Source organism: Flavobacterium sp. B183 (genome assembly GCF_023539155.1).
Classification (GTDB): Bacteria; Bacteroidota; Bacteroidia; order Flavobacteriales; family Flavobacteriaceae; genus Flavobacterium; species Flavobacterium tructae.
This window is the reverse complement of the sequence record NZ_CP097434.1, coordinates 2,132,555-2,363,240: the sequence shown is the minus strand read 5'-3', so window position 1 is coordinate 2,363,240 and position 230,686 is coordinate 2,132,555. Positions and strand designations below refer to the sequence as shown.

The following is a 230,686-nucleotide window of genomic DNA, read 5'->3' as shown; positions in this document are numbered from 1 at the left end:
TTATTGCATTGTTAGGATCTGAAGTTCCTTCGGCAACAAAATTCCCTTCCGTCTTATCAAAAACATAAAAATTATCTCTTGATTTTGTTACGGTTAGGTTATTGGCAAATGCTAATTTATTTAGTGCAGCATCAAAAGGCATATTTTTTATATACACGGTTAAAAGCTGATTTTCAAGACCAGGAGCAAAAACTAAATTTTTAGCACTTTCATCCATAATCTTTCTAAAAACATCATATAATTTGTCGTCTTTTAAATTCAGAGAAAGCAAATTATTAGCCAGATCATAACTTACATCTATTGCTTTTAAAGCGGGAACTTCAACAGGTTTTATATATGATTTTATGGAGAGTATGTTTCCGGTAAAATCGATAGTTAAACTGTATTCTTTACATAAAAAAATAAGCAGATCACCCACAGTTACATCTGAGAAATTATTCACGATATTAATCTGACTTAAATTAGGAGCAACGCTAATATTCAATTTATGAACCTGAGAAACTGCTAACAGAAAACTGGACAATGAAGCTTCCTTAATATTAACATTTATTTTTTCGTTTAAGCCCGGAGCATCCGTAGTGATTGATTCAATATGATTTTTAAGCTGTAATATTCTATTTTCCTGAGAAAATGAAGTTTGGAAAATAAAGATTAAAAATAGGATAATTATTTTTTTCATGAATTTATTTCAATTGTAAAACTTTAAATTAGGCGTATTTTATTACAAGAGTAGTGAAAAAACTTCGTCAACTGAAGTAGTTCCCTCTTTTATTAATAGCAATGCATTACGTTTTAGCGTAATAATGTTGTTCTCCTCCAGATATTCATTGATATCCAGCTGATTATTCTTGATTAAATTAGACAGTTCACTGCCAATTGGTAAAATTTCGTAAATTGCTTTTCGACCAGCATAACCTGTATGATAACAATGCTCACAACCTACAGCTACATGATGGAATTTCAAATCTTTTGGAATTTCAAATCCGCTTGGAAAAATAGAATTTGAAATTACTTCTTCTGTTTTGCAGGAATCACATAATTTACGAACCAGTCGCTGTGCTACACTAATATTTAAGGTACTGGCAATTAAAAAAGACGGAATTCCCATATCAATTAATCTCGAAACGGTCGCCCATGCAGAGTTAGTGTGAATCGTAGACAAAACAAGGTGTCCTGTTAAAGCAGCCCGAATTGCCATATTGGCTGTATTAACATCACGAATCTCACCAACCATTATGATATCAGGATCTTGTCGTAAAAAAGTCCTTAAGGTTGTCGCAAAATCAAGTCCAATATTTTCTTTCAACTGCACCTGATTAATTCCTTCAAGTGTATATTCTATAGGGTCTTCAACAGTTAAAATATTAGTATTGGGAACATTTAATTTTTTTAAAGTAGCATAAAGAGTAGTCGTTTTTCCAGATCCTGTTGGACCTGAAATAAGAACAATACCATTTGGCCGCTTGATATTTTCTAAATAGGCTCTTAATTCCCTTTCGGTAAAACCAAGCGAATTAATATCAATATGGCTCGTATCTTTACTTAAAATACGCAATACTACTTTCTCTCCATGCAAAGTAGGCAATACAGATACACGAACATCAAAATCCTGATAATCTGTTACCATCGTAATACGCCCGTCCTGCGGTAATCGTTTCTCCGAAATGTCCAGCTGAGCCCGGATCTTTATTTTGTTAACGATTACAGGATATTCTTCAACCGAAATATGAAATTGTTCTTTTAGCTTTCCGTCTAAACGAAAACGAACTCTGGCATTTTTTTCATAAGGTTCAAAATGAATATCACTGCTTCCGATTTCTTTTGCATTTAAAACAATTTTTTCCAGAAAGTCTGCTGTATAATGAATCTCCGAAATACTATTGTTTGCTATTTTTCTATAATTAGTACTTAAATAACGGTTTATATTATCAGTAGAATCATTTTCCAGTTCCACTTTAAAGCTTAATAAAACTCCTAACTCATTTTGCAGACTTATACGATCAGAAGCATCCGTTTTTAATAAAACAATTTCATTCTTTTTCCCAACTGGAATAATTCTGTAGTAATAAGCCTGTTCTGATTTAACAAGCTGTTGAAACTCTATTGGAAGATCAAAATTCTCCATATTTAATAAGCGTATAAAAAAGTACTGTTATACCAAAAAGTCATTGCATATACTCCTCCGAAAAAAAGAGACATATAACCCGCCAATGGCACAGTCTTATCTGTTTTTTTATTACTCAATATAAAATGCAAAACGAGCGAAAAAAGTAAGGCAAAAACAAATAGCACAATAAAAGATACAGTAGAGAAAGTCCCGGAAATAAATATAAAAAATAAGAGATCTCCTATTCCGATTGAATTACTAAAGTCTAGTTTTCGGAATCTGACATACAAAAAACTAATTCCTAAAATGATTGATACCAGCAACAAATTGACTCCCAAATTATAAGCCGCTATAATCATGGGGACATTGTGCAATTGAATTGCAAAAGCCAAAAGACCAACCACAGGATACAAAAACCAATACACTAAACGACTCTTAAAATCCTGATATAAAACGACTGCAAATACAAGTATTAATATAAGTTTTAAATACCACATCTAATCGTTAATAATTTGCTTGGGTACTCCATTTTGATCGATTTCCCAAACGTTAAAAACACCATTCCCGTTAAAATCAGTGATGGCAGTTGCCTTTACTTTAAAAGCATTATTATCAGATTGAACAATCTCATAAACATAATTAGCACTACCGTTTTCTTTTGTAGTTTTAGGAGCTTCAAAATCAATTTCTGAAAAATTAGAACTGTATTTTGAATACATAAAATAGTATTGTTTTTCAGCATTATAAATTGCTTTTAATTGCACTTGTGCTTCAACACTTTTGGCTTTGGTAATTAAAGGCATCAAATTTGGCAAAGCAATTAATAACAAGATTCCTATAATCGCCAATACAATCAACATCTCTTGAAGGTTAAAAGAAGGCAGTTTTTTAAAGATATTTTTTTTCAAAACAAAATATAAATTAATTTTTACAAATATATCTTTTTTATTGAAAAGTAAAGGGTGCGAAAATGAGAAATAATTTATGGGCATCCATATTAATTTATAAGAAAATTTTTACTATTATTGTCGTGTCTCCAAAATGATTTCTCAAAATGATATGATTTAATTATAAAAACTAACTAACCAAAACCTTAAATAAATTATTAAAAAAATGAAAATTAAGTTTACAATCTTGTTTATGATAAGCTCTTTACTTGTAATGAGCCAAAATAATGCAACGTCATCACTACCAAAGATTATTTCAGCATCTCCAGAAGCGGCCAGTCTTGGGCAATACGGAGGGGTTCCTGTCAATTTATCCACTGGACAAATTAATTATACCATACCGATTTATACTATAAAATCGGGGGATTTTGAATACCCCCTAACGCTTTCCTATAATTATAATGGCTTTAAACCAGAAACAGATCCTACGATGGTAGGAATGGGATGGACAGCAAATTTTGGTGGTGTAATAGCAAGACAGATGAAAGGGGTTGAAGATGAGGATCCTTACATTGGTTATTTTGTTAGAGGAAGTAAATATGAAAATTTGAATACTCTTTCTCTCGAAGAAAAAGTAGAAGCTTTAAAAAATGCTGCAGATCACGGCTATGATACGCGTCCGGATAAATTTATATTAAACACAGCAACTATTAATGGAAGTTTTAGATTTAAATATGATAAAACGGCTGTTTTTTCAGAACAAAAAAACTATAAAGTAACATTTAACGGATTCATCAACATTAAAGATGACAAGGGCATTTTATACCAATTTAATGATCTTGAACACACTATGATTACTGATTGGACACCATCCAATAATGAAACTGACTATATGAGTTCATTTATGCTTAGTAAAATAACATTACCCAACTCAAATAAAGAAATTAGTTTTCAATACGACAATTATAATTCTATTCATAGATATACAACTAATACAAAAACAGTACAAACGCAACTGGAAATCGAACCACCTGCTAATGGGGGTGGGTATTCTTCTAATTTTAGTTTAGAAACTACAGAATCAAAAATTATAAAACGAATTGATTTTCCTAATGGATATATACTTTTTGATCAAAACATTTTTTACAGACCTGCATATTCAGCACTTCCTGATCCCGCAAGTGTAGAAGGTACGAATCAGGTCAAATTAAAATCTGTTAGTGTTTACAATTTAAAAAACAAATTAATTGAAAAATTTCATTTCGATTATTATGATAGTGGTTACTATTATTATCTGAAGTCTATTAAAAAGGAAGATAGTAATGGTAATGTAATAGACTACTATAATTTTGACTATGAAAATTTACAAGAATTACCAACTCATAAAATCGCAAATAATATGACTGATTTATGGGGTTTTTACAATGGAATTCCTTTCACTGAATATAATGTAAAATACTCCTTAAGTCCTTCATTTAACAAGGGAGTAATAGGAGCATTAAACAAGATAACCTATCCAACCAAAGGAACTACAAAAATCACTTACGAACCTAATCAAATTAAGAGGACCGGAGGTGATTATGAGTCATCAAATCCTAGCTATAACGCATCCGATTCTGTAGCCATATCCTCTGAAAATAACAGCTTTGACTGTGACCAAAATGAAAAAACTGTAACTATTCCGTTTGGTCAAACGGTCAAAATCATACTTGAAGTTGATGTAACTGCAGGTAAAAGTTCAGCTACGAGTTCATTTGTTGATAGCAATGGTCAGGAACTTTATAGATTGTATAAAAATAATGAAGTAAATACGGGGCCAAAATATTTTAGTGAAGAATATTTTCAGTATTTAGAAGCTGGCACCTATAAATTAAGAACACACTTATGTGAGATAGGTGTAGAAAGTGGTAATCATAATGCAAAAACAACTATTGAATACCGAACCACTCCATATGTCGATGATCCCTCCTCTTCAAATATTGAAGTGGGAGGAGTAAGAATATCACAGACAAAAGATTGTCCTAATCAGGATTCTGAGAATTGTGTTACGAAAAAATATAACTACATTGACAACTCATACCCTTTAAATAATTCAATATCAAGCGGTTTCCTTATTGAACCAAGCCCTAGATTCAATAGCGCCATGATTCGTAAAGATATATTTGCTGCAACAACCATTTTGGAATTACCTAACGGTAATATACTTATGTTAAATGATGGATCAGATTTTAGCCACCAAGTACATTATGAAACTACCTTCAACTTAAGACCTATAACTCCGTTATCTCTTTTAGGAAGTCACATTTTTTATTCCCAGGTAAATATTATTAATAACAATGAAAGTATTGGCAAAACAGAAAACTATTATACTAGCTACATTAAGCAATCTTTTCAACCTTTCTTAGACCTCTATCCTGATATCGAATTTAAATTGGGAAAAATTCTTAAACAAAATTTGCTAGAAAACAATTCCCCCGATTTTATCACTAAACAAACTCATGAATATGTTTACAACGATACCGAAATTAATCCTTCAAATTATGTTTTTGACTGTCAGATTCTAAGATCTCAAATCGAATCAATTGCTATTGACCAGCATGGAAGTATTCTAAAATTTAGTAGACCAAGTGATTTTGCTATACAATCCATAAAACATACAGCAAGAGAATTTCAGTTAAGTTACAATAGTACAACTACCCAAGAAAAAAATGGAACAATTGAAAATGTAACGTCATATACATATGACACACAAACAGGGTATCCTACAGAAATCAGCACTCTTAATAGTGAAAATCAACTCGTAACTACTAAAACATATTATCCTAACAATAAGGGATCAATAATTGGTTTAGATACTTTTCAGGATCAATCAATTAATAACTTAATCGACAAAAATATTGTTTCTGTACCTATTCAGACCGAGACATTCATAAGAAATCCTGATGGATCTAAATCATTAAAAAACACAAAAAGAACTAATTTTAAAACTTGGACAAATACTATTATTCTTCCAGAATTTAATCAAACTGCAAAAAGTACAAACCCACTAGAAAATCGTATTCAGTATCATAACTATTATTTAGATGGAAATGTAAAAGAATTATCTACATCTGCAGGTACACATATCGTATATATTTGGGGTTATAATAATGAACATGTTATTGCCAAAATAGAGAATGCAACCAATACACAAATAGCCACCGCTTTAGGAGTATCGGATTTAAACACTATCAACGAAAATAATCTGAATGCGATAGATAACTTGCGAGCGGTACTTCCTAATACCATGATTACCACTTATACTCACATTCCATTAGTTGGCGTAAGTACCATCACCGATCCTAAAGGGGATAAAATCACCTATACCTATGACAGTTTAAATAGACTCAAATATGTAAAAGATAAAAATGATAAGATCCTTTCAGAAAACCAATACAACTACAAACCATAAACCAAAAGCATCATGAAAAACAGACTTAAATTCCTTTTGGTTTTGTTTCCTGTTATGGTCATCGGACAGACCACAACCCAAAATTACATCAAAACCACCACCTATAAACAACCTTTTACAGAAGCAAACTTGCCGACTGTTCCAACACCGGCACAAAGTTCGCAAAACGTTACTTATTTTGACGGACTCGGAAGACCTATCCAGCAAGTTGCCTCACAGCAGTCCAGTTCAGGTAAGGATATCATTACCCATATCGAATATGATGATTTTGGAAGACAAACTCAAGAATACCTGCCTTTCAAATCCGAATCTTCCAGCATGGCTTTTGATCCTGCTGCAAAAGCAAACACAACGTCTTATTACGGTAATCCTAATCCGGCTCTTAATGGCAATCCGGCTCTGGAAGCCACAGGTTATCCTTTTAGCCAAAAAGAACTCGAAGCCTCTCCTTTGAATCGAATCCTCAAACAGGCCGCTCCGGGAAATGACTGGCGATCAGGATCGGGTCGTGAAATCAAAATAGATTATCAGACCAATGTAGCAGGAGAAGTAAAACTTTTCAAAGCCAATACTGCTTGGGATGCTGCAGCGGGTCTTTATACGATATCGTTCGTCAATAGTGGACATTATGCGGCCAATAAACTTTATAAAACCATTACTTATGATGAGAATACAACCACTGCTCCTATTGAAATCAATGGCTCAACAGTAGAATTTAAAAACAAAGAAGGTCAGGTAGTTTTAAAAAGAACCTATGATGCTCAGGTCAGACATGATACCTATTATGTCTATGATATTTATGGGAATCTCACCTATGTTATTCCTCCCAAAGCGTTTGATTTGATAGAAAATACAACGGCTGTACAGACCAATGTAACTTCAACAGTCCAAACGGCTTCTGGAAACACATTGAACTTAGTGGCTTCAAATTCTATTACCTTGCTTCCGGGCTTTCATGCTCAGGCTGGAAGTACTTTTAGTGCTGTTATCGATAATAGTACTCAGGGAATTTTAGATAATTTATGTTATCAATACAAATACGATCACCGCAACAGATTGGTCGAGAAAAAACTACCAGGCAAACAATGGGAGTTCATCGTTTACGATAAACTAGACAGACCAGTCGCCACAGGACCTGCTAATTCTCCTTTTTCTGACATTACTTCCGAAGGTTGGCTCATTACCAAATACGACGCTTTTAACCGTCCGGTATATACAGGATGGACAAATGCTACCGCTGCAACAGTCGATGGAAGAACTAGTTTACAAACGACTCAGAATAATCCTGCTTTGACAACCATTAACGAAAGCAAACAAAGCAATGGGGCTCTGAATGGCATTACTGCTTATTATAGTAATGTAGTAGCACCTACCACATTCAAACTTCTAACGGTTAATTATTACGACAATTATACTTTTCCAACCGCTGGTATTGCTATACCCTCAAGTGTAGCAGGCCAGGCTACTCTAACGACCAATGAAGTTAAAGGGCTCGCAACGGCTTCATGGACAAGAGTACTAATGTCAAGTGACAATTTGACGGGAGAAACGACAGCCACTTTCTATGACGGAAAGGCCAGACCAATACGTTCACATACTCAAAACTATTTAGGCGGTTATAGCTATACTGACAGCAGTTTGGACCCTTTTTCCGGACAATTGCAATACAGCATTACCCGCCACAAAAGGACAGCTGCTGATACAGAACTTATGATCAAAGAGGTTTTTACATACTCCTCTCAGGATCGTTTACTCATCCAAACGCATCAAATAAACAATGGACCCATAGAAACCATTGTGGATAATACCTATGACGAACTGGGACAATTGATCTCTAAAAAAGTAGGTAACAATACTCAAAAAATTGATTATGCTTACAACATCAGAGGCTGGCTTACCGGAATTAACGATGTGGCTTCTTTAGTAAAACCTAACGATCCTAAGGATCTGTTTGCCTTCCAGCTTAATTATAACAGCCCTACTGCGGGAGGTGTGGCATTATTTAACGGAAATATCAGTCAGACGCATTGGAAAACGGTGAATTCAGAATCTGTACTTCGAAACTACAACTATAGTTATGATAAATTAAACAGGTTAACAGCTGCCGATTTCAGAAACAATACAAACGCTGCTCAAAATTCAAGCTATTTTGAAAAACTGCAGTACGACAAAAACGGAAATATTACTTTCCTCCACCGTTCGGGAGATGTTGTTGCTCAGGCAAATCTGGAATGCATGGATTATATGTCTTATTCCTATCAGGGAAATCAATTAACCCGTGTAAAAGAAGAAGGAAACAACTATTTTGGTTTTACCACTCCTATTACCCAAACTAATACGGCAAATCAATATAGCTATGATACTAATGGAAATATGACCTCTGATACCAATAAAAGCATCACGGCTATTACTTACAACCATTTAAATTTACCCACAAAAATAACCTTCGCCACCACCGGGAATATTGTGTACATTTACAATGCAAATGGGGTAAAACTTAGTAAAACAGTTAATAAAGGGACTTGTATAACTACAATAACTGATTATCTAGGAGGGTTTCAATATGAAAGCATGGCCAATAAATGTAAAAGACCAGGCAGTGGATATAATGGAGTTCTGAAGTTTTTCCCGACAGTCGAAGGCTACGTAGAGCCTCAGGGAAGTTCTTATAATTATGTGTATCAATACAAGGATCATTTGGGCAACATCCGTTTGAGTTATGATAAAACTTTAGCGATTAAAGAAGAAAGTAATTATTATCCGTTTGGTTTAAAACAGGAAGGGTATAATATTGTTAAAACTGGTGTAGAGAATAAGTATAAGTACAACGGAAAAGAACTACAGGATGAGCTGGGGCTTAACATGTACGACTATGGAGCAAGGAATTATGATCCTGCTTTAGGGCGTTGGATGAATGTTGACCCGCTGGCTGAGAAAGTTTTTAGTTTTTCACCTTACACGTACGCTGTTAACAATCCGATATATTTTGTTGACCCAGATGGTAAACAAATTGATATTAGCTTAATTTATAAAAAAGATAAGGAAGGAAATGAAGTTCGCGATAAGGATGGTAATCGAACTTTAACAAATGTAAATATTAAAATAACTGGTAAGGTAATAAATTTTTCAGATAATAATGTTGATATGAATCAAGCAGTTTCTGATATTACTTCTTCACTAGAAAAATCATTCAGTGGTAATATGAATGGCGTTAAAGTTAAAACTACAGCAAATTTTTCTGTTGCAAAATCAATGAATGATGTAAAAGACAGTGACCATTTACTTGTTCTCGCAGATAAAATGAAACCTCAAACTGATGAAAATGGAAGGATAGGCGTTCCTTATGGAGCAAGTAATTTTTTGGGTGGAAGAGTTGCTTTTGTTGATGCGGATTATTTTTCTGGGATGTATGATAAATACATAGGAAATCAAGGAGAAAGAACTTCAACTCATGAATTTGGACATCTATTTGGGTTAGAACATGTAATGGGTGGTTTGATGCAAGGTGGTGGAGATGGAACAAATTTATCACCCACGCAATTTGGTACAATCATTAAAAATTATAAAGAGGGCAAACTTAATTATGGCACTAATTCAACAATTTTTGGGCTTCCAAATACGGGAATTATTGGTTCGGATAATGTTATATTGACAAATACGAATGGCAGAGCAAAGAAGAAAGGTTAATCATTAATTGTTTTTGATATATAATTAAAATGAGAAAAAAAATTAAAATTATTTTATATTGTTTTATTATTCTAGGTCTATTTTACGAAGGCTATTATTACATTAGTTTCAAATCAAATTCTTATTTAGGTATTCGAGGAAGTGAGTTAAATAGTTATAAAGATGATTTTGTATTAATAGTTAACGACAAAAGAATAGATACTTTAAACATTAATATTCCTTTATCTTATTCAAAAGGACAAGCATTATGTTTTGGTAAAAATATCATACAGCTAAGAGGTTTAAATTCTACTAAAAGCTTTGAAACGAATATTTACTTTTATGGCTTATTTACTTGGAATATTTTAGAAGTTACCTCTAAAGATTTTATTTTCGATTCATACTATTCTGTACCTCCGATGGAATAGAAGTATTTATTTCAAAATAAAAAATTGAGACCAAGTGAAGAGATATAAGCAAAGAAACCTAAACAACATTCAGGTTGCTTTTTCCAGACGTTCTAGATATGTAGTAACTGCCCCCGCTCCGCAAAGTGTTCTTATGAAATCCCCCGCTCCGCAAGGTGTAGCTGCTGTGCGAATGCCTCTGACTTCGCACCGACAAAGATAATCCCCAAAGTATATAAAACGAAAACCTCGCTAGTAGCGGGGTTTTTTGTATTTAAAAGCTCATAAGTATGCTTGTGGCGATTCTTCTTTTTTTAGGTGATATATCAGATGTATTGGTCGTTAATTATTGCATCTAACATTTAGTGATTATCTGAAACTTATATTAATATCACATAAAAAATTAAAACAACTTTCAAGTTGTCCAAAAACACAAAAGCCACTTCAATTAGGTAGCAGCTTTTGCATTTTGGGGCACTATTAGTTTCTTCTCGTTTTTATGGTAACATCAAATTATCACTCCTTTCTTTAAAAATTACCTTTTATAATAAGCAATAATACTTGCTTTTGCCAAAGTCTGATTCAATAAATTAAAACCTACGATAGCCGGATTGGTATTTTCATCAAGTCCTAATTTATCCGTTTTAAGAGCATAAACAGTAATGATATATTGATGAAATCCATGGCCTTCCGGCGGACAAGGGCCCCCAAATCCTTTTATTCCATAATCAGTAATGCTTTGAACAGCACCTTTTATCGAAAATTTATCTTTAGCCCCCGCATTAGTTACCAGTTCGTTTACATCTGAAGGAATATCAAATACAATCCAGTGCCAAAATCCACTTCCCGTTGGCGCATCTGGATCATACATGGTCACAGCGAAACTTTTTGTTCCGGCTGGTGCATTTTTCCAAAGCAACTGAGGAGATTGATTCTCACCGGCACAGCCAAATCCTTTAAATTCCTGTACTTTAGTAAGCTCACCTCCCAAATCTTTACTGGTTAGTGTAAAAGTCTTCTGTCCGAAAATTGTTGTGGTAAAAATTAAGGACATTATCAAAATTGCATTTACTTTTTTCATTTTTTTATGGTTTAAGATTTTAAACAAATCTAACCCTGAAAATAGAAAGTAAATGGAGACAAAGGCTCAAAAACTATAGCCAAAAGCTCACTTTTTCTGTGCCTGTTTTGGTGTTACTCCATATTTTGACTTATAAGCCTGAGTAAAACTTGATAAACTTTCGTAGCCTGCTTCAAAATAAACTTCTGAAGGACTTCTTTGCTCCTGATGAAGTAAATAATGAGCAAACTCCAATCTTTTATGCTGAAACCATTTAATGGGTGATTCCGAATAATGTTTTTCAAACTCTCTTTTAAAAGTCGAAACACTCATATTACACAAAAAAGACAACTCCTTTAATGACAATTTACTAAGATGACTACTTTCTATAATCTGAAAAAACTTTTGTGAAGAATCATCGCTTTTTACTGTTAACGAATACAAAAACTCTGTACCGTACATCCCCACCAAATAAAGCATTAACTCTTCAAACTTAACTTCCAGCAACTTACTTTTAATCTCAATCGAAAGTTTTGAAATATCTACCAAACTATCTACAAACCGCTTAAGAAACACATCATATTCAAAAGCACACACAGACTTACATTCTTCAGCTTCCTCCTTTCTCCATTCCATTTTTCTAATAAATCGCAGCAGAATTTCATTCGAAAAAAATAAAACGACACTTCTATAGTTAGACAAATCCGAAAGCTTCTCCGTCATTAAACAATGTCCCGATTTCATAATAAGAAACTTCGAAGCATCGATCGATACAGCCGAATTATCAAAAACAACTTCCTTTGTACCTTCAATCAAAAAACTAAATACATTCTGATTCAGAATAATTTGCTGTTTAGAAATTCTTTTCGAACTAGTATAATCATAGACGTTAATCAATCTTGACTGATCAAGATTTAACTCGTCAGGAAGCGTTAGTACATTCATAGTAACAAAAAAGGAAATAAATTTTAATCGTACAGTTAACTAATTCTGCATGAGTCGCAGATAGGAAATTTGACTTCTTACGACAATTACAAACAAGCTGTAAATATAAACTTTTCCACACTTTCATTCCTGTACTGATTTAAGAGTTTTTAAGTAAATGCTCAATTAATCTTATTACCAATTTCTTCGTGAGTTCAATCAAAAATAAATTCGTATTTTTAATTACAAACGAATGTTCTAAATCACTAATTCCAAAGTTATGCGTTATAGTATTGTCATTCTTGCCTTTTTACTGTTGATTTCTTGTAAAAACGAATCTAAAACCGATTCATTATCCAACTACTTTACTTACAATAAGGAGTCAGAAGTAGAATCGGCAGGCGTCAGGATGATACCTATAAAAACCCCTGTTGGAGAATTTAAAGTTTGGACAAAACGTTTTGGAAACAATCCAAAAATAAAAATACTGTTGCTTCATGGAGGCCCCGCAATGACGCACGAGTATATGGAATGTTTTGAGACATTCTTTCAACGCGAAGGATTTGAGTTCTACGAATACGATCAGTTAGGATCTTATTATAGCGATCAGCCAAAAGACAGCAGCTTATGGACTACAAAACGTTTTGTAGAAGAAGTAGAACAAGTGCGCAAAGCAATCGACGCCGATCATAATAATTTTTATGTCCTTGGGAACTCATGGGGTGGTATTTTAGCCATGGAATACGCCCTTAAATATCAACAAAACATGAAAGGTTTACTCGTATCCAACATGATGGCCAGTGCCCCGGATTACGGAAAATATGCCGATGAAGTACTTTCAAAACAAATGAAACCAGAAGTACTGGCAGAAATCAGAGCCCTTGAAGCCAAAAAAGATTTCAACAACCCACGGTATATGGAATTACTTCTTCCAAATTTTTATCAAAAACACTTATGCAGACTAAAAGAATGGCCGGACGGCCTCAATCGTGCCAGCAAACATATCAATAGTGAAATCTACAGCTTAATGCAGGGACCTAGTGAATTTGGCATCAGTGGTCGTTTAGCCGAATGGGATATTAAAAACCGCTTGCATGAAATTACAATTCCAACCTTAATGATTGGCGCAAAATACGATACAATGGATCCAAAAGCAATGGAAGAACAAAGCAAATTAGTCAAAAAAGGACGTTATCTCTATTGCCCAAACGGAAGTCATCTCGCCATGTGGGACGATCAAAAAATCTTCATGAACGGAGTAATTCAGTTTATAAACGATGTCGACACCAAAGTTTTTCAATAACAAATTAAATTCCAACCTATTAAAGACAACAATTATTATGGCGTTCCCCTACGGGTCGGGCTGTCCGCTAAATCTTTTGCGATAGAAGTTTCAGGGAATTTTTAAATGAACGGTCATCGCAAAAGGATATCGCTTCCATCCCTAACGCAGTCTATGATAAAAAGAATATTCAAAGAAAAAAGGACTAAAGTTTTTAACCGCAAAGAGCGCGAAGGTTCACGCAAAGCACGCAAGGAAAAGGGCTGAAAGCCCGAAAAGCAGAGAGCATGGTGCGAAGCACTATGAACCAAAATAAACAGTAAATATCGCCCTGAAAGAGCAAAAGCCATACACCTAATAAAAAATCCGTTCTAATCCGCGTTTTCGCCTAGCGAATCCGTATCATCCGCGTTTTATTTTTTAATCGCAAAGATTTACACAAAAAGCGCAAGGATTTAAAACTAGTATAAAACAAAAAACCCTATCCGCTTTGGATAGGGTTCTTCAAAAGAAAGGCGACGACATACTCTCCCACATAACTGCAGTACCATCTGCGCAGGCGGGCTTAACTTCTCTGTTCGGGATGGGAAGAGGTGAGCCCCGCCGCAATAACCACCTTAAGGCTGTTAGTTGCTTGGGCAACTTTTTAATTGACAATTGATAATTAACAATTGATAATTAAAACAATATTTTAACATACTGAGATAAAGAAACAAATAAGTTTTTTACTTAAGAAAGTTTCCTCCCGATAGCTTGCGCTATCGGGAAAAGGGTGTACATAAGCTTACGGATTATTAGTACTACTCGACTATGACATTACTGCCTTTACATCTATAGCCTATCAACGTGGTCATCTTCCACGATCCTTAAAAGAAATCTCATCTTGTGGTGGGTTTCGCGCTTATATGCTTTCAGCGCTTATCCCTTCCAAACGTAGCTACTCTGCGGTGCCCCTGGCGGGACAACAGATACACTAGAGGTTTGTCCAATTCGGTCCTCTCGTACTAGAATCAGATCCACTCAAATTTCTAACGCCCACAGTAGATAGAGACCGAACTGTCTCACGACGTTCTGAACCCAGCTCGCGTGCCACTTTAATGGGCGAACAGCCCAACCCTTGGGACCTTCTCCAGCCCCAGGATGTGACGAGCCGACATCGAGGTGCCAAACCCCCCCGTCGATATGAGCTCTTGGGGGAGATCAGCCTGTTATCCCCGGCGTACCTTTTATCCTTTGAGCGATGGCCCTTCCATGCGGAACCACCGGATCACTATGCTCTACTTTCGTACCTGATCGACCTGTATGTCTCTCAGTCAAGCTCCCTTATGCCATTGCACTCTACGCACGGTTACCAAGCGTACTGAGGGAACCTTTAGAAGCCTCCGTTACTCTTTTGGAGGCGACCACCCCAGTCAAACTACCCACCAAGCACTGTCCTCTTCATCGAAGAGTTAGGCCTCAGATAAACAAAGGGTTGTATTTCAACAATGACTCCACAACGCCTGGCGACGCCACTTCACAGTCTCCAACCTATCCTACACATCATTTATCCAAGGTCAATACTAAGCTATAGTAAAGGTGCACAGGGTCTTTTCGTCCCACTGCGGGTAAACGGCATCTTCACCGTTACTACAATTTCACCGAGCTCATGGCTGAGACAGTGTCCAGATCGTTACACCATTCGTGCAGGTCGGAACTTACCCGACAAGGAATTTCGCTACCTTAGGACCGTTATAGTTACGGCCGCCGTTTACTGGGGCTTCAATTCAATGCTTCTCCGAAGATAACATCTCCTCTTAACCTTCCAGCACCGGGCAGGTGTCAGGCCCTATACTTCATCTTACGATTTTGCAGAGCCCTGTGTTTTTGATAAACAGTCGCCTGGACCTCTTCACTGCGGCCAGCTTGCGCTGGCGACCTTTCTCCCGAAGTTACAGGTCTATTTTGCCTAATTCCTTAGCCATGAATCTCTCGAGCACCTTAGGATTCTCTCCTCAACTACCTGTGTCGGTTTACGGTACTGGTACTAATTACCTGAAGTTTAGAGGTTTTTCTTGGAAGCCCTTAGGCGCACTATCTCTTTGTCCGAAGACTCCGAGTACTATCGTATTTCACCATTCTCTACGGATTTGCCTATAGAGAATATAGCTAGGTACTTCAACGAACTATTCCGTCAGTTCGCGGCGCTTTCATCACTCCGTCACCCCATCACAGTAATTAGTAGTACGGGAATATTAACCCGTTGGCCATCGACTGTCCCTTTCGGGTTCGCCTTAGGACCAGACTAACCCACAGCTGATTAGCATAGCTGTGGAAACCTTAGTTTTTCGGTGTGCGGGTTTCTCGCCCGCATTATCGTTACTTATGCCTACATTTTCTTTTCTAACCAGTCCAGCATACCTTACGATACACCTTCAACCCTGTTAGAATGCTCCCCTACCACTTTGTATTACTACAAAATCCATAGCTTCGGTAATATGCTTATGCCCGATTATTATCCATGCTCGTCCGCTCGACTAGTGAGCTGTTACGCACTCTTTAAATGAATGGCTGCTTCCAAGCCAACATCCTAGCTGTCTGGGCAGACAAACCTCGTTCTTTCAACTTAGCATATATTTGGGGACCTTAGCTGATGGTCTGGGTTCTTTCCCTCTCGGACTTGGACCTTAGCACCCAAGCCCTCACTGTTATCAATCATTATATAGCATTCGGAGTTTGTCAGGAATTGGTAGGCGGTGAAGCCCCCGCATCCAATCAGTAGCTCTACCTCTATATAACTAAAATAACGCTGCACCTAAATGCATTTCGGGGAGTACGAGCTATTTCCGAGTTTGATTGGCCTTTCACCCCTACCCACAGGTCATCCGAAGACTTTTCAACGTCAACCGGTTCGGACCTCCACACTGTGTTACCAGCGCTTCATCCTGCCCATGGGTAGATCACACGGTTTCGCGTCTAACACTACTGACTAAAGCGCCCTATTCAGACTCGCTTTCGCTACGGATCCGTGACTTAATCACTTAACCTTGCCAGCAACGTTAACTCGTAGGCTCATTATGCAAAAGGCACGCCGTCACCCCACAAAAGGGCTCCGACCGCTTGTAAGCGTATGGTTTCAGGATCTATTTCACTCCGTTATTCACGGTTCTTTTCACCTTTCCCTCACGGTACTGGTTCACTATCGGTCTCTCAGGAGTATTTAGCCTTAGCGGATGGTCCCGCCAAATTCAGACAGGGTTTCACGTGCCCCGCCCTACTCAGGATACCACTATCTATTATACTTGTTACCCATACGAGGCTATCACTCTCTATGGCTCGACTTTCCAGTCGATTCCGGTTCCTTGTACATAAAATGTCGTGGTCCTACAACCCCAACAATGCCGTAACATCATTGGTTTGGGCTAATCCGCGTTCGCTCGCCACTACTTACGGAATCACTTTTGTTTTCTTCTCCTCCGCCTACTTAGATGTTTCAGTTCAGCGGGTTTGCCCACCTATCGGTGTACTATGTCTTCAACATAGTGGGTTGCCCCATTCGGATATCTACGGATCAATCGATGTGTGCTCGTCCCCGTAGCTTTTCGCAGCTTATCACGTCCTTCTTCGCCTCTGAGAGCCTAGGCATCCCCCATACGCCCTTATTTTGCTTATTGTACCAATCTTGTTTCTTAAAACAAGACCGTTTTTTTTTGTCTTTTATTATTGCTAATAAAAAACGCTTTCTACTTTCTTATTATTTTCTTATCTCAATATGTCAATGAACTTTTATAATTAATAATTATCAATTGATAATTGTCAATTATTTCGTGGAGAATAACGGAGTCGAACCGTTGACCTCCTGCGTGCAAGGCAGGCGCTCTAGCCAGCTGAGCTAATCCCCCATTTTTTAGTTGTCAGTTAACAGTTTTCAGTTAACAGTACTTAAAACGGTTACTCAACCTCTAAAATTTCCTTTTAAATTAAGCTTTCAGTCCTTTTTAATTATCAATTGTTAATTATTAATTATCAATTCTTTTTAAAAAGTAGTCCCGGGCAGACTCGAACTGCCGACCCCTACATTATCAGTGTAGTACTCTAACCAGCTGAGCTACGAGACTCTGTTTTTACTTAATTCTTTCATTTTTTTAAATTAACAGCAAGAGTAATACAATCTCCAATTCAGAGACCCATAAATAATCATCTTTTTTCCTTAACGTGCACTAGGCTAACAGTAAGGCTCTAGAAAGGAGGTGTTCCAGCCGCACCTTCCGGTACGGCTACCTTGTTACGACTTAGCCCTAGTTACCAGTTTTACCCTAGGCAGCTCCTTGCGGTCACCGACTTCAGGCACCCCCAGCTTCCATGGCTTGACGGGCGGTGTGTACAAGGCCCGGGAACGTATTCACCGGATCATGGCTGATATCCGATTACTAGCGATTCCAGCTTCACGGAGTCGAGTTGCAGACTCCGATCCGAACTGTGACCGGTTTTATAGATTCGCTCCTGGTCGCCCAGTGGCTGCTCTCTGTACCGGCCATTGTAGCACGTGTGTAGCCCAAGGCGTAAGGGCCGTGATGATTTGACGTCATCCCCACCTTCCTCACAGTTTGCACTGGCAGTCTTGTTAGAGTTCCCGACTTGACTCGCTGGCAACTAACAACAGGGGTTGCGCTCGTTATAGGACTTAACCTGACACCTCACGGCACGAGCTGACGACAACCATGCAGCACCTTGTAATTTGTCTTGCGAAAGATCTGTTTCCAAATCGGTCAAACTACATTTAAGCCTTGGTAAGGTTCCTCGCGTATCATCGAATTAAACCACATGCTCCACCGCTTGTGCGGGCCCCCGTCAATTCCTTTGAGTTTCATTCTTGCGAACGTACTCCCCAGGTGGGATACTTATCACTTTCGCTTAGCCACTGAAATTGCTTCCAACAGCTAGTATCCATCGTTTACGGCGTGGACTACCAGGGTATCTAATCCTGTTCGCTACCCACGCTTTCGTCCATCAGCGTCAATCCATTAGTAGTAACCTGCCTTCGCAATTGGTATTCCATGTAATCTCTAAGCATTTCACCGCTACACTACATATTCTAGTTACTTCCTAATAATTCAAGTTTAGCAGTATCAATGGCCGTTCCACCGTTGAGCGATGGGCTTTCACCACTGACTTACTAAACCGCCTACGGACCCTTTAAACCCAATGATTCCGGATAACGCTTGGATCCTCCGTATTACCGCGGCTGCTGGCACGGAGTTAGCCGATCCTTATTCTTACGATACCGTCAAGCTCCTACACGTAGGAGTGTTTCTTCTCGTACAAAAGCAGTTTACAATCCATAGGACCGTCATCCTGCACGCGGCATGGCTGGATCAGGCTTGCGCCCATTGTCCAATATTCCTCACTGCTGCCTCCCGTAGGAGTCTGGTCCGTGTCTCAGTACCAGTGTGGGGGATCTCCCTCTCAGGACCCCTACCCATCGTAGCCTTGGTAAGCCGTTACCTTACCAACTAGCTAATGGGACGCATGCTCATCTTTTACCGTTGTGACTTTAATAGTATCTCGATGCCGAGTCACTATACTATGAGGTATTAATCCAAATTTCTCTGGGCTATCCCTCTGTAAAAGGTAGATTGCATACGCGTTACGCACCCGTGCGCCGGTCTCTATATCCGAAGACATATACCCCTCGACTTGCATGTGTTAAGCCTGCCGCTAGCGTTCATCCTGAGCCAGGATCAAACTCTTCATCGTATATTTTTATATTATATTGCGATGATATCTATCGGTTCTTTTCGAATCTTACGATTCTATTACTCTTATTCTTTTGTCCCGATTAATCGGGACGGCTGTCAATTCAATATGTCTACGAACGTATTCTTTTTTATTAATCTCGCTTGTCTCTCAAAGCGGGTGCAAAAGTAGAAAACTTATTTCTAATCGGCAAGAGTTTTTTGAAGTTTTTTTTAGAAAATTTCTTTTCGTTTTTAACTTCTCTCCTTACCAATCTTTCAATGAACTCCCCTTGTTTTGCGGGGTGCAAACTTAAAACTTTCTTTCTTTACTCGCAAGCTTTTTGGAATCTTTTTTTGAAAATTTCTTTTCGTTTTAATTCCTTCGCTTGTCAGTATTTCAGTGAACGTTTATCGCTGTTGCGGGTGCAAAAGTAGTCACTTTATTCGCTTTTACAAGCTTTTTTTAAACTTATTTTTAATCTTTTTCGAAACTTTATCTTAACGCCCTGATAACTCTTCTTTTACAAATTAAACTTTTTTCAGGTTTGAAAGGTTTTTCTTCGTTCAAATGAAACTCTTAGATACAAAGCCCCGTTTTTACTGGTTTTTTACTAATCTCGCAAAGTCGCAAAGGCGCGAAGTTTTTGTTTTTCTTGTCTTATTTCTTTTGAAAACCCATACCCTAGCCCCGATAGTAGTGGAAATCCTTTTGATTTTTCCTTTAAAAAGCAAAAGATTGCAGCGGATAGCGGGATAAAGCTTCGACTTCGCTCAGCTGGACAGAAAAACTACTCTTATATTATAGTATAGAATCTCAAATACCAAGCTTCGACTTCGCTCAGCCGGACAGAAACTACTTTTCTTGCATTTTCGCTTAGCTGGACAGAAGCACTCCTTATAGATAGGTAGTAAAAAAAAACAAACCCGACAGGTTTTGAAAACCTGTCGGGTTGTAACTATAATAAGTACAATAAAAAAATCTACTATTATATATATGTAGTTATTTATTTAGGCTATCGATTACTTCTTTTGTAATTTGAATACTTTTAAGCTTAGCCTGACGATCGAATATTGGACTGGTTACCATTAACTCGTCGATCTGTGCATAATTGATAAACTTTTTAAGATCTGCCTCCAGCTGTATTTTATCTCCGGTAAAAGTACAGGCTGTCATTTGATTCACATGGAAGCGTTCTTCTTCACTCATAATATCATCAAGGGAATCTACAGGTGGTTGTAATCCTTTGCGGTCGTTTCGGATTAAATTTAAAAACATCTGATAGAGACTTGTAGACAATCTTTCCGCTTCTTCGTTGGTATCTGCGGCAACTATATTGACACACGCCATGGTTTTAGGCTTATCCAATGTATCTGATGCCTGAAAATTTTCACGATAGAATTCAAACGCCTGTATCATTTGTCGGGGAGCAAAATGTCCTGCAAATGCATAAGGCAATCCATAAGCAGCAGCCAGGGCAGCACTATCCATACTTGAACCTAAAATCCAGATAGGAACATTTGTTCCTTCGGCCGGGAATGCTCGTACTTTTGCTGTTGCATTTTCTACCGAGAAGTAATCCTGAAGTTTAGTTACGTTTTGCGGAAATCGCTGTGCCTGTTCAAAGAAATCTTTTCGAATAGCTTCAGCCGTTGGTTGATCTGTACCGGGCGCTCTTCCTAAACCTAAATCGATTCTGCCCGGATAAAGTATTTCCAAGGTCCCGAATTGCTCTGCTACTATTAAAGGAGAATGATTGGGCAGCATGATTCCACCGGAACCTACGCGAATATTTTGAGTCTGACTGGCAATATAACCAATTAACACCACCGTAGCCGAACTGGCAACATGTGCCATATTGTGATGTTCTGCAAGCCAAAATCGCTTGTATCCTAAATTATCTGCTAGTTGCGCTATTTCTTTTGTTTTTTGAAATGTTTCTTTGGCATTGCTATCCTGAGTGATGATAGCGAGCTCTAATAATGAGACTGAAATTGGGTTTTTCATATAAAAAAATGCTAGAATACAAAACTACTTCATTTACATGGATACCTTTTGTTTTCTGTTGTTAATAGATTTATAATATTTCTTTCGTAAGAACAGAACACTATAATAAATACAATTTTCAATAATCTCTTAGCATAATTGCTTTTAACTAATAGAGACATCGATTCTATATTTATAAAAATATTTCACTTCATTCAGGAACATCACAAAAAATTTATATTTCGCTCCTCTGGAGCTTTTTTGATACCTGAAAATTACATTTCCCAGAAACATTTTACTCCGCTGGAGCAATTTCAGAAAAAACAGGAAGCTTTACTTTTTAAACGTGAATTCATCCCTCCTTTTTTTCTTCAAATTTATCCCACAATACGTAAGTCAAAAGATTTAAAGAGTAAATTTGTATCTCGAAATTAACTCCCCGCTTTAACAATATCCCCAAATGACACATAAAATTTTAATTATAGACGACGAAGAAAAACTAAGAAGTCTGCTCGCACGCATTATTAAATCGGAAGGATTTGAAGTGATTGAGGCCAAAGATTTGAAATCGGGTTTTAAAAAACTCGAACAAACTGATATTGATGTCGTTTTATGTGATGTAAAATTGCCTGACGGAAATGGCGTTGACTTTTTGCAAAATATAAAAACCAGCTTCCCTTTAATTGAAGTGATTTTACTTACTGCTTTCGGAAATATTCCGGATGGTGTTCAGGCCATGAAAAATGGTGCTTTCGATTATATTGTAAAGGGTGACGATAATGATAAAATTATTCCACTACTCTATAAAGCTGTCGAAAAAGTGCATTTGCAAAAAAAGGTAAAACAGCTTGAAAAACGCATCGGAGATAAATACTCTTTCAGTACCATCATCGGAAAATCAAAAGGAATTGAACAGGTGATCGATTTAGCCAAAAAAGTAGCTAAAACGGACTCGACTGTTTTGCTAACTGGAGAAACTGGCACCGGAAAAGAGGTTTTTGCACAAGCTATTCACGAAAACAGTAATCGTACAGGTAAATCTTTTGTCGCTTTAAACTGCAGTACTTTCAGCAAAGAAATTCTCGAAAGTGAGCTCTTCGGACATAAACAAGGTGCTTTTACAGGAGCTTTAAAAGATAAAAAAGGTTTTATTGAAGAGGCCAATGGCGGTACTTTATTTCTGGATGAGATTGGGGAAATGCCTATTGAACTGCAGGCCAAATTATTGCGTGTTTTAGAAACCAGCGAGTACATTCCGCTTGGAGATACCACTCCAAAGAAATCAAATTTCAGACTGATTGCCGCAACAAACAGAGATTTAAAAGTAGAAAGCGAAGAACACCGTTTTCGTTCGGATTTGTATTTCCGTTTAAACATTTTTGAGATTACACTGCCACCATTACGTGAAAGAATAAAAGATATTGCGCTTTTAACACATACTTTTGTCAAACAATTCTCTGAGAAAACGAATAAAAAGACATTACAAATAAGTGATGATTTTATCCATAAATTAGAACATTATTCCTGGCCGGGAAATATTCGTGAACTTAAAAACATTATCGAAAGGTCGGTTATTTTAAGCAGTGACGATACGCTGACCTCAGCTGTTTTACCATACGAAATGCAACAGGAAACAGAGAAAAACACTAAGCAAATGTCGGCCTTTTCGATGCAGAGTATTGAAAAACTGCACATTCAGAAGGTTTTAAATTATACCAAAGGAAATAAAGCCGAAACTGCCCGTTTACTCGAAATTGGCATTGCAACTTTGTACCGAAAATTAGACGAGTATGGGATTCAGTAGTAATGTGACAATGTGATAATGTGATAATGTGAAATGCGATTTGTGAAATTCTGACTTTTTACTTTTTAAATATCCTATTTTACCTTTTACATCTTACATTTCACATCTTATTCTTTACATTTTACACCTCACTTTTTACTTTTCACACTTCACAAGCAACTTAAAATTTCCTTATCATTTCAATAAAAGCTTATCATTTTGATAGGCTTTTTTTATGCCTCATTTTTGGCACAAACCCGCAATTCGTTTATCAGCAACACCTTACCTATTCCTTTACAATTTAGGTCTGACTTTTGGCATAAGTGGGAAGAACACAAAAATTCATTCTCATGAAAAATCAAGTCACTTCAATCTACAAACAAGCAGAACGCTTTGCTGAGATAACCAAAAAATCAATTATATCCGGCAATATTGTTCGGGCAAAAAAATGTCTTGCACTTGCTGAACGCCTATTCATCAGCGGAAGTTTCGAAACTAAAAACGCCATTTCAAATGTGTATGTTTTCTCTGTTTCTTCTTTTATGGAAATGCGTCACTGCAATATTTCACATCTTTTTCCACAAACGCTTAAGGCTGAATACATCCGACAAATTAATACTTCAGGAGTCTGATTTTAGTAAACTGTAAGATGTGAAAAGTAAAATGAGTTCATATTCGCAATTAACATCTCAAAAATCTAATGATCCAACAATCTAAATAATCTAATAATCCAATAATCTATGTTAATCACCTTTCTTTTACTCGCACTGGGTGCCCTGCTCTTTGGCATCTGTTTCAAATCTGTTGAATTTTTTGAAAAAATCTAAATCATGACAGCACTATTTATTATTTCGATCGCCGTTTTTGGCTATTTGGTTTACGTATTAATCAAACCCGAAAAATTCTAAAAAAATGAAAAAGTCACAATCCAAAAAAATATTTCTGGTATCTGTTTACATGGCTTGGACATTAGCCTTTATCATACTTATCATGTATCTGTAAAAGCTTAAACTTTATTTAATTTCTAACAAACAAAATATGAATACAGAGTTACTAGGTGTCATTGGTATTTTTATCATCACGATAGTTTTAGCCATTCCAATAGGAAAATATATTGCTAAAGTTTATCTAGGTGACAAAACACTTTTTGACCCAATTTTCAATCCAATTGAAAAAATTATCTTTAAAATCAGTGGTATCAATTCCACTGAAGAAATGAACTGGAAACAACACTTAAAAGCTCTTTTAGGTATTAACATGATTTGGTTCTTTCTTTGCTTCTTTATTTTATTGTTCCAGGGATCATTGTTTTTAAATCCCGATAACAACCCGTCGATGAGTCCGGATCTGGCTTTTAATACTGCCATTTCATTTGTTGTCAATTGTAATTTACAGCATTATTCAGGAGAGAGCGGTGTTTCTTATCTGTCACAAATGTTCCTAATGTTTCTTCAATTTGTCTCTGCCGGTGTAGGACTGGCCGCAGCTGCAATGGTGTTCACTGCAATGAAGGAAAGAACAACTGAAAAACTGGGTAACTTTTACAATTATTTCATCAAAAGCTGTACACGTATTTTATTGCCTCTTTCGGCTATTGTAGCAGTTGCTCTATTGTTTAGCGGAACTCCTATGACGTTTGAAGGAAAAGATGCTATTACAACTTTACAAGGTGACCAGGTAGAAGTTTCCCGCGGACCTGCTGCTGCCTTTATTGCTATTAAACATATTGGTACAAACGGTGGTGGTTTTTTTGGAGCCAATTCATCACATCCGCTGGAAAACCCAACCTATTTCAGTAATGCGGTTGAGTTATGGGCACAATTGATTGTTCCTTTTGCCATGATTTTTGCTTTAGGTTTTTATCTGAAAAAAAGAAAATTATCTTATGTTATTTTTGGCGTTATGACGGTTGGATTCCTCTTGCTTGTTATCCCAACGGTAATGAGCGAAATCAACGGAAACCCTGCTATTGAGAAAATGGGAATTGCTCAGACAACCGGAGCAATGGAAGGAAAAGAGGTTCGTTTAGGACCTGCCATTTCAGGCTTCTGGAGTATTGCTACAACGGTAATTTCTACAGGTTCTGTAAATAGCATGCACGACAGTTCAATGCCGGTTTCAGGAGCTATGGAATTGCTTGCCATGATGGTAAATGCCTTCTACGGTGGTTGTGGTGTTGGTATTCTGAACTTCTATATCTTCATTATTCTTGCTGTATTTATTTCAGGATTGATGGTAGGACGAACACCTGAATTTTTAGGAAAGAAAATCGAAGCCCGTGAAGTTAAGATTGCCGCTTTTATTGCTATCCTTCACCCACTATTGATCTTATCCGGAACTGCTTTAGCTTCTTATTTTGCGGCAAACGATACGGCAATGGGATGGTGGTTTAGCGGAAACGCAACAGGCTGGCTTAACAATCCCGGAAATCACGGATTCTCAGAAATGTTATACGAGTATACTTCAAGTGCAGCCAACAATGGCTCAGGCTTTGAAGGTTTAGGAGATAATAATCCGTTTTGGAATATCACTACAGGAATTGTTTTATTGTTAAGCCGTTTTATTCCAATCGTTGGACCATTGGCTATCGCAGGTTTACTGGCAGGTAAAAAATACATCCCGGAAAGTGCAGGAACTTTAAAAACGGATACTACAATTTTTGGAATAATGGTTTTTGCCGTAATCGCAATTATCGCTGCTTTATCATTCTTCCCGGCATTGGCTCTAGGTCCATTGGCAGAATACTTTACCATGTAAAAAATGTGAAATATGAGGTGTAAAATGAAATCGTATTCACAATTAACATTTTACATCTTACATCTCACAAATAACATTTCACAAATAACATTTTACACAAAGAAAAATGACTCATAATAAATCCACATCATTGTTTGAAAGCAAACAGGTAAAAGAAGCCTTGGTGCAGTCTTTTGTAAAGCTTAATCCAAAATTGATGATCAAAAATCCGGTAATGTTTACCGTAGAAATAGGAACTGCCATTATGTTTGCGGTTTGTGTTTCCATTTTAATGGGAGCTGCAGATCAAGGTAGTTTCATTTACAATTTAATTGTATTTTTAATTTTACTGGCCACTTTATTGTTTGCTAATTTTGCTGAAGCTATTGCTGAAGCCAGAGGAAAAGCACAAGCCGACAGTTTAAGAAAAACACGTGAAGAAACTCCGGCCCGACAAATTTTACCTAACGGAGAAATCAAAAACATCAGTTCTTCTGAATTGAAAAAAGGAGACATCTTCATTTGTGAATCAGGTGATTTAATTGCCACTGACGGTGAAATTATCGAAGGATTGGCTACTATAGACGAAAGTGCCATTACGGGAGAAAGTGCTCCTGTAATTAGAGAAGCCGGAGGTGATAAATCCTCTGTAACCGGTGGAACAAAAGTATTATCAGACAAAATAAAAGTAATTGTAACGTCTGAACCCGGCGAAAGCTTTTTGGACAAAATGATTGCTCTGGTAGAAGGTGCAAGCCGTCAGAAAACACCAAATGAAATTGCTTTGACGATTTTACTGGCTGCCTTTACTTTGATCTTCGTAATTGTTTGTGTGACTTTAAAACCATTCGCAGATTATGCAAATGCACCTATCACAATTGCTGCTTTCATCTCTTTATTTGTCTGTTTAATTCCAACTACAATTGGTGGTTTGCTTTCAGCTATTGGTATCGCGGGTATGGACAGAGCGTTGCGTGCTAACGTTATTACAAAATCAGGAAAAGCAGTTGAAACCGCCGGAGATATTGACGTTTTACTTTTGGATAAAACCGGAACCATCACCATTGGAAACAGAAAAGCAACGAATTTTTATCCTGCGAAAGGTGTTTCAGAAGAAGATTTTATAAAATCTGCCGTACTAAGTTCATTGGCAGATGACACTCCGGAAGGAAAAAGTATCGTGGAATTGGCTGGAGCCGAACTTGCCAATAAATTATCCATTGAAGGTGCTACTTTAATCAAATTTACCGCAGAAACCAGAACTTCCGGAGTTGTTTTAAAAGACGGTACCAATATTAGAAAAGGAGCTCAGGATGCTGCAAAAAACATTGCACTTCAGGCCGGAAACTCTTTCCCGGAAGATATTGCTCAAAAAGTAATTGATATTTCTTCTAAAGGAGGAACACCACTGGTAGTTATTAAAGACAATCAGGTACAAGGTGTTATCGAATTACAGGATATCATTAAAACGGGAATGAAAGAACGTTTTGACCGTTTGAGAAAAATGGGAGTTAAAACGGTAATGGTAACCGGAGATAATCCGCTTACTGCGAAGTTTATTGCCGAGGCTGCCGGTGTTGATGATTTTATCGCCGAAGCAAAACCTGAGGATAAAATGAACTACATTAAAAACGAACAAAATCTGGGTAAACTAGTTGCCATGATGGGTGACGGAACCAATGACGCTCCTGCCCTTGCACAAGCTAACGTGGGTGTTGCCATGAACAGCGGAACACAGGCCGCTAAAGAAGCCGGAAACATGGTGGATCTTGACAATGATCCAACAAAATTAATCGAGATCATCGAAATTGGAAAACAGTTATTAATGACTCGAGGAACTTTAACCACTTTCTCCATTGCCAATGACGTAGCGAAATATTTTGCTATTGTTCCTGCCCTTTTCATCACGGCAATCCCGGCATTGGAAGGTTTAAATATCATGCGTCTGCACAGTCCGGAAAGTGCTATTTTATCGGCTGTAATTTTTAACGCGGTGATTATTCCTATATTGATTCCATTAGCCTTAAGAGGTGTTGATTATAAACCAATCGGAGCAAGTGCGATCTTAAAAAGAAACTTATTGATCTATGGTTTAGGCGGTTTGCTTGTGCCTTTTATCGGAATTAAGTTAATTGATATAGTTGTTGCTCTATTTATGTAAACATGAAGTTACTAAGGGACTAAGCTGCTAAGATTCTGAGTTTTTCCCTTAGCATCTTAGAGACTTAGCGTCTCAGAAACTTAAAAAATAAAAAAAATGAAAAATATACTTTCACTATTAAAACTTACACTGATCACCGTAATTCTGTTTGCCGTTATTTATCCTCTGGCAATCTACGGAATCGCTCAATTTGCTCCAAATCAAGGAAAAGGAGAAACCATTTCGGTTAACGGAAAAGTGGTAGGGTACCAAAAAATTGGTCAGAAATTCGATAAACCCAATTATTTCTGGGGAAGACCTTCGGCTGTAGATTATAATGCCGCCGGAAGTGCCGGAAGCAATAAAGGACCAAGCAATGCGGAATATCTGGCTTTGGTTCAAAAAAGAGTGGATACATTTTTAATCGTTCATCCCTACCTGAAAAAATCTGAGATTCCTGCAGATATGGTTACAGCTTCAGGAAGCGGTTTAGATCCGAATGTTTCACCACAAGGTGCTTTGATTCAGGTAAAACGTATTGCCAAAGAAAGAAAATTAGACGAAGCTAAAGTGAAAGCTTTGGTAACATCTAAAATCAATACCGCTGTTGTGGGACCAGCAACGGTTAATGTTCTGGAACTTAACATTGCTCTTGATCAATTGAAATAAAGGTACTGAGATACTGAGATACTAAGGTTCTAAGGTTTTTCTTCGAACAGTTTTTGGAAACCTGTTAGGATATAAAATCGATTATAATACAAACCCCCTTTTTGCCCCAAATACCCTAGCCCCGATAGAAACGGAAATCCTTTTGTGTCCGCGGCGGCGGACACAAAAGATTGCAGTGGATAGCGGGATTAGCTCCTAAAAAAAATCTACTAAATAAATAATTGAATACCACAGAAATGAAAAAAACAATACTTACTGCTTTAATCGCTTTTGGTTTTAGCAATTTACACGCTCAGGAAGAATCTAAAAGTCCGTTTACATTTTCAGGATATGTAGACGTTTATTACAGCTATGATTTCGCAAAACCGAATAATCATACTCGTCCGGGATTTATTTACAACTACAATAGAAGTAATGAAATGAACATCAATTTAGGATTAGCAAAAGTGAACTACAGCAAAGGCAATGTTCGTGGGAATTTTGCCCTGATGGCCGGGACTTACGCTGAGTACAACCTGGCTGCCGAACAGGGTTTGTTAAAAAATGTATATGAAGCAAATGTGGGAGTGAAGATTTCTTCTTCTCATAACTTATGGGTCGATGCGGGAATTATGCCTTCACATCTTGGTTTTGAAAGTGCTATCGGAAAAGATTGTCAAAATCTAACCAGAAGTATTCTGGCTGAAAACTCTCCTTATTATGAAACGGGAGTTAAAATTGGTTACACGTCTGAATCCGGAGAATGGTATTTAGCCGGTATGTATTTAAACGGCTGGCAGCGTATCCAAAAAGTAGAAGGCAATCAAACTCCGGCTTTTGGAACTCAGGTTACCTACAAACCAACAGACAAAGTGGTTTTAAACTGGAGCACTTATGTTGGAAATGAACAACCGGATATCGACAAAAAATGGCGTTACTTTAATAATTTCTACGGACAATTTAAAGTAACGGATAAAACCAATATTACAGCTGGTTTTGATATTGGAACACAACAGTCGGCTAAAAACAGTAACAAATACGACACCTGGTTTTCTCCGATTTTGATTGTCCAATACAAACCTACTGATAAAATTCAGCTGGCAGCCCGTGGCGAATATTACAGTGATGAAAAAGGAGTAATTATTGCCACAGAAACTCCAAATGGTTTTAAAACTTACGGATTTTCAGCTAACTTTGATTACTTAGTGACTGATAATGTAATGTTTAGATTAGAAGCAAGAAATCTTTCCAGTAAAGATGAAATATTTACAAAAAACAATCTCCCAACGAATACGAACGCGTTTGTAACGACTTCGCTGGCGATTTCTTTTTAGCTTTAGGCTATAGGCTTTAAGCAGTAAGCTTTCGTGCTACTGCTTATTGCCTACTGCTTATTGCTTAAAGCAAAAAATATGGAAAAAGAAAATAATGCACAGCACTTTCTCGATTTAATTCAGAAATCACGAAAGGGAAAATTCAAAATCTACATCGGAATGAGTGCCGGTGTGGGTAAAACCTATCGGATGCTGCAGGAAGCACATTCACTCTTAAGAAATGGAATTGATGTAAAAATTGGTTACATCGAAACGCACATGCGAAAAGAAACGCATGAGCTTTTATCTGGTTTGCCTGTGATTCCACGGCGAACCATTTTCTATAAAGGGAAAGAGCTGGAAGAACTGGATGTACAGGCGATTATCAACCTTAGACCCGAAGTTGTAATTGTCGATGAACTCGCACACACCAACGTTGAAGGAAGCAAAAATGAAAAACGCTGGCAGGATGTTTTGGAAATTCTGGAAGCCGGAATCAATGTGATATCGGCAGTAAATATTCAACATATTGAAAGTTTAAATGAAGACGTTAAACGCATCACAAGCATTGATGTTCAGGAACGTATTCCGGACAATGTTTTACGATTGGCCGACGAAGTTGTAAACATCGATTTGACCTCTGAAGATTTGATTGCCCGTCTGAAAGAAGGAAAAATTTATACGGCAGATAAAATTCAGACCGCTTTGTCTAATTTCTTCAAATCGGAACAAATTTTACAACTGCGCGAATTGGCTTTGAAAGAAGTAGCCAGTCAGGTAGTGCGAAAAGTAGAGAACGAAGTACCTCAACTGCATGCTTTAAGGCATGAAAAATTACTGGCCTGTATTAGCAGCAACGATAAAACAGCCAAAATTGTAATCAGAAAAGCGGCACGTCTGGCTAGTTATTACAACGGATCCTGGTATGTTTTGTATGTAGAAACTCCCAAAGAAAGCAGCACCAAAATTGCGTTAGACAAACAACGGCATTTGATCAATAATTTTAAACTGGCTGTTCAGTTGGGTGCCGAAGTTATTAAAACAGAGAACCAAAATATTGCCGACGCCATTTTAATGACTGTTGAAGAAAAACATATTACAACGGTTTGTATTGGAAAACCACATTTAAATTTATTTAAAGTAATTTTGTCTACAACCATTTTCAGACGTTTGTTAAATAGTCTGTCTTTATCAAATGTGGATCTTGTTATATTATCGTGAAATGTTTTATGTAAAATGTGAGATGTGAGATGTTTTTGTGAAATACATTTTACATTTCACAACTACCTTTTTACTAGAAAAAATAAAATATGAGAATTAAAACCAAATTGAATCTGGGAGTCGGATTGTTATTTTTAATGATTATTATACTCTCATTAGTGAGCGGATATGCTGTGTTTTTGATAAAAGCAGATACCGAAAATATTCTGAAAGCAAATTACAATACGCTGGAATATTCCAGAAATATGATTTTGTCACTAGATGAAATCAAAGTGAATAGTGATAGTACGATTCATACTTTTAAGGAATATCTGGAGAAACAAACCCACAATGTTACAGAACCCGGAGAAAAAGAAGCCACTGCTAAATTGGAACATGACTTTGCCCTTTTAGAAAAAAACGGTTCTAACGAAACGGTGAAAGCACAAATCAGGCAGGATATTTTTTCGATAATGAAACTCAATCTGGATGCCATCAAACAAAAAAGCGATATTGCCAAACATACCGCCGAAAATGCTAATTTATGGATTGCCATTGTGGGAACGCTCTGCTTTTTAATCGCCTTCAATTTACTGGTAAATCTGCCCAATAATATTGCCAATCCAATTAAGGAACTGACCCAGAGTATTAAAGAAATTGCCAATAAAAATTATTCCGAACGGGTGCATTTTACCAATCATAATGAATATGGTGATTTGGCAAAATCCTTTAATACCATGGCGCAAAAACTTCAGGAATACAACAATAGTAGTTTGTACAAATTATTCTTTGAGAAAAAACGACTGGAAACCCTCATCAATAACATGCACGATCCCATTATTGGCTTAGACCATGAAGGTGTTATTTTGTTTGTGAATGATGAAGCCCTGAAAATTATCGGAATGAAACTGGAAGATGTTATCGGTCAATCCGCTTCTGCTTTGGCAGTTTCCAATGATTTGATTCGCTCTTTGATTCTGAAAGAAACGGCAAATGATTCTCAGAAAAAACAGCCGATGAAGATTTTTGCCCACGGAAAAGAAAGCTATTTTGATAAAGAAACGATCAATATTACCATAACTCCAACAGGCGAAGAAAAGGAAATTAATATTGGAGATGTTATCATCCTTCGAAATATTACCTTATTTAAAGAACTCGATTTTGCAAAAACTAATTTTATTGCAACCGTTTCACACGAATTAAAAACACCGATTGCGTCTATAAAACTGAGCCTTCAATTGCTTCAGAATAATAAAACGGGAGAGATGAACGACGACCAGAAACAACTCGTCGAAAGCATTAAAGAAGACAGTCAGCGTTTATTGAAAATCACGGGTGAATTGCTTAATTTATCTCAATTAGAAACCGGGAATATCCAGTTAAATATCGAAAAAAGCAATCCATACGCCATTGTAAATTATGCAACCGAAGCGGTAAAAATTCAGGCGGAGCAAAAGCAAATTAAACTCATAGTGGAAGCCAATGAACACCTGCAAAATGTAAAAGCCGACAGTGAAAAAACAGGATGGGTTTTGATTAATTATTTGTCGAATGCAATCACCTACTCGTCTGAAAAAAGTACAATTATTATCCGCTTAAAAGAAGAAAACGATCAGATTACGTTTCAGGTTATCGATACCGGAAAAGGAATTGATGCACGCTACAAAGACAAAGTTTTTGATAAATATTTTCAGATTCCGGGAAGTCAGAAATCAGGAACCGGATTGGGGCTCGCTATCAGTAAAGAATTTATTGAAGCTCAAAACGGAACGATTGGTGTTGAGAGTAATTTAGGCCTGGGAAGTACGTTTTGGTTTTCACTCAAGGTTTAGATAAATTCAATTTTATAACGATCCATTACTTGTACTGATTTTGGAATGGCACACGGATGACACAGATTTAAACCGATAAAAACGGATTTTTTTATTTATACGGTGAAAATAATCCATCTTATCTGCGTTATTAATCCGCCTAGTTAACAGCCAAATTCAATTTTACGACATTCGTCAGTCTGAGCGAAGTCGAAGACCTTTTCTACTACAAAGCCCTTCGACTTCGCTCAGGGTGATCACACAAAGCGGTATAATATTTAGTCAATCTTAATTCAATTATTTATTTTAAAGCCAGCAGGTTAATATTCGCTTAAGGTTCAGTTAAACCAAAAATACTTCGTGCATACATACGTTAATATTGCAACTTTTAACAATAACGAAAGATGTTTTACAAAACGATTTCTCTGGTATTTTTATTTGTTTTTTTTGGTGCTCAGGCACAGCAAAATGATTCGATTACGAAAGTGGACAGTACTTCACAACAATTAAAATTCAATTACAAGCAGCTCATCATTCCGGGCGTTTTAATTGGTTATGGAGTAATTGGACTTGAAAGCGACCAACTCTTAAGTTTTAATCATCAAATCAAAAATGAAGTTACTGAAGACATTGATAAAAAAATCACTATTGATGATTTCTCGCAATACGCGCCTGCAGCCTCAGTTTATGCCCTGAATGCTTTTGGTGTAAAGGGAAAAAATAATATGCGTGATCGCTCTGTCATTTTTGTAACTTCATACGTTATTATGGCTTCAACTGTCTTGGGTTTAAAATCGATTTCACATGTAGAAAGACCTGACGGAAGTTCAAAAAACTCTTTCCCTTCAGGACATACCGCAACTGCTTTTGCCGGAGCGGAATTTTTATGGCAGGAATACAAAGACAAATCAATTTGGTACGGAATTGCGGGTTATGCCGTAGCCACCGGAACGGGCCTTTTCAGAATATACAACAACCGTCATTGGTTAACGGATGTTGCTGCCGGAGCCGGAATTGGGATTTTGAGTACCAAAATTGCCTATTGGATTAATCCCTACATTACCAAAAAATTATTTAAATCATCTTCCGAAAACAAATCCACTTCTATGGTAATGCCTTTTTATAATGGCAAACAATATGGATTGGGTTTTGTGAAGGTTTTTTAGTTTTTTTATTGACTATAGTCTCCCTGAGCGAAGTCGAAGGGCTTCCTGGCGCAAAAGGGTCTTCGACTCCGCTCAGACCGACAGACAGCTATCAATCATAAATAGGGTTTAGATCTTAAATAAAATTCGTGAATTACTTCGTCTATTCGCTATCGCTCGGGTCGTGGCGAAAAAAAATAATTCTTCTAATCTGTGTAATCTGTGGCTAAAAAAATGCCTATTGATCATGGTCTCCCTGAGCGGAGTCGAAGGGCTTCCTGGCACAAAAGGTCTTCGACTCCGCTCAGACCGACAAACGGATATCAATTATAAATCGGGTTTAGATCAAAAATCGTTAATCTTCATTCTGAAATCTTATGTATTCGAAGTATTATTCTTAATCTCCATCACCTCTCTTTTTACCTGAAGAAGCAGTTCTTTCATGCTTTCCGTTTCAGACAATTGCTGCTTTTTGTCCGAACGGCCAATGTTGCACTCATATTCCCAAATCTCCAAAATATCAGAAGCTTTCACTTCATAATTGGGGTAAAAACTATTATCTGATTCTAAAACCAGACTATTTTTTTTGTTTTTGTTCAAACGCTTGTACACCATTCCTTCATTTTTGGTAATCAGGATATACGTTTTACCGTCCATCACCTCTCCCAGCCTTTCCACATAACGACCAATAATAATCGATCCGTCTTCGTGTGGCGGCATCGAATCACCTTCTACCGGAAATCCGCGATGTTTCCCAGGGCCTAAAAACGGAAGAGAAACCTGCTGTAGACTTTCAATATATTCCGGATCGGCATATCCATTCAGATAACCTGCTTTTGCTCTTTGGGATACAATTTCGATATAATTCTCTCCAAAATTATCAACCTGAATAGGTAGAATAAGCCGATTCCCTTCGAGTTTTATCAAATTTTCGATGTTTATTTTCCGAATATCGACTGACAATAATAAATCGATACTGGTATGAAAATACAAGGCGATTTTCTTTAAAATATCATACGGTGCTTCCGAAGTTCCGTCTTCGTATTTCACGTATCTTCCTCTTGTAATACTCAGGTTTTCAGCTAATTTCTCCTGCGATATTTTATGCTTAACCCTTAATGCTCTGATGTTGTCTGAAAATAAGGACATAATTAATTTGTTATAATTTGGAACAGCAAATATATGAAAAATGTTATTATCTGTACTAATTTTGTTTATTCCAAAAAACAAGAAAATGGCAAGGGCAATTGTACACATGGATCTGGATACTTTTTTGTATCCTGTGAAAGGTTAACCAACTCACAATTACAAGGATTACCTCTAATTATTGGAGGTGGTGATCGTGGCGTTGTTGCCTCTTGTTCTTATGAAGCCCGTAAATTTGGAGTCCGTTCTGCTATGCCCATTCGTATGGCATTAAAACTCTGTCCTGATGCAAAAGTAATGAAAGGCGATATGGAGTTGTATTCGCAATTATCGCATGATGTTACACAAATTCTTCAAGAAAAAGCACCTGTTTTAGAAAAAGCAAGTATCGATGAATTTTATCTCGACATTACCGGAATGGATAAATTTCACGGCAGTTATAAATGGACCAATGAGCTGGCCCAATCTGTAATGAAAGAAACCGGACTGCCTATTAGTTTTTCATTATCGATTAATAAAACGGTTTCTAAAATTGCAACCGGAGAAGGCAAACCGGTAGGGAATCTTGAAATTCAGGAACAGCATGTACAGGACTTTTTAAATCCTTTATCGATTCAGAAAATTCCAATGGTCGGAGCAGTTACTTTTCAGCTTTTGTCCAGAATTGGCGTTCGCAAAATTCAGACGCTAGCCGAAATGCCTGCCGAGGTGCTACAGCAAATGATTGGTAAAAACGGTCTGGAGCTCTGGAAAAAAGCACACGGAATCGACCACACTCCCGTTGAACCTTATACGGAAAGAAAATCAATATCTACCGAAACTACTTTTTCTCAGGATACGATTGACATTGCAAAACTCAAAAGAATACTTTTAGGAATGGTCGAAAAACTGGCTTTCCAGCTTCGCGCCGAACAATGGCTAACCTCAACCATTACGGTTAAAATACGTTACGCCAATTTTGATACCGAGACCAAACAATCTAAAATTGCCTATACCTCAGCAGATCATATTCTGACCAAAAATGTAACCGAATTATTTGATAAGGTCTACCAACGCCGAATGCGGCTTCGCTTAATTGGTATTCGCTTTAGCGGACTCGTACGCGGAACTTATCAAATTGATCTTTTTGAAGATACTCAGGAAATGCTATCACTCTACGCCGCTATGGACCGAATAAAAAACCGTTATGGCTATGATGCTGTAATGCGTTGCGCAGGAGCCCATTTTAAACCCAATACTAAAGACGAAATTTTAAAACGTACCAAATAATGCATCTTAATTGTCATTCCTTCCATTCATTACGTTATGGCACAATTCCGCTTAAAGAATTGGTTGACCAGGCTGTTTCTTGTGGGATAAAAGCAATGGCGCTTACAGATATTAATACTGTTACCGGAATTTATGATTTTATAAAAGCCTGTCAGGAAAAAGGAATTAAACCCTTAGTGGGAATGGAATTTCGATGCCGTCATCAATTCAGATATATTGGTCTGGCACAAAATACAGAAGGTTTGGGCGAAATGAACCGCTTCTTAACCCATCATAATTTCAGCGGAGAAGTTTTGCCTTCAATTGCACCTGAATTTAAATCAGTTTTCGTGATTTATACTTTAGAAAATGCTCCGGAAGTTCTTCGCGAAAATGAATTCATCGGTATTCGTCCTGAAGAAGTTTCCAGACTTCTTACATCCGAACACAAAAATAAAATAGATCAGATGGTCGTTTTACAGCCTGTTACTTTTAGGACTAAAACAGAACACAATCTGCATAAAATTCTCCGGGCAATTGATACTAATGTTATTCTATCTAAACTAACTGAATCTGATTATTGTAAAGCTTCTGAAATTCTGCAATCCTTGGAATCTCTTTTGCCTTTTTATGAAAAATATCCTGAAATTATATCCAACACTCAGAAAATTATTGATTCCTGTAATTTTGAATATGATTTTGGAGTTCCGAAAAACAAAAAATTCTATACTAATAGCCGTCAGGAAGATTTAGAAAAACTGACTGATTTAGCTTGGAAAGGATTCAAAAACCGTTATGAAGACGAGAATCAGGAAGCCAAAAAACGCGTCGAAAAAGAGCTAAAAGTTATTGATGAATTAGAATTCAGCGGATATTTCTTAATCACCTGGGACATTATTCAGTACAGCAACAGTCAGGGTTTTATGCATATTGGCCGCGGAAGCGGTGCCAACAGCATTATTGCCTATTGTCTCGGAATCACCGATATCTGCCCTATTGAACTGGATTTATATTTTGAACGTTTTTTAAACCTCAACCGCAAAACTCCTCCCGATTTTGATATTGACTGGAGCTGGCAGGAACGCAATATAATTCTGGAATATATCTTCGGAAAATACGGCAAAGATCATGTGGCTTTTTGCGGTACCAATGTCGAATTTAAATACCGTTCTATTTATAGAGAAGTGGGAAAAGTATTTGGTCTTCCGAAAGAAGAACTGGATATGCTGGCTAAAAATCCCGAGGAGCTTCACGAAACCAATAAAATTGTAAAACAGGTTCAGTATTATGGTCAGATGCTTAGCAAATACCCCAATCAACGCAGTATGCACGCCTGTGGTATTTTGATTTCCGAAGAACCTATTACGAATTATACGCCATTAGAAATGCCTCCAAAAGGCTTTCCTATCGCGCTTTTCGACATGCACATTGCCGAAGAGATTGGTTTCGAAAAATTCGATATCCTAAGTCAACGAGGTATTGGTCATATTGATGACAGTGTAAAACTCATCGAGAAAAACAGAGGGATAAAAGTCGATATTCGCAATACTTCGATTTCTAAAGACGAAGCTTTATGCAACATTTATCTGGCTCAGGGTCGCACTATTGGCTGTTTTTATATCGAAAGCCCTGCCATGCGTGGTTTACTACGCCGGCTGAATTGCGACAATTATAAAATTCTGGTAGCCGCTTCCTCTATCATTCGCCCTGGTGTAGCACAATCCGGAATGATGAAAGAATATATTTTTCGCCATAATAACCCCAATCAGTTTCAGTATTTCCATGACGTTTTTAAGGAACAGCTTGGTGAAACTTACGGCATTATGGTCTATCAGGAAGATGTGATCAAAATCGCACAACATTATGGAGGGCTACCCGCTGCAGATGGTGATATCCTGCGTAGAGCGATGTCCGGAAAAGGAAGATCCCTTGAAGCCTTGCAAAAAGTAAAAGACAACTTTTTTGCCAGCTGTGCTCAAAAAGGACATCCCGAAATACTGAGTCAGGAGATCTACCGCCAAATTGAATCTTTTGCGGGATATTCTTTCTGCAAGGCACACTCGGCTTCTTATGCTGTAGAAAGTTATCAGAGTTTATACCTCAAAGTTTATTATCCTGTAGAATTCATGACAGCGGTAATCAACAATCAGGGCGGATTTTACCGAACCGAAGTTTACGTACACGAAGCACGTATGTCAGGCGGAAGCATACACAACCCCTGTGTGAATAAAAGCGAATATCAGACTACTTTATACGGCACAGACATTTATCTTGGCTTTATGCATGTGCAGAGTCTGGAATCCAAAACAGCTCATTTGATCGAATCAGAGCGGGAGAAAAATGGTGCTTTTCTTTCATTGGAGGATTTTATCAACAGAATTCCTATTGGGATTGAAAACATGAAAATTCTAATTTTTATAGATGCTTTTCGTTTTACAGGAAAAACCAAAAATCAGCTTTTAGTTGTTGCCAGTTTGCTTTTGAATAATTTCAAACCCGAAAACAGAAATCTGAGGCTGATACAGGAACCGGTAAAAGAATACAAACTCCCAACTTTAGAACGTTCTTTATATGAAGATGCCTTTGATGAGATTGAGCTCTTGAGTTTTCCTGTTTCCTGTACTGTTTTTGATCTTTTGCAAACCAAATATCGTGGTGATATTATGGCCCGGGATTTAACAGCCTGCCATAAAAAACAGGTTCGTATGCTTGCTTATCTGATTTCAAGAAAACAGGTTCCAACCAAAAAAGGAACCATGTATTTTGGCACCTGGATCGATCATGAAGGTACTTATTTTGACACCGCACATTTTCCGGACAGTCTCGCAAACTATCCTTTTCAGGGTGGTGGCTGCTATCTTTTGCTAGGAAATGTCGAAGTCGATTATCATTTTCCAACCATTACCATAACCAAAATGGCCAAAATGCCTTTTATTCCCGATCCTCGTTATATGGATGCTAAAGATCAGTTTAAAACACAGCGCCAGATTAAGGAAGATGTCAGTCCAACACATCGGGAGCCTTATCCGCAAAGACATGAAATTAATTTACCCCGACACCGAATGAAATTTTAGCTTTCAATCGCAGTCGACACCGTTTTCAGCCAAATAAACAGTCCTTAAAAAGTGTACACTGAGACTGAAAACTAAAAAGAAATAAGTTAGACGTTATACAAATAAGATGAAAAAGCAGGAATATGCCATAGTCGATATTGAAACCACAGGTGGTAACGCCAGTGGCAGCTGCATTACAGAAATTGCCATTGTCATTCACGACGGCAAAAAAGTAATGGAACGCTTTGAGACGCTCGTAAATCCGCAGAAGGAAATACCGCTTCCCATTTTTGCCTTAACAGGTATTAATAATGAAATGGTAGCCAATGCTCCTATTTTTGATGATATTGCCGAAAAAGTAATGGAATTGCTAAACGACCGGATCTTTGTTGCTCATAATGTCAATTTCGATTATTCGTTTGTTCGCCACCAGCTTGAGGCATCCGGATTCAAATGGACTGCCAGAAAGTTATGTACCGTTCGCGCAGCCAGAAAAATCAGACCGGGTTTTGCCTCCTATAGTTTAGGAAAACTTTGCAATTCGCTCGACATCCCTTTAGAAAACAGGCATCGTGCCGGAGGCGACGCAGAAGCTACTGCTATATTGTTTTCGCGATTACTCGAATGGGACAATGAAGGTCATATCGAACAAATGATCAAAAACACGGCACAAGATCAGCGCTTACCTCCTAACCTTCCGCCGGAAGATTTTAATAATTTACCGGAAAAACCAGGTGTATATTATTTTTACAATGAGGTTAAAAAAGTAATCTACGTGGGAAAAGCGGTTAATATAAAAAAACGTGTTGCTTCTCATTTTAGTGGTCATAATATCAATCCGCAAAGACAACATTTCTTACGGGATATTTATTCCATTTCCTATGAAGTTTGTGGCAACGAGTTGATGGCACTTCTGTTGGAATGTACTGAAATCAAACATCTTTGGCCTACTTACAATAGAGCTTTAAAACGATTTGAACCAAAATTTGGATTGTATCAATATGAAGCCCGCAATGGATATAAGTATCTGGCTATCGGGAAACTCAATAAATTTCAGTCGTGTATTGAGCACTTCAGTAGTTTACACGAAGCAACAAATATACTGCGGGGTTTAGCAGAACGATTTGAAATTGATTATAGATTTTGCAAATATTCAAAAGCTGAAGAAGGAGAGCTATTTCAAAATAATGATATCACAAATTTGCCGGATACCTTCCTCCACAATGAGCAAGTCGACAATGCTATTGATTTTTTACAAAATAACAGACCCACTTTTGCCATTATAGAAAAAGGAAGAACAGCGCACGAACGCAGTTGCATTTGGATAGAAAACGGTCATTTTTATGGTATGGGATATATTCCGTTAGATGTTGCGATTACGGATCCTTCAGAAGTAAAAAATTATGCAACGCCTTATAAAAGCAATCAATACATTGAACAGTTGATTTTTGCTTATGCAGAGAAGAATCCCCGAAAAGTTTTTTTCAACAAAAATTTGCTGACATCAAGAATATAAAACGAATCTAATTTTAAAAATAGAGCTATAAACTTAACGTATTGACTTATGACACTATTTAGCGATACCGAATTATTTGCCACAGGTTTGAAAGGAAAAAAGATATTTGATTTGCCTGATGCAGAACTTATTTTGATCGACAACTTTTTTACCAAAGAAGAATCCGATCGTTTTTATGAAAAAATACTTCATCAAACGAAATGGAGAGAGTATGAAATGGAAATGTATGATAAAATTGTTACAGCTCCCCGAATGATTTCATGGTACGAAGATAAAGATAATGTTGGAGCAGATCCAAATGGTCCTGACTGGACTTATGAATTATTAACTATCAGAGGCCGTGTCGAAAGAGAAACCCAGCTTGAATTTAATAGCCTCCTGCTTAATTTATATCGAAATGGCAATGATGGTGTTTCCTGGCACAGTGACAAAGAACATAACTCCGGCCCAGACCCCATTATTGCTTCGGTCACTTTTGGAGAAACCCGAATGTTCCGATTGCGTCATAAATTCCGGAAAGAAATCCCACAGGTGGAGATTCCGCTCCATCATGGTTCCTTTCTGTTAATGTCAGGAACGACCAATAGTTTTTGGCAACATCAGGTTCCAAAAACGGCACGAGATGTTTTACCAAGAATCAACTTAACCTTTAGAAGAACGAACAGAAAAAGCTGATTTTCTAAAACTTGTACTGAAATATAATAACTGAAAAGGCGTTATTTCTATTCTAAAATAGTGTAGAAAATTCCTCCTCAAAAAGTTAAAATCCTCAGTGTATGAACCTTTTACTAGGAAAACCCTATCTTTTTTACTACTTTTGCAACCTTTTTTTACATATACATTACCACAATGGCTTATTCAAACAATGATTTAATGCGTTTTTTAGATGCACAAAACAAACTTTATCTTACTGCTCTTTCCGAAATCAAAAAAGGAAAAAAGGAGACACACTGGATGTGGTTCATTTTTCCTCAGATAAAAGGATTGGGTAAGAGCGATACAGCAAATTATTACGCCATTAACGATCTAAAAGAAGCAACCGAGTTTTTAGAACACCCTATTTTAGGGAAACATCTTATCGAAATTTCTGAACTGTTTTTAACTTTTAAAAGAAAATCAGCCGATGGAATTTTAGGAGATTTAGACGCCCGTAAATTACGTTCGTCTATGACGCTTTTCTCTTTGGCAGAAAATACAAATCCTGTGTTTCAGGAAATTTTGGGTGCTTTTTTCTCAGGAGAAACAGATCCTCTTACTTTATCTATTATTAATTCAACGATAGAATCAACTGTTGAAGCCGAAATCGCTTAATTTACACAAGCCCGCTTCCAGGATTATTTACATTTAAAACACTACTTTTTGCTTTTGCGCATAAGTAGTGTTTTTTTTTTTATTACTCAGGACAGAGCACCAAAAAAGAACTCTCTCAAAGATTTCTGTTGCGCTCCGTTGGAGCTTTTGATCTTGCGAAATCACATGCTTTATAAATATTTTGCTCCCCTGGAACAATTTCAGAACACACCTATCTGTAGTCTCTTTTAAGAAAAATTTCATATAAAAAAGGAGCTTCGACTTCACTCAGCCAGACTGACCACATAAAAAAATCTCTTTTTTTTGCATGCAGATCTGGCAAATTTCCGGAGACACTAAATTTTATGGCTAAAAAAATGCCTTGTCAAAGACAAGGCATTTATATTTTGAAGTAAACATCAAAGTTAAAAAATTGCAGGCACCCATTTGGTACATAAAACTTGTAAACAAACTTAACCTTTAAACCTTTGCCTCTCTGAACCTTTACAACCTTATATTATTCTTCTTTCGGTTTATTCAGGTAGTACACTGGTATTCCGGTCAACATAATTAAAACTCCCCATCCACAAGTTGAGAATTTGGTAATTAATAGCGAAATACAGATTGCGCTTGCGATTACAATATACAACATAGGTAAAAACGGATATCCAAAAGCTTTGTAAGGTCTTTCAATATTCGGCATCTTTTTTCTCAAAATAAAAATACCATAAATCGTTAAAATATAGAAAATCAATACAATGATGATTACAAAATCCAGCAGATCTCCATACTTTCCTGTCAAACACAAAGCCGAAGCCCAGAAACACTGTGCCCACAAAGCCCATCCAGGAACACTCGACTCGTTTAAAACAGCTGCTTTTTTAAAGAAAACACCGTCTTTCGCCATCGTGTAATACACTCTCGCACCTGCCATAATTAATCCGTTGTTGCAGGCAAAAGTCGAAATCATAATCATTATTGCTATAATCAATGTACCCATATTGCCAAAAATGTAATGTGAAGCCACTACCGCTACTCTGTCTGATTTAGCTGTAGCAATCTCCTCAAACGGAACTACCGCCAAATACATCAAATTGGTTAGCACATAAATAATCGTTACTATAAAAGTTCCTAAAAACAAACTTAGACCTACATTTCGTTTTGGATTTTTTATTTCTCCTGCAATAAAGGTAACTCCATTCCAGGCATCACTGGAAAATAAGGACCCCACCATTGCGGCAGAAATTCCGGTAATCAAAGTGGTTCCACTAATAGGCAGCCATGAACCGCTTTCGGCATTATAGCTACGTGTCACCCAGCCATCAGTCCAATTGGCATCCCAGATTGAAGCTTTAGCACCTAAGGTTAGACCAAAAACGATTAATCCCAACAATGACAAAATTTTGATGATGGTTAAAACGGTTTGCAGAATTTTTCCGTTTTTCACCCCTCTACTATTAATGAACGTTAATACAATAATTGTAAAAATCGAAACCAACTGAGCGGCGTTGAGTTTAAAGAAACCTAATTCATAAAGTATATTTTCATCGCTCAATGGTTCGTACAAATAAGCTGCAAATTTTGAAAAAGCAACTCCTACCGCAGCAATTGTTCCGGTCTGAATTACAGCAAAAAAGCTCCATCCGTACAAAAAGGCAATTAGTTTATTGTAAGCTTCCTTTAAATACACATACTGTCCTCCTGCTTTTGGAAACATCGCGCTAAGTTCACCATAACTTACTGCGGCTATAACCGTAATCAGTCCGGAGAGCAGCCAAATTAAAGTTAACCATCCTGCCGAACCTACTTGTCTGGCGATATCGGCACTCACAATAAATATTCCTGATCCAATCATAGAACCTACCACAAGCATGGTTCCGTCTAATAATCCAAGTTCTCTTTTAAAATGTTCCTGGTCGTTTTCTTGCATAATTTTAGTTTTTCGGTTGGTTAAAGATATACTTTTTTCTGAAATTTAAGATTTTAGAGTGTTGATTTTAGATTCTTATTTATAGTCCTTAGACGGAGTAAATCCATTAGACAATCATGAAAAACTTTTTAATCCTGAAATTACCAAATCTCAGGAGATTCAAAAATCAAAAAAGCAACAACTTCTAAACAATTACAAGAGTAATTCTATATTTTAGTACCAATTAAAGTTCAATATTGCAGAACAACAAACTATAAAAATGGAATCAAAATATCTATATGGAGCAAATGTCTAAAGAAGAGATAATAATCAACAAGATTGCCCAAGATAAAATAGACTTTAATATCGGGGTACAGCTTTTATTGGAAAATGCTGAATATAATTTCGAAAGACTTTTTACCACTTTAAAAAATTATATCTTCAACTCTATTCCCGAAAAAACTCATTATGATACCGAAACTTATCAGCATGCGCTTCAAACCATTCCATTAAAATCAACCTATACCCCTATTGTACTTTTAAAAAGTTACCCAACACGAATTGCTTTTTACAAACTAGCGGAACTTCCCGAAAACGAGAACAAAAAAATTCTAACCTCACTACTTTGGATTTTTAAAGTAACAGACACTGAAAGAAGAAATACAGAGTGTAAAAATGGCTGTGGGCACTTTTGGCATGAATAAGAATAAAATATACATACCATTCTATCTGTAAATACTTAGAAACTACAACTCAGCCAAAAGTTGTGTTTTTTTTTATACCCCACAAGAAGAACTTCTTTTTAATTCATCAAGAATTGTTAAACAAAAACTTTTCTGTTTAACCCTTTTCAGTTTGTTCTTATGTATTAAATTTTAAAATTGTTTTCCTTTTCTTAGTCTTACTAATTTAAAATAAGAGCCTTCACAGAATACATTTTATTTATTTACAACAAAATTGGAACAAAAATTAATTATCCCGTAAGAAAAAAAACACTAATTCTAAAATTCTGTTCTTTTTTTACTAAATTTATGCATGCATAAAACAATTTTGAAAAATCAATCTTTTATTAACAATTGTTTATTTTAAAACCGTCAAAAGACAACACTCTCAGTAACCTGATTTTTTTTAAAGGACTCCTTCAACAATAAGCGCTCTTAACAGAAAAAGCAGTATTAACCTCCAAATCTGAAAACTATGTCTAAGAGTCCGTTTTTTAAAAATATACGCTTCCCGAATGTTTTCATTCTATTGATAATTGTATTTATTTCCTGCGCTTTACTTATCTGTATCAACTTTTTTACCATAAAAATACTCTCCGCAAACAGGGCTTATGTTCATGGGGAATCACATTATTCAAAAGGACAAAAGGATGCTGCACGATATCTCATTATGTACCTTTTCACTAAAGACACAAACCAATGGAAGCTCTTTTCTCAGGAGTTAAAAGTCCCTCAGGGTGATGGTATTGCCAGGAGATCGCTTTTGAAATATGGAGACAACGAAATTGCCCGAAGAGGGTTTCTAACAGGACGAAATCATAAAGATGACCTGGATGACATTGTCTGGCTGTTTGTAAACTTCAAAGATGTATCTTTTTTGGCAAAAGCGATTCACGAATGGGGTCAGGGTGACGAATTAATCGCTAAATTATCTAAGTTGGGTCAGCAAGTCGATGCGCAGATCAAACAAAATCTATTAACTCCGGCCAGTCAGCAAAAATTTCTTAATGAAATTAGTACGATCAGCGATAAACTCACTATTAACGAACGTAACTTCCTAAATACTCTGGGAGAAGGAACACGAAAAATCAAAAGTCTTCTGATCATCACCAATATTATTTTTATTCTGATCATCGTAATAAGCGTGTGCACCTACTATTCGATTATGGTCAAACGTTTGGTCATCTCCAAAAAAGAAATTGAAGAAAAAAACGAAAATCTAATCCATGTAAATCATGAACTGGACCGATTTGTCTATAGCGCATCACACGATTTAAGGTCACCTATAACATCACTAAAAGGATTGATCGAAATTACTCAACTAGAGGATGATATTGAACAAGTCAGAGACTACTTAACACTCATGCACAAAAGCCTTGTCAGACAAGATCAGTTCATAGTTGATATTATAGATTATTCCAAAAACAAACGAAAACAAGTTATTATAGAACCTGTCAGTTTAAAAGAATTATTTGACGAATCCATTTCGCAGTTGATGCATATTGAAAATGCCAATAAAATAAAATTTACAAAAGAACTATTAATCGATACCATTCAAAGCGATGACTTGCGTTTGAGAATCATTATCTCGAATTTGCTCTCGAATGCTATAAAATATGCCGACATTAATAAGGAGGAAATGTTTATTTCGATTAAAACTTATACGGAAGAGGGTTACAACAAAATTGAAATAACAGATAACGGTATTGGAATTAAAGATGAATTTAAAAACAATATTTTTGAAATGTATTTTGGTACGAACAAAAACAAAGGTTCGGGATTGGGTCTTTACATTGTAAAGGAAGCTGTAGAAAACATCAAAGGAAGTATTTCTGTTTTCTCTGAAAACACTATCGGAAGTAAATTTATTGTAGCAATTCCAAATTATCATGGAAATTAAGCCCATATTCCTGGTTATCGAAGACAATTTGATTGATCAGCTTGTCATCAAACAACTACTGACAAAAGTCCTTGATATCGATCAGATCATCATTGCGAATAATGGCAGAGAGGGAATTCAGTGGCTTGTTACTAAAAACAATGACCACCCACTTATCATTTTACTGGATATTCAAATGCCAATAATGAATGGTTTTGAATTCTTAGAGGAATTTCATAAATTAAAAAAAGGAATAAAAAAAGGAATCCAAATTTACATACTTTCATCGACTTTAGATCCTGACGAAATTGCTGCAATTACAGCAAATAAGTATGTAAGTGCTTTTTTAAACAAGCCGTTTCCAATAGATGAATTTAAAACAATACTGCTTAACTATTAAAAACTATTGAAGAACACGGTTTACCTGAGAAAAACTTCTTTGGTAATAAGGTTCTTTTGTGGACGAAATCATTACCCCACCGTGTGTAGAAGAATGCACAAACTTAATCTCTCCTTCGGTCACTTCTACAACCATTCCAACATGATTGATACGGCGTCTTCCGTTAGTTTTAAAGAAAATCAAATCTCCTTTTTGTGCGGCATCAGTGTCAACTCTAACTCCAATTCTGGATTGTTCTATCGAACTTCTAGGCAGTTTAATGTCAAAATTATTAAAGGTACAAATCATTAATCCTGAGCAATCAAAACCAGCTTTTGTGGTTCCACCTGACCGGTAACGCGTCCCGATATTTTCCGTTGCGTTTACAATCAATTGCTCAATAAGTTCCGAATTATTGTTTATCCCTCTAACAAATGTGGAATCTTTTTTCACAACAGTTTCCTCAGCAATTTGTATAGATGGTGTCGATATCGTGGTTTCGATAGGTTTTACTTCTTGTAAGGCTGCCGCTTTTTCCGGAGAAACATTAATCTTAAGCAGATACCCCACTTTTAACCTCTTTTTAATTGCAGGATTTTGTTTTTCCAGTTCTTTAACGGTTATTCCAAACTCCTTTGCAATCGCATATTTCGTTTCTTTTGACAAAACTTCTCTGGTTACCTCAACCATTGCAGGTTCCTGAACTTTCTCGATTACCGGAACTATTGCTACGGTTGTTGTAGTTGTATTAGACGGAATATTAATTTGCTGTCCGATTTTTAAACCTTCACTTTCCAGAAGCGGATTGGCTTTCTTTAAGTCATCAACTGAAACATTGTATTTTTTGGAAATTCCCCAAAGCGTTTCTTTGGCAGCAACTTCATGGGAGCCTGGAATAGTTTCCGGAGTAGCATTTGCTATAATTTCTTCAGGCTTTTTGGCTGCTGTTTTAGCAACTGTTTTATTGCGATTTGGGATTAACAGAACCGAATTTAACTTTAGAACTTTGGGTGCATTAGGATTTGCTGCTGCAATATCTTTTGGTTTTACTCCGTACTTTTTAGCAATTACAGTAAGATTTTCTCCTTGTGAGATTTTATGCTTAATAAACTTTTCTTGTGAGAAAGCACCAACACTGAAAAAAAACAAAATTGCTATTAACCTGAAAACCATTATCTGTTACATTTACATCTATTATTATACGCTCTGAATGCAATTACTTTTCTGAATTATAGGCCCAAAAAAAGTAATTGTTTTACCCGAAAAGCGAATTTAACTTTTTAAAGTAAAAAAAACATCTTTTTTAACAATTTATTTTATTGAAATTAACAAACTCGGCATAAAAATTGATTCAACCGTTTGAAAGAATACTCTTTATAAAAGGGATTCTTTCTGACCATAAAAAACCAATTTTAGCAGATAATCGCGTGAAAAAACTACTTTTACTTTTCTTTATATTTCCTTTATTTTCAACAGCTCAGAATATAAATGGCTCTATATTTTCTCAGGAAACCAAACTTCCGCTTGAAAATACTAATGTATTTGCCCTATCAAGCAAAGTGGGAACCATAACAGATGAAGAGGGTAAATTCTCTTTAAAACTTCTTTCAAAATTTAAAGATGACGAAATAGTAGAATTCTCACATATAGGTTATGTTACCGCACAATTCTCTCTAAGTTACCTGAGAAAGCAAAACTTTAAAGTTTTTCTTGAAGATGAAGTTCAAAATTTATCGGCTGTAACTATTAAAGCCAATCCCAAATTGAATTTAAAACTTCCGTACAGCAAATTAACTTCAATGAAACATAGTGTTTATTCTTTTGGATCTTTTTTGAAGGACGATAAAATTTACATGATTGGCGGCGATGCTTCTTATGAGATGGACCGACTGGAATTAATACGATCCAAAAGAGCCGATTTTACTTTAACAACTTATCTGGAAGCGTCCCAACAAAACTCTGTTCTCTCTTATTTTAGAAGGGATTTTTCTATTTATGACATCAAAACCAATACCTGGGAATACCCTGAATTAGAATCAAAATTAAAGAAAAGAGCCCACCATAACATTCATTATTACGACAATTCGATTTATGTTTTAGGAGGCAAATCTGTTAAGGTCAATCAAAAAAGCAATTGGGAATACCTTCAAAATGAAAACGAAGTTCTGGACTTAAACAATCGAACGATTAAAGTTGACTATACGAATCCGCATCAAGCAGCTGATTTTGCATCCTTTACCTACAAGGATAATATTATTGTAATGGGAGGTTCTGTAAAAATGACCGAAAACGGTACAAAAGATTTCACCAACAAGGTACATTTGTACAACATTACTTCAGGATATTGGTATGAACTTGATCCTATGCCAACAGCAAAAGAAACATCTGGAATTATAATAGACAATACCATTTATCTTATTGGTGGAGATGACGGAAAACCCGTATCAAAAATAGAAACCTTTGACTTAAATACCCAGGCATGGCAAACAGAAGGCGATTTATTTTTTGGACTGGAAAAACCAGCCATAGCCTATCACGACAACATGATTTACATTTATGAAGACCGCATAATGTATGCTTACGATCTAAAAACAAAACAACTTAAAGAATACGAAACAGAGTTAGCCCTGAAGTATTCTACTATGTATTTTGCCGATAATAAACTTTATATTTTAGGAGGACGTACTGAAAGTAAATACGAGAAAGCTCCTTCCTCCAATATTTTTACAATTGACATTAAAGATTTCAAAAATACGAAACCTGCCCGAACTAAAACCCTAAAGAGAGAAATGAACCTGGCCAAAGCCAATTAAAAAAAGCTTTTCAGTATTCGAAACTAATTTACTTTATACCAACCAAAAAACAATCTTAATCTGAACAGCGTGAAAAAATTACTTTTACTTTTTATTTTTTGCCCCTTATTAGTCATCGCCCAAAATATAAAAGGCGTAGTCGTTTCTCAAAAAGGCAGCCTTCCGCTTGAAGACACCAATATATTGGCGCTATCAAGTAAGACAAGGACCATAACGGATGAAAACGGTAAATTTTCTTTAAAACTTCTTCCTGAATTTAAAAATGAAGAGACTATAGAGTTCTCCCATTTGGGGTACAAAACAATAAGAATGTCGCTGAGCTATTTAACAAAGCAAAACTTTACCGTTGTACTCGAAGAAAACGTCGAAAATTTATCCGGAGTAACGATCGCCTCCAATTCAAAATTAAAAACTAAGATTTCATTCAACAGCTTAGCACCTTTAAAATATCCTATTTTTTCGTTTGGGTCATTTTTAAAAGATGACAAAATTTATGTTAGCGGCGGAGATGCTTACTCCGAAATAGACCAGCTGGCAAAAGTACGGGCCAAAAAAGCCGACCCAAACTTTCAGGATTTTCTGGATGAAGCTCAAAATACAGGAAAACGCCATTATAAAAAACACCTTTCTGTTTATGACATAAAGAATGACACCTGGGAAGTTCAGGATATAAAACTGCTGCCCAGAGCTTATCATAACATTCATTTCTACAACAATCTGATTTATGTTTTGGGCGGGAAAAAAATATTGGTTAACAAGATCAGCAGTTGGGAATACTTGCAAGATAAGATTGAAGTTGTAGATCTTGACAAAAAAAGTATTAAAACAGATAAGACAAATCCGCATCAGGCAGCTGATTTTGCTTCCTTTAGTTATAACGACAATATCATCGTAGCCGGAGGATCGGTAAAGAGGGATGAAAACGATAAAAAAGATTTTACTGATAAGATGCATTTGTACAATATTACATCCGGATACTGGTACGAACTTCCCAGTATGCTAACCGCTAAAGAAACTACCGGAATATTGATTGACAACAAAATTTATTTCATTGGCGGATACAATGGAAAACCTTTGTCGCAAATCGAAACTTTTGATTTGACAACAGAAAAATGGGGATTTCCCGGTGAATTATTCACTCCTTTAGAAAGACCTGCTATTGCCTACAACAACAATATAATTTACTTTTTTGAGGATCGAAAAATATACACTTATGAATTAAAAACAAAGCAGTTAAAGGAATTTGAAATTGAGCTGGAGTCAAAACGTGCTGCAATGTATTACTACGACAATAAATTATACATTATTGGAGGACGTATCGACAATAGTTATTCACAAGTACCATCGCCTAAAGTATACAGCGTTGACATCAATGAGTTTGAAACCACAAAACCGAATAGAATTAAGACTTTATCGCAAGAAGTGAGTTCCGCTAAACCTATTGAGTAAGCACAAAAGCTTGCTTATTTCAATTATAAAAAAAAGCTCTGTTTTCACAGAGCTTTTTTTATAGGAATGAATCTTAATGATTAGGCTTTTCCTGCAGCAATTAAATTTAAAGCTGAACCTGCAACAAACCAGCCAATCTGACCTTGGTTGTATGTATGGTTCGCCAGAATAATATCTTTAGTGCCATCAGCGTGAACAAACTCTAATGTTAATGGTTTTCCGGGAGCAAACTGGGTTAAATCAGTAAAATTAATAGTATCATCCTCCTTGATTTTATCATAATCAGCTTCATTAGCAAAAGTCAATCCTAAAAGACCTTGTTTTTTAAGGTTGGTTTCGTGGATACGGGCAAAAGATTTTACCAACACCGCTTTAACTCCTAAAAAGCGAGGCTCCATAGCGGCATGCTCACGCGAAGAACCTTCTCCGTAGTTATGATCTCCCACAACAATAGATGGAACTCCGGCAGCTTTGTAGGCACGTGCTACAGCAGGAACAGCATCGTATTGCCCTGTTAATTGATTTTTAACCGAATTTGTTTTTTGATTGAAGGCATTTACGGCACCAATCAGCATATTGTTCGAAATATTATCCAAATGTCCACGGAAACGCAACCATGGTCCTGCCATAGAAATGTGGTCGGTAGTACATTTTCCGAATGCTTTGATCAACAATTTAGCCCCCGTAATATTTTTACCGTCCCAGGCATCAAAAGGCGCTAATAATTGCAAACGCTCAGATGTTGGACTTACCACTACCTGAACTCCTGAACCGTCTTCAGCCGGGGATTGGAATCCCGGATCTTTAACATCAAATCCTTTTGGAGGCAATTCGTCTCCTGTAGGTTCCTCTAACATTACTTCTTCTCCGTCTTCATTGATTAAAGTATCTGTTAACGGATTAAAACTTAAATCTCCTGCAATAGCCATAGCCGTTACTAATTCCGGAGAACCAACGAATGCTAAAGTATTTGGGTTACCGTCGGCACGTTTGGAGAAGTTACGATTGAAAGAGTGCACAATGGTGTTTCTTTCTTCTTTCTCTGCTCCGTCTCTGTCCCACATACCAATACAAGGTCCGCAGGCATTAGCAAAAACAGTCGCTCCAATTTTATGAAAGGTATCAATAAAACCATCACGCTCGATGGTATAACGAACTACTTCAGAACCCGGCGTAATTGTAAATTGAGATTTTGTTTTTAAGTTTTTCGCACTTACCTGTCGGGCTAAAGAAGCCGCTCGGGAAATATCTTCGTAAGACGAATTGGTACAAGAACCTATTAACCCTACCTGAATTTGTAAAGGCCAGTTATTTTTAATAGCTTCCTCTTTCATTTTAGATATTGGAGTCGCTAAGTCCGGAGTGAAAGGGCCGTTTAAATGCGGTTCTAATTCAGATAAATTAATTTCGATCACCTGATCAAAATATTGTTCCGGGTTAGCATATACTTCCGGATCTCCTGTTAGATAAGAGGCCACTTTATCGGCAGCATCGGCAACATCGGCTCTGTTTGTAGAGCGCAGGTAACGCCCCATAGAAGCATCATATCCAAAAGTTGAAGTGGTAGCTCCAATTTCGGCACCCATGTTACAAATAGTCCCTTTTCCGGTACAAGACATAGAAGTTGCTCCTTCACCAAAATACTCAACAATAGCTCCTGTACCACCTTTTACCGTAAGTATACCGGCTACTTTAAGAATAACATCCTTAGGAGCTGTCCAACCTGACAACTTACCGGTTAGCTTTACTCCTATTAGCTTTGGAAACTTCAACTCCCAAGCCATACCTGACATCACGTCTACAGCATCAGCTCCACCAACACCAATCGCAACCATTCCTAAACCACCTGCATTTACGGTGTGAGAATCAGTACCGATCATCATTCCGCCGGGAAAAGCGTAATTTTCAAGTACAACCTGATGGATAATTCCTGCTCCCGGTTTCCAGAAGCCAATTCCGTATTTATTTGAAACCGATGAAAGGAAGTCAAAAACCTCGTTACTTTGTGTTTTTGCTCTTGCCAAATCGGTTGCAGCATCTACTTTTGCCTGAATCAGGTGATCGCAATGTACTGTTGTAGGTACTGCTACTTTAGATTTTCCAGCATGCATAAACTGCAATAATGCCATCTGTGCTGTTGCATCCTGACAGGCTACACGATCCGGGGCAAAATCAACATAATCTACTCCTCTTTTAAACACCTGAGACGGTGCTCCGTCCCAAAGGTGATTGTATAAAATTTTCTCTGTTAACGTAAGTGGGCGACCAACAAGCTCTCGTGCTTTATCAACACGACCGGGCATGTTCTCATACACTTTTTTAATCATTTCAATATCAAAAGCCATAAGTATAATTGTTTTTGTGTTTTTTTTGAACATCCCAAGTTACAAAAAATAGAGGAGTTATTAAAGAAAAAGCCCGAGTTTATCACTCGGGCTCTCTATATATAATGATTATAACTAATCGTAGATTACATCACTAACTGTTTGTTTGAAGGTGCAAACTTAGTTAAATTGATTCCTTCAACTGCAGTGGTATACTCCTCTAGTGTTGGAGTTCTACCCAAGATTGTAGACAATACCACAACCGGTGTAGAAGAAAGTAAAGACTCTCCTTTTTTACCTTCAGTATCCTCTACAACTCTTCCCTGGAAAAGACGTGTAGAAGTTGCCATTACGGTATCTCCTTTTGCTGCTTTTTCCTGGTTCCCCATACAAAGGTTACATCCCGGACGCTCTAAGTACAACATGTTTTCGTATTCTGTACGTGCTGCACCTTTTGGAGCGCTATCGTTAAACTCAAAACCAGAGTATTTTTGTAAAACTTCCCAGTCACCTTCTGCTTTTAATTCGTCTACGATATTGTAGGTAGGCGGAGCAACAACTAAAGGCGCTTTAAATTCAACTTTTCCTTTTTGCGCTTCTACGTTTTTCAACATTTGAGCAAGGATTTTCATATCGCCTTTGTGAACCATACAAGATCCGATAAATCCAAGATCTACTTTTTTCTCTCCTCCATAAAAAGATAACGGTCTGATCGTATCGTGAGTGTATCGTTTAGAAACATCAGCATTGTTTACGTCCGGATCGGCAATCATTGGTTCAGCAATCTGATCTAAATCAACTATAACTTCAGCATAGTATTTAGCATTTGAATCTGGTGTTAAAGCTGGTTTCTCAGAAGTTCTCACTTCTTCAATTCTCTTATTTGCTTTATTGATTAATCCCTGAAGAACGTGTTTGTCATTATCCATTCCTTTGTCGATCATAATCTGGATTCTGCCTTTAGCAATCTCCAATGATTCGATCAAAGTATCATCCTCAGAAATACAGATCGAAGCTTTTGCTTTCATCTCTGCTGTCCAGTCTGTAAATGTAAACGCCTGATCTGCATTTAACGTACCGATATGAACCTCAATAATTCTACCCTGGAATACGTTCTCTCCACCAAACTGATGCAACATCTGAGCTTGTGTAGCGTGAACCACATCACGGAAATCCATATATCCTTTCATATCTCCTTTGAAAGTTACTTTTACAGATTCCGGGATTGGCATAGAAGCCTCTCCTGTCGCTAATGCAAGAGCAACTGTTCCTGAATCCGCACCAAAAGCAACCCCTTTTGACATTCTCGTATGAGAGTCACCACCAATAATAATAGCCCACTCATCAATAGTGATATCGTTTAATACTTTGTGGATTACGTCTGTCATTGAATGGTAAACACCTTTCGGGTCACGAGCTGTGATTAAACCGAAATCATTCATAAACTTCATCAACTTAGGAATATTTGCCTGCGCTTTTTTATCCCAAACTGAAGCAGTGTGACATCCTGACTGATAAGCACCATCAACGATTGGTGAAATTACAGTTGCCGCCATAGATTCTAATTCCTGAGCTGTCATAAGACCAGTCGTATCCTGAGAACCTACAATATTTACTTCAACACGAACATCAGAACCAGCGTGTAATACTTTTCCAGGTGTCGAACCTACAGCATTTCTGTTAAAGATTTTTTCTACTGCTGTAAGACCTTGTCCGTCATGAGAAATTTCTTTTGAAGGAGCAAATACAACCGGAGCCGTAACCCCTAAAGTTTTTGCTGCGAATGTTTGAAGTTTTTTACCAAATACGATAGCATATGAACCACCTGCTTTGATAAATTCCATTTTTTGAGGAGTAAATGCTTTAGAAATATCGATCAGCTCCTGATCTCCATTGTAAAGTTTTCTCTCTTTAATATTAATTGTTAAAACAGTTCCTGTAGCTACAGAATAAGTTTGCTCTAAAATTGGTTCGTCATTTTCATTACGCACAACATTACCTGCTGCATCCACCTTTTTAACCCAGTTTTTAAGGTCAAGACCAATACCACCGGTAACATCAACTGTAGTTAAGAAAATTGGAGAGATACCATTTGTACCTCCAACAATTGGAGCAATATTTACGAATGGAATGTATGGACTTGATTGTTTTCCTGTCCAAAGTGCTACGTTATTCACACCTGACATTCTTGAAGAACCAACTCCCATTGTTCCTTTTTCAGCAATTAACATTATGCTTTTATCAGGATGTTGTGCCTGTAAAGCTCTAATTTCCTGCTGTGCTTGTGGTGTAATCATACACTGTCCGTGAAGTTCACGATCTGAACGCGAATGTGCCTGATTACCCGGAGAAAGTAAATCTGTTGAGATATCTCCTTCACCGGCAATAAAAGTAACTACTTTAATTTCGTCAGCTACTTCCGGAAGTTTTGTAAAGAATTCTGCTTGTGCATAGCTTTCCAGAATTTCTTTCGCAACTTCATTATTATTTTTGAATGCCTCTACTAAACGATCTGTATCTGCTTCGTAAAGGAAAACCTGTGTTTTAAGAACTTTTGCTGCATCTTTTGCAATGGCAACATCATTACCCAAAGCTAAATCAAGCAGCACCTTGATAGAAGGACCACCTTTCATGTGAGATAATAATTCAAACGCAAAAGCAGGAGTAATTTCACTTACTACAGCTTCTCCAAGAATAATCTCCTTTAAAAACTCAGCTTTTTCACCAGCAGCACTTGTAGTACCCGGCAAAGTATTATAAATAAAAAATTTAAGAGAATCTTCTCTATACGGATTGTTAACATCCTTAATCTGTGAAATGATTTCGCTTGCTAATTCTGCACCATCGATTGGCTTTGGATGAAGACCTTGGCCTTTTCTTTCCTCGATTTCTTTAATGTAATCTTGATAAGTATTCATAATATTATAGAAGTCTTTTTATTTTTTGTTTGCAAATTTAGCTATTAAAGCCGAGAATTAAAAAAAATATAACAGAACTCGCCTTTTCAAACATTATTATTGCTAAAAAACAATTTTCATTACTTATTTTTGCCAAAATTTCAATTTTATATTAAAAAAATGAATTATTGCCATTTTAAAATCCTTTCTTTAGCAAAGTCGAAATTTAACAGTATAAATGAAGTGAGATTTTACCCCAACTTTAACGAAGAACCTTTCTAAATAAGCGATTATAACGTTATAGTAACCGATTTGTCTTCTCCAATCTGCCTCTTTCAAAACCAAAAAATCATTAAGAATATTTAAAGAAATCTTTAAGTCAAAAAAACGAAACAAAAAGTTTATTTTTCAATTATTATTATAACTTTGTAATTCAAAGTTCTTTTAATTAAAAAACACTTTCCATGAGTACAACCAAAATAAACTCTTTTTTAAACGATCAAATTGGAGTAAAAATCAGCCTTATTATTACGCTATTCAGCACAACGATGCTAGCACTTTCTTTATTGGGAAATAAATCAGATTACGAAAGCTTTGAAATGCTTTCTGTACTCAACATCATTATTCTGCTCCCGTACGGTGCGATCCTTACTTACAACCTATTAAGAAACAAAAAGAACTATCTTCATTTACTTCCTTTCTTATTTCTCAATTGGTTTATCGGATGTTTCTCTACCAATGTTTATGTAAATGTTTTCGAAAATTTACCCCTTTGGGTGTATTGCACAACGTTTCTGTTTTGCTTTTCAAACTTTGTAATTTACAATCGCGAAATAACAAATCGCAACATTAACTTTATCTCTTATTTCATCAACGGCTGTTCTTATCTCTTAATCGTATATTATGCTGTATTCCTGATACCAATAAGCATGTTTTCTATTATAGGAATTCTTGCTTTAGGACTAGGTTTTTATGGATTAGTGCCCGGGATTGTACTTACAATTCATACTTACATCCTGTCTAAAGTTCTTTTTGAACAAAAAAACAACACCTATGCATTCTTCTCAGGCATCGGAATCATTTTAACCAGCCTGATTGTATTTACTTTTTTATTAAATAGGGAAAGTCAAAAAATAAACCAATATGGCATTACCAAAACATTTGAAGAAAATAACGATTTACCCACTTACATTAAAGTTTCTCAGAATCTTAAACCTAATTTTTTGAATGAAATTCTGCTAAAGAAAAACATTGTATACATTGCATCGGAAAACTTCTTTGAACTAGATGGTTTTGGCAGATTTAATAACAATGTTCAGTATCACGAAAGAAAGACTCACAATCCTTTTTTAAATATCGCTTATCATTTTGCAGAAAACATCAATTTAAGCGATGATGATAAAGTCAATATTCTGAAATCTAATTTTAATAAAAGACTTGAATCCGAAGAGCAATTATGGAGCGGACGAGATCTTATTACCAAAAACATTAAGGAAGATGTAAAAATTTATCCAAATGACAGACTCGCTTATACCGAGATTACAATGGATGTGGTCTGCGAAGAAGAAAGCAGGGGTCAGAAAGAAGCTATTTATTCCTTCCAGCTACCTGAAGGCTCTGTTGCCACTTCTTTGTCATTGTGGGTTAACGGAATAGAAAGAAAAGGTGTTTTGACTACCAAAGAAAAAGCAAAAGAAGCGTATAATCAGGTTGTGGGTATTGAGGCAAGAGACCCTTCATTGATGCAATGGAAAGAAGGAAACAGAGTTACAGTTCGCGTATTTCCAATTACAAGCGAATTACCCCGAACTTTTAAATGTGGCTTTACAACACCTTTAAAAGCTGCAGACGATAAACTGATCTATCAAAGTTTGAGCATAAAAGGTCCAAACATCAATAATGCTGCGACTATTTCGAGATTTCAGGTTAAAGGAAATAACGAATTTAAGACTTCAAAAGATTTTGACTTTGCGGGTAATTACCACATAAATGAATCTAAAGGTCTGGACAGATGGGAAGCAGAATTTCCTTTAAGCAAAAAACCTTCCAACAGTGCCTTTGTATGGAAAAACAAAAGTTATGAAGTAAAACCGCTTATTAAAGAAAGAATCTCTTTTACACCAAGCGAAATTATTCTTGATCTTAACAACAACTGGAAAATAGAAGAACTTGAATCGATACTCAATCTCTCGAAAACCAAATATTTTGTCCTTATAAATAATACAAAACAAGAAATCAATGTGTCTAATTACGAAAATATCTGGAACCAATTTAATGAATTGAATTATTCCCTTCTGCCCCTTTATGATTTACAGGAAAATACTTTGATTATCACAAAATGCGGTACCTTTTCTTCGAACTTTGAAGAGTTAGAATCTTCAAAATATTTAGAAAAAATAAGAAAAGGAACAAAAGACAAAGGCTTAAAAGTTATCAATATCTCGAACGAAATAAATCCGTTTTGGCAGACCGCAAAGGAGCAGAAATATGTGAATTTTATACAAACAAATCTTAATACTTGTACAGACCTTATCAGCAAAAAGCATTTCATAAAATTTCAAACTAATGAAAACAGTATTAATTTAGAAACTGCCGGAATCTCAATCCATGAAAATTCAGCAATTCAGCAAACAGCTCATACCGGTTCAAATCATTTATACAGAATGTTCTGTTTTGGAAAAGTTTTAAACGATCAGGTCGAAATTCAGGCTGACACTTTAAAACAAAACAAATATGTTGACCTGGCAAAAGATGCCAATATTGTAACTCCAATTTCTTCTTTAATCGTACTGGAAACTGATGAAGATTACGAAAACAATGGGATTGAGAAAAACGTTAATACCTTAGGAAATGCATCTATCAACAATGACGGAGCTGTACCTGAACCGCACGAATGGGCACTATTATTCATCGTTTCATCGGCCATTTTATTCTATTACAGAAAGCAAAAATTAACGAATTAATGAAGGATTTAATTCTACATAAAAAAACAATACTTGCTGTTTTTGCAATCTTATTGCTTTTTGCAATAAACAGCAAGATATTGGTTTTAAATCTAAACAACGATTTCCTTGGGATTCTGGGTTCTCTTTGTCTTTTTATCGTTGGCGGGAGAAAAACAAATTTCAGAATTAATTATTTTTTAGTTCTAAGTATTCTATTATTAGAATTCATCAGCTGGCGTTTAAACACAAAATCGGTTCATTTTCTTTCTATACTATTATTTCTGTGTTTCGTTTTCCATTATTTTACAGGGAAATTTTCCTTTATTGCTTTTATTTGCCTTGTTTTATTCTCGACCCTTTTTAGTGCTTTTTTTGCACACTTAACCTCAGAAATAAAACAGGGTCTTTGTTATATCGTTTATCTGACACTAAAGAATTTTATACCTATAAATAAAATCGAAGGTGTCAATTTTTACATCAATAATGCTAAAATTACCATCGACACTGCTTGCATGGGGTTGTCTATGTTTAAGACGGGATTGTTATTTGGCGCCATTTTAATGACTCTGGAAGAAAGAAGGCTCAAACAATATTACGGCGTTTTTCAGATACTCTCTTTCTGCTTACTTATAATAGCGCTCAATATTACCTCTAATTATTTTAGAATCGTAACCTTAATTTTTTTCAATTGCACTCAGGAAAACTTTTTGCATCACGCCATTGGTTTAATCTGTTTTACTGTTTATCAAATTATACCGATGCTATTCATTATTAAGTATATAAAACCAAAAATAAAAAACAATGATGCAAACAAAATCAAACCAAAAATCCTTATTGTACTTGCATCATTTACAGTCCTTTTAGCAACCAGTATAAAAATCAAAAATGAAACAGAAACTAATTTTCATCAGGAAGTTAGTTCTGAGTATCATACAAAAAAAGGCTCTTGGGTAAACAAGGAGGTTTTTAAAATTGAAACTGCCGAGAAATTGACTTATATAAAAACACCCTCTCATAATCCGATGGTTTGCTGGACAGGCTCCGGATACAAAATTATTGAATCCAAGAAAGTCCTGATAAACAAAGAAGAAATATGGTTTAATAAAATGGAGAAAGACAACCAAAATTATACATCGTATTGGTGGTACGAATCTAATGGCAAAAAATACAGCTCTCTTATTGAAGTTTTACTTATAAAATTGATTTATGGCCAACCGATTTTTTTAATAAACGAAACCTCAAAATCAAATTAAATAGAAAACCCAAACTAGTAATGAATTCTAGTTTGAGTTTCTGCTATTTTTATTGAATCTGTTACATCAGTTTTTTAATAATAACTTCTTCTGTTATCCCTTCAGCATCTGCTTTATAATTTTTAATAATTCTGTGTCTTAAAATTCCAGTTGCCACTGCTTTTACATCTTCAATATCCGGCGAGAATTTCCCATTGAAAGCGGCATGCGCTTTTGCTGCCAAAATTAAATTCTGTGAAGCTCTTGGTCCTGCTCCCCAATCTAAATAATTCTTAACAAAATCATTCGACAAAGCATTATCAGGGCGTGTTTTACTCACTAAAGTTACCGCATATTCGATTACATTATCGGCTACGGGAATTCTGCGAATCAAATGTTGAAAATCAATAATTTCCTGTGCACTGAATAATGGGTTAATGACTGTCTTAGCATCAGAAGTCGTACGCTTCACTACCTGAACTTCTTCTTCGAAAGTTGGATATTCCAGCTTTATGGCAAACATAAAACGGTCTAACTGTGCTTCCGGTAACGGATAAGTTCCTTCCTGCTCAATTGGGTTTTGAGTAGCTAATACAAAATAAGGTAAATCTAACTTATAGTTTTGCCCCGCAATGGTAACAGAACGCTCCTGCATGGCCTCCAGTAAAGCCGCTTGTGTTTTTGGCGGAGTTCTGTTGATCTCGTCAGCCAAAATGATATTGGAAAAAATAGGCCCTTTAATGAATTTAAAATGTCTGTTTTCATCCAGAATTTCACTTCCCAGAATATCTGAAGGCATTAAATCCGGCGTAAACTGAATTCTTTTAAAATCTAAACCTAAAGCCTGAGACAAAGTATTAATCATTAAAGTTTTTGCCAAACCCGGTACACCAATCAAAAGAGCATGACCACCTGAAAATATACACAGTAAAATTTGGTCAACTACGGCATCCTGGCCAACAATAATTTTTGCTATTTCGTTTTTTAATTCGTTTCGTTTCTGAACTAAATTATGAATTGCTGTTACGTCAGACATTTAGATATGTTTTTAAAATTAAAAAGAGTTAGTATTATGAATTCATAAAACTAACTCTTTTTCTTTATTTAATAAAAATTATTTTTTTAGCCAATTGTAAACAAACTTACAATCTCTGTACTCTCCAATAATTTTGATATAGGTATCTTTAATTTTAGTATCAAACCATTTTGAAATTGTCGTGATCTGCTTTTCTTTTAATGCCAATTCTTTAATTTTGGTATAATCCTTAGCATAATCTGCCACGTGCTGCTCAATTCTATTGGTAACTGTGATTATCTTATATGTTTTTTTCCCTTTATCATCTGTATTTAAAAGCGGTTGTGAAATTTCATCGTCTTTCAAATTTGAAACCTGACCGTATAAAGTCGGATCCATTTTAGTCAGTTCAAAACGGGTATCCTGAGTATTTGGATTTACCAGTGTTCCTCCGTTTGCTCTTGTCTCTTTTTCATCAGATTCTGTTCTTGCAGCTTCTGCGAAAGTAATCTCTTTATTTATAATCTTATTTCTAACATTGGTGATCCTTTCTTTTGCTTCTTTCAATGCATTTTCAGAAACTGTTGGCGGAATCAAAATATGTCGTAATTCAATTTCCTGTCCCTTAATTTTTTCAACCATGATAATATGGTATCCGAAAGTAGTTTTAAAAGGTTCGGAAATCTCTCCCTGTGCTAAACTAAAAGCTACATCTTTAAATTCTTTCACAAAAGGAGTCTTTCGGGTCATTTTATAAAAACCACCCGTCGGTGCAGATCCCGGATCTTGTGAATACAATACTGCTTTTGTCGCAAAACTGGATCCCTCGAGAACATCTTTCCTTATCGCATTCAGTCTGTCAATTACCTTCTGCTCGTCCTCTTTGGAAACCTTTGGCTCCACAACAATCTGTGCTACTTCCATCTCAGCTCCAAAAGTCGGTAATTCCTCTTTAGGAATCTTCTTAAAGAAGTTACGAACTTCCTCAGGAGTTATTTCTACAGCATCAACAATTTTCTTTGTCATTTCTGACGCCAATTTTTGTTCTTTTAAGATATCTGCAAAATAGGTCTTAAATTCCTCTACAGAATTCTTTTTATAATAGGCTACCACTTTATTAATATCACCCACTTGCTGTATCATATAATTCAATCGCTCGTCCATCATGCTTCTTACTTCGGCATCACTCACTACGATACTATCCTGAATTGCCTGATGTGCATAAAGTTTATCTTCTAAAAGCTTCCCTAACATCTGACATCTTGTAATATCTTTTGTAGATCCGCCCTGTGCTGAAATCTCTAAAAATGCTTTATCAATATCTGAATCTAAAACAATATAATCTCCAACTGTAGCAATAATACCATCAACTTTCAACTTCTGTCCGGATGTCATCGTAATGGCAGGTTTGCTGACTACTGTATCCTTAATAACTTCTTGTGCCGAAATAATTGAGTTGAAAAAAAATAAAAAACACATTGTCAACACGTATCGGAAATCAATTGTTTTTAGCGCTAATTTTTTTAATAACATTATTTAAAATTTAATTTGAATGTAAAGATCCTGCTTTAGAATTTGTCATAAACTAAAATCATTTTAAAAATATTTCAGTCGTATAATTCCTGAAATATTAAACAATTATGATCTAGTTCCTTTTGACTTATAACGAACAAAAATAACAATTCAATTACATAATACAACTATCGGCTATACTATTAACAAAAAATTATAGAGATGTATCTCAATTTTCAAAGGAACTAACTTCTAAGTCTCGTTCAATGGTTTCGAAAAACCAGCGAAAATCATCTTTAAACTCTGAAAAAATGGGTTGTACAGCTATACTCTATTACATTCCAAGCTATTAAACTCCCCTACCATAAAAAAAGTTATCCATACTACAACGTTTTCGTTGGATAACTAATTTCCCGTAAAATCAAATGAAATCAAAAAACACATACTTTAGATATGTAATTGATAATTTAAAGAGGAATAAATTACGAATAACAACTCTTTTTACCTCTTAAAGCTGTAATTACAAACTTTATTAACTTTTTAAACCAAACCGAAAATCATGAAAAAACCAATTCTACAACTTTACCTGATTGCAGCAATTACTGCATTTTTTGGTTCGTGTTCGCAAAATGAAACCACTGAGAAAGATTCTAAAGCTCAGAGCGAACAATTCGAAATTATTAATGTTACGCATCATGACGGAAGACCCTTTAGTACCGGAACTTCTAATTCATCATCAACCGGAAAATACGTAGACAATCCCGGAGGCGGCGTTATGATGCAGGCCTTTTACTGGGATGTTCCTTCGGGAGGGACCTGGTGGAATACGGTGAGCAGTAAAGTAACTGCCTGGTCTAACGCAGGGATTGGTTCGATATGGCTTCCTCCTGCTTCTAAAGCACAAAACGGCGCCTTCTCTATGGGATATGACCCTACAGATTATTTTGATTTTGGAGATTACAACCAAAATGGCTCTGTCGAAACCCGTTTTGGTTCAAAAACCGAACTGGTTAACTTAATTACTAACGCACATGCCGAGAATTTAAAAGTATACGCAGACATTGTGATCAATCACAATAGCGGTGGACAGTCGGAAGCAAATCCTTTTACCGGAACAAACACCTGGACTAATTTTAGCGGAGTTGCTTCGGGAAAATTCACTCGTAATTATAACGATTTTTACAAAAACAGCTATGGTAACAATGATGAAGGCGCATTTGGCGGTTTCCCTGATTTATGCCACGCCAACCCACATGTACAAGATTGGCTATGGCTGAGAGCTGACGGAGTGGGAAAATATTACAAAAATACCATGAAATTTGACGGCTGGAGATTCGATTATGTAAAAGGTTTTGGCGCTTGGGTGGTAAACTCATGGAATGCAAATGTAGGTGGTTTTTCTGTTGGTGAATTATGGGATTCTAATGTAAATACTCTGAACGACTGGGCAAACAATGCTAACAGCTCTGTATTCGATTTTGCTTGTTACTATAAGATGAATGATGCTTTTGACGGAAATAATCTGGCGCTTTTGAATGATGATATGATGTGGAAAAGAAATCCGTACAAAGCCGTAACCTTCGTAACCAATCATGATACTGATGAAATCTGGAGTAAATTACTTGCTTATTCTTACATCCTGACCCATGAAGGCTATCCTACCATTTTCTACAGAGATTATGAAGAATGGCTGGACAAGAACAAACTAAACAATCTGATCTGGATACACAACAATAAAGCGACCGGAACCACTTCTATTTTATACGCCGACAATGACGAGTATATCGCCAGAAGAAACGGTTACAACGGAAATCCCGGATTGGTTGTTTACATTAACAACTCTGATACCTGGCAGGAAAGATGGATTCAGACGAATTGGGCCAATACTCAAATTAAAGATTTTACCGGAAATTCAACCTGGTACCCTACTACTCAAGCGGATAAATGGGTAAAAATACAATGCCCTCCAAAAGGATATTCCATTTGGTCTATTAATCAATAATTTAAAAACTTGTAATTCTAAGGCTGTTCTATAAAAACAGCCTTATTTTTTTTAACTACATAACTTCAATAAACGCAAGTCTTCCCAATTTAAGAAGTGAATATTTTTATTAAGCCGTAATTAATAGTACTTTTGCAACCTATTTATACGAAATATGAGCTTTTTAAAAGAAATACAACGCAGAAGAACATTTGGAATTATATCGCATCCTGATGCCGGAAAAACAACTTTAACTGAAAAATTATTGTTGTTTGGAGGGGCTATTCAGGAAGCGGGAGCTGTAAAAAACAATAAAATTAAAAAAGGAGCAACGAGTGATTTCATGGAAATCGAACGCCAAAGAGGTATTTCGGTTTCAACCTCTGTACTTGCTTTTAATTATAAAGACAAAAAAATCAACATTCTTGATACTCCGGGACACAAGGATTTTGCTGAAGATACTTTTAGAACTTTAACTGCTGTAGATAGTGTTATTGTTGTAATTGACGTTGCTAAAGGGGTCGAGGAACAAACGGAGAAGTTAGTCGCAGTTTGTAGAATGCGTAACATTCCTATGATTGTTTTCATCAACAAATTAGACCGTGAAGGAAAAGATGCTTTTGATTTGATGGACGAAGTAGAACAAAAGCTTGGACTTACGGTTACGCCTTTAAGTTTCCCAATTGGTATGGGTTACGATTTTCAGGGAATCTACAATCTTTGGGAAGAAAACATCAATCTTTTCAGCGGAGACAGTCGTAAAAATATCGAAGAAACAATCGCTTTCTCTGATGTTCAGAACAATCCGGAATTAGATAAAATTGTGGGTCAAAAAGCTGCTGAAAAACTTCGTGAAGAATTAGAACTGATTGACGAAGTGTATCCAAAATTTGATCGTCAGGATTATCTAGATGGTAAACTGCAACCTGTCTTTTTTGGTTCAGCATTGAACAATTTTGGAGTTCGTGAATTGTTAGATTGTTTCGTTACCATTGCTCCGTCACCAAGACCAAAAGATTCTGAAACCCGTTTGGTTGACCCAAAAGAAGAAAAAATGTCCGGTTTTGTGTTCAAAATTCACGCGAATATGGATCCTAAGCACAGAGACCGTTTGGCTTTTATTAAAATTGTTTCAGGAACTTTTGAAAGAAACAAACCTTATTACCACGTTCGCCAAAAGAAAAATTTAAAATTCTCGAGTCCGAATGCCTTCTTTGCAGAGAAAAAAGAAATTGTAGATATTTCTTATCCGGGAGATATTGTTGGACTACACGATACTGGAAATTTCAAAATTGGGGATACCTTAACGGAAGGTGAAATAATGAGTTTCAAAGGAATTCCAAGTTTCTCTCCTGAACATTTCCGATACATTAACAATGCCGATCCGATGAAAGCTAAGCAATTAGACAAAGGTGTGGACCAGTTAATGGATGAAGGTGTGGCGCAGTTGTTTACCTTAGAAATGAACAACCGTAAAGTAATTGGTACTGTTGGAGCGCTTCAATACGAGGTAATTCAGTATCGTTTAGAGCACGAATATGGTGCAAAATGTACTTATGAAAACTTTCCGGTTCACAAAGCTTGCTGGGTAAAACCAGATGATGCTAAAAATGATGAATTCAAAGAATTTAAGCGTATTAAACAAAAATTCCTTGCACATGATAAATACGGTCAGTTGGTATTCCTTGCCGATTCTGACTTCACGATACAAATGACACAAAGCAAATACCCAAGTGTGAAACTGTTCTTCACTTCGGAATTTGACTAAGAAATTTCAAAATTTCAGCTATAAAAAAAGCGCTAATTTTTTACAATTAGCGCTTTTTTTTAATTTGAATTAATCCAACCTTAATTAGTTTTTATACTTCAAAAATTAATCTCTTTTTATATAAGCAGTCGCAAGCTAGCACAATTCATTTAAAACAAGAAATTTTGTCGACGAAAGTAAAAATAAATCCGTTGAACAGCATTTCATACTTACTTCAAAACAAACTTACCAACGTTTGCAAAAATGATATAAATCTTCATTGTGTAACTTTAAAAACTATCACAGATTCACCCTACTTATAAAAAAAGCCCCATTACTGGGGCTTTTAAAGTTTATGCTTGTCCCGCAGGACCAAAATTAAGCGGTATTGGAGCTTGTTCTGTCTCTTTGATTTCGCCATGAGCGACTTCAAAACGATGAATATTTTCACCAATTGCTTTTAATAATCTTTTAGCATGTTGTGGTGTCAAGACAATTCTTGACTTTACTTTGGCTTTAGGAATACCAGGCATAATACTCACAAAATCTAAAACAAATTCTGATGATGAGTGATTGATAATCGCCAGATTAGAATAAATTCCTTCTGCAATAGTTTCATCTAACTCGATATTAATCTGTTCTTGTTGTTGGTTCGGATTACTCATAGGTTCCTAATATTAATAAATATATTCTTCTTTATTAGCCATCATTTCATTGTAATCGTCTTTAGATCCTACGATAGTGTTATCGTATTCTCTCATACCAGTTCCCGCAGGAATTCTGTGTCCAACAATTACATTTTCTTTCAATCCTTCTAAATCATCCACTTTACCAGCTACAGCAGCTTCGTTAAGTACTTTCGTTGTCTCCTGGAATGAAGCCGCAGAAATGAATGATTTAGTTTGTAGCGAAGCTCTTGTAATACCTTGTAAAACTGGCGTTGCAGTTGCAGTAATTACATCTCTGGCTACAACCAGATTTTTATCATTTCGTTTCAACAATGAGTTTTCATCACGTAATTCACGAGGAGTAATGATCTGACCTGGTTTCAATACCGCAGAATCACCAGCATCTTCAACTACTTTCATACCGTATAATTTATCATTTTGAACGATGAAATCTTTAGTATGAATTAATTGATCCTCTAAGAATAAAGTATCACCCGGATCCTGAACTCTTACTTTACGCATCATTTGACGAATAACTACCTCAAAGTGCTTGTCATTAATTTTTACCCCTTGAAGACGGTATACCTCTTGAATTTCATTTACCAAGTACTGTTGAACAGCAGCCGGTCCTTGAATTCTTAAGATGTCATCTGGTGTAATTGCACCGTCAGACAATGGTACTCCTGCTCTTACGAAGTCATTTTCCTGAACTAAGATCTGGCTTGAAAGTTTAACTAAATACTTTTTAATCTCACCAAATTTAGATTCGATAACGATCTCACGGTTACCTCTTTTGATTTTACCGAAAGAAACAACACCGTCGATCTCAGAAACAACTGCCGGGTTTGAAGGGTTACGAGCCTCAAGCAACTCGGTAATTCTTGGAAGACCTCCTGTAATATCGCCCGCTTTAGAAGAACGACGAGGGATTTTCACTAATACTTTACCTGCTTTAATTTTCTCACCATTCTCAACCATTAAGTGTGCACCTACCGGTAAGTTGTACGAACGAATCAATTCACCTTCTTTACCGTAAACCAATAAAGTTGGGATTAATTTTTTGTTTCTCGCCTCAGAAATTACTTTCTCCTGGAATCCGGTTTGCTCATCAATTTCAACCATGTACGATTGTCCTTGCTCTAAATCTTCGTAAGCAATTTTACCAGTAAATTCAGAAACAATTACACCGTTATATGGATCCCACTTACAGATTACAGTTCCTTTAGCTACAGCTTCACCATCTTTAACAAAGATACTAGAACCGTAAGGAATATTATGTGTATTTAAAACGATTCCAGTTTTCTCATCAACTAATTTTAACTCAGTTGAACGTGATACTACGATATCTACCGCATTACCTTCGCTGTCCTCACCTTTAACAGTTTTTAAATCTTCAATCTCAAGTCTACCCGCGAATCTTGTAACAATACTAGACTCTTCAGAGATACCTCCTGCAACCCCTCCAACGTGGAACGTACGAAGTGTTAACTGTGTACCAGGCTCTCCAATAGACTGAGCTGCAATAACTCCGACAGCTTCACCTCTTTGTGTCATTTTTCCGGTAGCTAAGTTTCTACCGTAACATTTAGCACAAATACCTTTTAAAGCCTCACAAGTTAATGGAGATCTAACTTCTACTCTTTCAATAGGAGAAGCTTCGATAGTCTTCATAATAGCCTCCGTAATTTGGTGACCTGATTGAACTAATACTTCATTAGTTAAAGGATTAATAACATCTTGCAATGCAACACGTCCTAAAATTCTTTCTCCTAATGATTCAACGATTTCCTCATTTTTCTTCAATGCAGAAACTTCAACACCTCTTAAAGTTCCACAATCCTCGATGTTAACAATAACATCCTGAGAAACGTCATGAAGCCTTCTTGTTAAGTAACCAGCATCCGCCGTTTTAAGAGCGGTATCCGCAAGACCTTTACGAGCACCGTGAGTAGAAATGAAGTACTCAAGAATCGAAAGACCTTCCTTAAAGTTAGAAAGAATCGGGTTTTCAATAATCTCACCACCACCGGCAGTAGATTTTTTAGGCTTAGCCATCAAACCACGCATACCTGTTAACTGACGAATCTGCTCCTTAGAACCCCTCGCCCCAGAGTCAAGCATCATATATACAGAGTTGAAACCTTGTTGGTCTTCTCTAATATTTTTCATTGCTAACTCTGTTAACTGAGCATTCGCAGAAGTCCATACGTCAATAACCTGGTTGTAACGCTCGTTATTGGTAATAAGACCCATGTTATAGTTAGTTGAGATACCTTCAACTTGCTCTCTGGCATCTGCAATTAACTTCGTTTTTTGTTCCGGGATTCTAATATCACCTAAAGAGAATGATAAACCTCCTCTAAATGCAAATTTATAACCCATATCTTTCATATTATCCAAGAAAGCTGCCGTTGTAGGTACATCAGTCACACTTAAAATGTGTCCGATAATATCTCTAAGGTTTTTCTTAGTCAATACGTCGTTGATATATCCGGCTGCTTCAGGTACTACTTCGTTAAATAATACACGTCCCGCAGTTGTTTGAATAATTTGGTACACTAATTCTCCGGCGTCATTAAAATCTTTAGCTCTGATTTTCACACGAGCATTCAATTCTAATCTTCCTTCGTTTAATGCAATGTTTACTTCTTCAGCAGAATAGAAAGTCAAATCCTGACCGATAATTTTGTGATCTTCTGTTGAAATACGCTCTTTGGTCATATAGTATAGACCCAAGACCATGTCCTGAGAAGGTACAGTAATTGGCGCACCATTTGCAGGGTTCAAGATATTATGAGAAGCCAACATTAATAATTGTGCCTCTAAAATAGCCTCTGGTCCTAATGGTAAGTGAACCGCCATCTGGTCACCATCAAAATCCGCGTTAAACGCCGTACATACTAATGGGTGTAACTGGATTGCTTTCCCTTCAATTAATTTTGGCTGGAATGCCTGAATACCTAATCTGTGCAAAGTAGGAGCACGGTTTAGTAATACCGGGTGTCCTTTAATTACGTTTTCAAGGATATCCCAAACTACCGGCTCTTTTTTGTCGATTATTTTCTTAGCAGATTTTACTGTTTTTACAATACCTCTTTCGATCAATTTACGGATAACGAAAGGTTTGTATAATTCAGAAGCCATATCTTTTGGCAATCCGCATTCGTATAATTTTAACTCCGGACCAACGACGATTACCGAACGAGCAGAATAATCCACACGTTTTCCTAAAAGGTTTTGACGGAAACGTCCTTGTTTACCTTTTAAAGAGTCAGATAATGATTTTAATGGTCTGTTTGATTCTGTTTTAACAGCAGAAGCTTTACGAGTGTTATCGAATAATGAATCTACAGATTCCTGTAACATACGTTTCTCGTTTCTCAAGATCACTTCAGGAGCTTTAATCTCCATTAATCTTTTCAAACGGTTGTTACGGATGATTACACGACGATATAAATCGTTCAAATCTGAAGTTGCAAAACGACCTCCATCAAGTGGCACAAGCGGACGTAATTCCGGCGGGATAACTGGAACCACTTTCATAATCATCCATTCCGGACGGTTTTCGCGGTTTTCGTTAGACTCACGGAAAGACTCAACAACTTGTAATCTTTTTAAAGCTTCAGTTTTTCTTTGTTTAGAAGTCTCGTTGTTAGCGCTGTGTCTTAATTCATAAGATAAAGCATCCAAGTCAATACGAGCTAATAAATCCATGATACATTCCGCTCCCATTTTAGCAACGAATTTGTTTGGATCTAAATCATCTAAATATTGATTCTCTTGTGGAAGAGTATCTAAAATGTTTAAGTATTCTTCTTCAGTTAAGAAATCTAATCTTTGTAAAGATTCTCCATCTGCATTTTTAGCAATACCCGCTTGAATTACTACGTATCTTTCGTAGTAAATGATCATATCTAATTTTTTAGATGGAAGACCAAGGATATAACCAATTTTGTTTGGAAGAGAACGGAAATACCAGATGTGAGCAATTGGCACAACAAGGTTGATGTGTCCTACTCTGTCACGACGTACTTTTTTCTCTGTAACTTCAACACCACAACGGTCGCAGATGATACCTTTGTAACGAATTCTTTTATACTTACCACAAGCACATTCGAAATCTTTTACTGGTCCGAAGATTCTTTCGCAGAAAAGTCCGTCACGCTCTGGTTTGTGAGTTCTGTAGTTAATTGTTTCCGGCTTTAAAACCTCTCCTCTTGATTCTTTCAGGATAGATTCTGGTGAAGCCAATCCAATAGAAATTTTGTTAAATCTTTTTACTGGATTTTTGTCTTTATTGTTTCTGTTATTCATCATAGTTTTTACTATTGATTTATTTTGCAATTAAAAAATTGATTCTTAGTCTAGTCTAAAGTCAAATGTCATAAAGTTTTAGAGTCATTACTGACCTTAGACTTTGGACTTTCAAACTTTTGACTTAAAACACTACCTCGGGTTACTTCTCTAAACTTCAAAATTTAATTTGAAGCGCTAGTTATAGAATGCCTTGCATTACTATAAAAAATCGGAACGGGTTACGGGTATAAATCTTTAAAAACTTCTAACATTTAGTAAACAGCTAAAGTCCCAGAATTCAGTGTTAAACTGAATACTGAGACTGTAACTGAAAACATTTATTATTCTTCCAAACGAAGATCTAAACCTAGACCTTTCAATTCGTGCATTAATACATTGAATGATTCTGGTAAACCTGGTTCTGGCATAGTTTCACCCTTAACGATAGCCTCGTAAGTTTTAGCTCTACCAATAACGTCATCAGACTTAACAGTTAAGATTTCACGTAGTGTACTAGAAGCTCCATAAGCCTCAAGTGCCCAAACCTCCATCTCTCCGAAACGCTGACCTCCAAATTGAGCTTTACCTCCAAGTGGCTGTTGCGTAATCAATGAGTATGGTCCGATAGAACGTGCGTGCATCTTATCATCAACCATGTGTCCTAATTTAAGCATGTAAATTACACCCACAGTCGCTTTTTGTGCAAAACGCTCTCCAGTTCCACCATCATAAAGGTAAGTATGTCCGAAACGTGGTACGTTAGCCTCATCAGTCAAAGCATTGATTTGATCTAAAGAAGCACCGTCAAAAATTGGAGTAGCAAATTTTCTACCCAAGTTCATACCAGCCCATCCAAGAACAGTCTCATAAATCTGACCAATGTTCATACGAGAAGGTACCCCAAGTGGATTCAATACGATATCTACCGGTGTTCCATCCTCTAAGAATGGCATATCCTCATGACGAACGATTCTTGCAACAATACCTTTGTTACCGTGACGTCCCGCCATTTTATCACCTACTTTTAACTTACGTTTTTTAGCGATATAGATTTTAGCCAATTTCAAGATTCCAGATGGCAATTCATCTCCAACTGTAATAGTGAATTTCTCTCTTCTTAAAGATCCTTGTAAGTCGTTCAGCTTAATTTTATAGTTATGAATTAAATCATTAACCATTTTATTTGTAGCGTCATCGGCAACCCATTGACCTTTGCTTAAGTGAGCAAAATCCTCTACTGCGTAAAGCATTTTTTGAGTATATTTTTTACCTTTTGGTAAAACTTCCTCACCCAAATCGTTCATTACACCTTGAGATGTTTTTCCGTTAACGATCAGGAATAATTTCTCTACTAATCTGTCTTTTAATTCAACAAATTTAGTTTCGAACTCCATTTCTAAAGCGCCTAAAGCATCTTTATCCTGAGTACGTTTACGTTTATCTTTAACGGCTCTTGCAAATAATTTTTTGTCAAGAACTACACCATGTAAAGATGGAGAAGCTTTCAATGAAGCATCTTTTACATCACCTGCTTTATCCCCAAAGATTGCACGAAGCAATTTCTCTTCCGGAGTAGGATCTGATTCTCCTTTTGGTGTAATTTTTCCAATCAAAATGTCGCCAGGCTTAACCTCTGCTCCAATTCTGATCATACCGTTTTCATCTAAATCTTTAGTAGCTTCTTCAGAAACGTTAGGAATATCGTTTGTTAACTCTTCGTTTCCTAACTTAGTATCTCTAACCTCTAATGAATAATCATCAACGTGGATAGAAGTAAAAATATCATCACGAACTACTTTTTCAGAAATTACAATCGCATCCTCAAAGTTATACCCTTTCCATGGCATGAACGCAACTTTTAAGTTTCTACCTAAAGCTAATTCACCATTTTGAGTAGCATATCCTTCTGATAATACTTGTCCAAGAACCACTCTGTCACCTTTTCTTACGATTGGTTTCAGGTTGATACTTGTTCCCTGATTGGTTTTTCTAAATTTAATTAAGTTGTATGTTTTCTCATCAGCATCAAAACTAACCATTCTTTCATCTTCAGTACGGTCGTATTTGATAGTAATGATATTTGCATCAACATATTCTACAGTTCCATCTCCTTCAGCATTAATTAATACTCTGGAGTCTGAAGCTACCTGACGCTCTAAACCTGTACCAACGATTGGTGCTTCCGGACGGATCAAAGGAACCGCCTGACGCATCATGTTAGATCCCATCAACGCACGGTTCGCATCATCATGTTCCAAGAAAGGAATTAACGAAGCCGAAATCGAAGCAATCTGGTTAGGTGCAACGTCTGTATAATGTACCACTGAAGGCTCAACAACCGGGAAGTCACCTTCCTCACGAGCAATAACATTAGTTGCCGTAATTTTACCAGTCTCATCCATTTCAATGTTTGCCTGAGCAATCATTTTTCCTTCTTCTTCTTCAGCGCTTAAGTAAATTGGAGTACTTTCTAAATCAACTACACCATTAGTTACTTTACGGTATGGAGTTTCGATGAATCCCATTCCGTTTACTTTTGCATAAACTCCAAGAGATGAAATCAAACCAATGTTTGGTCCCTCAGGAGTTTCAATCGGACATAAACGACCATAGTGTGTATAGTGAACGTCACGAACCTCGAAACCAGCTCTTTCTCTCGAAAGTCCACCTGGTCCAAGTGCAGAAAGTCTTCTCTTGTGTGTAATCTCAGCTAATGGATTCGTTTGATCCATAAATTGAGACAACTGGTTTGTACCAAAGAAAGAGTTGATAACTGATGATAATGTTTTAGCATTGATCAAATCAATTGGTGTAAACACCTCGTTATCTCTAACGTTCATTCTCTCACGAATAGTTCTCGCCATACGTGCTAAACCAACACCGAATTGCTGAGACAATTGTTCTCCAACTGTTCTAACACGACGGTTTGATAAGTGATCAATATCATCAATCTCAGCTTTTGAGTTGATCAATTCGATCAAATATTTCACGATTGTAATGATATCTTCTTTGGTAAGCACTTGCTTGTCCATAGGGATATCTAAATCTAACTTTTTGTTCATTCTGTAACGACCAACTTCACCTAAGTTATAACGTTGATCAGAGAAGAACAATTTATCAATAATACCACGAGCGGTTTCTTCATCAGGCGGTTCTGCATTACGCAATTGTCTGTAGATGTGCTCAACAGCTTCTTTTTCAGAGTTTGTTGGATCTTTTTGTAACGTGTTGTGGATAATAGCATAATCAGCTTGGTTATTATCCTCTTTGTGTAACAAAATAGATTTAACGTTAGAATCAATGATCTCTTCCACATTATCTTTGTCGATAATCGTATCACGATCAAGGATGATTTCGTTACGTTCGATAGAAACTACCTCTCCGGTATCTTCATCAACGAAATCCTCGTGCCAAGTGTTCAATACACGCGCAGCAAGTCTTCTTCCAATATACTTTTTGATACCTGTTTTAGAAACTTTAATTTCTTCAGCTAAGTCGAAAATTTCAAGGATGTCCTTATCTCTTTCGAAACCAATAGCACGGAATAAAGTGGTTACCGGTAATTTTTTCTTTCTATCGATATACGCGTACATAACGCTGTTAATATCTGTAGAAAATTCTATCCAGGATCCTTTAAAAGGAATTACTCTGGCAGAATATAATTTTGTTCCATTTGCGTGGAATGATTGTCCAAAGAAAACCCCAGGAGAACGGTGTAGCTGAGATACTACTACACGCTCGGCACCATTAATTACAAAGGTACCACTTGGCGTCATGTAAGGAATTGTTCCAAGATAAACATCTTGTACAATAGTTTCAAAATCTTCGTGTTCTGGGTCTGTACAGTATAGTTTTAACCTGGCTTTTAAAGGCACACTATAGGTAAGTCCTCTCTCTATACATTCTTGAATTGTATAACGTGGTGGGTCTACAAAATAATCCAGGAACTCCAATACAAAGTTGTTTCTTGTATCTGTAATTGGAAAGTTTTCCATGAAGGTGTTGTATAGACCTTCGTTGCCTCTTTCGTCAGATTTAGTTTCTAATTGAAAAAAATCTTTAAAAGATTTAACCTGAACATCTAGAAAATCCGGATAGTCAGGAATATTTTTTGTAGAGGCAAAATTCAATCTTTCAGTCTGATTTGTTATCATCAATGAACAAAATTTTGATTAAAAAAAAGTAGTTTTTTGTGTAAAACACATTGTTTAGTTTATACTTTCTTTTTAGAATCAATACATCTTTAAAAATAAACCGGGCAAACCAGGTTCCATTTTTTTTCTTCGTATTGATCAAAAACTCTTCCGTATTTTAAACTATTTGATAATAAAATTTAATGTATTTTATTATACGAAAAATGGTTTAGGCCTTTGAGTGTTAACTCAGGACCTAAACCTAGTTCTTAAAACTGAGTTAAATTATTTAAGCTCAACTACAGCTCCAGCTTCTTCTAATGATTTTTTAAGACCTTCAGCCTCTTCTTTAGAAACACCTTCTTTAACGTTACTTGGAGCACCGTCAACTACATCTTTAGCTTCTTTAAGACCTAAACCTGTAAGTTCTTTTACTAATTTCACAACTGCTAATTTAGAAGCTCCAGCTTCTTTCAATACAACTGTAAATTCAGTTTGTGCTTCTTCAGCAGCACCTTCTCCACCACCAGCAGCAACTACTACAGCTGCAGCAGCAGGCTCGATACCATACTCGTCTTTTAATATTGTTGCTAATTCGTTAACTTCTTTAACTGTTAGGTTAACTAATTGTTCTGCGAATTGTTTCAAATCTGCCATTTTTTCTATCGTTTAAAATGATTTGTAAAATTATATTTTGTTTATTGTGCGCTATTTAAGCAGCAAGGAGAATAAACTCCCTGCGGTAATTATTATGCTTCAGTTTCTTCTTCGCTACCTGCGAATTTGTTTTGTAAAGCAGAAATAATTCTTTGAGCTGGTGATTGTAACAACCCAATAAGTTCTCCAAGAAGTTCTTCTTTAGACTTAATAGTTGCTAATGCATCTAATTGATTATCTCCAATATAAATTTCATTATTAATGAAAGCACCTTTTAAAACTGGTTTATCAGATTTCTTACGGAAATCTTTGATAATTTTTCCAGGAGCATTAGCTACATCAGAAATAAATATAGCACTGTTACCAGTTAAAACTGTTGGTAAATCACCATAATCATTAGCAGAAGCTTCCATTGCTTTTGCAAGCAAAGTGTTCTTTACAACTTCTAATTTGATTCCAGCTTTAAAACAAGCTCTACGTAAGTTTGAAGTTGTCTCTGCGTTTAAACCAGAAATATCAGATACATAAATGATATTTGTACCAGCTAACTGCGCAGTTAAATTTTCAATCGCGATTGATTTTTCTTCTCTAGTCATACTAAAAATTTTTAACTACCAATTATACTGCTTTTGGGTCTAATGCGATAGCAGGACTCATAGTGCTTGTAAGGTGAATACCTTTAATGTAGGTACCTTTAGCAGCAGTTGGTTTAAGTTTTATTAATGTTTGAATAATTTCGTGTGCGTTGTCAACAATTTGCTCAGCTCCAAAAGAAACTTTACCAATTCCTGCGTGAACGATACCAGTTTTATCAACTTTAAAGTCAATTTTACCAGCTTTAACCTCTGCAACAGCTTTTGCAACATCCATAGTTACAGTACCTGTTTTAGGGTTTGGCATTAAACCTCTAGGTCCTAAAATACGACCTAATGGACCTAATTTACCCATAACAGCTGGCATAGTGATGATTACATCAACATCTGTCCAACCGTCTTTAATTTTTTGTAAATAGTCATCAAGACCAACATAGTCTGCACCAGCTTCTTTAGCTTCCGCTTCTTTATCTGGAGTAACTAATGCTAATACTTTAACATCTTTACCTGTTCCGTGAGGTAATGTAACCACACCTCTTACCATTTGATTCGCTTTTCTAGGATCTACACCCAAACGAACTGCGATATCAACAGACTCATCAAATTTTGCAGAAGCAACAACTTTCAATAATGCCGCAGCATCTTTTAGAGAGTATAATTTGTTCTTTTCAATTTTTGAAGCAGCCTCTTTTTGCTTTTTTGTTAATTTTGCCATGTCTTTTTCTTAATTAAAAAGGAGCATCTCCTGATACAGTTATACCCATAGATCTAGCTGTTCCAGCAACCATACTCATAGCTTTCTCAATTGTGAAAGCGTTTAAGTCCGGCATTTTGTCTTCAGCAATAGTTCTAATTTGTTCCCAAGTAACGCTAGCTACTTTTTTACGATTAGGCTCACCAGAACCAGATTTTAGCTTTGCAGCTTCCATTAACTGAACTGCTGCTGGAGGAGTCTTAACGACAAAATCAAATGATTTGTCTTTATACACAGTGATTTGCACTGGGCAAATTTTGCCAGGTTTATCCTGAGTTCTAGCATTAAATTGCTTACAGAACTCCATGATATTAACCCCAGCAGCTCCTAAAGCAGGTCCAACCGGTGGCGACGGGTTCGCAGCACCTCCCTTAACTTGTAGTTTAACTACCTTACTAATTTCTTTAGCCATTTTTAAAAAATTTATCACTGTAATCAATGGAAGCGATTACAATGGTTTATTATAGTGTAACAAAAAATTATACTTTTTCAACTTGCATAAAGCTCAATTCTAATGGTGTTTTTCTTCCGAAAATCTTAACCATAACTTCAAGTTTACGCTTTTCTTCATTGATTTTTTCAACCGAACCGTTAAAGCCGTTAAAAGGACCATCGATCACTTTTACCGTTTCACCCAGGCTGAAAGGAATAGCACGAGTATCTGTATTAACAGCCAACTCATCCACTTTACCTAACATTCTATTTACTTCAGAAAGTCTCAAAGGAACCGGCTCCCCGCCTTTGATCTCACCTAAAAACCCAATTACACTAGTAATTGACTTAATAATATGAGGTATCTCACCAACTAAATTGGCTTCGATCATAACATATCCAGGGAAATAAACTTTATCCTTAGACATTTTCTTTCCTTCTTTTACAGTAACTACTTTTTCTGTAGGTACTAAAACTTGGGAAACATAATCGCCCATACCTAATCTGGCAATCTCAGTTTCGATGTAAGCTTTGACTTTGTTTTCTTGTCCGCTTACAGCTCTAACCACATACCATTTTTTCACATTATTATCTGCCATCACAAAAAAATTATCCTTTTAACCAGTTAAAAAATCCAGCCAAAGCTTTTGCAAAAAATTCGTCTACTCCCCATGTTGCCAAAGCGAACAGAATCGAAAATACAGCTACAACAATTGTCAATTTTTGAACCTCAGCCCAAGCTGGCCAAGTAACATTTGACTTTAACTCTTCGAAAGCCTCTGATAAATAATTAGTAACTTTTGTCATTTGATATATTTTTTTATTGCACGGGCGGAGGGATTCGAACCCCCATCAACGGTTTTGGAGACCGCTATTCTACCCTTGAACTACGCCCGTAATTAAAAGCCAGTGATTTCAATTAAGAAAATCAGCTGGCTTTTTTTTTATTTTTTTTATAGGATTATCCTACGATTTCAGTTACCTGACCTGCTCCTACAGTTCTACCACCTTCACGGATAGCGAAACGTAAACCAACACTCATAGCGATTGGGCTTAATAAAGCAACATTGATAGTCAAGTTATCTCCTGGCATTACCATCTCTACTCCTTCTGGTAAAGTAATAACTCCTGTTACGTCAGTTGTACGTACGTAGAACTGTGGACGGTAGTTATTATGGAATGGAGTATGACGTCCACCTTCTTCTTTTTTCAAGATATAAACCTCTGCTTTGAAAGTAGCGTGTGGTTTTACTGATCCTGGCTTAATGATAACCATTCCTCTTTTGATAGATTCTTTATCAATACCTCTTAACAATAAACCTACGTTATCTCCAGCTTCACCTCTATCAAGGATTTTACGGAACATCTCAACTCCTGTAATAGTAGAAGTTAATTTATCAGCTCCCATACCAATGATTTCAACTGGATCTCCTGTATTAGCAATACCTGTTTCGATACGACCTGTAGCAACAGTTCCACGACCAGTAATTGTAAATACGTCTTCAACCGGCATCAAGAATGGTTTTGCTACGTCACGCACTGGCTCTTCGATCCAAGCATCAACAGCATCCATTAATTCAATGATTTTTGGTACCCAAGCAGGATCATTATTCAATCCTCCTAAAGCAGAACCTTGAACTACAGGACCATTATCTCCATCATATTCGTAGAAAGATAATAAATCTCTAATTTCCATCTCAACAAGCTCTAACAACTCAGCATCATCAACCATATCCACTTTGTTCATGAAAACAACGATTCTTGGAATACCAACCTGACGACCTAAAAGGATGTGCTCACGAGTTTGTGGCATTGGACCATCTGTAGCAGCAACTACTAAGATAGCTCCGTCCATTTGAGCTGCTCCAGTAACCATGTTCTTTACGTAATCCGCGTGACCTGGACAGTCAACGTGAGCGTAGTGACGGTTAGCTGTTTCATACTCTACGTGTGATGTATTAATAGTAATACCTCTTTCTTTCTCCTCTGGAGCGTTATCGATTTGATCAAACGATTTTGCTTGACAGTAACCAGCATCAGACAATACTTTTGTAATTGCTGCAGTTAATGTAGTTTTTCCGTGATCCACGTGTCCAATTGTACCTATGTTTAAGTGCGGTTTGGAACGATTAAAATTCTCCTTTGCCATTTTACTTAATTTTTAATCTTAGTTATATATTAATTTTCAATTTCCTACTTACTTGAGCCAACTACGGGAATTGAACCCGTGACCTCTTCCTTACCAAGGAAGCACTCTACCCCTGAGCTAAGTCGGCAGAGAGTTCTGACTTTTAGATTTAGATCTCAGATTTTAAAAACCCGAAACCGATAGCCCAAAACCTTAACTACTTCTTTATTTGTGGGGAGAGCAGGATTCGAACCTGCGAAGTTCACACAGCAGATTTACAGTCTGCCCTCGTTGGCCGCTTGAGTATCTCCCCTTAATAATTTATGATTTCAGAATTCTGATTTTAGATTTAATCCAAAAACTTCACCCTGCTAACCACAAACCTTTTTCAATATTTTTCAAGAACTAATTTCAAATCGCATTTGAAATATTTTTGAGCCGATAGAGGGACTCGAACCCACGACCTGCTGATTACAAATCAGCTGCTCTAGCCAGCTGAGCTACATCGGCAATTGCATTAAAAAAGTCCGCTATTTCTAACGGACTGCAAATGTAGCTATTTTATCTTTGAATCAAAACATTTTTTAAAAAAAATTTCAATTATATATGTGCTCTTATTTTTTCTTTCCTTTTGACAAGTAATCTTTCCAAAGATTCTGCTGAAAGCTCAACCGCCTCTTCGAATGTCTTGCATTGCTTTTTAACCAAAAAATCATCCCCCGGTACATTAATCTTAATCTCTACTGCTTTATTCTCTTTATCACTTGTTCTTTCAACCTTTAAAAAAACATCCGCCGAAACAACACGATCATAATATTTCTCCAATTTATCCATTCTCTCCTGAATAAAATCTACCAATTTTCTGTCAACAGTAAAGTTAACTGCATGAACATCTACCTTCATAATACAAATTTTAGGGTTAAACATTTCAGAACTATTGTTTATTCCTAGGATGCGCATTTGCATACACTTTTTTAAGCTCCGCTAAACTATTGTGAGTATAAACCTGTGTAGACGCTAAACTCGAATGCCCCAATAATTCCTTAACTGAATTTAAATCTGCTCCGTTATTTAATAAATGAGTCGCAAAAGTATGCCGAAGCACATGCGGACTCTTTTTTACCTTTTCAGAGACTTTACTAAAGTAAGAATTTATTAATCGATACACAAAAGATTCACTCAATTTTAACCCTTTGCCTGAAATAAAAAAATATTCTTCATCTACTACCTTTTCAACCAAAGCCCTTTCCTGCAAATACAATTTCATCTGACCCGCAATTATCGGCAATATCGGAACAATACGCTCTTTATTCCTCTTCCCTAAAACCTTCAACAAACCAGAAGACAAATCAACATCACGTTTCATTAAATGAATCAACTCAGCCCTTCTTATCCCGGTGGCATAAAACAAATCTACAATAAGCCTGTCACGAACCTCCTCGAACCCACAAGGATCACCAACCTCCAACAACAAATCAGTCAGCTCTTTTTCAGAAAAAGGAATCTGAATAATCTTAGGTGTTTTCAACGCTTTATGCTTTAACATCGGACTCACTTCAATTTGCTTTGTTTTCAAAAGAAACCGATAAAACGCTTTCAAAGACGACATTTTTCGATTAACAGAAACATTCGAAACACCCTCATCCACTAAAGAAACAATCCAACTTCTAATTTGACCATAATTCACCCCCTCAATTCCCTCTTGCTCAAAATTAACGCTATTAAATTCTTTAAAAGAAAAGACATCATTCAAATAAGCCGTAACCGTATGAACCGAATACTTCTTCTCCAACTCCAGATAATCACGAAACGCCTCTACATTTGATTTCATAAAAACACAATTCTTACAACATCTGTTGACCTAATAAAAGAAAACCAACTCAGCTTAAAATTAAACACAAAAAAAAACCGTTAGTATCAAAATTAATTCTTTTTGATAACTAACGGTAATTATTTTAAAAAAAGCTACTACTAACTCTCTAAACTATCTCTCAATGTTTGGATGTAAGCCGCTTTTTGAATTTGAGCTCTTTTGATAACAGAAGGCTTAATAAAAGCAGTACGTGCTCTTAATTGACGAACAGTTCCTGTTTTATCAAATTTTCTTTTATAGCGCTTTAATGCTCTATCGATATTTTCTCCGTCTTTAATTGGTATAATTAACATAATATTGACACCTCCTCTCGTTAAGGCTGCAAAAATATGTATTAATTATGGATTATGGATTATAAATTGTGATTTTTTTTTTAGAAAATAGAATATAGAGCAAAGAATAAAGACTTCAATACTGCGTATCCTGCATTCTTCATCCTGTGATTTTTTTTTAAAAAATAGAATATAGAGCAAAGAATAAAGACTTCAATACTATGTACCCTGCGTTCTTCATCATGTGATTTTTTTTTTAGAAAATAGAATATAGAGCAAAGAATAAAGACTTCAATACTATGTACCCTGCGTTCTTCATCCTGTGATTTTTTTTTTAGAAAATAGAATATAGAACAAAGAATATAGATTTCAATACTATGTACCCTGCATTCTTTACTCTATATTCTTTGCTCTTTATTCTTTGTTCTTTATTCTTTGTTCTACTCTCTTTACTCTATATTCCTTACTCTTTCAACAAATTCCTGGAAATAACTACTTTTTGAATTTCGGTTGTTCCTTCTCCAATGGTACACAATTTAGAATCTCTGTAGAATTTCTCTACCGGAAAGTCTTTTGTATAACCGTAACCTCCATGAATCTGAACCGCTTCGTTGGCAATTTTCACGCAAGCTTCGGAAGCATACATTTTAGCCATAGCTCCTAATGTTGTCACCGGCTTATGTTGTTGTTTTAAATAGGCCGCCTTATGCAATAACAACTCCGAAGCTTCTATTTCGGTAGCCATATCTGCTAATTTGAAAGATATACCCTGAAAATTACTGATAGGCTGACCAAATTGGTATCTCTCTTTTGAATATTTTAAAGCTGCTTCATAAGCTCCTTTTGAAATTCCCAAAGATAAAGCTCCGATTGAAATTCGTCCCCCGTCTAATATTTTCATCGCCTGAACAAATCCTTGCCCTACTTCTCCCAATCTGTTTGCATCCGGAACGCGACAGCTGTCAAAAACCAACTCAGCAGTTTCACTGGCACGCATTCCCAATTTATTTTCTTTCTTTCCTGAGCTAAATCCTTTCATTCCTTTCTCCAAAACAAAAGCCGTCATTCCTTTTGAATCTCCTTTTTCACCGGTACGAACAATTACTACTGCAATATCTCCGGAGATAGCATGTGTAATGAAGTTCTTCGCTCCGTTTATAATCCATTCATCTCCCTCTTTAACTGCGGTCGTATTCATTCCTCCCGCATCTGAACCGGTATTGTGCTCGGTTAATCCCCAGGCTCCAATATGTTCGGCCGTTGCCAGTTTTGGCAGCCATTTTTTCTTTTGTTCTTCGTTACCGAAAGTCAAAATATGATTGGTGCATAATGAATTATGAGCCGCAACAGATAAACCAATTGAAGGATCTACTTTTGCAATCTCTTCTACAACGGTGATATATTCGTGATACCCTAAACCGGAACCACCATACTCTTCAGGAACCAAAACTCCCATAAACCCCATTTCCCCCAATTGCTTGAACAGGGAAACTGGAAAAATTTGAGATTCATCCCATTCCATGATATTTGGTCGGATATTTTTCTCAGCAAAATCTTTTATTGATTGCGCAATCATCAACTGCGTTTCATTATATTGAAAATCCATTGTAATTCTGTTTTTTTTTAGAACTCCAAATATAAACTAATTATTTTTGCTTTTTCAATAGGAAAACCTTTAATTTTTGACAAATCCTCAATATTATTAATATTTCCATTCATACTTCGATACGTTACAATTTCTTTGGCCAATGCATATCGGAAGTAAGGAAACTTTGTCAACTCTTTTAAAGAGGCTTCGTTTATGGAGATTCTTTTTAAAGAGGAAGGAATTACCACTTTAAAATGCGCCGTCAATTCTTTTACAACCTCTGGTGAAAGCCCCCAAACCTCATTCATTTGTTCCATCGAAACAAAACCTCCCAAAACTTCTCTTTGCTTCAATACCCTTAACGATAAAGCTTCCCCTATACCATATATCTTAACTAAATCTTCCTGTGTAGCACTATTAATATCCAGCACTATAATTTTCTCTTTTTTATAAACAGGTTCTTTTACGAACTCCTTTCTTTCCATCTTATGACTTGATTTATTCTTAACCCAGTCCGGAAATTTAAAAAGCGGAGAAATCACTCTGAGTAAAGAATCTGAGATTTTTGTGACTTCCTGAAATTCTTTTGCTGAATTAACATATTTGTTCTCTTTACGGAACGCCAACAGACGATCGATCTCCTGGACAGACATTCCTAATTTGTACGCTTTGTAATCGGTAATGAAATTTGGATTAAAAGCATAGACCTTTCTTTTCTCTCCAAATTTTAAAAGTTTTAAAGAATCTATTTCGGATTGCAAAGTCAACCACTGCTTTTCTTGAGGAGCAATCTTCTCCGAAATATCGAAATCAACAAGAAAGTAAACCGCCTGCAGTACAACTATAATAATAAAGAGCAAAAAAACTCCTTTACGTTGTTCTCGTGTAAACTTCAAAAGAACTTCAAAACGCTTTAATTTCATTTTATTAAAAATTTTCTTTCATTATGTAAATTGCTAAAATAAGAAAATCTTAAAGCTTTATTAAGAAAATTAGCAAAAATACTGCGTTTTAAAAAATTACATTTTTCATTATTTATGACTAATTAATTTAATGAATCTCAGCCCGGAAAGATTGATAAACGGAGGTTTTGTCAAAATATTTAATATTTTACAACTAAAAATGAGATAATTGTTTTTATTTTTTACAAAAAACGATACATTTGGAGCTTAGTAACAAATAAACCAATATAATATATGTCAATTTGGAGAGTTAAACCTATATCAGCCTTTGAGGCCGATATGAAAAAAAGTGATTTAAAAAGAGTTTTAGGAAAATGGAGCCTTACAGCCATTGGTGTTGGTGCCATTATTGGAGGAGGAATTTTTGTACTTACAGGTACCGGAGCCTATTACCACGCTGGTCCGGCCTTAGCTGTTTCCTTCATCATTGCAGGGATTGCCTGTGTTTTCGCAGCTCTTTGTTATTCTGAGTTTGCCTCTATTTTGCCTGTTGAAGGTTCTGCTTATGCCTACGCATATGGAACAATTGGAGAAATTTTTGCCTGGATTATCGGTTGGGGACTTATCCTCGAATATGCAATGGGATCGATGACCGTCGCCGTTTCCTGGTCCGGATATTTTAACAAATTGCTTAAAATGTTTCACATCCATTTGCCCGAATGGCTCACAACAGACCCTGCCAGTTACTCGGGAGAGGGTTTTTCTATGAATCTTCCGGCTTTTTTAATTGTTGTTTTGGTTATTTCTTTACTTATTAAAGGAACTAAAAGTGCTGCAAAAGCAAACAATTTCATTGTTATCCTTAAAGTTTCAGCTGTAATATTTGTAATTATCGCTGGTCTTTTCTTTATCAATACTGCAAACTGGAGTCCGTTTATTCCGGCAGCTACTCAAATTATAGAAAAAGAGACTACTCACAATGCTTACGGTATTGGAGGAATTGTTTCCGGTGCTGCTGCTATTTTCTTTGCTTATGTAGGTTTCGATGCTGTTTCGACTCAGGCTGGAGAAGCGGTAAACCCTAAAAAAGATGTTCCGTTTGCTATTATTGCTTCGTTATTAATTTGTACTACCTTATACATACTTGTTTCTTTAGTACTAACTGGTATGATGAACTATAAAGATTTTAATCCACTAGGAAAATATCCTGATGCTATTAAAGCTCCTGTTGCGTATGCTTTTGATATTGCCGGACAAGGATGGGCTGGTTTTATTATTACAATTGCTGCAACAATAGGTCTTGTTTCTGTATTAATGGTAATGATCATGGGGCAATCCAGAATTTTCCTTGGTATGTCGAAAGATGGATTAATTCCTGCTGTGTTCTCTAAAGTAAATCCACTTTCAGGAACTCCAAAAACGAATCTAATCATCTTAGGAGGTATTATTGCTACGGTTGCTGCTTTTACACCAATCAACAAATTAGCCGATATGACCAGTTTTGGAACTTTGTTTGCCTTTACAATGGTTTGTATTGCAGTTTGGATTTTAAGGGTAAAACAACCTGGATTAACGAGAACTTTCAAGGTTCCTGCGCTACCAGTTATTGCCGTTCTAGGTATTGCAATCAACACGTATTTAATGATTAATTTAAGCCATGATGCTCAATTACTTTCACTTGGTTGGCTGGCAGTTGGTATTTTGGTTTATTTCGGATACAGTAAGAAGAGATCAAGACTTAACAATAACGAAATCGAAGAATAAAAAACTAAAAAAGCTCCAAATAAAATTTGGAGCTTTTTTTTATAAATCAAATACCGAAGTTCGTTTGGCGCGAATCAGATCTTTTAAACGAATCCAAAAAGCCAGAGTAAGGTAAATTCCGAATCCAAGCCCGGCGGTAACAAATGAAATGTAAATAAAAAACAATCTCACACTTGTCACGCGCATTCCAAGTTTATCAGCTAATCTTGAAGATACGTGAAAACCATATTTTTCAAAAAAGAATTTAAGTTTTAAAATAGCCGACATTTTATTGATTTTAGATTGTAGATTTTTGATTTGTCTATTTCTACAAAAATACAAAATTATCACATTGTCTCGTTTTCTAATTACAGATTGTAGATTTTTGAAATGAACATTTCCCTAAAATAAAAAATTATCACATTACCTCATTATCTAATTTTCTAATTATTCTTAAGCAGCTCAATGCCCAATGCACATCTTAAACAGGCTTTCTGATTGCAATATTCTTTTTTAAGTTCTAAAAGCGCTTGAGTTTCAAAAGCATTTTCAGCCTTTACTCCAAAGAACTCAAATTTACTAATAATCGCATTGCTCTCTGGTGCTACCTGATTCATAAAAGAAATTAACTCTTCAGCAATTGATTCATCTCTTGTAGCCGCATAGGCAAACTGCAGCGGAATAATCGTATTTATAATGAGTAAATCTATAAATGCGCGTGATAAAACCTTTGGTTTCCTGGAACTTTCTTTATCAAACTGATAGTGGTTCTGCCAATATGGATTTGCCGATACTATTAACAGTTTACGTACTTCGTCAACTGATTTTGCAGCAATTATTTTTGAAAACAGGTTTTGTTTTTGATATAAATTAGCAAGTTGTGAAAGCCGAATGGTTGGAAAATTATCCGGACGATGCTTATAAAACTGAATTGGATCTATATGGTGCTTTTTTAGCTGGTATTTGTTCAACAGATAATAATACCTAATTTTTAAGTCGGTAAAATACACATCTTCTTTATCAGCGTCTAACAACCCAATGGTGCCGAAAAACAACGCCTCGAGATTTTCGACTTCAAAGCTTTCCTTTCTAACCATTGAAAACGGAAGGGATTTTGCCATTTGCAGAAAAGAATTCCCATTGGTATTCAATCCAAAATTCCTTGCGAACAATGAGAATAAGACTTCTTCCCAGTCCTGCTGATATTCCGCCAGTAAATCATAAATAAATATTGCTTTACGCTCTAAACGCTCGAAGAATAGTCTTTCCTGCCAGTTTTTAAAAACAAACTCCTCAATTTCAGTGATACTTTTTTCGCAGAATATCCATGATTTTGGTGCTATAAGAGCGTTATAATTAGTGAGTATTTCTTTAGAAGTATACTCTTTTAAAACCAGAACAGGAATCTCTGTATTATCCTTTCTAAAAATCTCTGTATCGTGCTCCCAGACCACATGTAGAATTACATTGTCATAGGCGCTATCTTTTTCGTGAGCGTGTACATACCAATCTGAAGACTTGATATGTATTTCGATATTACCTGCCCATTTTTGATTTCCTATTTTAATTTGAGCATTGAAGAAATCCGGCCCGGAAAGCTCCAGATAATCACCCGTTTTAATAATGATAAGCGGTTCATTCTGAGTAGTTCTAAGATCCAGAGTTTCAAACTTTTTGAATCTCCAGAGATAATAAAGAAAATCTTCTTTCATATTTAGGCTTATAGTAATGATTTGCAAAGCCCTAAATTAATTAAAAAAGAAGTAATAATCTTACAAATTATGTGTTTTTTTTATTTTAGCAGATACAATCTGGCGCAAGCACGTGCATCCGATAATGCCTCATGATGATTCAACTGAATTTTCATCTCGCGGCAACAGTCGCTAAGTTTAGTAGGTTTGAGGCCTTTTGCCTTATAAATTTTGACCGTGCACTCCCATTTAGCAGCAATATTTAAATCGTCATAATTTAGGTCGTAAAGCGCCATTGATTTCATTAGTACATTGCGATCAAAACTTTCATTATGTGCCACAATAACCCTATTTTTTAATCTCTTTTCTATTTCCGGATAGATTTGTTTAAAAGATTTTGCATTAACAGTATCTCGTGGATATATCCCATGAACCTGAATTGTAAATGGATTGTATTGATTGTTTGGTGGTTTTATCAAAGTAACAAATTCGTCTACAATTATTCCGTTTTCTACAGTTACTATCCCAACAGAACACGGATGATAACTGGTTGCGGTTTCAAAATCTATGGCGGTAAAGTTCATATTCAAATCTATTTATTCAAAAAATCCATAAATCTAATCGTTTCAAATTAGATTTATGGATTTATAAATTTATTAAAAATTGTCTTATTTTATTGACCCAATGATATCATATTTTGTAATAATATGATGGCTTCCGTTTCCAAGATCTACTAAAACGGCATCATTTTCTTTTGTAAACAGCTTAGAAACTTCTTCAATTGGTGTTCCTAATTTTACGATTGGAAAAGGTTTCCCCATTACTTCTTTAATCGGTTTCTCGGCAACGTTTTTATCGGCAACGTAACTTCTGAATAAATCCGTTTCGTCAACAGAACCAACAAATCCATTGATATCGACAACCGGAATTTGCGAAATTTTATATTTACGCATACGTTCGATGGCATGAGAAACTAATTCTTCGGTACGAACGACGATTAATTGTTTATCGATATGATCTTTAATAACGTCTTCTGCTTTTGTTACATTTTCTTCCAGAAAACCACGTTCGCGCATCCAGTCGTCATTAAACATTTTACCTACATAACGGCTTCCTGAGTCATGAAATAACACTACTACAACATCGTCCGGTTTGAAATGCTCTTTTAACTGTAGCAACCCTTTTATACAGGCTCCTGCTGAATTCCCAACAAAAATAGCTTCTTCCAAAGCAATTTTTCTGGTGTAAACTGCCGCATCTTTGTCGGTTACTTTGGTGAATCCGTCAATTAAAGAGAAGTCGACATTTTTAGGTAAAATATCTTCCCCGATTCCTTCTGTGATATAAGAATAGATTTCATTCTCGTCGAAAATTCCGGTTTCATGGTATTTTTTAAAAACAGAGCCATAGGTATCAATTCCCCAGATCTTAATATTTGGATTTTGTTCTTTTAAATATTTCCCAACTCCCGAAATAGTTCCTCCTGTTCCTACTCCCACTACAAAATGAGTAATCTTCCCATCAGTTTGTTTCCAGATTTCCGGTCCGGTTTGCTCATAATGCGCCAATGCATTAGACATGTTATCGTATTGATTTACGTACCATGAATTTGGCGTTTCACTGGCCAGACGTTTTGAAACCGAGTAGTAAGAACGTGGATCGGTAGGCTCAACATCAGTAGGACAAACTACAACCTTAGCTCCTACTGCACGTAAGATATCCATTTTTTCTTTCGACTGTTTGTCAGACATAACACAGATCAATTTGTAGCCTTTAATGATCGCTACAAGTGCTAATCCCATTCCTGTATTTCCTGAAGTCCCTTCAATAATAGTTCCTCCCGGTTTTAATCGGCCATCTGCCTCTGCATCTTCAATCATTTTCACAGCCATTCTGTCTTTAACAGAATTTCCGGGATTAAATGTTTCGACTTTTGCCAATACCAGTGCATCTATTTCAGCAACAATTTTGTTGAGTTTTACCAATGGTGTATTACCTATTGTTTCTAAAATGTTTTTTGAAAAGTCCATTTCTATTTGAATTTTAATATTTGGTTTTTAATGTATGAGGCGCCTAATCTTATTGGAAGAAATTCCAAACCAAACCAAATCGGATTACAAAATCACGATAGGGATTATTAGGTGCTGAATAATAATCGCTTTTTGAGAATAATGCGTTTATGTGTTCTGCTTTAAAATAAAAGCGGGTCTGACGAATTCTGGCGTTCAGAAAAAGATCGAATAACGGATAACCGCCAATCTTTTTATCATTCTGAACAAAAAACTCTCCTACAACCGGATTATAGTCATTTCCGTAATATTTTGTAAAATAATTGAATACAACTCCGGATTGCATGTACAATGCTTTCTTAAAAAAGTAACCTGAATAATAGAAGGTATTTCTGGTCACAAAATCAGGTACATTAAGAATCAAATCCGACTGACCTACCTTTTGGTATAAAAGTGTGTTGTCTAAGGCAAATCGGCCAAATTTAAACTCACGGCTTGCTTTAATTTCCAGATAATTAATCGCATTGCCATATTGGGCCGGCTCAATAATCTGAATATGTGCAGCAGCCTGAGCATCAGTAGATTTATCTCTAAAATAAAGATGATCGTTTAAAACGGTATATTGAACTTCTGCATTTAACCAAGGTGTTGACACATTAGCACTAAGCGAGTTAATTTTTTCATTTTTAAAATTATTCGACCAGTTGTACTCTGTGTAACTGCTTTGGTATAAATTAAAGTTGTTGTTTGGCAATTTATTGATGTTACGATATCTGAAATCAAACTGAATTTTATCATTCATATCGTATCTTAGTTTCGCATCTAAGTTAGAAAGCGACTGATTTGTAATCGATCTGGAATACAGAAAACGACCGTTCCATTTATTTTTTTGGTATTCGTACTGACCTCCGAAATTATTAATTTGTACAAATAAATTATCTGGTACAACTGTTTTGTCTTTCCTAATAATAATTCTTCCGTACTCGTAATTGGATCGGTAATCGTCTACAAAAAAATTAAATTTTCCTAAAAGGGAGTTTTCGTAAGTAAGTCCTGCCTTATTGTAGAGTCTTTCGTATTTCGTTTTATCGTTAATACCACTTGTAACATACGAATCTCCAAAGCGTTGAAATGCCGTCCCATTACCAATATTTGAAGCTAGTGTTGCCTGAGTGTATTCAAAAAGTTTATTTTCGTAGTTAAACTGATGTGTTACATATAAATTATTGTTTCCGTTTTTTGGATTTACTCTGAACGCATGATCAAAAAACAGGCGTCTTCCTTTTAAAAAGGATTTTGCATCTGTAAGATACACTTGTAATCTCTGACGGTTTTTATAATCCTTATTGTCACTTTCAAAATCTGTGGGTGTCGTAATCCCGCCATTCTCTTGATTAGAAATATCCTGATACGTATAATGTGCGTTTATAGCATATCTTTTATCCGTTGTAGCATAACTCGTTGTAAACCTAAAATTTCCGGCACTTACCAGCTGATTGATATAATCTCCTTCTGAACGCAGCCCTTTATAAGCTATAGAAAAATTAAGGTTTTTTGAGGTGTTTAAGGTAATAAAGGAGTCAACATTTTGCCCTTTATTAATGGTAGTATTAAAGAACAATTCTGTTAAAGGAGTAGCTGCCGAATAATAATTAATCTGATCGGCCTGCATATAGTTAAAATGTTTACCACTAAAACCAATTTCAGGATAAGGAGAAAAACTGGTCAGACTGTATTGTAATGTATTAAATGTTTGTCCGATGTTCGAGAAAGCCAAAAGTCCGAAATCGTCTTTTCTAAGATGATTTTGTTTATAAGCACTTTTTAAGGTTAACGAAGTATCTACATATGTCGTATCGTGTTCCAATGTGATAATTTGATATTGATCTATGGTAGCGATCTTAGCTTTTTTCTTTTTACCGTATCCGTTATACTCGAATATTTAGTATTCATGTCTAAACTATTTTTAGAAGTCGTTTTTTCCTGAGAAAATAATAAAGTTGGTACAACTAAAAGATATAGAAAAATGAATATTCTCATTTGATTGTTTTATAGGTAATTATTTGGATAAAATTTATCAAGCAAAGGTAAAAGATAAAAACGTATAAAAAAACAAATCATTGTTATCTGGATTCTTTTTCAAACCAAATTATTAAAACAAAAACCCCCAATCAAAAAAATGATTGGGGGCTTTCAAAAAAAATCAAAATATTTATCGTAATCCTACCAGTCTGGATTTTGTCCTAAACCTGGGTTTGTATTCATTTCAATTTGTGGTATTGGCCAGATAAATTTATAATCTGCATAAGGAAGAGCCGGAACTCCATAAGGACCTGTATAAGGTGTTCCTAAAGTATATAAAGCAGCAGCAGGTGCAGCATTAGCCAATTTCGCAGGGATACCATTAATTGCAACACTTGCTATTGGATCTCCTTGTAATCTGTGAATATCAGACCATCTGCGTCCTTCTACTAAAAATTCGATTCTTCTTTCAACAAGAATACCAGCAACCAAATCAGCAGGTGTAGCAAAAGAAGCAGCAGTATAAGCCTGTCCAACTGGATTGGCCGGAGTTGCTACCGGATTAGCCAACGCTCTGTTTCTTACAGAATTCAATAAATTAAGAGCTACTGTAGTGTTTGACAAACGAGCCTGAGCCTCAGCCATATTCAATACTACCTCAGCATATCTGATAACCGGAGCGGCATCAGTTAAGTTTGTAACATCTGAATATTTATTGGTATATTTTCTTCCGGCTACGGTTTTAATCATAACTCCCTCTTCTCTTCTTTTATCATCAGCTAACCATTTAGTATTTCTCCAAATAATCGGGCTAATATTTACTAAAGCTCTAGCATTAAGAATACTCGCTAATCCTGCATTAACTCCTGGGTTAGCAGTAGCTGAATGCTGAATAGAGAAAATAGATTCTGTATTAGAAAGGTTACTCGCTGGAACAAATACATCATTAGGTTTAGCAGTCAAAGTATACAAACCATTAAGCTTAACACCTTCAGTAATTACATTCGCCCAGTCTCTTTTTTGAAGATATACTCTCGTTTTGAAAGCAATAGCAGCAGATTTAGTTGCTTTCGCTACAACTCTAAGACCATTATTAAATCCATTTGATACAATTAAGCTTTCAGCATCATTTAAATCTGCAATTACTTTGTCGTAACATTGAGCAACTGTATTTCTAGGCTTTGCATTTTCTGAATCAATTTCTGCCTGAGTATTAACACCAACTTCTCTGTAAGGAATACCTGGATGAGTACCACCAGCAGTAAAGTAATAAGGTCTAGCAAAGTAGTTCAACAACTCGAAATGTGTGATTGCTCTTAAAAACTTAGCTTGTCCGATATAATCATCACCAACTGCTTTCGTAATGATACCTTTCGCAACAGCTTCAGTTGTACCTTCAATCATTAAATTACATCTATTGATTAGTCTGTAACCATCAACCCAGTAATACACATTGTTAGCTGATGTAGGATCATAAGTCTGAGTATATGTAAGTTGATAAAAAGTTGCATTGTTTACAACATCTTCTCCCATACATTCTCCTTGCTCCACAAAAGCAGCACCCCAAACATAACCTCTACCACCGTTTGAAGTTCCACTGTTATAAGTACCGATTGCAGCTGCATTGTAAACACCATTCATATATGTTTCAATATAAGTAGGCGTTGAAAAAGCAACATCTGTAGGAACGTTATTTACAGGAACAAGATCTAATATCTTATCTTCTGAGCATGAGTTCAGTCCTAAGACCGCTACAGTTAGTAAAATTGATTTTATTATATTTTTCATATTTTTTATTTTATAAACTTACATTAAGACCCACTGATATCACTTTAGAACGAGGAGTACCATTAACATCAACTCCTGACGTTTCCATCTCCGGGTTAATACCCTTATAATCAGAGATCAACCAAATGTTTTGTGCCTGAACAAAGATTCTAAAGTTGTCCACTTTGATTTTGTCTAACAATAATTTTGGCAATGTATATCCAAAACTAATGTTATCAAGGGAAATAAAATCACCTTTTTCAACGAAACGAGTAGTAGCACTTCCTGAAAGATTTGATGAAGTATTAGAACTAGCATATAATCTTGGCGTCCATCCGTCTCCAGGATTATCAACACTTTGCCATCTTCCTAAAATTTCTGTTCCGTTATTATTAAAGTTTGTATTCATTAATTCTCTTCTGGTAGAGTTAAAGATTTTATTTCCTCCACTAAATCTGAACATGAAACCAAAATCAATATTTTTATATTTCATGCTTGAACTAACTGATCCGTAATATTTAGGAAGCGTGTTTCCTAAAATAGTTTTATCAGCCGTTACTAATGTTGCCGCTGCACCAGCTGCTGCAGGATTACTTGGGTCAAAAACTGAGTAAGTAGAACCTGGTAAATTTCCTTGTACTAAACTTCCATCAGCTTTGTAGTACACTGGGTTACCATTTGCTTTGTTAACTCCCCAATATCTAAATCCGTACAATGAGTTCATAGACTCTCCTTCTCTAAGAATTAAGTTAGGAGCAATATTAGTGTCTCCAGAAGTACCTCCAATAATATCCTGACCGTCTACTAAATTAGTTACCACGTTTTTAGACAATGTTAAATTAGAAGATACATCCCATTTAAAATTCTCATTATTGATCGCTTTAAAGCTTACAGCAAACTCATATCCTTCATTGTACAATTTACCAATATTCTTATTTGTTGTATTAAAAGGAATACCCAAAGAAGGAGAAACCGGTACGGCTAAAATTAACTTGTCAATATTATTTCTGTAGTAATCAAATCCAATTGTCAATCTGTTATTAAACAAACCTAAATCAGCACCAAAATCGATTTTCTCACTAGATTCCCACTGAAGTGTTGGGTTTCCAAACTGAAAGTAACCAATACCATTTGTAGGACCGTAAGGTGACGGAGCTGTTAAATCCATGTACGGGTAATTTCCAATTTCAGTATTTCCAACTTTAGAATAAGAAGCTCTAAGTTTAAAATCAGAAAGTGTATTGCTTATAGGCTGCATGAAATCTTCTTTAGAAACTGTCCAACCTGCAGAAACTCCAGGGAAATTAGTCCATCTTTTATCTTTACCTAATTTAGAAATACCGTCTCTTCTGATCGATCCCTGAAGGAAGTATTTTTCTTTATAGTTATAAGTGAAACGTCCTAAGTAAGACATAATACCATTCTCAGTAATAGATCCTCCAGAATCTTTAGTTATATATGAGTTAGTAACAAGGTTTTTGTCATAAAAATCACTGATGATATCACTTCCCTGTCCAAAGAAGTATTGATATCTTTGTTTTTGATACTCCGCTACAGCAGTAATACCAATATTATGATTTTCTGCAAAAGTCTTTTTATAGTTTAAGATATTTTGCCAGTTCCATCTTAAATACTCTGTATTATCATTGATTAAATAACCATTTCTTGAACGACCATCACCATGAACCGGGTTCCAGTATTGGAATCCACCAGTGATTGAATTATCGGCACTTACCTGAAGTTTATAACTTAAGTCTGAAGTAATTTTAGCATTTGCAAAAACATTCAATAATGTTCTGTTTACTTTAGAGTAATATTTATTGTGATCTAAAGCATACACGATATTAGTAATGTTATCTCCTACCGGATCCGTATTATCCCATTTTCCAACTGTGTTAGTAGATAATGGTAAAGTTATGTTATATCCAGTTGGATTAGCTGCATCATAAATTGGAACGTTAGGTAACTGTCTGATTGTGTTGAAAATGTTTCCAGAAAGTCCACTTGCACTAGTATTCAAACCATTGTACTCTGTTCTGGTTACACTTAAATTTGTACCTACACTTAACCATCTATTAACATCCTGATCGATATTTGCTCTAACAGAATATCTCTTCATACCATTCGCTAAGTTGATACCTTCCTGATCTGTATATCCAAGAGATAAGTAGTATTTAGTTTTATCAGAACCTCCACTAAAAGAAAGATTGTGAGTCATTTGAGGTGCGTTTCTTAAAACTGCACTTTGCCAGTCTGTATTATAAGTACTTCCAACAGCCCAAGGAGCTTGTCCTCTATTCGTTCTTTTTTCGTTAGCAATAACTAAGAAATCAGGAGTTTGTAGTACATCGTATTTTTTAGCAGCACTAGCTACACCAAAAGTAGTTGAGTACGTTACTTTTAAACTTCCTTTTTTACCACTTTTTGTAGTAATCAAAATAACTCCATTTGCAGCTCTGGAACCATAAATTGCAGTTGCAGCACCATCTTTTAAGATATCGAAAGATTCAATATCATCCGGGTTAATATCCGCTAATCCATTTGTATTAGCTGAACCCCCAATATCTCCAGAAAGAATAGGCATACCATCTACAACAATTAATGGATCAGTTCCACTTGAAATAGAAGCAATACCTCTAATTCTGATTTTTGGAGCTACCCCAATAATACCAGAATTAGTTACAACCTGAACTCCAGTTGCTCTACCTGCTAATACTCCCTCGAAACTCGGAGTTACAAGATTAGAAATCTCACTTCCGGCAATTTTAGAGATCGAACCAGTTACTTCCTTTCTCTTTTGTACACCGTAACCTACGACTACAACTTCATTCATTAATTGAGCTTCTGACTCCAGCACTACATTTACTGAATTTGAAGAACCAACAGTTACTTGTTTGTTATTCATACCAACATATGAATAAACTAAAACATCACCTGTCTTTGCCTTTATGGAATAACTTCCGTCAAAATCAGTTTGAGTACTTACTTTAGATCCTTTCACAAGAACATTTACTCCCGGAATCACCCCTGTTTTATCAGAGACTTTTCCAGTAACAGTTCTCTCCTGAGCAAAAGAAAACTGCATAGACAACGCCACAACAAGCGTAAAAATCCATTTAAATTTTAATTTCATTTTAATTTATTTTGAATTAGTATGGCGCAAACATCTTAATTATTTCTTAAAACACCAAAATTTTTTAACTTATTTTTAGCCTAAATTCCTAAACATCTACTAAGATCTATCACAATTTATTTAGATTATATACTTTTTAGTAGCAATATTCCTTAATTTATGCTAAAAACATCAATTTATGTAAATTTAACACTTAACAGAGTTTTAACACTTGAACCCGCGAAAAAGCAAGCCTCTTAAAAAACAACGGACCCTTTTATGAACCCTTTAAAAATTGAATCTTTTATTTTCTTTTTCGCAAATCCAAGCTATTATTTAAAAAAGTTTTTCAGCACTCTTAAAAAAAATCACAATATTTGTGACCTTGAATATAAAAACTCAGAAAATGCTTCAAAAAAACTTCTCAGGATACCTTTTAGAAACCGGAACTGATGAAGCAGGCCGAGGATGTCTGGCTGGTCCGGTAACTGCAGCAGCCGTAATTCTCCCTGCCAATTTTGAAAACCAAATTTTAAACGACAGTAAACAATTGTCTGAAAAAGCACGATTCTTATTAAAACCTATTATAGAAGAGCAGGCCATCAGTTTTGCCGTTACACATTTACTGCCTGATGAAATTGACGAAATAAACATCCTGAATGCTTCGATGAAGGGTATGCAGGAATGCGTTTTAAAGTTAACCACCCTACCTGAATTTATTATTGTTGACGGAAACCGATCCTTGAATGCAAAACTGGGACTAAGGAATACTGTGGGCAAACAATTTTCTACAGCTGAAATCGAATTACTAAAATCAATCCCTAATCAAAGTATCATAAAAGGAGATGCTAAATTTTTAAGTATTGCAGCAGCTTCGGTTCTTGCTAAAACGTATCGCGATGAATACATGGATAAAATTCATGAAGAGTTCCCAATGTATAATTGGAAAAAAAACAAAGGTTATCCAACAACGGAACACCGCGAAGCCATTAAAAAATACGGCACAACAAAATACCATCGAATGTCTTTTAAGCTACTTCCTACTCAATTAGAGCTTTTCTAAAAAATAAAATAGCGACTGACCAATTGCTTTCATATAAAATGTAAGGCAAACAATCTGTCACAAAACACAGAACCGAAACAACATTAACCATCACTTTTTCAAAACATTACATTCAAAAAAAATCGATTAAACGGAGTCTTTTTCTTTGTTAAAATCTCTTTGCTTTGTTATCTTTGATTCTCTAAAAACTAACCAAATAAAAATCAAAGCTTTAACATTGCTTCTAATTACATGCATGATTGTAGCCTGTAATTCCAACAAAAAGCAGAATGATGTGACGGATACCACAGATTCTCTTGTAACGCCCCCAGCTACCGAAACCACTTCCGGACCGTCGTCGGCTAAAAAATTTGATATCAATTCGATTCCGATTTCAGACAAAAGCCTAGGTGCATTCCCTTATTTTAATCTGCCTGACAATTACGAAGACACTTCAAAGAACACTATTGCTGATTACGACGTTGCTTATTTTTGGGTAAAAGATCATTTCGAAAAACCGGAAGGAAAAATTTTCTATTCCAGAATTAAAGCAAAAGAAGGGAAATCTTATAGCGATCTCGAAGTAGCACGAAATTTAGATGAATTGATTAAAAGTGTGGACGGAGTAAAAATCTCTGAAATGAAAGTTCCTGCAGATTCGTCACATACAATTCCAGACAACAATCGGGTAAAATATATGAATGGTTACGGATTCATGGCAAATGCCATCACAACAACCTATTTAATTCGACGTGCAGACAGAAATATCTGGATTCAGCTTACTCCGTATGACGATGCAGTTTCGGCAGGATGGATGGTTTTGGAAACAAAACCTTTTAAGATGACCGCCTCTCTTATCAAAGCGGATGCCATAAAAAAAGAACTTGATACTAAAGGACACATCGCGTTGTATATTAATTTCGATACCGATAAGGCTACTATAAAAACAGAATCTGCACCTATAATTGATGAGATTCAGAAATTGCTAACGGCTAATCCCAATCTTAAAATCGCTATTGAAGGTCATACAGACAATAGTGGCGACGCAGCCCACAATAAAAAACTTTCAGAACAGAGAGCAAATGCTGTAAAAGCGGCACTAACTTCTAAAGGAATAGATTCCTCAAGACTACAAACAAAAGGCTGGGGTTCTGACAAACCAATTGTTGAGAATACAAGCGAAGAAAATAAAGCAAAAAATCGCAGGGTAGAAATTGTAAAATTATAATACTGATCCCCGATTAGACCCGAGATGAATATTAAACTACGAAAAAATGCAGACAATAGGTGATCTTTTGTCTGCATTTGTTCTGTAAACTAAACTCTTAATAATTTTAAAACTGAAATTTATATCCAAAATCAGGAGAGAATCCAATCTGATCCTTCTGATTTACACTATTCGTTAAACGATTATACTCCTTCGTAAAGATATTGGTGTGGTTAGTTACATTCTGGAAATCGATATAAAACTGATGAAACCTCTTTTTTGTTTTACTGTTAAATTTAATTCCAAACTTCACATCCAACCTTAAATAAGGATCATACTGTTTGCTAAAGGCATTGGCATCATCCCTAATCTCATAACCCGCATTGTTGGACGCAGCCAGATCAACCGGCGTGTAATAACGCCCTCCGGCGGTTGTAAATTTGGTATCAATAGAAAAGACATTTTTCTTTGCTTTTCCTATTCTAAATTCTTTACCTCCTAACAGATTGATGACATATCCATTATTAAAAGGTGAATTACGTTCTATACCGTCGCTCCCTTTATACTTACTTTCAAAAAGCGAAGTAGTAAATAAAGCATAATATCCTTCACTAAAGAATTTCTCAACTGTAAATTCAATCCCCTGATTGTATCCGCTTCCCCTACTTACTAAAGACGTTTTATCAATTGAATAACCAAAATCAGCACCTTCTGTTAAGGTAGAATAACTGCTTGGGAAGGACTGAACTCCTGCCTTACTAATATCCTGATAGTAAATTTCTACTTTCCCTCTCCACTTTCTGGCCAATCGTACATCATAACCCAAAACATAATGCTGACTTTGAACTAAATCGAGATTCTTATTAGTCTGAACCTGATTTCCATTTACCCATTCATTCAGAAATAATATTGGAGCCGCAACGCTTTGATGATGCAATCCATAACCAAAACTAATGGTATTCCTTTGATTTACCGCATAAGCCAAAGCGGCTCTGGGTTCGAAAGCAAACTGTTTGTTTATCGAAAAATACTGTCCGTGTATCCCTGCATTAAATGTTAGTTTTTCGGTCAGACGAAATTGTCCCTGAGCAAAGGGCTGAATAATATTGTAATTCCCATTATTATTTATGAGCTGTACAAAGTCCGGATAACCATCTCCGTTATTGTCCTGTTGTCTGTCACGAGTAGCCATTTTAGCATCAAGCGTATAATTCTCAAAAAGTAAACCTGCCCTGAAAGTTGTCTTCTTATTAATTTTAGAATTGAACAAAGTCGAGAAAGTAACTCTATTTTCATTGTTACTAATATCCGTAAAAGGCAAACGATTTACTGCGGGCGTATTGAAATTATAATAGCGGAAATTCTCATAGGAGTTGCTCGAATTTGAAAAACCGACAATTGTTTTCAAATATGATTTTGTTCCAATTTCCAAATTATGTTTTAATCCAAAAGAAGCAAATCCCGATTTAACATAGGCATCCTCATCCTGTGCGGCAAAAGGATCTTCCTTATCTATTTTATCTCCTAAAAAATCGATATCCGATGTTCCGTAGATTCCAAAAAGCGAGAAATTACCCATTTTACTTTTTCCTAAATCTACATTAAAACTAATGTCTCTGTAATTAGGCTGTGCATCTGTACCCGCTAAACCTAAAACCCCGACAAAACCGTATCTTGCCGATGCTACAAAGGAACCTCCTTTTTTGCCAAGCGGACCTTCGGCCATAAATTCGACACCCGGATAAGCTCCGGCACTAATCATATACTCATAATCATCGGGATTTCCTTTTCGGAAACTCAGATCAAAAACACCTCCAATTGCATTTCCATATTCCGCTGGAAAAGCAGATGTTAAAAAGTCAGAATTAGCCAGAAGATTAGGATTCAGAGCCGAAATTGGGCCTCCAGTCGTTCCCAATGTCGAAAAATGATTGGGACTCGGAACCGGCATTCCTTCTATTCTCCACAACATTCCCGATGGTGAATTTCCACGTACCACAATATCGTTTCGACTGTCATCTCCGGTAGAAACTCCCGCAAAATTAGAAACCAAACGTGCCACGTCGCTCCTTCCTCCTGCATATCGATTGACTTCTTCTGTCGTAAATTGTTTAGTCGATACCAACGCCATTTTATTAATGGGTTTGGCTTTACTTAAACCCGAAGTCACTACAATTTCATCCAGTGTATTAAACTTCTCCATCATCGAAACCGTCAGCAGATTGTCTTTTCCTGTCGTAACATCCAGGTCAGAAACAGAAGTATTTTCATAACCCTCAAAGCTAAAACTCAAACTCTGTCGGCCAACCGGAATATTGGTTAATTTAAAACTACCCTCAGCATCTGAAATGGCATTTTTTTTCTCATCGCCAATTAATACTATAGCAACTCCGATAAGTGGTTTTTCAGATTGTTTGTCAATTATTTTTCCTTTTACGGTCCCCGTTTGAGCATAGGTAATCCACCCAAAAAGACTTATAATAATCAAGAATATTCTTTTCATTTTTATTTTGCTTTACAATTATAGAAGCAAAAATAAAGAGCGGAATTTTCTTAAAAATTGACTTGAGTTAAGATTTACTGTTCAATGTAATTCTGGTTCGGATTCGGCTTAAACTTTCGGGTTGAATTCCCAGATAACTAGCAATGTATTTTAACGAAACCCTCTCCACCACTTTGGGACAGTACTTTAAAAATCGTAAATAGCGTTCTTCATGTGACAATAAAGACATTGCCATATTTCTGCCGGTTAGACCTTTTATGGTTCTTTCCATCATAATTCGCAAAAAGGAATTGAATACAGGATATTCAGCAACCAGTTTTTCAAAATCATGTTTGTACGCCAGATACAACACACAATCTTCCAGAGCTTCTATATTGAGCAATGAAGGCTTTCCGTAAAGAAAACTCTCAAAATCAGAATACCAGTCATTTTCAAAGAAGAAGTTTCCGGTAGACTCTACTCCATCAAGCGAGTAATAGTAACGAATACAACCTTCCGCAATAAAAACTCCGAAATTACACACCTCTCCTTCGACTAAAAGATGCTCATTTTTTTTGATTTTCTTTAGCCTTAGTATGTTTTTAAAAGCCATACTTTCCGCTTCATTAAATTGCATAAATCGCGACAGGTCTGTTATTACATTTTGCATGATTGGTTAGTTTTTAGAAAAAAGTGGTTTTATAAATAACTTCAACAATTCCAAAAAATTGCCTTAAACAGCTATAAAACAGAAATATAACAAATTAGACGCATAAAATCTTTTCCTGAAACACTTCTTTAATCTGATTGCTCCATCCAGAAACATTCTCGTCAGAAACTCTGTCTGCTTTATCAAAATAAAAATGCTTCTGAACCTCCAGTCCGCAATAATTAAAAATTCCGATATCTGACGTTAGTGCTAAAGCTTTATCCATTCCTATTGATTCGTATTCTGCATTTGATTTCCCGTGCGAATTGATTATGATTGCCTTTTTCCCTGTCAATAAACCTTTCTGAATTCCCTGATCGTATCGATAAGCAAATCCATAACTAAAAACGCGATCAATATAACCTTTCATAATCGCGGGCATTCCTGTCCACCAAATTGGGTATATAAAAACAATGCGATCAGCCCATGCGATAAAATCCTGTTCGATCTTAACCTCCCCGGCAATTTCCCCTACTCTCTGACCCTTCATATCTGCCAGAGATAAGACGGGATTAAAGTTGATTGCGTTTAAATCTCTCACGATAACTTCCTGCCCGGATTTTTCAAGATTTTCCGTGATAATTTGTTTGAAAAAGTGATTTAAACTTCCTGTGTTTGGATGTGCGTAAACGATTAAATTTTTCATGTTGTCTGTTTATTAAGATTGAACATGACAAATGTAAATCCAAAGGCTTCATGACAATTGTAAGAAAACGAAAAGCAGGCTTCTAAACCCTCTTTGAACTACAGATATCGCTTTGAAATTTCAGAAACTTGGTTGGAGAGATATTCATGTAATGTTTGAAATCATGTATCAACTGACTCTGATCATAATAACCGCATTGCTCTACAACAGCAAGCCAGTCTGTTTTAGAATCCCGTAAAATATCTTTCTGAATTACTTCAACGGCTTTTAAAAAACGCTCGTACCGACTAATTTCTTTAATTGTATAGCCAAAAAACTTCTTTTGATTCAACTGAACATTTCGCTCTGATTGATTTGTTTCTGATGCGACTGCTTTTATAGGGTCTATGTTTTTTTCTCTAAAATCGGTTAAAAGAGAAGTCATGGCATGTTGTTCTCGCAAATAAGGTTTGCAAAATTCTAAAATATGGTCAACACGTTCGTTTGGATCAGAGCGTTCGTTAAGTTCTTCCCATAAAAGGGCAAAACAATTTTCGGCAATCAAAGTGTCGGGATCAACGGGTAAAGAATGAGTAAGAAGTGCATTCCCAAAAAATCTATAAAATGCATCTTCTTTAAAATTGGCAACTAAAATCTCCGAATCAGGATTTAAAGTGTATTCAAAAGCTTGTTTTATTGGTCCTAAAACAACACATTTCTGCACTTCAAGAGTTGTATTTTGCTGTGATTTTAAAGAAGCACCTTCTCCAAAAATAAAAACCAGAATGGTCTGAAAAGTAGGCAATAATGTTTTCGTTACAGGAATATTGCCTTTATTCTCTGCAAAATAAAAATGTGAAAAAACAGTATCAAATGCTGAAGGAACAGCAATTCTATAATTGTTATTTTCTTCAGCATGTATCATACTATTTTATATTTCAAAAGCTCTTTTTTTAAACAAACTCCGCTTCAAACAAATGGGTTAAATGTTTGATGATTTTCGCTTTTACTTCTTCTTCATCAACTTTTTCGACACCAAGCTCTACCTGTAAGGAAGTAACTCCTTTACCACGGATTCCGCATGGGATAATGTTATCAAAGTAACCCAAATCGACATTTACATTTAAAGCAAATCCATGCATGGTTACCCAGCGTGACGCACGAACACCAAGCGCACAAATTTTTCTGGCAAACGGAGTTCCAACGTCTAGCCAGACTCCTGTTTCGCCGTCACTTCGTCCGGACTTTAGACCATATTCTTCTAAAGTGAGGATAATAGATTCTTCCAGAAAACGTAAGTACTTATGAATATCGGTAAAGAAATTCTCCAAATCCAAAATGGGATACCCTACAATTTGTCCTGGTCCGTGATAGGTAATATCACCACCACGATTGATTTTATAGAAGGTAGCTCCTTTGGCCTCAAGCTGTTTTTCGTTCAAGAGTAAATTTTCAAAATCCCCGCTTTTGCCTAATGTGTAGACGTGCGGATGCTCTACAAACAACAAATAATTGGGAGTTTCCAGATCGAGCTCTTCTCTTCTGTTTCTGATTTTTAGGTCGACTATATCTTTGAACAGTTCTTCCTGATATTCCCAGGTCGATTTATAGTCTCTGCTTCCTAAATCCTGAAGTTGGATTTTTTTATTCATCTTAATTATTTTTCAAACTCAACATCAAAGTTAAGTTTGTCAGGATTCTCCATATAATCCGTGAAAGGGTATTGAATTGTAATTGTTTTTCGGTCTTCACTAAACAAAGCAGTCGGATTTGATACTTTTTTAATGCGTTTTGGGAAATGGTATTTTAAAACATAAGTAGAAGATGCAAAAACCATTTTTGACATTTCGGCTGTCGTATCTTTCACTTTCTCGGCTTGTTTTTGTTTGTCGACTGTCGCTTTACGGGTAAACTTCTTTCCGTCGTAATTAAAACTTACTTTACTGTTGTTGTCTCCCAAACCTCCTACAAAGGGTGTTGAAGCATCTGCTCCTCCAACCAATTTTTGAAGTGTATTCACGGATTGTAATATGTCATGTAAGTCATTTACTTTTTTAAAGTCTTCCGAAAATGTCATCAGAAATTCTTTCTTCTCCTCATTCACTTTAATATTAACCACAAGGTCTTCCAATTTTTTTATTTCACTTTGAACTTCCGGAGATAATTTTGAAATACTTTCCCCTTTATCCGCCAACAGCTGTTTGAAGGTAAAAGTAGAATCCATATTTTTTTTGTTATTCGCTCCCAATTGATCCCCAATCTGATTTCCTGCCATTGCCATTAAAGCAGAGCCGTCCATATCTAAAGAAAATTTTCCGGTTCCGTTATCACTTACATAAATATTTTCGGTAAAAGTACAGCTTGCCAGAGTAGCGAATAAAAAAGAAAAACTGAGTAACTTATATAATTTCATTGTGGTTAATTTTTTCTCAAAGATACGAAGTTTCGTGAATTGTTTAATCGGATTCTTGGATTGTTAGATTGTTAGAATCTTAGAACCTTAGAAAAGATACAAGTGGATAGCGGGACAAAACTACCTTGAAAACCTGAAAATTACTGCTTCAAAAAATCTAAAATCAGCATTCTGAAATCTACATTCTTTTCTTTATCTTTGCACACTTAAAAAAGAGCACAAAATGGCATTATCAGAACAAGAAATCATCCGAAGAGAAAAACTTCAAAACTTACGCAACTTAGGAATCAATCCTTATCCGGCTAATCTTTTTCCTGTAAATCATACTTCAAAGCAGATAAAGGAGTCATTTGAAGAAGGTAAGAAGGTGATCGTTGCGGGACGTTTGATGAGTGTGAGAGATCAGGGAAAAGCTTGTTTTGCTGAATTGCAGGATAGTGAAGGGCGTATTCAATTGTACGTGAATCGCGATGTTTTGTGCGAAGGTGACGATAAAACGTTATACAATCAGGTTTTTAAAAAATTAACCGATTTAGGAGACTTTATTGGTATCGAAGGTGAATTGTTCACGACTCAGGTTGGAGCAAAATGTATTCGTGTGAGCGGGTTTACTTTTTTGAGTAAAACATTACGTCCGCTTCCTTTACCAAAAGTGGACGAGGACGGAAATGTACACGATGCTTTTAATGATGCTGAATTGCGTTACAGAATGCGTTATGTAGATCTAACGGTGAATCAGCATGTTAAAGAAACGTTTATCAAACGTACCAAGTTGTTTACCGCTATGCGTGGTTATTTTAATGATGCCGGATATCTTGAGGTTGACACACCGGTTTTACAATCGATTCCTGGTGGTGCTTCGGCAAGACCTTTTATCACGCACCATAATTCGCTTGATATTCCGCTTTACATGCGTATTGCAAACGAATTGTATTTAAAAAGATTAATTGTTGGTGGATTTGAAGGTGTTTATGAATTTTCCCGAAACTTCCGTAATGAAGGAATGGACAGAACACATAATCCTGAGTTTACCGCAATGGAAATATATGTAGCCTACAAAGACTACAACTGGATGATGGAATTTGCAGAAGGCCTGCTTGAGCATTGTGCGATTGCCGTAAACGGAACAAGCGAAGTTACTTTTGGTGAGCACAAAATCAACTTTAAAGCGCCTTACGCCCGTGTTACGATGACGGATTCGATCAAACATTTTACCGGTTTTGATATCTCAGGAAAAACAGAAGAAGAACTCTTTGAAGCTGCAAAAGGAATGGGAATCGAAGTTGACAAAACAATGGGGAAAGGAAAATTGATCGATGAAATTTTTGGCGCGAAATGCGAAGGAAATTACATTCAGCCTACTTTCATCACGGATTACCCAAAAGAAATGTCTCCGTTATGTAAAGAACACCGCGACAATCCAGACTTAACCGAACGTTTTGAACTAATGGTTTGTGGTAAAGAAATTGCGAATGCTTATTCTGAATTAAACGACCCAATTGATCAGCGCGAGCGTTTTGAAGACCAAATGCGTCTGGCTGCAAAAGGTGATGATGAAGCAAACGGTATCATCGACGAGGATTTCTTAAGAGCTTTAGAATATGGTATGCCTCCAACATCAGGAATGGGTATTGGAATGGACCGTTTGATTATGTATTTAACCAATAATGCATCAATCCAGGAAGTTTTATTATTCCCGCAAATGCGTCCGGAGAAAAAACAGACTGTAGAATTATCAGACGAAGAGAAATTTATCCTTGATTTATTGAAAGGAAATGAAAATAAAATGGATCTTCAGCAACTAAAAATTACTGCTAATTTAAGCGGTAAAAAATGGGATGCTTCCATGAAAAACTTATCTAAACACGGTTTAACTAAAGTAGCGGTTGAAGGCGAGTTTAAATTTGTGGAATTGGTAGGATAATTTTATAAAAAAGTCAATTCTGGGAATTCAAAATTCTAAAATTGACCTCTTAATATTCAAACCCGACAGGTTTTAAAAACCTGTCGGGTTTTTTTTAGTATATTTTGTATAACTTTGATATTCAAAACTAATGACGATGGGAACACTGGAACTAAAATTAGAAATATTTGACAGACTCAAAAACATTGAGGATATCACTTTACTTGAAAAAATCAGAAGCCTTTTAAAAAATACCGATATTTCTAAAACTTATCAATTAGAGCAATATGAGATAGACGTTCTGAATGAAAGTGAGGAAGACATAAAATATGGAAGAGTTATTTCTCAGGAGGATTTAGACAAAGAAGATTTAGAATGGCTGTCAAAGTAATCTGGACTAAAACTGCTGTTTTACAGAGAAGAAAAATATTGATTTACTGGACTAAAAGAAATAAATCATCTGTTTACTCTAAAAAGTTAATTGCCGAAATTGCACAAAGAATCCAATTTTTAATTCTCAATCCTGAAATCTACGTTAAAACAACTTTTCCTGACATACGTACTTCAACATTAGGACATTATAATATTTTCTATAAATTAACTCCTAAAGAATTAATTGTGATGGCCTTTTGGGACAATCGCCAAAATCCCAAAACGTTGACTAAAATTTTAAAAAAATAAAATACGTTTTCGAAAAAAACAAACCCGACAGGTTTTAAAAACCTGTCGGGTTTATTATTTAATACAATTTGATTAAAACGAGTACTTCTCCAACTTCTTCCCATCGATATCCAAAACCTTTGCACTTTCTCTTGTAGCCTCCTCTTTGACAACTTCCTGAACAGATGGATTTGACGGATATTTTCCGTTTTTCAGTTTTAGAAGATGAAATTTCCCTCCACTTACAGCTATTAGATTATAAAATTTTTCAGATACTGAAGTGGTTACATAAATTGGAAAATCAGTTACTGTAAAAGAATTAATCAGACTTCCGTCATTATTTAAAATGTATCCGGAGCAGCCACCACTTCCACAAAAATAGGAATTAGAGAAGCCTACAAAATACTCCTCTTTCTGATCATTATTCAAATCAAATGCATCATAATAAAAAAACCTATCCTCTTTTGTCAGTGCTGGCAAATCTTTCTTCAGCAATACCAGAAGCTGCTTTCTGATTAACTCTACCGTTTTATCGTCTTTTACAGGAGCCTCACTCACAGCTGCTGTTCCGGTTGCTGTTTTTGTTATGGTGTCGGTTGCAATAGCCTCCACAACATTCTCTTTTTCTGTTTTTTCTTTATTCTGGCACGAAATCATTCCTAAAATTACAAATGCCATTAAAATTTTTCTTTTCATGTTTTCTCTTTTTTTAATTTTTACGATTCCGTTTGAAAACCTGTTGGGTTTGTGATTCAATTTAAACTAACAAGGCAGTTTTATTTTCAATATCATTCTCTGTCAATAAAGACTTTATATTGTTAAAGGTAACCAAAGCGATCTGTGTTAGGGCTTCATTGGTAAAAAACGCCTGATGTGCCGTCACCAATACATTTGGAAAACTCATCAAACGCTGAATCGCATCGTCCTGAATAATATCAGCAGAAAGATCTCTAAAGAATAATTTCTCCTCCTGTTCGTAAACATCAATTCCTAAATAGCCTATTTTACCTTCTTTCAAACCTTCGATAACAGCCGCTGTTTCAATCAAAGCTCCACGGCTGGTATTGATGATCATCACGCTGTCTTTCATTAAAATAATAGACTCCTTGTTAACAATATGTTTCGTCTGATCGTTTAAAGGACAATGTAAGGAGATAATATCACTGGATTTGAAAATCTCGTCCAACGAAACAAACCGAACACCGTCTTTTTCCATTTCTGCGCTTGTTACGATATCATACGCCAGAACTTTACAACCAAATCCTATCGCAATCTTTGCAAAAGCTTTCCCGATATTCCCTGTTCCAATGATTCCGATGGTCTTCCCAAACAAATCAAATCCTAATAAACCATTTAGTGAAAAATTTTGTTCCCGAACTCTATTGTAAGCTTTATGTGTTTTTCTGTTCAGCGCTAAAATCATCGCCATTGCATGTTCCGCAACAGCCTGAGGCGAATAAGCCGGAACGCGGCAAACTTTTAAATTGTACTTTTTAGCGGCATTCAAATCAACATTATTAAACCCCGCACAACGCAAAGCAATAATTTTCACTCCTTTTTCTGCCAATTGCTTCAATACAGCCTCGTTGACAATATCATTCACAAAAACACAAACAATCAATGCTTTTTCAATCAATGCAGCTGTTTGAGGATTCAATTGTGTCTCAAAGAAATCCAATTCAAACCCAAAAGCATCATTGTATTTATTGAAGAACGTTTTATCGTAAGGCTGCGTTGAAAAAAAAGCTATTTTATTTGTATTTACTGTATCCTTTAAACTCATCTTGATTACTATTTTTGAGATTTTTAACTTCCTGTTCTACTAAATTAAACAATTCTTCTGAAGTAACTTCTGATCCTGAAAAATCAACTTACTTTAAATATTCTTTTCCATGTGCAACAACCAATCCGTCTTTTGGGCAAAGACCCGAAACATCATAACCTAAACTTTTAAGAATCTCTAAACCATCTATAACTGCTACTTTATTGCCACCATTCCATCCCTTTTTCAATCCGTATAAAATGCATTCTCTGATATATTTTGGCCGGTTTAAATTGACGCTTTCGGTTTCTTTATCAAATACTCTGGTTAACACTACTCCGGTATTTAAAGGGTTTCCAGCATACAAATCTTCCCATGTAACAAAACTGATTTTCAATGGAGTTTGTTTATGCCCTTCCAGGAATATCGTTATTTCAAATGTTGCCGCTTCTATATCAAGTGCATATTTAGTAACGCTTTTGTACCAATAAACATTCTCTTCAACTGTAATTTTTCTTAATCCCATATGTGTAAAATGTTACCCTTTGAAAAACCAAACGATCTCTTCGTCTCTCTTTTTTAGCCAAAAAATCCTTTCTGCTTGTTATCCTCTAAACTTCAAATGATCGGTGCTAAACAATAATCCGATTCCGCTGTAAGGATCTTTCTTTAGATCATAAAAATTATTTACTCCCTTCATCTCTTTGTACAAATCAGAAATGATCGAAGCAGGTTGAAATCCGTCTATGGTATGATTGATAATCGTATCCGCCAAACAGGTCAACTCTTTTGTACTATTTGTGACGCCCAGATTATTTCCGGTTTCCCAATCCCAGACAATCCACTCCCAATTGTGTTTTTTATGCATACAATCCATCCATAAATAAGACAGATTTTTAATTTTGATCTTCCCTAGTTCATTGTTTTTCCAGTATTCGACACTTTCAACAATGGCGTCTACTGCCGTATCTGTATTATCGTAAACAAAATCGGTTTTTGAAAGCTGAATAATCTTTATGGCATCTGCTATGCGGCTGGCAATCGTTTTCAGCTCTTTTTCGTTCGGATTTCTTAAAAAAGCAAACTCAATATCTAATCGTTCGAAAGCTACTCCTTTTGTCTTAGTCAACATTTCAGACGGAATACCTTCGAGATTGGAATTTTCATCCACAAAACTTTCTTTGGGATCAAACGAAAAATTCTCGTCCTGATAAAAACCTGTTGTATACCTTCCTTCGATTTCTTTCAATAATTTATATTGCTCGAAATACAAATCTTCTCTTGCCTCATCTTCACTTTTAAACCTGCTAAAATAATCGGGCTGCAACAGCCAATACAAACAAAGAACTGTTCCCTTATCAAGTGTTTTTTGTTTGATAATCCACTCAAAAGGTTCGATCCCATCATCATAATTCCAGTTTTGAACAAACTGATGCCATTCTGCTGCAGTTAACTTCTGATAGGACATCTCTCCGTTTATCGCTTTTAAAACCCGGTTTTTATTTTTTTTGCTAAATAATTCTTCCATTTTTTGATTCTGATGATAAGTGTCTCTTCTTTCTATTATGAAAACAAATTTAATTAACCTTTTCTTATAAAAACATGATAAAAAACATAGACTGACAAAACCTTTATTAAAATACTAAAGACCAAACCGTAAACCTTTTTCACGGCTAGTTTTGTTAAATAAACTATAATTACAACAATCTCGTTAAACCTCTTTTATCCTATAAAGTCTAAATGCTATAAACAATTAAAAAACGTACCTCATGAAAAAATTAATTATCGCAGCTTTCTTATTCGTTGGAATAGCGAGTTTTGCACAAGAAGCGGATCAGTCTGTTCAACCACAAAGAGAACGACTAACTCCGGAACAACGCAACGACAGACAGTTAAAAAAACTTACTTCTGAATTAAATTTAGATGCCAATCAGCAGACTCAGATAAAACAGCTTCTGGCTGACAGAAGTGCTAACGCTGAAAAGTTTAGAGAAGACCGTAAAAACAGAAAAGATAATGGTACAAAACTAACTACAGAGCAGAAAGCAGCTTTTAAACAACAAATGGCGGATGAAAAAACGGCTAATGATGCCAAAATGAAATCAATACTGAATGCTGACCAGTACAAAAAATGGACCTCTATACAAGACGAAAAAAGAGAGAAAGCAAAAGAAAAAATGAAAGACAGAAAAGATAATAACTAATCTTATTCACAAAAAAAGAGGCTTAAAAGCCTCTTTTTTTGTGAAGTTCTTATTTTGGATTAAGAATTAAGTCAATTCTCTTAATGCAATCCTCGTAATGGTATTTGGTTTCTGCATTTACAGGTCTTGCTTTTGCTGCTAAAAGTGTACTTCTTAATGCATTCAATTCTCCGCGAACCAGCGCTCTAACATCAGATTGTCCCACATTATAATACACCGTTGATCTGTCAGATGGCTTAATTTCTTCTGTCATTAAAGCTCCCATTCGATCAATATAGCCGCGTTGCAGGTTTCTTCTGTAAATCGTAACATTTCCTGGTGTTGCGGCTTCTTTCCAGATTCCTTTTCGTGTATCTCTTAATAAATCCAGTGCTTTGTAAGTGTCCCCTCCAAGAATTTCATTATCTACCAATCTACCGATACGTCCAATACTAAGCAAACTATTCAGCTGTCTTACCTGTAAGCTTCTGAATTTTTCTGCATAACCTGCAAAATCCGTATTCTTTAAAGTTGTCACATTTACGATCCATGTTGGTGATGCGAAAGCATTGGTCTGAAGCCAGTTCATTGCTTCAATTTGTTTCGCTTTCGGTACTACTTCATAAACACTTCCTGCCTGATTTGGATTTTTAGTATTTTCATAAACTCCGCCAACATTCGTCACCACATGACCTACATATCGGCTCCAAACATCCAGCATTTCTTTATACAATTCGTCCAGATCTTCATAATTATTGGTCACGTTACTCGTCCATTCGTTTAAATGGGCTGCCACATATTCCAGATTTTTAAGTCCATATGTACTCGCTTTCATTGAATTATTTCCAATATCTTCGGTTTGCGAAGTAGGGTCAAAAGCACTACTTTGTTTTCCAAATTTATACAAAGGATTTCCAGCTTTGTCCAAAATCCATTTGTCCAGAGTTGCTTTTTCATCCTGAGGAGATTTTGCATTTGGAATTACTCTGTATCCCCAGTTTAAAGCATAGTGATCGTAAGCCCCCATTTTACGAATAAAACGAATATTTTTATCTCCCGGCTGTGCGATATAATTGTATCTCGCATAGTCCATTATACTGGCAGAAATTCCGTTTTGCTGGGTAAAATCACCATTTCGGTAACTTTCTACGTCATAGGCACAGCTTGCGCCCATATTATGCGGAAAACCTAAAGCATGACCCACTTCGTGAGCGATAACCATACGCATCATCTCTCCCATTTCTTCGTCGCCGGTTTGTAAAGTTCTGGCTGCTGGGTTTGCTGCTCCGGTTTCTAGTAAATATCGGTTTCTGTACGAACGTAAATGATTGTGGTACCAAATCACATCGCTTTCGATTATTTCACCGCTTCTTGGATCTGAAACACTCGGACCAACTGCATTTCTCGTGGTACTTGCAACATAACGAACAACAGAATATCGAACATCTTCCGGACTAAAATCAGGATCTTCTTCTTTTGTCGGAGCATCTTTTGCGATAATTGCATTCTTAAATCCTGCTGTTTCAAAAGGTTTCTGCCATTCTTCTATTCCTTGTTTGATATACTTGCGCAGTTTTTCAGGAGTCGCAGGATCCAAATAGTAAACGATAGGTTTTACCGGTTCAACCAGTTCTCCTCTTGCATAGGCTTCCGGATCTTTTGGCTCCAATCTCCAACGACGAATGTAGGTTTTAAGATCTGATTTTAGTTCATTACTTCCATAATCGTACTGACTTACGGTAAACCAACCTACTCTTGCATCTGCTAACCTTGGTTTCATTGGCACTTCAGGCAATAAAATCATCGACTGGTTCATCTGAATACTAATCGATTCTGTATCTTCCAGCATCGATGGTTTTGAAGCATTATAGGTCATATCCTGAATTACCTCGATATTCATCGGAAAACTCTTGATGGTATTAATAAAACTTCTCGAATCATCAAGTCCTTTTACTTTATACATTTCACGCATTTCTGCCGATATTCCGCTGATAGCCTTAACATCAGTACTGTAAAATTTGGTAACATCCACAACAGTGTTGGCCGAATCTTTACTAAAAGCAACAATATCAAAAGCAAACAAAGTAGGTTCGTAGTTATTTGCTTTCACCGAAATACTGATTGGCAAAGTATCATTGGCTACGGCATTGTATGATTTTGACTTGATGAGAATTTTATCCTGAAAACGCTGCCAAACAATTAGCTGTTCATTAGTTTCTGATCCTGCATTTACATAACCGCCACCCAAATTAGAAGGCAGTTTGGATAACCTGCTCACTAAAAGCATGTCTTTGTTCAGGTATTTATTCGGAATCTCGAAATAGTATTTTTTATCGACTTTATGTACTTTAAAAAGTCCGTCATCAGAAATAGCGTCTTTGGTGATTACCTTGCTGTAGTCTTTAATTGCTGACTCCGGTTTTTTCTCCGGCGGGGCAGCTGCCGATTCGTCTTTTTTAGATTTTTTCTTATTTGATTGTGCAAATTGAGAGGTGGGAAATAGCACAAATGCCGCTATTGTAGTTAAAATGAGAAATTTCTTCATTTACTGCAGGTTTAATGGTTATTTAATAAACAAAAATAATTTTTATCCTGAATATACGACGGAAAACCTTTTTATTAACTTTTCATTAACTACTTTGTGATTTTAATGTTTAAGCTGCAAAACGAGACCGAATATTGTGAAATGTAAAATGTGAAATGCGACTGAAAACCGTGACTGAATACTACAATAAAAAAAAGACCCAGCTTTACTAAAAAAACTGAGCCTTCGATTGAAAAAAAAATATATACTTTAAATTTCTAAGATTTAAAAAGTCTTCGAAACTTTATCGATCGCATTGATTGTAAAATCTAGGTCTTCATAAGTTAGCGCATCTGTAATAAACCAGGTTTCATAAGCCGATGGCGCAATATAAACACCTTCTTGCAACAAGCCGTGGAAGAATTTCTTAAACGTTTCATTATCGCCTTTCGCAGCAGTTTGAAAATCAACAACCGGGTTTGCATCAAAGTGAACAGAAATCATCGATCCTACTCTATTGATGGTAAAAACAACATTATTGGCTTTTAAAACCCTGTCGATTCCAGCTTCTAGATAAGCTGTTTTTTCTTCTAAACGAGTAAAGATTGCCGGATCATTATTTAGCGCCTGTAACATTGCCAAACCTGCAGCCATTGCCAGAGGATTACCTGACAATGTTCCTGCCTGATATACCGGGCCAAGCGGTGCCAAGTAATTCATGATTTCTTCGCGGGCTGCAAAAGCACCTACGGGTAAACCTCCACCAATTACTTTTCCGAAAGTCACAATATCCGCATTGATGTTGTACAATTCCTGAACTCCTCCGCGAGCCAGACGGAAGCCTGTCATTACCTCATCAAAAATCAGTAAAATTCCGTTTGCCGTACACAATTCTCTTAAGCCTTCCAGAAAACCTTTTTGTGGTGGGATACATCCCATATTTCCGGCAACAGCTTCGATAATAATAGCAGCGATTTCGCCTTTATTAGCTTCGATTAAAGTTTTTACATTCTCTAAATCATTGTATTTTGCCAATAAAGTATCTTTTGCAGTTCCTTCCGTAACTCCGGGGCTGTTTGGTGATCCGAATGTCACGGCACCACTTCCCGCCTGAATCAAAAATGAATCAGAATGTCCGTGGTAACAGCCTGCAAATTTTATGATTTTATCTCTTTTTGTAAATCCGCGAGCCAGACGAATGGCACTCATACAAGCCTCTGTACCTGAATTTACAAATCTTATTTTATCAATATTCGGAACCATAGAAACCGCTAAAGCAGCAATCTCCGTTTCTAATTCCGTTGGCATACCAAATGAAGTTCCCAGTTTTGCTTTTTCGATTACCGCATCCACAACTGGCTTTAAAGCATGCCCTAAGACCATTGGCCCCCATGAATTGATATAATCGATTAATTTATTTCCGTCTTCGTCATACAAATAAGCACCCTTGGCACTCTTTACAAAAATTGGAGTTCCACCAACCGCTTTAAATGCTCTTACCGGTGAATTTACTCCTCCCGGAATTACTTTTTCTGCTTCAGCAAAAAGCTGACTACTTCTTTTATAAATCATTATGATTTTAGATTTTAGATTTCTGAATTTAGATTTTAGATTTTAACGAATTCGAACCAAAACTGAAAACTGTTACTGAGACGAAACACTATTTCACTCTCAACTTCTGTCCGATCGAAATCGCGTTATCCGAAAGATTATTTTTTTGTTTTAAATCATCAACCAATACATTGAATTTTTTTGAAATCGAATACAAGGTATCTCCTTTCTGCACTTCATATAGATTCGGATCATTTGAATTAGAAGAGGAAGGAGTGTTAGGAGAAACAGAAGAACTTCTTACCGGAGTTGATTTTTCAAAAGGTTTATAGCTTTTTCCGGTAACCTGACAATCGTATTGATGCAAATTGTATCGTTCGATATAGCTAATTAATTTATCCGGATAGTTGGGATCTGTAGCATAACCTGCAGCCCTTAATCCTTTTGCCCAGGCTTTATAATCGTCTTTTTCGTAAGTAAACAAAGTCGCATATCTATTTTTGCCAACCAAAAATAAAGCATGATCTCTATAAGATTCTGCAGCTTCTGTATATTTTCGGAAGCATTCCTGAGCAGAATCATCATCATGACGAACACTTTCTCCCAGCCAGTCTTTATGGCACTTAATTCCAAAATGATTGTTGGCTTCCAGGGCTAAATCTCCTTTTCCTGCACCGGATTCTAAAATTCCCTGTGCCAGAATGATACTTGCAGGAATGCCGTATTTCTGCATATTGCCTATTGCAATATCTTTGTACTGTAAAATATAATTATTGATTAAATCGCTGGTTACAACTGTTTTTGAAGTAGACTGAATAACCTCAGTTGTATTATTTGTAGAAGGGTATTTTTTGCCAATTGGTTTGGTGTAAGTTGGCTTTTTGGTTGTTGCCACTCTGGGCCTCTGGACCGCCGCCGCTTTTTTGGTCGTCGCGATAGTAGGTTTACTTGAAGAGCAGCCTACTATAGTTGCCAGAATTAAAAGTGCTAATATTTTTTTAACCATTGCTTTTAAGTATTGGTAATTTTTTCTGCTTCAATTTAATATTCATCCCCGCAATTCCCTGCAATCCGCCGGTATGGATCAATAATATTCTTGAATGTTCAGGAAAGTAATTTTTATGTATTAAGTCTATAACGCCAAAAACCATCTTTCCCGTATAAATTGGATCCAAAGGCACTTTAGTTTCTTCAAAAAAAGTATTGATAAATTCAATTAATTCCAAATTTACCTTCCCATAACCTCCAAAATGATAGTCAGAAATTAAATCCCAGTTATCTTTCTTTGCAAAAATACGAATTTCATCGGTTAAAAAGTCACCTTTTAACGCTGGAAATCCTAAAATTTTCTGATTTGGCAACGCACTATTAATCAATCCCGATATCGTTCCGCCCGTTCCTACCGCGCAACAAACGAAATCAAAAATGGCGTCTTCTTCAGTTAAAATCTCTTCACATCCTTTTACAGCCAGTTCATTTGTCCCGCCTTCTGGTACTAAATAGAAGTCATCAAATTTATCTTTCAGTTTTTCTATAAAGGAATCTTCATTTTTATGCCGATACTCTTCCCGCGTCACAAACTCAAACTGCATTCCGTTTTCCTGAGCAAATTTTAATGTCGGATTTTCTTCAATTTTATCAAAAAGTTCCTCTCCCCTAATAATTCCTATCGTTCTAAAACCCTTCTCTTTTCCGGCATAAGCAACTGCAGCAATATGATTGGAAAAAGCTCCGCCAAAAGTCAACAGAGTCTCTTGATGCTCGGTTTTCGCCTGAAGCAAATTGTATTTCAGTTTCCTGAATTTATTTCCTGAAACAAACGGATGAATTAAATCTTCCCGCTTTATAGTCAGCGTAATACCCTTTGAAAAAGCGATTTGGATTTCCTGATTCAAAATCTAATGGTGTTTTAAAGTTAAGTAATTCAAAAAGCCAAAAAAAGATCGGTTTTTCAAATAATTAAGATGAGTTTCATTGGCGTAAGCTTCTCTCTCAAAGCTTATATTCCGGTAGGCCAGCTCTTTGTCTTTGTATTGTAGCAGCCGAATTGCATATTCAAAAACATACAAAATATAAAACGGAAGAATCAATAATTCCAATTGCTGCCGAAGATGAATTTTTTCATGATTGACAAAAACAGCATTTGCTTTATCTGCATCATATTTTAAAATCACAAACGGAAACACAGCCATTCCCCGATACCCTTTTGGAATTAAATATTTAGCAACAATCAGAAACATTAGCTGTAAAATTTATAAATTTGTAGATGAAAATTGTTCAATTTCATTAAAGTCACAATCTATTAATTATTTTTGATTTTAAAAAATGGAGAACACCAACGCAATGCAGATTTATGAAGGAGCAAAGTAATGAAAATAAATTAATCGAAGGGGAAGATTTTTACTATACCCCCGAAGGTTATAAATGCTTTACTGAAAAACACCACCTAAAACGTGGTTATTGCTGTAAAAGCGGCTGTCGTCATTGTCCGTATGGGTTTGACAAACGAACAGGGGAAATAAGGAAATAATTCTTTTAGACTTCTTAGATCGTTAGATTTTTAGACTACTTAGATTATCCTAATCATCTTCATCTAAGAATGACAAGAAGCCAATAAAATAAATAACAATTGTAAAAATTACAAGACTTAGATTCACTTTAAAAAAATCTAACAATCTAAGCAAGTCTAACAATCTAAAAATCTATAAATGGATATTCTGTTTCGAAAATTTAGGATTACCATCCACAAATCCTATCACAGGTCGGATATCCGTTATCCTTAGTTTTTTTTAGTTCGAAAATGTGCAAATTTGAAAATGAGATCATTATTTTTTGAATCGAATATTCTTTGGCAATATTTCGCTCCTCCGGAGCTTTTACCAAATGATCGTATTGTTTTCTATAAACATAGTGCCTTTCCAAGGCTTAGAGCAACTCCAAAGGAGTGCTATATTTATAAAAATAAAATTAGCGATCAGAAATTCAGCCCCAGCGGGGCGATATAATCTAAAAAAAACAAAAAATTTAATCTGTTGCTAATCTTGCTAAATTATCTTAGCAACTTTAAATCTTAGCAACTAAGTACCTTATAAAAAAATGACTTTCAAAGAACAAATACAACAAGGAATACCTACCATATTACCCCCAAAGGCAACATACGATTTAGCGATTAACCATGCGCCAAAGCGAAAAGAAATCTTATCAGCAGAAGAAAAAAAGCTAGCTTTAAAAAATGCCCTGCGTTATTTTGACGCCAAGCACCATGCGGAATTAATTCAGGAGTTTTCAGAAGAATTAGAAACTTACGGACGTATTTACATGTACCGTTTTCGTCCGGAATACAGAATGTATGCCCGACCAATTGACGAATATCCGGGAAAATCATTGCAGGCAAAAGCCATCATGCACATGATTCAGAACAATTTGGATTATGCTGTAGCACAACATCCTCATGAACTGATTACTTATGGTGGAAATGGAGCTGTTTTTCAAAACTGGGCACAATATTTACTCACGATGCAATACCTGTCTGAAATGACAGACGAGCAAACTTTGACCATGTACTCAGGCCACCCGATGGGATTGTTCCCGTCGCATGCGGAAGCTCCAAGAGTTGTTGTAACAAACGGAATGGTGATCCCAAATTATTCGAAACCGGATGATTGGGAGAAAATGAATGCCTTAGGTGTTTCGCAATACGGACAAATGACTGCGGGAAGTTATATGTACATAGGACCACAAGGAATTGTTCACGGAACAACGATTACGGTTTTGAACGGTTTTAGAAAAATCAAACAAAATCCGGAAGGAAATCTTTTTGTAACTTCAGGACTTGGCGGAATGTCGGGCGCACAGCCAAAAGCCGGAAATATTGCTGGCTGTATCACGGTTTGTGCAGAAGTAAATCCAAAAATCACCAAGATTCGCCACGAGCAGGGCTGGATCAATGAAATTGTAACTTCGACAGAAGAACTGGTAAAAAGAGTCCTTACAGCAAAAGCGAATAAAGAAGTGGTATCCATCGCTTACTTAGGAAATGTAGTAGACGTTTGGGAATGCTTCGACAAAGAAAATATCAAAATTGATTTGGGTTCAGACCAGACTTCTCTTCACAATCCTTGGGCAGGAGGTTATTATCCAGTTGGAATTTCTTTTGAAGAAGCTAACGAAATGATGGCTAATAATCCTGAATTGTTCAAAGAAAAAGTACAGGAATCATTACGTCGTCAGGCGAAAGCGATTAACCAACACACTGCAAAAGGGACTTACTTTTTTGATTACGGAAATGCCTTTTTATTAGAAGCTTCGCGCGCAGGTGCCGATGTAATGGCCGAAAATAATATTGATTTTAAATACCCAAGTTATGTTCAGGACATCATGGGACCAATGTGTTTTGATTACGGTTTTGGTCCATTTAGATGGGTGTGTACTTCGGGAAAACCGGAAGATTTGCAGAAAACAGATGCTATTGCCAGCCAGGTTTTAGAAGAAATGGCTCAAACAGCTCCAAATGAGATCCAGCAGCAAATGCAGGACAACATTAAATGGATCAAAGGCGCGCAGGAGAACAAACTGGTTGTGGGTTCACAAGCCAGAATTTTATATGCCGATGCTGAGGGCCGAATTAAAATTGCCGAGGCTTTCAATCAGGCGATTGCCAAAGGTGAAATTGGAGCCGTTGTTTTAGGACGCGATCATCATGACGTTTCGGGAACAGATTCTCCGTACAGAGAAACCTCTAACATCTACGATGGATCACGCTTTACAGCTGATATGGCCATCCAAAACGTGATTGGAGACAGCTTTAGAGGGGCAACCTGGGTTTCTATACATAATGGCGGCGGAGTTGGCTGGGGAGAGGTTATAAATGGTGGCTTTGGTATGGTTCTTGATGGATCTAAAGAGGCTTCAAAACGTTTAGCCTCAATGCTTTTTTGGGATGTTAACAACGGAATTTCAAGAAGAAGCTGGGCCAGAAATGACGAGGCTATTTTTGCGATAAAAAGAGCAATGGAAGTTCAGCCTCTATTAAAAGTGACTTTACCTAATATAGTAGATGAAAATCTATTTTAGATAGTAATGTCAAGCTGAGCGGAGTTGAAAAAAAGAGACTTCGACTCCGCTCAGTCTGACAGAGCTATGCTCCATCTGATGGGCTGTGCTCAGTCAGGCAGATCAAAGAGAACATTAAATTTTTAACATATGAAAACATTCAAATTAGTACCCGTTTTTTTGCTTTTAATACTAGCATCATGCAGCACAGTCAGCGTTTACTCTGATTACGACAAAAACGTAAATTTTGCCTCTTACAAAACGTATGCTTTCTTCAAGCCCGGAATTGACAAGGTTGAAATATCTGATTTGGATAAAAGACGTATTTTACGTGCCATCGATGATCAAATGCAGGCCAAAGGTTTTACCAAAAGCGAAAACCCCGATTTATTAGTTAATATTTTCACTAAAGCAAGAGAACAAGTCAATGTAAATCAATTTAGTGCCGGCTGGGGTTACGGTTGGGGATGGGGATGGAATCCTTACATGATGTACGGAGGAAATCAAACTACCGTTTCTACTTCTACCGAAGGAACTTTATTCATTGATTTGATTGATGCTAAGAAAAAAGAAATGATCTGGCAAGGAGAAGGTGTTGGAACGCTAACCAAAAACGTTGCTAAAAAAGACGAAAAGGTTGCCGAGTTTGTATCTAAAATTCTGGCACAATACCCTCCGGTTAAAAAGTAGTTTTCAGTCTCTGTTTTCAGTTTTTTACAAAAACTAAAAAAAGTTATTGAAATCTTCTCAAAATAATTAATACATTTGCGATTCAATTATCTGAAATGAAAAACTTAAATAACATTATTATCGCTATTACTATTATTGCAATTCAGCAATAATGGCGAGGTAATGTATAAATAAGTAAACAAAATACAATTTATAAAACCTCCCAAAACGGGAGGTTTTTTTTATTTAAAAAAAATATAGTACAAAACATTTTGCCACAGATTTCACAGATTAAAAATCTTTTTAAATCCTTTAATCTTTGGCAAAAAACAATTTAATCTTTATGAATTTATTTAACGAAGTACTTGCTGCTCAAAAGCAACTTGAAAATGTGGTTGCCGCTACTCCACTCACCCAAAATTTAAATCTTTCTGACGAGTTTAAATCAACTATTTTATTAAAAAGAGAAGATTTACAAATTGTTCGATCGTATAAAATCAGAGGAGCTTACAACAAGATTTCTTCGTTAACCGAAACCGAAAAAGCAAGCGGAATTGTGTGTGCCAGCGCGGGAAATCATGCACAGGGCGTAGCTTACTCCTGTCATCTTTTGCAAATAAAAGGTAAAATCTACATGCCTAAAACCACTCCAAAACAAAAAGTCAAACAGGTACAATTGTTCGGAAAATCATTTGTTGAAATTGTACTTACCGGAGATACTTTCGATGATGCCTATGCTTCCGCTACAGCAGATGCAACCGAAAATCAAAAAACGTTCATTCATCCTTTTGACGATGATAAAGTTATTGCGGGTCAGGGAACTGTAGCATTAGAAATTCTGGACAGTTACAATGAACCTATTGATTACGTTTTTGTTCCCATTGGTGGCGGTGGGCTGGCTTCAGGTTTGTCTGAAGTTTTTAAGCAACTGAGCCCAAATACAAAGATTATTGGTGTCGAACCCAAAGGAGCCCCTTCAATGAAAAACTCTATTGAAGCAAATAAAAACACGGCTTTAAAAACAATTGACAAATTTGTGGATGGTGCTGCTGTTAAACAAGTGGGTGACAAAACTTTCGAGATCTGCCGAACAAATTTAGACGATATTATTCTGGTACCGGAAGGAAAAGTTTGTACTACGATTTTGCGTTTGTATAACGAAGAAGCCATGGTCGTAGAGCCTGCAGGAGCTCTGACTATTGCCGCTTTAGATTTTTATAAGGATAAAATAAAAGGCAAAAAAGTAGTGTGCGTGGTGAGTGGTAGCAACAATGACATTGAAAGAACTGCCGAAATAAAAGAGCGCTCTTTACTGTATGAAGGTCTGATGCATTATTTCATGATTCAGTTTCCACAGCGTCCGGGTGCTTTAAAAGAATTTGTAAACAACATCTTAGGCCCTGATGATGATATTACTTATTTCCAATTTGCTAAGAAAAACAGCCGCGAAGTGGGTTCAGTAGTCGTTGGTTTAGAACTAAAAAACAAGAAAGACATACTGGCGATTAAAATGAATATGACCAAAAACGGATTTGAGTTTCAATATTTAAATGACCGTCAGGATCTATTTACACAAATGATCGGATAATGTAAAAAAGTGTGTGATTTAAAACTGTCTATTTTTACAATAAAACCTTTTCAATCGAACTCACAAACAATCTGAAATGATAAATATCAGCGATCACAAATTAGTTAATCGTACTTTTGTCTTTCATTTATAGTAAAAAACATGGCAACGCTTAAAGACATTTCAAACATAGAAGATATAAAATTAATGGTGGACAGCTTTTATGGTAAAGTGCGAAAAGACGATTTACTGGGACCGATTTTCAATGAGAAACTCCAGGATCGCTGGCCGGAGCATTTAGAAAAAATGTACGGTTTCTGGCAAACTATTTTATTTGATGTACGCGCCTATTCAGGAAGCCCTTTTCCTCCACACAAACAACTACCAGTAGATAAAACCCACTTTGACCGCTGGGTACTGCTTTTTAACACTTCTATCGATGGACTTTTCTCAGGAACTATTACCGAAGAAGCAAAAATGAGAGCAGCCAACATGGCATATATGTTCAATTATAAAATTGACTATTTCAGAAATCCTGAAAATCATTAATTTTTTAATTGATAATAAGCTGATTTTACGGTTTGCCTTAACTAAAATATACCGTACTTTTAAATCCAAATAAAATCATCCTAACCAACCTACTATTGCGTTTACACATGAAAAAAATATTACTTTCTTTTTTGTTCTCTCTTTTATTTTTAAATTTTACTAAGGCACAATCCTCAAAAAACACTTTATACAAAGGAACAATTGATGGAAAAATAAATGTCACTTTTTATATAAAAGCGGAAGAAAATCCCTGTACAGCCGACCTCATGTACACTTCAATCTATCGTTATGACAAATCAGGAGGTTGGATTCAGCTGAATATTACGCAAAACACAAAAAACGAAAATCAGTTCGCGCTTGTAGAGCATGGATTCTCAGGCATGATGATTTTAACGAAAGAAGGTACCAATTTTAGTGGCTTATGGATAAGCCCTGACACTAAAAAACAATTAAAAGTGGTACTAAAAGAAGCCAGTATGTCTAAAAAAGACATTGAATCGTACGAAAAAAAACTGGAGAAAGTTAATTACGAAAACAATGATTGCTAAAAGATAAGCTTTCTTTTCTTATTGGGAAAAGTCACGAAAAATGCAATTAAAAAACATTTCGGATAAAAAAATTGATATAAATAGCAAAAATTAGCACTGTAAATCCGTAATTTTACATTCTAATCTACAACGTTTTCGAAATGAATGCAAGTATTGAAACAAACCCGTTACTAGAGCGATTGCCTAAACATTTAAAGCAATTTATTAAACCTCAGGATTATGGTGATTATACACCAATTAATCAAGCTGTTTGGCGCTATGTAATGCGTAAAAATGTAGATTATCTTTCAAAAGTTGCGCATCATTCTTATCTAGATGGTTTGAAAAAAACCGGAATCGAAATTGACTCTATTCCAAGTATGTACGGAATGAATCGAATTCTGACTGAAATTGGTTGGGCAGCTGTTGCGGTGGATGGATTTATTCCACCAAACGCTTTTATGGAATTTCAGGCTTATAACGTTTTGGTTATTGCTTCAGATATTCGTCAACTGGAACATATCGAATATACTCCGGCACCGGATATTATTCATGAAGGTGCAGGACACGCCCCTATTATTGCTAATCCTGAATATGCGGAGTACTTAAGACGTTTTGGAGAAATTGGCTGTAAAGCTATTTCATCTCATAAAGATTACCAGATGTATGAAGCGATTCGACTACTTTCTATTTTGAAAGAAGCGGAAGATACGCCTCAGGAAAAAATAGACGAAGCGGAGAAAGCAGTTGCCGATTTACAAAACAATATGGGCGAATTGTCTGAAATGGCACAAATTCGAAACCTGCATTGGTGGACAGTAGAGTATGGTTTAATCGGAACCGTTGAAAATCCGAAAATATATGGCGCGGGCTTACTATCCTCTATTGGGGAGAGCGCTTGGTGCATGACGGATAATGTAAAGAAAATCCCTTATAACATCTCTGCAGCCAATCAAAACTTTGATATTACACAATTACAACCTCAACTTTTTGTAACACCAAATTTTTCCTATTTGAGTTTGGTTTTAGAAGAATTTGCCAATAAAATGGCTTTGAGAACAGGAGGTCTTTCCGGTATACAAAAACTAATTCATTCCAATGCTTTAGGAACAATTGAGTTGAGTACCGGTTTACAGATTTCAGGTGTTTTTACCAATGTTCTGGAAGATGAAGGAAAACCTATCTACATTCAGACTACTGGAAAAACAGCTTTATCCTACCGTGAAAAAGAATTAGTTGGTCACGGAACGCTAACGCATCCTCATGGATTTGGAAGTCCGATTGGAAAACTAAAAGGCTTCAATTTAGCAATCGAAGACATGAGCCCTAAAGATTTACAGGCTTACTCTATCGTAGAAAATGAAACTGTAAGATTAGAATTTGAAGGTGATATTATTGTAGAAGGTGAAATCATTACCGGTTCGAGAAATTTACACGGCGAAATCATTTTAATTAGTTTCAGAAATTGTACTGTAACTCATGGCGAAACCATTTTGTTTCAGCCTGAATGGGGAAATTATGATATGGCAATTGGTAAAAAAGTGGTTTCGGCTTTTTCCGGTCCGGCTGATGTGAATAGTTTTGATCTGATCGATACCGTACCCAAAACAACTACTATAAAAGCACAACATACTGCCGAACGTGACGATCTGGAAATCCTTTATCAAACCGTTCGCCTGACCAGAGAAAATAAAAGTGCTACAACTGAGTTAATCACTGTATTTCATAAACTGAAAGAATCTCATCCTAATGATTGGTTATTGGCTGTGGAAATCGTCGAGCTTTTGGAGCGTTCAAATGAGAAACAACTTTTACAGGAAGTTCTGGTTCATCTGGATCAATTAAAAGAAAAACGCCCTGAAGTGGCACATTTGATTTCTGGAGGCTTAGATCTGATTTTTGATAAAGAAGCGGTTTAGTTTAGAAGTTATTCTAAGTTGCTAAGGTTCTGAGATACTAAGGTGCTAAGTTTTTAAAACAATTATATTAAATCCGACAGGTTTTAAAAACCTGTCGGATTTTGTGCTTTTATAATATTTAGAGCGAAGGGAGAAATCCAACCTTTGTCAAGCTTCTTACGAAGATTTCTCCTTCCGCCCGAAATGACAATATTGAAAAAACCTCAGAACCTTAACGTCTTAGCCCCTTAGTACCTCTAAAAAAAATCAAAGCTTCAAGTCTTCGCTAAACTCTTTTTCAGACTGGATTGTTTTTCCGTTGTATTGCAGTTTCCAACCCATGGAGTTGGTAAGGATTAAAATCTTTGATAATTCGCTGATCAATCGGTTTTGAGCGTTTGTTTTTAAGGTAGATTTCTCTATTTTTTTGGCCAGATTTGCTTTTACCGATTTGTTGATTTTGTTGTAATCGTCACCCGTAAATGGATTCAGTTTACTTTGTTCAACATCATAAAACTGTATATCAGGGTTGATGGTGATTTCTTCTTTTGGAATATTTAAAATGGTAATCGTTTTGTTTTTTTCATCGATATCATATTTCACTTTGTGCAAATCATAGGCTACAGTAACATTTGCGTTTACCACTACAAGTGCTTTTTTCTCAAAAGAAACCATGTCCATTAAATACTTCTGCTGGTTTTTATAAGTAATAACTTCCGAAAAATGACCTTCGGTAACTACCAGTTTACCAACATTTAAAATTTGCTGCTGAATAAGATTGGTATTATAATCAATCGTTGAATCGTCGTCTTTTTTGAATTCACAATATTTGAAAGCCAGCACTATGACAAGTACAGCTACACCTAAAACTATTATTCTCTTTACTAAATTTTGCATTCTATCCATTTATTAAACCAAATTACTCCTTTTTTTCAAAAATGCCCCCAATTTGGGTAAGGTTTTTTTCTTCAGATTCATTGATGTGCTACTTCTTAAAGCTAATTTCTCAAAAGCGAATCGTCTTTTATTTTGGATTTTAATGCTCTTTTAGGACTTATGCTCTGTATACGATTTCAATCTTCATCCAAAAATTTCACACTTACCATCTGTAGATCAAATATTTGTAATCTTTAACTTATATCTGGATTTTTGTTCCTGCCAAAATCTAAAACACGGGCACTTTTAGCCAATCAAGTGTTACTTGAAACAACCAGTTATATCATTAATAATCCGATTATTAAATCTGAATTATTTATCTCAATTGTCCAAAATACCTTTGCATTAAGTTAAGATGAAGATAGAAGATGACGCCCATCAATTCAGCTTTGAAGGCACTACCTATTTCATTATTGAGTTAAAAGAAATTTTTAGTGCTTTCTTCTGAATTGTCATCCTTCTAAACTTAACTACATCCAAATTCCAAAAACACAATTTAACGGACTTACTATGAAATTTTTAAAATTACTAAATGTACTTTTCTATTTACTGCCTTTAGCTGCAGTTGCCCAAAAGGAAATTTCTGCCGTTGCAACAGATGCTTCCTGTACTGGTGATGGTAGAGCTGATGGTACAATTACGATCACAGTTAAAAATGTTTCTGAACCTATAGTCTATGCTGTTGCAAAATCTCCTTATGATCCGGCAAATATTATTGCGTCTTCAACTTCTCTAATTACGCACTTAGAGGCGGGAGATTATTTCTATGGGTATTACGAAAACAATACTTTTATAAAAGCTGCAACTACCATAAAGGTAGGCAGTACCTATTCGTCTATTTCTCCAACTATTGGACTTTTTACCGCAAAAAATTATACTTACTGTGCATCAGATCCTAATCCTCTGGGGGATATTGCTATTAACGTCGAAAAAGGAAACCCTCCCTATACTGTTAACTTGCTAAATGCTTCAGATGGTACCGTTGTAAGAAGTGTACAAACAGCAACCGGTATCGTCAAACTTAATGGTATGCCAAGTGGTCAATATAAAGTTTCGGCTATAGATCATTGCGGTACTTTAATTTCACCTGTAACCGTATTGAATCTTCCGCCAAATGAAGTTCTTAAGAATTTTAACCTTGATAAAGGAACCATTAATGCTGTTGATTTAATTTATAATACTCCAAATGATGTCTGTTCCGGTATTAGCAGTGCTACCCTTCCAAACGGATTATTAGCGGTAAGTACTGGCGGCGCTTATTTTAATACTCTTCCTGCTCTTTATGGGGTTCCGAATTTTATTTACAAATTAGAGATTCAGAACGGATCAGGTTGGGATGTTTATGACAATCTGACTCTTACTGATGTAAAGAAGAAATATGCAATGCCTTCAGATCGTTCCAAATGGGGTATTGTCCGTTTGAGCGCAACCTATTGCAACATAACAAAAACTGTTGAACTGGATTATGGAGCATCAGCTATAGGGATTGTGAGACCGTTTACTGATTTTGAATTCAGTATCGAAGATGACCCTTTGAATACCAATTGCAATGACACGGGACAAGTTCTGCTAAAAAACGTACCTAAAGATCAGGGTGGCTGTCTGCCTTATACCGTAGAAGTAACAGACAACAGTACAGGTATCAAAAACACTTATACTATTACAGGCATAAACAATTTAGAAATTTGTAAACTAAATATTGGTAAAAGCTACACTATAAAAGTAACAGATAATACAGGAATCGAAATAACAACTTACTCTTTTACGAACAATACCTCAAACACTTTTTCTAAAAAACCTGTTATTACTGATCCTAAAAATGTTTTTATTGATCCCAATTATTTTGCTCCCGATAAAGACATCAAAGGCAAAATACAATTTTTCACAGGACCAAGTGCTACGTTTTTTGGTAAATGTGCACTGGCGGTATATCCTCCTATGGCCACTCCCGGTTATGTAGGCTTGCAAGGTAAAGTTACCGTAAGCCTTGTAAACGGTCCGTCACCATTGGCAGTAACCTACAAAGAACCTATTTTCGGATTAGGAAATGAATTACTTCCAGGAACTTATACCATAAGAATAAAAGATTCGGCTTGTTTTGATGAAGAATTTCAAGTGGTTTTAGACAGTTATTTTACAAAAATTGAAATCACCAACGTTAGTTTTAATCCGGACGCCTCAAGATGTGATCGTTATAACAAAAATGTAACTATAAAAGTATCAGCTGTCGGTACAGGCGCAATAAACAGTACATTGGCCAGTTTTTATGGAAATAACCAAATTTTCCCCGGGATTGTCAGTGGACCTGCAGGCATGGGAACTTTTAATGCCATTTTAGGTTCTAATTCTTTAAAAGAGGGAATCAGTAATTTTTCATTTTTTCAGGATATAGCAGGAAAATATGAAATAGGGATAGCCAGAAAATTTATAGGCGGAAGACCTCTCTTGCAAAGCGAATTAATTGAAAACACTCAAACTGCTTTTGTAGATGTTCAACCTAATTTCCCTGCGTTTGATTTATCTAAATCCGGCGGAATTGTCTGTTCAGGAAATACAACAGGGGATCTTCATACCAAAGTAAACAATGTTTCAGAAAGTATTACTTACTTTATAAAAAAAGAAACAGATTCCGATTTCCCAACAACAGGACAATCAAGTCCTGTATTTAAAGGACTGACAGCGGGAAATTATATTGTAAAAGCAAAAACAGTCTGCTATGAAGTTTTACAGCCTCTGATTTTAAGAAGTTCATTTTCACAATTAATAAATGGTGGAGACAGAGCTGTTTGTATAGGAGGAAACATCAAACTATCTGTAGTACAGATTGGCCCCGTAAATTCTATAAAATGGACATTACCTGATGGAACGGAAGTTATTTCCCCGGAATTAAATATCAATAATGTAACAGCAGCGCAAATTGGAACCTACAAAGTAGAAATTAATTCTTTAGGTGGGTGTTATTTCACCGAATCTATCAATATTAAACTTGGAGGCCTGCCAACTCCAACAGGAAATTCTACTCAACAATTTTGTGCTACCGCTAAAGCCACTGTAGCAGACTTAATTACTGTAGAAACCGGTATTATCTGGTACGATGCCTTAACAGGAGGAAATATAATTCCGTCCTCAACACTATTAATTGATGGTAAAACTTATTACGCAGCGACAAAGACAGGTACATGTGAGAGTACAAATCGTTTAGCTGTAACCGTTAGCATCAGTGATCCTAAAACACCAACGGGTGCTGCTACACAACAATTCTGTGCAGCAACAAACGCTACAGTAGCAGACTTAGCAGCTTCCGGAACCGGTATTATCTGGTACGATGCCTTAACAGGAGGAAATATAATTCCGTCCTCAACACTATTAATTGATGGTAAAACTTATTACGCAGCGACAAAGACAGGTACATGTGAGAGTACAAATCGTTTAGCTGCAACCGTTAGCATCAGTGATCCTAAAACACCAACGGGTGCTGCTACACAACAATTCTGTGCAGCAACAAACGCTACGGTAGCAGACTTAGCAGCTTCCGGAACCGGTATTATCTGGTACGATGCCTTAACAGGAGGAAATATAATTCCCCCCTCAACACTATTAATTGATGGTAAAACTTATTACGCAGCGACAAAGACAAGTACATGTGAGAGTACAAATCGTTTAGCTGTAACCGTTAGTATCAGTGATCCTAAAACACCAACGGGTGCTGCTACACAACAATTCTGTGCAGCAACAAACGCTACGGTAGCAGACTTAGCAGCTTCCGGAACCGGTATTATCTGATACGATGCCTTAACAGGAGGAAATATAATTGCATCCACAACACTATTAATTGATGGTAAAACTTATTACGCAGCAGCAAAGACAGGTACATGTGAGAGTACAAATCGTTTAGCTGTAACCGTTAGCATCAGTGATCCTAAAACACCAACGGGTGCTGCTACACAACAATTCTGTGCAGCTAGCAAGGCTACGTTAGCAGACTTAGCAGCTTCCGGAACCGGTATTATCTGGTACGATGCCTTAACAGGAGGAAATATAATTGCATCCACAACACTATTAATTAATGGTAAAACTTATTACGCAGCAGCAAAGACAAGTACATGTGAGAGTACAAATCGTTTAGCTGTAACCGTTAGCATCAGTGATCCAGTAACACCAACTGGGGCTGCTACGCAACAATTCTGTGCAGCAACAAACGCTACGGTAGCAGACTTAGCAGCTTCCGGAACCGGTATTATCTGGTACGATGCCTTAACAGGAGGAAATATAATTCCGCCCTCAACACTATTAATTGATGGTAAAACTTATTACGCAGCAGCAAAGACAGGTACATGTGAGAGTACAAATCGTTTAGCCGTTACTGTAATTGTTAAAAATGATCTTCCTGATAAAGATCCTGACTGGCTTACCTCGGTCTGTATTTCAGAAAAAGTAACCTACACTACCGTGGCCGGAATGTCCTCTTACAATTGGCTCGTTTCAAATGAAGGCACTATCGTAAATGGAGGTCAACATTCAGATGATTTTGTAACGGTTTTGTGGAATCATGCCGGAAAAGGGGCTGTAGAGGTCAATTATATTGATGAAGCTAGATGCAATCCTCTTGTAAGTATTAATTTTTCTATAGAGGTGGAGTCCTGTTTAAAGCCTAGTGAAGATGCAGATATTGAGTTAAGAAAAACAGTAAATAATCCAATGGCTAACATCGGTCAGCAGGTCGTGTTTACCATATCTGCTGAAAATCTGGGAGGAAATAATTTCAACAATGTTCAAATTAGAGATATACTTCCGTCAGGATATATGTATACCTCATCCAAAACTTCTTCAGGAGATTATAGTATCACAACCGGAATCTGGAATTTATCTGAATTGTTAGCCCATGAAACAGAAACATTGACCATAACAGCAAAAGTAAAAGCAACAGGGGATTACCTGAACATTGCTTTTCTGGAAAATTCAACTCCTGAAGATCATAATCCACTTAATAATAGAGCGCAGGCGGGCATTACAAATCCGGAGGTAATTGTTTTCAATATGGTTTCACCAAATGGAGACGGCAAAAATGATTACTTCGAAATTAGAGGTCTGGAACGGTATCCAAATAATTCGGTAACCATATATAATCCCTGGGGAGTCATCGTGTTTGAAACTACTAATTATGGTGCAAACAATAATCTTTTTCGTGGAATTTCTGAAGGAAGAGCGACCGTAAACCAAAAAGCAGGATTACCTTCAGGAACCTACTTTTATGTGCTTTCCTATGGAAACGGTGCGCTGATGACAGAAAAAAGTGGATACCTACATCTTACTTTGAGATAAAACAAAAAAAAATCATAGTCCTTTCCCAAAGAAATTTCATTAAAAAATAAATATACAAATGAAAAAGAGTTTAAATTTTTTAAGGTTCTTATTGCTTTTCAATGTAATAAATATAGCGGCTCAGCAAAATGCCCAATACACGCAGTATATGTACAATACCATAAATATTAATCCTGCTTATGCCGGATCAAGAGGTACGATAAGTATTTTTGGATTGTATCGCGCACAGTGGGTAGGCCTTGAAGGAGCTCCAAAAACAAGCGCTTTTTCAATTAATGCCCCTATAAACGACAGTAATTTAGGTATCGGTGTTTCTCTTGTAAATGACAAAATTGGTGCTTCTGATAAAAACTCTTTATCGACTGACTTTTCCTACACGGTTCAGACTTCCGATAATTTTAAACTTTCATTCGGACTTAAAGGAACAGTTAGTCTTTTTAATCTGGACACTAGCAGGCTCAATCCCTCAGATTTGAACGATCCTCATTTACAAAATTTAAATAATGTCATATCTCCAAATATAGGAGCCGGAGTCTATTGGCATTCTGACAAAGCTTACATCGGTTTATCGGCACCGGATTTTATAGTGACCAATTATTATGACAATAATGAAGTAGCCATATTCAAAAATAAAATTAATTACTACTTAATGGGAGGATATGTATTCAATTTGAGTACATACAATAATATAAAATTCAAACCCGCAATCCTTACAAAAATAACACAAGGTGCGCCGTTGCAGGTGGATGCCTCCGCCAATTTTATGTTCAACAATAAATTTATGGTTGGAATCGCCTACCGATGGGATGCTGCTTTCAGTACCATGGCCGGTTTTCAGCTTACAGACGGTATGTACATTGGTTACGGTTATGATCTTGAATCTTCAAAACTAAACAATTACAGTAATGGTTCGCATGAAGTATTCCTGCGTTTTGAGTTTATCCGAAAACAAAGCAGAATGACAACCCCTCGTTTCTTTTAAAATTATTTACTATGAAGAATTATATACCATTTTATCTATTAATACTTAGTTTTTTTTCATTTCACACTTATTCTCAAAAGAATAAAATAGCTACGGCAGACAAACAATATACCAACTATGCTTATATTAATGCGATTGAAACCTATGAAAGAGTAGCTTCAAAAGGCTACAAATCTGCAGATATGTTCAAAAAACTGGGCAACGCTTTTTACTTTAATGCTGAATTTGATAAAGCCGCAAAATGGTATGATGAGTTATTTGCCATGACTAACGATGTCGAGCCCGAATATTATTACCGATATGCGCAATCATTAAAATCGACAAATCGCACAGAGAAAGCCAATCAAATGCTTGATTTATTCTCTCAGCATTCAAAAAATGATACAAGAGCTAAACTGTACAAAAAAAATGAAAACTATCTGGATTTGATTAAAGCCAATTCCGGACGCTATACGATTGAAGATTCAGGGATAAACAGTAAATATTCGGATTACGGAACAACCTTTTTCCAAAATAAAATTGTTTTCACCACCGCAAGAGATACAGGAGGACTGGGACAACAAAGACATAAATGGACAGGTGAAAGTTTCACCAACCTTTATGAAGCTGCCCTGGATGAAAATTTCAATCCAAGCGCACCTAAAAAAATAAAATCAAAAATCAATAGTAAGTTTCACGAATCTACTCCCACTTTTACAAAAGACGGAACAACTGTTTATTTTACCCGCAATAATTATATTGATGGTAAAAAAGGAAAAAACAAACAAAAAACCACCTTTATAAAAATATACAAAGCCACTCTTAATCAAAAGAAGGAGTGGGATAATATCATAGAATTACCGTTTAATAGTAATGATTACAGTACGGCACATCCCACTCTCAGCCCGGATGAAAAGACTTTATATTTTGCTTCAGATATGCCCGGAACGATAGGACAATCTGATATTTACAAGGTCAAAATCCTGAGTAATGGAGGATACAGCTCCCCTCAAAATTTAGGCCCCGAAATCAACACCGAAGGAAAAGAAACATTTCCTTTCGTAACCGATGAAAATGAAATTTATTTTGCTTCAGACGGACATCCGGGACTTGGTGGTCTTGATGTTTTTGTTGGAAAAATAAACGACGCCGGAGTTAGTAATATTCAAAATTTAGGAGCAGATATCAATTCTCCTAATGATGATTTTGCTTATATAATTGACATCAAATCCCGAAAAGGCTTTTTTTCATCGAACAGAAAAGGCGGACAAGGATCAGATGATATTTATAAATTTTTAGAGACAAAAAAAATAAATACTGACTACCAATTATATGGAGTTGTGACTGATCTGGACAGTAATGAAATTTTACCAAATGCCAAAATCACCTTGTATGATCAGGACATGAATGTAAAAGATTCCACCTTCTCCGATGAGAAAGGAAATTATAGTTTCATTTTAGATTCTGAAACTCCCTATTATATCAGGGCCGAAAAAGAAAATTATACCACCTGGGAACAAAAAATACTGGTATCAAAAGACCGTTCAAAAGCTTATTTACCAATTCCACTTGAAAAATCCAGCTACCAGGTAACCATTGGAGATAATTTAGGCAAAGTTTTCGGTATCAAAATGATATACTTTGATTTAGACAAATCCAATATTGGTAAAGAAGCTGCTTTAGACCTGGAAAAAATCCTGGATGTACTGAACTTATATCCAAAAATGAAATTAGATATTCGTTCTCATACAGACAGTCGTCAGACGCAGAAATACAATCAGCTATTGTCTGATAGAAGAGCTAAATCTACTATAGACTGGCTTATTAAACATGGTGTTGATAAAAACAGATTAACCGGCAAAGGTTATGGTGAAACACAGCTTGTAAACCATTGCTCTGATAATGAAAATTGCACGGAAGAAGAGCATCAAATGAACAGAAGAAGCGAATTTATTATTTCCGGATTGTAAAAACAACTCTCCTAAACCGCCGGAATAGAAAGCTTACTTTAAACTTCTATTCCTGCGGTTTATTTATTCTGTCTTTTTTAAAAACATAAAATCAGAACGGATATCCAATGGCGATATTTAAAATCAAGTTCTCTTTTCTCCATGGACCACTTCCGAAATTAATATCATCGATTACCCATCTCTGACCTTGCGGTAAATAGGGTTTTCTCAACGGAAATGCCAAATCGGTTCTTAAAACTAAAAAAGACAAATCAAAACGCAAACCGGCTCCGGCTCCTACGGCAATATCTTTCATAAAATCTTTGGTAATTTCTCCACCAGACTTATTGGGATCGGCATTTAAAAGCCAAACGTTTCCGGCATCTACAAATAGTGCTCCGCGAACAATACTAAAAAGTTTGGCCCTGTATTCGGTACTAAACTCCAGTTTCAAATCGCCTGACTGATCCGGAAGAAAATTATTAGTCGTTTGTGCATTGAGATAACTTCCCGGCCCGAGTGATCTGGCTCTGAAAGCCCGAATGCTATTGGTTCCTCCTACCACAAATTGTTTAGCCGTTGGCAAAGCCCTTGAATTTCCGTACGGAAGTCCTATTCCTAAAATAATCCTGCTGGCCAATTCACTTTCTTTACCCAGTTTTAAATAATGTCTGAGATCACCTCTCATTTTTACATATTGGCTAAAAGGAACATCAAAAATATTTTCTGATTCCCATCTTTAACATTTGCTCCTGTTACCAGACCTGTAACGTTTCCTGCCAAATCTAAATCACCACTAAAGTAAAACGTATTTTTTCTACGCTTCTGCATCGTATTGGTGTAGGTATACGTATAAGTTGGTCCAAAAATCAATTGTTTTTCAATTATCTTTTCTAATGACGGGTCTTCTTGAATATCTGCTAAATATTCAGCCGTCACGTGATTGGGACTCACATAGGTCACATCAATTACATTCAGTTGATGTTCTTTTCGAATATTCTCTTTCCACTGGTATCCAAAAGACGTTTTAAAAGAGTTTAAGGCATACAATTGTGTTCTGTTTTGATATTCATACCTTACTGTCGCTTTGGTTCGCGGTACATATTCGCTGGAACCTTCAATATGAAAAAACGGAACGATAAATCTTGGCCAGGTCAAACTGGTTTCTGTTCCCAGCTTATAAATGTTTTTCCCGTTATTGGCTCCAGAAAGCTGAAAATCGGCACCACCAAAAATGGAAACCGTAAATAATTCTGCCCCTCGAAATAAGTTTCTGTTGTTCCAATTGATATTAATCTCACTACCGGTATAACTCGCCGAGTTCGTTTTTCCCAAAACTTCTACACGAATAAATTTCTTCGGCAAAAGCGTCAGATAATAATACGAATCCAGCGCATTGGGTAAACTATCCGAAGGCTTAAATTCATTTTTCACAAAACTAAACGTTCCCAAATTTACAAAACGATTTAGGGTCAGATTGTGGTCTTTACGGTTGTAGAAATCTCCCTTTTTGAAGTGAATGGCGCGATCAAAAACTCTTGGCTTAAAACTGTCAGCTGTATCAATAATGGTGAAGTCTTTATATTGAATAATATCTTTCGGCTGATATTTTACACTGTCTTTTGAAATGGTAAAATTCGGGTAGACTACAATTTTATTGATCTTATAGGCTGTAAGCGCTTTTGGAGGTGTATCCGCTTTAATTACCAATCTAATTTTTACTTCATGATCGCCTTTGCTGCTGTCTACCTGTGCCAAAAGATAATCGGGGTTAAAATAATAATACCCTTTCTCCTTCAATCTGGCGTCTATACGTTCGCGCTCTGCTTTAATAACATCCAAATCATACGGCTGCCCCACTTTCAAGAGACTTCTTCGGCTTGACCTTCCAATTATTCTGGACATGGCCAATGAATCGTCAGGAAAAATTACGCTTTTAATAATGTATTGCTTTTTGGGTACCACTGTATATTCTGCTGTAGCTCTTTTATGGCTAACCGTTGAATCGGCACTTACACGGGTTTTAAAATACCCTCTGTTTTCCGTAAAATTGCGAAGGACGGATGCATTATACTCTAAATCAACTTTACTAAAAAGCACGGGAGGTTCTCCCACTTTAGTACGCAGCCAATATCGGATTCCTTTTTGTTTTTTAGGTTCTCCGGCGATATTATAAAACCATAACTTAGGACGTAATCCCAGGAATTGTTTGTTGGGTTTAGGGCGCAGTAAATCATTCAGTTCATTTTCCAGTGCTTTTCGTTCTTTCTTTTTAAGAATTGAATCTTTTACGGTTACCGAACCTCCTGTGTATAATAAATCTCCCTCCGGCAAATATTTTGTGTTACTGCATCCAAAAACAAAAAATAAGGACAGCACAACAAAATATCTGACATATTTCATTCTTATATTGTTATGTTTTTTGCTCATTCCCTTCTATTTGATTTTCCTTTTTTTGCTTCTCCTCTTGCTCTTTCAGTTTCTTTTTTTCGTTGCGTAATTTTTCTTCTCTAATCATTTCTTTTTCGGCTGCACTTCGATGAAAAAGTTCACGGAATTTATTGTAACTCATCGTGATGATAAAAGCAACACCGGTTTCAACTACCTGACCTTCGACCGCCACCTGATATTCATTTTTTCGGTAAGCCCGAACCATATAACGGCCGTCTTTGGTTAATTGATAATCCAATGCCACATCTCCCGCAATATTGGCACTTTGCTCATTGGCACGTTCCTGACCTTCAACGGCAAAACTACTCCCTACAGTAACTTTTAGTCGATCGTTTAACAACTTTTTGGAAACCCCGACGTTCAGATCGGTTCTGTTTTCTCTGCTACCGGATGTATAATCGTCTGTTGACTCGAGATCAAACTCTAACTGAACTCCGGTGATTAATTCTCCTGCAAGATCATTTAATTGCTGTGACAAAATTTTACTCACACTTTGGCGTGCGAGAGATTCTGCGCTGGTTCCCCCGCTTTCGCTCGAAAATGGGTTTTCACCAATAAACCGGTTCAATAGTAAAAGAGCAAAAACCTGTTTGTTCAATTCCGCCGGTTCTTGTCTTAACTGCTGGAGTTTTGCTTTGGTAAGTGATACCACATTTGCAGAAACATCATTATTGCCCTCCGGAAGTACAATATCAAAAGTGATTTCCGGTTTTAAAAGCTCCCCGTTCATTTTCAACAAGGTCTGAAACGGAATTTTCTGCTTATAGGTGTTTCGCTCAGTAGGGTTATCCGTTGGCAATTGATTGCCCAATAAGTCTATTGGTGCGGTGTTTACTTTATAAATCGCCGTAATATTCAGATTGGCCATGGTAGGTTCACCGTTCCAAATGATATAACTCCCTTTCTGAATATCAAATTTTCGTCGGATCATGTTGAAATTCATTTCATACGCCCCGCCTGAGAATTCATATTTACCGGTTAAAGTTGTTTTTCCTGACGGATCGATTCCACCGGTAAGTTCGGCTTCTCCTTTTAAGTTCAAATAATCACCGTTTCCTTTATCGATGACCAATGTAAGTTCTGCCTCTTTATCGATGGCAATAGCCACACTCACATCCATACCAACTAACCGAGACTGATTGAGTTTTTGCTCCATTGCAACAGTCTGCTTCAGATATTGATTGTCTTCGTCTACAAATTCAACTATCCCTTCCCGATCGGCTATGGAAGGATCTGATTGCGGCATCACAACTGTAAACTTAGTGTCTTTATTTATTTTAATAGTTCCACCAACTACAGGATTTTCGAGTGTTCCTTTGATATTCAGCTTGCTGTCTAACACCAAATCTCCATAAAACAAATCATTGTCTTTTTCCTGCGAATGTATCGCTCTGAAATTATCTGCCACTACAGTTAAGCCAAAGTCAAATTTGGTATAATCTGTTACTTTAATGGTTCCGTTTACAATCAGTTCATTGTCGTTTTCATCCTGAAAAGTAAACGTATCAAAAGTGATAATATCATCCTGAAGTGTTATTTTTTCATCAGCTGTTTTGTAGTAGGAATTAAATTTTGTTACTCTGAAACCTGTCTCTTTAAATTCCAGTGCTCCGTTTACTTTTGGCGCAGCGGCATTTCCGGTAATTTTGAAATTCCCTGCTAAAAATCCAGTTCCCTCAGTCAGATTGCCCATGCTGAATCCTTGAATACTTTTGATATTTAATTTGTTTAGATCCAGATTAAAATCCAGATTTTCATCGTCGATTTTATAATTTCCGGTCAGGTTTACGTCGTTTCCTTCTCCGCTAAGAGTAACATTGGCTGCCAGCAAATTATTGGTTTTATTGTCTACTTTTATTGTAATATCTCCAACAGGTTCTCCTTTGAAAGCAAATTGATCTACTTTTATATCCGAGGTAAAAGTAGGTTTGGTCATTACATTTTCTACCAGCGCATGTCCATTAATCAGACCCTGCATTAACAATTGGTCTTTTTTGACGATGTTCATAATCGTCTCTATTTTGAAATTTACAAAATCGATCTGTAAAGGCGCACTATCCTGATCTCCCAGGGATTGAACTCTTAATTCATTACCCGAATTTTCTAAATTAAATTTATTAACATACAATCTCTTGTCTCCAAACTCCACCACATTTTCCGGATCGATATTCCATTTATCATAATTCATAATAAAATTTTGAGCATCAATTCTGAAACTGCTTTTTGAACCATCGTGTTTTAAGTCTCCCGCAATAAAATACTGTTGTTTCTCTTTAGCATCTTTTACTTCAAGTGCATAATCCAAAACATTATTTTCAATTTTTCCGGATAAGCTTGTAAATGGAATTTTTAAAGAACCGCTCTCAATTGTTCCAAAAGAAGCATTGTATTCTAACCCATTTTCTTTGGCTTCGATATTGATTCTCCCGTCGGCAATGGTGTTAGCAGCATATACAACTCTCGGAATACTTCCTTTTATTTCCAAAGAATCTGACACGTTATTGTACTTTCCTGATAAAGTAACCGGTTCCAACCCCGTTAATTCAGGAAGCAGTTTCAGTAACACGGGATCATTATCAATCTTCACCGTAAAAACCAATCGTTGCTCATCCATTTCTCCTTTTACTTTTGGACTTTTTAAATCGATGTACTTTGACAGGGATTTTTTTAATGCTGCCGTTAAAGTCGTCAGTTTGTACTTCCCATCAACCTCCGCATTTAAAAACTGAGAAGAAACTTTGATATTGTTTCGATTTTGATCGGCAAAGGCAATTAGTCTGATCGAATCGAGAACGATAGGTTCCGCTGTCTGCGCAATCTGGATGTTGGAAAGAAATACTTTTCCGTTCAAAAAATCAGGATTACTGTTGGCAATATCTGCATCAACATTTCCACGCAGTTTCATTGGACCGGCATGCAGATTTAATTTTTCCAAATCGGCAATATCCAGGTTTAATTTTAACTGAATGGAAGGGTATTTCTCTTCGGTATTTCCACTGGCCGTTAAACCGAAATGCAGGTTCGGGTCTTTCATTCCGGAGTTTATGACAAAAGATCCTTTCTCGATATTGCCTTTTAAAGCCAGATCTTTATAAGTATATTGATTAAAAACGGCCTTCTGAACCAATCCGTCAAATTCTGCCTGTGCTGTTTTTGGATCTAATCCCTTGCCTTTTACTTTTGCTTTAAGCGTAATTCTTCCTATTGAATCGTTTTTAATCAATTTTCCTAAATCAAAATCCAGCAAATAAACAGTCGCATCGTACTTTTCTTTTTTCTTCACTCGCTGATCGAACAAAGCATCTACTTTTGCATTTCCGAAACTACTACTGAAAGCCAGCTTGGTTTTAAAATTAGCAACAGAACCTTTAAACTTACCTTGTAAATTCAGCTGTGAAGGCAATTGAATATTCTTTGGAACAGTTCCCGCAGGTACAAACGAATAAATGTCTTTTGACGTGCTCGAAAGTTTTCTGATATCTAAATCGTAATCCGCTTTTTGTGCATCAGGCATCCCTTTTATCTTTCCTGAAACAGCAACTTTTGTAGCTCCGATTCCGCTCATTTCGAACTGTGCAATATTCAGATCTTTTATCCTCCCACTCAAACGTGCATTGACATTCAAAACGGCATTTGGATTACTCTTAAACGGATTGGATTTCTGTAAATCGGGAGCAAAAAGCAGGATATCTTTAAAGCCGATTTTGGACTGATTTAAATTGGCCTCTAAAGTAAGATTACCCAAATCTTTGGAAACAGAAGCGATAGAAGGATAACCCACTTTTATACTATTCTGAAAAAGTGTTTGGGGTGTTTTTAAATACAAATTGTTCAGGTAAGCGCTCTTTGGTCCATAAAAGAAATTGGTTTTTAAAGCCTGAAGCTGCAAGCCGCTTTTATCGTTTAAGGTCAGCGTTTTTATATTTCCTGAAATTGTATCGTTCCCATAATACAATTTTTCTGCTTTAAAATTAACTTTACTTAGATCCATATGACTGTAATCAACTCCTTTCGAAATTGGTTTTGACTGCATATCATCAAATTTGAACGCTATATTTTGGATGTCTATAACATTCAACTTTACTTTCCATCCTGCCTGTTTTATGGCAGTAGTATCTAAATCAGGAGTTTGAAGCTGTTTGTCTTTTGCGCCCAAACGTAGATTTCCTTTTAAATTTTTAAGTTCGAAAGCTTCGAAATCCAATAATTGACGGTTCAAATCAATTTTGTTTACAGCTACATTCAACTGATCCAGTTGTATTCCGGAATCCAATTTGGAATCTTTGTTGTCGTAAACAATATCAATTTTTGCTAATCTAATGTTTCCTAACTTCAAATTGAAATCTGCTCTTTTCGAGACGGTATCTATCGTTTGCACTGATGTTTCAGCGATCTTTTCGACCACATCCTGATTCAAAACCACCCTTAATCCGCTTAGATTAATATCCGGAATGTTGAAATTCATTTTATCTAAATCGAATTCCCTGAATTTGGTATCAAAATGCGTGAGTTTTACACGAGTGTCATTTTTAGAAAAATCGTCTTTAAAATCAAACCTGACGTTATCCAGATTTATTTTTACAACCGAAATTTTAAACGGTTTGCTGTTCGGATCTTCAACCTTTGGTTCTTTAGACTCAAATGCTTTAATGATATAATCAAAATTAAAAGCTCCTTTTTTGTTCCTTGAAATACGGACTGCAGTATTTTGCAGTGAAACCGAATTAATCTCCAATTCACTGTTGATCAATTTAAATAAATCAACATCCAACTCCAAACGTTTTCCGCTTAAGAGAGTATCCTTTTTTTGATCTTCAAAGTAAAATCCTTCCAAAACAATGTCTTTCGGAAATTTTATCGAAATATGATCTAACGAAACTTTGGTTTTTATCTTTTTATGCAGATACGTAATGGCCTTATCTTTTACGAAATTCTGGACGGAAGGAACCTGAATTAAGACAATAAGAAGCAGTAAAAGTGTAATTACAGAAGCCATGCACCAAAGCAGTACACGAAGTGTTTTTTTTAGAAAATGAATGGTTTTCTTATTCATACGTCAATAAAACACATTTAGATTAAAGTTTGATTTGGACAAATCTGCAAAAACAAATTTGTAAAATTTAAACTCAAACAATTTACATAATTACCTGTAATTATTCTAAAATTTAGCAACAAATAATTATTTTCCTACGTTTGGTATTGTAGTTACCGAGCGGAAACATGAAGAATTCTGCTCTGTTGAAATTGATATTTTAAATTTCAGCAAATTCTCACAACACCCTGAATATCAAAACATATTAAAAATCCTGAAAGCTTTAAAACTTAATATGCTGCCATTTTTCTTCTACGCTTTTTATTTTTTGACGAAGCTTGACTAAAAATTTCTGATGCTGTTCAGATTCCGGATTAAAGCTTCGATGGTGCAGACTTTTTTGAATTTCTCCTACTTCCTGCAAGGTTGAAATGCTATTCTCTGCAATATAATTTTCACTGAATCTCTGCCAGATATAGTCAATTGCTACAACATTCGGATGCAGCATATCTTCGGCATAAAAACGATAATCACGAAGTTCGTCCATCATAATTTCGTAAGAAGGAAAATATCCTAATTGCTGATTGTCGATTTTAGATTGCAGATTCTGGTGAAGCCCCGTAAACAGATGTGACTTACTCAATTGATTTTCTACAAAACCGTCTTTGATATGGCGCACTGGTGAAATGGTAAAAATGAAATTTACATTCGGGTTTGAACCATGAATTAAACGGATTGTATTTTGAATGCTTTTCTGAATTACATCAGCAGTCAATAATTCTTTCGTGAATTGTCTTTGCGGTACTTTATGACAATTAGCGACTACTTCGTTACTTTCAATATTTCTGTAAATCCAGGAGGTTCCATAGGTTACTATGAGATGAGTGGCCTCCTCGATTTGTTTGTTTGTTTTGGTAATTGCTTCGTTAAGTGTTTGCAACAACTCCTGTCGATCGGAATGACTCAAATCTGAATGAACTTCAAAACAGTGCCAGCGTTCGTTATGAAAAAAAACATCTTTCTCCGTAAAAAACTCTTGTTTAACCACTCTCTGAATCACTTTCTCAATGGAAACCGGATTGAAGATAATTCCAAATGGATTGGTTTCGTTCTGAAGCTTAAAATAATCAAATTTCTCTGCCATGTTTTCCGCAAAACAAGATCCCATAGAAATGATCTTCGAATGATAATCGATTGGATTACTGCTTTTTGAAACTGGAATCTGGGTTCTGAATTGCATGAAGTTGTTTTGTGTAAATTTCGGTTATTTTTCACAAACAAAAAAGCCGAAAACAAAATGTCCCCGACTTTTCGCCCCCAAATTTTAAACTTTCTACTAATAGAAATATTCAGATGTATATTTTAATCCTTCAGCATTATCAATGCTTTTTTCAGGATATCCGGCTGTATTATACGCCTAACTTATAGATAGAACATATATTCTTTCCTAAAGTATCTGCAATTTCATTGTCAAAAACTCCGCTTCCTTCTCCATCCACAAAAAAAATTTTATCAAATCCTAAAATATTCTTAGCAGCATTATTTTTAGCATTACAAACGTAACACACCTAAAAATCAAAACCTTACGGGATTCCACATCGGAAACACAGACCTCAATCCAAAATAAATCTAAAGCACTGATAACAAACAACATACGCTAAAAAATATTTTAGAAAAAAAATAACTAAAAGACAAAAAACCGTATAAATACTTAGCTATTTTCTTGTATTTCCTTATTTCTCTCGGTTAAAAAAGTTGGAATCAGTGTTCTGAATTATATGACGTTTCATTTGAATACGAATTTTACCCGTTTTGGCAATAAAAAAACCAAATACAAGAGTATTTGGTTTTTCGTGTAAAGTTGATAAGTTTACTTTTAGTATGTAATTTGAGCTGTCTCCGTTAACGTTCCCTTATCATTAAATTGTTTTTTCTCCGTTGGAAAATTATTGTTATTGTAAACATAAGTGAAAGTACTTACATAAGATGAAGTCGCTGAAGTACCTGTTATTTTAACAACATTGTTAACTGAAGCACTCTCTTCTGTACCTGTTAAAAGTTTAACACCATCAATATTAGTATTAGGATTCTTTTTTGAATCATACTCATACGTATACGTAGTATTTGGTTTACCATAATAAGAACTTTCATACTTCACTAAGTTACCGTCTTTGTACGTATATTTTCCAATTTTTCCACCTTCTTCTTCAACTCCTGTTGCAGCATTAATATAAAACTCTGCAAAAGAAATAGTCCCATCCCCATTTTGGGTATATTTCGTTTTGTAAAATTTAGTTTCACCTACATTTTTTACAGTTTCAGAAGCTAGCTTTCCTGCAGAATAACTATATTCCGTAGTAGATTTAAGTGTCTTATCTATCCCGTATTGCTCTGTTTTTGAGATTAAATCACCAACATAAAAATGCTTAAGTGTGTAACCGTCATTATCTATTTCACTTACTAGTTTGCTTCCCTCATATTTAATGTCTGTATAATAATTCTCCGTAGGATCAGAATAAGAATAAGCAATTTTTGATGGTTTTACTGAAGCTGATGCATCTGCGGCATCATCACTTGAACAAGAAGAAACTACTAGAGCCAAAGCACTAAAAAGGCATAAAATTTTTTTCATTTTGATTTGGTTAAATTTATTTTGCTGCAAACTTAATACACCCCAAAACTAAAACCTTACGGGATTCCACATTTAAAAACACACCTTAATCAAAAACAGTCTCCAACACATTAGTAACAAGAAAGATATAGCAAATCCATTAATAATAAAGTTTAATAAAAAACTAAAATGCGATATCAATACTTAGCTTTTTTCTTAAAGTTTCATTTTGTTCTCCTATAAAAAAGAGGTCTTGCAGCAAATTAAAACACGCTACATCTAAAAAAACACCGGCAATTTCAACTGTAAAAAAATTTACATTTTTAATAACAAAAATCCATTTAACAGTGTTAAACAATTCACTACTTTTACATCTTCCATAAATTCAAATTCACTTATGAAATTACTGTATTCTTATATAATCAAACATAAAATGTTACTGTTTTTTGCTTTGATTATGGCTTCGATCAATATTTGTTTCAGTTTATCAGACTCTATTATTACCGGTAAATTAATGCAGGATTGTGGTGTTGGTTTACATAAATATGACGGAAACCCAGTTGGTTTTATCAAATCATTAGCATTCTGGTTAGGGCTTTCACTTGGTGCGGCCATGGTATCGAGAATTACCAAAAACTTTCAGGATTATTTTACCAATGTTGTCATTCAGCGTACCGGAGCGCAGATGTACACAGACGGAATTAAAAAATCACTGGACCTGCCGTTTGCCGAATTTGAAGACCAAAGAAGCGGTGAAACGTTAAGCAAACTCACCAAAGTACGTTCTGATTCTGAGAAATTAATCACACTATCGATTTCTTTAATCTTTCAGACCGTGATTGGTTTTGTATTTGTGATTGTTTATGTTGCCCGAATCGATTATCGTATTTCGATTATCTTTTTGATCACGGCGCCAATCATTGCTCTGGTTAGTTCATATCTGGGCAAAAAGATCAAAATTGTCTCTAAAAAAATCGTAAATCAAACCAATGCTTTAGCCGGTTCCACCACCGAAAGTTTAAGAAACATTGAACTTGTAAAAAGTCTTGGATTAACCTACCAGGAAGAAAAACGTCTGAACCTAAATACGTTTAAAATTCTACAGCTGGAACTTCAAAAAATCCGTTTCATCAGGAGTTTGAGTTTTATTCAGGGTACAACCGTACACTTTTTGAGAACTTGTGTGGTTTTTACTTTGTATTATTTCTTATTTGGAGGAAAGATTATTGTGGGTGATTTGCTAACGATGGTTTTCTTTACTTTTTTCATTTTCGGACCGCTTCAGGAACTTGGAAATTTCATTATTGCCTTAAATGAAACTAAGGTTTCCATGGAGAATTTTAAGACCTTATTGAGCGCTCCGAAAGAATTTCGTCCAAAAAACCCAAAGCATGTTGGAGCTATTCAGTCTTTACTCTTTTCCAATGTAAGTTTTCAACACAAAACCGCTAAATTTAAAGCGGTTGAGAATATCAATTTCGAAATTAAACAGGGACAAACTGTTGCATTTGTGGGCCCGTCAGGATCAGGAAAAACAACTTTGGTTAAATTACTGGTTGGATTGTACACCCCAGCTGAAGGTCAGGTATTTTACAACGACATCGACTCTACCGAAATTGACTTACTGGATCTAAGAAAACAATTAGGATTCGTTACTCAGGACGCACAGTTATTCTCAGGAACAATTCGCGAGAATTTATTGTTCGTAAGACCTAGCGCTACCGATGAAGACTTATACGATGCCTTGAAAAGAGCAAGCTGCGAAAAACTGCTGCAACGTGCCGAAGACGGTTTAAACACCACAATTGGTGAAGGAGGAATTAAAGTATCCGGTGGTGAAAAACAACGTTTGTCGATTGCCCGTGCTATTTTAAGAAATCCGAATTTATTGATTTTTGACGAAGCCACTTCTGCCCTGGATTCTATTACCGAAGAAGAAATCAATACCACTATTCGCAATATATCCGATAAAAACAGGATCACGGTTCTGATTGCGCACCGTCTGTCAACCGTAATGCACGCCGACAAAATATTTGTACTGGAGCAAGGAAAAATCATCGAACAAGGAAAACACGAAGATTTAATTTTTGAAAAAGGCTTATATTATGCAATGTGGCGCCAACAGATTGGGGAACGAAAATAATTAAGAGGCTAAGATACTAAGCTGCTAAGGTTCTGAGTTTTCTTAAATCATTATTAAAGAACACTATTTGTCATTTCGAACGAGGGTTTCTCCCTTCGCTCGAAATACTATAAAATATAAAATCCGACAGGTTTTAAAAATCTGTCGGATTTACATTTTTCTTACCGGAACTCGTTTCTTTTCAAATAAGCTTGTGAGAGTACTTCTATTTTTCTAATTGTTTTTTTTTAATAGGTATACTCTTTTGTTTCACTGCCATTTACCGATTTAGTTAAATAATTATCACTATTGTATGTATTCACATAGGTGTTTATATCCTGACTACCATCGCCAGATATATCAGTCACTTTTGTCAGGTTATTTGAAGAGTTAACATCCTGATCAAAAACATCGGAATCCAGCAACGAACTATATCCTAATATACTTTTGAAAGGACTGTTTTTAGTATCATATTCTACTACAGTCGTAAAACCATCCGATCCTTGTTTAATAATATTACCATTAACATCCAAAGTAAGAATGCTGGATGAATCTTCAGTTTCTTCAAGTGTTTGTGGATTAATTAGAAGTGTAATCGTCGAAATTGTTCCGTCTGCATTGTAGGTATAAGTTCTTTTTTTATGCAAAGAATTTCCCGAGTTAACTTTTAAAGTAGATTTAAGTTTATCATTTTCATATGTAAAAGTAGTAGTACTTGTATGAGTTGTACCTTCGTAAGTTTCTGTATATACTGCTTTTGTGATTAAATTACCGGTGTACGTAAATACAACTGCAGATCCATTGTCGTATGTTAAACTGGTAATTTTGTTTCCATCATAAGCATAAGTCACGGTACTGCTATCTTCCGGATAAGAGGCATTTGTGTATTTTTCTGTCATGGGCAAAAGCACATTTTCTGCATTGACAGCACTTTCAACATTACTGGAGCAAGAAGCTAAAATAAGTGATAAAATACTAAAAAAACATAGAATTCTTTTCATGTTTGGTAAATTTATTTGTTTATTAATCCTACAAATAAAGCAAAACAAAACCTAAAAACCTATCTCTTTTTATCTATAAAAAACTCTTATTTCTGAATTTGCAAATCTCGCAAAGACGCAGAGTCGCAAAGTTTTTTTAAACTTTTTATCACAGATTACTCACTACTCTTTTAATACCATATTTAATAATTGGAACGTTAAAGTTAATTAATAATCCTAATTTCATTTTCGTGATTTTGAGATAAGTCAAAACTTGCTTTGCGTGAACATCAGAAATCTGTGTAATTGATTTAATTTCTAAAATCACTTTGTTTTCTACTATTAAATCAGCTCTAAATCCGATGTCTAATTTCATTTGATCCCAAACTAAGGGTAAGGGCTTTTGCCTTTCTATACGTAAACCTCTCTTCGTTAATTCATGATACAAAATTGCTTCATAAACAGATTCTAATAATCCTGGTCCAAGTTTTACATGTATTCTATAACAAACATCGACTACGATAGCTGAAATTTCATTCTCTGTCATTTTTTCCTTTTTACAAAAAAAAAAAGAAAAAACCTACAAAAGATTATTCCGTTAAAAAAAAAGTCGCAAAGCTTAAAAAAACTTTGCGACTCTGCGTCTTTTGCGAGACTAAAAAAATTACTTCACGAAATCAATCGCTTTCGTCAAAGCCTCGCTAATTCCATCAACATTTTTACCTCCTGCGGTAGCGAAGAAAGGCTGTCCTCCTCCTCCTCCCTGGATGTATTTTCCTAATTCACGAACTACCTGTCCTGCGTTTAGATTTTTCTCTGCAACAATTTCTTTAGAGATGTAGCAAGTTAACATAGGTTTTCCTTCCTGTGCAGTTGCAAAAACTACAAACAGATTATGATAAGAATTCCCCAATTCATAAGCCAAATCTTTTGCTCCTTCCGGATTTAAATCTACTTGTTTTGCTAAGAACTGAACGCCATTGATTTCTTGCAATTCTTTAGCCAAATCACCTTTCATGTTTTTGGCTTTATCTTTCAACAAGATTTCCAATTGTTTTTTCAACTGAATATTTTCTTCCTGTAAAGACTGAATCGCTTTCACAGGATCCTGAGCATTTTTCAAGGTCTCTCTAATTTCTTCATAAGAAAGCAATTGAGACTCAAAATAATCTTTTGCAGCTTCACTTGTGATAGCTTCGATCCTTCTAATTCCTGCCGCTACAGCTCCTTCAGAAATAATTTTGAAATGCCAGATATCAGCCGTATTTGCCACGTGAGTTCCTCCACATAATTCGACAGAATCACCAAATTTAATCATACGAACCAGGTCACCATACTTCTCTCCAAACAAAGCAATTGCTCCCTCTTCAAGAGCCTGATCTTTTGGAATGGCTCTTTTTTCGATTAAAGGCAAACTTTCACGGATTCTTGCATTCACAAAATTTTCTACTTCTTTTAATTCCTCATCGGATACTTTTGAGAAGTGAGAGAAGTCAAAACGCAAAGAAGCATTTCGAACCATAGATCCTTTTTGCTCAATGTGCGTTCCTAATATTTTGCGCAATCCCTGGTGTAATAAATGCGTAGCCGAGTGATTTGACGATGTTTTTGCTCTTTGATTGGCATCCACAACCGCGTTAAATGTTCCTGTTAAATTCTCAGGTAACGATTTTGCCAAATGTATCGTTTGGTTGTTTTCTTTTTTAGTATCAATGATATAAACAATATCACCGTTTTGAGCTTCCAAATATCCTTTATCTCCGGTTTGTCCTCCGCTTTCACCATAAAATGGAGTCGCATTGAAAACCAATTGATAAATTTCACCATCTTTCACGCTATCTACTCTTCGGTACTTCGTAATTTTCACCTGATGTGATAATCTGTCGTAACCTACAAACTCCTGAATATCATCTTCTACCAAAACATTCCAGTCCCCTGCAGTTACTTTTGAAGCTGCACGAGAACGTTCTTTTTGTAATTGCAACTGCTCCTGAAATCCTTTTTCGTCTAATTTCAAGCCTTTTTCAGAAAGAATCAAAGCTGTTAAATCGATCGGAAAACCGTAAGTATCATACAATTCAAAAGCTTTTTTACCATCGATGGTATCTCCTGAATTGTTCAGAATCACAGCATCTAAAAGTACCAATCCCTGATCAAGTGTACGTAAGAAAGAGTTTTCCTCCTCGCGAATCACATTCGAGCAAAGTGCTTTTTGAGTTCTGATTTCCGGGAAAGAATCTCCCATTTGTTCACTTAAAGTTTCTACTAATTTGTAGATGAAAGCTTCTTTTATATTCAGGAAAGTAAATCCGTAACGAATAGCACGACGCAAAATACGACGAATTACATAACCTGCACCGGTATTTGACGGCAACTGTCCATCAGCAATAGCAAAAGCTACCGCACGAACGTGGTCCGCAATTACACGAATCGCAATATTTACTTTTTCTTCCGCTTCGTTTGATGCTTTAACGGTATAATTTGCCCCGGTGATAGTTTCAATTTCTCTAATCAAAGGCATGAAAACATCGGTATCATAATTGGATGTTTTTCCTTGTAATGCCATACACAAACGCTCAAATCCCATTCCGGTATCAACGTGTTGCGCAGGAAGTTTTTCTAACGAACCATCAGCTTTACGATTGAATTCCATGAATACATTATTCCAGATTTCAACCACCTGAGGATGATCGTTGTTTACTAAACTTTTACCTGAAACGGCTGCTTTTTCTTCCGGAGTACGCAAATCAACATGAATTTCAGAACAAGGTCCGCATGGTCCCTGATCTCCCATTTCCCAGAAGTTGTCTTTTTTATTCCCTAGAATAATACGATCTTCATCAATTAATTCTTTCCAGATATCCCAAGCCTCCTGATCAAACGGAACATTATCTTCTTTGCTTCCTTCGAAAACCGAAACATAAAGATTTTCTTTTGGAATTTTATACACTTCTGTCAACAATTCCCAAGCCCAGTTGATAGCCTCTTTTTTGAAATAATCTCCAAAAGACCAGTTCCCCAACATCTCAAACATCGTGTGGTGATAAGTATCGATCCCTACTTCCTCTAAATCATTATGCTTTCCTGAAACACGAAGACATTTTTGTGTATCGGCAATTCTTGGACTTTTTGGCGTTCCGTTTCCTAAAAAGTATTCTTTAAACTGGGCCATTCCCGAGTTGTTGAACATTAAGGTTGGGTCGTCTTTAAGTACAATAGGAGCCGAAGGAACAATAGTGTGTCCTTTACTCTCAAAAAAATCTAAAAATTGTTTACGTACGTCTTGTGATTTCATATTAAAATTAGAAAATGTGTCAATTTGAAAATGTGATACTTAATTAGAAACATGTTAATCTGAAAATGTGATACTTACCTCTTTTTAATACAAAAATTAAAGTTCCAAACAATAATTTTCGCATTTAAGACATTATCTAATTATCAAATTGACACATTATCTAACTGTTTTATTCCTGAAAAAAGCTTCGAACATCATGAAACATTTATTAAATTTGTTCGACTAACTTATTTTACAAGCTGCAAAAATAGGGTATTTTAAAATATGGCGAAAGTAAAATATTATTACGACTCAGAAAATCTGGCTTATACAAAAATAAAGACCCGAAAAAGGGCTAAAGTTGGCTATGCATTACTGTTTTTATTGGCTTCGGCATTATTTGGCTTTTTAGTTTTTATACTTTTAATCAATACTCCCTATTTTGAAACGCCAAAAGATCGTTTACAGGCACGAGAAATTGAAAATCTGAAATTACAATACGCCATTCTGAACAGAAAAATGGATGAAATCGATGCTGTAGCAGAGACATTGGAAAACAGAGACAATAACATTTACAGAGTCTATTTTAATAAAGCCGAGATTCCGGATTCTATTCGAAAAGCAGGTTTTAGAGATTCCAGAAAATACAAAGATTTAGAGGGTTACAACAATTCTCAACTGGTTTTAAACACCACAAAACGAATAGATCGTCTCTCTAAAGAATTAGCGATTCAGTCTAAATCATTAGATGAAATTTTAAAATTAGCCAGTACAAAAGGCACTTTATTGCTGGCAATTCCGGCCATTCAGCCTGTACGAAATGAGAATCTAATTCGTATGGCTTCAGGTTTTGGATACAGAACCGACCCGTTCACGAAAGTACGAAAAATGCATAACGGAATGGATTTCACCGCCAAAACAGGCACTCCCGTTTATGCTACAGGAGATGGCGTTATCGAGCGGGCCGATAATTCAGCATCAGGATTTGGAAATCATGTCGTCATCAGGCATGGTTTTGGCTACGAAAGTTTGTATGCGCATTTAAGCAAATACAATTGCAGACCCGGACAACGTGTAAAACGAGGTGATGTTATTGGTTATGTGGGAAGCACAGGAAGATCTGAAGGACCGCATTGTCACTATGAAGTACACAAAGACGGCAAAGTCGTAAATCCGCTGAACTTCTATTACGGCAATATTTCGGCAGTCGAATATGTGGCCATTTCACAAATGGCTAACCAGGAAAATCAGTCATTAGATTAATACTGCAAAAAGTAGTATTTTTGGAATAAATATAGAAAATTAAGAAACATGCATATTGAGCTTTCAAAAGATAAACGATATTACAGCATTGGCGAAGTAGCCAAAGCTTTTAATGTCAATGCATCATTGATTCGGTTTTGGGACAGCGAATTTGACATTTTGAAACCAAAAAAGAATGCCAAAGGCAACAGAATGTTTACGCCCGAAGATATCACCAACTTACAATTGATCTATCATTTGGTTAAAGAAAGAGGTTTTACGCTGGAAGGTGCCAAAACACATTTGAAAGAAGGACAAAAGAAAACATTAGATAAATTCGAAATAATACGTAAATTAGAGACCATTAAAACACAATTAATCGATATTAAGAACGAATTATAACCTATTAATTAAATCAGAAACAAACTTAAATTAAATACACATGAAAAGATTTTTGCCTTGGATTATTGGAGCAGTTGTACTTATTGGAATTTACAGCTGGGTTAAAGGGATTAACAATACTGCGGTAACATTAAACCAAACTGTAGAGCAATCCTGGGGAGATGTTCAAACAGCTTACCAAAGACGTAATGACCTTATTGGAAATTTAGTAAACACTGTAAAAGGTGCTGCCGATTTCGAAAAATCAACTTTAACAGCTGTTATCGAAGCTCGTGCAAAAGCAACAAGCGTAACCGTAGATCCTACGAATATTACACCGGAACAACTTGCTGAATTCAACAAAGCTCAAAGCGGCGTATCTTCTTCTTTATCAAGATTATTGGTTTCTGTTGAGCAATATCCAACATTAAAAGCAAACGAAAACTTCTTGAAATTACAAGACGAACTGGCTAGTACTGAAAATCAGATTTTAACCGCAAGAACACGTTTCAACGAAGCAGTAAAACCATACAACAGTCACATCAAAACATTCCCAAATAGTCTATTTGCAGGTATGTTTGGATTTAAAGAAAAAGCATACTTTAATGCTGTTGAAGGTGCAGACAAACCGGTTGAAGTAAAATTCTAAAACCTTTTTTTAGATCATAATCTAAAGTCAACAATCTAAACTCTAAAATTATTTCAATGTCAAAAGTAGAAGATTTTTTATCCAAAGAAGAAGAACAAGATATTGTTGAAGCTATTCGTGTGGCCGAAAATAATACTTCTGGCGAAATTAGAGTACATATAGAACAAACAACTTCTAAAGCCCCTTTTGACAGGGCTTTGGAAGTTTTTCATGAATTAAAAATGCACGAAACCCAGCTTCAAAATGGGGTTTTGTTTTACTTTGCCGTTGCTGATAAAACTTTTGCAATTTGCGGAGACAAAGGCATAAATGATGTGGTTACTCCTGATTTTTGGGACTGTACCAAAGATGCCATGATTCTACAATTTAAATCAGGAAACTTCAAACAAGGTATTGTTGATGGCATTTTGAATGCCGGCGAACAATTGAAAAAGTACTTTCCGTGGTCTGAAGGTGACAGCAATGAATTATCAAACGAAATATCAAAAGGATAAATAATGAAAATTTCAAAATACAAAATCTCAAATTCCAACAGAATTTTTCAGTTTACTCTTTTGTTTATCGCGCTTGTTACCTGCAACAGTATTTTTGCACAATTTACAATACCTGAAAAACCAAGTTTACAAACTTCGGTTTACGATTATGCCAACATCTTAAATGCAGCTGAAAAATCTCAGCTGGAACAAAAACTAATTCGTTATTCTGACTCCACTACTACTCAAATTGTAGTCATTACGATCGAAAGTTTAAAAGGTGAAGATGTAAGTCAGTTAGCAACCAAATGGGGACAAACCTGGGGAATTGGAGGAACTGCAAAAGACGATAATGGTGTTATTATCCTGCTGGCAAAAAAGGAGAAAAAAATTGCCATAAATCCTGGTTATGGTCTCGAAGACCGATTGACTGCCGGAATTGGCGGAACAATCATCCGAAATATAATTATTCCGGAATTCAAAGCCGGAAGTTTTTACAACGGACTTGACAAAGGAACAGATGCTATCATTGATGTTTTTAAAGGAAAATTCAAAGGCGAGCGCAAACAAACCAAAGGAAAAGATTTTCCAATCCTGCCTTTTATTATAATTGTCGTAATTGTATTAATTTTACTGTCCCGAAATAAAAGAGGCGGCGGAGGTAATTCAGGCAATAATAGCGGAGGCGGCGGCCCTAGCCTGCTCGATGTCATCATTCTAAGTAATCTTGGAAGAAGCGGCGGAGGCGGATTTGGAGGCTTCGGCGGAGGATCATCCGGAGGCGGAGGTGGCTTTGGCGGAGGTTTTGGCGGAGGAGGCTTCTCTGGAGGAGGTTCTAGCGGAGGCTGGTAAACAGTTTCAGGTTTCAGGTTTCAGGTTTCAGGTTTCAGGTTTCAGGTTTCAGGTTTCAGGTTTCAGGTTTCAGGTTTCAGGTTTCAGGTTTCAGGTTTCAGGTTTCAGGTTTCAGGTTTCAGGTTTCAGGTTTCCCCTTAAACTTAAATTTTAAAATAAAATTTAAGTTTAACTACTCAAAACCCAAAAATTACAACTCACAATTTATAATTCATAATTAAAAAAAAGATGTTATCACATAAAGCAAAATATGCCCTTAAGGCCTTACTTTATTTAGCAGAACAAGACGAAAATCACATTTCAAGAACTATTGAAATCGCTGATGGAGCCAATATTCCTAAAAAGTTCCTGGAGCAGATTTTATTAGACCTGAAACGAGGACGTTTGGTAAGCAGTAAGCAGGGAAAATTTGGCGGATATTATCTGATACGCTCCAAAAATGACATCACTCTGGCAGAAATTCACCGTTTATTTGACGGTGCAATTGCCTTATTGCCTTGTGCTTCATTAAACTTTTACGAACCATGTTCTGATTGTAAAACCGAGGAAGAATGCAGCCTAAGACATGGTTTAATGATCATTCGGGACGAGACTCTTAAAGCCATGCAAGGCATCACAATAGCCTCTCTCATCAAGAAATAAAAAAATATTTTTTAATTCCTAGTAAATCGATAGAATTTATATATATATTTGCAAAAAATAATTAACAAATCATTTACTAAAGTTTTAACTATGAGAGTACATTCACAACCAATCGATGTATCGAAAAATCTTTTGCAAAGAAATTATATTATTCCATTCACAACTGTGAAAAACTATTCTTCTACAATGTGTATGTGTTGGTAAAAAAAATTTATTTTAAATTCTACTAATCACATATACTTAATGTAAAAATGAAAAATTCGACAAAAAATATACTTACAATCTTATCTTTTTTAACCTTCTCTATAGCATTTGCACAAAACATTGAAGGTGTTGTTAAAACAAGTGAAAACATCCCTTTAGAAGCGGCAAACATTGTTATAAAAGGGACAACCTCAAATACTACTTCCGATCAAAACGGAAAATTCAGCATCGACAGCAGAGGAAAACTTCCGCTAACCTTATTAGTTCAATATGTAGGCTATAAAACTACTGAGATCGAACTTACCGATTTACCTATAGCTCCCCTACAAATAACCATTAAAGAAGAAAACGAACTTATTGAAGTAGTGGTTTCTTCGCGACGAAGAATCGAAAAAGTTCAGGACGTGCCAATCGCCGTATCGGTAATTACCGGTAAACAAGCAGAACAAACCGGAGCTTTTAATGTGAACCGAATTAAAGAACTCGTTCCTTCTGTACAGTTATACTCTTCAAATCCAAGAAATACAGGAATCAACATTCGTAGCCTTGGTTCTCCTTTCGGACTTACTAACGACGGTATCGATCCGGGTGTTGGTTTTTATGTAGATGGGGTTTATTATGCCCGTCCGGCAGCCACTACTCTTGATTTTATTGACGTAGAACAAATTGAAGTATTACGCGGACCACAAGGATCTTTGTTTGGTAAAAATACTACCTCTGGTGCTTTTAATATTACCACTCGCAAACCAAGTTTCACTACTGGTGCTGATTTTGAAGTGAGTTACGGAAATTATGCTTTCCTTCAGGCGAAAGCATCCGTTACAGGAGCATTGGGTAAAAAAGTAGCTGGTCGTATCTCCTTTTCAGGTACACAACGTGATGGTTTGATCGACAATGTGGCTACGGGAAGACCTACGAACAGTTTAAACAATCAGGGAATTAGAGGGCAATTGCTTTTTACTCCGTCAGAAAATACGAATATTATTCTGGCAGCCGATATCACAACGCAACGTCCGGATGGATACGCGCAGGTTGTGGCTGGTGTCGCACCTACGCAAAGAGCTGCTTACAGACAATTTAATGCTATCATTAAAGATTTAAACTATCAGCTACCAAGCCAAAATGCTTTTGACCGAAAAATCGATCACGATACACCATGGCGTTCGGGACAGGACATGGGAGGTATTTCTCTTAACATTGATACTAAAATTGGAACAGGAACACTTACTTCCACTACTGCATGGCGTTTTTGGAACTGGGATCCATCAAATGACAGAGACTTTACAGGATTACAAGTTTTGGCTAAGTCTCAAAATCCAACCAGACAGACTCAATTTACACAAGAAGTACGTTACGCAGGTCAGCTAACTTCTAAACTTAGCGGTGTTGTTGGTGCCTTCTTTATTGATCAAACTTCGCAAACAGACGGAACAGAAGAATCCGGTAATGCACAATGGAGGTTCTCACAAAGTAGTACCAGTCCGTTATGGAAAACTCCGGGACTTTTTGAAGGATACGGAATTAAAACGGATGCCAGAATCAGAGCTTCCAGCGCTGCTGTTTTTGGTCAGATTGACTGGGCAATTACCGAGCGTTTACATGTATTACCGGGTGTAAGATATAACTTCGACAAAAAAGATGCTCAATACAGCCGTACTACTTACGGTGGTCTTCAAACTACTGATCCGGCATTACTGGCGCTTAAAAAATCGGTTTACTCAGATCAGTCTTTTGCTTCGAATACTGACAATACCGATTTCTCAGGAAACATAACTGTATCTTATAAAGCATCTGACAAAATCAATGCTTATGCTACTTACGCTAAAAGTTACAAACCGGTGGGTGTAAATGTTGCAGGACTTCCAACAGATTCTAAAGGACTGCCATTATTAGATCTTGCGGTAATCAAACCTGAAAAAGTAAATCATTATGAAGTTGGAGTAAAAACTTCTCCTTTCAAAAATTCCATCTTTAATCTGACTTTCTTTAATACGGAAATTAAAGATTTTCAAACCAATGTTCAGGCTGCCGAACTTGGTGTAAACCGTGGTTATCTTGCCAATGCTGATAAAGTACGTGTAAGAGGTGCTGAACTTGATGCCAGTTTTGTTTTTAGCCAGCACTTGACTGTGAATGCAGCCGCGACTTATACAGATGCAAAATATGTTAAATTTACCAATGCACCACTTCCATTAGAAGAAACAGGAGCTCCCGTAGCTTTTAAAGATGTTTCCGGAACAGAATTACCAGGTGCTTCAAAATGGGCAGGATCTTTAGGAGGTGAACTTTCTGACCATGCAAAATTCTTCGGAAACAAAGGAAAAATCTTCTTAGCTGTTGATTCTTATGCACGTTCTGAATTTTCATCAAGTCCTTCTGCTTCAAAATACTTAGTGGTTCCGGGTTATGCTATTTTTAACGCTCGTTTAGGATTCCGCGCATCAGAAGGATTATCTGTTCATTTCTGGGGTCGTAACTTATTAAACAAAGATTACTATGAGCAATTACTGCCTGCCGGTGGAAATGCAGGACAATATGCCGCTGTACTTGGTGATCAAAGAACTTATGGTATTACTTTAAAATATTCATTATAAGCATTTAGTTAATTTTAAATACGATAAAACGAGATAGGTTTTCCAAACTTATCTCGTTTTTTTATTTCTAAAATTTCAAAATCTAAATTACAAAAATCTAATATCCTAGCTGTCTCTCAAATAAAAACCATTATTGTCTTGTTCTAAAATCAAAACTCCTCTCTTTGCCTCTTCTTTTTCCCTTTTTCAGCAGCAAAATTTCCTATTTTATAACTTACTGAGAACATAATATAACGCTTTAAAACAGTGTTTTCTTCATCACGGATTGATGTTGCGGAAATCGACGTCGTTGCGCTTTGATTCTGGTTTAGAACGTCATAAACTTTTACTTTAGCATATACTTTTTTATCAAAGAAACCGTAAGACAAACTGGTATTCCACAGATAAAAATCTTTTTTGAAATTACCCGAAATGCTTGAATTATAAGTGTAGCCAAAATCATTTCCAAAAATCAGATTTTCCGGCCAATAACTTGTGGTCTGCAAATTGATTCTGTGCACCACATTTGAACTGGCATCTCTTGAAGAATTCTCGTATCTGGTTTCGTTATAAGACAAACTATAAGATGGAGAAATGATTAGTAGTTCACCGTATTCATAAGTAAAATTAAGCTTTGGAGTAATTGCTGTTGATTTTGCATTGTACAATACAGCATTGGTAAATCCTTTGTCAAAAGAATAACTTCCATTTAATCCCAAACCATATCTAAAAAGGTGAGCATCTCTTTTTACCGACTGATTCCAGTTTCCACCAATCGAGGTCGTATAAGTTCCTGAAATATTGACATAAGTAGTGGTTCTCTTTCCACTATCATCATAAATTGAAGTCGACACCACATCGTTATTATAATAATCTCCCCTTACAAACAAACTGTAACCGGAACGCGTGCGGAAATCATAGTTTCTGAAGCTAATATTAGCGCTGTTTTTCTCAATAGGACTCAAATCAGGATTTCCGGTGATCGTATTCAACGGATTCGTTAAATTTAAAACCGGCATCAATTGAACGGCCGTAGGAAGCGCATTGGAATAATCGTATTTGAATGACAAATTTTTCGAACGGCTAAATTTGTATCGAACCTGAAAATCGCCATAAGGCAAAGCATATCGTTTGTTCAAATCGGTAGCATTGTTCAGGTATAAAGAATGATTGTCGAACGCTACAATGGCAGTTCTACTGTTTAAATTAACCGTAAATTTTCGCTTTTGCCAGGTTAATCCAACTTTCGGACTGAAAGAATTTTGCTTTGAAGTGGTGTAATTGGTTAAAGACTCATTCAAATCCGAATACGATTGTGTCGCATTGTCAAAATCGTATGTTTTTGCATCTTTGATCTCTTTATTCCAGTCAAAATTTGAACCGAATCTTAACCTTAGTGAATCTGTCACCGGTTCGGTATACTCAAGTTCAAGCGAATAAACATCACTTTTGTTGTTGTTTAGGCTTTTTTGATTTCTATCGTCATTAGGTTTGTTGTCCTGATAAAAAATAGTTTGTGAAAGATTTTGAGCCTCACTATCTGTACTGGTGTTATTACTGTCAAAAGAAAGATTAAAATTACGATAATCCTTTTTGAAAGCTTTATTAAAATTGATGGTATTCCCCAAACTCGTATTGGTACTTTCCGAGTAGGATTTAGCACTGCTTTCATTTAAGGAATTCCCATTTTCATCTTCCGAAAAACTTGATGAAGACGAGTTATTATTCGAACGGGACTGATTGACCTTTGGTATTATGACCAATCGGGTTGTGGGATCAATTTTATATTCCAGTTCAAAATTCGCATTGTTTCCGGTATTTTCATTTCTGGTTTTAGAATCGGCCGAAGTGGCAATATTTCCGGTGGGCAAAAAACTCACCTGATCTGACTTGCTATCATTAGTATTAACGGAATTCGAGAAATTATAACTTCCCATTCCCGACCAGCTTTTCGACCAGTCATCGGAGTAATTAAGTCCAATTAAATTCGACTGTGTGATTCCTTTACCACTACCTGAACTAGTGTTTCCCTTACTATTTCGTCCGCCTCCCATCGTATCAAAAACCTCGTCCATTGCAAAACTCGTGGAGTTAATATTGTTGGAAGAAGCCAAAAGACTTATTTTCTGTTTGTTATTGAAAAAATTCAGAATCAGACTGCTTTCATATCGATCGTCGGAACCATAACCTCCCAATATTTTCCCAAAGTACCCTTTGTTTTTCTTTTCGTCTATCGTAATGTTAATGCTTGAAAAATCTGAAGTCGATTCCTGTTTGGAGAGCTCTTCTTTCTTCGTTTTAAAATCAGACACCTGAACCTTTTTGATTATTTCCGCGGGCAGATTTTTTAAGGCAATCGCGCCGTCTTTACCAAAAAAAGTTTTCCCGTTAACTAAGACCTGATTAACCTCTCTTCCGTTTACGGTCACTTTTCCGTCAGTTCCCACATCAAAACCCGGTAATTGTTTCAATAAAGTCTCTACATTGGAGTCCGGACGGACTTTATAGGAAGCCGCATTAAATTCTAAAGTGTCTTTTTTAATGGTAATGGGCGGTGCTTCACTTTTTATCACCACATTTTTTAACGCGTTTACATTTTCAAGCAAATACAATTTGCCAAAATCCTTACTCTCCTGAATGCTCTTTTCTTCTTCAAAATAAGGCTGATATCCCATATAATTAACCTTCAGAAAAACAGGTTTATCATACTTTTTAGTGGTAATGCTAAAAGCTCCATTTTTATCGGTTGTTGCATATTCGATTACGGTAGAATCTTTAACCGTGGTAAAATAAACCGTTGCCAGCTCAAGCGGCAATTGCGTATTGATATCTACTACGGTTCCTTTAATAACAATATCATTTTGGGCACTCGCCGCATAACAAAAAAGGAAAGTAATCAGGAAATATAAATATTTGGTCATGAAAATGGTTCGTTTGAGACAGTAAGACTCCATAAGAGCTAAAAGGTTTATTGTGAACGAAACATTCGGTCAAATAGTATACCAATAAACTTGGTAAAAACAGTTCCAATTAACTACAAAACATAAAAAAAAGCCCTCGTTATGAGGGCTTTTACTTTTACTTTTCTCTGATATAAATATCGATTGGCACTCCTGCGAAATCCCAATTTTCTCTAATTTTATTTTCCAGGTAACGTTTGTAAGGTTCTTTAACGTATTGCGGCATGTTGGCAAAAAACACAAACTGAGGCGTTTGCGTTGGCAATTGCATACAATATTTAATTTTCACATACTTTCCTTTTGTTGCCGGAGGCGGGTAAGCTTCAATTACTTTCAACATGTATTCGTTGAATTTTGAAGTAGCAATTCTTTGTTTTCTGTTTTCAAAAACCTGAACTGTAGCTTCTAATGCTTTCAACAAACGTTGTTTGGTTAAAGCCGAAACGAATAAAATTGGCACATCAGTAAAAGGCATTAACTCTTTTTTGATTTTCTCTTCGTAATCACGAGTCGACATGGTATCTTTTTCTACCAAATCCCACTTGTTTACCAAGATTACAACTCCTTTACGGTTTTTCTCTGCCAGCCAGAAAATACTCTGATCCTGCCCTTCAAATCCACGGGTTGCGTCGATAACCAATATACAGATATCTGCATGCTCAATGGCACGAACCGAACGCATTACAGAATAAAACTCTAAATCTTCTTTCACTTTAGCTTTACGACGGATTCCCGCAGTATCAACTAAATTAAATTCAAAACCAAAACGGTCAAATTTTGTATCAATTGCATCACGGGTAGTTCCTGCAATATCGGTTACGATATAACGATCCTGCCCAATCAAAGCATTGATAAAACTAGATTTACCGGCATTCGGACGTCCTACAACTGCAAAACGAGGCAAATCTTCTTTAACCTCAACTTCCGGTTTCTCCGGAAACGCGTCAATTAAAGCATCTAACAAATCTCCAGTTCCACTTCCTGAAATACTGGCGAAGGTGAAATAATCTCCTAAACCAAGGTTATAAAACTCAATCGCGTCTTTCTCACGCATGGCGTTGTCTACTTTGTTTACCGCCAATAAAACTGGTTTTGTTACTTTACGCAACAATTTAGCCACCGTTTCATCCATTGGTGTAATACCTTCTTCAACATCCACAACAAAAATAATAACATCGGCTTCGTCGATTGCCAATTCTACTTGTTTACGGATTTCACCTTCAAATACGTCATCAGATCCGCGAACGTATCCACCCGTATCAATTACAGAAAACTCTTTTCCGTTCCACTCGCTTTTACCATAGTTTCTATCACGGGTAACCCCAGATACTGAATCTACAATAGCTTCTCTTCTTTGTATCAGCCTATTAAACAGGGTTGATTTCCCCACATTAGGTCTTCCTACTATCGCAACAATGTTATTCATTTTTTTGAATTTTAGATTTTGGACTTTAGATTCTAGATTTTTAGTTTCCTAAAATTCTATCCCTTATAAATCCAAAATGCTTTATTTTAATTTTTTGCAAAGGTAGTTAAAAAAAGTTGTTGAGAGGCTAAGTTTCTAAGTACCTAAGTTTTTTGTTCTTTTTATACTCTTTGTTTCAGGTTTCAAGTTTCAGGTTCTATATCAGAACTTGAAACTTGAAACCTGAAACAAATCAACGATTAAACAATTAACCGATTATACGTTTACTGGTTATACCCGAATCGTTTCAACATATTGGCATTACTTCTCCAGTTTTTGTTCACTTTCACGTAAAGTTCGATATGAATTTGTTTTCCGAAGAATTTCTCTAAATCTATTCTGGCATCCATTCCCACTTTTTTCAAAGCGGCTCCTTTATGTCCTATAATGATTCCTTTTTGTGTATCGCGCTCTACCATAATTACCGAACGGATACGGATAATTTTTTCATCTTCAAAAAATTCTTCTGTTACGATTTCAACCGCATACGGAATCTCTTTGCTATAGTTCAATAAGATTTTCTCACGGATGGTTTCGTTTACAAAAAAACGTTCCGGTTTATCTGTCAATTGATCTTTCGGATAATAAGCAGGTGATTCCGGTAACAATTCGATGATTCGGCTAAAAACTTCCGGTACATTAAAATTCTGCAAAGCCGAGATTGGGAAAATTTCAGCATTTGGCACTTTCTCTTTCCAAAAAGCAACCTGCTCTTCTAATTGTTCCTGATTGGAATTGTCGATTTTATTCAACAATAATAAAACCGGAATTTTAGCATAGATGATTTTATTAAAGAAAGCTTCGTCTTTTAAGTCCTGCTCTCCTATTTCGACCATATAAATCAAAATATCTGCATCTTCAAAAGCCGATTTTACAAAGTTCATCATCGACTCCTGCATTTCATAAGCCGGTTTTATAATTCCGGGCGTATCTGAAAGTACCAACTGAAAATCTTCACCATTTACGATTCCTAAGATTCTATGACGTGTTGTTTGTGCTTTTGAAGTAATGATCGATAATCTTTCTCCAACAAAGGCGTTCATCAATGTTGATTTTCCAACGTTTGGATTCCCGATGATGTTTACAAAACCTGCTTTATGTGACATTTGTGTATGATTTAATTGTACTGAGGACCATTTGACCCAAGGGTCTCGGCTGCAAAGGTAGTCATATCAACTCAATACAGAAAATAAAACATTTTTTAATGTTTTCGTTGGATTTCTCAAAAAACGGCGTATCTTTGCACCCGAAACATCGCGGGATAGAGCAGTAGGCAGCTCGTCGGGCTCATAACCCGAAGGTCACAGGTTCGAGTCCTGTTCCCGCTACTAAGACGAAGCTTCAGAGAAATCTGAAGCTTTTTTTATTTTACACACTTTCTAACTTTTTCATTCCACAACTTTTACTACACATTTGCACTTTTAATCTTATTTAGAAATAAGAACTTCATTGATTTCGCTTAACAAATCAAATTCATCATTAGGAAAAAGTTGCAAAGCCACTTCTAAAACAATACCCACATCTATAGCCGATGGTTTAACCGTTTCTGAAATTTTACACTCATCCTGATTCAGTGCCAAAACGCATAATTTAAGTATGTTTGCAATAACACAACCCAATTCAGAGTAATTCAGTACTTTGATTTCAGCAGTATAATACCCTGTTTTGTCATTCGTTGGTTTTAATGTATTTAAATAACCATCAGCTAATCTTTTGATATACTCTAAATCTTTATTTTCATTTGCTTTCATCGTACATTTTTTTGTTAAGTCTTTAAAGTTATCATATAAGATAACCTGTTTACGCAAATATATAACAAAATTTGAATTATCATAAAAGATAATTTACTTTGAAACATTCTTTACAACAAAAAGTCGGAAAACGAATTCAGGAAATTAGAATTGAGAAAAATATTTCTCAACAAGAATTAGCCTCAAAATGCAATTTTGAAAAAAGTAATATGTCCAGACTGGAAAATGGAAATTCTAACGCGACACTTTCTACTTTAGAAAAAGTATGTCACGCATTGCAAATTGATTATATTGAATTATTTAAATTTTAAAAGCAGATAACATTTTATTTACAATATCATAAAAAAATCGCACAAAATCAGAGACATTTGCGCAGCTTTTCATAAGGAATACTTCGGAGAGCGAGGTTCTTTAAAAAAATTGCTAATGCTTTGATATGATTTGCGTTCCATCGAAAGTGTTAAATTCTCCCTTGGTAATTTTCTGAAATAAAGTTTTTACATTTCCTGTACAATCTTTACCATAAGCAGGATAGACAGTACCTTTAAAGTGTAAATTACCTTTATATGAAACTGTGTATTCAACATAACATAAAACGATTCCAAATCTACTTTCTTCACTAATAATTTTTAGAATATTATTGAATTTCATATTAGGTTGATAATTACCCTGATTGGCAAAATGAACCGTCTGTGTAATTTCAATTAAAAGCATAGAATTAGCGTTTGCATAATCTTTTCCATTTTTTTCTCGGAATTTGCCAAGAAGTTTAGAATCTGCATTATTCTTTTGAGACTCTTCTGGAAATCTTATTGATGTTGATTCAATTCCACAACCATCAATTATAAAATCTGGTTCCTTTTTATTAGAATCTCCAAATTTAAATTGCATTTCATTCTCATTCGAGGTTTTAATTAAATTTGCACATTGTACAATTTCAAAAATCCAACCGTTAAGGGAAAAATCTGCATTTTTTACAGTTTTCTTTATATAAAAATTATAAATATTTTGGTCATAATCTTTAATGTCCAGCAATGCCAAGCCAATTGTTCTCAATTTCTGCTTAATTTGCATTTCCTCAATTCCAGTTGTCTCTTTCGCTAAAGATATTAAATTAGATATAGGATGCTTTAAATTATTTAAATCTATACCAAGAATTGATTCATAAAATGCCGTAATTGTTTCCATAAGTTATCGGTTTTGAGCAATGTTTGCTAACGCTCTAATACTGCAGAAAGTTTGAACTAAATTAAGTACATTCTTCGGATCTGCCAAATCATCCCAAATACAAAACCCTCGCTACGCAAAGTCTCCTGACTTTGCGTTTTTAATCTTTAGTTCTTACAAACCTTAAACCTCAATAAGCCTCCCGACTTTTCTGAATCCTAAATATATTTATAGTCGTTTCCAAATTACATCTTCTACAAGAAAACTTAATCACTTTGCGGGTGCGAAGTCAGAGACATTCGCACAGCTTCTCATAAGGAACTTTTCGGAGAGCGGGAGTCGAAATCTTATCGCAACAGAGGGCTAAGGATAGACAGCTTTCACTTTTGAATTATTTTCTCTATTCAGCCGAATTTCAACCTTTAATACATTTGACACCCTACAAACATTTAAATAATCCCCTTTAATACTCTTTTCCCAATTAATATAGTCTATATTACTTTTAAACTCATTTAAGGATAAATTGTCTTTTGAATTTATCGTTTTAAAAAGCCCTCCTACAGGCACTATCTCCACCTTCCCATCATCTTTAACAATTAAAAAAGCATCCATACCTCCATCAAAACCCGAATAGGTCTCCTCAATGTATGATTGTGGCAAAGGTTCCTCTTTTTTATATTTACCATAATAAAAAGAAATCCTGTTCCCTCTATCCACCCTGGTTATTGTAGTTTTCTTATAGCTATAGTAAATATAACTTTCCTCAGATGAACAAGCTCCTAAAAAAAGAGTCATCAATAAAACTATTATATTTTTCATCATTTTTATACTATTTCACCTCGCTCTCCGAAGTTCCTATATCAATGTTAAACCAATATCTCCGACTCTGTGTCTCCTCTAAAAACAAATCTAGTACAAAAAACAAAAACACCATAAAATCTCTGATTTTGTATCAAATTCAATATCGATTCTATTCTTTTAATGATTTAACATTCAAAACATTTTAAAAATCGAGAAGTTTTCTCTCTTTATTTTCTGTAAATTTGACTGTATGTACAAAACAAGTCTGCTAATACTTTTAGCAAACAACTTCCTAAATTAATTCTCATACTATACCAATGTCTACTCTTTATCAAAGCCCAAGAATTATTATTCGTGAATTTTTACCTCAAGAGCAACAAACATTTTTAAATCTTTTTAAAGATAATCAAGTTACACAATACCTTCCTGACACTTCACCAGAAAGATATGTAGAAATGTTTACTGAATTGCTTGAAAATTATAAAAAGAAAAATCTTAGTCGATGGGCCATATTTGACACTACAAATAATAATTTCATAGGAATGTGTGTTGCTCGTATTTTTATACACAACATAAACCAAATAGAAATTGGATATGTACTCAGTAGAGAATATTGGGGAAAAGGCATTGCTACAGAAGTATGCAAAGCAATAACACAATATAGTTTTGCAAATACAAATACAACAGAAGTTGTAGCCGTAACAGATCTCCATAACACCGGATCACAAAATGTACTGCAAAAAGCCGGATTCGAACGATTAAACAACCTGATAAGAAATGAAGAAGAGCTGGCTTATTTTAAAATAGGACGATTATAATCTTGCGGGTGCGAAGTCAGAGACATTCGCACAGCGTCGCAGATGAACACTTCGCATAACGGGTAATGTTGTCAGTTTTTTTTAAATTAAAAACTTTTACCAGCGCTAAGTTTTGCAAATAAATAACATACTTTTGAATTAACTAAAACCTTATTTATAAAACTAAAATATGAGAAAAATTATTGTAAGTATGTTTGTTCTAAGTCAATGTTTTAATGTACATGGACAATCGATAGATAAAATTATTACGAACAAAGAAGTAAGTCGCATAGAGAAAATACTTTCGGCTGATGATATGCAGGGTAGAAGAACTTTTACTCCCGGTATCGAAAAAGCATCCGCTTTTATAGAATCAGAGTTTAAGAAAATTGGTTTGCAAACTTTCAATTCAGCACCAAATTACAGACAAGAATTTTCGATGACTGCCTCTAAAGCCGTTTCTTCAAAAATTACTATTGATGGTAAGGAAATAAGTAATAATCAGGTTGTAACTTTCTCCTACCTTCCTCAGGTTTCTTTAACGGAAAAAAGCGATGTTTCTATTGTAAAAATCAATAAAGGAGACAACTTTGGCGAGAAATTTAATGAATATTATAAAAGTTCAAAAAATCTTTTGGTCTTAGTTGACTCTTCATTTGATAAGATTTTACCAAATATTCAACATATTGATCGAATAACTGCTAATCCGGGAAACAATACTATTCTGTTTGTTTTTGGTACCACAGACGCAACTACTTTTTCTGTTGAACAAACGAATACAATCTCCAAAAAAGCATTGAATAATATTGTTGGAATATTACCCGGAAAAACGAAACCAAATGAATATGTGATTTTTTCGGGGCATTATGATCACATAGGAGTAGGCTCTCCTGAAGAAGGTGCCCCACATCCTGCAACAGATTCTATTTATAATGGTGCTAATGATGATGCCGCCGGAACAACAGCAGTAATTATGCTTGCGAAATATTTTAAAAAACAAAACAACAACGAGCGTACTATTATTTTTACCACATTTACAGCGGAAGAATTAGGTGGTTATGGAGCCAAATATTTTTCTAAACAGCTTGCGCCGGAACAAGTGATTGCGATGTTCAATATTGAAATGATAGGAACAGAATCTAAATGGGGTAAAAACTCTGCTTACATTACAGGCTTCGAAAAGTCGAACATGGGACAGATTTTACAAACTAATTTAACTGGAACAAGCTTTAATTTTTATGCAGACCCTTATCCGGACCAACAATTATTTTACCGCTCAGACAACGCTACTTTAGCCAGACTTGGGGTTCCTGCTCATACCATTTCTACTTCAAAAATGGATAATGAGCCTACGTATCACACTGCCGATGATGAATTTGAAACGTTAGATATTGATAACATGACTCAAATCATAAAATCAATTGCACTAAGTTCTTCTTCGATTATTAGTGGAAAAGATACGCCAACAAGAGTCAATACTACGCAATTAAAATAACATTACACAGGTTCGGGGCTTCGGAGGCGAACTAATAAAAAAAAGCTTCAGAGAAATCTGAAGCTTTTTTTTATTAAACTAATTTGATTTTGCTTGTGGGTTCGAAGTCAGGAGACATTTACGCTTTTTTCATAAGCTCTTTTACAGAACAGAACTAACAATACTATTCTAAAACACTACCAACTGAATTCCATCATTTCTTCCGGGGTTTCAATGCAATTTTCTACGTCGTTGATAAACAGATCGATTTGTTCTTTGGTCACATTTGGCATGCAGATAATATGAGAGATATCGCCCTCCGTGGCTAGTTGCCATTTTGATTTCACTTCTTCGGTTATTTTTGGAAAAACTACGGTGATCGAATTTGGATTTCTCCAGGCCGCAATTCCCATGTCTTTCAGTCTCTGCTCACAGTATTCCGCTACTTCCAGGCTGTGTAAATAACGCTTTTTTAAACCTTCAATCCCTAATTTTTTCAGGGTAAACCATAAAAACAACGGAGAATGTCCATTTCTGGATCCTGTAATTGTGGTGTCTAAGGAACCAATATAGGATATCCCTTTCGAGATTCGATCTCTATTCGAACGCTTCGTGATAATAACTCCGGTTGGAATTGGTGAACCTATGAATTTGTGTCCACTGATGGAAATACTGTCCGCGCCATCCATAAAATCAAAAGGAAGTCGTGGCTCCATAAAAGCACCATAACTTCCAGATAAGGCAGCATCACAATGGATGTAGCTATCTTGTATCGCTAATGCTTTTAGAATACTCTTAATTTTTGATACGTCATCTTTGGCTTCTTTCATAGTGGTACCAAAAGTAGTCAGTACAATAGCCGGTTTATGACGATTCAGTTTTAACGTGTTTTCAAAATCTTCATAATCGATTTCACCATTTTCCTGCGAACGAATAACGATACTCGGAATGTTGAGCAAATGAATGTTTTTACGCACACTGTAATGGGTCGATTCCGAATAATACACCATTGCTTTTGGATATAATTCTCGTGCGAGATACAGCCCGTATAAATTACTTTCAGAACCGCCGTTGGTAACGTAACCCCAATAATCTTTTGGATTCGCGCGGAATAATTTGGCAAAAAAGCCAACCACTTCTCTTTCCAGTTCGTGTGTTTGCACTTTGTAGGTACAATCTTCAAAAGGATCACCAAGATTATTGATCGGATATTTTAAAAAATGACTTATTTCCGAATAATCAAAATCTTTGGATACAGGATAGCCTAAGAAATTATCTCTGGCATTTTCGATGTATTGATTCAAATCGAATAAGCGTTGATTGTCTTCTATGGATAGCGATTCTGAAATAGGTTTCATAACTTTTATTTTTTCTGTAAATGTAGTTTTTATGGTTTAATATCCTTTATTAACATCAAAACTCAAAATATAATTCTAAATTTGGGTCATATTAAAGTTTTTTAATATTGAAATTTATATTTCTTTTTTCTGAAACCATATAATTATTCTGAGATGGATGCCATAGACAAAAAAATATTGATGCTTTTACAGCAAGATGCAAAGCAAAATACCAAAGAAATTGCCGAAAAAATAGGTTTATCGGTCTCTCCCACTTTTGAGAGAATCAAGAAACTGGAGCAAAAGCAGTACATCAAGAATTATGTTGCTTTGCTGGATGCCGAAAAAATTGGGAAATCAATCAGTGTGTATTGTCAGGTTACTTTGGCGGTGCACTCACGGGAATTGATAGATGACTTTAAACAGCATATTCTGGTATTACCCGAAATAACAGGCTGTTTTCACGTGTCCGGAAATTATGATTTTCTGCTGAAAGTGGCTGTCAACGATATGAACGAATACCAAAAGTTTGTGATTGATAAATTATCGGTTATCAAAGGAATTTCAAATGTGCAAAGTTCTTTTGTGATGGAGGAAATAAAAAATGATTTCGCCTATAATTTATAAAATCGGAATTCTATACCAATAACCATATTATTTAAGGGAAGAGAAGCTCATTGAGCGCCGAAAATTTATACCATTTTTCAAGAAACTCTACGAAGACTTGAAAAAAGAGGGATAAAAATCGAAAACAAACCGAGTGAATTTTCTTTCAAACAAAGCAATCCTAAAAATAATTTTCATTTTTTTTGAGCGCTCTTTTTTCAAGAAAAGAAAAGAAAAATCTTATTTGTTATTCCCTACATTAAAAACAATCAATTATGAATCAAATAAATACAACAACACTAACTTTAATTCGTTTGTGATGGGCTATTTCTAGAGGTATTATTACCAAAAGATGCCCTCAAAAAAAAATCAAAAAAACTATTGTGTATTCTAAAAACAGTTGTATTTTTGCACCCGCAACAACAAAGCAGGTCCGTTCGTCTATCGGTTAGGACGCCAGGTTTTCATCCTGGTAAGGGGGGTTCGATTCCCCCACGGACTACTAAAAAAAGCTTCAGAGAAATCTGAAGCTTTTTTTGTTTGTAACTGTTTTAAAGAAATAAAACAATACACTGAAATGTGCAGGTCCTAGAAGCAAATTTGAATAGTTATTCTCTAATTTAAATTACGACCGGCACCTTTACCCCCCTCAACATTGTGTCTTTCACAAAAGCAAAAAGTCTGTAAATAACTATTGCAAAGATAATTATTACCGTCCAAAACAAACGCATCCGCAAAGTTTGAGAAAAACATCTGATTTGAAAGGAATTTCTGTGATATATTACTATATTCGAAAAATAAAAATTAAAGATTTTTTTTAAGACTGACATCGGCAAAATCATCCAATTTTACATTATGAAAATTAAAACCTTAAATGTTACCTTTATGGTAATCGCATATTTAATTTCTATCCCACTTCAGGCATTTTTCTGGGCAATTATAGGAGTTAAAGCACACTATCTTATCCTCTTATTTTCTCATTTTATTTTCTTCATTTTTTTAATATACTTATTCACCGGTACATTAATTATTGATTGCAACGGCGACAAAGACACGCTTACATTAGAATGGGATAAAAAACCAATCTATACTAAAATTGAAAATCAGGTCATCTTTTTATCCGAGATTAAAAGTTGGAAGTTTTTTAATGGTCGTGGAGCCGACAGGTTAAAACTATACTTTAACAACGATGAGTCCTTAAAAATAGATTTTAACAATTTGACGGACTTTGGACAAAACTCTAAAAAAGTAGACCAAGTACTCTTTTTTCTAAGTCGTAAAAACAACAAACAACAACTGTCTTAAAAACAACGATTTAATTGCAAAATAGTGTTTTGAGTAATGTCCTCGTAATACTAGCATCATAACATCATAAACCGTTAATCGTTTAAAAGTAACAGAAGCACTCATTACAACTCTATTAATACCCTGTAATTCTGCTTTTATCACCCCATAACCAACCAATTTATGAATAACAAAACCCTATCATCGATCTTTACGTTCTTATCCCTGATTCTTTTTTCTGCTACAATTCAGGCGCAAAACCTTCAAAAAACCATGAAGGATAGTTTGGCGCTTTACAACAAAATGCTTTCGAAAAAAGAGCTACAGGAGGATCTTAAAATACTCCGTACAATAAATGATAAAGCGAATTCGGGTTTGTACCAATATCATTCGAAAAAACAAGTAGACAGTATTTACAACAGTGCTTTTAAGAGCATTCAAAAACCGATGAGGGTTATCGACTTTTACAAAATAATGCTTCGCCTTTCGGATTATGAAGGAAGTTTACACAATTACACCATCCCTGATCTCGATCTAATCAATTTTCTGAACAGACAAAAGTCTTTTTTCCCTTTTCCTCTAGTGTATATTAACGGACAAATTATTTTTGACGGCCAATCATCGGATATTCCTCCCGGATCAAGAATAAAAAGTATAAACGGAATAAATGATGCACAATTAATGCGCTCTTTCTACAAATATTATACAACAGATGGTCATCATCTTGTCCAAAAATTATCGGCCAGTGTCAATAAATCGTTTGGATTAAACTACCTGCTCGAATATGGTCTTTGTGATGAATTTATTGTAGAATACAGCGCACCAAAATCGGAGGCTCTTAAAAAAACAGTGCTTCGTGCCGTAACGCTAAAGGAAAGAACAGCTAACCTTAAAAACAGGTTTAGTGCTCCGGTTACTGATTTACTGGATTATAAAAAACAGTCTCCGTATAGCTTTCGTATGATTAACCCTGCTACAGGTTTATTGAATCTAAGATTTTTTGGTATGGCCTATGGATCAGACGATCCTAAGTTTAAACCGTATGTTCGATTTTTAGATAGCATTTTTACCCAACTGGACAAAAACAAGGTTGCTAATCTGATCATTGATGTTCGAAATAATCCGGGAGGAAGTGATCCTAACTTCGAACAGCCTGTAATGTACCTTACCGACAAACCCTTCAAGGAAAATGAAAAGGCTGTCATCCTATTCGACCCTAATGTTTTACCTCTCGAAAAATATTTTTGGGGTACCTCAACTTCAGAACGAATGGATAGTACTGCTCTAAAAGCGGGAAAAAAATACCTGAAATCATTGTATCCGGTATTCCAAAACAACATCAGTATTCAGGATCAGAAATACAATCCGGTTTATCATCCTAAATCGCCGCTCTTTAAAGGCAAGCTTTATCTTTTGATTAATGAAAATGTGGCATCAGCTGCTTCCCATTTTGCTTCTCTGGTAAAAGCGTATGTGGATAATGTTACCATAGTAGGCTTGGAAACCGTTGGAGGTTACTACGTTCATAATGGACATTCTCCATTGGTTTACGAACTTCCTAACTCAAAAGTAAAAACACAATTTTCAATTGTAAATGTCGTACAGGATGCTCCAAAAAAAGCGAACCAGCCGGAAGGTCACGGTATTATGCCGGACTATGAAGTATGGCCTACTTTAGACGACTTTTTTCAGCAAAAGGACACACAAATGGAATTTGTTCTTAAGCTTATTGCTAAATAGAAGCGTGATATCGTACGCGAATGAGACGGATTCGTCAAGGCGAAAACGCGGATTAATACGGATTTTTTTTATTTTTAGTAGATAAGCATATCGTTTTTTCAATAGCAATACTCACTGTTAAAACTGCTGATTTATTCAAATAAGCAAACAGGCAATTATGTTGGAGTTTATCTCTATTCCAACGTAATTGCCTGTTTTGTTGTTTCCTTTAACTTTTTGGATGCAATTAACTCTAAAACATAGTTTTATGTATCCTTCCGGCTACTATTTCTGTGTACTTTGCATAAACCTTTGCGATCTTTGCGGTTAAAAAACAGTCCAAAATCTACTATTCCGGACTGATAAACGGATAGTATTTTTCGTCTATAATAGGTTCAATTCCAAAGAAATCATTCAGAACCGATTCGGCAGTACAGAAGGCGCCTTCTACCCAGGCCTGATCGTTTGAATAGGTTTCTCCAACGATAAAAATATCGCAGTCTGCTTTTGGAACGAGTTGTGAAGGTTTTCTAATTTTTCGTTGTACATCACCTAAATTATAGTGCGATTTATAGGCATGATATCCTGCATTAAAAGGAGGCAATGACCAGTCCATATATCTCGTTTCTAAAGGTTCAGGTACGGCCGAATAATCAGTTTGTGGTCCAAAATGTAATGCAGCCAGTTGCGAGCGAAGCATTTTGACCATTACCGGAGTGGCTACACGTGGTCCTTCGAGCGTCTGGCAATCTCTGGACTCCGGAATTTCACGTGTTCCATGAGGACCAAGTTCTAAAGCTTTCCAAAACGTGGTGTATTGAATGTCGTCATAACTGGCCAAAATACCATACACTTTTTCTCCTTTTTGATTGAGAGCGTTATCCCCAAAGTAGACCACTTGTCGGATTGGCATATCGGTAATACTTGGACCAATGGTATCTAATTCGGCTATAGCTGAGATTTGCTTTTCTTCTTTAAAAGTCAGACGTTCCTGAATCGCATTTTCTACCGCAGCAATAAAACTGGCCTTATCGTTAAACGATGTCGCGATAATAACCGGATTTTTTGCTGATTCTATTGCTTTCAGATAATTAGAAGGAAATTTTTCTTTTTTCAGTTTAGCAATTCCTTCCTGCGTTAAAAAGTAACTGGTTAGTTTGGCAGGATAAGTTGGACTTCCGGCTTCAGTTGTTCTCCACCATGGTGTAGTGAAAAACATCCCAATTTTATAAGAAGGTTCCATAATTACAGATTCCAGATAGAGCTGTACTTCTTCGTGGTTTAATATGTCCTGACCTTCATCATCTGTATAACGTGTTGCCTGAGCTACCAGTTCAATGGATGCGCGAGGCATGGCCAAAAATGCAGCATCACATATTTTACTTTCGTCAAGTTTATCCGGAGTTGCGCGTTTTGCGGTAGTAAAACGAATCCCTGCTTTAGTATGCAAAATCGAACGCAATCGGGTATTCGGAAAATAATTCAGCGTAATTCCTTTTTGTTTGGCTAGTTTTTCAACTTCATCGAATAAGGCAACAAATAAGCTGGAATATCCTTTTACCAGCGTTTTATATTCTGTTCCCGGCGTAAACTCATCATTAACATTAAACGACTGGGCACTATGACTGTTTACTACATTGGAACTATAGCCATTACCATCTGCCAGATAGCCAAATCCTTCTTGTCCAAGTCTGTCATAGGCAAGATTCCAATACCCAATATCTTTTAGTAAATCTCCTTTTTGAAAGATCGAACTTTCCGGCATATCAATATTGATTTTTCCTTCTTCATAAAACTTACACCATTCTCTACGGGTAACAGGACCTGATGTTGCTGTGATTGCTACAGATTGTATGGTGGTAAATCCATCATCCGGCGGAGCATCTTCACCATAATTATTAGTAAAATAAGGAGCCGGCTGATTCGAATTAACATCGGAGACATACATGTTCTTGGTACGCAAAGACATTAAAGGATCCGCAGATTCGTTAAATTCAACTGAATCTTTCTTTAAATCCAGTTTTTCTATCGTTTTTGTGACTACACGATGTCCTGCTCCTTGTGGAGTGCCGTCCCAATATGAATATCGCATACCGCCCAATTCCAGATACGAATTGTCTTTGTTGTCTTTATAATGCCACGTACAAACGCGTGCTCCCGCTTCTCTGGTTCCCGGATTTTTTTTAGAAAAATCATATTTTCCCCAGTCGTAGAGTTCTAATACATCGCCTTTAACCAGCATTTTTTCATTTTTGTCGCGTTTGGATTTTCCATCCAGTAATCTCCACGCTGTATAGAGTCCGGCTGCACCGGCTCCAAAAATAGAGTATGTTTTCTTGCTCATGATTTTATGATTTTAATTTTTTTTGCTTTTTAGTAGTTGTTTTATTCATTCCCAAGCCTTTCCATCTGCTGTGCCAGGTCTTTTTGAGGGATTACAATTTCTACCAGAGTAGGCAGATCTGTTTTTTCCTTTAGTTTAAGAAGTACTTCGTCTAATTCTTTAACGGTTTCAGCACGGTAGCTCTTTGCTCCAAATGCTTTGGCAAGTGCCTGATAATCCCATTTTGGAAGAATATCAAATTCATCAAACTTATGAGACGGACCTGCTTTAAAGGAGTCCATGTCTACATATACCTGTTCGATGGCATATACCCCATTGCTCATCACGAAGATTACAGAGTTGATGTTGTATTTTACCAGGGTCGAAAGCGCTTGTGCTACCATCATAAAACCACCGTCACCTGCGATAGTCCAGGCTTGTTTACCACTTCCTAACTGAGCTCCGGAAGCAGCACCGGTTTCAAAACCGATACACTGCCAGGCAGCGGAAGAAATAAAGGCATTCTTAGATAATCCGTACATATTGGTGGCTACGTACATAGACGAACTCACACCAAAAGTGAACACGATATCGTTCAGCATTTTTTGTTTTTCCAGAAAATAAGTGGCTCTCTCAAAAAAGCGGTTAAAGGTTATTATTTCGGGAAATTTATCATATTTCGGATCGGAATTGGATCGCCATGGTTCGGGAAATTTTGGCTGAGCCGGAGCTACTGCTTTTAAAGGATATCCTGAAGCTTTTTTGAAACGTTCGGTTAAGGCTTCGATGAAATCTTTTAAGGTTACATTTTCATAAGTAAAATAACCTACCCGCATTTCCTGCGTGGTTGCCTGAATCATCGCTGAAAATTTATTCTCTACCAGCCATAAATAGTCATCGGTAATAATCGTTCCTAAAGACAAAATGCAGTCTGAAGCTTCCACTATTTTAATCACTTCGGGTATCGAAGCCTGATCAGAATAAGTTCCTATAAACTTATCTCCTTTCTCATCGAGAACGGTTTTTCCGAGTGACGTTGTAGTGTACAGCATTCCACTTACTTTAATAAGCTCTTCTAACTGCTTTGATAAATTGTGTCGTAAGAGCTCTACTCCTGCGAAAATCAACGGTTTTTTTGACTGACTGATTTGTGTCCAGGCTTGCGAAACTGCATTCTCCAATTCCGCTGCTTCGCTTTTTATGATCTGAGGTTCTAATTTTTTATTGGATGGTTTAGGACAAGGTTCGCCCCATACCTCTTTGTAACAGGCTATATAAACCGGACGTTGATGTGTAAGTGCCGCAATAATTAAGTTATCGATTTTTTCAGGGGCATCGACAGAACTGCTCAGCGTTTCGGCCGCAACGGTTACTCTTTCAAAAATTTCCTGATCTGCATTGAGATTGCCTGTAGAATGGTGATAAAGTACATTGTACATATTTCCAATTTGCCTTGCGTCTGCTCCCGGTGTAGCACTAATTACAACCACAGGACTGCGTTCTACATAAGCACCGGCAATGGCATTCAATGCGCTGTAAGTACTTACCCCATATTGCAAAGATACCGCTCCTAAACCTCGGGTACGGGCATAGGCGTCTGCTGCATACGAAGCATCCAATTCATTTGATGTTCCAATGGTTTTAATGCCGTTAAAGTCTTCGAGAGCTTGTGTAAAATGTTTTACATAATCGCCCGGGATCTGAAAGACTTCGGTAACATTTAATTGTTTGAGTCGGGTGAGCAGATAATCTGCAACTGTAAATTCTTTTGTAGGTTTCATTGTTTGGCGGTTCTAAATTAGGAGTATTGTTTGTTTTTGGGCAGCAGATCTCTCCAGCAGGTATTCTTTTAAAGTGATCTCCTGATTTGTATTTCATTATAAAATTACCAGTCTGCCAAAGCACAAATTAAAAAAAAGGCATGAGTGCCGAATTTTTATCCATGAGAAACCCAAATAACAGCATGAGGTCAGTTTTCACATTTAGAACAAAGATTGGTCTCTTTATCATCGTCCTTTTCTTTTTTTAAGGCTAAAAAGGACTCCACAATTGACCAACAAAAACATACTGATCTGTATAACAATTAAATAGGCCTAAAAAAACAACCATTTTACGCTTTTCCGTATTAGAATTTTGATGTTATGCAGAAATTCTGACGTTATTTTTTTCTAAAAATATAAATCAAAAACACCAATTAACACTTAAGTAACTGAAAATTAATAATTTACAAACTAAAAGATTATTTAAAAAAGGGTATTTTTACGCTGTCCTGATATCCCTAAGTTTTTCTAATTTAGATATTCTATAAGCCCCAGTTTTTATTATAAATCCAAATTTAAGCCTCGAAATACTTCTTTTTATTTTTGAATCTGCGCCTTAGAGCTACTTCTTTTTAGCCTATTTACATCGTATTGCTACAAGCGGAATATCACAAAAACAAGCCTAAAATACACCCACTGCTTTAAAAAAGGCAGAGATTTGAATTGCCTTTTCTTAAAGAATATCAGAATATTAAAACTTTTCACCAGATGATTTTTGAAGTTATTCAGATAATTACAGAACAAGTCAACAACTACCTCGATGAAATTGGGTTAGAAAAAACGGTTGTGCCTGAAAACATTGCTTTTCTGGAGTCGCAAAATGAAACGGTATCCGGAAATCTGGAAGATAAGGTGGCACTTACCCTTATCAATCTGGATGAAGAGGCGACTTTGAAAAATTTTCCCAATCACATTGTTCAGGGCAATAAAACGATCTATAAAAACAGTGTCATCAACTTAAATCTGTACCTGCTCTTTAGCGCCAACAGAACCATATACATCAACTCTTTAAATGATATTTCGAAAATCATTACTTTTTTTCAGGGGAAAAAACTTTTTACGCAATCTGATACTATTTACAACCGAAATAATGTGGCCATGGCCAATATCGACAACTTCAGATTTACCATTGAGCTTTACACCCCCACTTTTGAAGAATTAAACTATATCTGGGGAACTCTGGGCGGCAAACAGCTTCCATCGGCTTTGTACAAGGTGAGCATGATACAAATTGAACGCAATATTGCTCAAAGCGAAGGACCACTTATCAGCAGAATTAAGGGTATAACGAAAACCAGAAAACAATCATGAGTTACAGTATCACATACGGATTGTTATTGGAGGTAACTATTTTGCATAATTATTTCCTGAATAATGGCGAAGAAACCTTTGCAAGTATGTCGAATGACGATAAAGAAAAGATGCTGCAAAAGTTCAATACTGCTGTTTTCACCACGATCACACCAACTCTGGAGACCCATACAATACTCCAAAACTATAAAATGGTGTTCAAAGAAAGTAAAACAGGTTTCAAGATTTACATTAAAGTCAAAGAAGCTGACGAAACAGATCCGTTTATCAAAGTTCCTGCCGATTTGAACCTGAACTTTCTAATCACTATCCATGACTATCAATTTGAAAATTATACCAATTTAGAATTTACTCCTAACCGAGTCCTTCTGTTCAGTAATGTGAAACCTCCTAAAGAACCGGTTACCTTCAAATACCTGCCTAAAATTAATGACAACAAGTTAATATCAAGTGCGTATTTAGTATCTGAAGAAACTACAGCTGATCTAATTTCAACACTACATTCATCAGAAACACAAGACCTGTTTGGGATTATTTCACTGACGATGCAAGGCGATAATAGTTCTGAAAACAGTATAGACGATGATGGCAAAATAAACAGTCCAAACTTCAAAATTCATTTTGACAATCGAAAAACGCTTTGGAAATACATCAACCGCAAAGCTGCCACCGAAATTGAAACCAATACAACAAAACCCTTAACACGTTCCGGCTTTGTTGAGATTGACCCGCTAACCGATTTTGACGTACCACAGCCGGTGAGCAGCAGCTATCCTAATCCCTCTGTAAAATCAATAACAAAAGACAATGGTGATTACTATTCTGAAATATTTATTTAATAATTAAAAACAATTAATCATGGCAACAACTTACAAAACACCCGGGGTATATGTGGAGGAAATCGTAAAATTCCCTCCTTCTGTTGCCCAGGTAGAAACAGCAATTCCCGCTTTTATTGGCTATACTGAAAAAGCTACAAACAAGATTAATGGAGATTTGAAATTAAAGCCAACCCGAATAACCTCTCTCTTAGAGTACGAACGTTTTTTCGGCTTTGCAAAACCGGAAACAACCATTAGTGTTACCATCAATGATGTTTCTACTGATAATGGTGACGTTAGATCTATTATTGTAGATCAGCCTACTTCAAAGCAGCCCTTTTTGATGTATTATTCGCTGCAATTGTTTTTTGCAAATGGCGGAGGTCCTTGCTACATTGTTTCAGTAGGCCGTTATGGCAATGATTTAGACGATGCAGATTCTGCTGTTACTGCAATCAACAACAGTAATGCACTAAAAAGCGGATTAGCAGAAATCGAAAAAGTAGACGAACCGACTTTGTTATTGTTTCCGGACGCCACAAAAGTATCAGGAATCACGATTACGGATTACTATGGATTGTATAACGATGCGCTGACCCAATGCCAAAATCTTCAGGACAGATTTACGCTGATCGATACGCTGAATTATGATGAATCGAGCCCTACAGATACAAATATAGACGATTTACGAAATAAAGTAAGTTCTGAAAAAGATACGATTAAATACGGAGCAGCTTATTATCCACATTTAGAAACCATACTTGATTATGCTTTTGATGCAAGTAAAATTGTCTTAAAACACTATTCTTATACGGCAAAAGCCTATGATCAAATAGCTGCGGGATTAGTACCAATTGAAGATCCTGCTACCGGAATTACGGCTACGGTAACCAAATTGGTGAGTGAACCAGTAGCTGGCGATATTGCCGGACAAATTAGTGATCTGTTGTTACAGATGTACAGTGCCAATCCTACCGGTTTTGATTTAGGCGGAACCTTTGCGAGCAGCCCTGCCAAAAAAACGGCTTTCTTAAATAAACTGAACCCTTTACTGACTACTTTGGAAACTTTGTCCATATTAAAGAGTTCCTTAAACGATGAAGCCAATGCTGCCATCAGTACCATCTCAGACGAAGATCCGGGAATTGCAAACACCATCACGTCAAACCTGAATACTTTCAATTTAATTTTTACGGCTCCGGGTAAAATCGATGCTGTCTATAAAAATTTAAAAGCGTTAAAGAAAAAAATACAGGATGAAAACACAGATCCTAAACTGAAAAAAATTCTACTAACCGACACTTTAAATTTTGACACAGAATTAAAAAAACTGGTAACCTATACTCCACTGAATGCTCAAACGGGAATTACCGGACTGGTGAATAATTTTTCAGGTATTGCCGCTGCCCTTACCGCGCTTATAACCGCTATTAAATCAGTAAACGGAAAAGATTTAAATAATGGAGAATTAAACGGAAGAAAATTAAGTGCTCTGGAAGCAATTGACAACGCTACTTACAATAAAATCCTTACCGAAATTTACAACCTTCCTATAACACTTCCGCCAAGCTCTGCTATTGCAGGAATCTACGCCAGAGTTGACAAAGACAGAGGGGTTTGGAAAGCGCCTGCAAATGTAAGTCTGAACTATGTCATAAAACCTACTGTAAAAATTACCAACAACATTCAGGACGGTTTAAATGTTGATACTGTTGCCGGTAAATCAATCAATGCCATCAGAAGTTTCACCGGGAAAGGAACTTTGGTTTGGGGCTCCCGAACATTAGCCGGAAACGATAACGAATGGCGCTATGTACCGGTGAGACGTTTCTTTAATATGGCCGAAGAATCCATCAAAAAAGCGACCGAACAATTTGTATTTGAACCTAACGATGCCAACACCTGGATACGCGTGCGAGCCATGATAGAAAATTTCCTGATTCTGCAATGGAGAGCCGGAGCATTGGCCGGAGCTAAACCGGAACAGGCTTTTTATGTCAGAATCGGATTGGGGCAAACCATGTCGGCTATAGACATTCTCGAAGGCCGTTTAATTGTCGAAATTGGAATGGCAGTAGTTCGTCCGGCGGAATTTATCATACTTCGCTTCTCTCACAAAATGCAGGAATCTTAATTAAACACTAACATTAAAAAATATAGATCATGAGTTATCCGCTATCAAAGTTTCATTTCTCAGTTGACTGGGGTGGAACAAAAATAGGATTTACAGAAGTTTCGGGATTAGATGTCGAAACTGAGGTTATTGAATACCGTCACGGAGCAAGTCCTGAATACAGCAAGATCAAAATGCCGGGCATGCAGAAATTCTCCAACATCACACTGAAAAGAGGAACCTTTAAAAGTGATAATGAGTATTATGCCTGGTGGAATACGGTAAAACTAAACACCATAGAAAGAAGAGATATTACCATCAAGCTACTGGATGAAGAACACAATCCTGTGGCCATCTGGAAAGTAAAAAATGCATGGCCTACCAAAATTCAATCGACTGATTTAAAAGCCGACGGAAACGAAGTCGCTATCGAATCTATGGAATTGGTTCACGAAGGTTTATCGATCCAAAATGACTAATCATGGCTAATTATTATCCACCTGTCGGTTTTCACTTTTTAGTAGAATTTCAAGGTCTTGGTACGAAAGAAAAAGACCATCAGTTCCAATCGGTTTCCGGCTTGTCTGTTGATATCGAGACAGAAGAAATTGCCGAGGGTGGAGAAAACAGATTCAAACACAAACTCCCGGTAAAGACAAAATATCCAAACCTGACTTTAAAGAGAGGAATATTGATTGATTCTGATGTTATTGACTGGTGCAGAAAAGCTATTGAAAATTTTTCTTTTGAACCCGTGAATCTGACGGTCAAACTACTCAACCAGGAGCATCAACCTTTGGTTTCCTGGAATGTGGTTCACGCCTACCCTGTAAAATGGTCGGTTGAAGACTTTAATGCCGAAGAAAGCAAGCTCGTCGTCGAAAACATTGAGCTTACTTATAATTATTTCACCTTAATGAAAAGTTAGTTATGCCAATAGAAATAAAAGAGCTTCACATTAAAATAAATGTGAGCGAAGGATCGAAACCGGCTGCTTCTCCAAATTCTCCGAAAAGTAAAGGAGAAGAGCCCGTTGCCGAATGCGTAGATCAGGTAATGAAAATTATCGAACGTAAAAAAGAGCGTTAATCATGGCTGGAGAATTAGAAAAACTGAAAATCGTAGCTTATAGTGACCCGCAGTTTAATAATAAAATTGCCGACGGTAAGTTTTCTACGCTTATGAATCCGGAGAAATATACCTATCACTATAAAATTGAGACTGATGACACTCAGGCCTCCGGAACGAGTACGGTATCTCCTAAGTTCAACAAAAAACTACCGGAGAATCTGGAACTTGATTTTGTTTTCGACCGATCGGGAGTGATTAGCGGCTATAAAAGTTCGAGTAATGGCATTATAGACGACATTGAGAAATTTAAAAAGGTCATTCTGGATTACAACGGTGACGAACACAAACCCAACTATCTCATGATTTCATGGGGAACCTTGCTTTTTAAAGGGGCTCTAACCGAAATGGATATCGAATTCAAACTCTTTAATCCGGACGGAACTCCGATCAGAGCTATCGCAAAAGCGAAATTTCAGGGTTTTGTGGAAGACAACCTCAGAGCAGCCAGAGAAAATAATAAATCGCCGGATTTAACGCATTACAGAATTGTAAAAGAAGGCGATACTTTACCCTTGATGACCTATCATATTTACGGTGATTCTAAGTATTATCTCGAAGTTGCAAAAGTCAATAACATTATCAATTTCAGAAAATTAAAAACAGGGCAAAAACTATTTTTCCCACCCTTACAAAAACAATCCTGATGAACAACAGCGGAGTCATACAAACCAGTCAAAGTGCCGATTTAGTAACGTACAAAATTTTAATTGAAGGGGAAGAATTGTCTAAAACCTATCAGGTAAAAAGTATTGTAGTGCAAAATGAGGTGAACCGGATTCCTATGGCTCAAATTGTTCTCACAGACGGAGAAGCTTCTGAAAGAGATTTTAAACTGAGTAATGAGGATTTATTGATTCCGGGGAAAAAAATTGAAATCAATGCCGGTTATCACAATGATGAGGAGGCCATTTACAAAGGAATCATCATCAAGCATTCAATTAAAATAAAAAGCGGTGCTTCTTTGCTGATTATTGAATGTAAAGACGAAGCAGTAAAACTAACGATCGGCAGAAAGAGCAAGTATTTTTATGATGTAAAAGACAGTGATGCTTTTGAGGAAATTATAGGCACATACGGACTGGAAAAAGACGTTGAAGCTACTAATTTTAGTCATAAAGAACTGGTTCAGTACAATACTTCCGACTGGGATTTTATCGTTTCAAGAGCACAGGCTAACGGAAAACTTTGTTTTGTAGAGAACGGAAAAATCACCATCAGCAAACCCGATCTGAGTTCAGCAGCTGTCGAAACCATTACTTTCGGAGCAACTTTACTCGATTTTGATGCCGAAATTGATGCTCGAAATCAATTTGCCAAAGTGTCTTCGTACAGCTGGGATTATACCAATCAGGAATTAGTGGAAATTGAAGCCAGTGATCCCGGAGTAAGTCTCAATGGAAATTTATCGGCTTCTGATTTGTCCGAAACTATCGAGCTGGAAAATTTGGAACTGCGTCACGGTGGTGCCATTACCGAAACAGAATTGCAGGATTGGGCAGACGCCAAATTACTGTTTCAGCAATTATCCAAAGTTCGCGGAAGAGTGAAATTTCAAGGAATTCCTGCCGTTAAGCCCAACACCATCATTACACTGGAAGGCGTTGGCGACCGATTCAACGGAAGCGCTTACATCACGGGAGTTTTTCACGAACTAACAGAGGGAAACTGGACCATCGATGCTCAATTTGGATTAAATCCGGAGTGGTTCTCTGAAACCTATGACATTCACACACCAACAGGTTCCGGAATCATGCCGGCCATAAAAGGACTTCATGCCGGAATCGTCACACAACTGGAAGACGACCCCAATGGTGAAGACCGAATTCTGGTCAAAATTCCGATCATCAACAATGAAGAACAGGGTATTTGGTGTCGTGTTGCTTCGCCTGATGCAGGAGAAAACAGAGGTATTTTTTTCAGACCTGAAATAGAAGATGAAGTAATTATTGGTTTTGTCAACGAAGATCCAAACAACGCCATCGTTTTGGGCATGCTTCACAGCAGTGGAAAGCCTTCTCCGATTACAGCTTCAGACGATAATCACCAAAAAGGGATCGTAACCCGAAGTGAAATGAAGGTCATGTTTGATGACGAGAAAAAATCGATAGGAATTGAAACTCCGGCGGGCAAAAAAATAACACTCGACGAAGACCAGGGGGTAATTGTTATTGAAGATGAAAATTCGAATGTCATTACCATAGACAGTAATGGTATAAAAATGGAAAGTGCCGGAAACATTGAGATAGTCGCATCAGGTGACGTTAAAATTGAAGGAACTAACGTTTCCTTAAAAGCCAAAGCGCAGTTTAAAGCCGAAGGAAGTGCGGGAGCCGAAATGTCCTCAAGCGCAGTGGCTATTGTAAAAGGAAGTATCGTACAAATAAATTAAAATTATGGGAGCACCAGCCGCCAGAATTACAGATATGCATGTTTGCCCAATGGTTACCGGAACCGTTCCGCATGTGGGAGGGCCAATTTTACCTGCCGGTTCGCCAACCGTATTAATTGGCGGAGTTCCAGCCGCATGTGTTGGAGATATGGCTACCTGCACAGGACCTCCTGATACCATCGCCGCAGGTTCGGCAACCGTTTTAATTGGAGGAAAACCCGCAGCACGTATGGGGGATTCCACCGCACATGGAGGCACAATAGTAGCCGGATTAGCAACCGTTTTAATTGGTTAATTATGGAAACAGATCAAGCTTTTTTAGGAACCGGATGGAGTTTTCCTCCCGAATTTAAGAAAACAACCAGAGCTACTGTAATGATTTCTGATGAAGAAGACATTAAAAGCAGTCTGGAGATTCTACTGTCAACTAAAATAGGAGAACGTATTATGGTCCCTAAATACGGCTGTAATGTAGACGAACTTCTTTTTGAACCGTTAACCACAACCTTAAAAACGTATGTGTCTGAACTCATCAGAACCGCCATTTTATACCATGAACCGCGAATTGATGTGGAGAAAATCGACATCAGTCAGGGAGATGATTTAAATGGGGAATTGTTAGTGGCTTTAGATTACAGAATAAGAGCTACCAATTCCAGAACTAATATGGTATATCCTTTCTACAAACAAGAAGGAACTAATATTTAATACCGATTGTATATTCAATATAGTCCAATTGTATTGGACTAAAAGATAAGTAAAATTGATATAAAAAGCATTATGTGTAACAACAGCGACCATACCAACGATACCTTATTTAAAAGAAATGGCACAGATCAGGGCGACCGCATGAATAGTATTCTCGATCCCCACAATTTGGAACTCCATGACTTTGATAAGGAAGACTGGTTTCTTTTTACCTATAATTTTGCCAAACAGGTTAACTTTTTTGACACCACCAACAGCAAAAAAGCTTCCGGAAACTGGCAGGAAATTTTTGATCATTTTGGTTATTCGAAAAAAGACATTCCAAACAGAAAAGACAAAGATTATACGCTTCTGAAACAAAGTATTTCGGAAACACTTCGGGATATTGAATTCGAAGGCACGTTAACGCCTCACATGACCCTTTTTATCTGTTTCCTGAAATTATTGGAACTGTCTAAAGAGCGCTTTAATCAAATTACCAAAAAACATCTCGATTTCTTTTATAAGGATATTTTACAAATCGAAAAACTCGCTGCAAAACCGGATCAGGTACATGTTATTTTCGAGCTGGCTAAAAAAAGTACCGAAGAACGAATCGAAGCGCAAACACAATTGGATGCAGGAAAAGATGCTTTAGGCAACAAACTTATCTATAAAACAACCGAAGAATTAGTTGCCAACAAAGCTCAAATTACAGCGCTTAAGAGTGTTTATAATGATACTACCCTGGGGGAAATAAAATGCAGTCAGGTGGCCAACTCTCTTGATGGAAAGGGAGAAAGTCTTAAAGAAGGATCAAAGTACTGGTTGCCATTTGGATATACTTCTAATGAAGAAAAATATACTGAACTGGAAGCTGCCAGACTTGGCTTTACCATCGCTTCACCCTTATTGCAATTAAAAGAAGGTGAAAGAAATATTGATATTACTATTACTTTCAATGAAGCTTTTACTTTTGATACCGAACCATTTAAGGAACCCATTACCGTCAATGATCTTGTTGATAATATCAGCATTTTCTGCAGTGGTGAAAAAGAATGGCTTGGTCCTTTTAAACTTATAGGAACAGCTGCCACTTCAGGTATTGTGGAAAAGCAATTGCGATTGGTCTTTCAAATTTCAAAAGATACCCCCTCTGTTGTAAACTATAATCAAAAGAAATTAGGAGAACATTTCTCTACAACAGAACCTGTTATCCGATTCTTAATTCGTACAGAAGACAAAAAAGGACATTATTTATTTAGAAATCTGGTGACCAAAACCATCAGCAGCATCGGTGTTAAAGTAGACGTAAAAGATGTAAAATCACTATTACTGGAAAGCGATACCGGTTTACTAAATGCCGAAAAACCTTTCTATCCTTTTACCATGCAGCCTACCAGCGGCTCGTCATTTCTTATTGATTATCCGGAAATGTTTTCAAAAAAATGGAAGAATATCAACGTCTCTATAAAATGGAAAAACACCCCCAAATCTTTTAAAACGCATTATCAGGCCTACAAAAAGAAATATCAGGATACGACGATAAGCCAGACTCTTTTCTTTAATGGAATGTTTCTGAAAGAAATTATAAAAGACAAAGCCGTAAATCAGCCCGAAGACCCTCAGCCGAAAACAGATGCTGTTGCCATAAATATTCCGGAAAAAAGCAAATTAATTCTTAACACAGTCGACACTGATCTTATTGTAGACTCCGATGCTTATTTTAAAGGTAATGTATCTCTCTTAAATAAAGAAAACTGGGAAACCAAAATTACAGACACTACTTTGTTTACGCTAAAAGACGGGGTTTATGTAACTGAATTTCCTTTAGCAGGAGACGGTTACGACATTGACAAGAGCGGCCCGATTCGATTGACTCTAAACCAATCGTTGCTGCACTCTTTGTACCCAAAAATATATACGCTCGCCATTATGAGTAAAATTGCGGATACCCTGATTCCGAATGAAGCTTATACGCCATTTGTCGAAACCATTAGTTTAGATTACACGGCGGAGGAAACGGTCAATTTTACCCATCAAACCGAAGTCGAATACCAGGCAGAACGAATCCGATTATTTCATGAAGCTCCATTTGGACAGAGTGAAGAACATTCTTATTTGAAAAATGTTGCCAGACAAAAAGGAGTTTTGGATGCTAATAGCGCTCTTACAAGCCGTCTTGTTCCTGATTATTGCAAAGGAGGCGAATTTTACATCGGTCTCGAGGAAGCTGAAACTTTACAGCAGGTTGCTTTATTGGTTCAGATACTTGAAGGAAGCGAAAATCCACAGGTGGACTCTTTCGTTGGGAGACAAAAAATAGAATGGTTTATTCTTTGTGACAATCAATGGAAAAATATCGAGAATGAAATTTTAGCCAATTCTACCGATAATTTTTTAAAGTCGGGGATTCTGAAATTTGCGATTCCAAAACAAGCTACCAAAACAAACACCTTATTTCCGGACAACCTGATCTGGGTAAGAGGAAAAATGCATAAAGCTTATGATGCCGTCTGCAAAGTAATCGATATTAAAACACAAGTCGTTACAGCCGAATTTTACAACCACAATAACGAATTGTCTCATTTAGAAAAAGGATTGCCTGCTGAAACGATTTCTAAGCTCATTACCCGCATCACGCAGGTTAAAAGTGTCGCGCAGCCTTTTAATTCTTTTAACGGAAAAGCACAGGAATCAGACGAGACCTATTACAAACGGGTAAGTGAACGTCTTCGCCACAAAAACAGAGCAATAACGCTATGGGATTATGAGCATCTTATCCTTCAGGAGTTTCCGGAAGTTTTCAGAGTAAAATGCCTGAACCATACCAATAATGAAAAGGAATCCTTTCTTTCACCCGGAGATATTACTCTTATAGTGGTCCCGGATATTATAAACAAAAATGTATTTGATCTTTATGAGCCGAGAGTAAATACGGCTACCTTAAATAAAATTCGAAATTACATCAGCAATCTCAACAGTATGCATGTCGAAGTCGCTGTAATTAATCCGGAATACGAGAAGGTGATCATCAAACTCAATGTGCGGTTTTATGCCCAGTACGATGAGAACTTTTATAAAAAACAGCTCAATGAAGATATCACCAAATTCTTGTCGCCGTGGGCATTTGACACCACTCAGGACATCCTTTTTGGGATTGAATTACACAGAAGCACCATCATTGACTATATCGAAAAATTATACTATGTCGATTATTTAGCAGAGTTAGAAATGGCAAAACTCAAAGACAATACCGAATCCGAAAATCCGAACGATATTACTTATCAGGCAACACTGGATTTCTTGCCGGTACTGTCACCGTCTAATCCAAAACGCATACTGGTATCGGTAAAAAATCATATCATTTCTACAAAAATCAACAGTTGTAAAGAACCTAATTTCCAATCCGAAGAGTCATGTCAATACTAAATCCACATAATACAATTCCTAAAAAGGTTGCGACCGAAGATGACCTGGATTTTTTCTATCTCAGAAAAAAAGGCATTGAGTATATCGAACAGCTGGGTGGCAAATTATGGACTGATTTTAATTCGCATGATCCCGGTATCACGATGCTGGAAATGCTTTGTTATGCTATAACCGATCTTGGCATGAGAACTGATTTGCCGATCGAAAACCTCCTTGCTTCTGACATAAAAGAAAAAGATATTCCCAACCAGTTTTTTAAGGCTTCGGAAGTATTGACTACAAGTCCCGTAACTGCACTGGATTACAGAAAACTGTTTATCGATATTGACGGAGTTAAAAACTGTTGGCCGGCCAAACACTACAAAACCGTTTACGTGAATTGTAAAGACGAGCAATTATCTTATAATTATCAGGATTTTAGCGAACTCCCAAGCCGCCTTAAAAAACAATTTCAGCTCAAAGGTTTATACGATCTTTATGTTGATTTTGAGAGCAATAAACTTTCTGACATTAACAGCGTCAAAGACCTCATCAGAAAAAAATTCCATGCCAACAGAAACCTGTGTGAAGATCTGATTAACATTATAAAAGTCGATGAATATCCTATAAAAATATGTGCCAGTATTGAGATCGATACTCAAGCCGACGAAGAAATGGTTCATGCCCTGGTGTTAACCGCATTGGATGGTTATTTATCGACCACCGTTAATTTTTATTCGGTTAAGCAAATGCTCGATAAGGGATACACCTCCTTAGAAATTTTTGACGGACCGGTTTTGGAACATGGTTTTATTGATACCAAAGAATTAATCGAAGCCGAACTGACCAGTGAGGTACGATTATCGGATATTATCAAACTGATCATGAATGTGCCCGGAGTGCTGACCATCAAAGATATTTCTCTTGGAAATTGCGGCGATGATGAAGCGGTGGCGAATCAGTGGCTGCTTTGCCTCAAAGAATACCAAAAACCGGTAATCTGTAATAAAAGTGTTTTCAACTACAATAAAGGCGTACTACCTCTGAACATCAATAAAACTCAGGTGGATCTTTATTTAAAGGAAATTAATGACGTAAAAGATAAAGCTACCGATTATTCCAGCAAACACAAAGAACTGAAAATACCAAAAGGCACTTATTTAAACCCAAACAGCTATACCACCATACAAAACGATTTTCCGGATACGTACGGAATCGGAGAAGTCGGTTTACCGTCAGGAGCCACAGTCGCCCGACAATCGCAGGCCAAACAGCTTAAAGCCTATCTTTTATTCTTCGATCAGATTCTGGCCAGTTATTTTAAACATTTGGGAAAAGTCAACGAGATACTTTCGGTAAGCGGCAATCTCACTAAAACATTTTTTACCCAGGCAGTAAAAGACATTAAAGGCTTTAGCGAACTGGTAAAGGACTATCCTGAAAACAATGATGATTATCTGACCGAAATTCTTTTTAAGGAACTGGACAACAATATTGAAAGACGAAATTCTATTCTGGACCATCTTTTAGGGCGCTTTGCAGAACGTTTCTCTGAGTATGTTTTCATTAACAAAAGTATCTATGGAAGTGCTACGGATGAAGTGGTGCTGAAAAACAAAGAAGACTTTTTGAAAGATTATAAAATCGTCAGCAAAAACCGCGGCAGTTCTTTTAACTATTACCGACAGCCCAACAGCAATCTGTGGGATACTGATAATGTCTCTGGGGTAAAAAAGAGAATTGCAAGGCTTTTGGGGGTTAAAAACTACAACAGAAGACATCTTTCGGATTCCTTTGTTGATCTCTACCATTTTATTGATTCAGACAATCAACTGGTATACCGATGGAGAATCAGGGATGATAAAAACAAAATCGTACTCTCTGCCACAACAGAGTATTACGACACCTCTATTGCCAATCGGGAAATGTATTTTGCTATTTTACAAATCATTCAAACCCGCGAATACAATGTCGAAGAGGCTTTTAAAAAAGGCATCACAGATCCGCAGGTCATCGATAACATCCAGATACACCGGTCTCCTTCCGGAAAGTATTCGTATGACATCATTAATCCGTTAATTACGGATGTGAACAATAAGGACCGTATCATTGCCAAAAGGTACACTTACTACAGTTCTTTGGCTAAAGTGAAGCAGTCTATTCTTGATTTGATTCATTTTATGAAAGAAGTGTTTACCGAGGAAGGTTTATTTATTGTCGAACACATGATGCTTCGCCCGGATGTGAACCAGACTATTGTGGATTCGGCAACATTTTTACCGATCTGTACTGATGAGTGTAAGAGCTGTGAGCCTTTGGACCCTTACTCCTATCGCGTAAGTATTATTCTGCCCGGATATACTTTGCGTTTTGCCAACATCGATTTCAGAAATTATATCGAAAAAGTAATTAAGGAGGAATTACCGGCGCATGTGCTGGCAAAAATCTGCTGGATCGGGCATCGGAAAAATGAAATTCAAAATCCGGCAGAAAACGAACTTTTGCGGTTTGAGAACTCTTACAAGGATTATTTATTTGCCAAAACCTTATTGAATCAAAATCAGCCGGAAACAGACCTGATAAAGCTTATCACCTCTCTATCGAACCTCAGCAATTTATATCCTACAGGAAGATTATTTGACTGCAACGACGAAAACGAAAATCAATTCGAGAAAATAATACTGGGAAAAACAAATTTAGGATCACTATAAATACCATTCAAAATGTTAGTAAAACTTTCAACCATAACAACGCTGTACCGAAGATTCACTAAAAATCAGGTACTAACAGAAGGACATCTTAACGAGATTGTAGATTATTTTGATGATCAGGATCGTATTTCCAGAATTGGTCTTAGTGGTGTCGGCATCATTTGCGGATTTAAGGTTTCATACAGCCCCGTTTCAAAAGACATTACCATAACACAAGGCAGCGGTATCACAACCGACGGTGATCTTATACAGTTGTACAAGTCTACTCCAAACGGTGGAAAAATTATTGATTTTGAAAGTAAACAATACACGCATTATAAAGTATACGACAACAAAAAAGCGGCTTACAAACCTTATTTTTACGATGGTTCAAAACAGCTTGATATCTTCGAACTTTTAACTGCCGAGCAGCAGCTTACCGAAAGTGCCAATACTTATCCGATACATTATCTTAAAAAAAATACCGGATTAGAGGTAACGGATGCTGTCGTTCTTTTGTATATCGAATCATATGAAAAAGATTCCGATCTCTGTGTCAGTCTCTCCTGCGACAATCAGGGACTGGAAATCATCGGCAATCACAAAGCCTTATTGGTAAGCAAAACCGTTGCGGCGCAGATAAACACTCATGATAAGATCATTAGCAAAATCAAATTCTCTAACCTGTATTACAAACTTCCGGAACTGGTTTCTAACCGCATTGTATTACAACCCGAAGATTTTAGCAGTTATTATGAAATCAAAAGAAAATTCACCAATGGTCTGTTCCGAAACAATGTAGTGGCCAGACTGCAAGACGGTTTTGAGATCCTATTGACCCCATTAAAAATGCCAACTATATTGGATTCTATAAAAAAGAATCTGGCTTCTCTGTACAGTTTTGATGAAAAAAATGTCCCTCCTGATTTTCAGTATCGATACGATCTGCTCAACGATTTAATTGATACTTACAATGAGATCAGACTTTTATTGTCCAATATGGACTATGATTTTTGCTTTCCGGACATCAAATCATTTCCCAAACACTTAATGCTGGGAGAAGTGCAAAAAAGCGGCCCTTGTTTTGAATACCGACATTCTTTTTACAAATCACCGCTGCTCACGGGACAGAACCTTAGTACCTGTAACGATTGTCTGCCTTTTGACACGCTTAACGAACCTGGCAAGAAAGACACCATTAACGAATTTATTGTTGATTTAGAAGGTAAAGAAATTACAATCTGTTATGGGAAAAATACAGATTTACAGCAATTGTACAGTCTGATAAAACGCTGCGTACAATTATTAGCGAATTACAATGTAAACTATACTTATATCAAAATCACTCCTAGTTTTGAATTGGGTTCGCTTGGTAAAAAAGCAATTCCATTTTACAATAACGTGGGCGATCATCTTATTGAGCTTTGGGATTACGAAAAAACCACTATCGGACAACAACGCAATAACAGAAGTTATCACGATAACTTATTGAATACAAAATGGCCTAACGAAATGGTCTCAGATCACAACTTCTACAGAATCGAAGGCCATCAGGGTACAGACTATAAAAAAGCACTAAAAACGATTCAGGCCATCAGACGTCAGTACGGTTTAGGATTCAATGTTGTTGTACTTGGAGTAAAAGCCCATGACGCAAAAAAAATAGTTGAAAATTATACCTCCTACTATCTGAACAAAAATCACGGATACGAGCACAAATCAGGTGTGGCACCGGGCGGCACATTTGTCATGATTTATATTGAAGGAGAGTACAGTCAATATCCTTATTATTACGGCTATGGTTATCCGTACGAATATCCGCGAGGAAATTCTCTCGCAGGTGATTTTGAAAAAGAAGGCGATAAAAAAGAACCCGGAGAATCTATCGTGCTAAATCCCGTAATAGCCGATTTTACCTTGCCATATTTATGCTGCGATGATAATTTCATCACCCTGTCTTTACCTGTAAACCATATCTGCTTTGATGAAACAACCCCTTACTTCCCCTTTCACGTAACACCAACCGGAGGTTTTGTAAAAGCCGATGTAGACGAAGATTTGAATGGCGGAGTAACCAAAAATCAGTATGGAGAATTTGTTTTTGATCCAAAATTGGTCAGTGAAGAACTCATCGGAAAACCGATAACTTTTACGGTGAATAATTTTGAAACCAACTGCCAAATAACCATTTTCAGAAAACCAAAATTTGATTTCACTTTTGTCTTCCCGAAATCACTTAATAAGGATGGAGTTGTGGTTGATTTTAGTATTAGCGGTGAGAATCAAAAAGACATGAAATATGTTTGGGATTTTGGTGATGGCAGTGAACCTGTTGCCACTACTGAAGCAAAAATTCAACATATTTATGCCTATGAGGTACCCGCCAAAGAAAGCTATAGTTTTCAGGTAAAAGTTACAGGTGAAAACGGAAACTGTAATGCTCAGGCACAGCATCCGGTGACTTTTGAAGTGCCTGTAGTGGTAGGTATCGACAGCCGAAATATCTGCAGAAACGACCTTAAACCGCATATTTTAACTATTGAACCAAATAGCAAAAAAACGGTCTTATCAGGCCCGGGAGTTTCCCAGAATGATGCCGGTCAATACATTTTTATCGGCAATAATGTTCCTAAAGATGTAGATCAGGTGGTTATACTAATAAACGGTAAACCTTCGAACCTTACCATTATAATGCAAAATCCGCCTGTAGCTTTGTTTAGCTACGCAATCAGAAATAATCAGATTGCCTTTAGCAACAAATCCACGGATGCTCTAAAATACATCTGGAACATCGAAGAAGAGGTAATCGAAACCGATGCTACAGAAGCCATCATACGACCAACTTCGCTATACAAAAACGACGTGATCAAAGTATCTCTTACAGCATTGAATAAAAGATGCGACGAATCTGTCGACGGTCCGAGAGATATCCGAATTCGTGAAAAACCGACTGAAAACCCCTGTCTGACTAATGCAGTAGAATTCGTCAAAAAAACGAACCTGACTTTTGAAAAAATCAACCAACAGCCTGAATTACAAAAATTCAGTAAAGAGACTCTTTCGCTGATTACTGAAATTCAGAAACAATTTGCAAGTGTTGAAAAAGAAACCAGTACTTATATCAATGGAGATTTTAATACTGCATTACCCGAGATGTATAATGAGCTTGTATACCACAATTTATTACTGGCCGCAAGAAATGCAAGAATGGAAGAGGAAAAAACGGTACTGAGTTTCCTTACCGAAAGTCATATCTCGCTTTTCTATACCATCATAAAATGTCAGCCCGCAGAACTCATAAATAAATTCGAGAAACCATTTACAACCATTACGGCACGTATAGACAGCTTGTTACAAGGTTTTGTAAAAAATCAGTATAAGACCGATCCTAAAGGAACCTTAAAAGCTTTCTTAACCGATCAGAAGATTCCGTTTAAAGACATCAAATTTATTCTGGAAGCCATCGAATCACAACTAAAAAGTTTAAACTAAGTGCAGCACCTTGGAAGCCATATTATCAACAAGCTGTTTCTGGAGGTCAATACCCAATCTAAAGAGAAGGCGTATTACCTCAAAGATCATCTGGATACGTTTCTAAAAGAAGAACTCCTTCCTCTTTTAGAAGCCTATTTTGATACGCTCCATACCCAAATACCGCTGTACAGTATTCAGATCGAAAAATTAGACCTGAACCTTTCTGTCGCTTCTGAACTTAATTTTAATGCCCTAAAGCTGGAAATTTTAAATCAGATTCAAAAACAGATTGACGATCAGATTCAAAAAGGTTTTCCCGATACGGAGCGTTACAAATTAATGAACCGCGAAGAAAAAAACAGTGATGAATTCTTCATTTTTCTGGAAACAGGAACCAGTCCCTGGTGGGTGATTACCAGTAACAATAACTATGGTAACGGCAATGGTAAGAGCAATGTTAATGGTAATACTCTCCTTGGTCCGGAAGAGGACCCTCAATTACAAAAAAATATTGGAGACAAAACTTTCGGTTCAAAATTGCGAAATGCATTGAAAAACTCCCAAATCAGAACCCGTTTCATCAAACAATTATCAGACGCACAGATTTATGATATCCTTAAAAAAACACTTCTTTTAGCCGCTGATGATAAAGAAACAGCTACCAAAATAATTGAGAAGATCCATCGCAATATGCGCAAACTTGTTTCGAAATCGAAACAGGGCTTAAATCAGCGCAATTTAATTTGGGAAATCGTATTTTCGGAATTATTACAGCATGATGAGGCTCTGACAAAAGAAAAATTAGTGCAGCTAATTGCTTCTTTTGTTTCTATAACTCAGGAAAACCTGAAAATCATATTGGAACAAATCAGGCAAAATGTATCCGATAAATCAGTACTCTCCGTACTAAGCAATCTTGCTCCCGAAATAGACGCTATAAAAACTCTTTCTGAACAAATCGCTTCCGAAATTCTTCCGGAAAGCGCTAAAGAAGAATTCTTAAAATTAAAATTTTCAGAAACTGACAGATCTCCTGAAGTTGCTAACGAACCTCAACCTGATACTAAAATGGAAGTTCAAAATAGGGAAGCTCGAGATTTAGAATCTGGAAATAAGGAAAAGGAAAAAATTCATAAAGTTGGTGATCCTGATAAAAAGAAGAAAACCGAAGAAAATCGAAATCCTTCTTCAAAATCCCCGGAAACCGATGCTAAAGAAACAGCAGAAATCAATGCTCTTTTGAATCGTAACAAGGAAATCGAAGGTAAAAATGAAGAAACCAAAGATCTGGAAGACTGGCATTCGGCATTATTCCCTGCTGACGGAGCAACTTCGAATGTTCCTTCTTCACACTATGTAAACAATGCGGGACTAATACTGGTGCATCCTTTTTTGAAACATCTTTTCGGAAATTGCGGTTTACTCCGTAAAGACCATACGATAAACGATCCCGAAACTGCCGCCCATCTGCTACATTATATCGCGACAGACCGGGAGCAGGATTACGAATCTCAAATGCTGTTCGAAAAAGTGTTGTGCAACATCCCCATAAACCGACCTATAAACCGAAACATTATACTCTCGGAAGAGTTAAAAGATCAAGGCAAAGAAATGCTGCAAGCCGTTTTAGACAACTGGCCGATTATGAAAAATTCTTCTATAGCCCTATTACAAAATGAGTATTTACAAAGACCCGGCAAAATAATTCTTAGCGAAGACAACCCCAAAGTCATTGTCGAAAGAAAAACACAGGACATTTTGTTAGATAAAATTAACTGGAATCTGGGAATTGTAAAACTCGCATGGAAAGACAAGATCATTTTTGTGGACTGGTAATACGATATAAAACATGGAAACCGAAAAAAACACATTTCTAAAAGAGGATGAACAAAATATTTTCTACGAGCAAAAACAAGCTCTCAAAAATATTTTTAAGAACCTCGATATTACAAAGATTGCCTTTGTAGGCGGAATTGCGGATTACATTAACCTCCGTGCTTATTATGATATGCCCATAAATGATATTGATATTATTTATGAAAATGAAGACGATTTATCACTCATTAAAGAAAATGAAGTGATCACCCGTTTTTTCAACCGCTTTTATGATCTGGAGGGAGAAGTTTTGGTTTCAGAATACCAGATCAACGATAAAAATGTCCATACAGATTATTACAAAAGAGATTTCTCTAAAATAGGCTTGACACAGTCCTATTTATTAGGCGAAATGGTATGGCACGCCACCTTTGATGAAATGAAAACATTTCATAATGATCAGATTCCGAAATTGACCTCAGAAGCAACAGGTGAAAAATACGAATGGAAAAGACTCTATAAACACAGTAAAAAAGCTTCGTTATACAACAACGTCTGCTATCTGGATGAAAAACAACAGCTGCAAACCTTAAGCGATATTTTATGGAAGAACCAAGAATAATATACAGCCTGAACGCTTTTCCTCTAATCAATAATCGTTGGCAAATGGGCAATAAACTTAAGGAAACCGTTTACATGACCGCTCTGAGTATTTTGTACAGTCATCTTTGGTACAAGGACATTGAGCTTTATGCAGACGAAACTGCCTATAATTTTTTGTATATGCTGCCCTGCAGAATCACAAAAATGGATCAGGAACACAATAAAGAATTGTGGATGAAATCAAAAATTCATGCCATCGAAAAACAAACCAAACCATTTGTTCACCTCGATACGGATGTATTTATAAAAAAGAAAATCAATTTCAATTTCGACTCCATTATTCTCGAACGCAGAGAATGCGGTTATGAAGCGCACTATAAAAAGCAAATCGATTTTTTTAACCAATACACACAAAATTTACCTTACTGGCATCCTGATTTAGGACTTTCCTACAGCTGTGGCATACTGGGATTTAATGACCTCACACTGCGCGATAAATTTATAAATGCCTATTATGATCTGGAAAAAATCTATACCACAAACCGTAAGGAATTTGAACCATTAAAGCAACAAGGTTTTGAGCCTTGTATTGTTATAGAACAATACAATCTGGCTTCTGTATTAGACTATAACAATATTACGCCTACCCTGCTTCTTAAAGGAAAAAATATAACAGAACAAAGTAAATATGCCAGTGAAATAAGCTACAGTCATCTCTTTGGTATTAAAAAGTACAAAAAAGACATTACGGAAGAAATTGAATATCGATTGTTTAAAATATTTCCATACTGGTACGCACAAATAAAGATCGAACTGGAAAAACATCAGATCATACCAAAAGAAGAAATCAGCTCTCCAACGATGCTCGCATCGTAGCACCCTTTATTCCGGAAAATTGATCCCGTAAAGGGTAAAGAAATATTTTTTTATTTCAAATAACAAAACAATGAAGTGATGAGAACGCTAGAAAATAAAAAGCCAATTGCTCAATCCTCCTCTTCTGCTTTTTTTGGACCTAAAATCCAGAAAAAACTGAAAACCGGAACAGTCGGTGACCAGTTTGAGGTTGAGGCAGACCGGGTTGCCGATAAAGTAGTGAATAATAATTCGTCCGGAGGAAGTCTTCTGCAGTCGAAAGAAAACGTACAGCAAAAACCAATTGCAGAGACCATCTCTTCTGTTCAGAGTAAGGAAATCAAACAAGAGGAACCTGTACAGAAAAAATCCGATAAGAAAGAAGAAGAAAAACCAGTACAAAAGAAATCGGATAAGAAAGAGGAAGAGAAACCTGTTCAGAAAAAATCTGACAAGAAGGAAGAAGAAAAGCCAGTTCAGAAGAAATCAGATAAAAAAGAAGAGGAAAAGCCAGTACAGAAGAAATCCGACAAGAAGGAAGAAGAAAAACCGGTACAAAAGAAATGTGCCGATTGTGAAAACGAAGAAAAAGTACAGTCTAAAGAGCAAAAAGAAGAAGACAAGGCTGTACAAAAGAAAGAACAAAATCCCAATGCCGAAATCGAGAATAACGAACTTGAAGGAAAACTGAACCACTCAAAAGGTGGTGGAAACGACTTAGACAAAAAAACCAAAAAAGAAATGGAATCCGGTTTTGGTGCGGATTTCAGTGATGTAAAAATTCACACTGATACTAATGCTGTCCAAATGAGTCAGGAATTGGGAGCTCAGGCTTTCACCAACGGCAACGATGTCTATTTTAACAAAGGAAAATACAACCCCGATTCCCGGGAAGGAAAACATTTGCTGGCACATGAATTAACCCATACCATTCAGCAAACCGGAGCTGTACAAAAATCCGTCGATCCTTCTGCAACTGCAGCTGAAGATTTAGAATCTCCTCGGTTTAAAGGAGATTACAAGTTAGAGCAAACACACGATGATTTAGATTATCTCGCTACCGGATGTAAGGGAGAACCTGTACAAAAAGTACAATCGGGTTTAATGGATTTAGGTTATCAGCTTCCTAAATTCGGTGCTGATGGTGATTTTGGCAGTGAAACACGAGCAGCTGTATTTAAATTTCAATCCGATAATGGTCTGAGCTACGATGGAGTTGTTGGCGTACAAACCATTGGCCGTTTAGATGATATTTATGTTGGAAAAGGCTCAGGCCCGGGCAAAGACAAAAAGAAAAAACCACCAAAGAAAAAAGACAAAAAGACCTGCGATATAACGAATATATTTCATTTCTCCTCAGATCCAGTTCATATTGAAACATTAGAAACAGATGGTGCTTGTAAATCGTTTTCTATCTCATTAACAACGACAAGAAATAAAAGTGAGAACCCCTGTTCAAGTTACAGCGTCGAAATTACTGATTCCGCAGGGACAAGTTTAATGAAACCAACTTCGTTCAAAATTGGTGGTACAGTTCCGATTAATTTCACCGCCCCAACTGCAGGCAAGTTCAGGATGATCATTGGAACTCCGGCTTCCTGTGGAGAGAATGCTTTTAAAGGTGTGGGATCAAAACACAGACATTAATAAAATCAAGTACCGTTAACGACACATGGGAGCTTTTAACCAAAAATCAAAATCCAATCCTTCCGGACCATCCGCCTTTAATTCAAGGCAGGGTGAGGATTTTTTTGGCGTACAGACCAAGCTCAATATCGGAAAATCGAATGACAAATATGAAGTTGAAGCCGACAAAGCAGCTGATCAAATCGTTTCTCAAAAACAAAATGCCAAATCGGAATCTTTTTTTAGTCCATCTCCTGTAGTTCAAAAAAAATCCTTAGCAGAACGAAGTACACCCGTTACCCAATTAAAAACGGAACAGGAAGAAACACTTCAAAACAAAACTGAAACTGTTGTAGCCGAAACGCCTAAAGCAGTCGAAAAAAATCCGATTTCAAAACCACTGATTCAGCAGAAAAAAACCGAAGAGGAAGTTCAAACCAAAGAAGAGGAACAGGAAATCCAAAAAAGTGCCGAAACTGAAACAAGTCCAACAAATACGGCATCGCTGGAAAGCAAACTTCAGAGCAGTAAAGGCAGTGGTTCTCCCATGGCCAATGCCACTCAAAACCAAATGGAATCCGGTTTTGGAGCCAATTTCAGCAAGGTGAGAATCCACAATGATTCTAATGCTGTTCAAATGAACAAGGAATTAGGCTCTCAGGCTTTTGCCAATGGTAATGACGTCTATTTTAACGAAGGAAAATACAATCCCGATTCTCAGGACGGAAAACACCTGTTAGCACACGAGCTTACGCACACGATACAGCAAGGCAATAAACCCAACATTCAAAAACAAGATACGCCAAGCAATTTAGACAGTCTAAACGAAATGCTCGACAGTTTTAATGTTCCTGAAGATGAAGTCATTTTAATGTGTGCTCAGCTTAACGATACTGAAAAAGCAACTGTTTTAGGCAATAGCAGTTACAAAACCAGAATGGCTGCAGCACTTGATGTAGCCGAAATGATCAGGGCAGTTAATAATTTAGGAGCTCCTCTGAATACAAAACTGGAATGGGTAAATGCCGCCGCTACCTTTGGAACATTTTTCATGGCGTACAGCGAAATCAAAGGAATGGTAACCGCCGCCGATCAACCGCAAAGAGATGTTTTAAAAACCGATGTCTGGAAAAGCTTTTTTGTTGGCGTTTGTACGAATGCCAATATGATTGAAGCTCTCGACGACTTACAATTTGATTTAGTAACAAAATTAGTATGGCTTAATGCAGAGATCTATTCAGCCAGTTGGTCAATCAGCTATTCAGAGATAAAACCCTGGATTACAAGCACCACGACTAACCAAACCGAAAGAGATGCCCTAAAAGTACATTCCGAGGTGGGCATGAATTTCTTTGTAGGCGTTTGCGACAACATCACTATGATTGAAGCCTTAAACGATCTGCAATTTGATTTAGCTACTAAATTGACCTGGCTGAACGCCGAAATGTTCGCAACGAGATTCGAACTCGATTATGCTACTATAAAACCATGGATCATAAATTCCAGTACAGACCAAGCACAAAAAGACGCTTTAAAAACGCCTCTCTGGAGAGATTTTTTTAGCGCAGTTTGTGATAATACGACCATGGTCGAAGCGGTAACCGATCTCAATTTTGACATTGTAACACAATTAGACTGGATTAACTTCGAAGGTTCCGATTTCATTCCAAAACTTACCTGGCTTCTTAATCACAGTACCGATTATGATGTCATTAGAAATGAAATCTTAAGTGCCTCTCCCAGCGACAGACAAGCTGCATTGGCAGATACCAGCATCAGAAGTTTAATCAATTCGAAACTGACAGCTCCGGTTTCTGTTGCCGTTTTCTCTCATCTGCTATTAGGCTCAATGTATTGGAGAAACCCTCCAAATAATGATTTCTTTGCTTATTTTGTAAGGAATGGAGGTACAGGAACACTTCCGGCTGCTGCGACTATGAATTGCTGGGAAAGTATCATGTACGCTGCTTATCTTTCTAACAAAATTAGTGCTTCCTGGATTCAGAATTTTTATAATACTGCCTTCGGTGCCTCTGATCCCAATGTATTAATATGGAGTCAATTAGGTTGGAACAGCGGCCTGCCTGTCTATCCGGGTACGACGCCAAAAGTCGGGCAGTTAATTTTTTATACTGCATCCGGCGACCCTTACCCAGGACACGTTGCAATGGCAATCGACGGAACTCATGCCATCAGCCTCTGGTCAAAACCTAATAATAACTTTTTTATACAACGTGTCAATATTAATGTGTTTCCGGGAGTAATTCAAATTTCTAATCCTCCATGGTAAATTATACAATCCAATATGAAAAAGGCTTTATCTTTATTATTATTTTTAGTATTTACCAATTGTCAAAACGTTTCTAAAATGAATCCGGAAAACAAACACGACCTTACTTTTAAAATTGTCTATAAACAATCGATAGATTCCGTACCCGCTTTATCAAAGTATCCTGCAATCGGTAAAAACGGACACGAATATTCTCGTATAGACATCCCAAACCCTGAACTTTCATTTCCCAGAAAATATATGGAATTGTATGGAACTTCAGAGGTATTAATTGGTCGATATGTTTCTGAGAATGGCACACGGGACAATCATTTCTTCTCTGTCCTCAATGATTCTTTTAACTACCATTCCGATTCTGATGTTATTGATGTAGCTATTACTGCAAACGGAGACTTTCTAAAGTTAACTTCTGACTTCCTGTATATCGTAAAAAAAGATGCTGTAAAAATTCAGCATCCTTTAAAAGGAATGAAAATTATTCTCTCAGAAAACAAAGACATTTGGGTAATAGGAATCAGTAATGCGTGGCTGATTGAGGGTGATTATACAAAAGTCAAAGTCCTTGAATGGTTCGGTGGTATTCATACTGTTTCTTATCAAAATGCGCTCCATTGCATCGATAATTCTAAAAGTGTAATTGTTTCTTTAGACACAAAAGGTACTGTTACAAATGAAAAAGCAAAAGAAAACTTTGGTCCCTTTGAAAAACTCGCCGGCTTCTGGGGTAGCAAATACATCACGCTGGAAGGTGCTACTTTCAGATGGTACGAGAAAGCTGTTTTGAAGGGAAAAATAGCACTTCAATCTGCCGGTGTTTTAAATAATGGAGAGGTATTTATTTCTTATACCGAAAACAAAAAAACCTACCTAAAAACCAATACCATAGCCAAAGAATGGAATGTTCCCGAAGATTCTAAAAGTTACATTCTGCCCATTGTTTTCGAAAAAGGAGATTCCTATTTCGGTTATCATTTGAACAGCTTTGGTGAATTCAGTAAAAAAGATCAAAAGACACAAGAAACAAACCATATCGACGAAAAGGTATATGAAAAAAACATATTGCCTTATCGATGGAAAATTGGACAAAGCCGTTATTTCAATATTCCGAACTACAATAAGTTACTGGTATCCCTGGTTGGACCTAAAGAAATTATTTTAATGGAAATCCATAGTTCTTTTTAAATTTTAAAACGATAAAATATGACTTAATTATGGGTGCTCTTGCTAAAAAAACAGCTCATTCCTCCAATCAGACTACCTCAACGAATGAGCGAGGCAGCAGCCCTTTTTTTGGTCTACAGGCAAAACTCAGCATTGGCAAATCAAATGATAAATATGAAGCGGAAGCCGACAAAGCAGCCGACAAAATAGTCACTAAGACTCCTGAAAATAATCCTGAACCGTTTTTCAGCCCATCACCCATAGTTCAAAATAAATTAGAGGAGGTACAAAAAAAGGATGTGACCGCTCCTCAAAAATCAATAGCAGAAAACCTCTCTCCTGTTGTTCAGTTAAAATCAGAAAAAGAAGAAAAGGAAACCGTTGTTACTGAAAAAGCAACCGTAGAAGAAACCCCTCAGAATAAAACCGAAGTTCCTCAAAACGAAACGGTCAAAACCACCGAAACCATTTCTGTTCCAAAACCAATTGTTCAGCAAAAGAAAGCCGAAGAAGAAGTTCAAACTAAAGAAGAAGAGGAAATTCAATCCAAAGAAGACGAAAAAGAGCTTCAAATGAGCGCTGGTGCCGATGCAAATCCTTCTGACGATTCTAATCTGGAAAGCAATTTAAACCATAGCAGAGGTGGTGGTTCTCCCCTTTCTAAAAACACTAAAACGGAGATGGAATCTGGTTTTGGAGCAGATTTTAGCAGTGTAAGAATCCATAACGATTCAAACGCCGTTCAAATGAACAAAGAACTGGGCTCCCAAGCCTTTGCCAGCGGCAACGACATCTACTTTAACGAAGGCAAATACAATCCGGGGTCACAGGGAGGAAAACACCTTCTGGCACATGAACTAACCCACACCGTTCAACAAGGAGCTAGTGCTGTTCAACCCAAAATGATCCAGAAAACGACAACTCCATCTACCGCTGGCAGTGCTGTAACACCTCCAACCGGCGTGACACCCCGCGACGAAGCAAACGGTCAATTCAGTTATGAAAAAGATGGTCGTACCTATCGTATTAGTACAAGCTCATCACTGGCTCTGACACTTCCCCTGATAAGCATTTCTGATTTCAAGATTAGAAATACAAGCTTATTCACAAGACCTCTGGTCATGCCGCCTCCCGGACGTAATACGCAGCAGCCCCAAAACTGGGATACAGGAACAGCAGTACAGGCAAACCATAATTTAGACACTAAAATAACCGAAGCAACCCAAAGCGGAGGTTATAGCAGGGCCGAAAATGAAAACGAACGGGTCTATTTCTTTAAAGGGAAAAATAAACCTGAATTAAATATTTTCGGAACACGAGCAGAATTACTGCCACTGGCAAAATTACCCATATGGGATAGAGAGAAAAACGGAACTACTTTTCAAATCGACCATATTGTCGAACATCAATTAGGAGGTAATGACACTGTCGCCAATTACGAATTATTGGAAGCTTCAGCAAATGGAAGCTCAGGTTCTTCTATTGCCTGGGAAATGAACCGTAAAATAAAAGAGGCCTATGATGTGTTTATGTCTCCGTATTATCAGACTAAAACAGACAAACCCGTTTTACCCGCACGGCCAGGCAGAGGGAACCAATATGTCAATCTTTTCAAAGACATCGGCTATAACATTTCCTTTTTAGATTTTAATTTTGGACTACGCACACAATCCGGAATGCCCGATCGATACTGGTCTTTCGATGAGATTAATCGAGGACTTCATTTGGATAAAATTGAGTCGCTAACTGGAGATGAAATGAGGAGAATGGGTACTGAAGACGATCCTGCCCTGTTCATCTCTCCAAATGGAGGCGAGCGGCTAACAATTCCTCAAGGTAACCGATATCCTGTCGAAAGGTGGCTTCCAAGAGTCGATTTAAAAGAGCGTCCCGATTTTCAAAATCTGACTCTGAAAGTCGATGCCTACAAATCATCAGACATGAGAAGTACCAACAAAATATCGGCTTCTTATCCGGATATGACCTGGAATTTAGTACGAATTCCAAATACCTATATCTTTTATGTCGACAAACAATCCACTATAAATAATGCCGTAACCGGTACAGGAGGTGTTTTCCAAAGTTTGCGTTTACCCGGAATGAGTCCGATTCAAATCGACCAGATGGACCTTACTCCTGCCGGATTTGCCGGAATCGGAAAAGTATTACCTACTGTTCCCTTAATAAGCGATGCTGATATTGATATTGTAATCGATGGAGACGGTGTTCGCTTAAGAAAACTATTTACCGCAGATGAATTTCATTTCCCTTCCCCATTCGTTATCGAAAATGCTTCACTTGAAGTCTCGTTCGGAACAAACGGATTGGGAGTTGCCGGAAGGGTCGATTTTGGAATCAATAACGTAGGAAGTGGACACATACAGGCAGCAGCTTCCATGGCCAACGGATTTGCCCTCGAAGGAGCCTTTAATTTTGACAGTACCTTATTTAATCCTGCCGAGATCAATGTGGAATACAAAGATAATATTTGGACGATAGGCGGAAGAATTGGCATTACGCAAGGGACTATCAGAGGGGTAAAAAGTGCCACAATAGAAGCCCGCTACAGCGAAAATACCTTTACGGCATCAGGAGAAGCTGAACTTGACATTCCGGGAATCAGAAGCGGAACCATGCAGGCGACCTACGGCGATGACGGATTCTCAATTGGCGGTCAGTTTCAATTAAGAGATGACATTCCGGGAATTAGAGGAGGAAGTGTTTCGGCTTCCATTGCCAAACAAAACGGAGCGGAAGAGTACAACGTAAGCGTTTCGGGTACGGCACAGCCTAATATCCCGGGTATCAATTCTTCTTTAACCGTTACCTATGAAAATGGTGCGCTAACGCTTACCGGATCTGCGGATTACTCAAGAGGAATGCTGAGCGGTTCTGTGACCGTAGGAGCGACCAACCGAACGATCGGCGAAGATGGCCAACCCACTGGTGAACCTGATGATACCATGCGAGTTTATGGCGGAGGGACCTTAACGCTTCAGTTAACTCCATGGCTTGCCGCTACCGCAGGCGTTAAATTTTTACCAAATGGCGAAATGGAAGTGACTGCCAGATTAGCAACCGATACTTATGATGTATTCCCCCGCAAACAATTTGACCGAAATTTATTCACTGTTCCAACAATAGAAATTCCGTTGTTTGCCATTCCACTCGGACCAAGAAGTTTGGGATTAGTTGCCCAAGCCAGTGGTGGTTTAGACTTCACTGCAGGGTTTGGTCCGGGCCAATTGCGAAACCTGTCTGCCGAAATTACATACAATCCGGAACACGAAGAATTGACAACAGTGGCCGGACATGGCGAATTTGCGATTCCTGCCGATGCCGGTTTAACCCTACACGGAGATTTAGGATTAGGCCTAAGTATTGGAATTGCCAGTTTATCAGGTGGAATTGAACTAGCCGGAACATTAGGACTTGAAGGGGAAGCCGGGGCTTCTGTTGATGTCAACTGGAGTCCTCAAACCGGACTCGCACTAGACGCTGAAGGTCATATAACGGTAAATCCTAAATTTACATTTGACATCAACGCCTTTGCCCGTGCAAGTCTCGGAATCGGATGGTTCTCTATCTCTGAAACCTGGCGATATAACCTGGCATCTTTTAGTTGGGGCCCAGACATTCAGTTTGGTTTGGTATTCCCAATTCATTATAGAGAAGGCGAACCGTTTGACATCTCTTTTGATGATATCGAAGTAATTTATCCTGAACTGGACGTAATTGACATGGCTAAAGACCTGGCTTCCGATGTCAAAGATGATATTTTTGATTAACGCTTAAAATGATTTATTATGAAAACAGACCCTAAAGAAATCAACAATCAAGGAGTCGCATACTTTCTGAATCACAATTTTGCCGAGGCGAAAAATAAATATATGGAGGCACTTTCTTTAGATCCTGACAATACAACTGCTTTAAATAATTTAGGACTTTTATATCTTCATGAAAAAAAGAATAAAGAAGCGGAAGCCTTATTCAGAAAAGCATTTACTGTCTCAGAAAATGAAACCTATGCCTTAAATCTTGGACACAGTCTGACCAATCAAAATCAGTTTGAAGAAGCCGAGAAATACTATCTAAAAAGCATCGAAATCAAAAAAAACAATTTACAATCCTGGGAAAGTTTGGTTTCGCTTTACGAATATACCGGGCAATTTCAAAAAGCGACAGATACTTTACAAACCATAATTCTTACCCTGAATCATCACGTCAGCTATAAAATAAAACTTTCAAAACTTTTGATCAAAACAGGAAAATACAATGAAGCTCTGGATCTATTACACAACTCACTGGATGAAAAAGGCACTGAGTCGGAAGTTTTATATTATATCGCATTTACACATTTCAAAAATCAAAATTTAGGTCTGGCAAAAACAGCTGTCGAAAGCAGTTTACGTTATAATCCTTTCCGGGAATTATCTCTTGAACTTGGAGCAACCATAGCCCTGAGTTTATCTGATAATGAAACAGCTATAAAATACTGGAATAAAATACTGGAAATCAAACCAATGAATCATATTATAAGAATCAACAAAAGTCTGCTTCTTATTAGTAAAAAAGAACTCGAACAAGCGGTAAACGAACTTGAATACGTACTCAATTTTGATTCAAAAAACTCAAAAGCACTCTATTACAAAGCATTGCTTTATCTGGAAGAAAAGAATACATCATCTGAAGGCGAAAAAATCCTGACCGATTTAACACAATCTGAAAATGACTATGCCGATATGGCTTTTCAAATGATAAATAGTTTAATTAAAAAGAAAGATCATGTGGATTAATGAATTTAAAGATTTGGATGAAATTAAAGCTTTTTTGATCGATCAAATTAATTACGATGAAAGTAATGGTTTTTCGTTCATGCAGATTGCCTTAAAAACCGATTTTAAAAAAGTAACGGATTTACTTGGTGAACCTGATACGCTCAATTCAGAAAGTGAACAACAGCAAACACTAATTTACAATGCCATGGTAGATCATCCTACAGAAGGAAAAAGAGACCATCATAAATTGAATGTACTTTTTTGGTTTTTTCATTATGAACCGTTAGAAACAATCCGTATTCATTTTGATTATTATAAAATGGGCCGATTTACTGTTTCCTATACTCATTTTATTCATGAACTGTTCTTATCTATTATTGAGAAATTAGGCAAACCCGACAAAAAATCACTCCGACAAGGAAATGAACAAGTCACCTACAACAGAGAAAAACACAAACTTTTTTTATGGTCAAATGTTGAAGGATTAAGAATTCAAATAATGCAACAATAAGAACCTGAATAAAAATGATATAACAAAATGGAAAATATATTCACTTACCTGAAAAGCCAATTTATCTTTCAGCTTGATACACTTTTTCAAGCCGAAAACCCAACAGCAAAACCTGTTTTAATTCAACTGGATTCCAACGGGTTTATCAACGAATTTATCATTGAAAATAACCTCACCGAAACAGATACTCTCTTATTAGGATTAGCTCTCGTACATCATATCAAACCTGACTTTTTAAGTTCGATTATTGCAGAATATTTACCCAACGGAGGAGAACTACCCGAATTTGGAGGTGTAAAATCAAAAAACCACCGTGGTATTTTACCAACAGGCGAAACGGCTCAATTTTTAGTTGCAGGGAATGATCTCGATAACCGGATTTCATTCTATAATTACCTGCACAATCAATCTTTTCTGTATCAAAAAAGAATCATTAAAATAGAATCTGTTCCAAATGGTGAACCCAAACTGAGTGGTTTACTAATTCTTGAAGACGAATACATTGAAAAATTCATCACCGGAAAAATCCTAAAACCTCAGCTAAGCAGCATTTTCCCTGCTCAGCTAATTGAAACCGCATTAGACTGGAACGATCTGGTACTCAATTCTTCAACTTTAAATCAGATTAAAGAAATAGAAACCTGGCTTAAATTTAATGAGATTCTACTCCACGAATGGGACATGAAAGCCAAAATTAAACCAGGTTTCAGAGTCATGTTTTATGGTGCACCGGGAACCGGGAAAACCCTTACGGCCTCACTTCTTGGGAAATATACGCAAAGAGATGTCTACCGAATTGACTTGTCTATGGTCATCTCAAAATACATTGGTGAAACCGAAAAAAATCTGTCCTCCCTTTTTGACAAAGCAGCCGATAAAGACTGGATTCTCTTTTTTGACGAAGCCGATGCCGTTTTCGGAAAAAGAACTAATGTAAGAGATGCTCATGATAAATACGCCAATCAGGAAGTGTCGTACCTGCTGCAGCGTATCGAGAATCATCCTGGTTTAGTTATTCTGGCTTCTAATTTTAAAACCAATATTGACACAGCCTTTACCCGAAGATTTCAATCCATAATCGAATTCGAGGTACCTTCTTCCCGTGAACGTTTACAACTTTGGGAGAACAACCTGCCTAAAGGAATCAAAATTGCTGAGGATGTAAACCTTAGTGAAATTTCAAAAAAATACGAGATTACCGGTGCTAATATTGTAAACATCATTCAGTATGCCTGTCTGCGAACATTAGAAGATCAAAACGAAAATATTAATCTTCATCATCTTCTTCAAGGGATTAAAAAAGAATATGTCAAAGAAGGCAAAATGATGTAGCCTCACCTCTCTATTTACAAAATAAACTAGTGAACACCAGCTTCTATCAACCAGTTTTTTAATCCTTCATCTGATGGTCTTGGAGCATTTGGGTCGACAATATTGCCTTGCGGATCTATCAGGATGAATCGCGGAATACCACTTACTTCATAAGCATTCTCAAAAGAAGTATCACCATTAGCAAACAATTGTACCCCCTTTAATTGAAGATCTCCTACCATTTTTTTCCACTTGTCATGATCTTTTACACGATCGGTAGAAATACTAACAAAAGCAATACTTTTATCGTGAAATTCTTTTTCAACAGTTTTAAGAAAAGGAATTTCTTTTTTACATGGTCCGCACCAGGTAGCCCATAGATCAATATAAACAAACTTACCTTTAAAATCGTCCAAAGAAGTTTTGGAGCCGTCAAAATTCTCGTAATTAAAGAATTTAGGCGAAACTTTTCCTTTTGGGAGAATTTCCTCCTGATGTTTTTTTAGGTTGGTAGTTTTGTTATATCTGGCGACACAACTTTTTCTAAATTCTTCGGAATCCTTTTTTTCAAACGCGATGAAAGAAGCATCCAGTCCTTTGGTCTCTGCAATAAGTTTTTGATAACCCGCTACAATTTCATCTATTTTGGTAATAAATTCATCTTTCTCTAATTTAAAAATAGATTTATCAGCAGTCGCTTTTTCAGTATACAAGGCTTTCTTAAATAGATAATTATTAGGTATCTCACCATCACCTTTAAAAGTCATTGTTTCATCCCATTGTTTGGTGTCAAAAGTAATTTTCAGATTGTAACCATTTTTAAGATAAAAGAAACCTTGTTCTTTACCATCAAATAGTCCATAGTAACCTTCTTTTACGCTAAGTGTATCAGAAAAAGTCCCATCTTTCTTAACGTTAATTTTTTAAGTGGAGTTCTGTTCTTAAAAACAAGCAAAGAATCTGAATTTTTATCTGTAATTTTTCCGGACAAAGTCACATAGTCTTTTGTGCTTTTCTGTGCAAAACAATTTAAACTAAGAATAAGAACTATAATTCTTAAACAATACCATTTCTTCATTAAATTTTTCTTTTAAACTTTATTATACATTACTTTTTTCAAGAAGTTCCGGAAAATTATTCTTTCTTATAAATAATTCCGGACTTAACGGTCATAAAACCGTCTTTTAGATTTTCAATATTTTGCACAGGATCTGAATTGGTTATATAAAGATCTGAGCGTTTACCAATAGCTATAACACCTCTGTCTTCTACTCCTATGCTTTCTGCACCTATTTTAGTAGCACTTACAAGAACATCTTTATTGCTAAAACCACAGCTATCGGTCAATATTTTTATCTCTTTGAACAATGGAACAACATTATCTTTTTCGAATAAATAAGGCCAATCTGTTCCTGTAGCCACTTTAACTCCAAGTTCATGAGCTCTCTTGGTTACTTTCATTCCGTCAAAAAACTTATTGTTGTTTCCAATATAATTCGTCGGATCCAGTATCACATTGTTTGCTTTCATGAGGAGTAATAGCTTGTCCATTTTAATAATATCAATAGCTGGTGGTCTTTTTAGGTGGTTCATTTTTCCTGAAGAAAAATCATATGGGATATCAAAGGCATGCGACATCGAATTTACTTTGGCAGCGGCAACATCTGTTGGCGTAGCAGGAAATACTGCCGCATGACTCCAACTCTGCAGTCCCTGCTTCTTTGCTTCTTTTACAATCTTTCTAATCATGCGTGCACTTAAATCAGCATATATTTTTACTCCGGTTACACCTGCTCCTTTTGCTTCGGCCACAACCATTTTAATATTTGTCGTATCAGTGATCGTACGTTGCCATGGAGTATCTTTTTCTGTAGTATACTTTCTCATCGAATTAAAATAATCTGGTCCCGCAAACTGAGCTGCATAAAAAATGGAAGGCGCTGGCAGTTGATTCAGGGTACTCACTTGTTTGTAATCGGCAAGGACAATAGCATTTCCTGTCATATCCCTGACCGACGTTATGCCGGCATAAATCATTTTAGAAAGCTGATCCTCCATATATTTAGTACTCTTTTCCCTATTGAGATTGGGGGCAGTTGCCAGATGAACGTGTGCATCTATTAATCCGGGCATAACATATTTTCCGGTAATGTCAATTATTGTTGCTTCCGGATATGCACTAAAATTATCCGTATACAAGATATCAGCAATTTGATTACCCTTAATGATGATACTGCCTGTCTTTAAGTCAAATTTATCGTCAAAAATAAATCCGTTCTTCAGTATTGTTACTTTTATGTTTACCTTCTTTTGTGAGTACCCGGTTATTAGGTTAAATACCGAAAACAAAAAGATTAGAATCAGTTTTTTTTGCATGCAAGAGAGTTTTTATAATATTGATAATAGATTAATACCCTGGATTTTGTGCGATGCCGGAACGATCAATTTCAGTCTGCGGGATAGGCAATGCAAATCGATTAGCATTCGCTGATAAACCAGTACCGTCTGCTCTTTTAAAACCTAACCCAAGTCTTTTAAGATCGGTAAATCTGAACCCTTCAAAGGCTAATTCTCTTCTTCTCTCGTTTAGAATTTCTTTACCCAGATCAGCTCCAGAGTAATCTCCTAACCCTCTGGCATTTCTCAATTTATTGAGATTAATTAATGCTGATGCATTATCACTACCCTGTAGGTACGATTCTGCCAATATTAAGTATAGTTCAGGTACTCTCATTAGTTTTAAGTCTATATTACCGGGATCTGATGCTCCAGCATTTGTTGTTCGGGTTCCTGCTTGTTTTTTAGGATAATAACTGTTTGCGATAGTAGGATGATTTTTAAAATATACTGTAAATCGTAAATCTTTAGTTTTATCGTAAAGATTGATTAAATCGGTCGATACTAAATAGGGATAACTTGAAAGAACCGGTATGGCAAGAAGTGCCGCATTTTGTCCCATTTCAGTATTTTCAAAACGTATTCTGAAAATAATTTCACCGGAATCATCTTTATCCCATTCCTTTTGCAAAGCAGCCAGTGTGTTATCTAATTTATATCTGGCATCTGTTAATGCCAGATTACTGTATACAATTGCATTTTTGTAATCAGCTGTCTCATGACATACGCGGGCTGACAATGCATAAATAGCCGTCTTAGAAATTCTGTAGGAGTTAGCTGTATTGGTAGCTAAAGCTGCCGCTTCATTCAAATCGGCCTGAATAAACTGAATCACTTCGGCTGTAGTGTTTCTGGGTTTTACATCTAATAATTTATCTGTTTCAAATCGATAAGGTACTGACAAAGCCTTTTTATCAATAGTATAAGCAGGAGAATAAAAGCGGTATAAATTGTAATACAATAGGGCTCTAATACCTAACGCTTCTCCCAAAAAAGCATTTTTATTGGGTAGCGAACTGGCTCTTGCCATTTTTATAATCGTATTTACACTATTAATGGCCTGATAGGAAATTCTCCAAAATCCCTCCACATTACCGGTTGTACTATTGTATGCCAGTGGATAGATGTTCCCTGAACTATTATCAAAACTAAAGTCTTTTGAATTTGAAGAACCTAAAAGATCGTCACTAATAGCTTCCGGAATAGTATAAATTCCAAAATAATACCCGTAAAAATCTTGTTTCATAACGGCATAAACGCCGTCTAAGGCACTTCTGAAACCGCCTTCTGTCTGAAAAAGTGTTTCCGGAGCCAACTGGTCCAGAGGTTCTTTGTTGATAATATCATTAGAGCAGCTGCTAAAAAAAGTAACTATCACTGCCGAAAAAAATAATTTTATATTTGTCTTCATATGTTGTTCTTCATTTTTTTTCTGTTGAATAAAAATTCTTTTATCATTATTGTTAGCGAATAAGCTTTTATAACAATATATTTTGTGTGTTATTTTTATTAGAAACTAGCATTAAGTCCAAGAGAATATGCTCTCACAATGGATGAAGAAAGTCCAATGCCTCCAGCCGCAGTGGCATATTCCGGATCAATATAGGTTACAGCCGTTTTGGTTAAAAGATTTTGTCCTTGAACATAAATTCTAAGGCTTTCGATTCCCGTTTTCTCTAAAACACTTTTCTGAAGCGTATATCCCAGAGCAACGTTTTTCAATTTAATGTAACTGGCATTCTCTAAAAATTGAGTAGAGTTTTTGTAATCTGACTCCAGGAATGCATTAGGGTTGGCAGTATTCACCTGTCTGACAGCTAAATTTGACTGATCACCTGGATTTTTCCACGCTCCAAGTACAGCTGTACTTTGATTATACCCCGGATTGTTATATAAGTTATAGATTCCTTCATTCAAAACATAATGACCTCCTGCATAAGAGATCAAAACCGACAGGTCAAGTTGTTTGTATCTGAACGTATTGGTTAAACCTCCATAATATTTAGGCATAGCAGTTTTGTTGCTAACCTGTCTCATATTAGTAATTGCTGTTAGGTTACTTGTTGTTTTATTGGTATTGTAATCCACTAGCGTTCCATCCTGAGTTCTGTACTGATTAAAACCTGTCACCGGATTTACACCGGCCCAATCTGCAATATAAAAAGATCGTATAGCACTTCCTTCCTGGAATACCGTATATCCCGAATTAGAAAGAATATCCTTTTTGTCTGATAAGGCTATAATTGTTCCCTTATTAAAGGCAATATTAAAGTCGGTAGTCCAGTTAAAATCTTTATTTTTAAAGTTTACAAAATGAAGACTAACCTCAACCCCCTCATTTCTAAATTTTCCGATGTTAGAAATCAGCTCTGAAAAACCGGAAGTTAAAGGAATCGGTTTATTGTTCAGTAGATCTTTAGTATCTCTAATGTAATAATCAACAGTTCCTGAAATACGATTATTAAAAAATCCGTAATCTATCCCAAAATTTTTATTATAATTCTTCTCCCACGTTAAATTTGGATTTTCTCCTCTCGTCAGATAAGGCACTGTACTCCCTGCATAAGTCATTTGACTCTTGTACCCATATAAGGATTGAGAAGCAAAATCTCCTATAAAGTCATTTCCGGAAGTACCAATACTGGCTCGTAATTTTAAAGAACTTATCGTTTTATTATCTTTAAACAAATCTTTATGAGCATTCCATGAAGTTCCTACAGACCAGAAATTAGCATATTTGTTATTATCTCCAAAACGGGAAGAACCGTCTCTTCTAAAGGATAATGACAGGTTATAAGTGTTATCAAAGTTATAATTCAATCGTGAGAAATAGGACAATGAACCCGCCTGCGATTTTTGTTGTGTAACTGAAGTGACGGTTTTTGCCGCACTTACTATTTGTATGGCATCGGAGTTAAAAGTATTAGCCAAAATATTAAGACTATTGGTTTCGTATTCATTAACTTCATTGCCCAGTACCAAATCAAAACTATGTTTTTGAAACTTCTTAGCTATAGTAGCCGTTAGTGTTCCCGTATAATTATTATTATCACCATTAGTAATACTTAATGTTCCTCCTTTTACAATTACATTTTCATAATTGCTGTTCTTTGAGTTGTTATAGTTAGCCCCTAAAATCCCATTCAGAATCAGCCATTTGAAAGGTGTATAAGTTAAATTTACACTTCCGCCAATATTTTTTCGATTGGCGTTTACATTTGTATTGTCTCTTATAAATAAAGGGTTGTACGGAGTTCCCGCAGAACTGGCAATATCCAAAAGTCTTAACGGATTTCCTTTATCATCACGGACAGCTAACCAAGGATTTAATAAAAATGCATTTAAAAAAGGAGATCCAACGGTGCGTCCGTCCTGCTCATTTACATTACTAAAGTTTCCTGAAAATCCTACTTTTATTTTTTTCCCTAAATCAAAATCAACACGAGTTGATGCAGTATATCTTTTATACTGACCGTCAAAAATATTATTGACATTATTATACGTTACAGAAGTATAATAATTGGCTTTATCTGAACCTCCGGAAAAAGAGATATTATTTTCCCTATTTATTTCATTCTTTAAAAGCAAATTTGCCCAATTTACGTTATTACCCAATGCTCTTCTGCTTTGAAGTAATGCCGGATTTGCTTTGTAATAACCCATTGACTCTTCAAAATCTAATTTTTGGGATCCATTCATTAAACTGTTCGTAAAGGATTCGTCAGCTATTTTAATACCAAGTCTTGTGTTAAAAGTTACCTGCAGCCTGGTATTCCTATTTCCTCTTTTTGTAGTAATCATTATCACTCCATTGGTTCCTTTAGATCCGTAAATAGAGGTTGATGCCGCATCTTTTAAAACACTAATCTCCTGTATGTCTGCAGCATTTAAGGCGAAAGCACCTAATCCTGATCTGGGCATCTGCACACCATCTACAACTATCAAAGGGTCTGTACTCGAACTTATCGAACCAATACCTCTTAATAAAATAGAAGGCGGAGCGTCCGGAGACAAAAAACTCTCCTGAACAAATAATCCGGGAACGACTCCAATCAGAGCATCTGCAAAAGATACATTTTGTGTATTCTTTAATACTTTGGTATCCAATTTTGTTACAGCACCGGTAATTTTATCCCGGGAAATCTTTCCATAACCTACCAGAACAAGCTCATCCAGTTTATTAGTACTGGGTTCGAGAGTAACATTAAGTAAAACCTCATTGGTAATCTTAATCGTTTTAGTTTCAAAACCTACAAAACTAAAACTTACTACATCACCTTCATTTACAGCAATTTCATATTTACCATCAAAATTAGTAACTGTTCCCTGTTTACTGCCGTTTACTGAAACTGTTACTCCGGTCAAAGGCATGCCTTTATTGTCTTTTACGACACCCTGAACCTTCTTCTGGTCTGTACTTTTTCCCATAAGGCCATAAAGGGGAAGCTCTTTTGAAATTTTAGTATTCCGATCATAGTTTTCGGATTGAGCATCACATATTGAAGCAATAATTAAAAATGCGGTTAGTTTAACCTTCAAAGTTCGTTTTAAATAAAATAGAGGTGCCGTTCGGGCTCTCATTATTTTCATTTTCTTCATACTATCTACAATTAATGGTTTTGGTTAGTCAGGTAAATTGATCGTATAAGAATAAAAGAATCATTTAAGTTCTTTCTTCTTATTATTTTAAAACAAAAGTTGTGGTATTTAAATAGCAAATGCCATTATGCAATTCGAACAAATACTGTAAATAAATTGCATTTTTGGCTTCTAATGTATCAACAAAAAATTGGGTATAGTTTCCTGCTAAAGTGGTATTTTCAGGGTGTTGTGGCAACAATTACTATTCTTCACAAAGAAAAAAAATTGATAGCGTACAAAGATTTTGTTTTTATGACTTTTTCTCTTCGTAATTGTACCAAATGTATAGGATAAAATCCCGAGATTAATTTCAAAAGAAACAACTGGTATCCCCCAAGAAACATTCGGCATATTCTTACAAATAAAAGCATAAAAAAACCTGTGAGTTTGATTCACAGGTTTTGAAATTAATTTAGTAAGGGCAATCGATTTGTATCGGATAAATCAACTACAATTTTTAAATACTTAACTCAGCCAGTCACTCACCAGTTTTCGGTAAGTTTCACCAATAGGAAGCTGTTCCCCACTGGTCAATTGTATCTGATTGCCTTCGATTACTTTTATTTTACTTTTTGGAATAATGTACGAACGATGAATACGAACAAATTGATTTAGGGGAAGTTTTTCGAGTATATCTTTCATGTTTTCCAAAACCATAATTTTTTCGCCTTTGGTGTGAATCCTGATGTAGTCTTTAAGTCCTTCAATATAAAGAATATTTTCGGTGGCTATTTTATGGTGCTTTCTATCAGCTTTTACAAACAGAAAATCATCGGTTTGCTGGTTTTGCATGGTTTCCTGCCAACGGATAAATTTCTCAACACTCTGATAAAAACGATTAAAAACAATTGGTTTGAGTAAATAATCTATAACATGAAACTGAAAAACATCTAAAGCATAATCCGGATACGCAGAGGTGATGATGAAATTGTGCTTCTGATTGAACATCTGCATCAATTCAATTCCAGTTAATTGTGGCATCTGAATGTCGATAAACACCAAATCAACAACTTCATTATTTAAGATTTCAATGGCTTTAAAAACATCTGAATCAGCATATAAAACATTTAATCTCGGGACCTTAGAAGCGTAGTCGGCCATTAGTTTTACTGCAAAAGGTTCGTCGTCTAATATAATACAATTTATTTTTTTCATTTTAATTCTATTTCGAGTTCAGCTGTAAACTGGTTGTTTTGATTGACTACTTTTATTTGATGTTTCTGCGGATAATGAATTTCCAGCCTCTTTCTCAAATTATTTAATCCAATACCTCCTAACTTGTCTTTCTTTTGCACAGCAATATCATTGACTACTTTAAAATTAAGCTTCTTATCTTCTAAGCGTAACTCGATTAAAATTGGCTTTTCGTTGGATGTTATGCCATGTTTCAAAGCATTTTCAATTAACGGTGACAAAATATAAGGCGGAATTTCTTCGGAACTATTTTCAGTTTCAATTCTGAAATCAATAAAAGCGCTGTCCTGATGTCTTAACTCTTCGAGCTCAATATAGGCTTTTATATAATCGATTTCATCGGCCAGTTTTATCTTTTCTTTTTGAGATTCATAAGTGGTAAAACGCATAATCTGACTTAATTTTTCGATGGCCATCAACGATTTATCGGATTGAAAATACACCATCGAATAGATATTGTTCAGGGTATTAAAGATAAAATGCGGATTGATTTGCGCTTTCAAAAATTTGATTTCGGTGTTTTTGCTTTCTTCCAAAATAACCTGGTTGTACTCCAGCAAACGAATAAAATAAATTACAAACCAAAGCAATGAACTTAAAATGACGGACATGCTGCTGTAGTGCAGATTGTCTTCCATATAATTAAAAAAGGTTGGATTGATATAATTGATTCTATGAAATAAAACTTTACTTATCTCCTGCTCCAACAGCCATCGTAAGGCTGTAAAAAACAAGTACGAAACCAATACTCCGGCAAAAAACCTCTTCCACTGAAAGGATTTAAAAACCAATTTCATTACTACAAAATAATGAAAGTAGAAGGTTAATACAAACACAGTCATATACGTAGACAAGAACAAATCCGGGGTGTAGTTTTGGGCCTGGATCAGATTTCTAACAAAAGTGAAATACCCCATCAAAAGCCAATATATGATATGAATGAATACTTCTACTTTTTTTGATAATGTTCCTTTATACATCTTTTCATTTTTTTTTCAAAGATATGCATTCATCAAAAAGTCCAAAGCCGGGTTTGTAGATTAATCACGGGGGTTTGTCGATAAAAGTTCTTTTAGGTCTTTTTTCAGCGCAGTTTTGCAGCGTAATTAATCTAAAAACCATGAAAAATAGTAGTCTTTTAATACTTGCCTTTTTATTTCAAACGTATTCTTTTGCTCAGCAATATGAACTTAAGGGAAAAGTGATCAATCAAAATAAATCAGCAGTTGAGTTTATCATCGGCAGTTTGTTCAATCCTCAAAAAACTTTAACTGCTCAGGCTTCAACTGACAGTTTGGGAAATTTTGTTCTGAAAATTCCGAAAGGAGATTACCGTTTGATATTGGAACAATTTGGCACAGAATGTATGAACCGCGAAATTACAATTGATCACAATACGGATCTGGGTATTATTGAAATTAAAGAATCGGTACAGCTGGAGGGTGTAACACTGAAATCAAGAAAAAAACTGATTGAACAAAAAGTGGACCGACTTGTTTTTAACGTCGAAAATTCTGTAACAGCCACAGGAGGAACCGCTTTAGATGCTTTAAAAGCAACACCTACCGTAAGGGTTCAAAACGAGGTTGTTTCGATTGTGGGCAAAGGTGAGATCCTAGTAATGATTGACGATCGTTTGCAGAGAATGCCTCAGGAAGATCTGGCGGCGTTTCTGAAATCAATTCCGTCTGATAATATTAAAAGTATTGAAGTAATTACAACTCCGCCTGCAAAATATGATGCGGAAGGCAATAGCGGTCTTATTAATATTAAACTGAAAACGGCAAAAGCAAATTCGTGGAATGCTAATCTTGGAACTTCTTACACCCAAAAAACATACGCAGGCGGTAATATGAACGGGTTATTTACGTACAATCATGATAAACTCTCTGCTCAGGCTTCGGTAAGCAAAGGAAAACAAAAATTAATGACAACTTCTGAAAGTACTATTTTTTACAAAGACGAAACCTGGAAACAGGAAGTGAAAAACAAATCGACAGCCGATGTTTTAAGTTTAGGCCTTGGTCTTGATTATAAAGTAACCAAAAAATGGAGCACCGGACTTAAATACCTTGGCAGTTTTACGGATAAAGTAAATGCAAACAATCCTTTTACTACTATTTATGATAATTCAAACGGAATGGCAGATTCCTATATCACTTCGAATGCCAATGCTAAAAATAACCCGAAAATGAATGCCGTTAACTTTCATAATTCAATTGCATTAGACAGTTTAGGAAAAAACATTTCAATGGATTTGGATTATTTTGATTACAACAAGAAAGATTATCGTTTCTTTTCAGGGAATGAATTGGACCGCAGTAAAAATAATATCCCCGGAGGTTTCTTTTCTTCGACAAATTCAAATGTCAATACCATCAAAAATTATTCGGCCAATATTGACGTTTCTTTACCATACGACTGGGCAAATCTTAGTTTTGGAGCGAAAACTTTCCACACGAATACAAACAACAATCTGATCGTGTACGATAACGAAACCGGAACGCCAGTTTTCAACACCAATCAGTCCAATGTTTTCAATTATAAAGAGTACAATCAGGCTTTATATTTCTCGGGAAGTAAAAAAATAAATTCAAAATGGGAAACTCAAATTGGTTTACGAATCGAAGCAACACAAACCAAAGGGTATTCTGAAAATTTGAATCAAACGAACACCAACAATTACATCAAATTATTTCCAACAGCTTACCTGACTTATGTTCCAAACGAAAACAATTCTTTTTCCTTAAACTACAGCCGAAGAATCCGCAGACCAGATTTTGATTATTTGAATCCTTTTGTAATTAAAACAAGTCCGTATTATTATTCCGAAGGCAATCCGTATTTAAAGCCTTCATTGATTGATAATTTTGAGTTCTCGTTTATCCGAAATCAAAAATGGGTAAACTCTGTTTATTTCTCTCAGGTTTCCGATTTTGGACAGGAATTATCAATCATCGATCCGGACACAAATGTTACCAGAAACACGCCCTTAAACTATGCTAACACTTACCAAATTGGACTTTCGACTTCTTATAATTTCAACAAATGGTCGTGGTGGAACAGCTTTACCGGATTCAATTTAAACTATCAGAATGTAAAATCAAAAACTGCTTTTATTCAGTCAATCGATGGGTACAACGGATACCTTTACAGCAATAATGCTTTTACCATCAACAGCAACAAAACCTTATTTCTTGGCTTAAATTATGGTTTACAGCTGCCTGGCCGTTATCAGATCTTTAATATTTCGACTTTGAATATTCTTGACATCTCTGTTAAGCTGTTAACTTTCAATAAAAATCTTTCGGTTACTATCATTGGCGAGGATTTACTGAACGCGCAAAAACCATTAATTTCTTATGATTCCAACCATATTAAAACCAATGTAAAAAGCTATTCAGACACGAGAGGTTTCAGAATTTCATTGAGTTATAAATTCGGAAACCAAAATATCAAATCAAAACAACGTGATTTTGGTAATGAAGAAGAAAGAAGCAGAGCCAACTAATCGATCTTTTTAATGGAATACAAAGCTTCGGAGCAATCTGAGGCTTTGCTTGTTAGTTTAAATTTCGATTATCGAATTATACTTCCATACCATAAAATTTAATCCCCTTTCGCTTTAAAGGATTTGTACTCCACTCCGACCATTTATTGCTGTAAGGATCATAACCACACTTTAAAGGTTTTGAGTACATATCATTAGGTTTTTCGATATAGGCACGACAATCTGTACAGATATGCCTAAACTCACAATCTTTACAAACTGCTATTTGGTCTTTGGTAATATTCCAGTATTTTTTAAAGTTTTCATGATTTAATGCTTTCTCTAACATTGTGTCCTTTATATTACCAAAGCTTAATGACATTGAGGGACAATTTTTTATGTTACCCTCTTTATCGATAGAAAGCTTTTTGTTTAAGCAGGTATTATAATGTTGTGATTCGCTAAAAAGTTTAATATTTGAATAGAAGTATTCTTTATTTATTATTCCGCAATGTTTTTCATTTATCACATTTCGTTTTACCAGCGTTAAGTACCCCATTTTTTGACGCAAGGCATTATAACTTTTATTATATGGTGAATTAAAAATGATAATAGAATGTATTCTTCTATTATCTAATAGTATTTTGTTTACTTCATCGAAATCAAAACTTTCATAATATGGCAATATGAAGTCAATTGAAACAATTCGGGATTTTTCCTTTTTTAAAATTTCGGCGGTGCTTTTTATATACGCAAGACTTATATTTTTATAGAATCGCAGCTGAATATAAGAACATTTTAAGGTTTCAAATTGAGGAACCAGAGCATAAAAATTATGAAGAATGTCATCATAATCTATAATGATATTTGTTATGAGAGAGGGAGAATCCCAACGGGTACTCATTTTAGGAAACAAGTCCGGGTTTGAACTAAAAAACACAAGTTTATTATCAATTAAAAAATCAAAATAATCGTTAATTATCTCATCATACTGATACTTAAAATCTTTTTTTATTTCTTCAATGGTTTTACCATTATAGGCTTCCAAAATATCATATAAACCATTTGGAATAAAATAAAAATTGTTATTCTTAGTGTCACAAATAATGCTCCTGCTTATCCCTTTGACCGGAATACAATCTGCAAAAAGAACAAAATTAGAGGGTTTCAAATTAAATTATTTTAGAGATAGGTTTGACAAAAGGTTTAGAGATGTTCTTGGAGTTTTGGTAAGCCTGAATAGTAATCAGATTGTTTTTAGGCAAAGGTTGAGTCTCTCTTTCAACTTTCAATTTTAAACCATTAAAAATATTGATAGGTTTCTTACTTTCCATTTTTTAAAATATCTGCTAGTTTGCTTTCTAAGTAATAATTGCAGGCATTATTGATAAAACTAACCTGTCCCGTTGGATTTATTTCAAGAAAATAGTATTCGTCTTTACAATGCATCAAATCAGCCGAACCATAATTTAGATTGAATTTTTTAAAAACCTTTGCAAGTTTTTCTTCAATGCCCGCAGGCAATTTAAACGGAACCATTCTAATATTATCCATTTCTACAAATTTAGTTCTGATGTCTATGGCATGATCAAAATTGTAAATTGCTGTGGAATAAAAGTTGCCATCTATGTAAATAACTCTAATTTCAAAATCGGCTATGATCCTTTCCTGAAAAAATGAGATCGCAAATTCATCAGGCGTTTTGTCCAGAATTTCAGCTGTTATTTGAAAAGTTACATTAAAATTATACAAAAACTCTTCGTCCTGATAATAAAGTATATCCAGGATTCTTTTTGAAATTATACCATTTTTAGGATCAAATGCAGCATAAAAGTCTTTTAATTTTTCTTTGTTTCCGGTTATCAAAGTATGCGGAATTCTAAGCCCTTGTCCTTTTGCTTCGAGCATCATATCAAGGCGATTGGTTTCAAAATCAGCTATTCTTTTTCCAATTTTTTTAACCGGTTTGTGTAATACAAAAGCATCATTGAGAACTTCATAACATTTATTTTCGTAGTCGCTCTCCCCTGAATTGATACATCCGCCATTAAACCAGATACTTTGAACTTCTTCTACTTCTATATTTTCTAAATAAGACGTTTTTAAGGTATAAGAACTTTTTCCATTACTAAAATTCATACTTTCAATCACAACTTTATCAGATTCTCCTATTCTTACAAAATCCTGATCCAAACAATCCATCACATTGTTTACAAAATCGTCTACATCTTTGCTGTATATCAAAATCATAAAAAAATTATTTTTCATAAAACTCCCAGTCATCTGTGAGTTTCATGATTAAATTGTAATTCTGTTCGTAATCATCATCTACCTCTTTAGGGTACTTGGAATCATGTGCTTCAATTACATAATTGCCATAGTCCATTATAAAATTGTTTGGATTGTTAAATTTGAAACTTATTTTCCTAACTTCTAAATCATTTTTCCCAATACATAACTTTGAGTTATATAAATTCCCCTTGTAAATACGAAAACAAGAATCATATCCTAAAGTATTATTAAAACTTCTTTTTTGGTCATATAGCAATCTTTCAGCATTTTTATCTAGAAGCTCATTCAGAACCGCAAGATTTTTGGGTACTTGTTGTATTGCATGAAGAATTAAAACATTAAAATCAGGAAAAGATATCAAAACAGTATCTCTAATTACAAGGCTACCAATTCTTTCTTCGGATGGAAAGCCTTCCCTTTTTAATAAATCGATCAGTTTACCAGTAACTCGTTCGGTGGTTTCATAGAGTACTTTTGGGTTCTTTCGATTTTCCAATCCATAATCGGCTTGATCTTCCTCAAGTAAATCATTTAATTCCTTTTTTAACTGTAAATTCCAAGTGTCTTTTGTTGCTTTACAAATTGAATCATATTTAGAACTAAAACTTTTCCATTCGTGATTTTTACGCATCCCTTCAAAAATTTTGGCATTAAAATATGGAAGGTCAATACCTTTATGAGCCAATTTTTCACTCCACCAAAAAGCTCTTTTTAAATCTCTTGATAAAACAGCACAGCGAATAGCATTATGAATATCCCTCGAAAATAAAACGGGATAATTTTGTCCCAACAAATTGTACTGTTCTTTAGCTTTTCCGAACTGACGACTCAAAACATAATTTTCAGCGTTCTTTGTATACGTATAATATGTAATTTCCTGTTTCTCTCCTTCTTTTTTAATATCTGCTACTAATTTATTTGAAGTAATTATAGGGATGCAATCATAATTTTCCCTTCGAATTATTTTTTTCTTTAAGTTCTTCTCAGGGCTATAAATCATTGACCCCAAATCAAAAATTTCTGAATACGACGTACGTGAACCAAATGCCAATAAAGTATGTTTGTTAACTTTTCCACGTATCTTGAAAGAGAATCTTTTTTTGTCAGGAATTGTTTTATAATGTGAATATCTCTTGAAATAAAACGCTGGAAAAGTATCCAAAACCGTAAACACATTAGTTTCTCTGTTATTTAATTTAACTTCAACAGAGTCTCTATTAACTGTTTTTCCTAAATAACAGATTCGTATAGTATCTGTTTTTTCACCAAGAAATACGTCAATCGTGCTTTTTTCTATTTTGCGCTTAATAAACTGATTATTTCCCCAATCCCAATTACCGCTAATAAAACCTTCAATATCTATAATACTATCTTTTGACGTAAAAGTACATTTACTTATCTCCACTTTTAAAAAGCACATTGATAAGCTTTCAATAAAATGAAAATTTTTAAATGTTCTACTGCGGAATGTTACTCCATAATTAGAAATTCCTTTATAATTTCTAGTATCTACGAAGTAAGCCTCTTTTAAGCTATTCCCAGTACTTGAAAACCAATTTTGTCTATCTTCCTTACCCCAAAAACTATACACCTCATCAAATACTTTATTTTTTTCAAAATCATTTTCTTTATAGATTATAACCTTAGACTGATTTTGCCCCAAAGATGAATTGAGGAAAAAAATATTTATAAAAATGAATAGAGCTTTTGAAAATATTTTAGTCAAAATGATAATTTGTTTTATAAAAAGTTCGTAAAATAAAAAGTCTGAACTACAATTTAAATTGTAATCCAAACTTAAAAAATGTTTAGTTAAGGAAGTGCTGTAAATACAATATCAGGTTCACCAGCGGCGACAAATCCATTATCACAAATATCTCGAACTTCACTTCGATCATGAAAGGTGATGACTCCATTTCTGTTACTATCATACCCATAGTTAAAATTCATTACCTTTTGTGATTGCCCATGAGGAGCACAAATGTTTCCTGCGCCCGAATAAATACCTCCACCATTTAATACAAACAATTGCTCTCTTTTTAAAGCTCTGTCTTTAAACTTGTCTAGTTTCAAACTTTCCAGTTTCATAATTAATAAAATTTTAGTTGATGTTCATAATAATTCATTAATGCAAGTTAATCAATTTGTAAGTATAATCTTAAATATATTATCGGTTAATTATGTTCTCTTTTAGAAGAATTCTGATGGAATAAATCTTACTATACAATCGACATATTAATATTTCTCATAAAACTCCCAGTCATCCGTAAGTTTCATGATTAAATTGTAATTCTGTTTGTAATAATCATCTACTTCCTTTGGATATTTGGAATCGTGTGCTTCAATTACAAAATTTCCATAATCCATGATAAAACCCTTTGGGTTACTAAACATGAAACTTATTTTTCTAATTTCCAATTCATTACCTCCACATGATTTCGAATTATAAAGATTGCCTTTGTAGATGCGAAGGCAAGACCCCTCTCCAAGCATATTCTTAACACGCCTCGTACCATCATATTCAAGAGCATTACTGCTTTTATCAAGGAGTTCATTTAAGATGGAAAGATTATCCGGCTTTTGTTGTAAAGCATGTATAATCAAAACATTAAAAGAAGGAAAAGGGACCAAAACAGTATCCCTTACTACAAGACTGCCAATCTTTTCTTCGGAAGGGTAGCCCTCTTTTTTTAATAAATCGATCAACTTACCGGTAACCCTTTCAGTGGTTTCATGCAATACTCTTGCACTTTTTCGGTTCTCCAATCCATATTCCGCCTGGTCTTCGTTAAGTAAATTTGTTAATTCCTTTTTTAGATTTAAGTTCCATTTATGATGCGCATTTTTAGAAACGGAATCGTATTTGACACTAAAACTTTTCCATTCCGGATTTTTCCTCATAACAGCAAAAATTTTAGAATTAAAATACGGCAGTTCAATACCTTTTAAAGCCAGTTTTTCACCCCACCAAAAGGCATTTTTATAATCTCTTGACAGTATGGCACAACGCATAGCATTATGAATGTCTCTCGCAAATAGTAGGGGATATTTTTGAGCGAGCAAATTGTACTGTTCTTTAGCTCTGCCATACTGCCTAGCCAAAATATAGTTCTCTGCATTCTGCGTATAAGTATAATAGTTAATTTCTTGCTTTTGGACTTTTTCCCTCTCGATGTCAGCTATTAATTTATTAGCATAGATTAAAGGTCTGCAGTCCAATTCTTGTTTTTTAGCTATTTTTTTTCGGTCATTCTTTTTCGGATCAAAAATCATAGCTCCCAGATCAAAAATCTCAGAATAAGTTGCACCTGAACCAAAAACAAGCAGTGTTTTTGGGGTAACTTTTCCACTTATTTTAAAAGGAAGCCTGTTTCCGAGAATCGTTCGATAATGCGAATAGTTTTTAAAATAAAAAGCGGGAAACTTGTCCAGAACTGTAAAATCATTCGTTTCTTTGTTGTTCAATTTTACTTCTATAGAGTCCTTATTAACCAGTTTTCCCAAATAACGGGTATTTATGGTATCTGTTTTTTCTCCAAGAAATATATCGACATACTTTTTTTCTTTTTTCCCTTTTAGGAGTACATTCCAACCCCAATCGTCATTCCCACTAACAAAACCTTCAATACTTAATACATTATCTTTTGGATTATAATCACACTTCGTCACCTCCGCCTTTAAAAAACACATGGATAAATGTTCTACAAAATTAAAATTTCTATAATTCTTACTGCGAAAGGTTACTCCATAATTGATAATCCCTTTATAATTTCGGTCATCTACAAAATAAGTGACAGTATCTTTTACGTTTGAAAAACATCTATAATCTTTATAATTACATAAATTATAGACTTCCTCAAATACTTTATTTTTTTCAAAATTGCCTTGATTATACGTTTTATATTTTATCTGGTTTTGTCCCAACGTCACATTGATAAAAACAATATTTATTAGAATAATTAAGGACGTTACAACTACTTTTCTCAAAATAATATTTTACTAAATTAAACCATTTTGCACGTGTCAAAACGAGCCTGAACTGTACTTTGAAGATTCATGCTCATTCAGATACAGAATTCATTTTGCTGAAAAAAAATCATGGTAATGCATAAAAATCCTCGTCGGTCTTTGTAAGAACTGGATCACATTCACGTACATTACTTCTGTTATGAAACGTAAGACGTCCTCCTCTCTCACTATCATAACCATAATCGAATTTTTGCAGCTTACCACCATGCCAGTCACAAATAGTTCCT

The 230,686-nt window shown here is 36.1% G+C and carries 161 protein-coding genes, 8 tRNA genes, 3 rRNA genes and 4 pseudogenes (2 of these 176 cut by a window edge); 87 read left to right on the top strand and 89 right to left on the bottom strand.

From position 1 onward, the window contains the following. The 3 genes from M4I44_RS10340 to M4I44_RS10330 form a co-directional block, all read right to left on the bottom strand. Positions 1-679 carry the 5' portion of a type II secretion system protein GspD gene (locus M4I44_RS10340; protein ID WP_249967228.1) on the bottom strand. Its footprint begins 1,523 nt before the window's first position, so 679 of the gene's 2,202 nt are visible here — the first part of the coding sequence; its start codon is at positions 677-679; its stop codon lies beyond the left edge, outside the window. A 42-nt stretch (positions 680-721) separates the two neighbouring features. After that, a complete protein-coding gene (locus tag M4I44_RS10335; RefSeq protein WP_249967227.1) occupies positions 722-2,125 on the bottom strand; it encodes a GspE/PulE family protein in 1,404 nt (467 codons plus the stop codon). A gap of 479 nt (positions 2,126-2,604) precedes the next feature. Next, positions 2,605-3,003 carry a type IV pilin protein gene (locus M4I44_RS10330; protein WP_083342450.1) on the bottom strand — a complete coding sequence of 133 codons (399 nt, stop codon included), beginning with the start codon at positions 3,001-3,003 and terminating at the stop codon, positions 2,605-2,607. 217 nt (positions 3,004-3,220) lie between these two features. Between M4I44_RS10330 and M4I44_RS10325 the strand changes: the two genes are divergently transcribed. From M4I44_RS10325 to M4I44_RS10315, 3 genes are read left to right on the top strand one after another with little or no spacing between them, the layout of a single operon-like run. Further along, positions 3,221-6,445, top strand: a complete 3,225-nt coding sequence (locus M4I44_RS10325) for a hypothetical protein (RefSeq protein ID WP_249967226.1) — start codon at positions 3,221-3,223, stop codon at positions 6,443-6,445. Between the two features lie 12 nt (positions 6,446-6,457). After that, positions 6,458-10,132, top strand: coding sequence for a DUF6443 domain-containing protein (locus M4I44_RS10320; RefSeq protein WP_249967225.1), 3,675 nt, complete (start codon positions 6,458-6,460; stop codon positions 10,130-10,132). A gap of 29 nt (positions 10,133-10,161) precedes the next feature. Beyond that, entirely contained in the window at positions 10,162-10,539 is a 378-nt protein-coding gene (locus M4I44_RS10315) for a hypothetical protein (RefSeq protein ID WP_249967224.1), read from the top strand. A 514-nt stretch (positions 10,540-11,053) separates the two neighbouring features. Here the strand turns inward: M4I44_RS10315 and M4I44_RS10310 are convergent. Then, entirely contained in the window at positions 11,054-11,599 is a 546-nt protein-coding gene (locus M4I44_RS10310; RefSeq protein ID WP_249967223.1) for a YbhB/YbcL family Raf kinase inhibitor-like protein, read from the bottom strand. Between the two features lie 87 nt (positions 11,600-11,686). After that, positions 11,687-12,523 (bottom strand): AraC family transcriptional regulator, encoded by an 837-nt coding sequence (locus M4I44_RS10305; RefSeq protein ID WP_249967222.1) that lies wholly within the window; start codon positions 12,521-12,523, stop codon positions 11,687-11,689. Positions 12,524-12,782: 259 nt separating this feature from the next. Between M4I44_RS10305 and M4I44_RS10300 the strand changes: the two genes are divergently transcribed. After that, entirely contained in the window at positions 12,783-13,805 is a 1,023-nt protein-coding gene (locus M4I44_RS10300) for a proline-specific peptidase family protein (protein ID WP_249967221.1), read from the top strand. A gap of 489 nt (positions 13,806-14,294) precedes the next feature. On the opposite strand, the gene rrf is transcribed toward M4I44_RS10300, so the two are convergent. From rrf to M4I44_RS10270, 6 genes are all read right to left on the bottom strand, one after another. After that, positions 14,295-14,404, bottom strand: a 5S ribosomal RNA gene (rrf, locus tag M4I44_RS10295). A gap of 154 nt (positions 14,405-14,558) precedes the next feature. Beyond that, positions 14,559-17,437, bottom strand: a 23S ribosomal RNA gene (locus M4I44_RS10290). Positions 17,438-17,591: 154 nt separating this feature from the next. Then, a tRNA-Ala gene (locus tag M4I44_RS10285) sits at positions 17,592-17,665 on the bottom strand. 142 nt (positions 17,666-17,807) lie between these two features. Next, positions 17,808-17,881, bottom strand: a tRNA-Ile gene (locus tag M4I44_RS10280). A 125-nt stretch (positions 17,882-18,006) separates the two neighbouring features. Beyond that, a 16S ribosomal RNA gene (locus M4I44_RS10275) occupies positions 18,007-19,520 on the bottom strand. The 16S, 23S and 5S rRNA genes sit together here with 2 tRNA genes alongside, the layout of an rRNA operon. 981 nt (positions 19,521-20,501) lie before the next feature. Then, positions 20,502-21,506, bottom strand: a complete 1,005-nt coding sequence (locus tag M4I44_RS10270; RefSeq protein WP_249967220.1) for an LLM class flavin-dependent oxidoreductase — start codon at positions 21,504-21,506, stop codon at positions 20,502-20,504. Between the two features lie 439 nt (positions 21,507-21,945). On the opposite strand from M4I44_RS10270, the gene M4I44_RS10265 reads away from it, so the two are divergent. The 10 genes from M4I44_RS10265 to M4I44_RS10220 all read left to right on the top strand — a co-directional run bounded on the left by M4I44_RS10265 (position 21,946) and on the right by M4I44_RS10220 (position 34,282). Further along, positions 21,946-23,289, top strand: coding sequence for a sigma-54 dependent transcriptional regulator (locus M4I44_RS10265; RefSeq protein ID WP_070905467.1), 1,344 nt, complete (start codon positions 21,946-21,948; stop codon positions 23,287-23,289). 329 nt (positions 23,290-23,618) lie between these two features. Beyond that, complete coding sequence (locus M4I44_RS10260) at positions 23,619-23,900, top strand: hypothetical protein (protein WP_202702669.1); 282 nt, start codon at positions 23,619-23,621, stop codon at positions 23,898-23,900. A gap of 198 nt (positions 23,901-24,098) precedes the next feature. After that, a complete protein-coding gene (kdpF, locus tag M4I44_RS10255) occupies positions 24,099-24,176 on the top strand; it encodes a K(+)-transporting ATPase subunit F (RefSeq protein WP_072975519.1) in 78 nt (25 codons plus the stop codon). 130 nt (positions 24,177-24,306) lie between these two features. Continuing rightward, complete coding sequence (kdpA, locus tag M4I44_RS10250; protein ID WP_249967219.1) at positions 24,307-26,025, top strand: potassium-transporting ATPase subunit KdpA; 1,719 nt, start codon at positions 24,307-24,309, stop codon at positions 26,023-26,025. A gap of 106 nt (positions 26,026-26,131) precedes the next feature. After that, positions 26,132-28,165 carry a potassium-transporting ATPase subunit KdpB gene (kdpB, locus tag M4I44_RS10245; protein ID WP_249967218.1) on the top strand — a complete coding sequence of 678 codons (2,034 nt, stop codon included), beginning with the start codon at positions 26,132-26,134 and terminating at the stop codon, positions 28,163-28,165. Positions 28,166-28,261: 96 nt separating this feature from the next. Continuing rightward, positions 28,262-28,813: a K(+)-transporting ATPase subunit C gene (locus tag M4I44_RS10240; RefSeq protein ID WP_249967217.1), complete on the top strand. Its 552-nt coding sequence runs from the start codon at positions 28,262-28,264 to the stop codon at positions 28,811-28,813. Positions 28,814-29,049: 236 nt separating this feature from the next. Continuing rightward, positions 29,050-30,126, top strand: coding sequence for a porin (locus M4I44_RS10235; protein WP_249967216.1), 1,077 nt, complete (start codon positions 29,050-29,052; stop codon positions 30,124-30,126). A gap of 78 nt (positions 30,127-30,204) precedes the next feature. Beyond that, on the top strand, positions 30,205-31,326 hold the full coding sequence (locus M4I44_RS10230) for a histidine kinase (RefSeq protein ID WP_070905472.1): 1,122 nt from the start codon (positions 30,205-30,207) through the stop codon (positions 31,324-31,326). Positions 31,327-31,415: 89 nt separating this feature from the next. Continuing rightward, positions 31,416-33,137 carry an ATP-binding protein gene (locus M4I44_RS10225; RefSeq protein WP_249967215.1) on the top strand — a complete coding sequence of 574 codons (1,722 nt, stop codon included), beginning with the start codon at positions 31,416-31,418 and terminating at the stop codon, positions 33,135-33,137. A gap of 383 nt (positions 33,138-33,520) precedes the next feature. Beyond that, positions 33,521-34,282: a phosphatase PAP2 family protein gene (locus M4I44_RS10220; protein ID WP_249967214.1), complete on the top strand. Its 762-nt coding sequence runs from the start codon at positions 33,521-33,523 to the stop codon at positions 34,280-34,282. A 354-nt stretch (positions 34,283-34,636) separates the two neighbouring features. On the opposite strand, the gene M4I44_RS10215 is transcribed toward M4I44_RS10220, so the two are convergent. After that, positions 34,637-35,410: a LexA family transcriptional regulator gene (locus M4I44_RS10215; protein WP_026110019.1), complete on the bottom strand. Its 774-nt coding sequence runs from the start codon at positions 35,408-35,410 to the stop codon at positions 34,637-34,639. An 85-nt stretch (positions 35,411-35,495) separates the two neighbouring features. On the opposite strand from M4I44_RS10215, the pseudogene dinB reads away from it, so the two are divergent. From dinB to M4I44_RS10190, 5 genes and pseudogenes are all read left to right on the top strand, one after another. Continuing rightward, positions 35,496-36,676: pseudogene (gene dinB, locus M4I44_RS10210) on the top strand (DNA polymerase IV). Further along, positions 36,676-39,729: a DNA polymerase III subunit alpha gene (locus M4I44_RS10205; protein ID WP_249967213.1), complete on the top strand. Its 3,054-nt coding sequence runs from the start codon at positions 36,676-36,678 to the stop codon at positions 39,727-39,729. Before dinB ends, M4I44_RS10205 begins: the two are co-directional and overlap by 1 nt. 106 nt (positions 39,730-39,835) lie before the next feature. Next, positions 39,836-41,224, top strand: coding sequence for an exonuclease domain-containing protein (locus M4I44_RS10200; protein ID WP_249967212.1), 1,389 nt, complete (start codon positions 39,836-39,838; stop codon positions 41,222-41,224). Positions 41,225-41,272: 48 nt separating this feature from the next. Beyond that, positions 41,273-41,899, top strand: a complete 627-nt coding sequence (locus M4I44_RS10195) for an alpha-ketoglutarate-dependent dioxygenase AlkB (RefSeq protein WP_017496748.1) — start codon at positions 41,273-41,275, stop codon at positions 41,897-41,899. 174 nt (positions 41,900-42,073) lie between these two features. Continuing rightward, on the top strand, positions 42,074-42,535 hold the full coding sequence (locus M4I44_RS10190; RefSeq protein ID WP_249967211.1) for a DUF1810 domain-containing protein: 462 nt from the start codon (positions 42,074-42,076) through the stop codon (positions 42,533-42,535). Positions 42,536-43,031: 496 nt separating this feature from the next. On the opposite strand, the gene M4I44_RS10185 is transcribed toward M4I44_RS10190, so the two are convergent. Next, on the bottom strand, positions 43,032-44,444 hold the full coding sequence (locus M4I44_RS10185; protein ID WP_017496745.1) for an APC family permease: 1,413 nt from the start codon (positions 44,442-44,444) through the stop codon (positions 43,032-43,034). A 278-nt stretch (positions 44,445-44,722) separates the two neighbouring features. On the opposite strand from M4I44_RS10185, the gene M4I44_RS10180 reads away from it, so the two are divergent. The 3 genes from M4I44_RS10180 (at position 44,723) to M4I44_RS10170 (ending at position 47,424) form a co-directional block, all read left to right on the top strand. Further along, entirely contained in the window at positions 44,723-45,127 is a 405-nt protein-coding gene (locus tag M4I44_RS10180) for a DUF5958 family protein (RefSeq protein WP_249967210.1), read from the top strand. 493 nt (positions 45,128-45,620) lie between these two features. Then, a complete protein-coding gene (locus M4I44_RS10175) occupies positions 45,621-47,045 on the top strand; it encodes a HAMP domain-containing sensor histidine kinase (protein ID WP_249967209.1) in 1,425 nt (474 codons plus the stop codon). Then, on the top strand, positions 47,035-47,424 hold the full coding sequence (locus tag M4I44_RS10170; protein WP_017496742.1) for a response regulator: 390 nt from the start codon (positions 47,035-47,037) through the stop codon (positions 47,422-47,424). Before M4I44_RS10175 ends, M4I44_RS10170 begins: the two co-directional genes overlap by 11 nt. A gap of 3 nt (positions 47,425-47,427) precedes the next feature. Here M4I44_RS10170 and M4I44_RS10165 read toward each other — a convergent pair whose 3' ends face one another. Then, positions 47,428-48,576, bottom strand: a complete 1,149-nt coding sequence (locus M4I44_RS10165) for a peptidoglycan endopeptidase (RefSeq protein WP_249967208.1) — start codon at positions 48,574-48,576, stop codon at positions 47,428-47,430. A gap of 254 nt (positions 48,577-48,830) precedes the next feature. Between M4I44_RS10165 and M4I44_RS10160 the strand changes: the two genes are divergently transcribed. Both M4I44_RS10160 and M4I44_RS10155 read left to right on the top strand, forming a co-directional pair. Beyond that, on the top strand, positions 48,831-50,216 hold the full coding sequence (locus M4I44_RS10160; protein WP_249967207.1) for a carboxypeptidase-like regulatory domain-containing protein: 1,386 nt from the start codon (positions 48,831-48,833) through the stop codon (positions 50,214-50,216). Between the two features lie 69 nt (positions 50,217-50,285). After that, entirely contained in the window at positions 50,286-51,665 is a 1,380-nt protein-coding gene (locus tag M4I44_RS10155) for a carboxypeptidase-like regulatory domain-containing protein (RefSeq protein WP_249967206.1), read from the top strand. 80 nt (positions 51,666-51,745) lie between these two features. On the opposite strand, the gene M4I44_RS10150 is transcribed toward M4I44_RS10155, so the two are convergent. Continuing rightward, complete coding sequence (locus M4I44_RS10150) at positions 51,746-54,010, bottom strand: aconitate hydratase (RefSeq protein WP_249967205.1); 2,265 nt, start codon at positions 54,008-54,010, stop codon at positions 51,746-51,748. Positions 54,011-54,135: 125 nt separating this feature from the next. Beyond that, positions 54,136-56,907: a bifunctional aconitate hydratase 2/2-methylisocitrate dehydratase gene (locus tag M4I44_RS10145; protein WP_017496737.1), complete on the bottom strand. Its 2,772-nt coding sequence runs from the start codon at positions 56,905-56,907 to the stop codon at positions 54,136-54,138. A gap of 443 nt (positions 56,908-57,350) precedes the next feature. On the opposite strand from M4I44_RS10145, the gene M4I44_RS10140 reads away from it, so the two are divergent. Together M4I44_RS10140 and xrtN are read left to right on the top strand one after the other, a co-directional pair. Further along, positions 57,351-59,849, top strand: a complete 2,499-nt coding sequence (locus M4I44_RS10140; RefSeq protein WP_249967204.1) for an XrtN system VIT domain-containing protein — start codon at positions 57,351-57,353, stop codon at positions 59,847-59,849. Next, the gene (gene xrtN / locus M4I44_RS10135; protein ID WP_249967203.1) at positions 59,849-61,084 is read left to right on the top strand and encodes an exosortase N; all 1,236 of its coding nucleotides are present in this window, start codon (positions 59,849-59,851) and stop codon (positions 61,082-61,084) included. Before M4I44_RS10140 ends, xrtN begins: the two co-directional genes overlap by 1 nt. Positions 61,085-61,145: 61 nt before the next feature. Here the strand turns inward: xrtN and M4I44_RS10130 are convergent, their stop codons facing one another. Both M4I44_RS10130 and M4I44_RS10125 read right to left on the bottom strand, forming a co-directional pair. Then, positions 61,146-62,099, bottom strand: coding sequence for a MoxR family ATPase (locus tag M4I44_RS10130; RefSeq protein ID WP_017496734.1), 954 nt, complete (start codon positions 62,097-62,099; stop codon positions 61,146-61,148). Positions 62,100-62,177: 78 nt separating this feature from the next. Beyond that, positions 62,178-63,611, bottom strand: a complete 1,434-nt coding sequence (locus M4I44_RS10125; protein WP_017496733.1) for a peptidylprolyl isomerase — start codon at positions 63,609-63,611, stop codon at positions 62,178-62,180. A gap of 538 nt (positions 63,612-64,149) precedes the next feature. Here M4I44_RS10125 and M4I44_RS10120 point away from each other — a divergent pair. After that, entirely contained in the window at positions 64,150-65,592 is a 1,443-nt protein-coding gene (locus M4I44_RS10120) for an alpha-amylase (RefSeq protein ID WP_249967202.1), read from the top strand. Between the two features lie 154 nt (positions 65,593-65,746). Continuing rightward, on the top strand, positions 65,747-67,339 hold the full coding sequence (locus M4I44_RS10115) for a peptide chain release factor 3 (protein WP_017496731.1): 1,593 nt from the start codon (positions 65,747-65,749) through the stop codon (positions 67,337-67,339). A 332-nt stretch (positions 67,340-67,671) separates the two neighbouring features. Here the strand turns inward: M4I44_RS10115 and M4I44_RS10110 are convergent, their stop codons facing one another. The 19 genes from M4I44_RS10110 to M4I44_RS10020 form a co-directional block, all read right to left on the bottom strand. Beyond that, positions 67,672-67,983 (bottom strand): DUF3467 domain-containing protein, encoded by a 312-nt coding sequence (locus tag M4I44_RS10110; RefSeq protein WP_017496730.1) that lies wholly within the window; start codon positions 67,981-67,983, stop codon positions 67,672-67,674. Positions 67,984-67,995: 12 nt separating this feature from the next. Continuing rightward, on the bottom strand, positions 67,996-72,303 hold the full coding sequence (rpoC, locus tag M4I44_RS10105; RefSeq protein ID WP_026110014.1) for a DNA-directed RNA polymerase subunit beta': 4,308 nt from the start codon (positions 72,301-72,303) through the stop codon (positions 67,996-67,998). Between the two features lie 320 nt (positions 72,304-72,623). Beyond that, on the bottom strand, positions 72,624-76,436 hold the full coding sequence (rpoB, locus tag M4I44_RS10100) for a DNA-directed RNA polymerase subunit beta (protein WP_017496728.1): 3,813 nt from the start codon (positions 76,434-76,436) through the stop codon (positions 72,624-72,626). 264 nt (positions 76,437-76,700) lie between these two features. Beyond that, entirely contained in the window at positions 76,701-77,072 is a 372-nt protein-coding gene (rplL, locus tag M4I44_RS10095; RefSeq protein WP_007807437.1) for a 50S ribosomal protein L7/L12, read from the bottom strand. Between the two features lie 92 nt (positions 77,073-77,164). Then, positions 77,165-77,668, bottom strand: coding sequence for a 50S ribosomal protein L10 (rplJ, locus tag M4I44_RS10090; RefSeq protein ID WP_017496726.1), 504 nt, complete (start codon positions 77,666-77,668; stop codon positions 77,165-77,167). A gap of 22 nt (positions 77,669-77,690) precedes the next feature. Then, complete coding sequence (gene rplA, locus M4I44_RS10085; RefSeq protein WP_017496725.1) at positions 77,691-78,380, bottom strand: 50S ribosomal protein L1; 690 nt, start codon at positions 78,378-78,380, stop codon at positions 77,691-77,693. A gap of 13 nt (positions 78,381-78,393) precedes the next feature. Next, entirely contained in the window at positions 78,394-78,831 is a 438-nt protein-coding gene (gene rplK / locus M4I44_RS10080; RefSeq protein WP_008466923.1) for a 50S ribosomal protein L11, read from the bottom strand. A 67-nt stretch (positions 78,832-78,898) separates the two neighbouring features. Beyond that, a complete protein-coding gene (nusG, locus tag M4I44_RS10075) occupies positions 78,899-79,450 on the bottom strand; it encodes a transcription termination/antitermination protein NusG (RefSeq protein WP_017496724.1) in 552 nt (183 codons plus the stop codon). A 10-nt stretch (positions 79,451-79,460) separates the two neighbouring features. After that, the gene (secE, locus tag M4I44_RS10070) at positions 79,461-79,658 is read right to left on the bottom strand and encodes a preprotein translocase subunit SecE (RefSeq protein WP_008466927.1); all 198 of its coding nucleotides are present in this window, start codon (positions 79,656-79,658) and stop codon (positions 79,461-79,463) included. Between the two features lie 19 nt (positions 79,659-79,677). Beyond that, positions 79,678-79,748, bottom strand: a tRNA-Trp gene (locus M4I44_RS10065). Positions 79,749-79,812: 64 nt separating this feature from the next. Then, positions 79,813-81,000, bottom strand: coding sequence for an elongation factor Tu (gene tuf, locus M4I44_RS10060; RefSeq protein ID WP_017496723.1), 1,188 nt, complete (start codon positions 80,998-81,000; stop codon positions 79,813-79,815). Positions 81,001-81,055: 55 nt separating this feature from the next. Then, positions 81,056-81,127 (bottom strand) — tRNA-Thr (locus M4I44_RS10055). Positions 81,128-81,211: 84 nt separating this feature from the next. Then, a tRNA-Tyr gene (locus M4I44_RS10050) sits at positions 81,212-81,292 on the bottom strand. A 123-nt stretch (positions 81,293-81,415) separates the two neighbouring features. Then, positions 81,416-81,489, bottom strand: a tRNA-Thr gene (locus M4I44_RS10045). Between the two features lie 90 nt (positions 81,490-81,579). Further along, a complete protein-coding gene (gene hpf / locus M4I44_RS10040; RefSeq protein ID WP_017496722.1) occupies positions 81,580-81,882 on the bottom strand; it encodes a ribosome hibernation-promoting factor, HPF/YfiA family in 303 nt (100 codons plus the stop codon). A gap of 31 nt (positions 81,883-81,913) precedes the next feature. Then, complete coding sequence (locus tag M4I44_RS10035; protein WP_249967201.1) at positions 81,914-82,810, bottom strand: tyrosine-type recombinase/integrase; 897 nt, start codon at positions 82,808-82,810, stop codon at positions 81,914-81,916. Positions 82,811-82,950: 140 nt separating this feature from the next. Then, positions 82,951-83,145 (bottom strand): 30S ribosomal protein S21, encoded by a 195-nt coding sequence (gene rpsU / locus M4I44_RS10030; protein WP_017496720.1) that lies wholly within the window; start codon positions 83,143-83,145, stop codon positions 82,951-82,953. Between the two features lie 442 nt (positions 83,146-83,587). Then, entirely contained in the window at positions 83,588-84,730 is a 1,143-nt protein-coding gene (locus M4I44_RS10025) for an acyl-CoA dehydrogenase family protein (protein WP_202703519.1), read from the bottom strand. A 17-nt stretch (positions 84,731-84,747) separates the two neighbouring features. Beyond that, complete coding sequence (locus M4I44_RS10020; protein ID WP_249967200.1) at positions 84,748-85,635, bottom strand: helix-hairpin-helix domain-containing protein; 888 nt, start codon at positions 85,633-85,635, stop codon at positions 84,748-84,750. Positions 85,636-85,908: 273 nt separating this feature from the next. On the opposite strand from M4I44_RS10020, the gene M4I44_RS10015 reads away from it, so the two are divergent. Continuing rightward, on the top strand, positions 85,909-87,378 hold the full coding sequence (locus M4I44_RS10015) for an APC family permease (RefSeq protein WP_017496717.1): 1,470 nt from the start codon (positions 85,909-85,911) through the stop codon (positions 87,376-87,378). Between the two features lie 39 nt (positions 87,379-87,417). Here M4I44_RS10015 and M4I44_RS10010 read toward each other — a convergent pair whose 3' ends face one another. The 7 genes from M4I44_RS10010 to M4I44_RS09980 all read right to left on the bottom strand — a co-directional run bounded on the left by M4I44_RS10010 (position 87,418) and on the right by M4I44_RS09980 (position 97,979). Further along, complete coding sequence (locus M4I44_RS10010) at positions 87,418-87,645, bottom strand: PspC family transcriptional regulator (protein ID WP_026985787.1); 228 nt, start codon at positions 87,643-87,645, stop codon at positions 87,418-87,420. 155 nt (positions 87,646-87,800) lie between these two features. Next, entirely contained in the window at positions 87,801-89,069 is a 1,269-nt protein-coding gene (locus M4I44_RS10005) for a DUF2851 family protein (RefSeq protein WP_249967199.1), read from the bottom strand. Positions 89,070-89,149: 80 nt separating this feature from the next. After that, positions 89,150-89,632, bottom strand: coding sequence for a 3'-5' exonuclease (locus tag M4I44_RS10000; protein WP_017496714.1), 483 nt, complete (start codon positions 89,630-89,632; stop codon positions 89,150-89,152). Between the two features lie 84 nt (positions 89,633-89,716). Then, the gene (locus M4I44_RS09995; RefSeq protein ID WP_017496713.1) at positions 89,717-91,078 is read right to left on the bottom strand and encodes a pyridoxal-phosphate dependent enzyme; all 1,362 of its coding nucleotides are present in this window, start codon (positions 91,076-91,078) and stop codon (positions 89,717-89,719) included. A 49-nt stretch (positions 91,079-91,127) separates the two neighbouring features. Continuing rightward, positions 91,128-92,924, bottom strand: a complete 1,797-nt coding sequence (locus tag M4I44_RS09990) for a putative porin (RefSeq protein ID WP_249967198.1) — start codon at positions 92,922-92,924, stop codon at positions 91,128-91,130. A 356-nt stretch (positions 92,925-93,280) separates the two neighbouring features. Then, positions 93,281-94,867, bottom strand: coding sequence for a RagB/SusD family nutrient uptake outer membrane protein (locus tag M4I44_RS09985; protein ID WP_017496711.1), 1,587 nt, complete (start codon positions 94,865-94,867; stop codon positions 93,281-93,283). 10 nt (positions 94,868-94,877) lie between these two features. After that, complete coding sequence (locus M4I44_RS09980; protein WP_017496710.1) at positions 94,878-97,979, bottom strand: TonB-dependent receptor; 3,102 nt, start codon at positions 97,977-97,979, stop codon at positions 94,878-94,880. 385 nt (positions 97,980-98,364) lie between these two features. Between M4I44_RS09980 and M4I44_RS09975 the strand changes: the two genes are divergently transcribed. Then, a complete protein-coding gene (locus M4I44_RS09975; protein WP_089077082.1) occupies positions 98,365-99,021 on the top strand; it encodes a ribonuclease HII in 657 nt (218 codons plus the stop codon). A gap of 235 nt (positions 99,022-99,256) precedes the next feature. Further along, positions 99,257-100,228: an OmpA family protein gene (locus M4I44_RS09970; protein WP_249967197.1), complete on the top strand. Its 972-nt coding sequence runs from the start codon at positions 99,257-99,259 to the stop codon at positions 100,226-100,228. 106 nt (positions 100,229-100,334) lie between these two features. On the opposite strand, the gene M4I44_RS09965 is transcribed toward M4I44_RS09970, so the two are convergent. The 6 genes from M4I44_RS09965 to M4I44_RS09940 form a co-directional block, all read right to left on the bottom strand. Next, positions 100,335-102,710 carry a TonB-dependent receptor gene (locus tag M4I44_RS09965; protein WP_249967196.1) on the bottom strand — a complete coding sequence of 792 codons (2,376 nt, stop codon included), beginning with the start codon at positions 102,708-102,710 and terminating at the stop codon, positions 100,335-100,337. 67 nt (positions 102,711-102,777) lie between these two features. Continuing rightward, on the bottom strand, positions 102,778-103,359 hold the full coding sequence (locus tag M4I44_RS09960; RefSeq protein ID WP_070905507.1) for a Crp/Fnr family transcriptional regulator: 582 nt from the start codon (positions 103,357-103,359) through the stop codon (positions 102,778-102,780). 94 nt (positions 103,360-103,453) lie between these two features. Next, complete coding sequence (locus tag M4I44_RS09955) at positions 103,454-104,044, bottom strand: NAD(P)H-dependent oxidoreductase (protein ID WP_017496706.1); 591 nt, start codon at positions 104,042-104,044, stop codon at positions 103,454-103,456. Between the two features lie 82 nt (positions 104,045-104,126). Continuing rightward, the gene (locus M4I44_RS09950) at positions 104,127-104,948 is read right to left on the bottom strand and encodes an AraC family transcriptional regulator (RefSeq protein ID WP_249967195.1); all 822 of its coding nucleotides are present in this window, start codon (positions 104,946-104,948) and stop codon (positions 104,127-104,129) included. 28 nt (positions 104,949-104,976) lie between these two features. Further along, positions 104,977-105,675, bottom strand: a complete 699-nt coding sequence (lipB, locus tag M4I44_RS09945) for a lipoyl(octanoyl) transferase LipB (protein ID WP_017496704.1) — start codon at positions 105,673-105,675, stop codon at positions 104,977-104,979. A 5-nt stretch (positions 105,676-105,680) separates the two neighbouring features. Then, the gene (locus M4I44_RS09940; RefSeq protein WP_249967194.1) at positions 105,681-106,436 is read right to left on the bottom strand and encodes a hypothetical protein; all 756 of its coding nucleotides are present in this window, start codon (positions 106,434-106,436) and stop codon (positions 105,681-105,683) included. Positions 106,437-106,659: 223 nt separating this feature from the next. Here M4I44_RS09940 and lysS point away from each other — a divergent pair, with 223 nt between their 5' ends. The 3 genes from lysS (at position 106,660) to M4I44_RS09925 (ending at position 109,020) form a co-directional block, all read left to right on the top strand. After that, complete coding sequence (gene lysS, locus M4I44_RS09935) at positions 106,660-108,360, top strand: lysine--tRNA ligase (protein WP_249967193.1); 1,701 nt, start codon at positions 106,660-106,662, stop codon at positions 108,358-108,360. A gap of 136 nt (positions 108,361-108,496) precedes the next feature. After that, on the top strand, positions 108,497-108,730 hold the full coding sequence (locus M4I44_RS09930) for a hypothetical protein (protein WP_249967192.1): 234 nt from the start codon (positions 108,497-108,499) through the stop codon (positions 108,728-108,730). Beyond that, positions 108,715-109,020: a type II toxin-antitoxin system RelE/ParE family toxin gene (locus tag M4I44_RS09925; protein WP_249967191.1), complete on the top strand. Its 306-nt coding sequence runs from the start codon at positions 108,715-108,717 to the stop codon at positions 109,018-109,020. Before M4I44_RS09930 ends, M4I44_RS09925 begins: the two co-directional genes overlap by 16 nt. Positions 109,021-109,092: 72 nt before the next feature. Here the strand turns inward: M4I44_RS09925 and M4I44_RS09920 are convergent, their stop codons facing one another. The 4 genes from M4I44_RS09920 to M4I44_RS09905 form a co-directional block, all read right to left on the bottom strand. Then, entirely contained in the window at positions 109,093-109,695 is a 603-nt protein-coding gene (locus M4I44_RS09920; protein WP_249967190.1) for a hypothetical protein, read from the bottom strand. Between the two features lie 61 nt (positions 109,696-109,756). Then, complete coding sequence (locus M4I44_RS09915) at positions 109,757-110,782, bottom strand: 2-hydroxyacid dehydrogenase (RefSeq protein WP_249967189.1); 1,026 nt, start codon at positions 110,780-110,782, stop codon at positions 109,757-109,759. Positions 110,783-110,870: 88 nt separating this feature from the next. After that, positions 110,871-111,287 carry a hypothetical protein gene (locus M4I44_RS09910; RefSeq protein ID WP_249967188.1) on the bottom strand — a complete coding sequence of 139 codons (417 nt, stop codon included), beginning with the start codon at positions 111,285-111,287 and terminating at the stop codon, positions 110,871-110,873. 78 nt (positions 111,288-111,365) lie between these two features. Then, positions 111,366-112,289 carry a DUF4274 domain-containing protein gene (locus M4I44_RS09905; RefSeq protein ID WP_249967187.1) on the bottom strand — a complete coding sequence of 308 codons (924 nt, stop codon included), beginning with the start codon at positions 112,287-112,289 and terminating at the stop codon, positions 111,366-111,368. A gap of 241 nt (positions 112,290-112,530) precedes the next feature. Here M4I44_RS09905 and M4I44_RS09900 point away from each other — a divergent pair, with 241 nt between their 5' ends. Beyond that, positions 112,531-112,965, top strand: coding sequence for a hypothetical protein (locus M4I44_RS09900; protein ID WP_017496695.1), 435 nt, complete (start codon positions 112,531-112,533; stop codon positions 112,963-112,965). A 49-nt stretch (positions 112,966-113,014) separates the two neighbouring features. On the opposite strand, the gene M4I44_RS09895 is transcribed toward M4I44_RS09900, so the two are convergent. The 5 genes from M4I44_RS09895 to M4I44_RS09875 all read right to left on the bottom strand — a co-directional run bounded on the left by M4I44_RS09895 (position 113,015) and on the right by M4I44_RS09875 (position 119,259). Next, positions 113,015-115,489, bottom strand: coding sequence for a zinc-dependent metalloprotease (locus M4I44_RS09895; RefSeq protein ID WP_249967186.1), 2,475 nt, complete (start codon positions 115,487-115,489; stop codon positions 113,015-113,017). A 264-nt stretch (positions 115,490-115,753) separates the two neighbouring features. Beyond that, positions 115,754-117,040: a glutamate-1-semialdehyde 2,1-aminomutase gene (gene hemL, locus M4I44_RS09890; protein WP_249967185.1), complete on the bottom strand. Its 1,287-nt coding sequence runs from the start codon at positions 117,038-117,040 to the stop codon at positions 115,754-115,756. An 88-nt stretch (positions 117,041-117,128) separates the two neighbouring features. Continuing rightward, positions 117,129-118,025: a glucosaminidase domain-containing protein gene (locus M4I44_RS09885; RefSeq protein ID WP_249967184.1), complete on the bottom strand. Its 897-nt coding sequence runs from the start codon at positions 118,023-118,025 to the stop codon at positions 117,129-117,131. Continuing rightward, positions 118,018-118,914, bottom strand: a complete 897-nt coding sequence (locus M4I44_RS09880) for a 1-aminocyclopropane-1-carboxylate deaminase/D-cysteine desulfhydrase (protein ID WP_249967183.1) — start codon at positions 118,912-118,914, stop codon at positions 118,018-118,020. Before M4I44_RS09880 ends, M4I44_RS09885 begins: the two co-directional genes overlap by 8 nt. Before the next feature lie 3 nt (positions 118,915-118,917). Further along, entirely contained in the window at positions 118,918-119,259 is a 342-nt protein-coding gene (locus tag M4I44_RS09875) for a hypothetical protein (protein ID WP_249967182.1), read from the bottom strand. Positions 119,260-119,372: 113 nt separating this feature from the next. Here M4I44_RS09875 and M4I44_RS09870 point away from each other — a divergent pair, with 113 nt between their 5' ends. The 7 genes from M4I44_RS09870 (at position 119,373) to M4I44_RS09840 (ending at position 127,302) form a co-directional block, all read left to right on the top strand. Next, positions 119,373-119,549: a DUF5522 domain-containing protein gene (locus M4I44_RS09870; protein WP_165830187.1), complete on the top strand. Its 177-nt coding sequence runs from the start codon at positions 119,373-119,375 to the stop codon at positions 119,547-119,549. Positions 119,550-120,115: 566 nt separating this feature from the next. Then, positions 120,116-122,092 carry a urocanate hydratase gene (locus tag M4I44_RS09865; RefSeq protein WP_017496688.1) on the top strand — a complete coding sequence of 659 codons (1,977 nt, stop codon included), beginning with the start codon at positions 120,116-120,118 and terminating at the stop codon, positions 122,090-122,092. Between the two features lie 129 nt (positions 122,093-122,221). Next, on the top strand, positions 122,222-122,761 hold the full coding sequence (locus tag M4I44_RS09860) for a DUF4136 domain-containing protein (RefSeq protein WP_017496687.1): 540 nt from the start codon (positions 122,222-122,224) through the stop codon (positions 122,759-122,761). Between the two features lie 322 nt (positions 122,762-123,083). After that, positions 123,084-124,328: a threonine ammonia-lyase IlvA gene (gene ilvA, locus M4I44_RS09855; protein ID WP_026110012.1), complete on the top strand. Its 1,245-nt coding sequence runs from the start codon at positions 123,084-123,086 to the stop codon at positions 124,326-124,328. Positions 124,329-124,469: 141 nt separating this feature from the next. Beyond that, positions 124,470-124,856: a group III truncated hemoglobin gene (locus M4I44_RS09850; RefSeq protein WP_249967181.1), complete on the top strand. Its 387-nt coding sequence runs from the start codon at positions 124,470-124,472 to the stop codon at positions 124,854-124,856. 107 nt (positions 124,857-124,963) lie between these two features. Further along, on the top strand, positions 124,964-125,404 hold the full coding sequence (locus M4I44_RS09845; RefSeq protein WP_017496684.1) for a hypothetical protein: 441 nt from the start codon (positions 124,964-124,966) through the stop codon (positions 125,402-125,404). Between the two features lie 140 nt (positions 125,405-125,544). Next, the gene (locus M4I44_RS09840) at positions 125,545-127,302 is read left to right on the top strand and encodes an aromatic amino acid hydroxylase (RefSeq protein WP_249967180.1); all 1,758 of its coding nucleotides are present in this window, start codon (positions 125,545-125,547) and stop codon (positions 127,300-127,302) included. 246 nt (positions 127,303-127,548) lie between these two features. Here the strand turns inward: M4I44_RS09840 and M4I44_RS09835 are convergent, their stop codons facing one another. After that, on the bottom strand, positions 127,549-128,178 hold the full coding sequence (locus M4I44_RS09835) for a DUF4230 domain-containing protein (RefSeq protein ID WP_089077124.1): 630 nt from the start codon (positions 128,176-128,178) through the stop codon (positions 127,549-127,551). A gap of 549 nt (positions 128,179-128,727) precedes the next feature. Between M4I44_RS09835 and M4I44_RS09830 the strand changes: the two genes are divergently transcribed. The 5 genes and pseudogenes from M4I44_RS09830 to M4I44_RS09810 all read left to right on the top strand — a co-directional run bounded on the left by M4I44_RS09830 (position 128,728) and on the right by M4I44_RS09810 (position 136,470). Then, complete coding sequence (locus tag M4I44_RS09830; protein WP_249967179.1) at positions 128,728-132,000, top strand: hypothetical protein; 3,273 nt, start codon at positions 128,728-128,730, stop codon at positions 131,998-132,000. A 24-nt stretch (positions 132,001-132,024) separates the two neighbouring features. Continuing rightward, positions 132,025-132,582, top strand: a pseudogene (locus tag M4I44_RS22615) (hypothetical protein); the annotation flags it as partial. A gap of 93 nt (positions 132,583-132,675) precedes the next feature. After that, positions 132,676-133,539, top strand: a complete 864-nt coding sequence (locus tag M4I44_RS09820; protein WP_249967177.1) for a gliding motility-associated C-terminal domain-containing protein — start codon at positions 132,676-132,678, stop codon at positions 133,537-133,539. Positions 133,540-133,597: 58 nt separating this feature from the next. Beyond that, on the top strand, positions 133,598-134,521 hold the full coding sequence (locus M4I44_RS09815) for a type IX secretion system membrane protein PorP/SprF (RefSeq protein WP_017498640.1): 924 nt from the start codon (positions 133,598-133,600) through the stop codon (positions 134,519-134,521). A gap of 11 nt (positions 134,522-134,532) precedes the next feature. Beyond that, a complete protein-coding gene (locus M4I44_RS09810; protein ID WP_249967176.1) occupies positions 134,533-136,470 on the top strand; it encodes an OmpA family protein in 1,938 nt (645 codons plus the stop codon). A 91-nt stretch (positions 136,471-136,561) separates the two neighbouring features. Here the strand turns inward: M4I44_RS09810 and M4I44_RS09805 are convergent. The 4 genes and pseudogenes from M4I44_RS09805 to M4I44_RS09790 all read right to left on the bottom strand — a co-directional run bounded on the left by M4I44_RS09805 (position 136,562) and on the right by M4I44_RS09790 (position 146,564). Beyond that, positions 136,562-138,879 (bottom strand): annotated as a pseudogene (locus M4I44_RS09805) (BamA/TamA family outer membrane protein). Then, positions 138,863-143,953 (bottom strand): translocation/assembly module TamB, encoded by a 5,091-nt coding sequence (locus M4I44_RS09800; RefSeq protein WP_249967175.1) that lies wholly within the window; start codon positions 143,951-143,953, stop codon positions 138,863-138,865. The pseudogene M4I44_RS09805 and the gene M4I44_RS09800 overlap by 17 nt, the downstream one beginning before the upstream one ends. 262 nt (positions 143,954-144,215) lie before the next feature. Continuing rightward, a complete protein-coding gene (locus M4I44_RS09795) occupies positions 144,216-145,172 on the bottom strand; it encodes a GSCFA domain-containing protein (protein ID WP_017498644.1) in 957 nt (318 codons plus the stop codon). Between the two features lie 636 nt (positions 145,173-145,808). Further along, complete coding sequence (locus M4I44_RS09790; RefSeq protein WP_017498646.1) at positions 145,809-146,564, bottom strand: hypothetical protein; 756 nt, start codon at positions 146,562-146,564, stop codon at positions 145,809-145,811. Positions 146,565-146,940: 376 nt separating this feature from the next. Between M4I44_RS09790 and M4I44_RS09785 the strand changes: the two genes are divergently transcribed. Further along, positions 146,941-148,686 (top strand): ABC transporter ATP-binding protein, encoded by a 1,746-nt coding sequence (locus M4I44_RS09785; RefSeq protein ID WP_017498648.1) that lies wholly within the window; start codon positions 146,941-146,943, stop codon positions 148,684-148,686. Positions 148,687-148,913: 227 nt separating this feature from the next. Here M4I44_RS09785 and M4I44_RS09780 read toward each other — a convergent pair whose 3' ends face one another. From M4I44_RS09780 to alaS, 3 genes are all read right to left on the bottom strand, one after another. Beyond that, a complete protein-coding gene (locus M4I44_RS09780; RefSeq protein ID WP_249967174.1) occupies positions 148,914-149,666 on the bottom strand; it encodes a DUF2207 domain-containing protein in 753 nt (250 codons plus the stop codon). 148 nt (positions 149,667-149,814) lie between these two features. Then, positions 149,815-150,192: a GxxExxY protein gene (locus M4I44_RS09775; protein WP_249967173.1), complete on the bottom strand. Its 378-nt coding sequence runs from the start codon at positions 150,190-150,192 to the stop codon at positions 149,815-149,817. Between the two features lie 117 nt (positions 150,193-150,309). Further along, positions 150,310-152,940, bottom strand: a complete 2,631-nt coding sequence (alaS, locus tag M4I44_RS09770; protein ID WP_017498651.1) for an alanine--tRNA ligase — start codon at positions 152,938-152,940, stop codon at positions 150,310-150,312. A gap of 264 nt (positions 152,941-153,204) precedes the next feature. Between alaS and M4I44_RS09765 the strand changes: the two genes are divergently transcribed. The 7 genes from M4I44_RS09765 to M4I44_RS09735 all read left to right on the top strand — a co-directional run bounded on the left by M4I44_RS09765 (position 153,205) and on the right by M4I44_RS09735 (position 159,956). Then, the gene (locus M4I44_RS09765) at positions 153,205-154,182 is read left to right on the top strand and encodes a M23 family metallopeptidase (RefSeq protein WP_249967172.1); all 978 of its coding nucleotides are present in this window, start codon (positions 153,205-153,207) and stop codon (positions 154,180-154,182) included. Between the two features lie 48 nt (positions 154,183-154,230). Continuing rightward, positions 154,231-154,563 carry a MerR family transcriptional regulator gene (locus M4I44_RS09760; RefSeq protein WP_017498653.1) on the top strand — a complete coding sequence of 111 codons (333 nt, stop codon included), beginning with the start codon at positions 154,231-154,233 and terminating at the stop codon, positions 154,561-154,563. Between the two features lie 40 nt (positions 154,564-154,603). Next, positions 154,604-155,191, top strand: coding sequence for a LemA family protein (locus M4I44_RS09755; RefSeq protein WP_249967171.1), 588 nt, complete (start codon positions 154,604-154,606; stop codon positions 155,189-155,191). A 56-nt stretch (positions 155,192-155,247) separates the two neighbouring features. Further along, positions 155,248-155,685, top strand: coding sequence for a TPM domain-containing protein (locus M4I44_RS09750; RefSeq protein WP_249967170.1), 438 nt, complete (start codon positions 155,248-155,250; stop codon positions 155,683-155,685). A 3-nt stretch (positions 155,686-155,688) separates the two neighbouring features. Further along, entirely contained in the window at positions 155,689-156,516 is an 828-nt protein-coding gene (locus M4I44_RS09745) for a YgcG family protein (RefSeq protein WP_249967169.1), read from the top strand. 228 nt (positions 156,517-156,744) lie between these two features. Beyond that, positions 156,745-157,158 carry an Rrf2 family transcriptional regulator gene (locus M4I44_RS09740; RefSeq protein ID WP_017498808.1) on the top strand — a complete coding sequence of 138 codons (414 nt, stop codon included), beginning with the start codon at positions 156,745-156,747 and terminating at the stop codon, positions 157,156-157,158. Between the two features lie 251 nt (positions 157,159-157,409). Further along, complete coding sequence (locus M4I44_RS09735; protein WP_249967168.1) at positions 157,410-159,956, top strand: TonB-dependent receptor; 2,547 nt, start codon at positions 157,410-157,412, stop codon at positions 159,954-159,956. A 149-nt stretch (positions 159,957-160,105) separates the two neighbouring features. Here M4I44_RS09735 and M4I44_RS09730 read toward each other — a convergent pair whose 3' ends face one another. From M4I44_RS09730 to era, 3 genes are all read right to left on the bottom strand, one after another. Next, a complete protein-coding gene (locus M4I44_RS09730; protein WP_249967167.1) occupies positions 160,106-162,856 on the bottom strand; it encodes an outer membrane beta-barrel protein in 2,751 nt (916 codons plus the stop codon). A gap of 157 nt (positions 162,857-163,013) precedes the next feature. After that, complete coding sequence (gene der / locus M4I44_RS09725) at positions 163,014-164,321, bottom strand: ribosome biogenesis GTPase Der (protein ID WP_017498805.1); 1,308 nt, start codon at positions 164,319-164,321, stop codon at positions 163,014-163,016. Between the two features lie 263 nt (positions 164,322-164,584). Further along, positions 164,585-165,466 (bottom strand): GTPase Era, encoded by an 882-nt coding sequence (gene era, locus M4I44_RS09720; protein ID WP_017498804.1) that lies wholly within the window; start codon positions 165,464-165,466, stop codon positions 164,585-164,587. A gap of 149 nt (positions 165,467-165,615) precedes the next feature. Here era and M4I44_RS09715 point away from each other — a divergent pair. Next, a tRNA-Met gene (locus tag M4I44_RS09715) sits at positions 165,616-165,688 on the top strand. A 99-nt stretch (positions 165,689-165,787) separates the two neighbouring features. On the opposite strand, the gene M4I44_RS09710 is transcribed toward M4I44_RS09715, so the two are convergent. Then, a complete protein-coding gene (locus M4I44_RS09710; protein ID WP_249967166.1) occupies positions 165,788-166,111 on the bottom strand; it encodes a hypothetical protein in 324 nt (107 codons plus the stop codon). Between the two features lie 98 nt (positions 166,112-166,209). Between M4I44_RS09710 and M4I44_RS09705 the strand changes: the two genes are divergently transcribed. Continuing rightward, positions 166,210-166,422, top strand: coding sequence for a helix-turn-helix domain-containing protein (locus M4I44_RS09705; protein WP_249967165.1), 213 nt, complete (start codon positions 166,210-166,212; stop codon positions 166,420-166,422). 112 nt (positions 166,423-166,534) lie between these two features. On the opposite strand, the gene M4I44_RS09700 is transcribed toward M4I44_RS09705, so the two are convergent. Both M4I44_RS09700 and M4I44_RS09695 read right to left on the bottom strand, forming a co-directional pair. Continuing rightward, entirely contained in the window at positions 166,535-167,299 is a 765-nt protein-coding gene (locus tag M4I44_RS09700; protein ID WP_249967164.1) for a hypothetical protein, read from the bottom strand. A 342-nt stretch (positions 167,300-167,641) separates the two neighbouring features. Continuing rightward, positions 167,642-168,100, bottom strand: a complete 459-nt coding sequence (locus M4I44_RS09695; protein ID WP_249967163.1) for a hypothetical protein — start codon at positions 168,098-168,100, stop codon at positions 167,642-167,644. Between the two features lie 296 nt (positions 168,101-168,396). Between M4I44_RS09695 and M4I44_RS09690 the strand changes: the two genes are divergently transcribed. Continuing rightward, entirely contained in the window at positions 168,397-168,897 is a 501-nt protein-coding gene (locus M4I44_RS09690; RefSeq protein WP_249967162.1) for a GNAT family N-acetyltransferase, read from the top strand. Positions 168,898-169,066: 169 nt separating this feature from the next. Beyond that, positions 169,067-170,371: a M20/M25/M40 family metallo-hydrolase gene (locus M4I44_RS09685; protein WP_249967161.1), complete on the top strand. Its 1,305-nt coding sequence runs from the start codon at positions 169,067-169,069 to the stop codon at positions 170,369-170,371. 176 nt (positions 170,372-170,547) lie between these two features. Here M4I44_RS09685 and M4I44_RS09680 read toward each other — a convergent pair whose 3' ends face one another. Then, complete coding sequence (locus tag M4I44_RS09680) at positions 170,548-171,708, bottom strand: histidine decarboxylase (RefSeq protein ID WP_249967160.1); 1,161 nt, start codon at positions 171,706-171,708, stop codon at positions 170,548-170,550. Between the two features lie 153 nt (positions 171,709-171,861). On the opposite strand from M4I44_RS09680, the gene M4I44_RS09675 reads away from it, so the two are divergent. From M4I44_RS09675 to M4I44_RS09660, 4 genes are all read left to right on the top strand, one after another. Then, the gene (locus M4I44_RS09675) at positions 171,862-172,314 is read left to right on the top strand and encodes an Lrp/AsnC family transcriptional regulator (protein WP_017497876.1); all 453 of its coding nucleotides are present in this window, start codon (positions 171,862-171,864) and stop codon (positions 172,312-172,314) included. Positions 172,315-172,723: 409 nt separating this feature from the next. After that, positions 172,724-172,795, top strand: a tRNA-Glu gene (locus M4I44_RS09670). A gap of 353 nt (positions 172,796-173,148) precedes the next feature. After that, positions 173,149-173,598, top strand: a complete 450-nt coding sequence (locus M4I44_RS09665; RefSeq protein WP_249967159.1) for a hypothetical protein — start codon at positions 173,149-173,151, stop codon at positions 173,596-173,598. Between the two features lie 162 nt (positions 173,599-173,760). Further along, positions 173,761-175,317 (top strand): S41 family peptidase, encoded by a 1,557-nt coding sequence (locus M4I44_RS09660; RefSeq protein ID WP_249967158.1) that lies wholly within the window; start codon positions 173,761-173,763, stop codon positions 175,315-175,317. Between the two features lie 328 nt (positions 175,318-175,645). Here the strand turns inward: M4I44_RS09660 and M4I44_RS09655 are convergent, their stop codons facing one another. After that, the gene (locus tag M4I44_RS09655; protein ID WP_249967157.1) at positions 175,646-177,640 is read right to left on the bottom strand and encodes a hypothetical protein; all 1,995 of its coding nucleotides are present in this window, start codon (positions 177,638-177,640) and stop codon (positions 175,646-175,648) included. 41 nt (positions 177,641-177,681) lie between these two features. Next, positions 177,682-179,400, bottom strand: coding sequence for an alpha-keto acid decarboxylase family protein (locus tag M4I44_RS09650; RefSeq protein ID WP_249967156.1), 1,719 nt, complete (start codon positions 179,398-179,400; stop codon positions 177,682-177,684). 747 nt (positions 179,401-180,147) lie between these two features. Here M4I44_RS09650 and M4I44_RS09645 point away from each other — a divergent pair. The 23 genes and pseudogenes from M4I44_RS09645 to M4I44_RS09535 all read left to right on the top strand — a co-directional run bounded on the left by M4I44_RS09645 (position 180,148) and on the right by M4I44_RS09535 (position 212,437). Further along, a complete protein-coding gene (locus M4I44_RS09645) occupies positions 180,148-180,750 on the top strand; it encodes a DUF4255 domain-containing protein (protein WP_026110130.1) in 603 nt (200 codons plus the stop codon). Further along, positions 180,747-181,589, top strand: coding sequence for a hypothetical protein (locus M4I44_RS09640; protein WP_249967155.1), 843 nt, complete (start codon positions 180,747-180,749; stop codon positions 181,587-181,589). The genes M4I44_RS09645 and M4I44_RS09640 overlap by 4 nt, the downstream gene beginning before the upstream one ends. Positions 181,590-181,608: 19 nt before the next feature. Beyond that, positions 181,609-183,705, top strand: a complete 2,097-nt coding sequence (locus tag M4I44_RS09635) for a phage tail sheath C-terminal domain-containing protein (protein ID WP_017497869.1) — start codon at positions 181,609-181,611, stop codon at positions 183,703-183,705. Between the two features lie 29 nt (positions 183,706-183,734). Continuing rightward, positions 183,735-184,163: a phage tail protein gene (locus M4I44_RS09630; protein ID WP_017497868.1), complete on the top strand. Its 429-nt coding sequence runs from the start codon at positions 183,735-183,737 to the stop codon at positions 184,161-184,163. A 2-nt stretch (positions 184,164-184,165) separates the two neighbouring features. Then, the gene (locus tag M4I44_RS09625) at positions 184,166-184,612 is read left to right on the top strand and encodes a phage tail protein (RefSeq protein ID WP_017497867.1); all 447 of its coding nucleotides are present in this window, start codon (positions 184,166-184,168) and stop codon (positions 184,610-184,612) included. Positions 184,613-184,614: 2 nt separating this feature from the next. Next, a complete protein-coding gene (locus M4I44_RS09620; protein ID WP_165607941.1) occupies positions 184,615-184,773 on the top strand; it encodes a DUF5908 family protein in 159 nt (52 codons plus the stop codon). Positions 184,774-184,775: 2 nt separating this feature from the next. Continuing rightward, positions 184,776-185,459, top strand: coding sequence for a LysM peptidoglycan-binding domain-containing protein (locus tag M4I44_RS09615; protein ID WP_249967154.1), 684 nt, complete (start codon positions 184,776-184,778; stop codon positions 185,457-185,459). Beyond that, complete coding sequence (vgrG, locus tag M4I44_RS09610) at positions 185,459-187,204, top strand: type VI secretion system tip protein VgrG (protein ID WP_249967153.1); 1,746 nt, start codon at positions 185,459-185,461, stop codon at positions 187,202-187,204. Before M4I44_RS09615 ends, vgrG begins: the two co-directional genes overlap by 1 nt. A 4-nt stretch (positions 187,205-187,208) precedes the next feature. Next, complete coding sequence (locus tag M4I44_RS09605; RefSeq protein WP_017497863.1) at positions 187,209-187,499, top strand: PAAR domain-containing protein; 291 nt, start codon at positions 187,209-187,211, stop codon at positions 187,497-187,499. A 2-nt stretch (positions 187,500-187,501) separates the two neighbouring features. Next, positions 187,502-187,912, top strand: a complete 411-nt coding sequence (locus M4I44_RS09600) for a GPW/gp25 family protein (protein ID WP_070908779.1) — start codon at positions 187,502-187,504, stop codon at positions 187,910-187,912. Between the two features lie 72 nt (positions 187,913-187,984). Then, positions 187,985-191,323, top strand: coding sequence for a baseplate J/gp47 family protein (locus M4I44_RS09595; protein WP_249967152.1), 3,339 nt, complete (start codon positions 187,985-187,987; stop codon positions 191,321-191,323). After that, a complete protein-coding gene (locus M4I44_RS09590) occupies positions 191,311-194,013 on the top strand; it encodes a hypothetical protein (protein WP_249967151.1) in 2,703 nt (900 codons plus the stop codon). The genes M4I44_RS09595 and M4I44_RS09590 overlap by 13 nt, the downstream gene beginning before the upstream one ends. A 12-nt stretch (positions 194,014-194,025) precedes the next feature. Next, positions 194,026-196,440 (top strand): annotated as a pseudogene (locus tag M4I44_RS09585) (PKD domain-containing protein); the annotation flags it as partial. 1,044 nt (positions 196,441-197,484) lie between these two features. After that, a complete protein-coding gene (locus tag M4I44_RS09580) occupies positions 197,485-199,302 on the top strand; it encodes a contractile injection system tape measure protein (protein WP_249967149.1) in 1,818 nt (605 codons plus the stop codon). 13 nt (positions 199,303-199,315) lie between these two features. Continuing rightward, positions 199,316-199,903: a hypothetical protein gene (locus M4I44_RS09575; RefSeq protein WP_249967148.1), complete on the top strand. Its 588-nt coding sequence runs from the start codon at positions 199,316-199,318 to the stop codon at positions 199,901-199,903. Then, positions 199,885-200,760 carry a DUF6734 family protein gene (locus M4I44_RS09570; RefSeq protein WP_017497856.1) on the top strand — a complete coding sequence of 292 codons (876 nt, stop codon included), beginning with the start codon at positions 199,885-199,887 and terminating at the stop codon, positions 200,758-200,760. The genes M4I44_RS09575 and M4I44_RS09570 overlap by 19 nt, the downstream gene beginning before the upstream one ends. A 78-nt stretch (positions 200,761-200,838) precedes the next feature. Continuing rightward, on the top strand, positions 200,839-202,386 hold the full coding sequence (locus tag M4I44_RS09565; RefSeq protein WP_249967147.1) for a DUF4157 domain-containing protein: 1,548 nt from the start codon (positions 200,839-200,841) through the stop codon (positions 202,384-202,386). A 25-nt stretch (positions 202,387-202,411) separates the two neighbouring features. Then, on the top strand, positions 202,412-204,655 hold the full coding sequence (locus M4I44_RS09560) for a DUF4157 domain-containing protein (protein WP_249967146.1): 2,244 nt from the start codon (positions 202,412-202,414) through the stop codon (positions 204,653-204,655). A gap of 15 nt (positions 204,656-204,670) precedes the next feature. After that, complete coding sequence (locus M4I44_RS09555; RefSeq protein WP_249967145.1) at positions 204,671-205,837, top strand: hypothetical protein; 1,167 nt, start codon at positions 204,671-204,673, stop codon at positions 205,835-205,837. A 29-nt stretch (positions 205,838-205,866) separates the two neighbouring features. Further along, complete coding sequence (locus M4I44_RS09550; RefSeq protein WP_249967144.1) at positions 205,867-209,604, top strand: DUF4157 domain-containing protein; 3,738 nt, start codon at positions 205,867-205,869, stop codon at positions 209,602-209,604. Positions 209,605-209,622: 18 nt separating this feature from the next. Beyond that, a complete protein-coding gene (locus M4I44_RS09545) occupies positions 209,623-210,612 on the top strand; it encodes a lipopolysaccharide assembly protein LapB (RefSeq protein WP_249967143.1) in 990 nt (329 codons plus the stop codon). Continuing rightward, positions 210,602-211,105, top strand: coding sequence for a hypothetical protein (locus M4I44_RS09540; protein ID WP_017497847.1), 504 nt, complete (start codon positions 210,602-210,604; stop codon positions 211,103-211,105). The genes M4I44_RS09545 and M4I44_RS09540 overlap by 11 nt, the downstream gene beginning before the upstream one ends. 27 nt (positions 211,106-211,132) lie before the next feature. Beyond that, a complete protein-coding gene (locus tag M4I44_RS09535; RefSeq protein ID WP_249967142.1) occupies positions 211,133-212,437 on the top strand; it encodes an ATP-binding protein in 1,305 nt (434 codons plus the stop codon). A gap of 26 nt (positions 212,438-212,463) precedes the next feature. Here the strand turns inward: M4I44_RS09535 and M4I44_RS09530 are convergent, their stop codons facing one another. The 6 genes from M4I44_RS09530 to M4I44_RS09505 all read right to left on the bottom strand — a co-directional run bounded on the left by M4I44_RS09530 (position 212,464) and on the right by M4I44_RS09505 (position 221,628). Beyond that, entirely contained in the window at positions 212,464-213,183 is a 720-nt protein-coding gene (locus tag M4I44_RS09530; RefSeq protein ID WP_249967141.1) for a TlpA disulfide reductase family protein, read from the bottom strand. Positions 213,184-213,550: 367 nt separating this feature from the next. After that, on the bottom strand, positions 213,551-214,792 hold the full coding sequence (locus M4I44_RS09525; protein ID WP_249967140.1) for an amidohydrolase family protein: 1,242 nt from the start codon (positions 214,790-214,792) through the stop codon (positions 213,551-213,553). A 31-nt stretch (positions 214,793-214,823) separates the two neighbouring features. Then, positions 214,824-216,224 (bottom strand): RagB/SusD family nutrient uptake outer membrane protein, encoded by a 1,401-nt coding sequence (locus tag M4I44_RS09520; RefSeq protein WP_157495897.1) that lies wholly within the window; start codon positions 216,222-216,224, stop codon positions 214,824-214,826. 98 nt (positions 216,225-216,322) lie between these two features. Continuing rightward, positions 216,323-219,403, bottom strand: a complete 3,081-nt coding sequence (locus M4I44_RS09515) for a SusC/RagA family TonB-linked outer membrane protein (protein ID WP_249967139.1) — start codon at positions 219,401-219,403, stop codon at positions 216,323-216,325. Between the two features lie 516 nt (positions 219,404-219,919). Next, on the bottom strand, positions 219,920-220,609 hold the full coding sequence (locus M4I44_RS09510) for a LytTR family DNA-binding domain-containing protein (protein ID WP_017497840.1): 690 nt from the start codon (positions 220,607-220,609) through the stop codon (positions 219,920-219,922). Then, on the bottom strand, positions 220,606-221,628 hold the full coding sequence (locus tag M4I44_RS09505; protein WP_249967138.1) for a sensor histidine kinase: 1,023 nt from the start codon (positions 221,626-221,628) through the stop codon (positions 220,606-220,608). Before M4I44_RS09505 ends, M4I44_RS09510 begins: the two co-directional genes overlap by 4 nt. 140 nt (positions 221,629-221,768) lie before the next feature. Between M4I44_RS09505 and M4I44_RS09500 the strand changes: the two genes are divergently transcribed. Next, a complete protein-coding gene (locus M4I44_RS09500) occupies positions 221,769-224,159 on the top strand; it encodes an outer membrane beta-barrel family protein (protein ID WP_249967137.1) in 2,391 nt (796 codons plus the stop codon). A 76-nt stretch (positions 224,160-224,235) separates the two neighbouring features. Here the strand turns inward: M4I44_RS09500 and gwsS are convergent, their stop codons facing one another. The 7 genes from gwsS to M4I44_RS09465 all read right to left on the bottom strand — a co-directional run. Beyond that, positions 224,236-225,309 carry a grasp-with-spasm system SPASM domain peptide maturase gene (gene gwsS, locus M4I44_RS09495; protein ID WP_249967136.1) on the bottom strand — a complete coding sequence of 358 codons (1,074 nt, stop codon included), beginning with the start codon at positions 225,307-225,309 and terminating at the stop codon, positions 224,236-224,238. Between the two features lies 1 nt (position 225,310). Beyond that, a complete protein-coding gene (locus M4I44_RS09490; protein ID WP_017497836.1) occupies positions 225,311-225,472 on the bottom strand; it encodes a hypothetical protein in 162 nt (53 codons plus the stop codon). Next, entirely contained in the window at positions 225,462-226,388 is a 927-nt protein-coding gene (locus M4I44_RS09485; RefSeq protein WP_249967135.1) for a hypothetical protein, read from the bottom strand. The genes M4I44_RS09490 and M4I44_RS09485 overlap by 11 nt, the downstream gene beginning before the upstream one ends. A 7-nt stretch (positions 226,389-226,395) precedes the next feature. Beyond that, a complete protein-coding gene (locus tag M4I44_RS09480) occupies positions 226,396-228,225 on the bottom strand; it encodes a hypothetical protein (RefSeq protein ID WP_249967134.1) in 1,830 nt (609 codons plus the stop codon). A 17-nt stretch (positions 228,226-228,242) separates the two neighbouring features. After that, complete coding sequence (locus M4I44_RS09475) at positions 228,243-228,518, bottom strand: hypothetical protein (RefSeq protein ID WP_249967133.1); 276 nt, start codon at positions 228,516-228,518, stop codon at positions 228,243-228,245. A 147-nt stretch (positions 228,519-228,665) separates the two neighbouring features. Then, positions 228,666-230,417, bottom strand: a complete 1,752-nt coding sequence (locus tag M4I44_RS09470; RefSeq protein WP_249967132.1) for a hypothetical protein — start codon at positions 230,415-230,417, stop codon at positions 228,666-228,668. A 109-nt stretch (positions 230,418-230,526) separates the two neighbouring features. After that, positions 230,527-230,686, bottom strand: partial view of a hypothetical protein gene (locus M4I44_RS09465; protein WP_249967131.1) — the 3' portion only. The gene runs 98 nt beyond the window's last position; only the last 160 of its 258 coding nucleotides appear in the window; its start codon lies beyond the right edge, outside the window; it ends in the stop codon at positions 230,527-230,529.

Bases quoted from the DNA above. Each gene is read 5' to 3' on its own strand.
- M4I44_RS10310 (WP_249967223.1), bottom strand. From the start codon at position 11,599: ATGAAAAAAGTAAATGCAATTTTGATAATGTCCTTAATTTTTACCACA.
- M4I44_RS09645 (WP_026110130.1), top strand. From the start codon at position 180,148: ATGATTTTTGAAGTTATTCAGATAATTACAGAACAAGTCAACAACTAC.
- M4I44_RS10190 (WP_249967211.1), top strand. From the start codon at position 42,074: ATGGCTTATTCAAACAATGATTTAATGCGTTTTTTAGATGCACAAAAC.
- rpsU (WP_017496720.1), bottom strand. From the start codon at position 83,145: ATGTTAATTATACCAATTAAAGACGGAGAAAATATCGATAGAGCATTA.
- M4I44_RS09845 (WP_017496684.1), top strand. From the start codon at position 124,964: ATGAAAAAAATATTACTTTCTTTTTTGTTCTCTCTTTTATTTTTAAAT.
- M4I44_RS09975 (WP_089077082.1), top strand. From the start codon at position 98,365: ATGCTTCAAAAAAACTTCTCAGGATACCTTTTAGAAACCGGAACTGAT.
- ilvA (WP_026110012.1), top strand. From the start codon at position 123,084: ATGAATTTATTTAACGAAGTACTTGCTGCTCAAAAGCAACTTGAAAAT.
- rpoB (WP_017496728.1), bottom strand. From the start codon at position 76,436: ATGATAACAAATCAGACTGAAAGATTGAATTTTGCCTCTACAAAAAAT.
- M4I44_RS09940 (WP_249967194.1), bottom strand. From the start codon at position 106,436: ATGAAATTATATAAGTTACTCAGTTTTTCTTTTTTATTCGCTACTCTG.
- M4I44_RS09910 (WP_249967188.1), bottom strand. From the start codon at position 111,287: ATGGGATTAAGAAAAATTACAGTTGAAGAGAATGTTTATTGGTACAAA.
- hpf (WP_017496722.1), bottom strand. From the start codon at position 81,882: ATGAAGGTAGATGTTCATGCAGTTAACTTTACTGTTGACAGAAAATTG.
- rplJ (WP_017496726.1), bottom strand. From the start codon at position 77,668: ATGACTAGAGAAGAAAAATCAATCGCGATTGAAAATTTAACTGCGCAG.
- M4I44_RS09795 (WP_017498644.1), bottom strand. From the start codon at position 145,172: ATGCAATTCAGAACCCAGATTCCAGTTTCAAAAAGCAGTAATCCAATC.
- M4I44_RS09875 (WP_249967182.1), bottom strand. From the start codon at position 119,259: ATGTTTCTGATTGTTGCTAAATATTTAATTCCAAAAGGGTATCGGGGA.
- M4I44_RS09475 (WP_249967133.1), bottom strand. From the start codon at position 228,518: ATGAAACTGGAAAGTTTGAAACTAGACAAGTTTAAAGACAGAGCTTTA.
- M4I44_RS09695 (WP_249967163.1), bottom strand. From the start codon at position 168,100: ATGATGAAAAATATAATAGTTTTATTGATGACTCTTTTTTTAGGAGCT.
- lipB (WP_017496704.1), bottom strand. From the start codon at position 105,675: ATGAATAAAAAAATCCAACTTCAGGATTTAGGAAGCAGAGACTATAAA.
- M4I44_RS09500 (WP_249967137.1), top strand. From the start codon at position 221,769: ATGAAAAATAGTAGTCTTTTAATACTTGCCTTTTTATTTCAAACGTAT.
- M4I44_RS09995 (WP_017496713.1), bottom strand. From the start codon at position 91,078: ATGGACTTTTCAAAAAACATTTTAGAAACAATAGGTAATACACCATTG.
- M4I44_RS09660 (WP_249967158.1), top strand. From the start codon at position 173,761: ATGAATAACAAAACCCTATCATCGATCTTTACGTTCTTATCCCTGATT.
- xrtN (WP_249967203.1), top strand. From the start codon at position 59,849: ATGAAGGATTTAATTCTACATAAAAAAACAATACTTGCTGTTTTTGCA.
- M4I44_RS09810 (WP_249967176.1), top strand. From the start codon at position 134,533: ATGAAGAATTATATACCATTTTATCTATTAATACTTAGTTTTTTTTCA.
- M4I44_RS09560 (WP_249967146.1), top strand. From the start codon at position 202,412: ATGGGAGCTTTTAACCAAAAATCAAAATCCAATCCTTCCGGACCATCC.
- M4I44_RS10235 (WP_249967216.1), top strand. From the start codon at position 29,050: ATGAAAAAAACAATACTTACTGCTTTAATCGCTTTTGGTTTTAGCAAT.
- M4I44_RS10005 (WP_249967199.1), bottom strand. From the start codon at position 89,069: ATGAAAGAAGATTTTCTTTATTATCTCTGGAGATTCAAAAAGTTTGAA.
- M4I44_RS09850 (WP_249967181.1), top strand. From the start codon at position 124,470: ATGGCAACGCTTAAAGACATTTCAAACATAGAAGATATAAAATTAATG.
- nusG (WP_017496724.1), bottom strand. From the start codon at position 79,450: ATGGCAGATAATAATGTGAAAAAATGGTATGTGGTTAGAGCTGTAAGC.
- M4I44_RS09505 (WP_249967138.1), bottom strand. From the start codon at position 221,628: ATGTATAAAGGAACATTATCAAAAAAAGTAGAAGTATTCATTCATATC.
- M4I44_RS09625 (WP_017497867.1), top strand. From the start codon at position 184,166: ATGGCTAATTATTATCCACCTGTCGGTTTTCACTTTTTAGTAGAATTT.
- M4I44_RS09750 (WP_249967170.1), top strand. From the start codon at position 155,248: ATGTCAAAAGTAGAAGATTTTTTATCCAAAGAAGAAGAACAAGATATT.
- M4I44_RS10320 (WP_249967225.1), top strand. From the start codon at position 6,458: ATGAAAAACAGACTTAAATTCCTTTTGGTTTTGTTTCCTGTTATGGTC.
- M4I44_RS09525 (WP_249967140.1), bottom strand. From the start codon at position 214,792: ATGCAAAAAAAACTGATTCTAATCTTTTTGTTTTCGGTATTTAACCTA.
- M4I44_RS10020 (WP_249967200.1), bottom strand. From the start codon at position 85,635: ATGAAATTAAAGCGTTTTGAAGTTCTTTTGAAGTTTACACGAGAACAA.
- M4I44_RS09515 (WP_249967139.1), bottom strand. From the start codon at position 219,403: ATGAAAATAATGAGAGCCCGAACGGCACCTCTATTTTATTTAAAACGA.
- M4I44_RS09615 (WP_249967154.1), top strand. From the start codon at position 184,776: ATGGCTGGAGAATTAGAAAAACTGAAAATCGTAGCTTATAGTGACCCG.
- M4I44_RS10240 (WP_249967217.1), top strand. From the start codon at position 28,262: ATGAAAAATATACTTTCACTATTAAAACTTACACTGATCACCGTAATT.
- M4I44_RS09605 (WP_017497863.1), top strand. From the start codon at position 187,209: ATGGGAGCACCAGCCGCCAGAATTACAGATATGCATGTTTGCCCAATG.
- M4I44_RS10200 (WP_249967212.1), top strand. From the start codon at position 39,836: ATGAAAAAGCAGGAATATGCCATAGTCGATATTGAAACCACAGGTGGT.
- M4I44_RS09925 (WP_249967191.1), top strand. From the start codon at position 108,715: ATGGCTGTCAAAGTAATCTGGACTAAAACTGCTGTTTTACAGAGAAGA.
- M4I44_RS09960 (WP_070905507.1), bottom strand. From the start codon at position 103,359: ATGCAAAATGTAATAACAGACCTGTCGCGATTTATGCAATTTAATGAA.
- M4I44_RS09885 (WP_249967184.1), bottom strand. From the start codon at position 118,025: ATGGTTAAAAAAATATTAGCACTTTTAATTCTGGCAACTATAGTAGGC.
- M4I44_RS09930 (WP_249967192.1), top strand. From the start codon at position 108,497: ATGGGAACACTGGAACTAAAATTAGAAATATTTGACAGACTCAAAAAC.
- M4I44_RS09680 (WP_249967160.1), bottom strand. From the start codon at position 171,708: ATGAAACCTATTTCAGAATCGCTATCCATAGAAGACAATCAACGCTTA.
- M4I44_RS10195 (WP_017496748.1), top strand. From the start codon at position 41,273: ATGACACTATTTAGCGATACCGAATTATTTGCCACAGGTTTGAAAGGA.
- M4I44_RS10305 (WP_249967222.1), bottom strand. From the start codon at position 12,523: ATGAATGTACTAACGCTTCCTGACGAGTTAAATCTTGATCAGTCAAGA.
- M4I44_RS09570 (WP_017497856.1), top strand. From the start codon at position 199,885: ATGGAAGAACCAAGAATAATATACAGCCTGAACGCTTTTCCTCTAATC.
- M4I44_RS10230 (WP_070905472.1), top strand. From the start codon at position 30,205: ATGGAAAAAGAAAATAATGCACAGCACTTTCTCGATTTAATTCAGAAA.
- M4I44_RS09835 (WP_089077124.1), bottom strand. From the start codon at position 128,178: ATGCAAAATTTAGTAAAGAGAATAATAGTTTTAGGTGTAGCTGTACTT.
- rplA (WP_017496725.1), bottom strand. From the start codon at position 78,380: ATGGCAAAATTAACAAAAAAGCAAAAAGAGGCTGCTTCAAAAATTGAA.
- M4I44_RS09755 (WP_249967171.1), top strand. From the start codon at position 154,604: ATGAAAAGATTTTTGCCTTGGATTATTGGAGCAGTTGTACTTATTGGA.
- M4I44_RS09655 (WP_249967157.1), bottom strand. From the start codon at position 177,640: ATGAGCAAGAAAACATACTCTATTTTTGGAGCCGGTGCAGCCGGACTC.
- M4I44_RS10175 (WP_249967209.1), top strand. From the start codon at position 45,621: ATGTCTAAGAGTCCGTTTTTTAAAAATATACGCTTCCCGAATGTTTTC.
- M4I44_RS09900 (WP_017496695.1), top strand. From the start codon at position 112,531: ATGAAAAAATTAATTATCGCAGCTTTCTTATTCGTTGGAATAGCGAGT.
- M4I44_RS10000 (WP_017496714.1), bottom strand. From the start codon at position 89,632: ATGAACTTTACCGCCATAGATTTTGAAACCGCAACCAGTTATCATCCG.
- M4I44_RS09775 (WP_249967173.1), bottom strand. From the start codon at position 150,192: ATGACAGAGAATGAAATTTCAGCTATCGTAGTCGATGTTTGTTATAGA.
- M4I44_RS09980 (WP_017496710.1), bottom strand. From the start codon at position 97,979: ATGAAATTAAAATTTAAATGGATTTTTACGCTTGTTGTGGCGTTGTCT.
- alaS (WP_017498651.1), bottom strand. From the start codon at position 152,940: ATGAAATCACAAGACGTACGTAAACAATTTTTAGATTTTTTTGAGAGT.
- rplL (WP_007807437.1), bottom strand. From the start codon at position 77,072: ATGGCAGATTTGAAACAATTCGCAGAACAATTAGTTAACCTAACAGTT.
- M4I44_RS10300 (WP_249967221.1), top strand. From the start codon at position 12,783: ATGCGTTATAGTATTGTCATTCTTGCCTTTTTACTGTTGATTTCTTGT.
- M4I44_RS09745 (WP_249967169.1), top strand. From the start codon at position 155,689: ATGAAAATTTCAAAATACAAAATCTCAAATTCCAACAGAATTTTTCAG.
- M4I44_RS09635 (WP_017497869.1), top strand. From the start codon at position 181,609: ATGGCAACAACTTACAAAACACCCGGGGTATATGTGGAGGAAATCGTA.
- M4I44_RS10185 (WP_017496745.1), bottom strand. From the start codon at position 44,444: ATGCAAGAAAACGACCAGGAACATTTTAAAAGAGAACTTGGATTATTA.
- M4I44_RS09840 (WP_249967180.1), top strand. From the start codon at position 125,545: ATGAATGCAAGTATTGAAACAAACCCGTTACTAGAGCGATTGCCTAAA.
- M4I44_RS09780 (WP_249967174.1), bottom strand. From the start codon at position 149,666: ATGAAAAGAATTCTATGTTTTTTTAGTATTTTATCACTTATTTTAGCT.
- rpoC (WP_026110014.1), bottom strand. From the start codon at position 72,303: ATGATGAATAACAGAAACAATAAAGACAAAAATCCAGTAAAAAGATTT.
- M4I44_RS09665 (WP_249967159.1), top strand. From the start codon at position 173,149: ATGAAAATTAAAACCTTAAATGTTACCTTTATGGTAATCGCATATTTA.
- M4I44_RS10015 (WP_017496717.1), top strand. From the start codon at position 85,909: ATGTCAATTTGGAGAGTTAAACCTATATCAGCCTTTGAGGCCGATATG.
- M4I44_RS10145 (WP_017496737.1), bottom strand. From the start codon at position 56,907: ATGAATACTTATCAAGATTACATTAAAGAAATCGAGGAAAGAAAAGGC.
- M4I44_RS09520 (WP_157495897.1), bottom strand. From the start codon at position 216,224: ATGAAGACAAATATAAAATTATTTTTTTCGGCAGTGATAGTTACTTTT.
- kdpF (WP_072975519.1), top strand. From the start codon at position 24,099: ATGACAGCACTATTTATTATTTCGATCGCCGTTTTTGGCTATTTGGTT.
- M4I44_RS10130 (WP_017496734.1), bottom strand. From the start codon at position 62,099: ATGTCTGACGTAACAGCAATTCATAATTTAGTTCAGAAACGAAACGAA.
- hemL (WP_249967185.1), bottom strand. From the start codon at position 117,040: ATGATTTATAAAAGAAGTAGTCAGCTTTTTGCTGAAGCAGAAAAAGTA.
- M4I44_RS10125 (WP_017496733.1), bottom strand. From the start codon at position 63,611: ATGTTATTAAAAAAATTAGCGCTAAAAACAATTGATTTCCGATACGTG.
- M4I44_RS09740 (WP_017498808.1), top strand. From the start codon at position 156,745: ATGTTATCACATAAAGCAAAATATGCCCTTAAGGCCTTACTTTATTTA.
- rplK (WP_008466923.1), bottom strand. From the start codon at position 78,831: ATGGCTAAAGAAATTAGTAAGGTAGTTAAACTACAAGTTAAGGGAGGT.
- M4I44_RS09530 (WP_249967141.1), bottom strand. From the start codon at position 213,183: ATGACTTTTAAAGGTGATGGTGAGATACCTAATAATTATCTATTTAAG.
- secE (WP_008466927.1), bottom strand. From the start codon at position 79,658: ATGACAAAAGTTACTAATTATTTATCAGAGGCTTTCGAAGAGTTAAAG.
- M4I44_RS09815 (WP_017498640.1), top strand. From the start codon at position 133,598: ATGAAAAAGAGTTTAAATTTTTTAAGGTTCTTATTGCTTTTCAATGTA.
- M4I44_RS09950 (WP_249967195.1), bottom strand. From the start codon at position 104,948: ATGATACATGCTGAAGAAAATAACAATTATAGAATTGCTGTTCCTTCA.
- M4I44_RS10270 (WP_249967220.1), bottom strand. From the start codon at position 21,506: ATGAAAAACCCAATTTCAGTCTCATTATTAGAGCTCGCTATCATCACT.
- M4I44_RS09765 (WP_249967172.1), top strand. From the start codon at position 153,205: ATGGCGAAAGTAAAATATTATTACGACTCAGAAAATCTGGCTTATACA.
- kdpB (WP_249967218.1), top strand. From the start codon at position 26,132: ATGACTCATAATAAATCCACATCATTGTTTGAAAGCAAACAGGTAAAA.
- M4I44_RS10110 (WP_017496730.1), bottom strand. From the start codon at position 67,983: ATGAGTAATCCGAACCAACAACAAGAACAGATTAATATCGAGTTAGAT.
- M4I44_RS09800 (WP_249967175.1), bottom strand. From the start codon at position 143,953: ATGAATAAGAAAACCATTCATTTTCTAAAAAAAACACTTCGTGTACTG.
- M4I44_RS09970 (WP_249967197.1), top strand. From the start codon at position 99,257: ATGATTGTAGCCTGTAATTCCAACAAAAAGCAGAATGATGTGACGGAT.
- vgrG (WP_249967153.1), top strand. From the start codon at position 185,459: ATGAACAACAGCGGAGTCATACAAACCAGTCAAAGTGCCGATTTAGTA.
- M4I44_RS09590 (WP_249967151.1), top strand. From the start codon at position 191,311: ATGTCAATACTAAATCCACATAATACAATTCCTAAAAAGGTTGCGACC.
- M4I44_RS10325 (WP_249967226.1), top strand. From the start codon at position 3,221: ATGAAAATTAAGTTTACAATCTTGTTTATGATAAGCTCTTTACTTGTA.
- M4I44_RS10180 (WP_249967210.1), top strand. From the start codon at position 44,723: ATGGAGCAAATGTCTAAAGAAGAGATAATAATCAACAAGATTGCCCAA.
- M4I44_RS09735 (WP_249967168.1), top strand. From the start codon at position 157,410: ATGAAAAATTCGACAAAAAATATACTTACAATCTTATCTTTTTTAACC.
- M4I44_RS09650 (WP_249967156.1), bottom strand. From the start codon at position 179,400: ATGAAACCTACAAAAGAATTTACAGTTGCAGATTATCTGCTCACCCGA.
- M4I44_RS09700 (WP_249967164.1), bottom strand. From the start codon at position 167,299: ATGGAAACAATTACGGCATTTTATGAATCAATTCTTGGTATAGATTTA.
- M4I44_RS09905 (WP_249967187.1), bottom strand. From the start codon at position 112,289: ATGGAAGAATTATTTAGCAAAAAAAATAAAAACCGGGTTTTAAAAGCG.
- der (WP_017498805.1), bottom strand. From the start codon at position 164,321: ATGAATAACATTGTTGCGATAGTAGGAAGACCTAATGTGGGGAAATCA.
- M4I44_RS10165 (WP_249967208.1), bottom strand. From the start codon at position 48,576: ATGGTTTTCAGGTTAATAGCAATTTTGTTTTTTTTCAGTGTTGGTGCT.
- M4I44_RS09965 (WP_249967196.1), bottom strand. From the start codon at position 102,710: ATGAAAAGAATATTCTTGATTATTATAAGTCTTTTTGGGTGGATTACC.
- M4I44_RS09565 (WP_249967147.1), top strand. From the start codon at position 200,839: ATGAGAACGCTAGAAAATAAAAAGCCAATTGCTCAATCCTCCTCTTCT.
- M4I44_RS10205 (WP_249967213.1), top strand. From the start codon at position 36,676: ATGCATCTTAATTGTCATTCCTTCCATTCATTACGTTATGGCACAATT.
- M4I44_RS09600 (WP_070908779.1), top strand. From the start codon at position 187,502: ATGGAAACAGATCAAGCTTTTTTAGGAACCGGATGGAGTTTTCCTCCC.
- M4I44_RS09575 (WP_249967148.1), top strand. From the start codon at position 199,316: ATGGAAACCGAAAAAAACACATTTCTAAAAGAGGATGAACAAAATATT.
- M4I44_RS10035 (WP_249967201.1), bottom strand. From the start codon at position 82,810: ATGAAATCAAATGTAGAGGCGTTTCGTGATTATCTGGAGTTGGAGAAG.
- M4I44_RS09545 (WP_249967143.1), top strand. From the start codon at position 209,623: ATGAAAACAGACCCTAAAGAAATCAACAATCAAGGAGTCGCATACTTT.
- M4I44_RS09790 (WP_017498646.1), bottom strand. From the start codon at position 146,564: ATGAAAAAAATTTTATGCCTTTTTAGTGCTTTGGCTCTAGTAGTTTCT.
- M4I44_RS09540 (WP_017497847.1), top strand. From the start codon at position 210,602: ATGTGGATTAATGAATTTAAAGATTTGGATGAAATTAAAGCTTTTTTG.
- M4I44_RS10265 (WP_070905467.1), top strand. From the start codon at position 21,946: ATGACACATAAAATTTTAATTATAGACGACGAAGAAAAACTAAGAAGT.
- M4I44_RS09785 (WP_017498648.1), top strand. From the start codon at position 146,941: ATGAAATTACTGTATTCTTATATAATCAAACATAAAATGTTACTGTTT.
- M4I44_RS09830 (WP_249967179.1), top strand. From the start codon at position 128,728: ATGAAATTTTTAAAATTACTAAATGTACTTTTCTATTTACTGCCTTTA.
- M4I44_RS09820 (WP_249967177.1), top strand. From the start codon at position 132,676: ATGTCCTCTTACAATTGGCTCGTTTCAAATGAAGGCACTATCGTAAAT.
- M4I44_RS09630 (WP_017497868.1), top strand. From the start codon at position 183,735: ATGAGTTATCCGCTATCAAAGTTTCATTTCTCAGTTGACTGGGGTGGA.
- M4I44_RS09690 (WP_249967162.1), top strand. From the start codon at position 168,397: ATGTCTACTCTTTATCAAAGCCCAAGAATTATTATTCGTGAATTTTTA.
- M4I44_RS10140 (WP_249967204.1), top strand. From the start codon at position 57,351: ATGAGTACAACCAAAATAAACTCTTTTTTAAACGATCAAATTGGAGTA.
- M4I44_RS10120 (WP_249967202.1), top strand. From the start codon at position 64,150: ATGAAAAAACCAATTCTACAACTTTACCTGATTGCAGCAATTACTGCA.
- M4I44_RS09595 (WP_249967152.1), top strand. From the start codon at position 187,985: ATGTGTAACAACAGCGACCATACCAACGATACCTTATTTAAAAGAAAT.
- M4I44_RS10315 (WP_249967224.1), top strand. From the start codon at position 10,162: ATGAGAAAAAAAATTAAAATTATTTTATATTGTTTTATTATTCTAGGT.
- M4I44_RS09510 (WP_017497840.1), bottom strand. From the start codon at position 220,609: ATGAAAAAAATAAATTGTATTATATTAGACGACGAACCTTTTGCAGTA.
- M4I44_RS10025 (WP_202703519.1), bottom strand. From the start codon at position 84,730: ATGGATTTTCAATATAATGAAACGCAGTTGATGATTGCGCAATCAATA.
- lysS (WP_249967193.1), top strand. From the start codon at position 106,660: ATGGCATTATCAGAACAAGAAATCATCCGAAGAGAAAAACTTCAAAAC.
- M4I44_RS10260 (WP_202702669.1), top strand. From the start codon at position 23,619: ATGAAAAATCAAGTCACTTCAATCTACAAACAAGCAGAACGCTTTGCT.
- M4I44_RS09685 (WP_249967161.1), top strand. From the start codon at position 169,067: ATGAGAAAAATTATTGTAAGTATGTTTGTTCTAAGTCAATGTTTTAAT.
- M4I44_RS09955 (WP_017496706.1), bottom strand. From the start codon at position 104,044: ATGAAAAATTTAATCGTTTACGCACATCCAAACACAGGAAGTTTAAAT.
- M4I44_RS09985 (WP_017496711.1), bottom strand. From the start codon at position 94,867: ATGAAAAATATAATAAAATCAATTTTACTAACTGTAGCGGTCTTAGGA.
- M4I44_RS09555 (WP_249967145.1), top strand. From the start codon at position 204,671: ATGAAAAAGGCTTTATCTTTATTATTATTTTTAGTATTTACCAATTGT.
- M4I44_RS10115 (WP_017496731.1), top strand. From the start codon at position 65,747: ATGAGCTTTTTAAAAGAAATACAACGCAGAAGAACATTTGGAATTATA.
- M4I44_RS09760 (WP_017498653.1), top strand. From the start codon at position 154,231: ATGCATATTGAGCTTTCAAAAGATAAACGATATTACAGCATTGGCGAA.
- kdpA (WP_249967219.1), top strand. From the start codon at position 24,307: ATGAATACAGAGTTACTAGGTGTCATTGGTATTTTTATCATCACGATA.
- M4I44_RS10215 (WP_026110019.1), bottom strand. From the start codon at position 35,410: ATGTCCTTATTTTCAGACAACATCAGAGCATTAAGGGTTAAGCATAAA.
- M4I44_RS10010 (WP_026985787.1), bottom strand. From the start codon at position 87,645: ATGTCGGCTATTTTAAAACTTAAATTCTTTTTTGAAAAATATGGTTTT.
- M4I44_RS09895 (WP_249967186.1), bottom strand. From the start codon at position 115,489: ATGAAGAAATTTCTCATTTTAACTACAATAGCGGCATTTGTGCTATTT.
- M4I44_RS10150 (WP_249967205.1), bottom strand. From the start codon at position 54,010: ATGGCTTTTGATATTGAAATGATTAAAAAAGTGTATGAGAACATGCCC.
- M4I44_RS10170 (WP_017496742.1), top strand. From the start codon at position 47,035: ATGGAAATTAAGCCCATATTCCTGGTTATCGAAGACAATTTGATTGAT.
- M4I44_RS09860 (WP_017496687.1), top strand. From the start codon at position 122,222: ATGAAAACATTCAAATTAGTACCCGTTTTTTTGCTTTTAATACTAGCA.
- tuf (WP_017496723.1), bottom strand. From the start codon at position 81,000: ATGGCAAAGGAGAATTTTAATCGTTCCAAACCGCACTTAAACATAGGT.
- M4I44_RS09870 (WP_165830187.1), top strand. From the start codon at position 119,373: ATGAAGGAGCAAAGTAATGAAAATAAATTAATCGAAGGGGAAGATTTT.
- M4I44_RS10220 (WP_249967214.1), top strand. From the start codon at position 33,521: ATGTTTTACAAAACGATTTCTCTGGTATTTTTATTTGTTTTTTTTGGT.
- M4I44_RS09675 (WP_017497876.1), top strand. From the start codon at position 171,862: ATGGATGCCATAGACAAAAAAATATTGATGCTTTTACAGCAAGATGCA.
- M4I44_RS09920 (WP_249967190.1), bottom strand. From the start codon at position 109,695: ATGAAAAGAAAAATTTTAATGGCATTTGTAATTTTAGGAATGATTTCG.
- M4I44_RS09640 (WP_249967155.1), top strand. From the start codon at position 180,747: ATGAGTTACAGTATCACATACGGATTGTTATTGGAGGTAACTATTTTG.
- M4I44_RS09620 (WP_165607941.1), top strand. From the start codon at position 184,615: ATGCCAATAGAAATAAAAGAGCTTCACATTAAAATAAATGTGAGCGAA.
- M4I44_RS10225 (WP_249967215.1), top strand. From the start codon at position 31,416: ATGAGAATTAAAACCAAATTGAATCTGGGAGTCGGATTGTTATTTTTA.
- M4I44_RS09730 (WP_249967167.1), bottom strand. From the start codon at position 162,856: ATGACCAAATATTTATATTTCCTGATTACTTTCCTTTTTTGTTATGCG.
- M4I44_RS09485 (WP_249967135.1), bottom strand. From the start codon at position 226,388: ATGATTTTGATATACAGCAAAGATGTAGACGATTTTGTAAACAATGTG.
- M4I44_RS09710 (WP_249967166.1), bottom strand. From the start codon at position 166,111: ATGAAAGCAAATGAAAATAAAGATTTAGAGTATATCAAAAGATTAGCT.
- M4I44_RS10335 (WP_249967227.1), bottom strand. From the start codon at position 2,125: ATGGAGAATTTTGATCTTCCAATAGAGTTTCAACAGCTTGTTAAATCA.
- M4I44_RS09550 (WP_249967144.1), top strand. From the start codon at position 205,867: ATGGGTGCTCTTGCTAAAAAAACAGCTCATTCCTCCAATCAGACTACC.
- M4I44_RS09915 (WP_249967189.1), bottom strand. From the start codon at position 110,782: ATGAGTTTAAAGGATACAGTAAATACAAATAAAATAGCTTTTTTTTCA.
- era (WP_017498804.1), bottom strand. From the start codon at position 165,466: ATGTCACATAAAGCAGGTTTTGTAAACATCATCGGGAATCCAAACGTT.
- M4I44_RS09865 (WP_017496688.1), top strand. From the start codon at position 120,116: ATGACTTTCAAAGAACAAATACAACAAGGAATACCTACCATATTACCC.
- M4I44_RS09535 (WP_249967142.1), top strand. From the start codon at position 211,133: ATGGAAAATATATTCACTTACCTGAAAAGCCAATTTATCTTTCAGCTT.
- M4I44_RS09490 (WP_017497836.1), bottom strand. From the start codon at position 225,472: ATGGAAAGTAAGAAACCTATCAATATTTTTAATGGTTTAAAATTGAAA.